This is a genomic window from Leptospira biflexa serovar Patoc strain 'Patoc 1 (Paris)' (genome assembly GCF_000017685.1).
Taxonomy (GTDB): domain Bacteria; phylum Spirochaetota; class Leptospiria; order Leptospirales; family Leptospiraceae; genus Leptospira_A; species Leptospira_A biflexa.
Genome location: NC_010602.1, coordinates 748017 through 978702 on the forward strand (window position 1 = coordinate 748017; position 230686 = coordinate 978702).

Consider the following 230686-nt stretch of genomic DNA (forward strand, 5'->3'; position numbering starts at 1 on the left):
GTTATTTTAAGATCCTAGAAAACCAGATCCGTTCCGGTGTCGCTGGTGTGGTCCCTTGTGGGACAACGGGAGAGTCTCCGACCTTATCCTACGAAGAACACAAGGAACTCATCCAAAAAACCGTGCAAGTGGTTTCAGGGAAGATCCAAGTGATCGCAGGCACAGGTTCCAATTCTACCAAAGAAGCAATTGAGCTCACAGAGTCAGCTTGTGCGGACGGAGTGGACGGAATCCTTTCCGTTAACCCATATTACAACAAACCTACCCAAGAAGGGATGTTCCAACATTTTACAGCGATTGCCAATGTTTCATCCAAACCGGTCATGTTGTACAATATCCCTGGTAGAACCAATGTTAATTTATTACCAGAAACTGTCAGTCGTTTGGCGGCGCATCCAAAAATTGCGGCGATCAAAGAAGCAACAGGTGACTTGGGACAAATGGCAAAGGTAATTTCCCAATGCCCTACCAACTTTGATTTATTATCTGGTGATGACAACCTAACACTGCCAGTACTCTCGATCGGTGGAAAAGGGGTTGTATCCGTTGTTTCTAATTTATTCCCACGCGCTTGTGTGGATATGGTGTCCTTGTACTTACGCGGAGACTTAGAAGCTTCCAAAAAGATATATTACAAACTGCTTCCTGTTTTTGTAAATGCCTTCATTGAAACAAACCCAATCCCTATCAAAGCAGCGATGAGTTGGTTTGGGTATTGTAGTAACGAACTCAGATTACCGATGACTTCTTTATCTGAAGGTACAGCATCAGAGTCGTTCAAAAAAATTGTATTCCAACTAAAAGAGGAAGGCATTGTCTAAAATCAAAGTAGGTGTGATAGGGGCTGGAGGAAGGATGGGGAAAGCCATCATCCAAGTACTTTCCCTTTCCAAAAAATCAGAGTTAAGCGCTGCTGTTGTGAGAGAAGGCGCCATTTATGCTGGATTTGATTCTGGAAATCATGCTGGAATCAAAGAAACGGGTATCTTACTTTCATCCGACTTACAGAAAGCATGTGAAGGATCCGATGTCCTCATTGATTTTAGTACTCATACAGGTTTTGAATCAATATTAAATGCGGCATTACAAAATCACAAACCATTGGTCATCGGAACGACAGGTCTTACTGATTCAGACAAAACATTAATCCAATCGGCCGCAAAAACCATTCCGATTGTTTTTTCTCCCAATATGTCTGTTGGTGTGAACTTACTATTTAAACTCACCGAAATTGCCGCAAAAGTCCTTCACGAAGATTTTGATATTGAAGTTTTGGACATCCACCATCGCCACAAAAAAGATGCTCCATCGGGTACAGCCATGTACCTAAAAGAAGTGTTGCTTGGGGCAAGCAAACGAAGTGAAGAGAATGTGATTTATGGTCGCCATGGGATGTATCCAGAACGTGACCAAAAGGAAATTGCGATGCACACTATGCGTGCAGGTGAAGTGGTTGGGGAACACACCGTTTATTTTTTTAGTCCTGAAGAAAGGATAGAGATCACACACCGTGCACAGGACCGCAAAACATTTGCTAGTGGTGCAGTCAAAGCTGCCGAATTTTTACATGGCAAATCGAAAGGTTTGTACAATATGTTTGATGTTTTAGGGATTTAAATTGGATTTTTTTCGAGGATTATACATCATTCCGTGGAGTAAAAATTATATCTCCATTACACTTGATGTACTCATCGTCGCGTTTCTGATTTATAAAACATACACAACATTACGCAGAACCCGTGGTATCCAACTTCTCCTCGGTGTGGGAATTATTTGGATTTCAGGGAGTTTTGCTGAATACTTAGGATTTGAATTACTCGAATGGATCCTCACTAATATTCGGCCAGCATTGGTTTTTGCTATCATCGTTCTTTTACAACCCGAGTTACGTCGTCTAACAGGTGATTTAGCGCGGATACGTCTCCTTCGATTGTTTTTTTTGAAACCTTCCTTTGATTTGGATCCCATTGTGGAAGCGGTGCGTGCCATGTCCCAAGAAAAAATTGGATCCATCATTGTGCTTGTGAAAGACATAAGCCTGAAAGATATTTCGGAGAATGCAGTGCCGATGGACTCACTAGTCACTTCCGAAATATTACAAACTATCTTCTTTAAAAATTCACCACTCCATGATGGGGCTGTTATCATCGAGCAAAATCGTATTGTTTGTGCGGCATCTTATTTGCCAATGAGTAGTTCTGTTGAGATTTCAACTTTAGGGGCAAGGCATAGATCGGCACTTGGCCTTTCCGAAGAAACAGATTCCATCATCATTGTCACCTCTGAAGAAACTGGTGACATCACGATTTGTTACGAAGGAGAAATGATCCATCCAGTCAAACCTCTAGAGCTAAAAGCTCTCGTCAGTGGATTGATGTCAGGGAACAAACGACCCAAAGATGAATCCCTAAGAAAATCCAAAGAGAAAGATTCCGGAGTCATCATATGATTTTGAAATTATTTGGAAAGATGGTTCGCAACTGGAAAGCAAAGTTGATTTCTCTTATCATTGCTAGTATCTTCTATGTAAATCTACAAAATTCAAAAGTTTTAATCAAAACAGTCAACGTTCCGATCGACTATCCAAAGTTATCTGGAAATTTAAGTTATTCTAAAAATCCTGAAAAAACCATTCCGGTTAGAGTGGAAGGATTAAAAGATGTTGTGAACTATTATTCTCAATTCATGAAGGCAGTGATTGATCCAGAAGATGTTCAATTGGGTGTCACAGAAGTCCCTATCAAAAGGATTCTGGGTGTTCCAAGTGGAGTGAAGGTTACAAAATTAAAAAAGACAGTTCCTGTTGAAATTGAATCTAGGGGCTTGAAGGTTGTTCCAATTGAAGTTGTATTTGAAGGAAATCCACCAGCTAACTTTGAGAAACTGACCCAGATCCTAAGCCCCCAAAAAGTCACTCTGAGTGGGAAACCTCAGGATTTAGAAAAAATAAGTAAGGTCGTGTTACCTGAAATCTCCCTCGTTGATCGAAAGGAACCTTTTGCCAAAACCGTAAAAATTCCAGATTTACCGAAAGGGGTCAGTGTGTTAGGTTCTCGTGATGTCACTGTAAATGTGAATATCATTCCCCTCTCCTATAAAACAGGGGAACAAACGGCGGCTGGGATCCCAATTGTTTGTTCAGGGTTAGATCCAAAATTGGATGTTGAACTTTCAGAAGAACAAGTTGCGATTCGTTATTTTTCTTTAAAACCAATTCGGTCAGCACAAATTCTGACAGGGATCACGGCACAAGTTCCATGTAATTATATCTTTGATCCCATTAAAAATAAAATTGTCCCAGAACTACAACCACAAGTGGCAAAAGTTCGGATCATCAAAAACAAAGACTTAAAAGGCATCGAAGTCCTACAAATTAGTCCGGAAAAAATTGAAATTCGTTACAAAGTGAAAGAACAAAATATCGATTCCGATCCAACAGATGATGGCACTGGAATGGAAGGACCATCACCAAATCCATCCGATCGTTCGTAAGTCTTCAAATCACCAATCGATTCTGTTACTGATATGATCCAATCTTTGATCGGATCATATTCATTTTATGATCCTTCCAAATTGAACTGCCGAATCCTTTTTTATTTTAAAAATTCGTAAATTTCCTTAAAACTTTCTTCTGGATTTTCCCACATAGGGTAGTGTCCAATGTTTGGCCATCGGATTAATTTTTTGTTTTTGATTGGAAGTGTTTCGATTTCATCAGCTAGGTGGCTTCCACTCACCGGATCTTCCCCTCCATTGATGAATAGAAGTGGGACTTCTGTTTGGAGAAGAGCATTTTTCCATCGTACTCCGTGTAACCTCCTTTCGGCGATGTACTTAAGTAATTTATGAGGGATAAGGACTTTGTTTGGGTAAGTGATGAGTTTCCATAAAACGGAAATTTCTTTATCAGTGGGTTTGGTATTTTTTCCAAACACATCACTAAAAGCCACACCAAACTTCTTTTCATCATAAAACCTTGCGAGGATTGCACCTAAGATTGGTGTGGCGAGAAGTTTTTGTTTGAATGTGGGGCGGTGTAAATGGGGGAAAAGTCCTCCATTAAAAAAAACAGCACCATCAATTTCATACTTACGTTCGGAACGTTCCAAATGCCTTGCGAGGATTTCTTGTCCAACACTGACAGCGTAATCATGGAATACAAATTTAACTCGTTTGAGAGCATTTTTTTCGATAAAAGTTTCGATGATATCGGTTTGTTCCATGAGCGTATATGTATGTTTGGTGGGCTTTGAAGAATAACCAAATCCTAAAAAGTCAATTGCAATAGTATTGAAGTATCGTGTTAACCCATTGAAGATTTTCGAATAATCCCAAGAGGAAGTGGGAAACCCATGGAGTAAGATTAAGTTTTGTCCTCTACCTTCTTGGATGTAGAAGATTTGAAATTTTTTAAATTCAAAAAATTTACCAGCGGCCAACCATTCTGTAGCGTTCTTTTTTGGAAAATTAAGATCTAACATATCCGACATAGCACAACAATTCAAGAAGTGAGTCAAATAGAAGAATTTACTATTTTCTCAATATTTCGAAGCCGATGATATAAAGGATGGAATCATATTCTCTGATTTATTTTGTGAAACCGGAGGGAATTATATCCAATTGGGAATACTTTTGGTACCAAATTCCATATGGTGCACCGGGGATATTAACTTTTTTTGTTGGTTTATTCTTAAGTTATTTTGCATTTCAAAAGTATCGGAAGTCGAAAGACGATGATAAATTTTTTCATCTGAATTTAACCATATCCTTTATTAGTTTTGGATGTGTTGGTTTGGTGTTAACCACTCGGGCTTGGGTCCAAGATGTGGAAACACTTGTGCTTTGGAATGACCTTTTGTATTTTTTCGTAGCACCTCTTGCGCCCACAGCATTTTACCTCGCCTATCACATGACGGGGAAACAAAGTAAACTATTACTTTATTATTCATACATCTGTTGGTTTGCGAGTTTTGTTCTCTATTTAGGGGTCATCTTAGGAAAAGGATTTGAGACGACTGTCTTTGAATTCCCATTCGGCAAATACCCTAGGGGTAGTGCCTTTGTTAGGCCATGGGGGATCCTTGCACCTCTTGGTTATTTTTTACTCATCCTTCCTTCTTTTATCAAACATTACCAATACATACGCAAACATTACCATCTAACACTCTTTCATGGAGTGAATTTATTGTTTTTATTAACCACTCTCAATGCACCAAGTATTTTGGGTTTTAAAGTATACCCGGGTGGATTCTTTTTATTCATTCCCATGTTACTTGTCGCCTACGGAGTGTTTCGCTCGGATTTTTTTGATGTAAACGAACTCTTGTTTCAAAAAAACGGGATGTTTTACTTTCTATTTGCACTGCTTTCTTTTGTTTTAATTTTTATCTCCTTTGGAGTTTCCTTTGGACTTTCACCAAATGCATATGAATCAGCAAAATGGTACCCCTGGGGGATTCCGCCCGTCATATCAGTGTTTGGTGCTGTTTTTTTGTCCATCATTGTTGCGGGAGCCAATCCATCCGCCCGGATCAATCAACTTTGTGCATTTGCGCTGATCCTCACTGGTTTTTATGTGATCCAATCGGTTCCACTCAAATTGAACATTTCCTATGTGGTGCAACTTCGTATTTCCCAGATGACATTTGTGGCATTTGCCTTTGCACCGAGTATTATGGTGCGACTTGTGTTTGAGGCCATAGGTCAAAAGTCACCCATTTGGCTACAAGGGATCGACTTCCTCTGTGTCACTGCAGCCATCTTAGCTCCCTCTCCCTATCTGTTTGTTGGGTATTATGATTACCCTTGGTCAAGGGTACACCATGGGGGACCTGCGGAATTACTTGTCGGAGCCAATGGTGCCATAGCCCTGATTTTAGTATTATTTACCTTCATTCGCAACAAAGGTTACATTAATTTTGCATCCAAATGGATCATTGGCTCCTTTTTATTGTCTGCCTTATTATTACTTGCGGCATTGCTCCCAAGCCATGGCATTCCAATTTATCCGATTGCAGACTTCCAATTCATTCCAGCGTTTTTACTTGGTTATGCGGTCTTACGGCATGGAGCCTTGTCTTTAGAAGGAAGGACGATCCAACTCAGCCAAAGGTTAGCAAACCTTGGTCTCATCACTATGGCAATTGCGGCGATATTGTATTTTCCTTTAATCAGAGAACAATACGGAGTTGGGGAATCTGCTTTTCATCTTACGATGATTGTTTTACCTTTAGTTCTTTTTAACTATTTGGTCGTATACATCATGTCAAGGCCTCTTGCCGAAGAATTGGATATCAGTTACTTCTTGTTAGATTTAGAAAAACAAAAGGCAGATGAAGAAAGAGAAAAAGCTCTCATTGCTCAGGACAAGGCAGAAGAGGCAAGAGAAGAATCTGAAAAATTATTGTTAAACATTTTGCCTTACAAAGTGGCACTAGAACTGAAAGCGAAGGGAAGTGTAAATCCAACTCGTTTTGAAAACGCTACCGTATTATTCACTGACTTCAAAGGATTCACAAGAGTTGCAGAAGGCATGGATGAACAAAGTTTGATTGAAGAACTGGACGCTTGTTTCACTCAATTTGATGAAATCATCCTTCGCAACAATTTGGAAAAACTAAAAACCATTGGTGATAGTTATATGTGCGCTGGTGGCTTACCTGTCGAAAATAGAACAAGTGCGATTGATGCATGTTTGGCGGCATTAGAAATCCAAAGTTTCATGAACCAATTAAAAGAAATTAAGTCTGCCTTAAACTTACCCTTTTGGGAATTACGATTGGGAATCCATACGGGGCCAGTGGTGGCAGGTGTTGTGGGTCGGTTTAAATTTGCCTATGACATTTGGGGAGATACCGTGAACACAGCATCTCGTATGGAATCAGGTGGGGAAACTGGAAAAATCAATGTCTCCAAAGAAACATATGAACTTGTGAAATATTTTTTTGAAACAGAATACCGTGGAAAAATTCATGGGAAAAACAAAGGGGATTTGGATATGTACTTTGTCCACCGCCTAAGGCCACGTTATTCGCAAGACCCTGATGGTAAGGCACCAAACCAATACTTCCGAGAGGTGTATGCTCGGATTTCTCGTGGTGCCAATATTCGGTGGAAAAAAGAAACCTAGCCGATACATAATCAAAGATCAGCTAAGTTCTGTTTGTCTTACGTTTGTTCTTCTTCCGCAAGCCAAGTGCGGAGTAATTGCGCCACATCTTCTGGTTTTTCTTTTGCCAGGTTGATTGCATTTTCGAGGAGTTCCCGTCTGAGTTTTTCGTCGAGGGAGAGTTCGACTTCTGCTCCCCCTTCGTCCATCACACGGAGTGCCGCTTCTCTCATCATCTGTTGTTGCGCTGCAAGTTCTTCTTCTCTGAGTCTTCTTCTTCTTGCGATTTCTTTTTTGATCGCTCGATACACTAAGATGGCAAGGATGAGTAAGATGAGAATGACTAGGGATGCGATCACCATATTGCGGATGGCACGTTGTCTTTGGAACTCTTCATCTTCTGCGCGGAATTGTTCGGTTCTATCTTTCGGAATCGTGATCACACTGATTTGGTCACCACGGGAACGAGTGTATCCAATCGCTGCTTCTAAGTTTTTACGAATGAGTTTTAAATCGGGTTCCGCAACAGGGATGTACTTACGATCATAACCCAACCCATCTTCCCGTTCTTTTCGTTCCCAAACTCCATCCACAACGACAGACAATCCGATCTTTTCAATTTTCCAAGGTTGGCGTTTGATATCTTTCACACGTTTGTTGAATTCGTAGTTATTGATATTTTCGTCTTTGGAATATTCGGCTTTTTGGTAATCGGTATCTTTATAACCAGGAGGTAGGTTTGGTTCTGTACCTGCCGGTCCATCTGGAGTAAATCCCCTTCCTTTAAATGATTCCTTTGTTTCTTTGGATGAAACTTTTAAGGAATAACCATCAACCAATTTACGTTCGTTATATGGAGTGTCAGGGTTATCTTCCTCGGCAACAACGGGTAAAACTTCGTTTTCTGTTAAGGATTCTTGGTCCCAGTTGAAGGAGTATTCAAAGCGAGTGATGTCCACTCGGTCTTCACCACCCAAATACCATCGAAGTGTATTTCGGATATCAATGAGTCGTTTGACACGTTCTTCTTCTTCGATTCGTAATTTTTCTTGGACGATACGTAGTTCTAATCTTTCTTTTTCTAAGTCTTCTTCAAAATCGGAAATGATCTTTCCATCGGGATCGGCCACACTCACGTTTTCTGGTTTGAGTTTCGGAACAGCTCTCGCGACTAAGTTGACAATCCCTTTGATTTCTTTTTTGCTAATCCCTTCCACACCTGGTCGGAAGTGTAAGATCACACTTGCTTTCACAGGATACGAATTGGATTCAAACAAATCCCCTTCGGGGATGGCAATGTTTACATCTGCTTTTTCGATTGGGCGTAAGGTGTTAAGCGACTTTTCAATCGCACCTTTGAGTGCTCTGTACTTTTTGATGTCTTTATCAAATTGAGTTTCTGTGAATTTTTCGATATCAAAGAGTTCCCAACCAGTCACACCAGCAGGGATTAAATTCTCTTGTGCGAGTTTTGTGACAATTTCTTGCCTTTGTTCTGGATCAACAGTGATGAGACTTGTTTCGCTTGAGCCATAAGAGTAACCAAGGGCATCTAATTTTTTTGTCACTTCAGAGAAGTCTTTGGAATCCAAGTCTTTGAAAAGGACCACTCGGTTCCTTTGGGAGGAGACATTGGAGAGGATGATGACGGCCACCACTACCACTGCAAGTACCCCAGCCAAAATCATTTTTTTGGTTTTGTCGAGTTTGTTGAATAACTCTTTTAGATTGTCGATGATCTTTTGCAGTGGTTCAGGCATAGTTCGGGCCTCGTCGAGATTTGAGACATAATGCCACGAAATCCCTGAATTGTACAAGTACTTTTCGGGGGGAGTAAAAATCCTGTTATATTCCTAGTTCTTTCCGATTGACGAGAGTTTCATTGTAATTACGTTGTAATTACAATGAAAGTAGCAGTCGTGCAGATTGGTAATTCCAAAGGCATTCGAATCCCCAAGACAGTTCTTGCAGAATGCCAGATCGAAGATGCAGTGGATTTGCAGATAGAGGGTGATAAAATTATCATCTCTCCGTATAAACAGAGACCAAGACAAGGTTGGTCGACCCAATTCCAAGAGATGGCAAAAGAGAATGATGATTCACTCCTTTTGCCAGATGTTTTGGAACAAGAGGTTGAGGGCTGGGAATGGTGACGAAACAATATGATATCTACCTCGTCAATTTGGATCCAACTGTTGGACATGAAATCCAAAAATCAAGACCTTGCATTGTGATCTCTCCAAATGAGATGAACGAATTCATACGCACTGTGATGATCGCTCCTATGACAACTGTAATGAGAGAATACCCAACTCGGGTATCCATTTCGTTTCAAGGTAAAAAAGGTTTCATAGTATTGGACCAGATACGAACTGTGGACCAATCGAGATTGATGCAAAAACTTGGTTCTTCTGATCCGAAAACGAATCAAAAAATTAAGAATGTGATCAAAGAAATGTTAGTTGATTGAAAGGATATCGATATCAATGGAAATCCTAACAATCATACTTCCTTAATCTCTTAGACCACCTAAACTCCTTCCACTTTTTGGAACACTCGGTCAAATCGTTTTAAGGCATCATCAATCACTGCGTCCGTATCAGAAGCACTTGTATACAAACGACTTCCCGCAAGTGTCACAAGACCTTCCGACATGTAAGCGGCTCCCATTTCTTCCATTGCATGTTTTCGTTTATGAGCTTCCGCGATGGTCTTTTTGATGGTCCAAAACTTTTTGATATCGATGTCGAGTAACATGGTACCAACTGTTTCCAAGTGGCAAATGGAACCTTGGTTGAAAGCAACAAAAGGAAGATCGTATTTTTTAATGAGTTTTTGTAGGCCTTTGGTCAGTCTATCTCCAGCCCTTCCTGATGTTTCGCAAGCCTTGGTTTTTTCCATTTCGCATAACGTGAAATATCCGGCAAGGGAACTGAGTGGGTTTGCGGCCATTGTCCCACCGATTAACGCCTTTTTGGTGCCAGTTTGTAATCCAGCGGATACATACTTCATGTATTCTTTTTTACCACCAAGTCCACCGGCAGAAGGGTAACCACCTGCGACTACCTTTCCAAATACAGTGAGATCAGGATCCACACCAAAATACCCTTGTGCCCCGCTGAGCCCAATACGAAATGCCGTGACCACTTCATCAAAAATGAGAAGGGCGCCATACTTGTTACAAAGTTCTCTCACACCTTTATTGAAGTCAAAGTCAAGAGGCCTAGTGCCACTTTCGGGTCCGACAGGTTCAATGAGGACTGCTGCTGTCCCTCCAAAAAAACGATTTCGTTTGAGGACAGATTCGAGTGAGTTTAAATCATTGGGATAAAATTCTTGTGTGTATTTGAAAATGGATCTAGGAACACCATTGGCTTCGAAATGTCTTGTTCCTGGGATTCGTAGTCCGTAAGCAAGTTGGTCACTCCATCCATGATAAGCTCCCCCCATCTTCACGATGTTTTTTTTCTTTGTTGCAAGCCTTGCCACGCGTATGGATGCCATACAAGCTTCCGTTCCTGAACCTAACATGCGAAACATCTCCACTGAAGGAACGAGTTCGACAATTTTCTCAGCGAGTTTGTATTCGTATTCATGAAAGAGACCTGTCACAGGCCCTGTGGAATCCAAAAGTTCGATGACTTTTTTACGAACACTGGTTGGGTTACTTCCAAGCACTGTGGGTCCACCAGCTTGTAAAAAGTCGATGTATTTGTTTCCATCTAAATCATACAAATAAGCGCCGGCCGCTTTGGTGAACACGAGAGGGAATGGAAAATTAAAAGACAAGTTGTGTTGGACACCACCAGGAATGAATTCCGAAGCCTTGGTGATCATCGTTTTGGACTTGGCGCATTTTGTTTCGAAATAGTTTTGGATGATGTTTTCCATTTCGTTTTTGCGAATGGAACGGATCGGTAGGGAAACTAATTTCCGTAAGTCTTTGTAGATTTGGTCTACATTCGGGTATTCATTGATGGAAAAGCCTGTGGCCATACGATTTGTCCTCGTCCGGTTTCTTTTCACTTGACAATGAGTGAGTCATCACTCATTGTCAAGAAGGAAATTTGAAAATTTAGAAAGTTTCTTGGATTCTCTGGAAATTCCGATCAATTTCCTTGAGAAATCCAGCCTTTTTTCATTTATAGGACGGAAAGATAGGTATGGCAGTCACGAAGCATTTTAACGAAAGTTTTGAACGGATCTCAGAAGAAAAACGGACTCGGATTTTATCCATCGCAATCTCCGAATTTGCCAACCGTGGGTTCACAAGTGCCAATACCAACACCATCGCCCAAAAAGCAGGGATCAGTGTTGGATCATTGTACAAATACTTTGAAACCAAAGAAGATTTTTTCCTCACCGTTGTGGATTATGGGATCACCCAATTGGAAAAAACCTTGGAAACTGTTTTGTCCATGGATTTGGATTTTTTTGGTAAAGTGGAAAAGATTGTAAGGATCATCCAAAACCACTCACGTATGAACCAAGACATCATACGATTGTACAATGAAATGACAACCGAAAGTAATTATGAACTCATCACACGCCTGTCAGGTGAGTTAGAATCCTTATCTGCAAAATGTTATATCGATATGATTGATACTGCCAAAAAAGAGGGTACCATTGCCAGCGATGTAGATAGTAACCTGTCTGCCTTTTTGCTTGATAATCTTTTTATGACCTTACAGTTTTCATACGCCACTGTGTATTATAAAGAGCGTATGAAAATTTATTTGGGTGATGGAGTCTTTGGAGATGATGAAGGTGTTGTGCAAGCTGTGATGAAGTTCATCAGGCGAGCCTTGGGTGCGCGTTAAGGTTCCATAAACGGACTTTCTTTCAATCGAAACACCAAAGCCAGTGTGACAGCTGTTAATCCAAGTAAAACATACAAAAACGAAACCATTCCAAAAAAGTTGAGGCCCAGGATAAATAAGATCCCAGACACTTGGCCCACAAGTAATAACAATCCTTGGGAAGTGGATTCTGGAGCTGGCGACGTGATCTCGGCGCAGTATTGGAATCCAATCGGAGCCCCAATTCCTAGTAGGAAAAATCCGATCACAATGGATCCAATGAGTAAGGAAACAAACCCTTCCAATAAAACAAATACGCTAAGACCTGTTAGAAAACCAATCATAGCGATGACTAAAAATAGTTTTCGTTTTTGAATTTTATCGGAGATAGGAGGAATTAAGATTCCACCGATGATCCCTGAGATAAGCATCACACCACCAACTAAACCTGATTCTTCTGTGTTCAGTCCCTTGATCTCACAAATTTGATCAATGCACGTACTCACGGCATTGAAGACTCCGAGTCCGATAAGGAACAAAAAAAGAATTTTTTTCATGTCTGCTTGTTTCCATAAAAACCGAATCCCCTCTAAAAAAGGCAATTCATGGTCTTCTCCATGTGTGCTCGGTGAGGTGGGGGGTTTTTCTTTGACAAGGACCAAAAATAAAATGGAACTTCCGAGTGATACAAATCCATACACCATCATCACTTGCGCAATCGTTTGGCCACTATGTAATAAAATAGGTGTGAGGATCATTACTAGGATGATTCCCAAAAACTGAGCCAGAGTACCAAGTGCCACTGAGGTGGCTCGTTCCTGGATCGGAAACCATAACACGCTAATTTTTGTCACAGCATTGAGAAGGAATGGTTGGGCGATGGCAAGACCTAGTTGGCAAACAAGTACCATGGTATAAGTATCAGCATAAAAACCTTTCAGTAACCCAAAAACACCTGTTAGGACGGCACCAAAACCCACACCAATTTTTACTCCATAGGTATCAATGACATAAGATGCAGGGATCGCGATCAAAACAAAGACGACCAAAAAAACCAAGGAGAGAAGATCAATTTGAAGGGCTGAGACTTGGTAAAATTCTTTTGCTTCCCGGGCAATGGGTGCAAATGTCAGCCATTGTAAACAAATGGTGGCTGTGATCACGATGTAGGCAAATAAAACCACCCAACGGTATCCGTAGACTTTTACTGGCATTTGGCTCATAACTTCTCCCTTTCGTAGAAACTTGACAACCCATCCTAGGCATCCCCTCGTTCCGAAATCTTTGCAGAAAAGGAGAAGGAGATTGGAAAATCGATTGCCAACGGAGCTGATCCTACTAAATCCTTGTGAGTGATCACTCACTTTTTTCTCTTTGGCGTAGAAAATTACCAGATTTTTCCCAAATGGAAGGATTAAGCGTAACATTAGGGGGAAACGGTCCCCGAAACGAAGGAGTTTCCATGGATACAGACTGCATTTTGGCCTATGATATTGGCACCACGGGAGTCAAAACATGCCTTTTCCGTGTGAATTCCACTCTTGAATTGCTCGCATCTGCCACAAAGGAATACCCCATCCAACTCCTTGCAAACGGGGGAGCAGAACAGAATCCAGAGGATTGGTGGTTGGCAATGCAATCTACCACTGCAACCGTATTAAGCGATGCAAAGATGAACAAAGATCGGATCCAAGGGATTTCGTTTTGTTCTCAGATGCAAGGATTAGTCCTTGTTGATGAAAATTTTGATCCAGTTCGAAATGCAATGAGTTATATGGACCAAAGGGCCAGTTCGGAAATGAAAAAAGGAATCAGCCATGGATTCAAAATTGAAGGGATTAATGCCATTAAACTATTGTTATCTCTTTGGATCACCGGTGCAGTTGCTGCGAGTGTAAAAGATCCTATCTGGAAATACAAATGGGTAGAAAAGAACGAACCAGAAAACTTTGGTAAGGTGAGGTGGTGGTTTGATGTCAAAGAATATTTAATCGCTAGGTGTACAAACGAGGCGGTCATGACTCGGGATTCTGCATTTGCAACTTTTTTATACAACTCTAGAAAAGGAAAGGGCGATTGGAGTCCTCTCCTTTGTAAATTGTTTGGAGTTCGTAGGGAACATTTGCCAAAAATCATTAACGCAGAAGAAAAAGTTGGCGGATTAACAAGAGAAGCCGCTGAATTTTTGGGATTAAAGACCGATACACTCGTGTTTGGTGGTGGGGGAGATGCCTCTCTCATTGGAGTTGGCGCGGGTGCAGTAGAAGAAGGAGATACACATATCTATGCCGGTACTTCTGGTTGGATTGGTACTGTTACCAAAAAAAGAACTGTCGATATTGATGCGAGAATCGCTTCCATTGTAGGTGCAAGAGATGGGTATTATAATTATTTTGGGGAACAAGAAACATCAGGTAAATGTTTACAATGGGTAAAAGACCATTTGGCATTGGATGAAATTGATTTATATTTAGAAAAAAAGAAAATCACAGATGGACCTGACGCTATCTATGAAAGTTTGTTTGAGTTTATGTTTGATTCCATCAAAGACACAGAACCAGGATCGCATGGTGTCATCTTTACACCTTGGTTACATGGGAATCGTTGTCCATTTGAAGATCCAAAAGCAAGAGGGATCTTTTTTAATATCAGTTTACATACTGGTAAACGAGTGTTGATCCGTGCTGTGATTGAAGGGATTTTATTTCACAAACGTTGGATTTTGGAATTGTCTGATCGGAAAGTAAAAACATCCAACAAGATTCGATTTGTGGGTGGTGTGGCAAGGTCTAGTTTTATTTGTCAAATGTTAGCTGATATAACAGGTAAAACGATCGAAAGGGTTATCCACCCAGAAAACGTGGGTGCCATTGGTGCTGCCGCCATCGCCGCACTAGGACTCGGCAAAATCAAGGAGTTCGAAGACATCAAACAAATGATCCCTGTGGATCAAACATGGACACCTAACACTTTTCTAAAACCTGTATACGATAAAAACTTTTCTGTGTTTCAGAATCTATACGAATCAAACAAAAAACATTTTGCGATGTTAAATTCTTAAATTGAAGAAGGTAAAAAATGAATTTATATACTGAGTTAACGTATGAAAAATTGGGTAATCCTTTTGCCATCGGTCGGTCGGCTGATTTGTATCTACTTCCCGACAACAAAATCCTGAAATTATTTTTCCCTCAAACAACAAAAACAGAGATGGAAACAGAATATGAAAACACTGTGGAAGTGGCTCGATTGTCTGTGACTAAAAAGATTTGTTATGGAAAGGTAAAAGTTGGGGAACGGTATGGTTTGGTATTCGATCGATTGGATGGAATTTCATTAACAAAATTACCTGACAAAAATCCTATTGAACTCTTTCGCATTGCAGACACTCTTGCCAGACTACATTTTGCAATGCATTCGATAAAAAGCCAAAAATTAAAAGACATTAAACTGATTTTAAACGATTGTTTGGCGGCAAAATCGCTTCAGTTTTTAAATCCGAAAGAAAAGGAAAGCATCCAAACCTACATCCAAAATTTGCCAGACGGGGATTCCGTTTTACATTTGGATTTCCATCCAGAAAATGTCATCGTACAAGGCAAGGACCGAATCATTATCGATTGGATGACGGCTGCCAAAGGGAATCCATGTGCTGATGTTTCCTTTACCAAATTATTATTTACAGATGCTGAATTATGGCCAGGCACTCCCAAGTTAAAGATCCTCTTTTACACGCTTGTCCGTAAGTTCATTCTGCATGGATATTTAAAATCATACCAGAAACAAAGTGGGATGACCGAATCTCAGATCAACGAATGGAGACTTTCTTCACTTCTATTACGACTCGGACTCTGGGACATTCCAAGTGAAAGAGAGAATTTAATCCAACAAATCAAAGTTTGGTTGCAGATTGGAGGGAAGTCCTTTTGAGTTTAAAATTGGATCGTTTCATTGAATCCTATCAGGGAGAATCTTTCGATGTGACCATCATTGGCGGTGGGATCACTGGTGCTACACTCGCGTATGAAGTGGCAAGTCGCGGAGGATCCGTTTGTCTTGTTGAAAAAAAAGACTTTGGCGGAGCCACATCAGCTGCCACTGGAAAACTCATCCATGGTGGCCTTCGGTATCTAAAACAATTTGAAATTGGCCTTGTCAGAGAAGCATTAAAAGAAAGAAGGAATTTGTCAAACATTGCACCTAACTTAGTTTATCCGTATCCTATGATTTTGCCAAAACCTGGGATCATAGCGAGGATGGGACTTCTAGTGTATGATCTTTTGTCTTTTGATAAAGGTTGGACTTGGGACAAATCTAAAAAGATTCCGAACCACAAGTATCTCAAGCGAGAAGGGCTCAAGAAATTGAATTTAGGAGATTATGAAGATGCTGCTTACTTTTATGATGCCATTTGTTTGAGCCCCGAACGATTGACTCTTAGTTTTTTGAAGTCCGCCGTATTGTATGGTGCCAAGATTTCCAATTATACGGAAGTGAGAGACCTCTTATGGGATGGAGATAGAGTGGTGGGGGTTCATGTAATGGATTCCATTTCTAATCGAGAATATAAAATCCATTCGAAAGTCACGATCAACGCATCGGGACCTTGGACACAAGATATATTGGCAAAGTCAAAAAAAACAGAAACAGTTTTCCCCAAAAAAAGATCGGAAGGGATTTATCTCATCACAAAACAACTCTCTCCCATTATGACTCTGTTTGTCGGTGAAAAAGGTCATTTTAGTTTTGCACCTTGGCGGGGTCATTCCATGATTGGCCCAACAGAAAAGTCTTACTTTGGTAAGGTGGAAGATTGGAAGCTGACACGAGAAAGTATCCTTGAGTTTATTGATTACATCAATGAAACTTCACACCTTAATGAAAAACTCAAAATGGAGGATGTGATCGCTTCGTATGGAGGTTTACGGCCACTTGCTGAAACAGGCGATGATACGTATTCTGCTTCTCGCAAATCTGAATTGTATGACCATGAAAAAGATGGAATCAAAGGACTCATCACTGCAGCTGGCGGGAAGTTTACCACAAGCCGGCATTTTGCAGAATCCATATTTCGTTCCATTCGTAAAAAACTAAATCAAAAAATGAACCCAAGTATTTCCGCAAAACAGCACTTATATGGAAGTGGAATTTTAGACATTGAAAGTTTTATCTCTGAATCAAAAGATAAACACAAAGAGTTCTCAGAAAAAACGATCGATTATCTCATCCGTCATTATGGGTTAGAGTATGAAACGATACTTTCTTTGGTAAAAGAAAATCCGTATTTGGGAAAGGTTCTTAACGAAGATGGTGAGATCCTAGCGGAAGTGGTTTATGCCATACGGTTCGAAATGGCAAAATCATTGTCTGATATTTTTTTAAGAAGGACCGGTCTTGGAACGCTTGGTATCCTACCAAAAGAAAAAATGGATCAAATCATCCAAACCGCAGCAAAGGAATGGAACTGGTCTCAAACAGAATTGGAAAAAGAATCGAAAAAGATCCAAGATGTTTTGGAATTACCTAAACTTTAGATGAGTGATCGAAGAAATTCCATTTTGAAATTGTTGATTCGAAATATTGGATGAAAAGAATTTAGGCTGACAAAGAGATTTCCTGAATTTACCTTATGGTATGGGATCTTTTTTCACTATCGATACTGAATACGCCAACCTCAAACAAGTAGCTTCAGCATACCTTATAGAAGAGGAAGGGTATGGAATTGTCATTGAGACAAACACAACCCATGCCATTCCCAAAATTCTTTCTGCTATGGAACAAAACCACGTTGATGTGACTCGTTTAGAATACATCATTGTGACACATGTTCACTTAGACCATGCGGGTGGGGCTTGGTTACTGCTAGAAAAATGCCCCAATGCTATGTTACTTGCCCATCCAAAAACCGCCAAACATTTGATAGACCCAAGCCTACTCATTAAAAGCGCAACATCAGTATATGGAAAAGAAAATTTCCAAAAATTGTATGGGGAAATCAAACCCATACCGAAAGAAAGAGTTCGAGTGATGGAAAATGGTGAGTTTTTGGATTGGAGGGGTCATCATTTTGAATTTATTTATACTAAGGGACATGCGAATCATCACTTCTGTATCTATGATCAAACTTTAAACGGAGTATTTACAGGTGATTCGTTTGGAATTTCTTACCCTCACTTGGAAAATGGGAAATCTTTTATTTTCCCAACTACCACACCCACAGACTTTGATGCAAAAGAGGCCATGCATTCGATAGATATGATATTGTCAACTGGAGCTAATGTTTGTTATTTGACCCATTTTGGACCTATTCAAAACTTGAAACATTGTGCTGATGATCTAAAGGAAGGTTTACGCCATTGCCAAAATGCAATTTTGGAATTAAAAGAAATTCCCAAAGAAAATCGGCTTTCCTTTATGGAAAAAAAAGTGAAAATCATGATCCAATCATTGGCGAATCAAAATGATGTGATTCTCACAGAAAAAGATTGGTCTCTCTTAGATTTAGATGTGAATTTGAATGCACAAGGTTTGGTGTATGCGTTTGAGAAATCAGAAAGATGATCTTACACCCAATCCTCTAAAAAGGATTGGTATCATTTTCTGGATTACCCTCTCCATCTTTGCCTTTAGTTTCCTAGTACTTGGAAATTGTAATTCCTATCCAAACACTAAAAAAAGTAAAGATCCACAAATCCAAATCCAATTCATTTCAAAAGAGTTTGAAGAAATTAAATCCATTCCTTCGAGTCTCTTTGAAACAAAAGACTTACTTTTTCTTTTGGCAGAGTTATCCAAAAAAGAAGATCCATCCATGCGATTCATCTCCACCAATCGCACTGAAGAGATTATGGAAGTGAACGGGCTTCGAAATTCGTGGAACGAAGGTTGGGTTGTGTATGTGAATGGTGAACGTTTGGATGGAGTCCAGATGAAACGTGGAGTGAAGGTGGGACCAAGAGATCAAATCCAAATTCGTTATGAGTCCGTTGAGCGAGTGTTTGGTCGTCCTCTTCAATGATGGAATTGGAAAACTGAGGGAAAAAATCTTTAAACCAAACGACATTGGTTTCCCTGTTTTGGAAACCAATGGATTTGTATTTTGTTGCTTATCGTAATGTAGTGAGTTCTCTGTAAGCTCTGACAAAACCGTCTGACATCGTTTTGGCGAAGGTAAGTGAGATCCTTGCTTTTTCTGCTGCAATCATCACATCATGTAACTCAACTGAATTTGGATCAAAAACGATTTTTTGAGTGAGTTCATCTGCTTCTACTTGTTGGTCATTCACTTGTTCAAATGCTTTTTTTAAGGCATCCGCAAAAGTACCGGCCACTTCATCAGGAGATTTTGCCTCATTTGTTTTTCCGTAGTGTCTCTCATCTGAACGAAAGATTCCCACTTTGTCCCCTTGTGGGAGGAGGGAGTGTGGTTTGTATGTAGAAGATGATAGGTGAGTGATACGGTCAATGGACATAGCTTGTTCCTCAGTCATATCATCGGTTGGTTTTCGAAAACCTAAAGTAAAAAATTATGTCACATGGGAAAAACCAGGATCAAAATGGAAAAATGTTTGGGAAAGGTCAGGCGAGGTTAGGCCCGACCGATCTCCATTGCTTTGTTCATCATTGCCTTGGATCCGTTGATGAGTTGGACATTGGCTTCGTAGGAACGGGAAGCTGAGATCATATCCGTCATCTCGGTGACAATGTTGATATTGGGAAGTTCGACGTATCCTTTTTTGGGCCCAGTTTGGATGGCATCGGGGTGGGTTGGGTCATAGGTCAATCGAAGTGGGCTCATGTCCTTTTCAATTTTCATCACCTTGACCCCTTTTCCTTCTCCAGGGGCTACCCCAAAAGGATACACAGGGCTCTTCCATTGGGTTCTAAGGTTAATCGGTGTTAGGATTACGCGGTCACGACGAAATGGTCCATCCCCATTGGTATTTCTCGTTGTGGTTGAGTTTGCAATGTTATTCGAAATGACATCCATTCGGAGTCTTTGGGCCGAAAGCCCAGTCGCGGAAATATTAATCGAATCAAACATACCCATCGTTTACTCCTTAGTTGGTTCTCATCACAATGTTGAGAAGGCGGTTGTTTTGGTTGAGTCTATCAATCATCAAACTATAACTCATTTGATTTTGATTGGCTTCGACCACTTCCTTTTCAATGTCTACGTTGTTCCCATCGGGTCTCATCGTTGTGAGGTAATCCAAATTGGTTTTCGGTTTTGCATCGCGGTAGTCGAGAGGTTTAAAAAATTCAATATGACGGTCATTAGAGATTTTTGTAGGAACGGCTTTTTCCTTCTCAATTTTTTCGGATTCAATGGCTCGTTTTAACATCGATTCGAATACAACTTCAGAACGTTTGAAGTTAGGAACATCAGCATTGGCAATATTATCAGTGATTACTTTTCGCCTTTGTGTGGCTGCGCCAAGGCCTCGTTCCAAAAGGTCTTGAGTTTTCATGAAATGTGTTGCTTCAAACATATTTCTCTTCCTCTCTAGTTTTCCCTTCGGACGGTTTTCCTTCCTCCTAAAGTCATTTTATGTCACAAAGGGAGAAAAAATGGAAGAATTGGCCACATGACAAGAATTCAAAAAGAAAGTGGGGGAAGTGGGAGTTGCGGTGAAAACTCGGAGGAGTTGGTTTGGATCATACCATTTTGGCTTCTTCAAAAAACGCAGATGGCATCGGGTGTTCTAATTCCCAGATCATGGAGATTGGCCTTTCCCCTTTCCATTCTATCAGTGATTTTGCTTGCCCGAGGAATAAAAAAGGAGCTGTTTCTCCTTCTATATTTTTATTCACACGGGCAAAGAATAAAATGGTATATCCCAATTTTTGAAACTCAAAATAATTTTTAGCAGTTTGACTATCTATCGAAATTGTCGATTGGCTTTCCCAATGGAGTTTCGTTTTGCTTATTGGATAATCTTTGTATAAGGTTGTGATTGAAAAATCACGTTCTTCTTTTTGGAATGTAACAAGATGCACATAAATTTTCTTTTCAGCAATATGTATGACACCTTGTCCAGTTGGACCTGGATTTTTGATTGTTGCCAAACCCAAAGATGCTTTGATCTCACTGGAACCTAAATAAGAATGTAATTCAAGATCACATGGAATTGGCATTTTGATCTTTTTTGGTTGGAATTCTAAATTTTCCAGACGCCATTCAGCAATCTCTTTGGCATCCGAAGCAACACTAGGATTATTTTTCCATTTCTCTAACGATTCTTTCCAGGTTTGGATTCCTAAATTCAATCCCTTTTCTCCCCACATCAAATAATGAAGGCTTGTTTGCAATGCAATATCTGATTCAATGTAAGAATCATTTCCGTCAGCAATATGAATCATTGCATTTAAAATCTTAGTGGATGATCTAAGGGAGATTCGAAGTAATGCTGATTTGCCTTTTAAAATATCTATATCCATTGGATCAGATTGCTTATTAGCAATAGCCTTCCACTGTGACCAAGTTTTTTTCTTTAACACTGCAATCGGAGACAAGGAAGTTTCTCGAATGAAATTGAAGAAAGTTAGTTCACCCATTTTTTGTGGAGACCAGGTTTCAATCGTTTCTGGAATAAAATGAATGAGATCATTGTAAACTTGTTTGATTTTTTCTAAAATTGTTTCCCTTGCAATTCGCTCTAATTGAATAACAGAACCTGATGGGAGATTGGGAAATTCAGATTCTACTTCATCTAATAATCGATTCCTGTTTTTCTTCAAAAGGGAAATGAACTTTCTGTCAATTCGATATTTTTTATGAGTTTGACCAATAAAATCTAATACGGTTAATGCATCTTTATTGGGCGCGTGCCTTAAACCTCTACCTAATTGCTGTAAAAAGATCGTTAAACTTTCTGTTGGTCTTAGAAATAGAACAGTATTGATTTCTGGTATATCGACTCCTTCATTAAAGATATCGACAGTAAAAAGGATTTTGATTTTCTTTTGTTTAAAATCGATAATACGTTGTCTTCGTGTTTCCGAATCAGTTTCACCTAAGATGGTCTCGGCATCAATCCCAAGTTTTTGAAAATTTTCTGCCATGAACTTTGCATGTTTAACACTTACACAAAAACCAACTGCTTTTAATTCCTCTGAATTTGGTTGGTAATGATTAATAGATTTATAAATTAGGTTAACTCTTTGTTTGGCGGTGATATCATCACCAGTGTAAACGTTTTCTAATTCAATTAAATCAAATTTACCGTTTTTCCAAAACTGTTCTCCTTTGAGTTGAATATTGTCAGTAATCCCGAAGTAATGAAAAGGGCAAAGTAACCTTTCTTCTAACGCTTCAGGCAATCGAATTTCGGATGTGATTCTATAATTGAAGTCAGGCAAAATCGATTCACCATCCATTCGTTCAGGTGTGGCAGTTAACCCTAATAAAATTTCAGGTGTGAATTCAGAAAATATAGAGCGGTAACTTGAGGCACTGCTATGATGCACTTCATCAATAATGATAAAGTTAAAAAAAGATTTTCCCAAAATTTTCCAAATTTGTTTTGAATTGATACTTTGGATGGAAGCAAAAATGTGTAATGGTGCTTCAGTTCCTGAAAATGGGTTGATACCATCAACGAATAGAGACCCAAAGTTTTGATCTTGTAACACCATCCGAAAACAAGACAACGCTTGTTCTAAGATTTCTTTTCTATGAGCGATATAGAGAAGTGAAGGTTTTGAATTGTTTATGATAGAATATCGTCTATAATCAAATGCAGAGATTACTGTTTTCCCTGTCCCAGTAGCGGCAACAATTAAGTTCTTATTGTTACCTAATCTTCTCTCTGCAATTAGTTCTTCCAATATTCTTTCTTGGTAAACTCTAGGTGTCAGTTCCGCAAAAAATGCAGAGGGAATTGAATCAAATTTTTTATATGTATCTAAAGCGTTCTTAAATCGGTTAAAATCAGCTTTTGAATCAAATCTTTGGTATTCTGGACTTTCCCAATATGTTTCAAATTCAGCAGTGAAGCGTTCTAAAATATGTGGCATATCTTGGGCAGTCACTTTCACTGTCCATTCTAAACCTTCTGTCATGGCGGCGTGTGTCATATTCGCCGAACCAATATAAGCTGTCGAAAAACCAGAATTTCGATGGAAATGATAGGCTTTTGCATGAAGTCTTGTTTTATCAGGATCGTAAGATACCCGAATCGTTACGTTCTTAAATTCTGCTAACTTCTGTAAAGCTTCTGGTTCACTAACGCCCATATAACTTGTAGTAATGATCCGAACAGGAATATTGTTATCTGCTAAAATTTGGAAAGATGGAAAAAGTAACCTCAGACCTGACCATTTGATAAATGAAACGAGGATATCAACTTTGTCTGCTGTTGCCAGTTCCATTCGAAGTTCGTGATTCAGAGGAGGATCGTTCCCCTGACCAGTAAGCAGAGAACTTATATAAAGTGGTGTTGTTGGTCTTTTGAATTTTTCGTTTGTGGATAAGAGAAGTTTTGTGGGGTAGGCCCCGAGAATTTTTTTACGATCTAAGTATCGTTCACCATCTATTGCACAAAGTAAATCAATGATCTCATTAAAAATTTGGATTTGTTTATCTGGTTTGAGAGATCTTAATTTCTTCTTTAGGATATTTGCAAGGAATAAGGAATAGATGGCAGGAGATTCTTCATCATCAATAGCTCGTAGAATTGGTTTGATGTCTGCTGAATTTATAACTTCAGCTAATTCTAAGTCAATGATCCGATCATAAATTCCTGGAACAAGTTCGGACATCCTTCCAATAGGAAAGAAGAAATGTCCGCATGACAAGAAAAAATCTAGGATTGAACGCTTAGTATCTGATTCTTTTCTTTCCCAACCAAACCTTTTTCCCGCTTTTTCCTCTCTCTTTCTTCCACCACTTGATCATAGTAGGCTTCGTAATTGGGGAAGTTCGTTCCCATGATACGGTCCCAGAAATTGAAATATAAGGAATAGTTGCCTTGGAATTTTTGGTGGTGTTGGTTGTGGTGTGTCGATGTATTGATCCATTTGGAAATGGGGTGAGACGCCCAACCTTTTGGAAAAAATTCATACCCTAAATGCCACCAAATATTCAAAATCATCGCATAGAAAGTTTGAAAGAGTACGACGTAAAAATGAACGGGGACAAAAATCACAAACGGAACAATGTAGATCGCCTCTAAAAAAGCTTCGGTAGCTTGGAAACGATACGCGGCAAGTGGTGAAGGATTTACAGATTGGTGGTGTTCGGAGTGCACGTGTGGGTATACTTTTTTCAAATGAGCAAACCTGTGCATCCAATAGAACCAAGTCTCATGCCAAACAGTAAACAAAACAAAACTGATCAATAGATAACTGATTCCCCAAACACCAGAAACAGGTCCAAAGTAAACGGAACTTGGAAAAATTTTTGCTTTCATCAAGGTGATATTTGTGACAGCAACGAGTGTGAATACAAGCAAGGTAACAGCTGATTGGCGGAACTCTTTCCAAACTTTCTCTGCTTTTGGATAGAGTTTTTGGATGCGATAGGTTTCAAAAAAATCCTTTCGCCAAACATAGAATAGTAAGAAAGCAAATCCTGCTATTGGATAATATCGCAATAAATTCAAAACACCTTGGGCAAACCCAATTTTGGTTACACAATCAAGAACCAATTCACATTGAACGGGACCACCAAACATATTTATCTCCTGACCAATTTTAGACTTCAGTCATTCTACTCTGTTTTGTCTAACGAATCGACCGAATCGGTCCATTCGGAATCAAAAAAGATTCCGAATCGATCCGTTCGTTTTTATTTTTTCAAATTCTTGCGGTATTCACTGGGACTTTGTCCCACTTCACGTTTGAAGGCGTCATAAAATGTGGATTTGGACGGGAATCCAACTTCGTAAGCAACGGTTAAAATATTTTTTTCGGGATGTTGAATAAAAAAGTCTTTTGCTTCTTTGATCCGATAGTGGTTCACCAAATGGAAAAAACTTTTTTTCAAATGCGAATTGAGAAATTCAGAGAGCTGGTGTTCTGATAAATTCATTTGTTTGGCAAGTTTTTCTAAATTGATGGTTTCATCCAAATACACTTTTTTGGTTTCCATTAGCAACTTCAGTCGTTCGTGGAGGTCTTCTAAATCAAAGGATCCCAATTGAGATGTTTGGTATTTTTTTTCTTCGATAACAATTCTTTGGACCTCTCCCCAAAGTTCAGGGCTTTTTTGGCGTAATAGATAGATGCCGATGATTAAAAATCCTATAAAAGTCGAAACAATTTGAAGCCCATGCCTTGCATGAAAGAATAGGGTATACACACCAATGGCACTTGCAAAAGCACCAAACCCAACGACAAGACCCACCAAACGTAAGTGAGCTGACTTTTTAAAACGATCCCAACGAATGTATCGAACCATTTGGGAAAAGACATAGTAGGCGGAATAAAAAATCGGAAGCACAGCAATCAAGATGATGATTTGGAAGGGAAGAGGGACACCGATTTTTAAATAGGATTGATGAATCATAATTTTTTCTTCCGCCGAGGAGAGATAAAATGGAGTCATCAAGAATGTGACAAGAAAAGCTGGGGCCAATTCTAAGTAGGAAAACTCATTTTTGTTTGGGCTATCATTCCAAAGTTCGGAGAAATACTGTTTGAGTAGAGATCCGATGCATGCCGTAAATGGTAAATGTACCAAATAAAAATGAGGGTAAACTTGATAGAGTTCAGTGGCTGTAAGATAGGTATGAGTTTGGAAAAAGGCAGCAAATAGAAATAATAATCCCTGCACCTTCGTTTGCCGGCTCGAATTGGTCCTAAGGAATTCTCCGATGGCAAACAAAAATGCCAAACCTGCTGAAAAAGCAATTAGGTGGATCATCACGTTTCCCATAAAATAGAAGGTTCTAAAGAATGCATCCAATTGTAAAATAAAATCACTTGCCTAACCTTCGTTCTGAATTAGTTTTACGTTTGAAACGTGGAATCTGACCAAAGACAATCTTCATTTTTGTGGGAAGGTAATACCTTAGAAATCCACTTACCTGAAATTTTTAATACAAAGGAAGTTTCTAAGGATTGGGTAATCTTTTTTGAACTCATCGGAAAAAACTCTCCAAGAAACATCATCATTTTCGCAAATCAATTAAAAGAAACAGACACTTCTGGTATTTCTTTTTTGAAATTAATCAGAACAGAATGTGAATCTAGAAACATTCATTTCGTCTTACGTGAGTTAAATGATAAGTTTCAATACCGTCTCAATATCACAAATGATGATAGCAAAAAATACAATGAACAGTTGGCGGTCTCCCTTAGAAAATCCGAACAAATTGGAAAACTCACGATCGATTCCTTGTTGGAATTCAAATACCTAATCACGTTTACAGGCGAACTCACCGTTTCTTTCTGGCGTTCCTTTTTGCACCCTTCGAAAATCAGGTGGAAGGATAGTTTTAGAGTCGCTGAGTCAATGGGCGTCAATGCCTTTCCCATTATTGCCATGATTGGATTTTTACTTGGCCTCATCATGTCCTTTCAGTCTGCAATCCCTATGAGGCGATTTGGGGCTGAGATCTTTGTTGCCAATCTTGTAGGACTTTCTTTGTTTCGGGAACTTGGTCCGCTCATGACGGCTTTCATTCTTTCCGGTAGGTCTGGATCTTCGTTTGCAGCGGAACTTGGAACCATGAAGGTTTCCGAAGAAATTGATGCACTTACCACGATGGGACTACCTCCTGTACAATTTCTCATCATTCCGAGGCTTGTGGCTTCCCTCATTGTCACACCCCTTCTTACCATCGTATTCAATTTATTTGGTCTCATTGGTGGCGCCGTTGTCCTTGTCAGTTTTGGATTTCCACTCATTACATTTGTGAACCAAGTGAACATTGCCGTGGGACTTTCCGATATATTAGGAGGACTTCTCAAATCTTATTTTTTTGGAATGATCATCGCATCCATCGGTTGTTACCGAGGTTTAAAAACCGCTTCGGGAGCGGGTGCTGTGGGGGAATCAACAACTTCTGCCGTTGTTGGTTCCATTATCTTGGTTTCTATCTTAGATGGGATTTTTTCCGTCTTATTTTTTTATCTACGCATATGAAAGACAAACCGATCATTCGAGTCGAACACCTAACAACCGGATATGGTCACACTGTGATCATGGAAGATATATCCTTTGAAGTAAACAAAGGAGAAATCTTTGGAATCCTTGGTGGCTCCGGTTGTGGAAAATCAACAGTCTTAAAGAATATGATTGGGTTAACCAAACCATTCAGTGGTCGAATTTGGATTGATGATGATGACATTGTATTAGCAGAAGGCAAACAAAAAGTTAAGATTTGGAATCGAATCGGTGTGATGTACCAACAAAGTGCTTTGTTTGGATCAATGACCTTACTTGAGAATGTTCGCTTACCCTTGGAAGAATTTACAAATCTTCCCATTCCCATTATGAATGAAATCGTCATGACAAAATTAAAAATGGTTGGTCTTTTTCCTTTTGCGCATCTTGCGCCCGCTGAACTTTCCGGAGGAATGAGAAAAAGAGCAGCCATTGCACGTGCGATGGCGATGGACCCAGAAATTATATTTTTAGATGAGCCAAGTGCAGGACTTGATCCGATCACAAGTGTGGAACTGGATCATTTGATCATTCGTTTGTCGAGAACCTTAGGTGTTACGTTTGTCATCGTCACGCATGAACTTCCATCGGTATTTACGATGGCCGACCGAGTGATCATGTTAGACAAATCCAAAAAAGGAATCATCGCAGATGGAAAACCAAAAGACCTGAAAGAGAAATCAAAAGATCCATTTGTAAGGCAATTTTTCAATCGAATCCCACAGGAGAGTGCTCCCTTATGAACCAATCCAGTAAAATCTATTTTAAAGTTGGTGTCTTTGTACTAATCAGTTTTTTTACTTTGATCCTTTTTCTGATCGTTTTTACGGCAGGGAATATTTTCCAAAGGTCAGTGAGTTTGGAAACCTACTTTGATGAATCTGTGCAAGGACTAGACATAGGGTCTCCTGTCAAACACCGAGGTGTCAAAGTGGGAACCGTCCAAGAAATCACCTTTGTTCAAAATGAATATGCAGACAAACTAAACGATGATACGGCACTTCGTTATGGAAGGTATGTTCTCATCAAAATGTCGGTACCGGATTTTGTGAAAGGTGTTTATGGAAATAACCTGAAAAAAACGGTAGAAAGGATGATTAAAAGTGGATTAAGGGTTAGGCTCGCATCACAAGGGTTAACCGGAACTGCTTATTTGGAAGTGGATTACCTCAATCCAGAAAAAAACCCACCTTTATCAATCGAATGGGAGCCAAAAACGGTTTATATCCCATCCGCGCCCAGTACCATTTCAAGATTTACTGCCTCGGTAGATAAGTTTTTTGAAAAGGTAGAAAAAGCAGATGTGGATAAAATCCTCTTTGGTGTTGGTGATTTGATCAAAAATTTAAACCAAACCATCTTAGATGCAAGGTTAGGTGATCTCTCCAGAGAAGCCACTTCCTTACTTGTTGATTTAAGGAAAACCAATGGTGAAGTGAAGGCATTGATTGCAAGTCCTGAAACACAGAACTTACCGAAAAAATTGGACCAATCGGTCGCCCAATTACAAACCACTCTTAAACGATTGGATACTCTCCTTGCCTCGAACCAAGGTGATATCACAACTTCGATAGAAAATCTGAGAATTGCATCGGAAGACTTAAAAGAAGTCACAGCCAATGCAAAAAAATACCCATCTCAGTTCCTATTTGGAGATGCTCCAAACAAGTCTAAACTTTGGAAATGACCTCGATGAAATTTACCGATCGAATTTTAATACTGATTACAATGAGTGTTTTGTTCACACAATGTTTTGGCGTGAGTAAAACCTTCCCTGAAAAACGATTTTTTTTAATTGAAACGAATGAAACCAAACAATTGTTTTCTCCGCCAAAACCTCGCACATTTTTCGTCAGAAAAGTTTTTATCTCTCCTCGGTTTGAAGGAAAAGAATTTGTTTATCGTAAAGACAATGTAGTTTATGAATCTGATTTTTATAATGGATTTTTTATTCCGCCATCTCATAATTTCAAAGAAGAACTTTCTAAATCACTGATTCGCTCTGGGAATTTTGAATGGGATGCAAACCTACACACTAGAGTGGGTGTGACTCATTATATCGAACTCAATTTATCGCAATTGTATGGTGATTTCCGATCCAAGGAACCAAAAGCAGTCATCGAATTTGAAGTAGTTGTATTCGAAGATAAAGACAGTATCTCATCTCCAGTGTTTCGAAAAACATTCAAACAAAATGTCATCATCGAAAAAAAGGATGCGGAAGCTCTTGTGATAGGATGGAACTCTGCCTTGAGTCAATCATTCTCTGAAATGAATTTGGAATTAAGCAAACAATTGAAGTGATTGTGTCGTTCGTTATTGTTTCACTTGTTCTTTTTTAAATTTCAATAACGAACAAGTTTAGATTTTAAATTGTTCATGATTTGGTTTCCATAAATTTTTTAGTCCCAATCAAAAACATAGGAAAGATACTTGCTTTCCTATTATGATTCCTATCGATATAAAAATCTTTAAGGTAAGTTTATGAGACTGATAGAATCCATTGTTCCTTTTTATTTCCTTTTGATGCTCATTGAGATTCTTTACACTCGATTCAAAAAAAAAGATTATTACTTTTATGAAGACTCACTTGCTGATTTGAGTTTGGGAGTATTGAGTCGGATCTTTGACGGCCTAATTTTATTAGGAATCGTTTATCTTTATTCCAAATTGTATCAATTCTCCATTGGTGCGGAAACACTCGACCACTACTTTCTTGGGACTTCTTCCTTTTTGCATTGGGTGGTTTTATTTGTTCTTTTGGATTTTTTATTTTATGTAGCCCATCGGTATAGCCATGAAATCAAAATCCTTTGGGCATCTCATGTTGTGCACCATTCGAGTGAAGAGTTCAATTTGTCGGTTGCATTAAGGCAATCATTCATACGCAATATTGGGATTGGAATGTTTTATCTGCCACTGGCTTTATTGGGTTTTCCCGTGGAGTCCTATCTCATCATTGATGCCCTGAACCGAACCTACCAATTTTGGGTTCACACTCGTACCATCAAAAAACTTCCTAACTGGTTTGAAGCTGTGTTTGTCACACCGTCACACCATCGAGTGCACCATGCGATGAATCCAGAATACATCGATAAAAACTATGGTGGAGTCTTTATCATATGGGATAAACTCTTTGGCACCTTTTGTGAGGAAAAATTTGAACCAAGGTATGGACTCACAACTCAATTGCATCATTATGATCCAATCCAAGCGAACATTCATGTATTAAAAGATTTGTTTTCCGATTTATTAACAACTAAAAAGAAATGGCAAGGGATTGTTTCGTTTTTCTCCTATCCTTCTGTGCGCCCTGATGATTTACAAATCGCAGAGGATCGTGGGGTGCGCGATCCTAAAGTTTGGCTCTCCCACCACCGTTTGGAATTAACCAATAAAGTATACCAACCCGTTCACCGATTGGCATCAGGTCAGTTCCTTTACCGAGTGACTCTTTTCTTTCAGTTTATGTTCCCAACCGTAATGACTTTGTATTTTTTAAAGCGGATGCATTTCTATGGTTTGGCTGAAGTGTGTTCCGTTTTTGTTTTACTTGTGTTTTCTTTTTATTCCTTAGGAAATTTACTCGAAGGGAAAAAAGAATGGCTTTCGGTCGAAATTCCTAAGTATTTCTCTTGGCTATTTCTCTTGGTGTATTTTTTTACATAATAGAGCCATTCACTAATGAAATATTTACACACAATGATTCGTGTTCAAAATTTGGAGAAAGCCCTCCATTTTTTTGTCGATGTTTTGGGATTACAAGTTTCTCGGAAGAAAGATTACCCAGAAGGTAAATTTACCCTCGTATTTTTGTCTACAGGGGAAGAGAATGCTTCCGAAATCGAACTCACATATAACTGGGATCAGGCGGAAGCATATACTGTTGGGCGAAATTTTGGACATTTGGCATACGAAGTAGATGATATTTACGATTTTTGCGAAAAAATCCAATCCATGGGAGTAGTGATCAGTAGGCCACCTAGGGATGGTCGCATGGCATTTGTTAGGTCACCAGATTCTATTTCCATCGAATTATTACAAAAAGGGAATCCTTTGCCACCGAAAGAACCTTGGGTTTCCATGCCAAATACTGGGGAGTGGTAAGTTTTGGGGAAAAAACCCAAAATTGCGGTGATAGGAGCGGGTGCTTCGGGGTGTTTTGCGGCTTTGCAGATTTATGAATCACTTGCGGGGAAGGCATCCATTCAAATATTCGAACGATCAAAAGAACCTTTGGTAAAACTTCGTGTTTCAGGTGGAGGCAGGTGTAATGTCACTCACCAACTATTCGAACCAGAACTTTTATCCCTTCGTTACCCCCGTGGCCAAAAAGAATTACGTTGGGCCTTCGAACGTTTCCAACCAAAAGATACCATTGCTTGGTTTGCCAAACGAGGTGTGGCACTCAAAGCCGAACCTGATGGTAGGATGTTTCCCATCACAGACAAATCAGAGACCATCATCAACTGTTTTTTAGATGAATTAAAATCCAATCAAATTCCAATCCACTTCGAACAAGGGTTAGTTGGGATTTACCAATTAGAGAACCAAATAGAATCCTTCCGATTATTGTGGGAAGGAGGTAGGGAAGAGTTTTTTGATATCGTCGTGATGGCCACCGGATCCAATCGAAAGGTGTGGACGATTTTGGAAAAGTTAGGTCATAGCATCATTGACCCAGTACCTTCTTTATTCACTTTGACGTTAGAAAATACCGATCTTATGGAATTAACAGGACTTGTGGTTCCCAATGCGGAAATTCGAATTTTACCAAAAGGAAAAACCCAAAATGGTCCGATCCTTATCACCCACTGGGGACTGAGTGGGCCTTGTGCGCTCCGGCTTTCCGCATGGGAGGCTCGCACTTTGTTTGAAGCCAACTATAAAGTGGATTTATCTCTCAACTGGGTTGGTGGTGAGTCCGCACCGAGTGTGGAAGACTTCTATTTCAAAAAAAAGGAAACCAATCCGAGCGATAAAGTATCCCAAGATCCCAATTGGAAATTACCTTCTCGTTTTTTTGATTGGATACTCAAAGAATCAAATCTGCAGGCAAACAAACGTTATTCTGATTTGAGTAAGTCAGAGATTCGAATTTTATCTTTAAATTTAACCCAAAAAAAATTACAAATGGTAGCAAAGGGTGTGTTCAAAGAAGAATTTGTGACAGCAGGTGGAGTGAATCGAAAGGAAATCCAATTCCAAACCATGGAAAGTAAACTTTGCAAAAGATTATTTTTTGTGGGTGAGGTGATCGATGTGGATGGGATTACCGGTGGTTTTAATTTTCAAAACGCTTGGACGACAAGTGTGATTGCCGCCCAAGGAATTCGTAAAACACTTGTTATTTGATTTTGTGAATCTGTATGAAATCTACCGTTTGCGCCACTGATCCAGGTGCACCTGACAGAATCACAACCGTATCTCCCGATTTTAATTTCCCTTCCGATTTTAACGTTTTACTCATAAATGCGATCATGTCTGGAAACTTATCCATCATCGGCATCACATAGGATTCCACTCCCCAAAACAATTGCATCTTCCTTGCAGTTCCCAAAAAAGGAGTGAACGAATAAATAGGATTGAGCGGACGAAATTCCGATGAAAGTAAGGACGAATAACCTGACCTTGTGAAGTTGATGATTGCCTTTGCATGAATGGATCTGGAGATCGATTCAGCAGCACTACCGAGAGCCGTTCGTTCCACTTCAAATTCAGTGCGGTTCATACTACGTAAATGAGATAAATAAATTTCCGATTCTTCTGCCGCTTGGATGATGCTCGTCATTGTTTTCACAGTTTCCACTGGGTATTTACCAGATGCAGTTTCTCCAGATAACATCACCGCATCAGTTCCATCCATTACTGCATTTGCCACATCACTTGCCTCGGCCCTTGTGGGACGAGGGTTGTCAATCATTGTCTCTAACATCTGTGTGGCGGTGATGACTGGTTTTCCTCTTTGGTTTAGTTTTGTGATCATTTCTTTTTGGATGATCGGTACATACTGTGTATCAAGTTCCACACCTAAATCACCTCTCGCGATCATGATTCCATCGCAGTGATCAATGATTTCTTCGATATTTTGGATGGCTTCAGGTCGTTCTATTTTGGCGATAAGGCCTGCATAACTATCTTTCATAAATTGACGTGCCATCTCTAAATCATTTGCTCGTCTAACAAATGATAGGGCAATGTAATCCACTCCAAGAGAGAGTGCAAATTGTAAGTCTTCAATGTCTTTTTCAGAAAGTGCTGGGGCAGATATGGGAGTCCCTGGTAAGTTAATCCCTTTATTGTCTTTCAAAACCCCACCAATGACAGTTTCTAAAATTGCTTTTTCTTTCGATTTGGATTTTACAACAAAGGCCAGTTTTCCATCGTCGATGAGAATTTTATGCCCAACATCGATATCATTTAAAATGTATTGGTAGGTACATCCAATCTCATCCCTGTTCCCTAAAAAATCTCCTTTGTTATTGATGGCGATTTGGTCCCCTGCTTTTAGTTCGATGGTACCTGCTCCGAGTTTGCCTGTGCGGATTTTGGGGCCTTGTAAATCAGCCAAAATCCCAATTGATTTTCCGGATTCCTGTTCACATTCCCGTAACAATTCAAAAATCTCTTTGTGGTATTCGTGAGTGGAATGAGAAAAGTTCATACGAGCGAGGTCCATACCAGCATAAATTAAATTGAGAATTGTCTCTCGATTTGCTGAAGCAGGTCCAATGGTACAAATAATTTTCGTGCGTTTTTTGGGGATTTTTAGGTCTTCCAGCATAGACCCTAAACTTGGCTTTTTTGTTTTTTCCTGCAAGTAATTTGTATGGATTGAATTGACTTGTGTCATTTTTCGCAAAAATATCAATTTAATGGCATCAAATGCACTCGCTCTCATTTACCATTCTTCGTACAACCTCGAATTACCTGGTCATGTTTTCCCTGCTCATAAGTATTCCCATCTTTATAACCGTGTCAAACGGGATCCAGTGTATGCATCTTGGGATATTCTTTTACCCAAAAAAGTTGATGATGCTGATTTAGAGTTAGTTCACACAAAAGAATATTTGGATGATCTTTTTAGTTACGAACACACACCAAGGACTATGTATTCCGAACTTCCATTAAATCGAAGTATTGTGGAAAGTTTTATGTATGGTGTGGGTGGGACAGTCCTTGCAAGTGAACTTTCCGACAAACACCAATTTGCTTTTAATATGGGTGGTGGATACCATCATAGTTTTCCTGACAGAGCAGAGGGATTTTGTTATTTAAATGACGTTGCCATTGCGGTTAAGAAACAAAAAGAAACAAAGCCGGATATCAATGCACTCATCATTGACCTAGATTTACACCAAGGCAATGGCAATTCGTATATTTTTCAATATGATGACAAAGTTTTCACATTTTCGATGCACCAAGGGAACCTTTACCCCAAGAAAGAAATATCTAACTTAGATGTGAATTTAGAACCCAATACCAAAGATGATGAATACCTTTCGATCCTAGAAACTTCTTTAAACCAAATACGAAAGGATTTTGATTCCAATATCATTTATTATGTTGCAGGTGCCGATCCATATGAAGATGATTCACTTGGAGAACTAAAAATATCCATGAAAGGTTTAAAAGAAAGAGATTTGATGGTTAGAAAATTTGCTGAATCATTAAACATCCCTTGTGTTGTCACCTTGGCGGGTGGATATGCAAGAGACTTTCGTGATACAGTTGAAATTCACTTTAACACAATCACAGCTTTTGGTGAAAAATAATGGGAGTATTTTCTTCAACAGACAAAAAGAAAAACCAGAGCGATTGGTTGAGTCTGGACGATTTGTCTTTGGTTGATGTATCAAAAGAATTAAATACCTCCTTAAACATGGAACCAAAACTTTTCAATCGGTTTACTCATTATGAAGTAGAACAGTTGTTAGTTAGTTCGGGAATGATTTCCGCTGTGGAAAAACGCGGATTTCACAATCCGATTATCGAACTAGAAATTCTCAACGACTTTGATAATCGCATTTATATCAAAACAGAATCTAAAAAAATTTTAGTCCATACTCGCCTCAAAGTATCTCAGTTCCAATTGAAAGGTGACGATGAACAGTTTCCTATGATTTATATCGATTGGTTACTCACACAAAACATCAATTTTGAACCAGGTGATCTCAAAAAAGAATTGTACTTTGGACAAGAATACCCTGGCTTAAATGTTTTGAATGAGTTCACAGATTTCATTCGAGTGCTCTCAAAACGATTGGGTACTTCTGGTGCTTTTAATGTGCCAGAATACTTCCATGATGCCGTTTTATTTTCCAGAAAGTTTCGTTTCATTGATCCAGAAAAAGAGGGTACATTTCGTGCGCTTGTTCGAAATTTTCGTGGGACAAATCTCCGAAGTTTATCTTCACAAATCCATCAAAACAGAGTTCAGTATGAAAATGGAGAACTGTATGAATGGAAATATGGGGAGATGATTTCTTGCACCGATCCCTATTTAGAGAAAAAAGTCTTCCATGAAGCGTATTTTCGCCGAGTGGATGAAGTAAAAGAAAAACTAAAATTCCAATTGGTCTCAAAATAAGCTTCTGAAACTCCGATAATCATCGTAGATGTCCGAGTATTCTTTTAAACCTGAAATTCTCATCATAGATGATGATACCGAAATCTGTGAAACTTTAGAATTGATCGTGAATGGGTTAGGATACTTTGTCCGGTATTTCACTAATCCATTACAAGGATTGGAATACTTCGAAAGGGAAAAAAATCCCATCGTGTTTCTGGATGTAAACATGCCTCAAACTTCTGGATTGGAAGTTTTACCAAAAATCAAAGCAATCGATTCCAAAACACAAGTACTCATGATGACAGGAGAACACGACATCCAAACAGTTGTCTCTTCTTTGTATCATAGGGCATCCGATTTTATTTTAAAACCATTCCATACAAAATCCATTGAGGCGGCCATTTCTAGAGCATTTGAGTATTATAATTTTCTAAAAGATAAAGAGTCAATGGATGAGTCGATCAAACGAGACCTTCGTCTTGCCGCAAAAATCCAATCCAAAACGATGAATTTACCTACTTTAAAGTATAAAATTCACTCTGAAATCAAACCAGTCAGCTTTGTCTCTGGAGATTTTTTCCAAGTGATCCCACTCGATGTTGACAGAACATTGATCCTAATGGGTGATATTGAAGGCCATGGTGTGACTTCTGGACTCATTGCGATACTGATGACAACCATTCATAAGGAACTTGCAAGAACGACAACAGTTGCCCCATCTGAGTTGTTGTCTCGATTGAATCGAGAATTATGTAATGAAATTGGAACTCATAGTATGACAGCGATTAGTATCGTAGTGAATCATACTGAAAAAAAAATTACTTATGCAAGGGGTGGACATCCTTTCCCAATTGTATTCCCAAAAGACAGTCGAGCACCTATGATCTTACAAGACCAATCGGGACAAATTTTAGGAATCCTGAAAGATATGGAGTTTGCAGAAAACCAAATCCAAGTGGATTCTCGAGATATTCTATTTTTGTATTCGGACGGACTCCTTGCCTCAAGCACTCATCCACTTGTACAATCGTTAGTGCAATTGCCCGCAGGAGAGAATCGATTTGACGCGATGAAAGCAGAAATCTCCAATTATATCCAATATTTGGAATCTTCTTCTAAAGCATCGGATGACATATCTTATTTGCTTCTAGAGATTTAAGATACAAAACATTTGTTTTTGTTGCTTCCGTTAGAAATACATTCAGATTTTCTTTTGATTTGAATGTTCCTTTTAAAAAACCATCTTTCCATTGCTTTCGATGTTGCTTCATAGATTCAATTAGGAATTTTTTTTCTGGGAAATCACATAACTGTTTGGTGATGTATTCCCCCTTAAAAAATAAAAAATCACCTTTAGCGAAAAACTTTTTATCTTCTTTCGGTAAACTTTTGATGAAAAATTCATTCTCATTTGCATAAGTAAAGATTGATTTTTTTGTGATCTCCCAAAGCAATTCATCTTTCGGATTGGTTTTGTTAAGTTGTATTGCTGATACAATGACAAGTGTTGTTCCAAACATTAGGAGTGGAATCCATTCCCAAACAATACGAGCCTCATGTTTCCAATATAAAAATGCCAAAAAGGTGATGGGTAACCAGTAAAATCCCATTAAATCCCAGTCAGCTGGAAATCCTAATTGTGGATTATGGAAAAAACCATGTAGGAAAAATGCCAAAATTACAACTAACATCAGTTTGTGAAAAGGATTGTTGATGAACAGTTTCCACTTTTCTTTTTGAAATGTAAACTGGTAGAGTAAGTAGAATGCGGACAAAAAAACATTCCAAAAAAGAACGGAAAGTATCTCTTTAAAATGGTTGGCGGATATCCATCGTTTGAATGGATAAAATGGCGGGTGGATGAGGTGAGTGCTATTATGATCCACTGTCGGGTCATGGAAGGCACTAAAGTATACAAACCAAGGCAATAGTATCATTGATCCAAGTAGCGTACAAAAAACCAGATGTTTGATCTTTTTTTCTTTTGGAGAATGATATATCCACAAATAAACCAATACAATTACTAAATAACCAGATACTAAATGGAATAACATCGACAAGGCGACAAGTGCCGTGCTTCCATACAAAAGAAAGTCATTTTCTTCTGGTCTGTTTGTATATCTATATAAAAATAAATACAAACTTAAGTGAGTTGCTGTGACTAATGTATAATTTTCAGCATATCCAAATCCAAGTAAAATCCCACCCGAAGAAAGAAGAAAAAGTATCGATACGTCTTTTGATTGTTTTTTACCTATAGACAAAAAAACAAATAAAAAGAAAACACCGGCTACATATGATAGAATCGAATAGGAAAGAACTGGATCTTCGGGGAATTGAAAAGAGGATAAAACATGGGTGAGTTGGCTATGTAGGATACTTTCCAAAATTTCATCTAAGGTAAATTGGAATCCAAAGAGTTTTGTTTCTAATAGATTGGTTTCTAATAATAAAAGTCCATCCCCCCAACTCCGATTGAGGATGGGAAAACATAACATAAACAAAAAGTAAAAACTCGCGATGATCCAATTGGAAGGTAAATAATTTTGAAACGAGTGTTCTAAAAAAGAATGTTTCGTTTTGAAATAAAGTAAGAAGGACTGGAACAATACAAATAGTATCAAAATGGCAAAATAAGTGACTTCATCCCCTGGGAAAAACCAAGGTTTGGTGGGAAGCCATAACGAAAAACCGACAAAGAGATAGGGTAGGTAAAGTGTTAAGTATTTCATTGGGATTCTATTTCGTAATATTCTTCTGGAATTTCTTCAGCTGTTAAAAATGGAAAATGACCTTTTCTGATATTAAAGAAAAAAAGCTCAGGAAGGCTATAAAATATAGATTCTGTTCCTTTTCCAAAATCCTTCCCTTTGTCCATAGGTGACTTCAAAACTCCAATCCCCGTATAACCGAGTCCCCAGATGGCATTTGCCAATCCAAAAATGGGACGACTCCAAACACTCTCTTCTGTAAAAAATAAAAACGAATGATCCATTGGATTTTGAGAATAGATTTTGGAAGTGGGAACAAAACGTTCGGTTATATTTTTTTCTGTCCAGTCTTTGATTTGGTTTCGTTTTAGATTTCTATACGATGGATAAAATTTATAATTTTTTTTGTCAGACCTTAAGTCAATTTTTAAAGCCGCAACCGAAGGAATAAAATTCAAACCAAACACGTTATTTGTCAGCGGAGTCCAAAAGATTTCATCACCAATTTTCCCATTAGGGAACATTAAATTAAGATAATGGAATAATTCATTCGTACAGTTTTGTAAAACTAAATGGTATGAATATAAGTCTTGGATATTTTTTGTATATGTTTTCCATTGTTTTTCTCTGTTAGCGGTTTCATCTTTTGATCCAGATTGGATGTTGGGATTGATGTTCCAAGGATAAGGATTTTTTCCTTCCAAATTGAATTCAACTCCTTCTGTAAAAGATTTCCCTTCGATAAAACTTTGGTAACGAGACAAAAAAGATTCCCAATTATAAAAATGAATCGGATGGTAACCTTTTCCAAATTCTTTTCGTTTTTCAATCAAGATTTGATCGTATTCTTTTTGTTTGGTGTTTAGAATGGATACAGGTATCTCGGTAAACTCCAAATAGGAAAAACCTGTGAAGTTTTTTTTCGGAAATACAATTTGTCCTTCTTCAATGGATTTTTGTAGATAGAGGATACGTAAGAGAAGAGTCATCTCTTCCCAATCCTTACAATCATTTTCTAAAATGCATAATTTCAACTCGGATACAAGTTTAGAACGGTAGTGTTTCCAAAGTTTCACTTCGTCTAACGTGAGAGAAAATTGTTTCCCTTCTAATTTTACAAATGCCTGATCATACAAAAGGACTGGGTTTACTAAAAACTGACGCACAAAATACTTTCGCTCGTTTTGGATGAGTCTGTTCGTATCGGTTTCTATGTTTGCGATGAGGCGAAGGGGGGAACTCGTATCGGGCAAAGTAGTGACATTTATTCGATCAACTTCAGTAGGACCATTAAACAAACGGTTTATGTCATTTTTGATCGAAATAAAATCTTTTTTTTGAAAGGAAAAAAGTTTTGGGATTGGTGAGTTTGGATCTTCGATTTTTATGAAATATCCAAACCCAGTAATGTTATTTTGAAAATATTCTTTAGTTTTCTCTTGATTGGTCCATTCCCAATCTTCTTCTAAATTTTTTTGGTTTTGGATGTGTGTCTCCTGTACCAAATACAATTCATTCCATTTTTGGCGTAATGTTTGTTTGGCGGATTCTGAAAGATTCCATTCATAAAATTCAATATTTCGATTTTCAATCACACCATACTGGAAACGAAAGTTATCCCAAGCTTCGCGAACAATGTGGAAAATTTTGTCTTCAAAAGAAAATTGTAAATGATAAACACGGTCGCCGAGGAGCAAAGCGGAATGTCCCCCACTGGATTGGCCAGAGTTGGAATCGATGTATAAAAATCCATAACGGTTTTGTTTCTTTGGAATGGGAGAAGATAATATGGGAAAAAGGAAATTGAGAAGGAAAAATAAAATGAAAAATATAATGACGAGGGCGGAAGGTTTCCGCCCAAAAAACTTGTGAATTATAAATTGTAACCTTTTGATACGAGTTTTGCGACAACTACATTTTGTTTTGCCACATCTTCTGTTACTAACTTCATTTCAGAAGGAGAAAGATTTGCTTGTTTTAAACCTTGTCCAATGGCAATGTAAGTGGAAGGATTGGATTTCCAAGCAACAACTCCATGTTTTTTAGCAATCAGAGCCAGTTGGTTTTCCAATTCTTGTTTTTGGTTTTCATAACGAATTTGTAAAGTTACACTTGCTATGATGTCTTCTTTGTATTCGTTCATTGCTTTTTCTTTTTCTTCTTCTGAAATAGAAGAGATACTTTTCGAAATCGATTTGACCAATGCAGATGTAGAATCGGAAACCGATACACCTAAACGGCTCGCACTACCGGAAGCGGAATCTAAAATAGAACAATTGTTAACTGATGTGAACAATGCCAAAGCAGAAATCAATGTGAAAACTTTTATGGAACGCATAAAAAACCTCTTACGTCGAATTGCAAAAATTCTAAGTTTATTTTGAAAACCGTCAATGAATTTTCTTTCTTAAACAGAAACCACAACAGAACCAAATGCAGGCAAAGTGGTTTCAAATCCACCGTCAACAGGATGTAAATCCACTCGTGTGCCAGTCCAAAAATCCAAAAATGGGGCTTTGGTTTTAACACCTGGAGGTAATGTGAATTTTACAATTTTTTCTTCTTCTGTTGGATTCCAAATTCCTAAATACCCACCTGGGTTGTAGAGTGCGAGTGGGAATTCATTCTCAAAAATTCCAATGGGGATCGGAGTGTAGGCTTGGCATTCTCTATTCAATTGGAAGGCTTTTTTTAAGAGATCCAAACGATCCATCTCTAATTTTGTCAAATCATCCGAGACCAGTAACATACCACCTGACACTGCCATGACGGAAGCCATCAGTTTCGTTTGTGCTTCGTTCATTTTGTTCTTTTTTTTGCGGACGAGTAAACAATCCGGATCATTGAGCCACAAATGTCTGTGCATCGAAGACCTAGTGATATCATTGATGAGAGCTTTTTTGGTACAAAGTGCATTTCGATCTTTAAGTAAGATTCGTATTCTTTCTGGATTCCAAAATGGAGCCACATCACAAGAAATTCTCATTCCATCAAAAAATCCAATCGATGGTAACATAGGAGCACCACATCCTAATAGGAATGTATTTTTCCCAACGATTTTTCGGATGAGTTCCAATGCATTTTGGTAACGAGCTTGGGGCGATAAAGTTTTGTTATATACATCCCCTGGCAAAAGTCCTGCATACAAAAAGTCCAATTTCAAATAAGGGTAACCCCATTCTTTGACAAGTGTTGTGAATACCTTTTCTATGTAAGCTAATGCTGTCGGATGTGTGATATCGAGAGCATAGGTATAACCTCTTCCCCATAAAGGATTGTACAATGCGGGAACTGGTTTGCCATTTTGGTCTTTGAGAATGGCCTCAGGGTATTTGCGAAAGAATTCTGATTTTTTTCGGACAAGGAAAGGGGCAAGCCATATCCCGGGTTTGAGTCCAACACGTTTGATTTCATCCGCAAGGATTCGCATCCCTCCAGGGAATTTTTCATTTGGAATGAGCCAATCTCCAATTTCTTTTTGGTACCCATCATCAATTTGGAAAAATTCAAAAGGTAAATTGAGTTCTCTAACTTTCGTTAGATTGTCCAAAATGGTTTTTTGATCAATGTTTGTATAATAATAGTACCAAGAACACCAACCAGTGGGAACTTTTTTAGGTAAATTGGCGGGACCTTCTTTTTTACCAAGTTCTTCAAAGTATTTTAATAATTTAGTTTCAGGGGAACCTTTAAAAAACAAAACTTTGATTTTGGAAATATTTAGTTTTGCATTGGGACGCAAATCAGGAAGGCAATGGACATCATATATAACTTTAACGGAAGTTACATTTCCTTCATTACCAAAGACTACTTCAAACTTCGTTCCAAATTCTCCCGCTTCGAGAGGTGCATACAAAACACCATTTTGTGATTCTTTATTATAAAGAAGGGTCAGGTATTCCGAGATAAATTTTCCAACCTTCGCTTCATTCTTGGAATAAACATTCTCTTGGGAGTAGTGCAAAAAAGATAAGAGAGGAGACCTATCGGTATCAGAACTTTCCACTTTCCTTGAGATCGACCAGGATTGGTATCCATGTTGGAAGAGGCTAAACCCATTCCCTTCGGGTAGGTCTGTGAGCTCTAATTCCAGATGGTCGACAGAAAATCCGACTTCGGGACGAGTGCTCTCTCTCCAGATCAATTTAGGGCTGAGGACAGTTCCTAGTTTTGAGTCTTTTGTGGTCGTAAGTAAAAGTTCGAACTTTTTACATTCAGATTGGAAAACACCTGCTTTCACAGGGAGGAAACGGGAAATGGTGACGGAATTATGAACTCTATATTGAATTTTCATCTTGGAAAAATCTATTTGATGATTTTGTTAGGGTGGTTTCCATAGTAAGCCATTATGACCCAAAAACGTTCAACTATAAAACCAGCCGTTTTACAAGGAGATCTGAACGAAGATTTTTTTGAAGCATTTAAAAAGGACGACCGGTTAGCAGTGGATTGTGAAATGATGGGGCTCAATCCCCGTAGGGACAGGCTTTGTGTCGTTCAAATTTCAGATTCTAAAAATAAAGTCGCTTTAGTGCAAATCCTTCCAGGCCAAAAAGAGGCCCCACACATCCAAAAATTATTTGAATCAAAAGAGATTACTAAAATTTTTCATTTTGCACGTATGGATATGACCTTCCTACGCGCTAGACTTGGCATCAAAGTGCAAAATGTATTTTGTACAAAAATTGCAAGTAAACTCGCTCGCACATACACCGATAAACACGGGTTAAAGGAACTTATCCGAGAGTTTTTTGAAGAAAACATCGATAAAAAAAATCAAAGTTCAGATTGGGGCAAAAAAATCCTAACGAAGGATCAAGTAGACTATGCTTCTACAGATGTTCGTTTCCTAATTTCTCTTGAGTCCATTTTGACGGAGATGATGATCCGTGAAAATCGATTCACGATTGCCGAAAAGTGTTTTGGCTTTTTGGAAACCCAAGTGGAACTCGATTTATTGGAAGTGTATAACCTTTTCGAACACTGATGGCAAAAAAACAACTCCCCCAATACCAATGCAAAGCTTGTGGCGATACCTTTAGCCGTTGGGCAGGGAAATGCCCATCTTGTGGCGAATGGAACCAAATTGAGGAAATGGCAAACACTTCCCAAGGGAGGTTTGATACACCTATATCTCTAAAACCGAGAGACAGAAGGTATACCGAACCAAAATCAATTGGTTCGGTTGTGAGTGATTCCCATACAAGGACACAAACAGGATTTAGTGAATTGGATTTGGTACTGGGTGGAGGTATTGTCCCCGGAAGTTTGGTGTTAGTTGGTGGAGAACCAGGAGTTGGAAAATCAACTTTGGTTTTGGAAATAGCAAAAAACATCGCAAACCAAGGCACAGTTTTGTACATCTCTGGTGAAGAATCGGCTTCCCAAATTGGTCTTCGTGCCAAACGTATGGGTGTCACCTCTGAAAATATATTACTCTCATCCGAAGTGTATGCGGAAAACATTGCGCAGATGATTTCCGATATAAAACCAAAAGTTGTTTTTATCGATTCCATCCAAACCATTATCAAAGAAAGCCTTGTGAACCAAGCAGGGACCATCACCCAACTTCGTGAGTCGTCCCAAGTGTTTTTAGAAACCGCCAAACGTACGTCAGTTCCTATTTTTCTCATAGGCCACATCACAAAAGACGGCCAAATTGCAGGCCCCAAAGTATTGGAACATTTGGTGGATACCGTTTTGTACTTTGAAGGAGACAGATTCAATTATTACCGCATTTTACGTGCTGTGAAAAATCGATTTGGAGCCGTAGGAGACACTGCAATTTTTGAAATGGTCCTCGGTGGACTGAGTCAAGTCCTAGACCGCCATCGTTTGTTCATTTCACCCGAAACAGAAGAACGATCTGGGAGTGTCCTGTCTTCTGTGATGGAAGGGTCCCGTGCCATCAGTGTGGAAGTGCAGGCCCTTGTCACAAAGTCTTCTTATGGACAGGCGCGCCGTATGGCAGAAGGACTCGATAACCGACGTGTGATTTTACTTTCCGCTGTCATCGAAAAATACTTAGGCCTTCCTCTTTCGGAATCTGACATCTTCAGCAATTTGGCAGGCGGTCTCAGCGTGGACGAACCAAGCCTTGATCTTGCGATTGTTGCCTCGATTGTCTCCTCCTTTCGTGACAAACCAGTCTCCAGAGAGACAGGGTATTTAGGCGAAGTAGGACTTTCAGGTGAAGTGAGAAGTGTGGGGCAAATGAGTCTTCGCATCAAAGAACTCGTTGGGATTGGGATCAGTCAAATTTACATCCCACATGGAAACTGGAAAGAAGTAGAAGGTATGTTCCCTTCCATCGAACTTGTCCCCATCAAACATTTACAAGCGTTAGGTTTGTGAGTGTCAGCGTTACCTTCTAGCCCCAAAGGATCTACCGTTCCATTGGATCACTCTCATTCGCATTGTGACACAACTTGTTACAGTTTATTAGTAGACGACAAAAGTTGACTCATCGCACCCAGTGAAATCGTTAGACGACAGTTGTTGGGAGAAATGAATCCGTCCTTTGTTGCCTTCTAGGTTTATCCCGAAAGTGTGTTTTAGATTTGGCAAAAAGCTTAGAATAAGTACCAAGTATGTCATTGAGATATAAGATGACCCAAAATTAACACAATTAACTTGACTTTTCCATCCCCTTTGCAACAAATCTATAGATTGTTCAGAGGTGATTTATGAACTCTAAAAAGAAACATCTTGTTTGCCTTCTCGTCCTCCTATTGGTCACAACAGGGGTTCACGCTGGCGCAAGAAAAACAGTATATCCAGTTGTGTTCGCACATGGATTATCTGGATTCGACAACTTACTCGGATACTACTACTTTGGTAACGACTACGGTACCTTTGTGGGCGATCCTTGTGACGAGTTTTTGGAAACAGCGTGTAACGGTAGCATCCACTCCAGCCAAAAGGCTTTAGCAGCAAGTGTCACTCCCTTCCAATCTTCGGAAGTGAGAGGAACACAACTTGCTGATCGAATTCAAAACTATATGACCTCCACTGGTGCCACTAAGGTAAATATCATTGGTCACTCCCAAGGTGGAATTGATGCAAGGAAAGCAGCCGCAGTGTTACGTGCTCGTTATGGAAGACAAGTCGTACATGTGATGATCTCCGTATCAAGCCCACATAGAGGTTCCCCGACTGCGAAGTACATCCTTGACCTTGGTCCTGGTGTCACGTCTGTTGTGAACGCTCTTGCGAAACTTTTCGGAAACACCATTTATGGTTCCGGAAATGATGGGATTGCAGCCGCAAAACAATTAGTTTACAATGACTATTCATCAACAGATGGAGTCACCACTGGTATGAAAGCATTTAATAACAATTATAATGTGAGTACCAACACAGCAAACTATTGGGGTTCCATCATCACGGCTCAAGATAGCATCAATACAAACCCTGCGTTATACCTTTTGAAAGAAGGGTTTTATAACATCGATGGGGACGGGTATTGTGTAGATGATTGTGACAATGATGGTGCCGCAGGAAAAGGTGATGGCACACGTGGTAATAACGATGATGATGGACTTGTGGGAATTAACTCCCAACAGATGGGATACCGTTTGCAATACAACGAGTGTTTGATTTGTTTTGATTCCATCACTGTGAATTCCACTTTAGGTTATGTGAGTAACTTAAATGCACCCACTTCTGCGCAAATGACATCGAAATCTTCTGTGGTCAGCCAAGACCATTTGGATGTGGTGGGAGTTCCTCCAGATACATTTGATGAAGAAGAATTTTATGCTTCGATTTTAGAGTTTATCGTCACAAAAGGCGGTTAAGAACTTCTTTGGCAGTAGGGGAAATCCTTACTGCCAATCTCAATTCTTTTTTATAACAAGTAACAAAAACAAAAATCTTTTCGTTTCCTTTCAACTATTATGTTTCAAAATAAAAAAATCCTATTTAGCGTTCTTATCTCTCTTGTCATTTTATTCGTTGGAATCTTAATCCTACGTCCAAACAAAGACAAAAACCAAAAAGACTTTGAATCCCTACTCAGTGAAGGCAAAGTCGCAGAGTCAAAGGAATTACCGAACTTACCGGAAGACTATGCAGATCATAAACTCATGGAATATTCCATCGAAGAGATCGCACGTATCTTACAAGAAAAGTATGGCAAAAACATCGATAACCCAGCCGCTCAAATTGCCATGATCGAAGAGCTCATGAAAGACCTTCCCAAATTGTATCCCAATGATTGGGTAAAGGTATTAAATCAAATTTTAGGGTATGCATTTCCAAACAAAGCTTTGGAACTCTTACGGATGTCAGAGAGTTTATATAATTACAATCGATTTAGGGAAGCAAACATGAGTAAGGTGGGACTTATGTCTGACGAAGCCCGCCGTGACATGATGTGGAAAGAACGGTATCGTTTGTTTGGAGAAAAAGCCGATCAAATTTGGGCCATGGAAAAGAAAATGACTGTCATTGGAGACAGTTTGAAACGAATCAAAGAAAGTCCTGCAGGGAATTTGGACGCAAAGCTCAGTCAATATTCACAAACCCTCAAAGAACAATTTGGAAAAGATTACCCGCGCCTGATGGAAAACAAACGCCAACAACTCACAGAAGGGTTTATGGTCTCGGTCCAAAAAGATTTAAAAGTTTTGTCTTATGGGGAACGAAAATCGGCCCTTCGTGAGATCCGCCAAACCATGGGAATGGACCAAGCCGCCCTGAACCGTTGGGACACCCTGGAAGAAGAGCGGGAAAAGGCCTGGCAAAACCAACAGAAGTATGCCGAAAAACGGAACCAACTTTCTACGAAAAAAGGGGGGATGACAGCGGAGGATGAAAAAGCGCTCGATGCCATGCGCAAACAACTCTTTGGGGAAGAGGCGGAAATCATCAAAAATGAGTTAGCCAAAACATAGAAAGTTCAGGTGAAATATGAAAAAGAAAATTGCGATCGGGTTTTTAGCGACCCTTCTCTCCTTCCCCACATCAGGTTTGTTTGCTGGTCCTTTGGATGGCCAATGCATCGCCCTTGTGCACGGTATTCTTGGATTTGACGACACGCAAGGGTTAGCTGGTGGACTCGTAAAGTATTGGGGAGGCCTTGATGGTTACCTCCGTAGCCAAGGTGCAAAAGTAACAACACCTGGAAGTTCTGCTACGAATTCCATTCCCGTTCGTGCAAGCCAAATCCAATCATCAGTCAATACTTGGATGACAGCAAACGGTTGTTCTAAGGTGCACCTCATGGGACACAGCCAAGGTGGACTTGTGATTCGTTATATGGTTTCCAATTTAGGATTTTCTGGAAAAACACAAACAGTGACTACAATCAACTCATTACACAAAGGAGCACCGATGGCTGACATCGTTCTTTCTGTGATCCCAAGTTGGTTACAACCATTTGCAAACTCAGCTCTTGGATTACTTGCAAAATTGGTATACCGTGATGGTCGACCACAAGATGTCATCGCGATGGGAAAATCACTCACTGTGAGTTATGTAAAAACATTCAATACAAATTCACCGAATAAATCGGGAATCAAATATTACTCCTATGGAAGCCAAATGGCTTGGGCTGACCTCATCCAACACCCGATCATGGCACTCACTCACCCCATTACTTGGGCAGGTGGATTGTTTTATGGTTTAGGTGGAGGAAATGATGGAGTGGTTCCGTTGAACTCCCAAAAATGGGGAACTTGGAAAGGAACACCAAACGCGTATTGGTTTGCAACTGGAATTGACCACCTCCAAGCAACAAACTTGGCATGGAGTGGACAAAACTTTTTTGATGTCCAAGGTTGGTACCTAAACATCGCAAAGAATGCAAAAGCTGGATTGTAATCAGTCCATTTAAGAAAAAGCCGGTGTCACCCATCGGCTTTTTTTTGTACCCATCTCATTCACTTCTAATTTCCAATCGATTCTAGAATGTTTTCCAAAGGAATTTTTGTTCATACAAATGGATTTTAAAAAAATTATACTCATCGTTTTCCTCTTCCTCGTTCTATTTTTAAGCTTATTCTATCTACTCAAACAAAACGATAAAGATAGTGTTTCGAAGGATGCTCTTTCTCCAGAAGAACAAATGGTTTCCGATCGGATTTCTCCAATGGGGAATGGAGAAGGGTTTTGGGATGAGGCAATCTCTCCCTTTCGCGAGGATAGAACCAAACCTTATTTGGAATTACTCGAAGATTTAAAATCAGGTAAGGTAAATTTTGTTTGGGAAGTTTGGGCGCTTCGTCGCAAATGTAATCCTGATTTTACACCTGACCAATGTAATGCCACAATTCTTGCTTACATTGATGCGGAATATGATTCACCTGACAGAGAAAAGGTGAAGGATTTATTTGTTTCCTACTTTCGTTATGAAGAGGAATACCGCAAATGGGAACAACCAACCGACTTAAATTTTATCGAATTGTATGAAAAAATCAAAGCCAAACGAAGGGAAATCCTTTCTGACAAAGCAGATTTGATTTTTGGAATGGAAGAGTCACAAGTTTCGTTTCTCGAAGGAACAAACAATTTTATAAAACAAACAGCAGGTGTTCCCACCGAACTTCGAGTGAAACAGTTCGAAGAGTTTAAGAAAAAAACATATGGGAATTATTATGATTCTTTGGTATCCAGAGAAGATAAGTTCGACCATTACCAAATGGAGATGTCACTTCGGGATAAAGAATTAATTTCCATCACTGACCCAAAGGAAAAGGAAAAGTATCTTTTTAAAATTGAATCTAAGTACTTTGGTAAAGAAAAAGCAGAAGCACTCGCAAACGAACGAAAAAAAGAAACCAAACTTTGGGAATCCGTTTCAACTTATGAAGCGAAAGAAAAAGAATTTTTAAGAGAGAACAGAAATTTGTCTGAAGCGGATAAAGAGAAAAAACTGAAGGAACTTCGGATCCAAATCTTGGGATCCGAAGAAGAAGCCGATGCCTATCTCCGCAGAAAAAACATTGAGGAAGCGGGCAAATAAAGCCGCTTCGTGTTACTCACTTTTTGTTAGGTTCATTTGACTCGGAGTGGGTTCTTTTTTGTATTTCTCGTAGGCATTCATGGTTTCTAAGTATTCATTTCCTGCATTCCATACGATGAACCCATGCCCTGCGGAATCACGAGCACCTTGCATTTGTACTTTGATATAATCCGTATAACTCAATTTACTTGGGCCAACCATCATATTAAAACCTTGTACCCAAGCGATGGCCTTTGTACCTGGTTTGGCTCGTTGGACTGTGAGGTCGAGTCCGTCCTTGATGGTTCCATAGGGGTCGGCGACACGTTTTGTCAGTCCATAAAAATGAGATGGATAGAGCATGGGATACAATCCATGGAGTACTTCGCTAAACGGTTCTACCTTTTGGCCAATGACATCGTTTTGAATGAAAGGAACCCTTCCAAAAATATCGGCCGTCCATTTGGTATCACTTGGACAAACCTCTTTCGTTTTTTCTTTGTGTTCCGCTACGATACCTAAAATAGATTCATACCGTTTTTCATAACTCATACTGAAGTTTGTGCCACCATCAGCGTACCGAATGTAATCCAATTGTATTTCGGGAAATCCCAATTCACAAGCCTTACGAATGGATTTTTGGATGGATGCCATTAAACTTGCGTTTGGTGATTTTTCTGTCAGTCCACCTTCAAAGTTTACGACGCGAGCGACCATATAAATCCCGAGTGCCTTTGCCTCTGCCACTTGTTCTGGCGTAGGAGGGTGAGGTTGCATGTCCACGACCGCCGTGTTCATGCCTGCGTCCTTCATGACTTGAAATAGTAAGGTCCAACGTTTTTTGTCACGAATGGTTTTGGTATTGATGTATAACCCTTCAATGAATTCAGGAGTTTCGTTTACGGAACCAGATCTTTCTTGGCCCTTCGTCTGGGAAATGGATTGGCAAGAGACAAATACAAACAATAAGAGAAATGAAAATAGTGGTTTCATAGCAGTTATGACAAGTTTTTTCCCTATGAATGAAAATTCAAATCGAATCGATTGACGAAATTCCCTTGCCCTTTTAAAATTTGGGCATGATAGAAATCTCAAATGACTTCCAAATCAAATCCTATGGTCGTTTTCCGGAAGCACTTTCCGAACAGGCACAATTCAAAGACCGGATGGTGGAAGTATCAAAACTATACAAAGCCATGGGTGAGTCCTACCTCCAACACTTAGGGGATGATGCCAAAATCAGTGGTTCCGAAAAGAAGGAACTCAATGAATTTTTAGAAAGTATTTTAATTGTTCTTGTGATGTTACGGAAACTCGATTTTTCACCCATAGACGAAGAGGTTTACATCCGAAAGGACCGAGGTTTATTTGAATTACGATTGCGATTTGGAGAAGGTGGGATTTGGGAATTAACAGGCGCCATACGGCCTGAATACAAAATGAAACATCGAGTCTTTCGGGAATGGTTTAATCTTGAATTTTCCAATGACATCAAAACATTTTATGCAGTGTATGGAAATGCAGGACTCGACAAAACCATCTCTCCAGAAGAAAAAGTGCAAATCACAAAACAAATTGATCGGATCATTGCAGAGATCATTGAGATGATCGTGTTTATCGAACGTTTTATGTTATTCCAATGAAAACAGGGATTTCCTTTCATCCTACATTTTTAGAACACAAAACAGGGCCAGGTCATCCAGAGACTCATGTGCGATTGGAATCCATTTTGGAAAAAATTTCAGATCTTCCTTCCGAGTCTTTTACCTGGGAAAAAACTTTTAAAGAAGCACCCTTATCTCTCATTTCTGAGATCCACGATCCGAATTACGTACGTTTGGTGGCAAAAGTTTGTGAAGAAAAAGGATCTGGATACTTAGATGGTGACACCGTATATTCACCAAACACATTTCAGGCGGCTTCCCTTGCAGTCGGGGCTGGGGTAACACTGGCACAAGATATTTTAGATGGGAAGCTAAAAAATGGTATGGCACTTGTTCGCCCACCTGGCCACCATGCGGAATCCGACCACGCAATGGGATTTTGTTTGTTCAATAATATTGCGATCACAGCCAAGTATTTGCAGAGTCAAGGGATCAAACGAATTTTAATTTTGGATTGGGATGTGCATCATGGAAATGGCACCCAACACCAGTTCTACGAAGATGATTCTGTTTATTTTGTTTCGCTCCACCAATATCCATTTTATCCAGGCACAGGTTCCGAAAAAGAAAGTGGCCAAGGGAAAGGTTTTGGCACTACCTTAAATTTACCAATGGCCCGCGGGGCAGAAGAGAAACAATACTTGGATCAGTTCCCTCTCATCCACAAAGAGATGGAAACCTTCCAACCAGAATTTGTTTTGGTTTCTGCTGGATTTGATGCCCACAGGAATGATCCACTGGCAGGAATGAATTTAAATTCGAGTTCCTATGAAAAAATGACAAACGAAGTGAAACAAATTGCTCGTGTCCACTCTGGTGGGAAACTGCTCTCGTTTCTGGAAGGTGGGTATGATTTCCAAGCACTTTCGGAATCCGTAAAAGTACATCTGGAAACACTTGCCTCTGCTTAGCTTAGGCCTTTGGTGCCACCCCGAACACTTCTTTCACCCAATGGATGAGGGGACGTGAGCTAATGATAGAAAAATGATTTTGTTTTTTCAGTTCCAAGGTGCGTAAACTTGGGTTTGTTTTTTTGTCGAAGACTTTGTCTGTCAGATAAGTGAGGCTTTTTTTCTCTACAATGCCATCACCCAAAAAATTTTGTAATGGGTTCTCGGGTCCTTCCATAAGAGCATAGGCTTGGTAGACATCCAAATCATCTAACTCACCAAAATAGGTTTCGGAAAAATATCCGGATATGGTTTCCTTCCATCCTTTTTCTTCCTTTCGAATGAGACCAAAGGATAAATCTTTGATGGCATCACTCCTTAGGTTTCCAATCATACCAATGATTTTCATGGCAACATTGGGACTTTTTTCAAACAAAAAGCCGAGCCAAAAACCAATTTTTTCCAAATACGAACCTTTGTTTGGTGCGGCAATGAGTGTGATGCGACCAAACCTTGTGATCCATGGTTTGTTTTCCAATTTTGCATAATAGAGACAAGACCGAAAGATGAGACAACCCAAACTATAACAAATGATATCTGGTTTGATCTCCTTATTTTCTTCAAAAAAAACATCCAAAAGGTGCATGAGTTTTTTCCCATTTTCATGGATGGGAAGGCCATGGTTGTAACGAAGGTAAAACGAAAAGTAACCACATTCCTCAAGTTCAGTGGCAAGGCCTGGGGATTTGATTTGTCTATTTTTGTATTCCACCGTTTGTTCTTGCCAAACTGATTCATCAGTAAAAAGACCTGGTAGGAAAATTACAGATTTGGTTTTGCCAGAAGTTTGGAATTCGGAAATGGTTTCTTTGGCCGTGATGTCTTTACCAAATGTGCGAAAACTCATATCAATTTTTGTGAGTTTGAATTTTTGATTATGAGAACTTCCTAATATACTGGAAACCATTCGGTTATCAAACACCATATCATCAGATTTTTTGGCGGTGAGTTCTACCTTAAAGAGTGCCTTATCAAAGGCTTGGTTTGTGAGTTCGATTGTTTTTTGTAATTCTTCATTGGAACGTAACCCCGTGTCTCGGACTTGTACACCGAGTTTTTGGAGAGAATCCCTCCATTCTGGTTTGTAGAAAAATGCATTGGACAATAGATCGAGTCCATCACCCGTTTTTGTGAGGCTGCCATGGACTAAGAACTGCACGCCTTTTAAGAGAGAGTCTGTTGTTTTTTGGGTGAGGGATACGGTTTTCCCAGCAAGGGAATTGATGAGGATTTGGATCACGGTGGATCAGTTTACTGAGTTTTGGAGAGAAAGCGAGAAGAAAATGGGGAGAGGGATTCGTTTTTGGTGGTGGAAGGAAATGGGATTGGCATGAAACACCAAACAATCCTTAGAAAGAGAATCAAACTAGGTGGGGATTGCCATCACAGGTTCAAAACTTCTTGGACACTGGCCAGTTTGGTTTTCTTTCTTTGGATATGCAATTTAGATTTTAAGACTTGAATTTCACTGCTTACTGTTCAACGCAGAGGAGGTGGTAGGTGTCGCTGCAACTTCGACCACTTCCTGATCGAAAGGCAGAATAAGTCCTACTGTCAGATGCACCCACACGACCACCATCTGTAGTAACCGCTGTTACAGAACCATCGGTCCAATCAACACAGCTATTTGTTGGCTCATCTGTTGCTTCTTGCCAATATGCGGTCATTGCAAATCCAGTCCAAAAATATTTTGTAGTACCGGAATCAAAATTATGATTTAGAATCGTGCTTGGTGCTGGAATGATGCCCGCTGTACTTGGAGTGAACAAAGACGCAGAATCATTTGCCCTTACATAAATACTATTTTCTTGAAAGACCCAGAATAAGTTTTCACCGGCGCCACCACTACAATTTGGTGAACTACATGCACTCCGATTGGTTCCATCAACTACCATCGCTTTGTAAGTTCCAGTTGATGGTTTGTTGGCATCTGCATTACATTTTACATCAGCACCTGCGGGACCATTTGCCTCGGCCCCTTGGAGATTTCCATTAAATGTAGATGCCGTGACAAAAACTTTATAAATTGTCGGTTCCACACTGATGGTTATATTTTCTGTATCAGTATTTGGTCCATCCGTTGCTGTGATTGTGTATGTGGAACCTGGTAGCGGATTTGGATCCGTCGGTGTACCGGATATCACACATGTGCTTGTATTCAGCGTGAGTCCATTGGGGAGTGCAGGTAACACGGAACAACTAGTAATAGGGAATCCTAGTGTAGGAGTGAGAGTCGGTGCTACATTGTCTTCTTTAAAGATAAAAGAACTGCCTGTATACGTGATGACGACATTTCGATGATAAATGGGAATTTGGCCACTGATTCCGTTGAATTCTGGATCGGCACTTGCAACGTTCACATACAAGATTGATGTTTCCATAATTTCTGTATTGGAATCGAGTGTAATCAATTGAGGGAAATTATAATTGCCAGATGTGAATGTCAAATTGCCGATGGCATCTAACTTTGCATTGGTGAAAGAAAGCACAACGTTTGCTGTGGGTTGTTTTACGAGTGAAAATCCAAACAATTGTGGGGTTCCAAAATACAATACCACACTTGCACTTGTCACATTGATTTTCGAGGAACTTCCAATTAAAAACGAATTGGTTGCCGTTGTGGTTAGACCATTGATCAGCGTAAATACAAACGCATCATTTGATTTTACAGGATTACAGGAAAGCAGACTCAATGTGAACACAATAGAAAATAACCGATTCCAACACATCTTGCCCTCCCTGATCCTTACAACAAATTAGGGAAACCCCTTTCTCAAAGATCGGCGAAAAGAGAAGGACTTACAAGTGAAATTCTTCGGAAAGGTAACGAGAACTTTTTGTTTTCAGTACATCTCCGAGAAGATTACGTCCCTTTTCTGTATCCTTGAAGCTGACAACGGTCCGTAAGGAAAACACGCGGAGTGCGTCGGAGACAGAAAGGGTTCCGTCAGCGGAATCTTTTCGCCCTGAAAAGGGAAACACATCTGGTCCACGTTGGCACTGTGCATTCCAATTTACACGAGCCACTTGGTTCACAAGGGTATCAATCAGTTTACCAACGACATTCGGATCTTCACCAAAGACACTGGCTTGTTGTCCCATGTTGGATTTTATGATGTATTCCAAAGGTTCTTCGATGTTAGAGTAGGGAACAATGGGAACCAGTGGTCCAAACTGTTCTTCATGATACAAACGTGCCTTAGGTGAGACTGGTGAAAGGATGGCAGGGAACATAAACGATTCTGTAATTTCACCACCACCTGGATTTAAGATTTTAGCACCATTTGCGATGGCATCATCTAAAAGTACCTTTAACCATTTTGTTTTCCCTTCTTCAGGGAGTGGAGTTAGGTGGACACCTGGTTCCCAAGGCATGCCAGACTTCCATTTGGAAAATTCCTCTAAATACAATTTCGTAAATTCGTCTAAGATGTCTTTGTGAACAAAAAGAATTTTGAGAGCGGTGCACCTTTGTCCATTATAAGACAATGACCCGGAAACAATTTCTGGGACCATTGATTTTAAGTCAGTGTCGGGAAGGATGATGGCAGGATTTTTTGCATTCAGTCCTAAAACAGATCTTAGGCGGTTGAGTTTTGGATGTTTTTTAGTGATGAGGTTTGCAGTATGGCTAGAACCAATAAAGGCAAATACATCAATTTTCCCTGATTCCATAATGGGTGAGATGACCTTTGCCCCATCACCGTAAACGGTATTGATGACACCAGGTGGGAAAGCCTTCTGAAAGCATTCGAGTAGTGGTTCTAAGAGTAAAACTCCATATTTGGCAGGTTTGAAGACTACGGTATTTCCCATAAGAATGGCCGGGATGAGTGTACAAAATGTTTCGTTTAAGGGATAGTTAAATGGCCCCATACAAAGGACAACACCATACGGGGAACGTTTGATTTGAGCAATCAGTCCACTTTCGGAAATGTACTTTGAGGAATTGGATTCGAGTTCGAGTAGTGATGCAATCGTGTCTTCTAAGTATTCGATCGTGCGATCAAATTCTTTTGTGGCATCTTTTTCTGTTTTTCCGATCTCCCACATGAGGAGTAAGATGATTTGGTTTCTTTTTTCTTTCATCAAAGAAACGAAGTGGTTCACTGCCAAAATCCGTTCCTTCGGAGTGGAAGTGGGCCAAACGCCTGTTCCATGATTGTATGCCGTTACAGCTGCTTCTAAGGCTTCGAGACTTTGTGCTGTGTCAAAACTGGGATAGGACCCAAGAATGACTGGTTCCAATTTCCCGTTCCGATTCAAAAAAATTGGAGACTGAACCATCTGTGTTTCTCCGTTCCATTCCCGAATTTCACCACCGAGTAGGTATGTTTTTTGGTGGATGGGACTGATGCGGTACTCGGGAGGGATGGATTCTTCAGTAGGAAAAACAAAGCTCATGATCCATGAATCGAACCTGCAGAAGACTAAAAAAGCAACATTTTACGGAAACGATCCGCCGATAGATAAATTATGGAGCCATGGATGGCAGAGAATCAGGAAGAATGGGAAGCTCTCACGCTTCGACTCTTTCGACGTGTGGAAGAACTAGAATCACTTATGCTTGAAGTACGGAGTGATTTGGCACGTTACCGCGCGGTTCGGGAAGAATGGTACCATTGGCATAGTGCTTGGAAGGAGGAATACGCCAAACGAGCCACCGGATGAGCTGGAAAAATCGTTTTCTGTAGGACCTCCCTTGGAAAATTAGTCCTATCCCATTCGAAAAAGGAATTCCCATGGTTCAAAAATCAGTGTCCCCCTTTGGTGAGTTAGCTCCCACAACTCCTGCCTCTCTTTCTGAAATCAAAAGGAACATCTACGGACGATACCTCGAAGAATTCAATGTTGGTGACATTTACGTTCACCCACGCCAATTCACAGTCGACAGAAGTTTTGCCCAAGAATTTGCCACTGTGTTTATGGACGCCAATCCATTGTATCTTTCTAGTGAATACGCAAAAGCACACGGATTTTCAGACCTACTTGTTCACCCACTGATGGTTTTTAATTTAGCACTTTCCATTGGTGTTCAGAATAACAGTGAAAAGGCGCTTGCAAACCTCGGTTATTATAACGCTCAATTTTTAATGCCGGTGTATCCTGGAGACACATTATCCTCTCGCACAAAAATTTTGGCTGTGGACGATAAAGGTCCAGAGAAACCAGGAATCGTAAGTGTTAGAACACTTTGCCTCAACCAAAAAAACGAAGTGGTGTTACAATACGAACGTAAGATCATGATTTACCAATCCAATGGCAAACCAAAGGGGAATCCAAAACCAGGGGATGCTTCTGCCTATTTCCCTGAGTCAAAAACTCCAGAACTCAAACTTCCGAATCTAAAATTCCCAACAGAAATGAAAGATGTCACTTGGGGCCATACGTATTTTGAAAACTTCAAACCAGGCCAAATTTACGTTCACCAAAATGGACGAACCATCACAGATGAACACTACCAATGGACATACCGAGTTGGAAACACTCACCCACTGCATTACGATAAATTGTACTCAGCAGGAATCTCTGGCCCAATGGGTGGAGAACCAGTTGTTTATGGTGGACTCGTATTTGGTTGGTTAGCTGGAATGGCATCCCGCGATATTTCTGAAAACGCAATTTGGGAACTTGGATTCACAGAAGGATACCACACACAACCGGCATTTTCTGGTGATACCGTAACTTGTATTTCTCGTATCCTTACAACCGAAGACAAAGGAACAGAATACGGAATCCCTGCGGGAGAAGTGCAAATCCAATTCATTGGTCTCAAAAACATCAAAGCCAATGATGCATTGGATAAATTTGGTGCTGACCTTTTCCTCAAAGAGAATGATAAAAAGAAATTGGGGAAGGACAAAATCCCAGAAAAAATCTTCGAAATTGAAAGAAGATTGATCATCAAAAAACAACCATAAGGTGAAAGATTGAAAGTTACCATCCCCAAACGAATTCCTCCGATGGATGACATCGGGGATGGTGTCTTTAAAATTGTTTTACCCCAACCTTTTTACGCACCAAATAACATTTATTTGTATGAGGGTAACGATGGCCTAACCCTGATCGATTCAGGTTACATCGAGTCGATCCCCATGTTACAAGCATCCCTTAAAACTAAGGGATTTTCGCTCAATGACATTCGGCATATCATTTACACACACAACCACCTGGATCATATTTCATCAGCCCTGGTCCTCAAATCCTATGCAAAACATGTGACGTATTATGGATACCGTGCTATGGCAGACGGAGTGGGGAATTACCTCGAGTCCATGTTACTCTTTGAAGAAGCAACAGAAGATTTGTTTCACAAAGCCTTTGGTGACAAAAAGGAACTAGATCGTATCCTTACCGAATCTCGTAAAGGTTGGCGTCAGTTTTTTAGTAAATTCGGGGAAACCAAAAAAGGGGATCCTGTTTTACGCATTGATGTTGCCATTGATCACAATGATAGTTTGGAGTTAGGAGGAAGGCTCTTCCGGTTTTTGTATACACCAGGTCATAATTTATACCATATCACACCAGTAGACCCTGCAACGGGTGTTTATTTTTCGGGAGACCTCATCATTGCCAATCTCACAGCCATTTATTCAGAGATGGATGGGAATTTAGGAGATTATTATTTTACACTCTCCAAATTATTGGAAGAACCCATCAAACGTATGTTACCTGCTCATGGAAGCGAGATTGAAGATCCAAAAAAAACCATAACCCTTGTGAAAAAAACTCTGAGCATCTTAGAGAAAGGTGTTTTACGAAGACTTCGGGAAGGGGAATCCGATTTAAAAGTTTTAATGGAAGCGGCAATCGGGAAAAAAGTTCATAATGGAGGCCACCTTCCAACAGCCCTTGGACTTGTTTACAGTATCATCCAAAAACTGGTGTTAGAGGGTCTAATCCGTATCGAAAAAAGAGAAAACGGATACGAAGTTTTCCATTTCGTTGGTTAACCATTTCATACTTGTTTTAAAAATAGAAACGTTCTCACTCTTTGATATCCCATCGGAAATTTAAAAACGATCTTCCTTTGGATTCGAAAGGTTCCATACTTCCACTTGTTTCCCTTGCCATACCAATTTTGTTTTCGGAAGACTTGTGACCTCATCCCGATGATTTAGGATTCGTTTTGTCGGCCAAAGGGTTTGGTTCGTCAAATTAGGTGCGACCACAAGATAACAAATTCTCTCTCCTTTGCAGATTTGGGATTGGTTCGAAAGATGTGTAAGAGGGTAAACTTTGGCTTTCTCTGTGATTAAAAAAGATACGTTGTACTGAGAAAAGACGATGATCTCTTTTGAGGGTTGGATCGGATTTTGTTTCATCTCTTCATTTACAAAATGTAAATCATGAACTACCTCACTTTGAACCTTGGGATCATACCACTGCTCCTTGGATTCGGTTGCGAGTGGAAAATTTTGATCAAGGGAATTTCTCCAAAACACACAAGCCAGGATGAAATATAAAAAAGGAAGTGAGACTTGTCGTTTCGATTTGGCCCAAACGATCCCAGTATATAAAAGATAGGGAACGAGCGAATAACTGTAATACGAATACACTTCATGATGCCATGGCCTAGAAGAAAAAAAATGAGTGAGGTAAATCAAACTCACTCCCAAAATCTCAAGGACCATTTGGAAAATCCCAAGGCCTCCACTCACCACAATTTCCAAATAGATTTGAAACGACTTAGTTACACTAGTGACCTGTTTAAAGGAGGAATGGTAATCTTGTCTCAGGATGCGAGACCATGTCAGATAAGAATTCATGTCATGGAAATAAGGATAGATGATAAAAACATAACAAAGATAAACGATCGTAATTCCAAGAATGAAGGTAAGTAAAACAAACGAAGGATGTTTTTGGATCGAAAAAAGGTCCCTCCACGAGGAGAGTTTGTGTTCGGAAACTTGTTTGTAGATTTGAAAAAGAAAACGGGGTAATAGAAACAAAATCAAATACATCCCAATGTCTTCTTTTTGTATCAGAAAAAGAAAAAGGCAAATTCCCAAACAAAAGAAAGTGAAAAGTGCTGTAAGTGGGGAAACAAATTTTGAATCTATTTCTTTGGATGTGATTCTTTTTGTTTTTTCCCAAACGTAAAAAAAGATAGATCCAAACATTACAACAAGGATTTCAAAATGGAAACTAGAACCAATCCGATACAAATACATTTGGTTTGTCAAAATCACCCAAATCACAAGAAATGGGATCGAAATTTCTGGATTGTTTTTTTGTATAATTTGGTAAGACCATAAAATCAAAAATACAACTGTTAGTTGGTAGAAAAAAAATACTCCTAGTGCCAATCCAAATCGATCAGGCACAAGTCCGACGAAGGGAGATAAAAAAACCATCCCAGGTGCAAAGTGATGTTCCAAGTAACTGCCATTCACAGACTCACTATAATAATGGCTTTCATATCCCTTTCCTTCCCAAAGAGAAAGTAATACATCTGAGATTCCAATGTAGTCTGCATCGTGGAAAAGAAACGAATTTACAAAAAAATTTGTGAGCTCGTACGCATGATACGAACTAGAAACGATAAAAAGAAGAGCACTCACAAATACAAGACGGGGAAGGACTTTCGTTTGGTGATCCATAGTAACTGAATCTTTTTTTGGTACGAACTTCGCTTTTCGTTGTTTCCAAAAACAAAAAAGGCATAAGGCAAAAAATAAAAGAGATACCCCCTTTTGCAAGGGGGCATGAATGGTTTTAGGAGAAACAAAAAGAAAGGAAGAGACTAAACTAGAGAAAAAAAATAAATAAACCACTTATCGAATGAAATACAATACCTTTCTTTCACCGATCCGTTCTCTGTTGATTTCCACTCGGTTCCGGTAATAGTATCCTTTTTCAGGGAATGATTTGGAAAAAAACTCGAATAAGTCCATTTCAAAAACTAACATACATTCTGCGATATCTGCCGCACCAATTCTCATGGCTTCTTTGGTATCCACCATGATGTGTCTTGAGTTGATGTAATCAGGTTGGATTTCGTTTGCAATCAGTTCAAAATTAGTTTTGGTTATGGTTCCACCAACCGATGTTTTTTTTCCTCGGCTTTTTGCCTCAGAGATGATTTTTTTGGCGACACGTGTCACCTCTTTATCATCAGGTTTTTTATCCATAGAGGCACTCAAATCAGATCTAGCAGCTGTTACTTGTTGCAACTCTTGGAAAGATGGAGAATCAAAAATATCCATCAAATTGCGGTATCCAGTAATGGTTTCCATATTGATTGATTTATTGTAGGATTCAAATTCAGAGGGAGTGAGGAGATTTTTCATCGTTTGGATGAAGTTTTTTAGGGCATATTCTGATTCCACCATCGGAGCTGAGATCCCAGATATGGCAATCCTCTGGCAAATACGGATGTCATTTCTTGCTTCTGGACCGCCGATTTTGACGTAGAGTGGTAAAATCCCGGATGTGATCGTTTTTAAGAGAGATATTTCATCTTCTCCCATGTCTTCTGTTTCAGTACCAGTTTTTACACAAACAAAGGAATAGTTTTCCTTCATCTCTTGTAAGGTTTTTCGTAATCCACGGATAGATGTTTCCATAAACAGAAGTTCTCCATGTATGGTATCGTCGATTCCCGAAAATAGTACAAGTCTTTTGCGCTTTTTTTCCCCCTTTCTTGACAGAAATTTCGAATTCCTTAGTTTCGAACCATGGGATTATTTTCCTCCATCTTTCAGACCAAATCAAAATCAGAATCCAAAGAACCAGAAAAAGAAGGGGCTGCTGCCTCAGGGATTTCCTTTGGAATCATTGTTGTTCTCGTATTTGCTTTCAAATCATCCATATTAGATGCAAATAATATCCCCTCAGGATCAATGATCCCTACATTAAAAATTGGGGATTTTTTATTTGTGAATAAAATGCGTTATTCATTTCGAATGCCTTTTACAGAAAAGGAACTCTTTCGCATAGATGACCCAAAACGCGGTGACATTGTAACCTTCATACCACCTGCCACAGCTCTTGGCCAAGAAGAGTCACGTTCTGGAATTTTTGCAAAACGATTTGTCAAACGAGTGATTGGGCTTCCTGGAGATACCATTCGGATCACAAGAAAATTCATAGAAACAAAAGATCGTGGTAGAGTACACTTCGCACTTGTTGAATACAAAGAGAAGGGAAGTTCTGAATTCAAATCGTATGAACCAAAGGAAGTGCCGATCGGAAAAGAACTTTCTGATTTGGATAATTTAGAAGCCACACAAAGGGCTTTGTTCAAAGAAGTTAAACCTGGTTTTGAACATTATATTTTGGAAGGATTTGAAGACGACCGAAGGGCTCATATCTTTGAATACTGCGATTTTTTACATGGTTGTGAAATCCCAGAAGGACAGTACATGGTGATGGGTGACAATCGTGACGATTCTCATGACTCAAGGGCTTGGGGGTTTGTCAAACGAGAGGATATTTTAGGTAAGGCACTCATTATCTATTTTTCCATCGATTGGAAAGATTCGACCTGTGAATACAAAGATGGGCAAGAGTTGGCTGAAAAAGGACCGGAAATTGCGGAACGATTTGAAGGAGATGCTTTGGATCGCCGATGCCATTATTCCGAAGTTTTTTCTTCACATAACGCGCGTTACCTAGGAGAAGAGTCTAGGTTTGGTTGGATTGAAAGAACACTCCGTTACCGACTTTGGAGATTAAGCGTTCGATTTGACCGGATCGGCCGCATCTTACAGTGACCATCGACCCCAAAAAACAATCTCCTAACCAAGGGGACAAATCACCTATGGCCATGGCGGGTGCTGGATTTGAGTTTGTCTCCTCCATCACTCTCTTTGTCCTCGTTGGGTATTATTTGGATGACTATTTAAAATCAGAACCATTATGGCTTTTGGTTGGATTTTTTTTGGGGTTTGTTTTTGCGTTTTATTCCCTCATCAAACGTGCCAAAGAAAACGAATGAAGGAAACAATCCAAATAAATTCTTGACAATTCCATTCTCTCCAAAATAAAAGAAAGTGACTATGGGAAATAAGGCTAAATCAATCACGATTGGATACAATTCCAACCTTGAGTTCGGTATGCCTTCTTATACCCTTACCACTGTCGTCCTCGTCGTCGTCTCCTCAACCATACTTAGCTTTCTGTCATAATCTTCTTTAGTTTCCTCGGTCGACAGAAAGCAAATGTCGACGGGGGAACCATCAAAGGAGACATGTTATGTGGGAAGAAATCACTGTTAGTCAATATATCATACAATTCTTAGAAGCGAAAGGAATCCAAAAGATTGCGGGGGTTCCTGGTGGAACGATTTTGCCACTATACGAATGTTTGGCGGCATCCAATATCCATCACATTCTAGCAAGGCATGAACAAGGTGCCGGTTTTATTGCGCAAGGTATGGCCAGAAGTTCAGGGGAAATCAGTGCTGTTTTTGTTTCCTCTGGACCTGGGGTTGCCAACTTGATCACGGCCATTGCTGACGCACATCGAGATTCGGTTCCCGTTTTGATCTTTTCAGGACAGGTTCCATTGGCATTAAAGGGAACAGATGCGTTCCAAGAATTGGACACTGAATCAATGGTATCCTCAATTGTGAAAAAAATTTATGCCATTGAAGATCCAACTCAAATCCCAATCGTTCTCAACGAAGCCTATGCACTCGCAATGGAAGGAAAAAAGGGTCCTGTTTGGATTGATTTGCCAAAAGACATCCAAATGAGCAGGATCTCCATTTCGATGGAGACTTTCTCAAATGAATTTTCAATTCAGAGACATTTTTCAGTTGAGACAGAGAATTCGATCGAAGCGAACTCTCATTCAATCCATGAATTTTTAAAACAATGGAACGAGTATTTATGCCAAGCAAAGTTTCCTTTACTCTATATTGGTGGAGGTGCCAAAAAAGAATACAAACGTTTGCGTGAACTCGTGAATCAGTATCAAATACCGGTTGTGACAACACTCATGGGTCTTGGGATATTTGAAAAAGAGGATCCCTTGTATTTAGGTATGATGGGAATGCATGGAACCATTGGTGCGAATGAAGCTCTTGGCGTATGTGATTTACTCATTGCGATTGGTGTTCGTTTTGATGACCGGGCAATTGGAAACAAAGATACATTTTGTCCGGATGCAAAAATCATTCATATCGATATCGATGCAAATGAAATTGGAAAAATTAGAAAACCAAATTTGAGTATCAAAAAGGATATCTCAGATTTGATTCCATTTTTACTTGAGGATCGACTTCACAATGAATTCGCTTACCTAAAAAAATCTAGGAATGAACCAATTTTGAACCAAATACAAACTTGGAAACAAATACCTGAATCACATCCTGCGAAGGAGTTAATCCTTGGATTGGCAGAAAAGATTCCCAATGAAGATCATTTTATCCTGACTGATGTGGGGCAACACCAAATGTGGGTAGCACAGTACTATCCATTTTCAAAACCAACACAATGGATCACTTCTGGTGGCCAGGGAACGATGGGTTTTGGATTGCCAACATCCATTGGTGTGTCTCTGTCCCATCCAACGCATCCAGTGTATTGTTTCACTGGTGATGGCTCAATTATGATGAATTTACAGGAGTTAGCGACACTCAGAGAACAAAATCTGAATGTAAAAATCATTCTAATGAATAATGAACACTTAGGATTAGTGAAGCAACAACAGGATTTGTTTTATGGGAATGTTTATTCTGGATCGCAGTTTCATTTTCATCCCAACTTTTCTATGTTATGTGCAGCGTTTGGGATTCCTTATTTGCTTTGGGAGAACGATCAAAATCAAGATCAAGATCACTTACAAACTATTTTAGCACAAAATGGTCCGAGCTTCGTTGAGATCAAAGTACCATCTGAATGGGGAGTGTATCCATTTGTTCCTGGTGGTAAGTCCAATCAGGAATATATTTTAGAATTGGTAAAAACGTAGAGCATATCTCCCATAGAATCCAATGGATTTTATGGGAGATAAGTTGATTCTTTTAAATCGCTTTGTTTCCTCGTTCACCACTTCGAATGCGAATCACTTCTTCAAGAGGCATCACAAAGATTTTGCCATCTCCGATTTTGCCTTCCGGTCCTGTTTTAGCGGCCTTTAAAATGGCATCTACAGTGGGTTTTACGAATTCATCATTCACAGCAATTTCCAACCGTACTTTTCTAAGTAGGTTGACTTGGTATTCATGTCCACGGAATACTTCTGTTTTCCCTTTTTGTTGGCCATACCCTTGGACATCACTCACTGTTAGGCGATAGATTTCGTTTTTGGTTAGTTCATTTTTAACTTCTTCCAGTTTGTGTGGTTGTATGATTGCAATTACTAATTTCATATTTTTTACCTGATATCGTATCCTTTTTCACCATGGATCTCTTGGTCGAGGCCCGTGATTTCTTTGTCTTCTTCAATTCTAAATCCAATTGTTCTCTCAATGATGAGAGCAAGTATGTAAGAAACAACAAAGGAATAAAAACCAGTCGCGATGACACTGATCAATTGTGCGATCATTTGGCTTTCAAATGTCATTCCCTCTGCCAATTCTAATGCAAAGATACCTGTTAGAATGGCGCCAAGTGCCCCACCTGCACCATGGATTCCAAATGCATCCAAGGTATCGTCATATTTCAATTTTCCTTTGAGAAGGATTGCCAAATAACAAACTGGTGAAACAAGGACACCCATGATCAATGCACCTTTGATCCCTACAAAACCAGAAGCAGGTGTGATTACGACTAGACCTGCTACAATTCCAGAGGCTGCTCCGAGTGCGGTTGCTTTTTTTGTATGGTACCATTCAATTAACAACCAACTGGCGCCTGCGGCCGCAGGTGCAATTAGTGTTACTAAAAATGCTCTTGCTGCTAAACCATTGACTGCAAGGCCAGAGCCTGCATTAAAACCAAACCAACCAAACCACAACAAACCAGATCCAAGGAGCGTATAAGTCATGTTATTTGGATGAGTGAGAAGACCAGGATCACCTTTTCGTTTGCCTATGACTATTGCAGCGGAGAGTCCAGCTATCCCTGAAATTAAATGTACGACAGTTCCCCCTGCAAAATCCAAAGCATTCATGTTGAATAACCATCCAGAATCTGCCCAAACCCAATGCGCAACGGGATCATACACTAACGTAGACCATACGAGTATAAATAATATATAAGCAGATAGTTTAATTCTTTCGGCGATTGCCCCAGATATGAGAGCAGGAGTGATAAGAGCAAACATACCTTGGAATAAAAAGTGTACATAAGTAGGTATGGATCCTTTTGTTGAATTCAAATCGATTCCATCTAAGAAAGCTAAATCAAAATTCCCTATATAAGGATTTTCACCTGAGAATGCAAAGCTATACCCAAAAATTGTCCATTGCAATGTCATTACAATCATGGCAACAAAACTATGCATCATCGTTGATAGAACATTTTTCGATCGAACGATTCCGCCATAAAATAAAGAAAGCCCAGGGATCATAAAAAAGACCAAAGCAGATGAAACTAACATCCAGGTAGTGTCTGATTTATCGATTGGATTGACCGTTCCTGTTTCGCCCTCTGCCAAAAGGATATTTGGTAAAAGCAACAGAAAACCAAACAAAACAGGTCGTAAGACCATTTGTACATTCATAGTATACTCCAAAGTAACTAGATTCGATTTCCGAAATAAAATTCGTATTATTAGGAATTGGGTAGAGTTTGAAAGCGAGTAAAAATCGTAAAAACATGAACTTTTTTTAAGAAAAATAGAGGGATCTGCATTGGGATTTGTCAATGGCGATGGGATATGGTAAGCGGTTGGCATTGGGAGGCGGGTCTAGTTCCCCACCCATATCAGGGCGGGGTGAACCAATTCGCAAATTTTTCAGAATTTGTTTGTATTTTAATCAGAACTTCAAATAAAAAGATTGAACAAAATTAAATTGTGCACAATCTAATTTACAACAACGGAGAGTAACATGGCGGAAGAATTTTACAATATTAAAGTGAAACGTGGATCGGAAGAGATTCCTATGGAACAATTTAAAGATAAGGTATTGTTGATTGTGAATACCGCAAGTCAGTGTGGCTTCACTCCACAATATAAAGGCCTGCAAGAAACTTATGATCGTTGGAAAGGCAAAGGTTTGGAAATTTTAGCTTTCCCTTGTAACCAGTTCGGAGAACAAGAACCTGGCTCCGATGCAGATATAAAATTGTTTTGTGAAAAAACATTTTCTACAACTTTCCCAATCTTTTCTAAGCTCGAAGTGAACGGTCCAAATACGGATGCACTTTATATGCATTTAAAAAAGAATGCACCAGGAATTTTTGGTTCTCTTGATATCAAATGGAATTTTACAAAGTTCTTAGTCGATAAAAATGGAAAGGTTGTTAAAAGATATGCACCGATTACAAAACCTGAAGCAATCGAGAAGGATATCGAAAAGCTTGTCCAAGGTTAAATCATCGAAAGAAGAGGTTCTTTTGTTGAAGAACCAAATTTGTTTTTCGATGTATTCCTCAATGCATCGATTGATGAAACTCTATCGTCCGCTTCTTGCGGACCTAGGGTTAACTTATCCGCAATACCTGGTTATGCTTGTTATGTGGGAAGAGAAAATTTCGACTGTCAGTAAAATAGGGGATAAACTCCAACTGGATTCGGGAACCTTGACACCACTCCTTAAACGTTTGGAACAAATGGAACTATTGGATCGAATGCGAAATCCAAACGATGAACGAAGCGTGAATATCGTATTATCAAAAAAAGGAAAATCCTTACGCGATAAAGCGAAATTGATTCCTGAAAAAATATTTTGTTTGTCGGGGATCGAAGAAACGCAAGCGAATCAATTGAAAGTGATTTTGGATCATATTGGATACTAGAAGTCTTTGAAATTATAATTGGACGTGAAAGAAACTTACTGTTTGGCGGATTAGATATCACAGATCAACTTTGTTCCCTAAATAACTCCAATGTGATCCATTTTGTCCGAGATTGCAATGCATCTGACTTAATTGCATTAATATGAACTTTTATCCAAAAAAAAAATTGTAATTCAATTAGTGGTTCCTTGTTCAGCAAACATGTGATATATGGAAGCCATTGGGTGGCGGGTGGATAACCCCACCCAGTTCGATACGGGCGGGGATCTATACCATCCTACCACCCATCCCCCCAATCCGACTTGCCCCCAAAACCACACCAATCCATCGTGAACCAATGGATCTAAACTCAATCAATCTCAAACGATTCCATTTGCATTATTTCACTTATTTAATCCTTGTATTGATCCTAAGTCTCCCCCTAACTTTAGGTTTGGTGGCGGATGGTTATCGTATCATCTTCTATTTTGGTTCTGCCATTTCCTTTTCCGTGCAAATGGCTATCTTACAATTACGATTCCTACCATCAAAAATCCCTGCTTTGTCTGAGTCGGGCTTCCCCTTTTTTACGGTATTCCTCTCCTTTTTTCTAAATCTGGGCATTTTGACTGCCTTTCAGGTCTTAGAGTACCCTTTTGAGGCAACTTCTGGATTTTTAATTGCCTATTTCGTCCACCTTCTTTTCCTTGTATTTGCGAGCTATTTCAGTGGAAAATAAGTCTAAATATCGGTTTTTTTTATCATTTTTATTAGTTTTTTCCCTTAGTTTTACGAATGTTTTTGCAAACGATTCGGAAGGGCACAGCTCTGATGAGGGCTTCGATTTCAGCGAAGTGATGGCGCACCACTTAGGTGATGCTCCCATCTTCCCTCTCAACTTCGGTGGCACAATTGTCACAGAAGGCCAACCTGGTTACGATGCGGAAAACCATGATGTGTTTGTGAACCACGATGGAGTGAAGTATCACTACGTTGGTGGACTTGACTTACATATCACCAAACGAGTGACCATGATGTGGATTGCTTGTTTCTTTATGTTTCTCGTTTTTATCCCAGCGGCAAACCTGATCTCTAAGAACCCAAAAAAGGTTCACAATAAATTCACATCAGGTGTAGAAGCATTTGTAAGTTACTTAAAAGAAAACGTTGTGGACTCCTCACTCGACCACCACGGACATTCGTATTACCACTACATCTTCTCATTGTTTTTCTTTATCCTTTTCTGTAACTTGTTTGGCCTCATCCCATCGGTTGGTGAGCTTACAGTTGCCGCATCGGATGGACTTGTTGCTCTTGGTGTTATGGACCACACACCCCACGCACTCCATACATTCGGAGAAGTTTGGTCAGGCATCACACCAACAGGGGACATTAGTGTTACCCTTTCACTTGCATCCATTACCTTACTCACTATTTACGGAACCGCATTCTCTTACCAAGGGATCTCCTTCGTAGCCCATGCTGTTCCTAAGGGTGTTCCTCTTTTACTATGGCCACTCATGTGGGCATTGGAATTTATCGTAACTCACATCGCTCGCTCTTTTGCGTTAACGATGAGGTTACTAGCCAATATGACAGCAGGACACGTTATGATCCTTGCGTTACTTGGGTTTATTTTTATGAGCGAAAGTTGGCTCATTGCACCTGTATCTGTTCTCAGTTCAGTGCTCATTTACTTTTTAGAACTACTTGTAGCATTTCTACAAGCGTTCATTTTCTCACTGCTCACAACCGTCTTCATCGGAACTGTGATGCATAGACATTAAGATTGGTTTTATTTATATTATAAAACACACAGGAGTGAAACGAAAACAATGGAATTCGGTTTAGGATACATCGCAGTAGGACTCGCAGCAGGACTTGCATTACTTGGTGCAGGAATCGGTATTGGTAGAATTGGTGGATCAGTGGCAGAAAGCATTAGCCGCCAACCAGAAGCAGCGGGAAAGATCCAACTCGTTCTTTACGTAGCAGCAGGTATGATTGAAGGTGCAGCACTTTTCGCAGTGGTAATCGCTCTTCTTATCGCGCTCAAACTCAATGGCTCAATTGACAAAACAATTGGTGCTGGTGCCACTAAAGTAGAACAAGGACAATAGTCTTGGTACTCCTCGCGGCTTCCGGCTTCAATTTGCTGAAAGTCAATCCGGGTCTGGTCATCTGGACCCTGGTCACTTTCTCAGTTGTTGTCTTCGTTCTTAAAAAATTTGCATGGGACAAGATCCTTCATGCTCTCGAAGAACGTGCTTCCGGCATCCAAGGTGATATCAACAAAGCAGAATCTCTTCGTGTTGAAGCAGAAAAGTCTTTAAAAGAATACAAAGACCAACTCTTCAAAGCAACAGAAGAAGCACACAGAATTGTCGATGAAGCTAAGAAAGATGCAGTTGCTCTCCGCACAAAGTTGACGGAAGAAGCACACAATGAAGTAAAAGGAATCAAAGACAGCGCTGTTCGCGAAATCGAACTTGCCAAAGGCAGAGCTTTGTCTGAAATCCAAAACCAAATTGTGGAAATGTCCGTTCTCATCGCGAGTGAGATCTTGGAGAAACAATTGAAGAAGGAAGACTATGCTTCCTTTGTCGAAAAAGAGATCGCAAAACTCGATAAACTTAAAATCAAATGAGTCTGAACCAAATTTCAAAGGTTTACGCAACGGCACTTTTGGAGTTAGCACAAGAAGCTAACTCACTTGAGTCAACGGAAGAGGAATTATCAAGCTTAGTTGGTGTTTTCTTTTCCGATGACACAATACGCCATTATTTTCTTTCTCCGTTAGTTGATCCTTCTGAGAAAGAACAAACTGCCGCAAAGTCAGTTCAAGGAAAGGCATCAGAAATTGTTGCCAATTTCATTACTCTTGTGGTTCGAAAAAATCGTTTCCTTTACCTAAAGGACATTTTGGAAGATTACCGATCAGGTGTAGACCGACTTAAAAATCGTAGTTCACTTCGTATCGTTTCCAAAGATTCATTAGGAAAAGAAGCAGTAGATCAAATCACTAAGTCCATCTCTTCCAAGTTCGGACGCGAAGTTCGTGTCACAGAACATACGGATCTTAACCTCATCGGTGGATTCAAAATCTATATAGACGACTTTTTAATCGATGCCTCAATCCGTGCAAAACTTGCCGGAACCCGTGAGGCTCTCCTCCAAAAGAAAATCCCAGTCGGAGCATTTGAATGAAAATTAAAACAGACGAAGTAACGTCGGTACTAAAACAAGAAATTAAAAACTTCAAGAAAGACCTCCAAGTAGAAGAGGTTGGAACAGTTCTCGAAGTCGGGGACGGGATTGCGCGGGTTTACGGACTCACAAACGTAATGTCAGGAGAGCTCGTTGAATTCCAAAATGGAGTTCGAGGCCAAGCCTTCAACTTAGAAGAAAATTCAGTTGGGGTTGTTATCTTTGGTGATTATATCAAAATTGAAGAAGGTTTTTCTGTAAAACGTGTGGGAAAAATCTTCGAAGTTCCAGTAGGACCAGAACTTCTTGGTCGAGTGCTAAACCCACTTGGGGAAGTGATCGATGGAAAAGGCCCCTTAAACGCAAAAAAAACAAGACCAGTTGAGTCACCAGCTCCTGGGATTGCGATGAGAAAATCAGTTCACGAACCAATGCAAACAGGGATCAAAGCGATTGACGCAATGATTCCAATCGGTCGTGGACAACGAGAGCTCATCATTGGGGATCGCGGAACAGGAAAAACTTCCATCGCGATCGACACGATCATCAATCAAAAAGGAAAAGGGGTCATCTGCGTTTATGTAGCGATCGGTCAAAAAGCATCTACTGTTGCTTCCACCATCGAAATGTTACGCGAAAAAGGGGCATTAGAATATACGATCATCGTATCGGCTAACGCATCGGAACCTGCTCCTATGTTATACATTGCACCTTACTCTGGTGCGACGATGGCTGAATACTTTATGTATGAAGAAGGGAAAGCAACACTTGTTGTGTATGATGACCTTTCGAAACAAGCAGTAGCATACCGCCAAATGTCACTTTTACTTCGCCGCCCACCAGGTCGTGAAGCATACCCTGGTGACGTATTTTACCTTCACTCTCGTCTACTTGAAAGAGCAGCGAAACTCGATGATAAATTTGGTGGTGGGTCTATGACTGCACTCCCTATCATTGAAACACAAGAAGGGGAAGTTTCTGCCTACATTCCAACAAACGTAATCTCCATCACCGATGGTCAGATCTACCTCCAATCCAACCTGTTTGCATCGGGCCTTCGCCCTGCGGTGGACGTGGGGATTTCTGTATCACGAGTTGGATCTGCTGCACAAATCAAAGCGATGAAAAAAGTTGCAGGAACTCTGAAGTCAGACCTCGCACAGTTCCGTGACTTGGAAGCGTTTGCACAGTTAGGAACAGAACTTGACCCAGTGACACAAGCACAGCTGGATCGTGGTTACCGAGTTCTTGAAATTTTAAAACAACCAAACAACTCTCCAACGCCTGTAGAAGAACAAGTGATTTCCATCTTCGCTGTAACAAAAGGATTTATGGATGTGGTTCCTACTGCAAAAGTAAGAGAATTCGAAGCGTTTCTTTTGAAAACAATGAGAGAGCAACACCCAGAAATTTTGGAAGAGATCAGAACTGCTAAAGAAGTAAAACAAGAAGCAGCTCTGCAAAAAACAATCAAATCGATTGTAGAACATTTTTTAGCAAAGAATAATTAAGGGGAAAGATCTTGGCGACACCGCGTGAGATAAAAAAGAGGATTAACTCGGTTAAAAACACGAGAAAAATCACTCGAACCATGGAGATGGTCTCCACGGCTAAGGCAAAAAAAGCCACTAACAAAGTGAATGCGGCAAAACCATATGCCGACCTTACACGAGAGTTGGTTTCTTCTTTGTCTAGCCTTGCTTCGATCATCCATAGCCCTTACTTAAGGAAGCCGGATAAAATCCGTAAAGTTGCTATCCTTGCTATCGCCGCAAACCGTGGGTTATGCGGTGGTTTTAACTCCAATTTACTTCGTATGGTCAAAAACCGTATTGAGGAGTTGAAGTCAAAAGGTGTGGAGGTGGAAGTCCACGCTGCAGGGAAAAAGGCGATCTCTTTCTTTAAATTCGCAAAAGTTGAATTGGTAACATCCTATACCAATATCGATGATAAAGCGGGAAGCAAAGAAGCAAACGACCTTGCATCTTATTTTATGGAACGTTTTGCAAATGAGTCGGTGGATTCAGTTGAAATCATCTCCACTCATTATTATTCCGCGGCAAACCAAAAACCTGAAACTACAACTGTCCTCCCATTACAAATGGAAGAAACAGGATCGAAAGGTTCTTCTGGGCCGGAAGTATTATACGAACCAGATCCAAAAACCATCTTAGAAAACTTGTTACCAATGGTGATCAAAACTACTTTTGTGAAAATCATCTTGGAATCAGTCGCTTCCGAACACATTGCACGTAGAGTGGCGATGAAAGCGGCGACTGATGCAGCTGGTGAAATGATCAAACTTCTGACTCGCGGATACAACCGAGTTCGTCAGGCAAAAATTACGCAGGAAATTTCAGAAATCGTAGGGGGAGCGGAAGCCATCTCCTAACAAAGGTCTTTCGGAGTATATATGAATAAAGGTAAAATTAAACAAATCATCGGTTCAGTAATGGACATCAGTTTTGAATCCGGGAATATGCCTGAGATCTACAATGCCGTAGAGATTCAAACAAAAGTAAACGGCAAAGACGTAACAATTACTGCAGAAGTGCAACAACACATTGGAGACAACACAGTTCGTGCCATCTCCCTTCAATCCACAGACGGATTAAAAAGAGGTTTAGAAGTGACTGATACAGGAATTCCAATTTCTGTTCCAGTCGGAACAAAAACTCTTGGTCGTATCTTTAACGTTCTTGGTGAAGCAATCGATGAACTCGGTGATCTTCCAAAAGACGTTAAAAAAATGCCAATCCATAGAAATGCACCTACTTACGAAGAAATTAAACCAAAAACTGAAATCTTTGAAACAGGGATTAAGGTCATCGACCTTCTTGCTCCTTACATCAAAGGGGGTAAAACTGGTCTTTTTGGTGGTGCTGGGGTTGGTAAAACTGTATTAATTCAAGAGCTTATCAATAACATCGCAAAACAACATGGTGGTTTCTCTGTGTTCGCTGGTGTGGGTGAAAGGACTCGTGAAGGAAACGACCTTTGGAATGAAATGAAAGAATCGGGAGTTATCGACAAAACCGTTCTTTGTTTTGGTCAGATGAACGAACCACCAGGTGCTCGTCTTCGTGTGGCTCTTTCTGCTTTGACAATGGCGGAAAACTTCCGTGATGAATCAGGATCCGATATCCTTTTATTCGTAGATAATATCTTCCGTTTTTCACAAGCAGGTTCTGAAGTGTCAGCCCTTCTTGGTCGTATGCCATCTGCGGTAGGTTACCAACCAACTCTTTCCACAGAGATGGGGGGACTACAAGAACGAATCACTTCCACAACACGAGGTTCCATTACTTCCGTGCAAGCGATCTACGTTCCTGCCGACGACTTAACTGACCCGGCTCCTGCAACTGCTTTCACTCACTTGGATGCAACAACAGTTCTTTCACGAGCGATTTCTGAAAAAGGGATTTATCCTGCAGTGGATCCTCTTGATTCCACATCAAGGATCATGAACCCACAAATCGTTGGGGAAGAGCACTACAGCACAGCACGTGAAGTACAAAGAATTCTACAACGTTACAAAGACCTTCAAGATATCATTGCCATCCTTGGTATGGACGAACTTTCTGAGGATGATAAAATCCTTGTGGCTCGTGCACGTCGTTTGGAAAAATTCCTTTCGCAACCATTCCATGTGGCAGAGCAGTTCACGGGTCGACCTGGTAAGTATGTGAAATTGGAAGATACCATCCGTTCCTTCAAAGGAATCATCGAAGGTAAGTATGACTCACTTCCAGAGCAAGCATTCTATATGGTCGGATCGATTGACGAAGTGATCGAAGCGGCAAAACAACTCAAAGGTTAATTCGGATGAGTAAAGAACTGACTTTAACAGTCATCTCTCCAGACAAAATCCTTTACCAGGGAAAGGCAGAATCAGTGATTCTGCCTGGAGCAGTGGGTTATTTTGGAATTTTACCAGGCCACGCCACTTTGGTGTCCCAACTTGATTTTGGGCTCATCAAATTGCACACTGCCGGAAAAGAATTCCGAATCGCCATTGATGGTGGGTTCTGTGAAGTGAAAAATGACCAGATCCGAGTCCTCACCGAAGGTGGGGATTCTGAAGATGATTTGTCTCATGACCACGCCATTGAACTCTTACAGGAAGCGGAAGCACTTCCCACCTCGAAAGAGAAAGAAAATCTCCTAAAGAAAGCAAAAGTTCGCATTTTACTGCACGAACGTTAATTTTTTTCCCCCCTTCTTGCCGAAAATATACCAGAGGGGGATTTCCTTTGAATCCAATCTGGCTACGACGAATTGTATTGTTTGTGGTACTTTTGTCTGGATTGTATTACCTAAAGGAAAACCCTGATTTGCGAAAAAGAATCTATTCGGAAGCACCGATTCGTGTTAAAATTGAGGGACCCGTTGTGAACCCTGGAGTTTATACATTAGAAGCAGGTTCCAACGGAAACGATTTAATTGAGATCGCTGGTGGAACATTACCAGGAGCGCAAATCAAAATGGAGGACAGTATCTTGGAACAGCCGTTAGAGGATGGCCAGGTACTAAATTTGGGAAAACGGTAATCGAGGCGAATGGCGGATCAAGAAAAGAATAAAAACGAAGATCTAGAAAACATCGAACCAATACTCGATGAGGACTCGTTTTCATTAGATTTGGATGATTTCGATTTAGGTGATGATGATTTGGAAGTATCACCTGGTATTGAAGCTCCAAACTTAGATGACATATCCGCTTTTGATGAGGAAGACGATTCCATTTCTGATATGGTTGCATCTTCAGGCGATTACGATGATATACTTGATATCGATTTAGATTCAGACTTAAACTTACTTGGGGAAGAAGACCCGATTTTACATGATGAAGACATTCATGCTGATTTTTCAGACTATGAAGATGATTCCGAAACAGAAACTCCTACGACTCAACCTTCAAAATCTCAAAACAAACAATCCTCCACAATCGATGATGAAGACCTCGAACTAGAATTCGATGACGATTTAATTGATCTCGATAAAGAAATTGAAGCTATACTCAATGGTGAAGATGGAATTTTAACTTCCAAAAAACAAACGACGACTCAAGAAGAGGAAGACGAAGGTCCAATCTCCTTATCTTTAGAAGAGTTAGAAAATATCACAGGCTCACTTCCTGAAGAAGAACATTCAGGTTTACCAGAAAGAGAATTGTCTTTTGAAGATGATTTAGAAGAAGAACATGCGTTAATTGACGAACATTCCGACTTGGATTTAGATTTGGATGATTCTGAAATTGATACAACGCTTGCGTTTGATGAAGAGGGGAAACCTCAATTTGATCTTACCGATTATGATAATGAAGAAACATTCGTTCCTCAAGATGATTTAGGTCCTGGTGGCGAAGAAGAAACTAGTTTTAAAACATTAGTTGATCCTGAGGAAGAAGAATTATTTGGCCACAACAAGGAAGATGAAAATCTTACGCTTTCCGATGAAGAATTGGGAAGTATTCTTGGTGCAGGTGGTGAAGCAAGTTTAGAAGAAACTCTTGCATCAGAAGAAGAATTTTTTACAACGGATGATCATTCAGATCTTCCAAGTTTTACAGATGAAGATAGTGAGTTTGACTTGTTAGGTGGTGAATTCGAGCCTATCGATGAAAAATCAGATGATTCTGATGGAGAAGAAGAGGAAGAAGGTCCACTCACACTTTCTCTAGAAGAGTTAGAGAACATTTCTGGTGGTTCCATTCCAGAAGAAATGGACGAACCAACATCTGACCTTCTCAGTGAAGAAATTGAAGATGAATCCATTACTTTAAGTGCAGATGAACTCGGAAGTATCATTGCAAATGATCCGATCGAAGATGATGAAACAGATGAAGACCATCATGAACTAGATACTGATTTAGGTGAAGATTTTGGATTTGAGTTCGGTGAACCTGAATCAGATGCAGATGAGCCATCCATTGAAGGGCTTGAAGGCGAAATGGAAGGTTTTGAATCTTCTGCAGAGGAAGAGGATGAAGGTCCGATTGCTCTTTCGCTAGAAGAACTTGATTCGATCGCTGCTGATGCGGAAGAAGTTTCTGAAGAAGAATTAGTTGATAGCCTCGACCGTGCTCCTCTTCCTTATGAAGAGGACCTAACACCAAAATCTGATCTTCTGGCAGAAGAGGAAGAAGATGAATCCATTGCCTTGTCAATGGAAGAATTAGAAAACATTACTGCCACTGAAGAAGAGGAAGGCGAAATTACTGAACCTTCCCTTCCAAATTCTTTAGAAGAAGAAATGGAAGACGATGTAACTCTATCTCCTGAAAGTTTGGATGCAATCCTTGGAGAAGAACTTCCTGGCGAAGGATTAGAAGACATCGCCAATTTACCTGAAGAAGAAGAATTCAATCTTTCGGAACAGATCGAAGAAGAGCCGATAAGTGATTTTGATTTAGATTCCATGAATGATGAAGCTAATTCTGAATTCAATATGGAACCGATGGATGACATCGATTTAGTAGAACATGAAGGTGAGTCTGACTTTGGAGATTTGAGTTCAGATTCTTCTGTCGATGATAGTTTTGACTTAACACATGATCTAACGACTGAGGTGAGAACTCCCACACTTGCTTCTGATGATTCTGAAGAGTTTGAAGTGGATCTCGATGAATATGCGATGGAAGGAAAACTTTCGCCTCTGGAAGAACTACGAAAATCAGATGTATCTGCACCAGAAGCAAATAAAGAATCTTCAGATGCATTTACGGAAGCAGGTGGTGACCAATTATCTGTCGGTGATCGCAAAAAAGTCCTCGGTTATTTAGATAATTTACTTGGAAATCTACCAGACGAGGTCATCCGAGAGTTCTCGAAATCACAATACTTCGAGTTATACAAAAAAATGATGAAAGAATTGGAGATATAAAGTGGGACTCCTAGACCGGGCCGAAGAAATTAATAAAACTTCGGAAGCTAAAGTATCCTCATCTCCCACTCCCAAAAAAGAATCCCCTTCGTTACTCAAAAAAGCTGAACATTTTCGAGAAGAAGAACTACCTAATCATCAAAGTTTGGCGGAGCCAGTAACTGTTTCAGATTCAGACTCTGATTGGTTAGAAGATGCGATTTCTGATACACTGGCTACCGAAATTGGAGACTTACCAAATCCAGACGGAGAAGAAGAATTTGATTTAAGTGATATCCCAGAATTAACAGATTCCGACTTCGGAGATTTGAGTGAAAGCCATGATGATTGGAAAGAAAATCCTGTATCCAATTTAGAAGACGATTTGGATTCCATTCATGATGAAACAAATCCATATGAACCAGTTGAACCTGATTTAGGTGATGACCTTGTCGAACGTGATTACCATGATGATTTATTAGAAGCGGATGCACCTCTTCCTGAAGTCAATTTATTTGATGAATGGGAAAACGAAGCCAAAAAAGAAGCCGCCAAGCAACCGTTACGTCAATCAAAAGAAGACCCAGCTCCGATTGGCGAAGAAGTATTATTTGATGATGAGTCCGATTTTGGAACTGCACCGATGTCTTACCATCTAGCGTCCAAAAAACGGATCGAAAATTACCAAGCCATATTTGAAATCACAAAGGAGATTGCTTCTTCCAAAGAGTTCTCAGATTTTTTTGATAATCTAGTTTATAGTTTAATCGGGCAAGTTGGTTGCCAATCTGTTGTTATTTTAACATCTACCAATCCAAAGAATTTGAAATGGGAAGCAATCGCCGCGCAAGGGATCCAATCAAAAGACTCTTGGTATCTGACACCAGGTGACGAAATTTATGCACGGATTTCTGATTCCGAAACAGTAATTTACGCAGGTGAGTTTAAGTCTTCACGTTTACCAAACAGAGAATTGAATTTGTTGAAAGAAATGGAATCTGAGATTCTTGTCCCCATTCGACATGGTGACAAATGTTTCGGAGTATTATCACTCGGAAAACTCATCAATGGTGAAGAATACATTACAGATGATTTAGAATTTGCTAAAATTGTTGGTGATATTGCCGGTTCTGTTTTTGAAAGAGTTTCGGAATTTGAAGCCATCAATGATGAATTGGTGCATGCCAAAGAAGTCATTGAAATCAATGAATCTGTTCTACAATTTGCACGTGACTTTTCCAAAGTTCGTAAGATGGATGAAGCTTATGACTTTTTAATTGATAACATCAAAAACAAATTAGGTGTAAAACAGTTTTCCTTTTTAGTCCTAGATTCAGAAACCAGATCCGATTATATTGTGTTTGGATCAAATTTCATATTACCAGAACGAACAAAAGACTTCCGACTCAGTAAAGATTCGGATATCATTGGGATGGTTTCCAATGTTTCAGGAGTGTATAAGTTAGAGAATTTCAGAGAGGACTCTGAATTAAAATCTATTTTCACAAATGACGAATTGGGTATTATGAGCGAATTTACGATACTCCCAATTATCAACTTAAACTGGTTAGTTGGTATGGTCATCATCCACTCGACAGGTTCTGCTTGGACAGATACAACTCGAGATGTGGCAGTGTCGTTATTGGAAACATCAGCTCCAGTGTTTGCCAATTTACTAATCCTCCAGGAAAAAGAAGCACTTTTTAGAAACCCATTCAATCCACTGGAATCAAGGATTTTATTGGAAATTGAGAAGGCATCAACTCTCAAAGCATCATTTACTGTTTCCTTATTCAAAATCCAAAATGTTTCCAGAATGATCCATCTAGTTGGCACAGGTACATTTGCTCGTTATGCAGATACATTAAGAAAAACAATGATGGATCACATCAGCGAATTGGATTTTTTTACACGGGTTGGACAGGGCAAATTTGTTTTAGTTTTACATGGGAAAGACAAAGAAGAAACAGATGTTGTGATCAAAAAAATCAAATCATCTTTTGCGAAAAAAGAAGAAGCCATCATTGGGAATTTCCGGGCAAGTTACCGTGTATTAACTTTGGCATATCCACATGATACAAAGGACAAAAATCAATTTTTGGAAATGGTTGAAGAAGCCTAATCAATTCTTGTGTTATTCAACTCCCTGACGTTTCTTTTACATTTTTTTGTATTCTACTTAATTTATTATTACTCATCATTTCGGATTCGAAAACTACTACTGCTCATTTTTGGGATCTATTTTTATTCACAATGGGGAATTGGTGGCACAATTTTACTTTTTGCCTCTATTCTTTTTAATTATACGATTGGAATTTTAATCGATCGAAGTTCGTTAGCAAGAAAAAAACACCTATTTGTTTTTGGTATTGTATCGAATGTTTTGTATCTTGCTGTATTTAAATATTTTTTGTTTGTATGGGGAGTTCTTTCTGATATTAGAATCGAATTTGGAGAAACTCCAATCCAATGGAAACCCAATATATTACTTCCGATTGGAATCTCCTTTTATACATTTCATAACATTAGTTATTTGATTGAAGTGTATGACAAAAGGATAATGGTATGTAAAAATATTTTTACCTTTATCCTTTATGATTTATTTTTTCCATTACTTTTGCTTGGACCCATTGAACGACCAGGTAATTTGATTCCACAAATAGAAGCCGAACGTAAGATTTCAAAGGGAATGATTTGGAATGGATTGTCTCTTTTTTGTTTTGGTGTGTTCATCAAATCGAGTATTGCGGATCCCTTGTCTCGTTATGTGGAAATCCACGTCTCTTCCTTTACCAGTTTAGAACCGGGAATTTTATGGATCATTGCCCCTACGATTGCCTTTCAAGTTTATGCTGATTTTTTTGGTTATTCCCTTTGTGCAATGGGACTTGCCGAAATGTTGGGATTCGAACTGATGAATAATTTCAAAAGGCCATTTTTTTCCTCCAACCCTTCGGAGTTTTGGTCAAAATGGCATATCTCACTTTCGACTTGGTTACGTGATTATGTGTACATTAAGTTAGGTGGGAATCGACATGGTTTTTTTCGTGAAAACATAAACTTGATGTTAGTTTGGTTTTTGACCGGAATTTGGCATGGAGCAGGTTATGGTTTTATCATTTGGGGTTTTTATTTAGGTGTTTGCCTGATTCTCTATCGAGTTTTAAAACATATTGGACTAACCAAATTCCAAAACAAAATTTTCACTGGATTGGGGATTGTATTTACGTTTTATACTTTTTCTCTTGGATTATTATTATTTAGGATTACTGCCCCTTCCGAGAGTTTACTTATATTGAAGAATTTAAAATCGATACCAACATTACAACAAATCCCTTTTTCACTTTTTTTTATCATATTCCCATTGTTAGTTTTTGACCTTTGGCAAGAATGGAAACAGACAGAAAGGCCAACATTTTTTATTTCAACAAAACCTTATTTCGTTTCTGCCATTTTGGTGTTCTGTTTTTTTTGGTTTTCCATTGTATCACCTTTTGGAAAAGAAGACTTTTTTTATTTTCAATTTTAAAACTAAGTATGTAATCAAATTGTATGAAAATCCGTTTTCTGTTTATCATTTTTTTGACGATATCGATTGTGATGCATTCCACGTATGGTTTTTTCATTTCGTTTTGCGAAACAACTTCTATTTATTGGTTTTTTGCGAATGATCGAAAATGGAATCCCAAAACAAAAATTTTAGTGTTAGGTGATAGCCAGATTGTGAGTGGTATTTTGCCAGAAACAGTTGCAAAAATTGAAAATGTAGAATTGGATGAAGTATTGTACCTTCCAAGGCCAAGCCAACAACCAGAAGGAATTTTATCTGATACATACGAGTCCATACAGAAGCTTCCTAATCTAAAGAAAATTTATGTAAATTTATCTCCTCTCAATACCAGTAAAAACTCAATTACAGATGCTCACAAACAATTGTTTTTTTCCTTTGGTAATTTTAAATTATATCATCTCACCGATCCACTTTTACGGAAGGCTTATTTTGGCAATATAGCAGATGTAAGTTGGAAGTTTGTGATTCAAATTTTTCCATATTTTGGGCTCAGTTCCAATTTAAACCGTATTTTTTACGATCCCATTGTCCAATCGGATCTAACGAGAAGGAGATTGGAATCTGAATCCATACAAAAAAGTATGGATTCAGAAAGTGGTGCTTGGATTTGGAAATCGATTGGTGATTCTCCGAGCTTACAAGAATTGGATGAATTTCAAAATTTGAATACATCCATTCTTTCAGGAAAACGTAACCTATCCATCCAGTTATGGAATCAATGTTTTCAAATTTGGAAGGAACACAGATTGGATGTTGTTGTGCTTAGGATTCCATTTTCACCGAAGATGGAATTGGATATGAGAGATAAAAAAGCGAATTTGGTTTCTGATGGATACCTAGAGAAGATCCAGAGTGAGAATGTTCAAAATCGAATATTTGTTTATGATTTTAAACATGAGTTTTTGAAGGAATATTCTTACTTTGCTGATTTGACGCATCTCAACCAAAAAGGAAGAGATGCTTTTGCGAAGTTATTAAAAGTAAACTTACTTAATCACACCAACTCTTCTGCCAAGAGCATGTAAGTTGATCCCCCAACCAATTCCAAAAAATTGTTTGGGAGTGAGTATTTCTTCTGTACTTGGATCCCAAATATCTTTAACGAACGCTTCCGCAGAAATTTCAGTTCCGTACGGTATTCCCCAGAAATTTTTATCTTCTTTGTATGACATATAACCCCCTTCGGTTTACCAAAGTTTATCCTTTTGAGGTTTCTACCATAGTATAAAATTCTTGGAAATGATAGGCTGAGTCATGAGGACCCGGACAAGCTTCCGGGTGGTATTGGACTGCCATCACAGGTAATCCTTTTGTTTTGAGTCCAGCTACCGTATTGTCAAAAAGATTGAGACGTGTGATTGGCATATCTTCCGAAGACTCGCCGAGAACATGAAAACCGTGGTTTTGAGAAGTGATTTCAATTTTACCAGTTTCTTCATTTCTTACTGGATGATTCCCACCTCGATGACCAAACTTAAGCTTGGCGGTCTTTTTTCCGAGCGCAAGTCCTATGATTTGGTGACCTAAACAAATTCCAAAGAGTGGCTTTTTTGCATCCATGATGGTTTTGGCTGATTGGATTGCATAATCGAGTGGAGCTGGGTCACCTGGACCATTGGATAAAAAGAAAGCATCAAATCCTTCTTTGAGTAAGTCTTCTGCTTTTGTTTTAGCCGGGAAAACATGAACATTAAAACCAGCGGAATCAAGTAAACGTAAGATATTTCTTTTGATACCAAAATCATAAACGGCAAGTTTAAATTTACTCGGAGAGTGTGCGCCGAAGACATATGGCTTTTCGCAAGTCACAATTTGGGCTAAGTCTTGGCCTTCCATTGAAGGTGCATTCTTTACAGTTTCTAAAAATGAATCCTCGTAAGTTTCACTGATAAAGATCCCACAATTCATGGCACCAGAGTTCCGAATGATGCGTGTTAGTTTGCGTGTGTCGATCCCTTCGATGGCAGGCACACCAAAACGAATTAGAAATTCACTGAGTGTTTCTTTCGATTGGAAATTGGAAGGTCGTTTGACATATTCTTTCACGATGAGGCCAGATGCCTGAATACGATCAGATTCCATATCGTCGGGGTTGATTCCGTAGTTCCCAATCATTGGGTAGGTGAGTGTGACAAGTTGACCTTTATAGGAGGGATCCGTTAGTATTTCCTGATACCCTGCCATGGAGGTATTAAAAACTACCTCTCCGATCGAATTCTTATTTGCACCGAAGGATCGGCCCTTCATGACCGTTCCGTTTGCTAAAACCAAAAAAGCCTGCATCAAATCCATTCCAAGGAATTGGGCCAGGCTTGCGAACAAAAATTCATCAATCTTTTACATAATAACGTTTGATCCGGTCATAACGGTATTCCCCGTCAATTGTGACTGTTTTCATTTGGGAAAGGGCTTCTGCCATTTCTTTTGCATCCATTGGGTCAATGGTGATGTAAAACCGTCTCCCACGCACTAAATATACGATTTGGCCAGTCGATGGATCTGCTTCCACCACTTGGCCTTGGATGGTTTTTGTCTGCGCTTGCCGGGCTTGTGAGGTCACTTGGTATTTTTGGAATACATGGGGTTTGCCCACACAAAGCCACTGGTCCGAAGTGGGGGAACTTTGGGCTGCTTTTCCTTCCACATAAAGATTGCCTTTCGTTTTGTTTCCAAAACTAAGGCTCATGGTTTCGGGATCACATAGGATGGTTCGTTCCCGTAAATTGGTTGCATCCAAAAAACGAAAGTGGGAGTTTTCACCGACTGACTCCCAACTGATCAATTCGCCTGAAAAACGAATCACCTTTCTCTCTTTGGCACTCCCACTGGTAGAAAAAAGAACAAAAAGCCAAAGGAATCTGCAAATAAGGAAAAGTTGTTTGGACCGGGTTAGACTCATTCGAAATTCCACATTTAACACAATTTTCGTGAAGATTTAACAATTTTATTTGACAAATCTTATGAGAAGCACTAGTTTCATTGCAATTGTCGGTATGAACGGCTGCTCACTGGCATTCGTTTGTTCGCAGGAATGAAAAAAATTCAGGAAACACTCACTAAGGAGTAATCATCAAATGCTGAAATCTCTACGATTTGGAATGATGGGGTTCGTACTTATGTGCTTGGCTGGTAGCCTAAGCGCACAATCTGGTCCTCGTTCTTATGTTATGTTCGGTTTGGGTATGCAATTCGACCTTGCACAACTCGGTGGAACCATTACGAAAGATGGACTAGATTCAAGAAACCCACAGTTAAATGCTGCAGGAACACCTACAGGATCTCTTCAAAAAGCAATCTATTCAGAAAACACACTTATCAGTTTGAAACGAACAACTGGTGGAGCAGTTGGTGCAAAAACCAACGGAGCAATGGTGGGTGGTAACGTAAACGTAGGTTACGAAAAAGAAGGAGTCTTCGGAGTTCCTAGCCTTTTTTGGAGAGTCAACGTAAACTATACCACAAAAATTATGGGTGGTGATACATCTTCAACTGTTATGGGTTACAAGTGGTTAGACCAAGAGTGGCAATACACTGCTTGGACTGTTCCTACATACTTAGGGATTAAATTATACAATGCGGCAAATGACACAGCGGTGTACATTGGAGCAGGGGTAAACTACTTCCAAGGATGGTGGGGAGTTTCTGGAACGATCAACAACCCAGGACTTCAAACGTTCGCTCCTGGATTGTTAGGACCTGGCGGATCACTTCTTGGTGATGCTCCAAATCCTGGAATCCACAAAGAAAACGTACGTTTCGGCGCAAGTGGGTTCGGTCTCAACTGGCTCGTGGGTGCACAAACAAAAATCACTGACAAAGGTCACCTTTTCTTCGAATTGGAAACCATCCTTTCTGCTGGAATGGGTGTTGGTGGAGTACAATCAATCGGTGGAGCTTCTGCTCTTGCACCTTGGGTAGCATATCCAGTGGTCATCGGTGGACAAACTTACCGTGTAGGTTACAAATTGGAAATTTAATCAGTTCACTACTGATTCAGAAGAAACCGGTGTTGGATTCCAACCCTGGTTTTTTTTTGCCTAAAAATTTGTATGCTCCATCAAACGTTTGATCCATTCGTAATCTTTTTTGGTCAGCGTATTTTGGTCATGGGTGTAGAGTTTGAGTCGGACTTGGTTGTAAACATTCCATATTTCGGCATGGTGATCCAAAGATTCAGATACAAAGGCTAGTTTCGTTAAGAATAAAAATGCAGATGGAAAGGAAGGGAATTTGTATTCCATGGTGAGAAAAGGGATACCATTTTCTTTGTTCCATTTCCAAAGCGGGTAGTTGTTCAGAAGGGTTTGGATTTCCGTTTCGGTAAGGGAAGGATTGAGTTCTTTCATGTTTTTACCTTTCGTTTGTGGAATACAATCAAATACAATCCTAAAAGGATAATGGCTCCACCACCTAATTTTTGCAAGTCGACTGGTTCTTTCATAAATAATATTCCCACAAACATTAAAAAAATAGGTTCGATGAGAAGGGTTGCATTGAGTTTACTAATCGGTAAATAATTATGTGCTTCAAAATAAAATGCTCTTCCCAAAAAATAACCAAGTAAAGAGCAGAACCCAAGGATGACAATCGTTTGCCATTCAGGGATGGCAAACGATCCAATACCCAAGGCATAAAGTAAAAAAAATACACATAACAAAAACAAACGAAGGTATGCGAATTCCAGTCCTAAAATTTCTGGGATGTATTTTTTGATTAAATAACTTTGGATCGCAAATAAAAATGCGCTAATTAGGATACAAGATGCGGAGATCAAATTGATCTGACCTTGCAAAGTCGAAATCAAATAGATTCCAAAGATTGAGAGTATTATCCCAAAAACTTCTCTGTCCTTAAATCTTTCCCCCAGGAATACCACTCCAAGGATCACATTGTACAATACAGTGGTTTTGATTAGGATCGCTGCAGGGCCTAGGTCAGTTTGTTTTAAGGCATAATAATACAAAACGATCCCCATAGCATTGGATAACGTTCCAATGAGAAGGATGAGGCCATCCCTTCGAATGGTAAGGATTACTTTGGTCCTACGTTTGGCAGAACTTAGAAAAAAGGGTGTCACAACAAGAAAGGCAAAACCCACACCAAAAAAGGCCGCCATCTCTGGCGATAAATGAAACCTTCGGAAAACTTCTTTAAATCCGATGACTTCAAAAGCGAAAAAGACTCCGGTTAAAAAGACATAAAAGTATCCTTTTTTTTCATTACCAGTCAATGCTTTGTTTTCCTGCAGAAATTAAATATTCATTGGTTTTTGAAAAATGTTTATTTCCCAAAAATCCTCGGTAGGCAGAAAGGGGAGAAGGATGCGCAGACTTTAATACCAAATGTTTGTTTGGTGGAATCAAAATTTCTTTTTTACCTGCAAACGAACCCCATAATAAAAATACCAAGTTCGATTTTTTTTCCGCTAAGGTTGAAATCACAGCATCGGTAAATATTTCCCATCCTTTGTTTTGATGGGAACCTGCTTTGTCCTTTTCCACTGTGAGGGTCGCATTCAGTAAAAAAACACCTTGTTTGGCGAGGTAACTTAAATTCCCTGATTTTGGAATTGGTTTTTTTAAATCATCTTGGATCTCTTTGAAGATGTTTTGTAAGGAAGGGGGGAAGGGGACACCTTCTAAGACAGAAAAACAAAGACCATGGGCTTGTCCAGGACCATGGTATGGGTCTTGGCCAAGAATGACCACTTTGACATTGTCAAAAGGGCATAAATCAAATGCATTAAATATCTGTTTGGCGGGAGGGTAAACGATCGTTGATTTGTATCTTTCTCTCACCCACTCCCTTAATTCTGTAAAATATGGTTTTTTAAATTCATCTTTTAAAACCTCTTTCCAGCTAGATTCAATTTGCACGTCTTTCAGAACGAACCTCCGAATGAAAAAATAACACCCGTAAATCGATCCCACCATGTGTGACATGGATTGTTTTTTTTGAGAAATTACGCAATTCTTTCATACAATCAATCCATTTCTCTTCGGTTGGACATAGAATGAATCCAATGATTGAAAACACATTCTTTAGGTCCTTAGATAAAACTTCGAGGCGGTTTGCAATTTTTGCATATAATTTTTCGTCCGGGCCAGTCCTTTCGTTCTTTCGATACCCATAAGGAGGGTTTAGGGGTAAAAAATAATGGGAAGTGTTTGTTTTTCCCTCAGAGAAAACAGGGAAGGTTTTTAAAAAATCGGAAATGGTATGATCTATTGTGTCCACATGGATCCAATCTTTCCAATTTGAGAATTCTTTGGTCCAATAAGATGTGAGAGCTGGGTCTGTATCTTGGATCACGATTGGTGTGAAGTTCGATTCGATCGCACCGAGAGCTTTTTGTTTTTTTAGAAAATGTTCATGTGATTTGTTCGGGAAAAGGGTTAGTTTCTTCCAAACAAAATCCCTTGGTAAAGTTAAAAAAGGCAGTTTTTCCTCACCTAATTTCCATTCAGTGGCGAATGTCATTGTACCAGCAAATGGGATATAAACTGAATTCACCTTAGATTTAGGAACGGAAAAAATTTGAAAACATTGTTCGATGAGAATAGAAGCTAGGTCTTCCGGAATGGGTGCGCTTGTCGGGAAATTTGCTTTGATCCCTCGTTTATAACCGGGTTCCCCTAAAACGGAAAGTGAAACCGTCACTTCATCTTCAAAAAAACTGATGTGTAAGTTTTCTTTGATTTCATAAAATTTGGTTTCAGGATTGGAAAAAAGAGGTTTTGCGATGGAGACTGCTTCTGTTAAAATTCTGTCCCATTCTTCTTCTCGTTTGTCTGCTGACATATCCCAATCAGTCGTACGAGCAATCACAAGGCGAAGGTCTCTGATGAAATAACCATGAAACAGAAGGTAGGTGATCTGATGGGCATTCGTATTTTCAATTTTAATTTTTTCTGAAAACGTGCGTACATTAACTTCTGGTTGGTTGGGAAGGGGGACTTGTTCTAAAATTTCTGTTACCTTTTCGCCTACCCATGTCGAAGTTCCGGGTGGAAAGTACAATTCCCATGTCAACGTTGTCCCATGTTGAGGTTTTCTGATTTTAAATTTCCAATTCATCTTTTCCTTGCTATCCGTATTTCTTGGGAAAGATTGACCTTACATGTCTAGGATCTTCACGCCAGAACTCTTTTTGGTGATTGCCGCCATTCTTTGGGGTGGAACCTTTGTGGTCATCAAACTTGCATTGGATTCGGTGCCTCCTTTTTTATTTTTGGCGGTTCGATTTTCACTCGCGGGGTTCATTACAATTTTATTGTATCGGAAAACTTTATTTTCCAAGGCAAATCGAAGATGGGATTATATTGTTCCGGCTTTTTTTGTCGCATGTTCCGCTCTCCTTGGTTATGCCTTCCAAACCATTGGACTCGTTTATACATCAGCAACGCAATCTGGATTTATGACAGGGGCTTATGTCATCTTTGTTCCTTTACTGGAAATTGCCATCGAACGAAAACTTCCATCCTTACGAACTTGGATAGCAGTGGTTATCGTCGTCATCGGACTATTTTGTATTTCACAAAATGGAAAAACCTATGATGAATTTGTGAATGAATTTGGATTTAGTTATGGGGATGGACTCACTCTCATTGGAGCCTTCTTTTTTGCGGTATATATTATATTGATCGATATTTATAGTAAAAAAATCCCAACGCAAATTTTGGTTTCATTTGAAATATTACTCATCGCGATTGTTTCAAGTTTCTTATTTCCTGTGGAATCCATTTTTTCAAAACAGTCTATATCCATCCAATTTGATCTAAAATTTTGGATTGGGATCATCTACACTTCTGTATTTGCGACAATTTTCACAACACAGATCCAAACAAGATACCAGAAGGCTGTTTCACCAGCAAGGGCTGGGTTACTCTATAGTTTGGAACCTGTTTTCTCTTTTTTTCTGGCCTATCTCGTATTAGGTGAAAGATTGGGTACAGTGGGAGCGATTGGATCATTATTAACTTTATTTGGCATTTTGTACTCGGAAATGGGGAAATGGAACAAACGAGAAGAGTAGGTTTTGGACATACTCCTCTTTTTTAAGTCAAAAAAGAATGTTAGATAATTTGATGTTCCTTGAGTGCATGATAAAGAATGCCAATCGTAACCTTTAGTATCGATAGAACTGGAATCGCTAGTAACATTCCAAAGATCCCGAAAAAATTTCCACCGACAGCAATCCCAATTAATATCGCGAGCGGATGTAAGGAAACCGCATTGGCAATCACTACAGGTTGGACAATGGCATTGTCTACGAGTTGGGCAACAATCACGACAGATGCAATGGAACCAATAGAAGGTGACATTTCAGGAAATAAAATCGCAAAAAGAATGGGTGGGATGGCTCCAATCAATGGTCCTAAATACGGAATCGAATTGGCCACTCCTAAAAATACACCAAAGAGTACAAAAAATTTCATTCCTATAAAATAAAATCCAATGGAAGATACCAATGCCATGATCCCACATTGGATCACCAAACTTTTTAAGTAACTCGTGATTTGTTGGTTCATTCGATAAAAAACCATCAAAAACATTTCAAAAAACCGATTTGGTATAAAACTAATCATTGTCTTGTAAATTACATTTGCATCGAGTAACAAAAAGAAGCTGATGATTGGTATGATGATCATCCAACTGATGAATGTTGGGATCATCACGACAATACTTCTTAAAAATTCTTCTAAATTATTTGTCGCTAGTTTGGCAATCTCTTCTGGATTGATGATTTTTTTCCAGAGTTCTGGGTTTTTAGAGACAACTGGTAATTTGGTAAAATCTAAAAGTTGAAAATTGGGGTCATCCATTTTGATCGACCATTCTGAAACGATTGGTTGTGCCTTCTCGAATAAATTGGGAAGATAAAAAGCCAAAAACCAATAAGCGAACGTGATGAGAAATGTAAAGATCACAATGATGGTGATCGCACGATGGATTCCCCTGGATTCAAAATAATCCACAACTCCATGGAAAATATAAAAATGAATCCCTGAAATCAAAAGTGGGATCGCTAAAAACTTAACACCTACAATGCCGATGAGAATTGTCAATGCAATGAGGCCAAAAAAAGCAGACCGTAACACTAAGGATGAGATCGAATTTTCTTTGAAGTTCATCTTGCCTTATTCTTTTTGCTCTTAAAGTAAGCCGCTTCTAATGTATCGTTTGTTTTGCGAAGTCTATCTGCGATGATAGAGGCAAAACTGAGGAGCAAATCATTTCCAACTCTTGGTTTTGTTTCTAATAATGTTTTGAGTTCTGGTTGGAAAAAACCAAGTAAGATAGAATCCACAAGTGTGACTGCAGTTGCAGATCTTGGAAAATCTTGGAAAAGAGCCAGCTCCCCAAAAAATGCGCCTTTTTCCAGTTCGGCGAGTTTTAAGGTAACACCTTCTCTTTCGGAAAAGATTTCTACTTTTCCTTGTAGGATTAAATAAACCCCCGTACCCGCTTGCCCTTGGTAGAATATAGTTTCACCCGCATAGTATTTACGTTTATGAATGAGTCTTGCCACTTCACGAAGTGTCCTTCGTGACATACCTTCAAAGATGGCCGTTTCACGTAAAAAATGTGAAATCTCTGTAATGGGATTGTCATCGCGTTTGAGAATGGATTTCCAAAGGGGAAGTTGCATATTGCCTCTACTATATAAATCGGATGGACGAGGTCTGGAATTGATAAAACTTGCTCTTATGGGCCAAGCTTTTTATGTAACGGGGACAGGAACCGATGTCGGGAAAACCTTTTTTTCCAGTCTGTTCATGGCAAAATATGCAAAAAAGTATGGATTTCGTTATTGGAAACCGATCCAAACAGGATCTATCAGCGCGGATGATACAACCTTTGTCCAAAAGACGACAAGTTTACCAGATTCTTATTTTTTAAAACCAAACTATGTTTTTAAAACACCAGCAAGCCCTCATTACGCGGCAAAAATAGAAGGTCAAACCATTGATCCAAAATCACTTTTGTCCTCCGTCTCAAAAGAGAGAAAAACTAATACTTTGATTGAAGGGGCAGGGGGAGTGTTTGTACCCATCACGGAAGATTATCTCACGATCCGCGCCATCCAAGAATCCAATTTGGGTGTGGTGGTGGTAGGATCTACTGAACTAGGAACCATCAATCATACCTTAATGACATTGGAAGTGTTAACCTCACGTTTTATACCCGTATTTGGATTTTATTTGGTGGGCCCCGAAAACTCTCTCCAAGAAGACAATGCCACTATGATACAAAGATTAGGTGGGGCTTCCTTTTTGGGATTTACCAATTTCCCTGAACAAAAATTGACATCTGATGAGTTTATCAGATTTGCCTCAGAACATTTTGATCCAAACCGAAATGTGATCGATGTTGTATTGAATGCAGATGAGGAATGAAAATCCCGTAAACACATACACTTGGGTGCCTCTCACAATCCAAGATGAATCGGAAACATTATTAAATATCGTTTCTGCAGAAAAAGAATTTGTAACTGATAGTGATGGGAATGTATGGATTGATGCCATCTCTAGTTGGTGGACGATGATTTTTGGGCATAGACACCCAAGGCTTCTTTTGGCATTACAAAACCAATTACAATCTTTAGATCATGTGATGCTTGCTGGGAACATCCATGAACCAGCAGAAAACTTATCGAAGGCCATTTTAGATCTTACAGAATCAAATTTTGCGAAAGTGTTTTATTCGGATAACGGATCCAATGCGATTGAGATCTCTCTGAAACTTGCGATCCAATACTATCAAAATCTTCCCAATTCTAAACCAAGATCTGAGTTTTTGGTTTTTTCCAATTCTTATCATGGTGATAGTATTGGCGCGATGAATGTCTCGGGACAAAACTACTTCAATCGAATTTTTTCAGAGTTACGTTTCCCAACAAAAGAATTCCCTGCACCAAATTGTATGAATTGTCCCTGGGGCAAAAAACCGGATCATTGTTCTACGGAATGTTTGTCAGATTTAGAACTCGCTATCAAACAAAAAGATTTTGCAGGCATTGTGATTGAACCTTTGGTCTTTGGAGCCAACGGAATGCTTTTTTATGATAAAAAGGTTTTGGTCAAACTAAGAGAACTTGCCACTTACACAGGCACCTTACTCATCTTTGACGAAGTATTTACGGGGATGGGAAAATTGGGAGAACCGTTTGCTTTTCAAAAGGCTGGCGTTGTCCCAGATTTACTAGTATTTGCGAAAGGATTAACAGGTGGAATATTACCTCTCGCTTGTACTCTCGTTCCAAAGTTTATTTATGAAACCTTTAGATCCAAAGATCCGTATAAAGCTTTTTTCCATGCACATACCATGACAGGAAATGCACTCGCATGTAGTCTTGGTTATGAAGCCATAACGATGTTAAATGAATTTGGTCTCACTCAAGTTAAAGAGTTAGAGAAAAAATTAAAACAATATGCAGAATCGTTTCAAAAGAAAATGGGAAATTCGATTGAGAATGTCAGAGTGATGGGTGGGATTTTTGCCTTTGAGTGGAAGGAACCTGTCGCCAATGATGAGTATCTCAATCCCATCGGAAAACAAATTCGAAACTCACTACGAAAATTTTTGATCTTACTTAGGCCTCTAGGGAGAACCATTTACATCACACCTCCCTATACCATTTCCGATGCATCCTTGGAAAAGATATTTTTTGCCTTGGAAACGACACTGCTTGGATTTTTAGAACCAGAAAAATACTAAAACTCCCATTCCATTTTCTTCGTTTACAGAGTCACCCACGCAAAAGATTTTGTTCTCATGATTGCAGAAGTCCAAGAAAAAACTATCTCTTCCTCTCCCTCTATCATTTCCGAGGAAGAAGCCCTTCAGATTCTCAAAGGGGAAGTCCCACTTTTACCCGTGGTAGCAAAGGCTTCGGAAGAACGATTTCGTCATTTTGGAAACCGAGTTCGGATTCATATCTTAGATAATATCAAAAACGGATACTGCCCTGAAGATTGTGGTTACTGTGCCCAAAGGAAGGGTGGTGAATCTGGGATCCAAGAGTATTCTTTAAAATCACCAGAGGAAATTTGGGAAGATGCCAAAAAAGCCAAAGAGAATGGTGCCTACCGATTCTGTATGGTCACTTCAGGCCGAGGCCCAACGGATAAAGCGGTCGATAAATTGGCAGAGACCATTTCCAAAATCAATGGGGAACTGGGGATGAAGGTCTGTCTTTCTGCAGGAATCTTAGATGGCAAAAAAGCAAAAACCTTAAAAGACGCAGGACTTGATCGATACAATCACAACCTCAATACATCGGAATCCAAATACAACGAAATTTGTTCGACTCATACCTTTAAAGACCGACTAACAACACTCGAGGCGGCAAAAGAAGCTGAGATTGGTTTGTGTTCCGGGATCATTGTGGGAATGGGGGAAGAGCTAAAAGACATCGTCCAAGTTGCCTTTGAACTAAAAAGGTTGGGTGTGATCTCCATCCCAGTCAACTTTTTTATCCCCATCAAAGGCCATGCCATTCAAAAGTCAACACTCACACCTGAATTTTGTGTCCGAGTTTTGTCTGTGTTTCGTTTGGTAAATCCTGATTCTGAGATCCGTGTGGGTGCCGGTCGTGAAGGGCATTTGGGTTTCTTACAATCAATGGCTCTTTATGTTGCCAATTCCCTCTTTGCAGAAGGGTATTTGAATGTGAAAGGAAGCGAAATGGAACAAACCATGAATTTGATTCGTGACTGTAATATGGTACCAGAGTTCACTGAAGGAATTCCTGAAGGATGGGAAGACTACGATTCCAAGTTTTTATACGACGAGAAAAACTTTCCGGAACTCTATAAACATAAAAAGTAGTTTGCCTTTTTTACTTTTGGCGGTATCATGCTCCTACTTTACCGCCTCTAGTGAAACACATGCAAAAACCGTCTTTACCATTTGGAAAACAAATTAGTTATGCAGTAGGCCAACTTGGTTGGTCTACACTCATCAATATCATCGGCCTCCACCAAGTTTATTTTTATCTCCCTCCAGCACCCAAACCAGGCCAGGACTGTTTCCCTGATTTAATTGAAAAAATGGCATTTTGGGGCCTTTCCACGATCGGTGTGGTTGCCGCGGTCGGACGATTATGGGATGCGTTCACCGATCCACTCATTGCAAACTCTTCAGATCGCTTTTTTTCACGATTTGGAAGGAGGATTCCGTTTTTGTTTTTAGGTGGGATTCCTTCTGCCGTCTTTTGTTGGTTAATCTTTGTCCCACCACATAACTTCGTTTCTTCGACCAACTTGGTTTGGATGACAAGTTTCATGTTACTCTTCTATTTATTTTTAACAGTGTATGTCACACCATTCTTTGCTCTCATCCCGGAGTTAGGCCATACCCCGGAAGAACGACTCAACCTTTCTACTTATATCTCGGTTACGTATGCACTAGGAATCATTGTTGCCTCCACAGAACCAATGATTGCCAGTGTCCTGCAGTCTAGTTTTGTTTTTGATGCCGATCCATCTCTGCAAACATTAGTCTCTAGGCAATATGCTCTTGGTATTCTTTGTATCTTCGCTGCCATTTGTATGTACTTCCCAGTATTCACCATCCACGAAAAAACTTACTGTGAATCGGAAGCATCCAGTGTTCCATTTAAGGAAGCCATTTTACTCACCTTCAAAAACAAAAACTTTTTGTATTTTGCACTCTCCGATTTGTGTTATTTTTTGGCACTCACCATCCTCACAACAGGAATTTCGTATTATGTAACTGTCCTATTAGAATTGGAAAGAGACTTCGTGACCCAACTGCTCACCGTCATGTTACTGGTTTCGTTTGCGTTTTACCCCGTTGTGAATTTTGTCGCACGTAAAATTGGCAAAAAGAGAACGGTTCTCATTGGGTTTTATCTATTTTTAGCCTTGTTTTTATCCATCTTTTTCATCGGTAAAAACAGTTTGCCAATCTCACCGTATATCCAAGGTTATATGATTGTTGCCGTTGCAGCCATCCCAATTGCGATTCTTGGAATATTACCAAATGCAATATTAGCAGATATTGCTGAACTTGATTCATTAAAAACAGGATCCAAACGAGAAGGTCTTTTTTATGCAGGAAGGACCTTTATGCAAAAACTAGGACAAACACTTGCCGTATTGATCTTTAGTTCCGTGATTTTACTTGGTCTCGACAGAGACTCCAAACAACAAGTTTCACCCAATGTGACAGGCATCATTGCTCCCTCTGTGGCGGATTCTAAGTCAGATCTGAAAAAAAATAACGAGACTGAGGCAAAAATAAGTAAGGAATCAAGTATTTGCAAAGTCGAAGAAGTAGAAACTGGTGGGGAACTCGGGGTTCGATTGACAGGACCTTTGGCTTCTGCATTCTGTTTACTTGCAATTTTTCTCTTTGGTAAATACAAAGAGGATGAAACTTTAGAAGAGATTGCAAAGATACGTGGTAAATAAATCCTGGTTTTTGGAGCTATTCAGATGAGATATCGCATTGAGACAACCAAGTTAAAGAACGGGTATATCGAAGCCAAACTCATCGAGACAACCACAAATAATCCGATTGAATTTCGGATTTGTGACACGGAAGAATATGCGCAGGCCCAGATCAAAGATTGGCAAAAGCGCTTCCGAATGAATGAACCACAAGAACAGGATTAAATTCTTCCTTCGATGGGGCGTGTCTATCGCCCTGGTTTTGAGTGTTACCAATTGTAATTCCACCTCAAAACGAGATTACTTCGACTCTAATTTTAAGTGTTTTGCGGAACCAGGTTGGCGTGATGATGCCAATTTCAAAAAGTATATAGAGAAAGCTTGGCTCCCCACACGCCTGTTATACGCTAAAGACAATTCCAAAATCAAACGATCCGATATTGTTTTTACAGGAGATAGTTTGGTACATTTGTTTTTACCAAACCTCATGGCAAAAGAATTTCCTGGAAAGTCTGTTACCAATCGTGGGATTGGTGGAGATATGTCAGAAACTCTCCTCTCTCGCATTGATGATGATGTGTTACGCCTAGAACCAAAAACAGTCGTCATTGAAATTGGCGGAAATGATTTCATCCAGGGGAAATGTTTGAGTCTTGTGCAAAACAATTTACTTTCCATCATCAAAAAAATCCATTCACGCAACCATCAAATCCGAATCTTTTTAATTGCGGTTCCACCCACTCGAGTGAAGGAACTCAATCAGATTGTACCTGTTTACAATTTGTTTTTAAACCAAGTCGCAAGGACCACGCAGAATGTTGAATACATTGAAGTTTGGGACATCATGCGGAAACCGGATGCACCCACACTCAGTGAAGAGTTCATTCGTCCCAATGGCGACAGTTTACATTTTAATGAAAAAGGGTATGAAATTTGGGGTAAAAAATTACGACCTTATTTACAAAAATAAAAATGAATTCACTGCTTTTGATCTCTCGTTCCCCGATTCCTGATTCCATTTTACACAAAACATTCCCCACACACATTCGAAATGTGAGTGATCCGTCCTTCCAGGGGAATCAACCAAGTTCTGTTTCTCTTTCAAAGATTTTGTTTTCTAACAAGCTGGGATTACACTGTGTGAGAATCGAACGCAGTGAAACACTTAGCCGTGACCAAATTTTACACATTCGCGACGAATTGGCAAAGGACAAAATCGATTTTTTAGTTATCAATTCTTTGTTACCAAAATCAAAAGAATCTCTTTTTGTTTTTGATATGGATTCCACTGTCATCAAGGAAGAAGTGATCGATGAACTCGCAAGAAAACATGGTGTGTATGAAGAAGTTGCGGGTGTGACAAAAAAAGCGATGGAGGGCGGTATGGGATTCGATGAAGCCCTAAGGCTTCGTGTAGCTCACCTTGCCGGTTTATCGATCCAAAGTTTTAAAGAAGTATATGATGTATTACATTTAAACGATGGAATGGAAACTGTATTTCAGTTTGTTCCATCAAACGGATGTAAGCTTGGAATCTTAAGTGGGGGATTTAGTCCCGTCCTCGAATTATTTTCAAATCAATATCCAGTGGATTTTTTTCGCGCAAATGGACTCGAAGAAAAGGGCGGCGTTTTTACAGGCCAAATCCACGGAGAAATCATCAACCGAGAAAAAAAAGAATTCTATTTAAAACAGTATGCAAGCGAACTTTCCATCCCGATCGAGAGGGTGGTGGCTGTTGGCGACGGAGCAAACGATGCACTTATGTTAAATGCCGCTGGCATTGGCATCGGAATCCATGCGAAACAAGGATTAAAGGACAAAATTACCAATTGGATTGAATTTACAGATTTATCGGCTTTAATTTTCCTCTTGGAGAATTCGTTTTAATTCATCTAAGATCGAAAGAGCCTCAAGAGGTGGAATTTTGTTTGGATCAATTTGAGAGATTCTTTTGATCACCTTTTCTTCGTTTGCTGATAAACCATTTGGTTCTTTTTCAAGAATGTTTCCAAACAAACTTGGTTCTTCATTTTTGATTTTGATTTCCCGTTTTTTGGATTCGAGACCAACCAATATTTCTTTTGCCCGTTCCGATACTGTTTCGGGAATCCCTGCTAGTTTTGCCACATAGATCCCAAAGGATTGTTTGGATTTTCCCCGTTTTACTTTTTTTAAGAATAAAATTTCGCCATCCTTCTCAAAGGTATCCAGATATAAATTGAAGATCCCTGCCCCTTTTTCAAGTTCTGTTAATTCATGGTAATGGGTGGCAAAAATTGTCTTTGGTTTTGGAAAGTTTTTACTTAAAAATTCTAAAATGGCCCAAGCAATCGACAAACCATCGTAAGTTGACGTGCCACGTCCCACTTCATCAAAAAGGATGAGACTATTTTCTGTGAATTGATTGAGGATGGTGGCAGTTTCCCTCATTTCTACATAAAATGTCGATTCTCCTTTTGTTAGGTTATCCCCAGACCCTATCCTTGTAAAAATTCGATCCACGATGGAAAGGGATGCTTTTTTTGCCGGTACATACGAACCCATCTGGAAGAGGATTTGGTTGATGGCAATTTGGCGCATAAAGGTTGATTTTCCAGCCATATTGGGACCAGTTAACACCGCTATGGCGTTCTCTTTTGGATTGAGTTCTAGGTGATTGGGAACAAACCGTTCCCCTATGGGCAAAAATGTTTCAACGACTGGGTGACGAGAATCCATATATTCAATGATACCATCATTTCGAATTTCCGGCCTAATCCATTGGTATTCTTCTTTGATTTCGGTGAGAGAAAGATGATAATCCAAAGAGGCAACTTCATTCGATAAGGTTAAAAAAGCTTCATATAACGAGATACATGTGGCAACCAATCTGTCAAAAAATTGTTTTTCAATCCGTTCGATGATTTCATCAGCTTGTAAAATGGCCCGTTCTAGTTCTTCGAGTTTTGGCGAAGTAAACCTTTCCCCAGTCACTAAGGTTTGTTTTTTCAAAAAATGAGAGGGGACGTCTTTGGCTTGGGCTTTGGATACTTCAATAAAGTAACCAAGGATTTTGTTGTATCTGATTTTTAGGCTTGAACAACCTGATTCCTTTTTTTCTTTCTCTTCGAGTTCTAAGATCCAATCCTTTCCTTTTTCTCGAGCAAGGATGGCTTCATCATATTCTTTGTGAAAGCCAGATTTTAAAAAGGGAGAGTTCCCGAGAAATACGGGAAGTTCCCCATCAAATAGTGTGTTTTGAAATTCCAATACCAGAGATTCTAAATCGTTAGGAAGTTTTGAAAAGTCATAACCAATCCCATCCAATACAGCTTTCATGAGAGTCACAGCTGTTAGGCTTTTTTCGATCCCTCGAAAATCACGTGGTAAGGCTTTACCTACGCGGAAACGAGTGATGACACGTTCTAAGTCGATGAGGTCACCGAGTGATTCTTTGATTTTGAGTCTTTCTTTTTTGTTTTGAGTTAAGATTTCAATTTTATCCCAATGGTCTTTGATTTTGTTTTCATCGCGAGTGGGAAAAAGAATCCTTTGTTTGAGATACCGTTTCCCTGTTGCCGTGAGACAACGATTGAGAACCCCAAATAAAGTGTGGTTTTTGTCATTCGGATTTTCGACAAGTTCCAAGTGAGATACAGTTTGTTCGTCTAAAATCAAATATTCGGTTTCATCTATCCTTCTTGGAGATTTAAATACAAAATTTTGATTCCGATAATTGTATTGTAAATACGCATCTAATACATGTACTACGGTATCAATTCCGGCACCTTTCTTTTTCGGAACATATTCCTTTGGAATTTGTGTTAAAATGATTTTAGATTCTTTCGAAAGAGGAGGGATATCGTCCGTATAAATCATTTCCTTTGGGGAAAATCGTTTGATGGTATCGAGAATTCTTTCTTTCTCCGATTCTGAAAAGAAAAAGTAAACAAGCTCTGAAGTGGAAACATCTGCAAAGGCTAGGTAAACGGAAGTTTTTTCTTTATAATAAAGAGATAGGTAATTGTTTTGATACCCACCTAGTAAATTATCCTCTACCACCGTGCCAGGTGTGATGATCCGAACCACTTCCCTCGACATGATCTTCGCCTTAGGGTCGTCAGGTTTTGTTTGTTCACACACCACAACTTTTTTCCCTGCTGAGATCAGTCGTGAGATATAACTTTCTGTGGCATGGTATGGGATCCCGGCCATGGGGATTTGATTTTGTCTTTTGGTGAGAGTGATGTCTAAGATTTGTGCGGCGATTTTGGCATCATCCAAAAACATTTCGTAAAAATCACCCATTCGAAAAAAAACAATTCCATCTGGATGGAGTTCTTTCACTTCCAGATATTGGCGCATCACTGGTGTATTCAAAGCTTCATAGGTTTCGGACATTTTGTACCAATTGAATGATTTTATTAGGATCTTTTTTTCCGTCTGTTTCCACACCACTCGCCACATCGATTCCAAAAGGGTGTAGGGTATCCAGTGCAAGTTTCACATTGTCGGGAGTGATCCCTCCAGCAAGTAAGTATGGTCGTTTTACATTTGTTACATATTCCCAAGGGAAGGTGTGGCCACTCCCACCGCCAAGTCCCTTTTGGAAACTATCTAGGATCACAAGTTCTGAGTTTGGTTCTAAAGTTTCGTCAGAATCGATGGGGGATTGGATGCGGATGGCAGGGAGTAATTGTTTTTTTTTTGTGAGGGAGTCCCATAAATCCTTTGTGACCCATTGGTCTCCGCGGATGAGTTGTACCAAATCGGGTTGGAATTGTTCTGTGATCTTTTGGATTTCTTCCGTTGAGTTTTCAAAAAATAAAAATACCAATTTTGGGAATCCAGGCAAATGGCGAATGGAAAGGAGTTCTTCCGCCATGATTGGATCGATCTTACGTGGGGAACGGGGTGAAAAATTAAGTCCTACAAAGTCCACACCGAGTTTCTGACACAACTCCAGTGTGGTAAGGTCTTTGATTCCACAAATTTTGATTTGGTACTTGGTTCCCATCGAGAACCAGAATGGTTCAGCTCAGATCAGAGGCAATCGATCCTTTGTACCCAAAGTGCAAAAATTTAAGGAAACTGTCTTGGTAAACCAACATGTCTTGTTTCGAAATTCCTTGTCTCACCATCTGAACAAAGATATTCAAGAAAAAGGATAGAATATTGCGGACTACGAATTCATCCACTTCCCCTTTGTAACCAGGATTTTTTTGTTTGAAGTTGTTGTACTGTTCAAAGTTGATTTTGGTGAGCCTTGTGAGTACCGTGTCTGGAAATTCTTCCAAATGCGAACCTTGTGCCTTTGTGAGAAGTAGGATAAAATCATCTCGGTTGGCATCCACATAATTGAGTGCAATGTGGAATCTTTCTTTCCATGCCTCATAACTGTCGTTAAATCGTTTTTCAAAATAATCCGGATGGGATACATAAGCGAACGCTTTTTCAAGCCCTGACAACACAGGTTGTAAGATTTCAGTGAGTAAGTGTTCTTTGTTCTCGAAGTAATTGTAGATATTACTCGTGGAGACCTTTGCTTTTTTGGCAATGGTGCGCATACTGGCTTTTTCAAAGCCGAGTTGGATGAACTCTTCACGAGCCGCTTGTAGAATTTCTTTTCTGGTATGTTCTTTTGGAGTTTGCATAGTCCTGAACGACGTTTCCTAAAAGAACAATCTCGTTCAGGATTCATTTGTAAAGTCCAATTTTACATCTTTATTGTATTTTGTATTAAATTTGCCACAATTCCATAAAGTCGGAAACTTCCTAACACCAAAATCGGTATTCTGCCTTGGAAAAAGGGTAGGATTTCCGCAGTTGTTCGGACCCTATCTGTCTTCGCAGACAAGGCACCCGTTGGTTCTGGAAACGATCCAAACCCCTCTCCCTCCCAAAGGAGGAGGCTTTCGATCTTCGTTTCCGATGGAGAAAGGGCTTCGAGGATGCCTTTTAGGTCTTTGTCGGGAAGGCTTCCGAGGAAGATGTGGAATTTGGATTGGGATTTTGCAAATTCCTGAGTCGTGGTCAAAATGGCATCAGGGTTATGGGAAGGGTCAAAGACTACGAGTGGCTCCCTTTGCATAACCTCCATCCTTCCTCTGGGTTTGGGAAGGTCCTGGAAGGAAAGGGAGGCGAGGTTTTTTTGTATATTGGGAATGATTTGGGAGATGGTATCTTTTGCAAAAAGGAAATTAGTTTCCAGATAACTTTCATTTGGTGGACAAGAAAATATATGTAAGGGAACGGAATTGGCTCTTGGTCGATTAACAAATGATGTCTTTAAGGATTCCACTTCTTCTTCCATCGCAAATAATGACAAACAACGATCTCCAATGATGGCTAACTTTTCTTGGCAGATGGCTTCTTTTGTATTCCCTAAAATGGCCGAATGGTCGAGGCCAATTTTTGTCAGCACCACATGATTTGCATCTACCAATTTGGTAGCATCAAGCCTTCCCCCGAGGCCTGCTTCCCAAATTTGAACTTCTGTGTTTTGTTCAGAAAAGAACAGGAAAGCAAAAACAGTTAAAAATTCAAAATAGGATAAAGATTCATAAAGTTCTATTTCGGGTAGGAAATGGTTTTGGAAAAGGAGGTTCAACTCATCCAAAAGGGGAAGAGTGGGATTTCCATCCCAAACCAATTGGAACCTTTCGAGTGGGGAAATTAAATGTGGTGATGTGTAAAGCCCTACCTTGTATCCCAATTTTGAGAAAAGACAAGCTAAGTAGTGTGAGGTGGAACCTTTCCCATTGGTTCCCACAACACTGATGCGTAATGGATTGTGAACGTTCTTTTGGGTTATTTTTTTTACATGTTCAAAGATAGGTTTCAAACCATCGAGAGTATAGGTTTGGAATACATTGAAGTTTCTTGTTTTTTCAATGTTTTGCCTCTCGTTTAAAAAATCTAAAAAGTTCATGATTTAGTAAAAGTTTACCTTCATACAGATTTTATTTTCTTTTTTTCAATTCATGTAAAAGAATGGACTCTACTTTTTTGATCCATTTTGGTTTGACTTTTGTGTTCGTAAATAGTTCGAACTGTCGAATCCCCTGGAAAAGCAACATATGATACCCTGGGATGATGTTTGCTTTTTTTTGTTTCGCTATTTTGACAAGATCAGTTTCCAAAGGGTTGTAGACTATGTCGAATAACGTGTGTTTTTTGGTAAAAAATTGAGAATCTAAAATGGGTTCCCCACCTACACCTTTCATTCCGATAGGTGTGGTGTGGATGATGAGATCATACTCTTCTTTTTCTTGGATCACTTGTTCTTTTGTGACTCGTCCCAACCAAGATGGATTTCCTAACGATTGTTCGATTTCACTCATCGCAGTCTCGTTTCTTGCAAGGAGGTGGACCTTACGATGGATGGATTGGTTTTTGTTTCTGCCTTCCAATTCTTTGGCAATCGAAAACAAAATCCCTTTGGCACTCCCGCCACTCCCCAGTACAAGAATGTTTTTGGATCTCTTTGGGTTTAAGAGTTCTGGGTTTGATTGTAAGATGGATTGTATGGCACCAGATCCATCTGTATTCACAGCTTCAATGCCCTCGCGTAAGAGAAGGGTATTCGATGCCAACATCGCTTTAGAAGCCTCACAAACCTTCTCTGCTTGCGTGTATGCCCATTCTTTGAAGGGAATGGTGACGGATACTCCCTTCACACCTAAATCAAGTAAGGGCTTCAGGCCGAGTTCTTTCCAACCTTCGTTTTCAAATACTAAATATACGGCATCGTAATCTGAGAGCTGGAAGAGGGTATTATGGATCCAAGGGGATAGGGTATGGCCTAAGGGAAATCCCAATATGCCAAAGATCTCAGTGTGTTTTGAATGCAATGAAAACCTCTTTTTTTTATCTTATGGACTAAACAATGGCTTACCGAAAATAGGTAATAGATAGGTACAAGACCAATGATTTCATTACCGCTTGCCGCACCATCGGAACCATGGACAATTCTCGTTGATATTTTATTCTTTTTTCTCGCATCCGCAGCCTGTGCCTATTATTTTTATTATTATAAACGTAAAGACTTACTCGGGAAATTTTGGGGCTCCACATTTGTTGCAGGCATTGGTGCACTCATTGTGTTTGCTACCTTACAAACTTACATCCGAGACATCATCATGTGGCTCATGTCACCAAAAATTGGTTCTACCCAATTATCAAACGTGAATTTGGTCGCTATTTTTCTTGGTGGATTTTTTGCCCTTTACATCATGAATCGAATCAACCATAACAAAGAAAGAAGGGACTGAGTTCGATTTTTCATATAGTTTGAGATACTTTAAAAAATTATAATAAAAACCTAGGAGAGCGAGGACAAAACCTTGTTTTCCATCTAGGATTCCTAAACGAATCCAATACATATAAAATCCTTTAAAACATCCTTTCACAAAAGCCCAAAGCACAGAACTACGTTTTCCTTTTCTATACTCTTCTTCTGCAAACAAACTCGAATAACGATCGATGAATTTCAAATGATCGGAGATATTTTTATACGAATAATGAAAGAGTGGATTTTTTAACTTGCGAGGTTTAGAAGATAATTTGACTCTTTCGTGCACCAAACCTCCGCTAAACTGTCCTTCGGATTTATGAAACAATCGAATTTGGTAATTGGGGTAATAACCACTAAAACGTATCCACTTTCCTAAATAAAAGGTAAGCCTCGGGATTAAGTATCCTTTGGTTTCCAATTGATTTTTGGAAAATAAATCTAAAATTTCTGTTTTTAAATTCGGGGACACCACTTCATCTGCATCGATGGCAAGCACCCAATCATGTTTGGTTTTGGAAATGGCAAAGTTTTTTTGGTCTGCGTAATTTTCAAATGGCCTATTGTAGACTTTCACACCGAATGATTTTGCGATTGTTACCGTCTCATCTGTGGAACCAGAATCGACGACGACTATATCGTCAATAAAGGAAATGGCTTTTAAAGTCCGACTGAGATTGTCTGCTTCGTTTAAGGTGATGATGGCGCAAGAAAGGGGAATTGATGTCATTGAAGGATTAATTAGAATCGCGTTGTGAGATGAACTTTTCGCTTAATGGTATTTCCAATCTCGCAATCGTGGAATCCTCGCCAATGATGATTCTAAAAAAATTCGGATCAATTCCTTCCCCTTTGAGCATGATGAGGATGAGTGCGAGGCCAAGTCCGGCACCTTCTGAAGTGTCCGCATTATCGATGTAAAACTGAGCGATGTCGTCATACATCATACCCTTTTCCAATCGTTCTCTGATGGACTTTTCCTCTTCTTTGGCAATTGGGGTATTGTTGATCACTTCGATGATGATGCCATCATCATTGTACTTAAAATTAATTAAACAGTAGTATCCTTTTTTTTTGGCTTTGATCCCAAACTCGTTCGACATTTCTTCCGAAAACATCTCCCTGTACTCGCGAACCCCTTTGGCATATTCGGAAGGGTTCAGCATGCTATACCCACGTTCCTCGAAAAATACCCGTTTTTGGTTGGCCTTACAGGCATTGATGGCCAATTCTTTGATGATGGTATAGAGTGTGGGGACAAGAGTGGGGTAGGTAAGTCGGTCCAGAATGAGGCCTACGGCCTCCTTGATGTGTTCCTCGACGGATTTGGAGACCCGATGGGTCTTTAGCGAGAGAATTTTCCCGTTTTCGATATGTAATTTGATGTGATCAGAAATCTCGCTTGTTTCCTTTCCCATACCCGAAATCTTTTCCATTCTAGTCCTTACTGTCAAGGTACTAAGACCGCTAGTATGAAAAACCGCAGGCTTCTATCCCTCACCTTATTCCTATCGGCCATTGCCCCCTCCATTCTTTTGTCGCAAAATTTGAAATTTAGATCCGTACGGATTTGGGACAGTGAAAAAGCAAATTTTTCCGGATTTGTCGATGTCGATGTGAACCAAGGGAAAATTGTTTCGATCAAAAACGCGAAAGAAACCAAAAATCCAGAATACCTACTACCTGGATTCTGTGATGCTTCTGTGACTCTTGGGACCAACTCTCTCGGTGGCAAGACCACAAGGACGGAATTCCCAAAAGTACTTTCTGGTTTTTTATCAGCAGGATTTAGCCATATTGAGTCCGTTGCTGATCCCAATCTTTCCGCTCTTTCCACTGAGATCTCCAAATCCAAATGGAATGCACCCATTCTCAGCCAATCACAAAAACCTCATTTGTATCCAGAGCTTCCATTGGGTGAGGGAGCCATTTACCAATCGGGTCTCAAAGGGAATGTTGACCCCAAACGGAATCGTCATGTTCCTATTTTTCTAAAGGAAAATGAAAACAAAGGATTTTCACAAACCGAACTTTTTTCCAAACGAAAAGAATTAGAAACAAATGGGCAATTGGCAGTGGCCTATACCTTTGCCGATCAAACCAGTTGGGAAGATGCCCTAGACACGGGTTTTTCTGTCCTCTTCCACCCCATGCCAGAAGGGACCAATCTCTTCCGTGCCCAAAAACGAGATTTTTTATGGGCACCTCTTTTTGGCATCGTGTACCTCCAAGAATTACGCGGGAAACCAGACGAGTGGAAGGAAGAACAAAAAATCTGGTCAGAACTGAACCCTCATTTTGGAAAAACATGGAAGGAGAGTTTGGTTCTAGACGGAGAAAATCTGGCAACCGAATCCAATTTGCCATTTTCCGTTTATGCATCTCAGTTCCGTTTGGAAAAAGAAACCCACTCCCATCTCCTCTTTGCGAGTGGAGCAGGGCATTTTGGACTCTTCTCTGGGCAAGCGGCTGTGGTCGAAGTCAGGTTATGGGAATCCTTATTACAGGAAACGGAGAAAAAGTCAGAACATCCCAAGGACAGAGCCGTCCCGTTTTGGGAATCACTCTTCGGACAAAAATCCCTCACCCTCCTTCCCATTCAAAATGACGAAGAAAGCCTTCCCCGAGTGCGGCGCCGGATCATCCAAACCCTGACGGAAACCACCTGCCAATATGTGGGTGCCGATCATGGAGGGAAACTCAGAGTGGGTGGTCCTGCTCATTTTTCCGTCCTTGCAGAAAATCCTCTGAAACGCACCTCCGGAATATTTCCAATTGAATCCATGGTATTAGGAGGAAAATTGGTATATACCTCCAAACCCACCAAGGAAGGAACCGCAAAATGAAAGGCCCATCCTCAGAATTTGATCGATTATTAGAAGAAAGTTTTAAAAAAAGACAATCCATTGAACCCGGCTCGCGTCACGAAGCCAAAGTAACAGCTGTTAAAAACGATTATGTGTTTATCAGAACGGTTGAAAATAAAGTCATCGGAAATATTTCCACAGAAGAATGGAGAGAGGATGTTTTGCCAAAAATTGGTGATCACATTGTCGTTTATTTTTTAAAAGAAAATTCTGGTGACTTTTATTTTACCACTTGTTTGTCAGCTGACAACCTAACAGAAGAAAATTTAGAATTAGCAAACCAATTTGAAATCCCAGTGCTTGGGCAAATGTTACAAGAAGGAAGTGGTGGATGGGATGTGAAACTTGGAAGTTACACAGCATTTGTCCCTTTTAGCCAATTGGATGTTTCCTTAAAGGGAAAAAACATCGGAGGGAAACGGATTAAGTTTATCATCTCCGAACTTGGAAAAAAACAAAACAAAATTCTACTCTCTCAGAAAAAAATAGCTGATAAAGAACGTGAGACCAAAAAGCAGTTGTTACGTGATGAATTAAAAGTTGGAATGTTTGTTTCCTGTAACGTCAAAAGCATTCATAAATTTGGACTCATTGTGGACATGGATGGTTTGGACGCACTTGTTCCTCAGTCAGAAGCAACCTATAAAAAAAATCCAGACCTAACGACCGAATTTCGTGTGGGTGAAACCCTCCGTGCCAAAATTTTAACTTTGGATTGGTCCACAAATAAAATCTCTCTCAGTGTGAAAGATTTTTTATCAGATCCATGGTCAGGGAAACTCCCCTTCAAAGAATCTGATATCGTATCTGGAACTGTCGAATCCATCAAACCCTTCGGACTTTTTGTACGGTTGGGAGAAGATTTTTCAGGCCTTGTTCCAAATAAAGAATCAGGTGTCCCCCAACGAACACCACTCAATACGGTTTTCCAACCAGGCCAAAAACTGGAAGTCTTCGTACTCGAAATCAACCCTGAAAAAAGACAAATTGCTTTATCGATTACAAAAGCAGCCGAAGCGAAAGACCGAATGGAATACCAAGATTACCTTTCCAAAGATGATGCCACTACTTCTGTTTCTAGTTTTGGTCTTGCATTGAAACAGTCTTTGGAAAACCAAAAGAAAAAGAAGTAAGTTCCCTTTGGAAATTGCACTGTTTCGTCCCGAAATTCCACCTAACACTGGTAACATAGCGCGCCTTTGTGTGAATGCTGGTGTGCCACTTTCCATTGTGGGGGAACCTGCCTTTGATCTCTCTGAAAAAGCAGTCCGGCGGGCAGGGCTTGACTATTGGAAGGATTTAGAGCTCCATCGATATCCCGATTGGGATTGGTTCCAGAAGGAGAAAGAAACCCAAGGGAAACGAATCTTTCTTGTTTCCAAGTTTGGGAAAAAAGTTTACTGGGATGTTTCTTTTTCTTCTAAAGATGTGTTCTTGTTTGGCAGGGAGACCTCAGGTTTACCAGAAGAAATTCACAAAGGACACCCTTCTGACCAAATCATTTCGATTCCCATGGCAGAATCGAGTCGCTCCATCAATTTGTCCAATGCAGTTGCCATCATCCTTTATGAAGCACTGCGCCAAGAAAAAACACGGACTATCCCCTAAAGGATAAAACAATTTACAACTCCTCCGTTCCCATTGAAATGGGAATATATGCCGTTCCCTCTCTCCAGAACTGAGTTAGAGAAAGAAATCAAAACTTTGTTCTCCAATGGACTTTCGGGGAATGTGAACGATTTTTACTCTTGGGTGTTTATGGAAACCCAGAGAAAATTCAAAGATGTTCCAGACACAACTTTGGAAGCTGTCATTTCCGTTTTGGATGAGTTTGTCAAAGACAGTCTCATTACCACAAATCCCATTGATCCACGCGAATACTATATTGCGGAAGAGTCACCCATCATCCGAAAGATGGGAGCAACAGAAACTTTTGTCATCTTAGGTGCACTTCATTATAATCCCATGCAATATGTTCGAGCCAGGCTTGCTTATTTTCTGAAACGAAATGGAATCGGGGAAGAGTTACGAATGGACCTTTGCATTGCGACAGTAGAAGCTGTGGAAAATGCAGCGAAGTATGGAGATGGTGGTGGAGTGGAAGTCACCTTCCAAATTGACAAACATAAAGTTTTTACAATTGAAATGATCAACACCGTAAAAGATTTTAATTTAGAAGATGATATCCAAAGAGGTAAATTTTCATCCACAGCAACCCTCATGCGTGGTATGATGGTCATGCAAAAACTTTTTGATTCAGTGGACTTAGAGATCACTGATAACAGAAAACAAGCTATCCTTAAAGCAACTCGTAAACTAACATAGGTTCCTATGGCAAATTTCAAAATGGTTTCTCCCTTTAAAGCTGCCGGAGACCAAGTGAAAGCAATTGAAAATATTGCGAAGTCATTCGGTGAAGGTAAAAATAAAATCACTCTAGTCGGTGTGACTGGGTCAGGTAAGACGTTTACTATGGCCGAGGTGATCACTCGGGTCAAAAAACCCACCTTGATTTTATCGCATAATAAAACATTAGCGGCGCAGTTATTCCGTGAGTTTAAAGAATTTTTTCCTGAAAATGCCGTAGAGTATTTTGTTTCTTATTACGATTATTACCAACCAGAAGCCTATGTCCCTTCTTCTGATACCTTTATCGAAAAAGATATGTCGATGAATGAAGAAATCGACAAACTGAGGTTACGTGCCACTTCCAGTCTTTTGGAACGAGATGATGTGATTATCGTAAGTTCAGTTTCTTGCATTTATGGTTTGGGTTCACCTGAAGATTATATGAACTCTGTGGTGATGTTACAAGTTGGTGATAAAATTGACCGCGACCAAATCATTCGTAAATTCTTACACATCCAATATGCGAGAAACGATATTGATTTTAGTCGTGGTAATTTTCGTGTTCGCGGAGATACAATTGAAATCATGCCTTCTTACCAAGAAGAGGGAATCCGAATTGAACTTTTTGGAGATGAAATCGATGGACTTTCCAAAATTGATCCTCTCACGGGAAAGGTAAAAATCAAACTTGATCGTGTCGTCGTTTATCCCGCCAAACACTTCATCACTTCAGGGCCTAAAATCAAAGATGCCATGGAAAAAATCAAAGAAGAGATGGCGGCCCAAAAGGAATATTTTTTAAAACAAGGCAAACACCTCGAAGCAGAACGAATTGAGTCTCGAACGAATTACGATATGGAAATGTTACTCGAACTTGGGTATTGTAGTGGGATCGAAAACTACTCTCGTCATCTGACTGGAAGAGCGGAAGGGGAACGGCCTGCCTGTTTACTCGATTATTTTCCTGGAAAAGATTTTTTACTCATCATTGATGAATCACATGTCACTCTCCCACAAATTGGTGGAATGTATGCAGGTGATAGATCCAGAAAACAAACGTTAGTTGAATTTGGGTTTCGGTTACCGAGTGCACTCGATAACAGACCATTGAATTTTACAGAATTTGAAGCGATGACTCCAAGGACTTTGTATGTGTCAGCAACTCCAGACCAAAATGAATTGAATAAAAGTGAAGCGGTATTTGAACAAATCATTCGGCCTACTGGACTTCTGGATCCAGTCGTGGAAGTAAGGCCAACGACAAATCAAATCGAAGATTTATTAAATGAAATCAGGCTTCGTATCAACCAAAAAGAAAGGGTCCTCATTACCACTCTCACTAAAAAAATGTCAGAAGATTTGACTGACTATTATAAAGAAGTGGGTCTAAAGATCGCTTATTTACATTCGGAAATTGATACTATCGAAAGAACTGAAATCATTCGGGACTTACGAAAGGGAGTTTACGATTGTATTGTCGGGATCAATTTGTTACGTGAAGGTTTGGATATTCCTGAAGTTTCGCTTGTTGCCATCTTAGATGCTGACAAAGAGGGTTTCCTTCGAAATTATAAATCACTCGTCCAAACCATTGGTCGTGCCGCAAGGAACGTAAACGGAAAAGCCATCCTCTATGCAGATCGTATGACTGATTCCATCAAAAAAGCGATGAGTGAAACAGAACGTCGTCGGTTGATCCAAGAAGCACATAATGAGAAAATGGGGATCACACCACAGACAATTCAAAAAGAAATTCATGATATCCTTCCAAGAGAGATGGCAGAAGAGGATAGCAAAGAAGAAGCATTAAAAGATTTAGAAAAAGAATTTACCTTGAAGAAATACAAAACCAAAGACAAGTTACGTGAAGCTTTGAAACGTGAGATGTTACGTTACGCAAATGACATGGATTTTGAGAAGGCGGCCATGTTTCGTGATAAAATGTTAGCACTTGGCCCAGACAAAATTGAAACATAAGGAAGGATACGGATTGGAATCAAATGAATTTTGGGAAAACCCAAACAAATTGGCAAGACTAGAAGATACTTTACCGAAACAGATCTTTTTACTTCCGATCAAAGTACGACCCGTTTTTCCTGGTATCATCACTCCTCTCATCGTACCCCCAGGTCGGTTCATCCAGTCCATCGAAGAGTCTTCCAAGGGGGCAGGGTTTTTAGGACTGATTTTACTCAAAGAAGATGAATCGGAACTACCTTCAGAAGATAATATTTTTCAAATTGGAGTTGTCGCAAGGATTCTAAAAAAAATCAACCTACCTGATGGTGGGATGAATATACTCGTCAATACCATCCAACGGTTCAAAATCAATTCGATTCATACCAAAGAACCAATGTTAATTGCCAACGTGGCCTACCCAGAAGAAGAACTGGGTACAAGCAAAAATAATATCAAGGCACTCATGCGAACCTTACTCATTCTGACTAAGGAACTGGCACAAAACAATCCTTTGTTTACAGAAGATATGAAGTTGACCATGATGAATGTGAACGAACCGGCAAAGATGGCCGATTTTGTTTGTTCTATTCTTAATTTGGAAAAAGAAGAATACCAATCTGTCATCGAAGCTATTCATATCAATGATCGCTTGGAAAAGGTGCTTTTATTCTTAAAAAAAGAAATTGAGCTCGTCGTTTTACAGAAAAAAATCCAAGAACAAATCAATGATAAAATTGATAACCAACAAAGGCAATTTTTCTTAAGAGAACAGCTTAAGGCCATACAACAAGAATTAGGTGTTGGTGAGGATAAAACAGAACAAAAATACGATAAACTACTGACTCGATTGAAAGCCATCCCTGTTGCGGATGAAATCATCGTGGAAGTGGAAAGAGAAATTGATAAATTCAAAAATTCAGATCCCATTTCCAGTGATTATAATGTGATCAGAAACTATTTGGATTTGGTAGATAGTTTGCCATGGGAAAAACCAGCATTAAAGGATATCAATCTCTTACATGCCAAAAAAGTTCTCAACCGAGACCATCATAAATTAGAAGATGTAAAGGAAAGGATTTTAGAGTTTTTAGCGGTCCATAAACTGAATCCTAAAAGTAAGGGCTCCATCCTTTGTCTTGTTGGTCCACCAGGTGTGGGGAAAACTTCCATTGCAAAATCCATTGCAGAGGCATTGGGAAGAAAGTTTTACCGGTTTAGTGTTGGTGGTGTGAGAGATGAAGCAGAGATCAAAGGGCATCGTCGAACTTACATTGGGGCCATGCCAGGAAAACTCATCAATGCACTCAAGATCACAAAAGAAAGAGATACTGTGATCTTACTCGATGAAATTGATAAGATGTCGCAAGGATACCAAGGGGATCCGCAAGCAGCACTATTGGAAGTTCTGGATCCAGAACAAAATTTTAATTTTAGGGATCATTATTTAGATCTGCCATTTGATTTGTCGGATGTTTTGTTCATTGCTACTGCCAATACATTCGAACCCATCCCACGTGTCTTACTCGATCGAATGGAAGTGATCCAACTTTCAGGATATATCACCGAAGAAAAAGTACAGATCTTCCAGAAGTATCTTTGGAGTAAAATTTTTATCAAAAATGGATTAAATCCTGATTCTTTTTCGATGAAAAAAGAGACAGTGACACTCCTCATTAATTCTTATTCTAGAGAATCGGGGTTACGTGGTCTCGAAAAAACATTTGATAAATTGGTTAGAAAACTTGCCCTCAAACAAGTGTTAAAGGAAAAGTATTCCAAAGAAATCAGAGAAAAGGATTTGGTAGAATACTTAGGTCCTCCTCCATTTGTGGACGATCGAATGACGATTCCAAAAGTTCCAGGTACAGCTTTAGGACTTGCTTGGACGAACGCTGGTGGGTCTACCTTACTCATCGAAGCTGTCCTTATCCCTGGCAAAGGTGGTCTCACTCTCACTGGGCAAATGGGGAAAATGATGGAAGAGTCAGCAAACATTGCTTTGTCGTTTGTGAAAAACTATTTAAACAACGATTTGTTATTTGAGAAAAAAGCCATCCACTTACACGTGCCAGACGGTGCTACTCCCAAAGATGGTCCTAGCGCTGGGATCACTATGGCGACGGCTATTTTATCACTTGTGACGAACCGCGTGGTAAATCCAGGTTTTGGGATGACAGGGGAGTTGACATTAACAGGTGAAGTTCTTGCCATTGGTGGTTTACGAGAAAAAATTGTGGCGGCCAAACGTGTGGGAATCAAAAAAATTATCTTCCCAAAGGACAACGAAAAAGCCTTCCAAGAAATCCCTGATTATGTGAAAAAAGGTGTGAGTTTTTATCCGGTCACTCGATTTGAAGAAGTCGAAACACTATTGTTTGGTAAATCGAAGAGTAAAAAAAGATGAACTACAAAAATAATTCCTTTTATTTGATATTAGAAGTATTGTATGGGCATCTAACGGATCTATTGCGGTTTTTATGGCAGAAAAAAAATCAAGTATTGGCCATTGGCTTCATTGTAGGAGTATTTCTTAGTTTTTTCTTTTTAGGTGGCGCCTATGTAGTATGGTCTGGTGAAGAGACAAGGGTTCATAAATCATTAGAAAAATACAGGTCCGAAGTTTCTAATTTTTACGATAGTTTCCAACCCAAATCAGTGAAGATCCTTGATCGCAGTGGAAAAGTGATGGGTGAATTTTATCGCCGAAATTTTCGCCCCATTCGTACTGATAATTTAGCAAAACATAATGTCATTGTTTGGGCGGTGTTATCGTCGGAAGATCGGGAGTTTTTTTCCCACTCTGGTCTAAACTATACGGCCATTATGCGCGCAGTTGTTACCAATTTGGTTCAGTTTCGATTGTCCCAAGGTGGATCGACCATCTCACAACAGTTAGCAAAATTAACTCTTAATCTTGGGAAGCGTAATTTATTCAATAAACTAACTGAATTGTATTGTACGTTTTATATAGAAAGCCATTACTCTAAAGAAGAGATTTTGGCTATGTATTTAAACCAAATTTTTTTGGGAGAAGGGAATACTGGAGTGGAAGAAGCCGCTCGATATTATTTTCGTAAACCCGCATCGGAACTGAGTCCTGAAGAAGCAGCTCTACTTGTGGGGATTATCCCTGCCCCGAGTGTTTACAATCCCGTTCGGAATCTTGGAATCGCACTTTCAAGACAGAAACGCGTGTTATACGATATGGCGAGAAATCCGGAACTCCATCCGTCGCAGAAGGATATACCTGTTAAGTTTTCTGATTCCATCGAAGTGAATTTAAAACGATTTAGAACCATCTACAAAGTGAAAGAATCAAAGGATGAAGATGGGAATCCCAAATACTCAAGTGAAATTGGAAAGTATGGTGCCGATAAAGATTTTCGCGTCAATTTAGCTCCTGATTTTAATTCTGAGATTCGTCGGTTCATTTTAGAAAAATTTTCCAATGAAGATTTGGAAGAACGAGGCCTTCTTGTTTACACGACCCTCGATTTGGAGAAACAAAGGTTCGCAGAAGATGCTTTGCGCATCGGTGTCGATTCGGTTCGAAGTGATCTCTCCAAACAAGAGTCAGAATACCAGAAAAAAGGGAAAGGTGATCTTGCTGAAGTGACAAGGAGCATCTTACCACAGTTAAGTGGATCTATGATTTCACTCGACCCCGAAACGGGAGATGTGGAGGCAATGGTTGGTGGTTATAAAATCTCAAACGTGTTTCGCTTTAATCGTGCAGAAGAAGCCAAACGCCAACCAGGTTCCACGATCAAAGCTTTGGTCTATGCACTTGCATTTGAAAAACGAATTGTAAATCCATCCTCTAAAATCAAAGACGAAAAATTGGATATCTCCGGTTACTCACCGAAAAACTGGTACAAAGGATACAAAGGGGAGATCACTGTCCGCCAAGCTTTGGCCCAATCGGTGAATACGGTATCCGTGAAATTATTACACGAGGTTGGAATTTCTTATTTCATCCAAAAATTAAGTGCGATCCTTTCGATTCCTGAAGAAGAAGCAGAACAAAGATTCCAACGAAATTTATCCCTAGCGCTTGGTTCCGGTGAACTTAGTCCAATGGAGCTTTCTGTGATTTATGCTACCTTAATGAATGGAGGAAGACGAGTCACTCCCCGTAAAATCATTAAAATCACAGACATGGATGGAAATGAATTTTATAATACTGTCCCCAATGAAGCCGCCGAACAAATATTAGATCCTGTTGCCTGTGCCATGGCCATCAATACTTTGCAGTCTGTTTTGACTGAAGAAGGAACAATGACCTTAAAACGTAAGGAAGGGGAACCATTTTTATACGCGGGTAAAACAGGAACAGTCCAATCTCCAAAACTCAAATCATCAAAATGGAAAGGGATCAAAGGTGTGAGAGATGTTTGGTTTGCAGGTCTTACTCCAAGGAATGTAACGGTAGTTTGGGTGGGTCATGATGAAGGAGCTCCTTTCCCCGGGTCTGGTTCAGGAGTGTCTGGAGGAATTTGGTATCGTTATATTCAAAATGTAAAATCGAAATTGGGAATGGGAAACCAATTGGTTCCTAGTTTTGTTGGCGATTTTGTTAAAGTGGATGTATGCGCTGATGATGGTACCTTAATAGAAAATCATCCTGATTATGTATGTAAGGTGCCTCTTTTTGCACAATATTATTACATTGGAGATTTACCTCCGAAACGGAATGGATTTAATAAATCGGATCCACAACCAAATATGATTACCCAGCCCAACCTAACAGAAGAAGATGATTCTGAAATCTCAACCTATGAAACTGATGGATCAAAAGTGCAACCTACTGCAGTAGATTCTGTGGAATTGGAACCACCTCTTATAGATAATCGGCGAGTTCGGTATAACGAAGAAACTCCTTAGATACCAAATAATTTTCCTGGATGGACCACAGGAAAATCCAGGGTTTGTCCAACGTTACAGTTTCAATTACTTTTATAGCGTCTGTTAAGTTCCGATTGGGTTTGTTGAAAATGAGTCCAAGTTTAGGATTTTGATAGAAAGACCTGTTCCCACCATTCCCAGTTTTGTCTGGATGAAAAAGTGGGTCCAAAAAATTCCAAACAGAATCATAATCGGAATACCATGTTAGGAGTGTTAAGTCTCCTTTTCCCTCTCCGTTTTCTTTGTATAGAGGAGCTTTTTCCATCGGTTTTAATTTAATTTTTAATCCAATCTCTTCTAGCGCTTGTTTAATGGCTCTTCCTTTGGTTTGGTTTTCGTCATCCCCACGCATTCGAAATTCAATTTGTTTTGTTAAAATATTCGGATAACATCTGGATTGTTTTAATTCAATTAACGCTTTCTCTCTGTTGTATGAAATATCGATGTTAGTTAATTTTAATTTTAATGTTTCCAAATACGGTAATGGAATTGGACCATACGTTAGATCCGCATGATTTTCTAAGAGTTTTTGAATGATGAGTTCTCTTGGAATACTAAAGTTAAGTGCATTTCGGAAATGAAAATCAAAACATGGATTCGTTTGGTTGATGGTAACATATTGTACGGATCTTCCTTTTTTTGTTAGAGCGTATATCGATGTTGCTTCTGGGATCGAAAGTAAAAAATCCGATAGTTTAAAAGCATCTAATTCTGATTTGCGATATAAAAACAATGAGGTCGTAGATTGAGGTAAAATATAAAATCGTATGCTTTTTGGGAATTGAATTCCATTGTCTTTTTGGTAATGGATGTCGATGAATTCATTTTTTTTCCAATTCACTAGTTTGTATTTCCCATACGTTTTTAACGTATTTTTTGCCCACTCTTCTTTCCCAATGATAGAGGCAAATGGTAAACTGAGTTTTTCCTTCCATTCCGATTCTGATGTGTCTTTTCGGATATGTAACTCGAGTACGGATCCCGAGAGGATCTCAACTGATTTCAAAAACTGATAATCCGCTTTTCTTGGATAGGATTCTAAGATCAGTCGAGATAAACTAAATTGGATGTCCTGAATTGGTGGACTGTCTGAGTTCAGGGTAAACCGTAAAATGCTTTCGGAAGCACTTTGCACTTTTGTTTCCTTTGTGATCCAAGGGGAGATAAAAAATCCTTTTTCTGAAATAAAGAGCCCTTGGTGGAGGAATCGAGCTAGTTTTTGGCTTGTGAGATCAGTGCTAAAAAGTGGATCCAAATTCGTTGGGTCTGATGGCAGAGCAATTTTAATGTCAAACTCTACAGAATCTCTCCTACAAAAAGTGAGGGACAAGAGAAAGAAAACGAGGGATAAGGTTCTCATACGTGAAGATTTACCGAAAACTCTGGCCATATTTGGCGAAATACAAATACAGACTCAGCTTAGGAGTTTTTCTGTCTATATTTGTTTCTATTTTTAACGGCGCTTCGCTCACCTCGCTCATCCCAATCTTTGATTCCTTGGGAACTGGCGAAAATTATAAGTTTCAAATTGCCCTAACCAAAAAAGACCAGACACTTCTCTCCGAATATAAAAATCCCGATCGTTTGCAAGGGCTGACATACTGGGAATGGCAATTTGCCAATCTCAAAGAAAAAACCAATGCAGAACTTGCCGAAAAAAAACCAGATGATTTGGTTTATCTATTTTGCCTCATCATTTTACCCATTTATTTTTTGAAGCTTCTTTGCCTGGCAGGCACTGTTTATTTTGTCAATTCGGCTGGGTTACTCGCTGTAAAAGACCTGCGCCAAGCCCTTTATCAAAAACTCCAAGTATTACCTCTCAATGAATTTTACCGTGAAAAAACGGGAGTTCTCATGAGTCGGGTCATCAATGACGTCGACATCGTTGGCAAAGTGGTATCGAATGATTTAAAAGATGCCATCAATGACTTTTTTTACATCATCACCCATTTAATCATCTTACTAGTGTTAAGTTGGAAATTGTTTTTTTTACTTTTTATTGTCATCCCCCTTATCGTTGGACCGGTGAGTACCTTTGCCGATCGAATTCGAAGGACCACCAAAAACCAACAAGAGCAGTTGTCTGAATTAAATGGTGACCTCCAGGAAGTGATTTCTGGAATCCGAGTGATCCGTGCTTTTTCAATGGAAGAAAAGGAAGCGGAACGATTTTTTAAAGTCAACCAAAACCTATCTGACAAAACATTTAAGACTCACTTTTACCATCAAATAGGTCCCGCCTTAACAGAGTTATCTGGTTCGGTTGTTACCATGGTGTTTTTGGGGATAGGAGCTTATTTATTAGAAGATTCCAGTTTTTCCAAAGGTATGTTCATCGCATTTTTTCTAACGCTCATTTTTCTAATGCGTCCTCTCAAACAAATGAGCATATTGGTGAATTTAATCCAAGCCTCAGTGATAGCAAGTGACCGAGTCTTTGAAATCCTTGGACGGGATGTTGACATCAAAGAACCAATATCTCCAAAACCATTAGGTCATTTGGAAAAAGCGATCGAATACAAAAATGTAACTTATCTTTATCCCAATACAGATTTATATGCATTAAAAAATATCAACCTCACCTTACCGAAAGGAGGAACCATTGCCATTGTTGGTTCCTCTGGTGCAGGAAAATCCACATTAGTTGATTTGTTACCAAGATTGATTGATCCTTCTGAAGGTGGGATTTTTTGGGATGATGTGAACGCCAAAGATTTGAGTTTGGATAATCTCCGAAAACGAATTGGTGTGGTTTCTCAAAATATTTTTTTGTTCAATGGTTCCATTCGAGAAAACATTGCCTTTGGAAAACCAGATGCATCTGAAGAAGAAATCCGAAGAGCTGCTGAAGATGCATTTGCTTCCGAGTTCATTGAATCCTTTGAAGAAGGTTACGATACGATCGTCGGCGAACGGGGAGTGATGTTGTCTGGAGGCCAAAGGCAGAGGATCTCCATTGCAAGGACATTACTTGCCAATCCAGAAGTCCTTATTTTAGATGAAGCAACTTCAGCATTGGATACAGAATCGGAAAGATTGATCCAACAAGCATTTGTTCGATTGTACGAAAACAAAACGGTTATCATCATTGCTCACCGTTTATCGACTGTTAAAATTGCTGATACGATCTACTATTTAGAAAATGGAGAGATTGTTGAATCCGGAAGTCACACAGATCTCTTACAAAATCCAAATTCCAAATACAAACGATTGTATGATATGCAGTTTTCGAATTCGAATTGAAACTAAGGATTCCAAGTCGATAGAATGTAATCAAAAACAAATTTCAATTTCTAGTTCTATCATTCCACACAAATGAAATCTTTTGTTTGAATCATCAGTTTTTGAATTATGCCAATCGACCAGTGCCACAGTTCGGGCAAAATTTTGCATTGGGTACTGGAACAAAAGATCCACAATTGGCACATGTCCAGTTTGAGTTGATCTTCGGTTGGTTCATCGTTACTGTCCCTTTTCGTTTTTCCACTAATTCCGATTCAACTGTTTCCAATTCTTCTATGTAAGGAATGGATTGAGATTGGAATTCCTCTTCTGTGAGTTTTCCAGAATCAAAGTCAGATCGAATGTCTTTTAAAGAATCGAGTAGGTTACTCTTTTTTTCATAAATAGCTTTGAGGTGTGCCTCGGTTTCTTTCCCAAAGGGAGATTCATCCACTTGGAACCGATAGTAAAACAATATAAATGGCGCAATCAGAATGATTCCAAATAATACCGAATAGAAATATAAGAGAAAATCCATACGTTCAGAATTTGGACTTTTTATTTTTAGGCAATCTCTTTATCTTTGGTCAAAGAAGAGATTTTAGATTTATGACCGTATCCAACTCACTGATAGAAGAAAAATTAAAAACTGCCGAAGAAATCGCCCAATTATTACCAAATCATGTGACAATGGGCTGTTCAGGATTCACTCCTGCCGGATATCCAAAACTGATCCCCCAAGCCTTTGCCAATCGTATTGAAACTGAAAAAAAATCTGGCAAAACTTTTTCTATCAATCTTTACGCTGGTGCCTCCACTGGAGAAGAGTTAGATGGTGTTCTCGCGAAAACGGGAGCACTTAAATTAAGAATTCCTTACCAATCCAATTCATATTTACGAAACTTAATCAACCAAGGGGAAACGGATTTTATTGATATGCACCTTTCCCATGTCGTCAAATACATCGAACATGGAATTTTACCAAAAATTGATGTTGCCATTGTGGAAGCAATTGATGTGACCAACGATGGAAAAATTTATTTGTCTACATCCTCTGGAATGAGTGCCACATATATCAAAAATGCAGAATCCGTTTATATCGAGTTAACCGACACGCATCCTCTGGAACTTAAGAACTACCATGATATTTATTTACCAAGCCATCATTCCAAAGGTGGGCCGATTCCCATCATCAATCCACAGGATCGAATTGGGGAATCTTATGTACAAGTCCCACCTGAAAAAATAAAAGGAATTGTTCGATCAAGTAAACCAGATGCCGCAACCGTATTTAAAACTCCTGATTCTGATTGCCAAAACATTGCAGCCCATGTCTTAGAATTCATCCAACATGAAATCAAAATGGGAAGGATTCCAAAAGAATACCTACCTTTTCAAAATGGGGTGGGTAACATCGCAAATGCTGTGCTTGCGAGTATGGCAAAAGATCCAAAATTCCACGCCATTCAAATGTATACTGAAGTGGTGCAAGATTCCGTATTTGATTTGATTGATGCTGGCAAATTAGAGATTGCATCTACATCAGCTCTCACCTTTTCCGAGTTAGGTTTGAAACGATTTCATGAGAATATATCTGCTTGGAAGTCAAAATTTGTGATCCGACCTCAAGAGATTTCGAATCATCCAGAAGTGATCCGTCGAATGGGTCTGATTGCCATGAATACAGCGATTGAAATCGATATTTATGGAAATGTAAACTCCACTCATGTGATGGGTACATCGATGATGAATGGAATTGGAGGATCAGGAGATTTTACACGGAATTCCCATCTTAGTATTTTTATGACACCTTCTCTTGCCAAGGATGGAAACATATCTGCCATTGTTCCGATGGTTTCCCATACAGATCATAATGAACATTCAACGATGATTTTTGTTACCGAAAATGGATTGGCAGATTTAAGAGGATGCCCACCCAAAAAACGTGCAGAACTGATCATAGAAAAATGTGCTCACCCAATCTACAGAGACAAACTTCGCTCTTATTATGAAACTGCACTCAAAGTTTCCAAAGGCAAACACACTCCGCATGATTTAGAAAATGCATTGTCTTGGCATGTGAAGTTTTTAAAGACAGGAAGTATGAAGTGATTGCTATTGTCGGATCAGGAATCACGGGACTCACTGCGGCTTGGGCCCTCAATAAATTTTGTGAAGTTTCTTTATATGAGAAACATTCAGATGTTGGAATGGCTGCATTTGGAGCCAAACAAATGATAGGCGGAAATGAAGTGGAATTTGATATCCCTTTTCGTACGATCAAAAGAGATTATTATCCTACATTGTTTCAGGTTTATGACAGAGCTGACATTCAGACAAAAGTTGTGGATTATTCGTTTCGAGTGGATTCAAGCGATCAATCTGTGTTTGGTTTTTTTTCCAAAAATATTTTTGGTCACCACTTTGGATTTCCAACAGCAGATGTATTTTTGTCAAAAAAAGGGAGAAACATATTCTCAGATTTACTTAAGTTTTATACAAATGCAAAAACGGATTGGAAAAACGAAAACCCAAACATCACCATTTTAGATTTTTTAAAAAAATACAATTATTCTCACGAATTTATTTTTGAGTTTTTGTTACCTACCTTTGCTTTGGTAAACACTTGCAAAACAGATACTGTCGCACTGTATCCTGCCGAAACGATTATTGGTTATCACTCCAGAGGGTATTCCTATACTCCACAAGAAACAGCCAAATTTGGTACAAGGGACATTGTGAATCGTTTGACGGGTGAGTTGAAACATCTCCATCTGAATGCCAATATCCAAAAAATTTATAAAAAAGGTTCAAAAACCATCATTCAATTTGAATCGGAAGAAAAAGAATTTGAACACGTAATCCTCTCCACACAGGCTAATCAGGCTCAAAATTTATTAGGAAATGGATTTGAATCCGAAAAAGAAATTTTAAATGAATTTCGTTACGAAGCAAGTGATGTTGTATTACATACCGACCCAAGTTATTTTAAAAATCCAACGGTATCCCTTGTGTTCAACATTCGTGATGGTTACGACAAACCGGAAGTCACATTGGATTTAGGTCGAATCATCCCCGAGTTAAAAGGAAAAAAAGTATTCCAAACTTGGAACCCTCACAAACTCCCAGAAAAGAATCAAATTTTGAAATTAGCCAAGTTTGAAAGGCCAGTGATGGATGAAAGGACGGCAAAAGCAATTCAAAGAATCTCTTCCTTACACGCTGATCCAAATTGTAAACTTTGGTTATGTGGTTCTTATTCTTTGTATGGAATTCCTTTATTAGAAGCTGGTGCCAAGTCAGCCTTACAAGTGACATCTCAAATTTTAAAACAATCCATTGATGAAATCATCAAAACCTAGAGAGAAACTGAATTTGGTTTGATCACAACATAATAGTGATATTGCAAACCTAACGAACGAGTGATGATCCTTAAGAGGGATCCAAATGTTTGGAGGGAAAACTGCATCTTCTTTGAATTTTGAATGAATCCATCGATCACTGGGTTGGTCCAATTTTGGTTTTTTTCTATCACAAAACCAATGTCTTCTAAGTCATTCATTGTATCCTCTACCATCTTGACTTGGTCCTTTGGAATGAAGAATAATTTTAAGATCGAACGGAAAGGGGACTTTATTTTTTGTTTCGATTGGAATAAATTAAAAACAAGTTTGCCTCCTGGTTGTAACACTCGAAAAGATTCACGGTAAAACTCTTTCGTATTTTCAAAATGGTAGGCCGCATCGACTGAAAAAACAAAATCATATTGATTTGGCGGAAGGATTTTCATGGTTTCCCAACTTCCTTCTAAAAATGGGTCTACCAATACTTGATTTTCGATAAAGAGTTGTTTGGCGAAGTTAGATTGTTCTCCAACTAAATTGATGGCAGATATTTGTTTGGGTGAAAAATGATGGCTCCAATACAAAATGCTTCCCCCAAGGCCTGAACCAACTTCTAAAATCGAAGCATTTTTTCTGAGCCGACAGTGTTTGGCAAATTCAATCAAAAAATGAATCCCCGCCTCCTGATACTCAGTGACTCCAGACCAATGACCAAAATTGGAAACATAATAGGGTGGGACTTGTGAAAGTTCTGTAACGGGGGATTTAGAAAATGGGAAGGGTGTCATTTTTTTTCTTGCATCTTTTGTATACCCTGCTGGGTATATAGGAATGAGCCTTTCCGAAAACCAAACCAAACTCATCCACCGCATCAATCGTATCCAGGGCCAGTTGGAAGCGATCAAAAATTCCATTGTTGCGGAAGAACAAGACTGTGAAAAAGCAATCCTACTCCTAAAAGCGGCCCACCAAGCCATGAAAAAGTTCGGAGAAGCTTACATCCATGAATATATGGATACTTGCTTCAAAGAAAAGAAGTCCACTCAAAACATCGAAACCGATGTTAAAAAAGCCATTTCCGCAGCATTTTCCCTCTAAAACCAATCCTCCCTCTCAAACATCTCGATAAAAAATACTTGCCATATATACCCCCATGGGTATATATGGAGATAGACTATATACTATAGGGGGTATGGTAATGTTCTTAGCATCAACAAAAACATGGTATTTGGAGCGATTGGTTTTTCTCATCGCTGGAATCTTTAGTTTGGTAGGGGTCACACTTGGAGCCTATGTTTCTTCCTGGTGGTTTCTATTGAACTTACTTGTCGGTATCAACCTAGTTGTGTTTTCCACATTTGGGTTTTGTCCGATGGCGATCCTTTTAAACAAACTTGGTGCAACACCAAAGGTTAGGGACTAGTTCAATGAAATATTTCATCAGCTTTTTACTTCTTGTCACACCAGTTTATCTTTCTGCGGAAGGAGTAGGTTTTAATGAACTTTGGAAAAGAATCGAAGAAAATTCATCAGCAAGAAAATCCAAATATTTGGAGTGGAAAGCTGGTGAAATTGCAAAGGACAGATCCGACAAACACTGGTTACCTAGGGTTTATGCCGATCTTAGAACCTTTCAAACAAACGATCCCACACTCAACTTTATGGGGAAACTCAGTCAAAGGAGTGCAACCGATGCCGATTTTTCGACTGCTTCCACTCGTTATCGTCCCGGAAACTTTTTAGATTCGAATAATCAACCTTATACGACACTCAATTCTGACACGATGAATCTTTTTGCGAAAGATACATTAAATTATCCAGGAAGTCATCAGTATTCCAGAGGAACTCTTGGAATGGATCTACCACTCTACGAAGGTGGGTCTAGTAAAACATTCGCAGCAATGAATGAAAAAAGAAGTACTGGATTAAAATTTGAATGGTTAGCCATTCGCGATCGGGAATTTGCACAAGCAGGTTTCTACTACCGCGCCATCCAAAGTTTAACAGATTATCAGAAGAGACTCGAACAAATTAAAAAGATCGAACGTCGATTCCAATCGAATTATTCATTGGGTAACAAAGGTAACCCTGTTGGGTATGCAGGATACCTTGCCCTAAAATCGATTCAAAACCAAATCGCAGTTTTAGAGAAACAATCACAATTACAAATCAACGATTATAAAGAAACGTTATACGTATTGTCCGATGTTCCATCGACTGATTTGGAAATTGTAGAATCGGATCTAAATTCTTTTTTAGATACATATTTCAAAAGACCCGTTGGATATGAAAGATCCAACCAAATGAATGCACAGATTAAGTATGCAGAAGGTGAAAAACTGAAAGCAGAAATGGAGATGGCAAAATTTCTACCAAAAGTTGGTGCTTACTCGGAAGCATATGGTTACCAAGGAAGTCGCAACATTTCGAATGCCTACCAAGCAGGTGTGTATTTACAAATGAATCTTTACAATCCTAAAGATATGGGAGTCGTAGAAGAATCTAAATTAAATGCAGAAGCCGCTCTTAAAAAAATAGAAGAGAAAACTAAAGAAGAAGAAGCACATGTGAAGTCACTGATTCAAAAAGAAATCTCTTTGAAAGAAAGTTTGGAGCTTATAAAAGAAACTGTGAAATTTCAAGAAGAACAAGTAACAAATATGCAACGGTTATTCCAAAGTGGAGCCATCAACGCCATTCAATTTGCAGAAACACTCAACAAATCTTTAGAATTATCACGCGTATTAATGGAAACTGAAATTACACTTTTACAAGTGAGAACAGAAGCATCGATATTTTCAAAAAAGGAAGACACAAATGAAGCCACTGGAAGAAATTAGAGCAGGATTTGCAGGGCGACTTGCAGAAACATTTTTACATTCAAGGTTAACGCCTGTAATTGCAATCGCCAGTTTGGTGCTTGGTTTATTTGCAGTGTATTTAACTCCCAAAGAAGAGGAACCTCAGATCTCTGTTCCCATGATTGACATCCAAATCCCAAGCCCTGGATTTTCGCCTGAAGAAACAGAAAGAAAAGTAACAGAGCCTGTCGAAAGAGCAGTTTGGGGTCTTGAAGGTGTGGAATACATTTATAGCACAAGCAAATGGCATGGGAGTTATATCACGGTTCGGTTTAAGGTTGGAGAACCCATTGAACCGTCTCTTGTCAAAATCCATCACAAACTGATGGAGGCTAAAACTGTCCTACCTAAGAATACATTGCCGCCCATTGTAAAATCATTCTCAATTGATGATGTTCCTTTCCTTGCTCTAAGTTTTAGTTCTGAAACACTCAATGATTATGAACTAAGACAAAAAGTGGCACCACTTGCAAGAGAATTGTCTTCCACTCCGGATTTGGCAAGTGTACAAATGTTAGGTGGATTAAAGAAAACAGTTCGTGTCAAAGTAGATCCTGATCTACTGAGTCGATATGGTGTAACATCCATTGAAGTGGCGGAAAGTTTAAAACATAACGATGCTCTGATCCCTGCCGGTAAAAATTGGTCTTCGGAATCTGTCCTCGATATGGAAGTTGGTGGTGTATTAAAAAATATTGCAGATGTGAAATCGCTCCCTGTGGCACAACGTGGGGGTAGGGTGGTTCGCATCCAAGATTTAGCGAAGGTAGAAGAAGGACCAGAAGAACGAACAAGGTCATCTCTTCTTTTTGACAAATCCCTCGGAGAATCCAAACGAAATGCTGTGACCATCGTTTTTGCCAAACGAAAAGGGACAAATGTGGTCAATCTTTCCAAGGATTTGATTGAAAGAGCGGAACTCTTTCAAAAAGACCTACCAAAAGAAATTAGTTTCAGCATCATTCGTGACTATGGAAGCACAGCAGAAGACAAATCGCATGAACTCATTGAACATTTGCTCATTGCCACCATCTCTGTGACTGTTCTCATCGCCCTTTGGATGGGTTGGCGATCGGCCCTTGTTGTTGCCATTGCTATCCCTGTCACCTTAGCTCTCACACTTGCGATCTATTATTTCCTTGGTTACACACTCAACCGTGTGACTCTCTTTGCTTTGATTTTTTCCATAGGAATTCTTGTGGATGATGCCATTGTAGTGGTAGAAAACATCGAAAGGCATTTGGAAGAAAATCCGAAACTAGGGATCATACGTGCCACTTTAATTGCCGTATCCGAAGTGGGAAATCCAACCATCCTTGCTACCTTTACTGTGATTGCAGCCATTCTACCCATGGCATTTGTGCGAGGCCTTATGGGACCTTATATGAAACCAATCCCAGTGGGAGCAAGCCTTGCGATGATTTTATCTCTCATCGTTGCCTTTGTGATCACTCCTTGGGCATCTGTAAGATTGTTAAAAGAACCAAACCAACATTCAGGAACAGAAGTAGGTCACAAAGTATCCAAACTAGACCAACTTTATATTAAGTTCACCAACTGGTTGTTAGGTACAAAGAAGAATGCAAGTGTATTTGGTGCCATCACCATCGGACTCCTTGTTGCTTCTATGGCCTTTGTTGCCTTCAAGTGGGTAAAAGTAAAAATGTTACCGTTTGATAATAAAGAAGAGTTCCAAGTGCTCATCGACTATGAACCAAGAACCACCTTGGCACAAAGTATGTCACAAACAGAGCTATTAGCAAAACTCCTATTACAAAATCCGAATGTGGAAAAAATCCAAATCTTCGGTGGAGAAGCGGCTCCCTTTTCTTTTTCGGGAATGGTGAAACATTCCTTTCTTCGAAATTTGGATTCCATGAATGACTTACAAATCATTTTAAAGAATAAAAATGATCGGAAAGTTTCAAGCCATGAAATCATCGAATCTCTTCGTGGTGAAATCAAAACCTTCGGGGAAACTCATCATGCCGTCACAAAGGTATTAGAAATTCCACCGGGTCCTCCTGTGATGGCAACCATGGTGGCAGAAGTGTATGGTCCAACTGCTTCCGAACGAAAGAAAGTCGCAGAAGAGATCTACCAAATCTTCAAGGAAGAACCAAGTGTGGTTGATTTGGATACTTCGCTTCGTAACGGAAGGCCGAAGATGGTCTACCCAATTGATTTTGATAAGTCAGGCCTTTTTGGAATCAAAACTTCAGCCCTTGCTTACACTGGATCCATACTTTTTTCGGAATCTCCTCTTGTGAGTTTGGCAACAGCAAAAGAACCAGAAGAAGTTTCCATTTCCCTTTCCATCAAACAAAATGTTCGTAGCTCCAAATCTCCTTTTCAAAACCAAAACATCATGTCAATGGAGTCGGGAGTGGTGTCCTCCGAACGTGTGTTAGGAACTCCCTACCTCGAAGAAGATAGGGCACTCTTTCGAAAGAATCTAAAACCAGTCAATTATGTGATGAGCGAACTTTCTGGAGAAGAAGAAGCGCCAGTGTATGGAATGTTAAAACTGGCACCAAAAATTCAGTATGAAACCCAAACCGCGGATGTTCCTTGGAATACAACAAAACCCGTGATCAAATGGGATGGGGAATGGTTCATCACCTATGAGGTGTTCCGCGACTTAGGAGGAGCCTTTGCCGTGGTGATCCTACTCATTTATGTATTGGTGCTCGGTTGGTTCAAAAGTTACACTGTGCCCCTCATCATCATGGCACCAATTCCTATTTCCCTCATCGGGATTTTACCTGGACATTGGGTGATGGGAGCCTATTTCACGGCAACATCCATGATTGGGTTCATTGCAGGTGCTGGGATCATCGTTCGTAACTCCATCATCCTTGTGGATTTCATTGAAGGGGAAATCAAAAAAGGAGTCGAATTGAAGGAAGCTGTAGTCCATGCAGGTGTGGTAAGGTTTCGCCCCATGTTACTCACAGCGTCCGCAGTTGTGGTTGGTTCCTTTGTAATGTTATTTGACCCAATATTCCAAGGTCTTGCCATCTCACTGATGTTTGGTGAAATTGCAGCGACAGTGCTCAGTCGATTTGCAGTGCCAGTGTTGTATTACTGGTTTATTGGAAGGTCTAGACAAGGTGTGATCAAACACGGATAAACAAAACAATATCAAGAGATTTCCGCAGGAAACAAAAAAAGCTGAAGGTTTCCCTTCAGCTTCTCAAATGAAAACCCATCTACCAAAAGTAGTTGGGTTTTTTTAAACCTACTCTTATCTAGTTCCTTCGTTTTTGATCTCACTATGGTTCTTATACAATCCAGCAGATGTAAGAGAGGGAGCTCTTACGTGCCCTGAGTATTGTGTATAAGTAGTGCTACCACTTACGATGGATGATTGGCATTTGCTAAGTCCACCTGCACGGTTGTATCCGCAAGCAGAGTGATAAGCCACTGCATAATCATCTTCACCTGGAAGGATGGCAGACGGTCCAAAAGCACCTTTGTAACCTGGTACATGGTGAATTTGAACTCCTCCCGTGTTGTTATGGTTAAACGCACCACGAGCTGTGGATACGATGAGTGACTTGTCCATTGCGTTCCCACCAAATCCGAATGTTGCGCCATTCAGAGCGGATGCAAGTTCCGATCCACCAGAAGCAGCTGCGAGAGCAGTCACTTTTGTTAGATTGAAACCCTTTGCAGAAGCAGTGGATCCTAAATTCGCCAACCAAAACTCAATCGCATAACATCCCGCAGAGTGGCATACGATTTTGCAAGATTTTCCACCTTTGCAATAGTTTGTCAGTCCTGTTGAAATGTTCGTTTGGGCACGAGCGCTTCCGTAGGTTCTGGGATCAGTTCTTCCATCGTAACCGATGAATACTTTCGATCCAGAGACAGTATTCGCAGAGGTTCCCCAATACGAATTCACGTCGCTTGTTCCCACGCCATTGTGGTTTTTGTCTGATTTTCCGTGGATGAACACGGTGTAGGTTTGTGCACTGAGCGATCCTGCGAGGAGGAACGCGAGTACAGTTGTGATGGTGCTTCGCATATTTTTTCCCTTTCCTGATTTTCTTTATTTAAGCACAAATTCCACAATTAAGGCAAATGTGTCAATTTATATTATATTGGGGCAAAAAAAAAGACCAGCCAATTTGGCTGGTCTTTTTCACTTCCGACTAAAGGATCTGTAGTTGGGAGCTTAGATCCGATTCTATCGGTATCCTTCTTTTTTGATCTCGCTATGGTCAAGGTATAGACCAGTGGATGTAACAGACGGAGCTCTGTAGTGTCCGCTGTACTGTGTGTAAGTTACATTTTTGTTGAATGGCCAGATCCCTTCGCTTTGTGTGAGAGAAGATTGGCATTTGTTAAGGCCACCTGCTTTGTTGTAACCACAAGAAGAGTGGTAAGCAACTGCGTAATCATCTTCACCAGGAAGGATTGCAGATGCACCAAACATACCTTTGTAACCAGGTACATGGTTCACAGCTACACCAGCAGTGTTGTTATGATTGAAAGCACCGCGAGCAGTGGATACGATGAGGGACTTGTCCATCGCGTTTCCACCAAATCCGAAACTGATTCCGTTCAGAGCAGAAGCAAGTTCTGACCCGCCAGAAGCCGCAGCAAGTGCCGTCACTTTTGTTAGGTTAAAACCTTTGGAAGATGCAGTAGAACCTAAGTTGGACAACCAATATTCGATCGCATAACAACCAGCAGAGTGGCAAACGATTTTGCAAGAGTTCGCACCTTTGCAATAGTTTGTGAGTCCTGTGGAAATGTTTGATTGTGCACGGGAAGATCCGTATGTTCTCGGATCTGTTGTTCCATCGTAACCGATGAAGATTTTGGATCCAGAAACTGTACTAGTGGATGATCCCCAGTATCCGTTTACATCTGTTGTTCCCACACCATTGTGGTTTTTGTCCGACTTACCGTGAATGAACACGGTATAGGTTTGTGCACTCAGCGATCCTGCTACGAGGAACGCAAGTATTGTTGTGATTGAGCTACGCATCTCTTTTTTCCTTTTCCTTTCTTTCAATAAATCCTAAAAATTATCTCCAACCTTCTTTTTTGATCTGACCATGGTCTAGATACAATCCAGCGGATGAAACAGACGGAGCACGGTAGTGTCCACTGTATTGTTTGTAGGTTCTGTTCGAACCAAATGGCCAGAGGCCTTCGTATTGTGTGAGAGAAGATTGGCATTTGTTAAGGCCACCTGCACGGTTGTAAGCACAAGAAGAGTGGTATGCCACTGCATAATCATCTTCCCCAGGTAGGATGGCAGAAGCTCCAAACATCCCCTTATACCCTGGCACATGGTTTATAGCAACTCCGCCTGTATTGTTATGATTGAAAGCTCCGCGTGCAGTGGTTACGATGAGGGACTTATCCATCGCGTTTCCACCAAATCCGAATGTGATTCCATTGAGAGCATTGGCAAGTTCTGATCCACCAGAAGCGGCTGCGAGAGCAGTGACTTTCGTAATGTTGAAACCTTTTGCCGAGGCAGTGGAACCAAGGTTCGACAACCAATATTCAATCGCATAACAACCTGCGGAGTGGCATACGATTTTACAAGATTTCCCTGATTTGCAGTAGTTTGTGAGTCCTGTGGAAATGTTTGATTGGGCACGGGAAGATCCGTATGTTCTTGGATCTGTCGTTCCATCGTATCCAATGAAGATGCGATTACCGCTCACGGAATTCGCAGAAGAACCCCAGTAGCTGTTTACATCTGTGGTTCCAATTCCATTATGATTTTTGCCTGATTTCCCATGGATGAAGACCGTGTATGTTTGTGCGCTGAGTGAACCAGCGAGGAGTAATGTTGTGAGTGCTGTGAGTAAAATTCGCATGTAAATTGCCCATTCCCTAGTGATGTTTCTATTGTTGTATAAGTTTGGCAAAAGATTGACAAGAATTTTTTTGACCAATTTAGACAAATTTTTAACATAATTTTGCCATTGTCGGTGATTTCACGACAAATATGGGTTGGAAATCCTAGGCTTTTGCTAGGGGAAGGTGGATGGTGAAGAGGGTTTTCCCTGGGCGACTTTGTACGTGGATCTTCCCTTGGTGGTTTTCGATGATCTTTTGGACGATGGAGAGTCCAAGACCTGTGCCCATCCCCAGTTCTTTTGTCGTGAAGAATGGCTCAAAGATGCGGGGTAAAATTTCTTCCGGGATCCCCTTTCCATTGTCTTCGATTGAGATGACGGCTTCCGATTCGGATTCTTTCAGAAGGATGGAAATCCGACCATTTTCGCTCGGACATGCTTGGAAGGAATTGTAAATTAAATTGGTCCAGACTTGGATGAGTTCGTCGGCATGGCCAAACACTTGAGGATCTCCCTCGTTTCGCCAATCCAGTTCCACATGTGGTTTCCAACTTTTGGAATACATACTGAGGACCGACTCGATCCCTTCTTTTAAGGAGAGGATCTTTTGGTTTTCTTTGGGGCCTGAGTAGGAATGGTGTTTTAAGGCAAAAACGATTTTTGAGGCTCGCTCTACGGCAGTCTCAATGATGCCTAGGTGGAAACGAATCACATGTTCGTTCAGTCTCGATTGGAAGGCTTCAATCCCTTCTTTGGTCTCAAATAAAATTTGGTAATCCTCTGGGATTGCTTCGATGTGAAAATCAAAACAGGTATCAGCAAGAGAGATTGGGTCTTGGACATGTTTGGAACGGAAAAATGTTGTGAGTTCCCGCTTTCGTTTGAAGCGAGATGTCACTTCGGAACGTTTTTTGTTTTTGAAATTTTCGATCAAAGAAACGGCAATTGTTTCGAGTTCGGAAAGATTCACTAAATCATCTGAGAATTGACCATCCTTGATGAATTGGATACTTCCTTTGATGGCGGCGAGAGGGTTGTTGATTTCGTGAGCCACACTAGCAGCAATTTTACCTAAGGTTGACATTCTTTCTGCATGTAACAATTGTTCTTGGGTATCTCTAAGTTCCAAAATAGTATTGTTAAGCGAGACAGTGCGTTCTTCTATTTTTTGTTCCAATTGGAATCGAGCGTCTCTGACAATTGTGATCATCTCATTGAAACTTTTTGATAATTCTCCAATCTCATCTTTACTGGAAACTTCTACAGAAACAAATAAATCACCAGACTGCATCCTTCTGATACCTGACAACAATCGTGTCAATGGATACACAATGCTTGTTTTGTGTAAGACTGGGTATAACATGAAAATTGTAAAAATCGAAAAGAGAAGTGTGATGATGAGCCATACAACTGTCTGATGCACTTTTTCGCGGTATTCAATATATGGGATGGCAATTAAAAAATGATGATTTTTGGCATAAAAATCAGAAGTCCAAAAAATTCCTGAGGGTTCATTTGTAAATGTATCTACTTTAAACGTTTCATGTGAAGGAGTTCTTCCTGCCAAACCGCTGATTTGATCGTTTGTAAATCCTGCTTTATTGATACGGAAATTTTGATCCTGCATATCGATGACTACATCAGACAAATAGACAAAGGGATAAAAGTTCCCAAGTTCCAATTGTGTTTTAACATTATGTTTTTCTCGGCTCATCTCACTTTGGATATCGATTCGAAATCGGTTGAATAAAAAGTTGGCAACAATCGATAGTATGAGATACAAAATGGTTAAGTTGAATGTCATGATTTTGAATCCAACTGATGAAGGTACTGTCTCTTGGTTTAAAGAAACGAGTACTAAAATTGTCATGATAATGATGGTTAGGTTGGTTAATATAAAAAGATAGGTTGGTTTGCTAACATAGTTTAAATCTACCAAAATGTCGGCGAGTGCCAAAGTTAAAATTCCAAAGATGGCGATGATAAAGCCAGCAGTTGCTTTTTTTTCGACTCCTTGCAGACGATTGTACTTTCGAAATAAAACAAGTAAGGTATTGATGAGGATGCAACATAAGATGATGGCGATGGATAAAATCGAAAGTCGGATGAGAATATGACTGGCTGATTGGGCAGGAACATAAAATTCCATCTTGGGATCAAAACGAATCTCTCGATAAAAAAATCCAATCCAATTGATGAGGCCTGCAAGGAAAGCACCGATGATTTGGATTCGTAAACTGACCGTTCGCCAACGTGGGAAAAGATCTTTTTGGAATCGAAAGGCAAGGTCAGAAATGGAAACACCTAAAATGAGGATGGCTGGATTTTTTAAAAATACAAAAATATAAGCCGTGAAGTGGTGTAGGAAGGAATTACAAATCGACCAAGCCACCGACCAAAAAAACAAACTCAAAAGTGGAATGAGAAGTCCCCGAAAACTAGGGGTGAGATCCTCTTTTCTAGACCGAAAGTAGATGTAGGCAATCCCACTCACCAAACTGAGTCCGAAGTAGAAGAAACTGTATAAATTCAGAGTCGGAGCCAAGCTTCTCCAGAAATGGACAAAATGAAACTTTCGGCAAGCATTTCCCGATTGTCCTATTTTTTCTTTGTGCGTCGCACAAATAACTCCTTGTCCTCCGAGGGTCGTGTCGGAAACTGGCCTTATTGTGCAATGCACAATAAGGAGACGGTCAGTCACCATGCGAAAACAAAAGAAATTCACTCAAAAATTAGCATCCATAGGGCTCATTTTGCTCTTCCTCCTCGAGTCTTATGGGAAAATCAATCCCGCAGGGAATGCCCCCGCCAATGATGCGGCAAAACTCAAGTTACATTCCCTAATCTCCAAAACCCGACCTGGTCTTTCAAAAAAAGAACAGAAAGATTTGGTTCTTGTCGTGGAAAGAGCATCCTACCACATCCGATTCCCCAAAAAAACGAAAACTACCAATACAGCTCCCGTTGATAAATTGGGTTTTCTCGTTGGTCTCATCCAAACGGAATCACAGTTCCACACTCGTGCTAAATCGCATAAAGGAGCACTTGGGCTCATGCAAGTCATGCCTGAAACGGCAAGGTGGCTCGCCAAAAAAGAAGGGATTCCCTTTTCTTCCGCTAAAGAACTGTATGAACCTGAAACGAATCTACTCATTGGTGTTCTTTATTTGAATTATTTGATGGAGCGCACAGAGACACTCGAAGCAACATTGTTAGCTTATAATGCCGGTCTCGGTGGTTATAAACGATTTGGTGGTGTCCCTTCTTATTCAAGAACAGTATACAAATACTACGAAGAATGGAAACAAATGCCAGTTCCATCCGAAATCCCAATTTCTGAATCCTTAGCGAGTCTCTTTTCCATTTAAATTTTACTTTACATCGTTTCAAAACCGACAAGGCTCTTATTCGTTTTACTAAAGAAAAGGAAGGGAGCGTATGGATTTATTTCGTAGATACGGATTGTATCTAACTATTGTTATACTGGTATTGGTAGGTTTAATCTTTTATTTCGTAAAGGACGGTGTTGGAACCGACCAAGAAGCAAAAGAGAAAGCAAGACAAGAGAGAATGGCAAGTAGTTCTGATCCAACGCAAGGTAATGAATCTGGTGGAGACGGTGGTGAAGGTGGCGATGCAATCCCAGATGATGGAGCAACCCCTGAATACATCTTGGAAAAATATATGGAATGGGCAGAGTATCCTCCGTTTTCACGGCCGATGTCCATTCTCAATCATGATTTAGCTTTTCCTTTTATCATTGAAACATCTCCCGATTATATGATCGATGCAAAAACGAACGAACCAACTGGTTACGTTTGTATGTTCCAACCAAAAACATGGGCGGTGATTGGAAACAAGGACATGATGTATGTTACCCTGGAATGTCGTGACAAGGCAAGGAATCGTGTGAAAGTTTCCATTGATTCTCACCAAGTATTTAAAGAATGGGAAGGACAACGTTTTGGAGTTGTGAGTGCTTCGGTGAATGATAATGGAACCGACGGTGACCAAACGAGAGGGGATAACATTTATACATTCTCTTGGAAACCACAAAAAGCTGATTGGGGACAAATGTCACTTGTAGCTGAAATTACCTATGGTCCTGAAAATTTAAAAACCACATTAACATCTAGTTTTTTTTCCAGTCCCTCCATTCCTGCTGAGTTTAATGGTGTTTTTTCTGATTCCTTACAAGATGGATCACTGATCGTTCGTTCTGTTGTGAATGTGTATCGAAAAGGAAAATATCATTTGGAAGCGAATCTAAAAGATGAAAAGAACGGAGAATACATCGCCTATGCCGTGTATGATGGTGATTTAGTTTCCGGATCCAATGAAGTTGAGTTTACTTTTTACGGGAAAATCCTTCGTGACAAAGACTTAGATGGTCCCTACATCGCCACTTCCTTTCGAGGGCATCGTGTGAATTTACCGATTGATCCAGAATGGTTTAACCAAGGGGCAGAGGGGCTTCGTAAAATCCAAGCAGCTAAAACAACAGAACCAGATCGTGAACTTGTGGTTCCTTATAAAGATGAGTATAAAACAAAATACTACAAAGTTGAATCATTCTCAAATGCCGCTTGGGACTCTGCAGATAAACAAAATCGTATCCGTCAAATCAAATCACTACAATAACTATGTTACAGAAAACAAAAAACTTTATCAAGAAGAGACCGATGATCAGTCTCTTCCTTCTTTTAATCCTTTCTTTGCCAGTTACCTTACACATTTTATTTTGGGGTCTTGTTTCCTTAAAAGCTCCGAGATACCAAGGTGAAATACGCTCAGAAAAACTCTCCGCAAAAGCGACTGTGATCCGGGACGCAAATGGAATTCCTCACATTGTAGGCGAGGATGCAAAGTCCGCCTATTTTGCATTAGGTTTTACGATGGCGCAAGATCGAATTTTCCAAATGGAATTACAAAGGCGGATTGGGAAAGGGGAACTCACTGAAATTTTTGGCGAAAAACTCATCCCTTCGGATCAGTTTTTAAAATCACTTTTATTGAAACAAACGGCAGAAGCCTATGCAAACCAAACCAAACATATTTATCCGGAAGCTTGGGAACAATTGGATTGGTTTTTGGATGGTGTGAACCATTTTTTAGAAACGGAAGCCCTACCAATCGAATACACAATCCTAGGTATCAAACCTAGACCCTTCGATCGAGTTGATGCCATTTCGTTTTTGTTTTATATGGGATTTTCCTTTGCAGAAGGAATCAAGTCGGACAGTTTGTACACGATCATGGAATCTGAGTTAGCTGGTCGTTCGGCAAGTGAACTCTTCCCGAGATATGATTTTGAACCAAATGCCTCCATTTTAGAATCCCAACCAGGGATTCTAAAACTCGCTTCCAATGTTCCAAAAATACAAATCAATTCTCAAAATACGCGCCAAAACGTTCACTCAGAGAAAGAACATCCTGAACAAATCAATTCTCAATCCATCCAAGATGTAACCAATTTGAAAGAGCTCGTACGTTTTGTGGGCTCACTCCAGATCCCAATGGAACCATTGGAAGGTAGTAATTCTTGGCTTGTAGCACCGAGTCGGTCCGCAAGTGGAGGAGCCGTACTTGCCAATGACCCACACATTGCTTTGTCGAACCCGGGTGCTTGGTATGAAGCCCATATTGAATACCCTGGGTATGAAAACTATGGTTATTTTTTATCCATCATACCTTTCCCACTCATCGCACACAATCAAGACAAAGCTTGGGGACTGACAATGCTTGAGCAAGATGATGTGAATTTGTATATGGAAACCATTGATAATGGGAAATACAAATCAGGGTCTACATGGAAAGAATTAAGCCATTATAAAGATGGAATCAAACAAAAGGATGGATCGATCATTCCTTTCGAAGTTGCCATAACAGGCCACGGTCCTATCATCACCGAACATATCAAAGGTTATAAAGGTAGACCCGTCAGCTTGTATTGGTCCCACCACCATTTAGAAAATCCTCTTCTAGATGTTTTATATAAAATGGGTAAATCCAAATCTTTCCAGGAACTAGATTCTGCGTCTTCCATGATCGGAGCACCTGGACTAAATTTTAGTTATGCGGATAAGGATGGAAATATCGCTTATTATGCCGTGGGTAGATTTCCTATATTGAAGGGAGGGAATCCAAGGAAAATTTTAGAAGGTTCCACAGGAGAAAATGATGTGATTGGTTATGTTCCTGTAAAAGACAATCCAAAGATCATCAATCCTAAAAATGGAATTATCGTAACAGCCAATAACCTAGTGACAAACCAAAGGTTACCTGGTCTTGGAAAACCGGAAGGGAATTGGCAACCCCCTGATCGTTTTCAGAGGTTAGTTGGTATTTTGGAAACCCAAGAGAAATGGAGTTTAGAAGAACTTGCCGCGATCCAAACAGATACGGTTTCCTCTTTTGCCCCCGAATACCTTGAAATTGTATTTTCTTCTGCAAAAAAACCAAACTCATTGGGTGGGAAAAAAGTATTAGAAATTTTAAAACATTGGAACTTTGAACATTTCCCTGATTCGCAAGGTGCTGCTGTGTATGATGTTTTCTTTTATTTAACCTTGAAAGAACTTCTCATCGATGAAATGGGCCCTGAACATTTTGAACTGTATGGAGAATTAGCAGAATATTGGAATGCGTATCGTCGTTTTATCCGAAATCCCAATTCCAATTATTGGGATGATTTGAGGACTGTTGGTGTGATCGAAACAAGGGAAGATATTATCAATCGATCCCTTGAAGAAACAGCGAAGTATCTAGAAAAGAATGTCTCTGCCTCTCCAAGCCTTTGGAAATGGAAATACTTATACAAAATCAAACACCCACATCCACTTGGAGTATTGCCTTTGATAGGTGGTGTATTTGATATTGGTCCCATGCCAAGTGCTGGTGGTGCGGAAGTGGTGAATAACTTAAAATACAAATTGATGAAAGAAGATTGGACGGCCACTTCTGGTCCTTCGAAACGTAGGGTAATTGATTATGGTAGGTTTGAAGAGTCTTTGACCCAACTTCCCATTGGGAACAGTGGGAATTTAGGGAGTCCTTTTTATGGAAACACAGTCGAGGATTATAATCATGGAATCCACAGAAAAATATTGTATTCCAAAAGCCAAGTGGGAGAGGGTAAATTTCGTTTAGAATTCCAACCTAAATAAGAGAATTTTCCCTACCAGAGGCGGTAGGGAATTTTTTTTCTACTCACTGACTTTTGGAATCGGCCGATCCTTAGTATAGATGGTTCGGCTCTTCCTTCTTCCCATTTTCCTTTTTTCTACACTCATGGCTCAGTCACCATCTGACCGAATGGCATTTGCCTTTCGAAGCCAATCATCCCTTGATCCTTTACGTATGATCGTAGTTGGAGAAGTCGTAGGGATTGAAAAAGCGAGTTTTTACGAAGTGGATAAACTCTCTCAAGAATTGGAAGTGGACACAAGGCCAGACACTGTGACAATCAAGGTGGCTGATCCAAAGGGAATTCGTGTTGGGCAAACCTTATACCTTTTAGAAAAAAACCAAGACCACAAAACCTTTCGTGAAGGGAATATTGTGGGAATGATCACTGTTAAATCCGTTTACCTCACCACTTTTTTTGGATGGCAAGTTAGGGGTGAAGGATATTTACGTCTGATTGAAGATCGCCCAGTCACTGCCGCTCGGTTACTAGACACAACCAAGTATGAAGAAGCCTTCCTTGCGAAAAAACAAGGAGACCATTATTTCGCCAAAGGGCAAATGGAAGAAGCCCTTCGAAAATACAAACATGCAGTCTCTCTTGATCAAAGTTCACCTGACTTACATTATGCGCTAGGGAAAGCCCACTGGAAAGATGGGGAAGGTTATGTATCCACTGCATTTGAATATTCCATGGCATGGAAAAATAGAGAACGATTTTCGAATGCCCAAGAACGTCTGTTATTTCTTGTCGATTATTTACGATTTTTGACTTATTATTTTAAAATCGAAGGCAAAGAAAATAAAAAACAATTGGAGCTTATGCCTCAGGTTGCCAAGGAAGCTCGTACTTTGTATCCCAAAATATATGAAGTATGGCTTTATAGTTTTGAAGTCACTTTCCTCAGTCTTTTGCATACCAATCTTTCAGGGAATACAGTTGACCTTCGAAAATCACGAGATGAACTCTCCAGTCGCTCGGAAGAATTTTTGAATAAAGCTTATTCACTTCGGAAATCGGATTATTACCTTCACAAACTTGCTTGCGAATTCTACAATCTACGATGGAAGGAAACAAGGGGCACAGTCGAAGAAACCACGTACCGATCAAAACTAGTGGAACATGGGAAACTATTACGTTTGTATTATACGGGTGAAACCACTCTCTCAGAAGATTTGCTCAATGCCATCAGGCTTGCCGAAAAACAATCCGGATTACTCTGAAAGGATTTTCATACTCTTTTCGAATAAATATGATTCTAAAAATAACATATCGTCTGGTGCTGAACTAAAATAATTCACACCCAAATGGTAGTGATCCCCTTTATCCAAAAATCGAATGATTTCCCCGCGAAGGATCATGGTTCTTTCTTTGCTGAGTGGGATGAACATTTTGATGATATTGTGGCGTTTTAAATATTGAAACAATCGTTTGTCGTAAATTTCGAATAGGAGTCCATCAAGGGAGATGTCCACGACCTTTGTAGTGGATTGCATGGTTTCATAACTTCCATACTGTATGGCAATTTTCGTAAAGACATAACTGATGATCTCTGCCAATTCAAATATGTAAACAGCTTGGTTCTGAGAAATCGTGAATCGTTCCATCGCTGTCGAAAAAACTTTGATATAACCCACTACATCCTCATACAAACGTATGGGAGTGATGATATAGGAAACATAAAAGTTCCTGGATTCATGTTTTCTCATCGATTCAAAAAATTCTAAGGCAAATTCATCGCCTAGTTCCTTAGCCATCTCTTTGTGTTCAGAAAAATAATTAAATAGAACCTCATCATTAGGTTCATTTATATATGATGTGATACGATTGCAGTCGGAGATGTAGATGGTTTTTGATGTTTGTAAGATTGTTTTTTTGATAAAATCGTCGAACTCATTTAGTTTTTCATCTTCTTTGAAAAAATGGATTTCATAATCCTTTGAAATTCGTTCAATTGCCTCAGTCAACATGATGTTGATGAGTTTGCTGTCAGGCCTATCCTTTCGTACTTCTTTCATTAGGTGAGGGAACCTACTTTCCGCATATAGGTTTTTCCCAACTTCCCTCGATCCACCAGACAAACTACGAAAGAGAATGATGAAGTTCATAAACAAATCATCAACAGGAATCCGTTTATTGGTCCGGAGTTGGTAGGATTGTAACTCGGTGGGAGTTTTGATGACAATTTGTTCTTTTTGAATATCAAGGATGACAACTTCAAATTGGTAATTGATATTCATCACTTCAAAACGAACCCGAGCCCTTCTGGAACCTTTTTCCACAAGGTCAGGGATCATAAGTGTCACGGAGTGAGCTTCTATTTCTTCGACAGCGGCAACTAGGTTATCTTCTTCATAGATGAATTCAAATTCTCGATTGTCAGCTTTTAGATAATAAAAGAGGTGTTTTACGATATTGACATCAGAACCGATGATTGTCTCATCAAATAACGATTCTAAAATCGTAATGAGTTCCTGCATCGAATCCGTTCTGCCGATCGCCATACTAAAATTATCGATTTTTAGAGGGGCAAAACTGATTTTCTCTGAGAGAAAATATGCTAGGAAACGACAGAATCCGCCGAAATGGGAAGTATATGGAACTAACTCTCCCAAAACATGTAAATCCTGAGCTGATCCCAATGATCCGACAAGGACTCTTAAGTCCCGAAAAGTTGGCCATCTTGTCGGAACTCCATACGATCGTGGAACGATTTGCAGGTTCTCTCTACACCGATGAAGAGACCCAAAAGAAAATTTTAGAAAAAACAGGATCGATTCCTGACCTCATCACTTGGGGGGATTATTTCCAAACGGAAGTGGCATCCCGTTATTATTTAGAATCAGAGGAATCCCTTCGTAGGATTGTTGATACCATTCGATTTGATTTGATTTCAGCGCATTTGATATTTTCCGGAAAACCAGATCACTATAAGGACAAAATCCGTGCGGATGTTTTGTTCAGCAAGGGCATTGACTCGGCCCTTCCCAATCAAAATTTTGAAAGCCAACATTTAGAAATTTTACTCAATTACTTTGAAAATATGGAGATTGGGAACAAACCTTTATCTTTACAAGATAAAGCCTGGTACGAATCCTTTCAGATAGATGAAATCGCGATTTGAATCCAAAGAGTATGAATTCCTAGAAATAGAATCCCGTGAAACAGAAGATGGGACCATTCTTTCCATCTTCTTAAACAATCCCTCGTCTCGAAATTCCATGACATGGAAAATGGGAGAAGAGTTCGCTGACCTCATCCATTCCATTCGCAAACAAAAAAAACTTCCAAGAGTTGTCATTGTTTCAGGAAGGAATGATGTGTTTTGTGCCGGTGGTGATCTGAATTTATTACGTTCTTTCTCTGAAAAAAGTTTCTCACAAAACAGGCGTGATATGAGAAAGTTTTATGGTTTTTTCTTGTCTGTTAGAAAACTTCCAGTGCCTGTGATTGCGGCGGTGAATGGTCATGCGATTGGAGCAGGTCTTTCATTAACCTTTGGTTGTGACTTACGAATTTATGCAAGTGAAGGAAAGTATTCATTTAATTTTGTGCGTCTTGGAATCCATCCTGGAATGGGCTCTAGTTTTTTAGCTCCTGAACTTCTCGGAAAAAGTTTGGGTGGAAGGTTACTCATCACGGGAGAAACCTTCGATGGAAACAAGGCAAAAGACTGGGGTCTTGCACTGGATTCTGTTGCAAAACATTCCGTATATGAACGAGCCATGGAACTGGCCATCTCTTTGTCTAAGGCATCTCCACTTGCTTTACAAGAACTCAAAACAAATCTGTATTCATGGAAACAACTCGATTCTGCATTGAAAAAAGAAGCAGAATCCCAAGCGCGAAATTTTATCTCGGATGACTTTAAAGAGACCATTCAGAGTATTATAGAAAAGCGAGATCCTAAATTTAAGGGAAAATAAAATTTTAGAAAGTTTCTAAAATTTTGTCTCGACAAGCGACTGGTAAGGGGTTACATAAAAGTTTGATGTCTGACCTTCCACTCATTCCCGATTGTTTTTTATGCGATTACAAAAACCATAATGTGTTGCATTGTGCGGCTCACGAAACAATTGAACGAATCAACGCAGGGAAAGATTTTACGATGTTCCCTCGTGGCAAACACCTTGTGACAGCTGGGGTCAAAGCTGACGGATTTTTTTTCATCAAAACAGGACTTGTCAGAAGTTATGTCCAACTCGCTAGCGGAAAAGAACAAACCCTCCGATTGAGTGGCCCTGGGGATTGGGTTGGGTTTCGCGATTGTATTTCTGATTCTATCTCTCATCACAACGTTGTGGCTGTGGAAGACACTCATGCTTGTTACATCACAGGAGCTCTCATTGATGCTCTTGTCAAAGATGATAGTAACTTCCAAAAAGAAGTGTTCCGCCAAATGGCCAAAGAATGGCGAGAAATGGAAGAACATGTTGTTTCTCTCGGAACCAAACAAGTCCATGAAAAATTAGCAGAGATCCTCATCGTTTTGGACAATGCCCAAGGTCGTAAGAACCATGTGGAATTAAAGGTCACACGGGATGTCCTTGCCACTTTCATTGGTACAAAAACGGAAACATTGGTCCGTGCCTTGTCGGATCTAAAGGCAAGGGAATTTATCTCAGTCGACAAAAATCGAATCGATATTCTGAACAGAGAGGCATTGTATTCTCTCTCAAAAATCGCGTAATTTTTTCTCCCAAGTGTTAAGCAAGAGCACTGGAATTCCGATGGTAGAAGTGATTGATAATCAAGGTAGGGTCTGTTGCCTGATTTTACCTTAAATCACTCCCGGGGGGCATTCCGAAAGGATTCCCCCTTTTTTTATTTCCCTTGTTTCTTTCCCTAGACTCTAAATTTTGGAAGTACCATGAGTAGAAATCGAAGCCAGGGCGCTAGTTTGTTCGGGAATCCGATCCTTCATCCTTTGAACGTCATTTTAATCCTCAATTGTTTTATCTTTTTTTTACAATACTTTGCCAACCAACAACTAGTGTTTCGGTTTGGACTCACACCAGATTTTGTACTGAGTGGAGCCGTTTGGCAAATCTTCACTTATGGTTTTTTACATGAGGTAGGTTTACTCCCACTTCATTTATTTTTCAACATGTATGGGATGTACATGTTAGGGAATCATATCATTCCTATCATCGGGAAAACCAAATTTACGATTTTGTATTTTGTATCTCAAGTAGGGGCAGGGATTTTTGTTGTTCTCTCTGCCTATTTGAACGTTGTGTTAGGTGGTCAAGTTCCGTTACTAGAATCGATGACTTCACAAACCATTGGTGCTTCCGGAGCAATTTTCGGCTTACTTGCGTTATTTGGTATTTTTTATCCAAATGCAGAATTGTTATTATTTATCATTCCAGTGAAAGCGAAAAATGCAGTGTGGGCTGCGTTACTCATCGGATTTTTGATTTCTCAATTTGGGAATGGATCCATTTCCAGTACTTGCCATTTAGGTGGTGCACTGACGGCCCTCCTTGTCATCAAACTTTTCCCAAAACATTTTTTACCAAGCACAATCCCATACCTTCCTGGTTTAGAATGGGAATCTCCCAAACAAAAAGAAACAAACTTCCAATCAAAAGCCAAACAGGTCCCTGTGGAAGATTTGTTCCAAGACCAAAAAAAATCCAACGAATCCATTTTAAAACAAATCGAACTCAAAAAAGACACGAGTTCGGTAATAAATTATTTACAGCCACTCCAGGTGGAAAACGCCAATATTTGCCCTCCTTCTACGTATAATACCGAGGATCCAATTTGTTTGCGTTGTGAGTGGTTACCAAATTGTGCCTTACGTAAGGCGAAGGCATAATTTTTCGTCTTATTCCTTGACACTCATGTGAGATAGGGATAATGAAACCATGCCTGATGAAAAAAAGTCCTCAGTAGATGAGGTACTAAAACGCGAAAAACTGTCAAAAGAGTTCGAAAAGGAAAAAAGAATCTCAGAACAAAAGGCGATCGAACAAGCGGCCGCCAAATTGTCTTCTCAAAGCCAAGTCAGCACAGAGACTTCCAAATCATCCAAGTACATCACCAATATTGATATCGCCTTTTCTCAGGCAAAAACAGATCTACGATTTTATTTTTTGAATGATGGTAATTATGCAGATGAATTCAAACGAATGTTTGTCGAAAACGAATCCATTTTCAAACGTTATGGGATCACAAGCCAGAAATACTTAGAATACATTCGGGAATCCTTCGATCGTTACAAAAAAATCCATGATATGATGCCTCTCGACCCAATGAAGCCAAAACACTATAAATATGTTGAGGATTCCATTTCGGAACTGATCCGTATGTTCAACCAACGCTTTGGAAAATAAAAAAGCGAAAAAAAGATCCGATTTCCCTAAAAAACTGAGAAGGATTTTTTTCTGATTTGTTAGTCCTAGTAGAGGGACATTTTTGGACAGACGTTGGAAACGAATTTTGGCTTTTTTTGTGATCACATTGGTGTATTGTTTTTGGGTTTTTATTGGATATAATTTGGTAGGTGTTTTGAGCTTCGCTTCCTAATTCTCACTCACATTCTCTCTTGACAGCTGGGTTTTCTACCAAACATGCTTAGGAATATGGTGGAATCCAGAAAAACATCCGAAACGGACATCCGCTTGGACCTAAACCTCCGAGGCAGTGGTGTTTATGCATTTGATACAGAAATCCCTTTTTTTGAGCATATGCTCTCTCATATCGCCAAACATGGCCTAATTGACATGGATCTAAAACTACGGGGAGACATTGGCATTGATTGCCACCACTCCGTAGAAGATACGGCCATTCTACTTGGTCAAATGATCCACACCCAACTGGGGGACAAAAAAGGAATCTTTCGGTATGGAAATTTCACCCTTCCCATGGATGAAGTTTTGACCACAGTTGCCGTTGATCTTGGTGGAAGATTTTATTTTAAGTACACTGGACCTGCACTCGACGGCAAGTTTGGTATTTATGACGCAGAACTCACATTAGAGTTTTTACAAAAGCTTGCCCTCAATGCTAAAATGAACCTTCACGTTGTGGTTCATTACGGAGAAAACAGACACCATATCCACGAGTCGATTTTTAAGGCTTTGGGAAAGGCACTCCGGCAAGCCATTGCAATCGACACGAGCGCCAAAGACCAAATTCCATCCACAAAGGGAATGCTCGAGTGATCGCTGTTTTGGATTTTGGAATGGGAAATATCCATTCCTTGTTAAAGGCAGTCTCGCTATATACAAACGATTTTGTTTTTACGAGTGATCCCGAAAAGGTAAAACTAGCGGATAAAATCATTTTACCAGGTGATGGACATTTTGATAAAGCAATGCAGAACCTAAACGAACTCGGGTTTACTTCGCTGATCAAAGACCACATTGAAAGAAAAAAGTATCTATTTGGGATTTGTATCGGCTATCAAGTATTATTCGAGGATTCCGATGAGACAAATAAACCAGGGTCTACAATCTCTGGGCTCGGACTCATTCGAGGGAAAATCAGAAAGTTTGAAGGCAAAGCAAATCTCAAAGTGCCACATATGGGTTGGAATAAACTCTTTGATATCAAACAAAAAAATTCCAAATTACTCAAAGGGATTCCAAATGAATCTTTTATGTACTTCATCCATTCTTACCGTCCGGTAGGCGTAGACCGATTGGACATCACAGCAAACTGTCATTATTACGGAGAATCTTTCCCTGCTGTTGTGGAAAAAGAAACCATATTTGGAACCCAGTTCCACCCTGAAAAGTCAGATAAACTAGGACTTGGAATCCTAAAGAATTTCATCGAAATCTAATGTTAGTATTACCAGCAATTGATTTACTCGACAACGAAGCTGTCCGCCTTCTACAAGGTGATTATTCCAAAAAAACCGTTTATTCGTCTTCTCCCGAAAAAATGATCCAAGTCTTTGAAGAACAGGGTGCCACTCTCATCCATATTGTGGATCTCAATGCGGCAAAAACGGGAAAATCGGAAAATGAAAAAACAATCAAAAAAATCAAAGAGAAGTGCACCGTAGATCTAGAGTTAGGTGGAGGTATCCGGACCATCGACAATATGAAGTTTTATGATGGATTGGGTGTTTCACGACTGATTTTAGGAACTGTTGCTGTGGAAGAACCCAATGTCGTAGAAAAGGCAGTTTCTTTATTTGGCCAAGACCGCATTGTCATCGGTGTGGATGCAAAAAATGGATATGTCAGAACCAAAGGTTGGGAGTCTAATTCTGGAATATTGTACAAAGATTTTTTAACGACCATGTATGGAATGGGAATTCGCCACGTGATCTTCACCGATATTGCAAGAGATGGAATGATGGAAGGCCCAAATACTTTAGCGTATGCCGAATTACTTGAAACATTCCCAGACTTACAACTTGTCGCTTCTGGTGGTGTTTCTTCCAAAGAGGATTTGGTGGAACTCTATGACAAAACGAATGGAAAATTGTTTGGTGCCATCACAGGGAAAGCCATTTATGAAGGAAAATTAGATCTAAAAGAAAGTATCAGGATTCTAAATCAAAAGAGGGAAAAATAGAAATGAATCGTAAAAATTTGGCAATTGGTGGACTCGTCGTAGGAGTTTTAGGACTTCTATTTTCGTTCCTATTAGCAGTCGAGTATTTTGGAATTGGAACAGACAATGTTGCCGGTGCCGCTTGTTCCGCATTAGGTGGTGGTGATTCATGTTTAAAAGTAGCAGAAAGTTCTTATTCGGCGATTCCTGGTGTCCCATTCCTTGGGAATATTCCTATTGCCTTACTTGGTTTTGGATTCTATGGACTCCTCGTTTATACTTTTTATCTCATCTATAAAAGCACAAATTCTGAAGAAATTTCCAAACTGATCTCTCTTGTTCTACCTGTTTTGATACTTGGTTTTATTTTTGATCTTATCTTATTTGGTATTTCGGTTGGGATCATCGGTACCATTTGCCAGTTGTGTTTTATCACATATATTGTGACCATTTCATTACTTGCGATTGTATTTCTATTATGGAAAACAGAAGGGAAACCAAAACTCAATATCCCCGCTTCCATTAAAGATGGTTATGCGACGTTCGGGCTTGTTTTCTTTTTTAGTTTTTCTGTGGGTTTTGCCTCAAGTAAAATGTGGGTAAAGGGTGAGTCCTCAAATACACTTGCCACTTCCAGAGGAATGGATTCCAAAGAAATCCAAACCAAAATTGTTTCATACTTCCAAGAACCAACACTCGGGATCAATGTATCCGGTTCTCCTTTCATTGGAAAGAAGGATGCACCCATCACCATAGTCAAGTATGCAGATTACAATTGTGGTCACTGCCTCCACACAAGTCACATCTTACACACTGTCCTATCTGAATATGATGGAATGGTAAAGGTTGTGTATAAAAATTTTCCTTTGGACGGTTCTTGTAACCGACTCATGCAACAACCACGGCCAGGTGCCTCTTCCTGTGTAGCAGCCATGGCAGCCATTTGTGCCGACAAACAAGGAAAATTTGAACCAATGTACCGCGGTTTGTATGATAATCTAGAAAAAGGTGTGGCTCATTCGGGAGCAAGTGTTGTGAATTTGGGGAATCTCATTGGACTCAATGTCAATTCCCTCAAAGCATGTATGGCATCCAAGGAAGCACAAAACCAATTGAACGCAGAAATTGATGAAGCAGAAAAACTGAATATCCAATCCACTCCTTCTCTTTACATCAATGATCGTCGAATTGAAAGTGGAACACCAAATCCTGTGTTCTTAAAAACTTTACTCGAACAAATCATCCAAAAGATGTAAAACTTTCGGACTTTCAAGCACCTATTTTCTGATAGGTGCCACTCGGATGGGTCCTTCTGGTAATAATGAAGGATCCCCCACCAAGTCCAATTCCCAAGAATCTAAAACCGTATTGTCTTTTGTATGTAGGGCAGGTCGTAGGCTCATGACCGATTGGTTTTGTTTGTACAAAGACCTTCGTCCGTAAAACCAACCACTGGTTTCTTCTTTGTGAGTGTTTTTTCCATACTTCCCACCCATCACATAACTATGTTTAGTATCTTCAGCTAATTTTTTAAAAGATACTGGGTCCATAGAAATGCTATGGTCTGGGCCTTCCAAATTTCGATCCAAAGTAAAATGTTTTTCAATGACAACAGCCCCAAGTCCAATAGCAAGGGAAGAGGCGAGTGTTCCATCCGAATGGTCACTGAAACCAATGACATAATCTGTTGTGTCCAAATAATAGGGGATGGATTGAAGGTTTACTTTATCCAATGGAGTTGGGTACATTGATACACAATGTAACAAACATACTTCTGCATTCTCTTTTTGGAATTTAGAAATGGCACGGATCACTTCTTCTGGCAGAGCTGCCCCCGTGGACACAATGATGGGTTTTTTTGTTTGGATCACTTTGTTGAGCAGTGGTAAGTTGACGATGTCTCCAGAAGCAATTTTAAAAATTGGGACATTTAAGTTAGATAACAAATCAACTGCAGAATCACAAAGCGGAGTGGAAAAAAAATCGAGCCCCAAATTTAGGGCTGTTTTTTGAAATTCTCTATGGAATTTTTCATCCAATTCGTATTGTTTGAAGATATCAAATAAAAACTTTACTTCAGGGTTTTTCGTATCAATGAATTCTTCTGTGCGGTAGGTTTGGAACTTTACCGCATGGGCACCGGATTCCTTTGCTTTCTCAATCGTACGTTTGCCAATTTCTAAGTCGGCGTTATGGTTCAGTCCAATCTCTGCTACTAAATATGGTTCTGAGTTTCTGGTAAGAGTTTTATTGCCAATATGAAAATCCAAAGTGAGCCTCTAGACTTCATTGTCGGCAGATTAAACAAATCCTAAAATTTTTCCCAATTGGAATACCAGAAAGGAGGTAAAGATCGCAAGTGTTGTCATGTACAAAAATTGGACTGTCGGCCAAAGCAAACTCCCTGTTTCCTTTTTTGTCACAGCAAGGGTGGACATACATTGGCTAGCAAAGGCAAAAAAGAGGAGGAGGGAAAGTCCTGTGAGTGGAGTCCAAACAGGGGATCCATCTGGTTTTTTGTCAGCCCGAAGTGTTTCCCGTAAGGATTCGGATTCCTCACCTTCCTCTTCCGATCCGTATAATACTGCTAAGGTGGAAACCATCACTTCCCTGGCTGCAAACGAAGTTAGAATGGAGATTCCAATTTTCCAATCAAAACCAAGAGGTTCGATGGCAGGTTCCATTACCTTTCCCACACGTCCAATATAGGAAGTTTCGATGGGGCTTGTTTTCCAAACATTGTCTTTGTATTCGGCGGGGAAGTGGCTTAAAAACCATAAAATCACAGAGATATAAAGGATGATCTGACCTGCCGTCGCCAAAAATGATTTCACTTTTCCGTAGACAGTAAAAAATAAACTTTTGAAGGAAGGTAGGTTGTATCTAGGCAATTCCATCACAAAATAAGAAGCATTTTCTTTGAAGACAGTCTTACGAAAGATGAGTGCAAAAGTGAAACTCACTATCATTCCGAGAAAGAACATGGAAAACAAAACAAAACCTTGGACATTGAAAATTCCAAATATTGGTGGGTAACTAAAAACAGTTCCCACAATCAAAATGTAAACAGGGTATCTTGCCGAACACATGATGAGTGGTGACACCATAATCGTTGTAAAACGATCCGATTTGTTTTCAATGGTCCTTGTTCCAAGGATGGCAGGAACCGCACAGGCGGCTGACGAAAGAAGTGGGATAAAGGATTTTCCAGAAAGTCCAAATTTCCCCATCAAACGATCCATGAGAAAACTTGCTCTTGCTAAATAACCAGATTCTTCTAAAATCCCAATGAACAAAAAAAGTAATGCTATTTGTGGAACAAAAACAACAACGCTTCCCACTCCACCTAATATCCCTTCTATGAGGAGTGATTTCAATGGCCCATCGGATAAAACGTTCCCAATGGTTTCTTGAAGACCTGTGATTCCTTCCTCAATCAAATCCATTGGAATTTCAGCAAAACTAAAAAGACTTTGGAAGAGTAATCCCATCAGTAGAAAAAAACATACAAAACCTAAAATGGGATGTAAAAAGATACGGTCCAATCGTTCTTCCCAACTCCCTTGTATTGCAATTGGATAATGAATCGTCTCAGAGATGATTTTTTTGATCAAGATGGATCTGTGGATCATCTCTTCTTGGTATGCAAACTGTAAGGGTTTTGATTCCAATTCTTTGGTTAAAAATTGTTTGGTTTCGTTAGGGAATTGGTTTAGGTAGCGACTGTCCTGTAAGTGTGGGTCATGATTTAAAAATTTAAGTGCCTGCGAAAGAAAAAACTCCGCTTCATTGGTTGTAATTTTGAGTTTTTGTTTTAGGGAAGTTAAAAAGGATTCTTCTTTGGATCCCCATGTCCATAACCGTTTTTGTTTTCGATACGATTCTTCTTTGGATAATAATGTTTTAAGTTCAGAGATCCCTTCACCTGACTTTGCATTTACAAGAACAATTTCTAGTCCAAGGGAATGTTTTAATTTTTTCAAATCCAATTGGATTCTTTTTTTTTCGAGGACATCCTTCATCGTGAGGACAACAAGAGTGGGCACACCCATGTCGATGATTTGTAATAAAAATTGGAGACCTCTCTCTAGGTTGAGAGCATCCAATACATAAATCACTACTTCATTTTCCTTTCGTTTGAGTAAAACTTCGTAGGCGATCTTTTTATCTTCGGCAATTCCACCTAGACCGTATGTTCCGGGTAAGTCGGTGATCTTTAATTCCAAATTGGGTAAATAAACAACCCCTTCTTTTTTTTCTACAGTGACTCCACTGAAGTTCCCCGTTTTTTGATTTAGGCCTGTGAGTTGGTTGAATAAAGTGGTTTTCCCACAATTTGGATTTCCGACTAGGTAGATATTTTTTTCTTTCATTGTTTGGTGGTTTTCAGTAAAATCGCTTCTCCATCTTTCATTCGAAGACCAATGGTGGTGCCCCCTAATAAACAAATCAATTTACCAAGGTATTTGGATTTGGTTTTTAAAACGATTTGTGCACCAGGGAAAAATCCCAGCTCTAACAGTTCTGTGATCATTGGTTTTGGTAATTGGTCCAAATTGATGGATACAATTTCAGCAGTTTCCCCTTCGTTTAAATCTAAAAGTGTCATGTTTTCCCAATTACAAAATTTTGAGAGTCTCGAAACAAATTGATTTCAGGAGCCATGGATTTTACATATCTGTCAAAGTATAACATTTGTTTCATGAGAAGGGCAAACTCCCTTGGAATTTTTAATCCATTTTTTTCAGCAATTTCCTTCATATCGAACATGATTCGATTCACCTTGGATTCATCAAACATTTCATTTGTCGTCAAATGGACATAAACGGATTCTAATTCATTAAAAACAGAATCCAATTCTTTGGCAAGTAAGGTTGGATTCACTCCGCTATCGGTAGAATCCATCTCGACAAGGCCTTTTGCAACTAACATTGGTTCACCAATCCCAATCCCTTGGGTAAAAAGCATTAACCCGCTCCAAATTTTTGGAGAGATCCTACCAACAATTCCAAAATCAATAAAACCAATACATCCATCTTTTAGGATCATCAAATTCCCCGCATGGACATCGGCATGAAAAAAACCTTGGTTGGACAAAGAAGAAAACCAAATCTCAAGTGCATCACTCAAAACTTTTCTTGGGTTGTCCGTAAATTGTTTTAATCCTTTTTCATCGGTGATGGGGACTCCATAAAACCGTTCCATTGTTAATACTTTTTTGGTGGAAAGAGTGTGATAGACTCGAGGGACTTTGGCTCTCGTTTCATTTGCTTTCAGAAGATAGGCTTCAAACTCTTCTATGTTTTTGGCTTCTTGGATAAAATCGATTTCTTGTAAGATGGAGATCTGGAATTCTTGGAACATCGCGGTGAGACCAGATTTTTTAAATTCAGGTGCGATGAACTCCAATACTTTTGTTAGGATCCCTAGAATCTGCATGTCGGTTTTTAAAGTGAGATGGACATCGGGCCTTTGTACTTTGACAACCACATCCAAACCTTCTTTTGTGATTGCCGCATGGACTTGGGCAATGGATGCGGACGCTAGAGGAGTTTCTTCAAAACGATGGAATAAGGATTCTAGTTTCCCACCAAGCTCTCGTTCCACTGTGGATTTGATTTCTCGATACTGAACAGGCCTTACTGAGTCCAAACAGGCCTGCATCTCTTCTACGTATTCGATGGGAAAGAGGGAAGGGGCACTGGCAATGAATTGGCCCAGTTTGATATACGTCGCACCTAATTGGGAAAAGGCCTCGCGTAACATGATGGCGATTTCTCTATGGTTTGGTTCTCCCTTGGCCAGTTTTGCCAGGATTCCTAACAGTTTTGTTGAGAACACAAAACTAGAATGAGCCACTCGAAGGCTTGAGTGGAGACCAAAAGAGACAATCTCGGAAAATGAGTCCATAAACCCTAATTTGGGACTCAAATGGGGATTGGAAACGACAAAATGGACTCCGAACCTACAATTGAAATAGAGTTGCAGGATTAGGTCCCAACCAAAAACTTATCAAATCGCACCCATGAGCCAAGAAACTGTCCTGTACCAAGAGTTAGAGAAACTCGATCTCAACGAGATCAAAAAAATCGCCAATCTTTGGAACATCCAAAAGATCCCGGGAAAGGACAAAAAATCGACCATTTTGGGTCTCATGGAAACCTTCCAAAACGAATTTTACCTAAAAGGTGTTTTGGAAAAGTTCACACCCCTCCAAGTGAATATCCTCACCTCCATTTTGAAAAACAAAGGGGTCATGACTCTCGGCGAAATTTCGAGAAAGGTCAATATCCCTCCAATCAACGTCGAGATGGAGTTAAACGTACTTCGCAAATACTACCTTTTGTACCAAAGGAAAAACCGCGAACGTCTTACAAACAATTTAGACAAATACCATACTTATGATGAATACCAAAAACTCATCAAAGTAGAAACCAATCCTAAGGGTGAAAAGTTTAAGTATTCCATTGAGAAGTCCCTACATAAGGCAACACTCGGCGAAATTCCAGACGAATGGAAGGAAGCTGTGGGTGTCAAAAAAGGGGAACACATTGATACCTTTTTAAAACATGCCCTCAGTGCTGAGTTTTTACAAAAACTCATCGATGAACTTTCAGACTTTGACAAAGATGTTCTGCACCAAATTTACATCCATGGTGGTGTGATTGAAGCCGATACGATTCGTAATTATATCACGGTGAACCGTGGGAAGTTTGAACAAACAATCCCTCACCTAACGGCTCTTCACTTGGTTCGAGACTTGTATTATGTGGAAGACAAATTCATTCGTGTCATTGTCATTCCAAAAGAAATTTTAGACCATTTACAGTTCTCACCAATTTTACCTCCTGTCAAAAAAGGAACTCGTGTTCGCCAGGAAAAAATTTCGGCAAACGGTCTCGATTTTTTCTTAAACGTTAAAAAACTCATCTCTTACATTTCAAGAAAAGGTTTAAATTTAGCCAAATCTGGAAAAATCAAACAAGCAGACCATAAAAGAACGGAAACAGAACTTTTATCTCCTGATATTGAAATTTTCCCAGAAAAAAGCCAAGTGTATCAAATTGAGCTCATTCTTCCCATCTTAAAACTGTTAGGTTATGTAGATATCAAGGGTGAGAATGTCATTTTAGTCCAAGAAACCGATGAGTTTCTGAAAAAAGATATTTTTGAAATCATGAAACTTGTCATTCACGAAGTGAATGAAGCAAGAACACGTAGGTTAAACCCGGCAGAAGTTTTCACTGCTACAGAAGTTCCTTTTTATGAAAAAGGGATTTTGGACAAAACTGTAAAACTCATCATGGCACATGGAAAAATCAATACTTCTGTGATTTTTTCCCATATCATCCGTGACCATTTGGTTTTTGCACCAACGTTCCAAATCAAAACCTATGAAGAAGACTTAGCAGATCTTAGAAAAGAAATCATCTCTGCCATTTTTTACTTACAACTCTTTGGTCTCATTGAAGTGGAATACCCACAACGGAATTTGAGTTTATCAGAACTCGGACTCCATTATTTCAATCATGAACCACTCGTGACAGTTACGGAAAAGGGTGGGATTACCATCAACCCAGACTTTTCCATCATTGCTTTCCCGGATCGTGTTTCCTTACATGGCATCCATTTGCTGAAAGCTTTTTGTGAACTGAAAGATTATGACCGAGTGTATACGTTTTTACTCACAAAGGATAGTTTCCAATTGGGAATTTTACTTGGGTATGACAAAGAGACATTCATCCATTTCTTAAGAGAATCATCCAAAGCGGAACTGGCACAAAACTTACTCTTCTTACTCGATGATTGGGGAAACAATTTACCAATTGTCACCATCACAGAAGATTCCGTTTTACTAAGAACCAAAGATTCTCAAGTGATGGAACTACTCCTTGGTCAAATCAAAGGCAAAAAATTTGTTTTGGAAGAAGTGAGCCCAACAGGGATCATCATCGAAAAATCAAAGGTGATGGAAGTGATCGCCATTGCTGAAAAACTGAATATGATCATCCGACTGAACCGCTAACCAAACAGAAGTTTGTTTCTTTAGAATCATTCGAAACAGCTGGAGCCTCAGAAATAAAAAAAGACCAACGATTGTTGGTCTTTTTTTTTGATTCAAATGTTCACTGTTATGAACAAGTTGAAACGACTTGGATTACTTTTTTTCGCCAGCAGTGAGTTCAGGATCAGTGACTTTGATTTTACTCTTAAAATCCCATTTGCGAAAGGGAGAGACAGCATCCAATCTTTCTTGGGTGACAAAGAAGAGTCGCTCGCCGTATTTCACAAGTCCACCTTTGTAGTAGGCATACTTGGTTTTGTGGTCAACCATTCCCACTTCCACAACCTTATTCCAATCTTCGCAAGTCTTTAGTGATGGTACCTTTCTCAGATACAACTCCTTAATCGAGTTTTCTTTGACTGCATCGCGAAGTATTTTTTCCCATTCCATATTCGAATAGCCTTTCTATCCTATGCTAAATTTCAATTTCATTTTTCTTTTTATGAGAGTCGAAAGCCTTTGGACTCATGAAAAATACAAAAAATAAGCTCAAAACAGCCAATAATCTCCAAGGATATGGTCCAAACTTTAAATAAGGGGTTTCTCGCTCTTTGGCAACAGTGAGGACATCCAAATATCCGATGGCTTTTTGAAAGATAGGAAGTTCCCCCATCATCTCCCGCCCCCATGGATCATAAGCCGTGGTCATCCCTGAAACGGCAGCTCGGATGTAAGGTCTCCCTGTTTCAATGGCTCGTAACCTTCCAGCTCCTGCATGTTGTTTGGTTTCCGTATGGCTTTCAAACCATGAGTCGTTTGTAAGATTGATGAGAAGCTCTGATGGGGAATGGAGTACCATCTCTCGGACAAAGTCTGGGTACAAAACTTCATAACAGATAAGAGGAGTGAACTCTATGGATTCTCCGGATTTGGTTTGGATCGATTGGGAATCAAATTTTAGATTTGGGTTATGATGGCTTACCTCTTGGAAAAGAGTCCTTAAAAAAGGAAATACAGTTTCAAAGGGAAGATACTCACCAAAAGGCAAAAGAATATGTTTGTATCGCCTTTCTGTTTTTAATGTAACAGGCGATAACTGGCTAAACGAATTTCTGGAACCATCATCCCAAACAAGTTCGTTAAAAAGTAAGGGTGCATTCGAAAGAGAAACCAATTTTTCTGTGATATCCACAAAACTTTTACTATAAGTGGAACTCGGATGAGACGAAGGCAAAGTTCCTAAAAATGGAATCGATGATTCAGGTAAGAGGATGGCATCGATTGGTTTAGGGGCATTTCGTATGGCTTCTTCCCCTAGATTGTAAACTTCTTGGATGGTTTTTGTCATAAACACAAAATCTTCTCGGATTTCATTTTTCGCATATGGTGTGTTTGGCTGTAGCAAAACAAGGTGGATGTTCTTTTCTTGTGGGATCGATTCTGCTAAAAAGTATAAGTTCGTACAAAAAATAAAAAAGATGGGAACCAGGTATGGAAAGGACCTTTTCCATTCGTATTCTTTTTTGATTACCATTAAATACATTAAGGCCACAGAAATGACAGAGACAAAGCCCAACACTTCGGTCCCAAGTCGTGCGATTTGGCGCCAAAGGAGTTGGTTCCGAAAGAGATCACCCCAATAGACAGGAAATACCATCGGACAAATCGCATCCGATAATAGGAAAAGAGATGGGAAACAAAATAGAAAAAATTTTGTATCAGAGACAAATCGGTATTTGGTGACGAGATGAGATCCAATGAATACGATTCCAATTTTATAAAATGATAAAAATCCATAGATCAAAAAGAGTAATGCCGAAAAAAAGTATCCATGACCCGTGATGTTTGCGATGGCTTTTCCCATCCAATAAAAGGATGTGCAAGTCACTAAAAAGGAAAATAGAACTGTATAAAGGAGAGCACTCCTTAGTTGTCCTTCGTTTCTGATTTCTTTTGTAATGAGTAAAAGGAAAAATAAACAGAAAAACCCAGCGGTGGCAAAACCGAAGGGTTCGAGGGACAATGCAAAACAAATTGCAGAAAGAATTAGATATACATACGGTGAATCAATTCCCGGAATTTTTAAGTGTTTTTTCATATTCCAATCGTCGAGTGTATTCTTCCGCCAGTTCCTTACTTCCTAAAGTTTTAATTCGTAATTCCATTAATTTTTTTTCTTTTTCCGATTCGGAAAGATTTGGGTTATTTTTCAGTAAGTTCTTTTCTTCCACCTCAAGCTTTGAGATTGTTTCTTCTTCTTCTTTGATTTCTCTCAAAACTTTTTCCATACGTTCATTGCCATCTTTACCAAAATAACGAATCCGAACTTCTCTTTCTTTGGAATCACGTTCTGTACCCGATAGTTTGGATAGTTCCGCTTGGCGAAGGTCCATCTCTGTCTCAAATTTATCATACTGTGGTTCCCGGCTGGCAACAGCATTGTAATAGGGACCAAAGGATTTTTTGCGATAATCTTCATACAATCGAATCCGTTCTTCTGCCTTTAGATGTTTGGTTTCATCCAAAAAATTCTTTCGGTTGAAACTGAAATCCGCAGTGGCTTCTTCTAATCCAAAGATGAGTTCTGCATCTTCCTTTGAAAAATATTTCCTTCGGAGTTGTTTGATTTGTTCATACCTTTCTGCGTTGGTATAAGACTTAGAACTTGGGTCCAGTTGCACCATGGCTTCTTCATATTTTAAATAATTGGTAAGTAGGTTCAAAAGTTTTTTAGCATCCTCACCGGAATACTGATTTTGAATAAAGGCTTTGATGTATTCATGGCATTGTTCCCTTGTACTTCCTTCGGGACATTGCCTACGTAAATTCCAAAGTTCAGAAATTAAATTGAGTTCACCTGACTTTGCTTTGGCGAGGATATCATCAAAACGTAAAAATTGTCCGTCAGGTGAAAAAATGGATTTTGCAGATTCTAAATAAAAAGGATCGACCGAAAACCCATCACTTTGTGTTCGAAAAAACGATTCTGCTTTGTCATTGGGATTTTCTTCTTCGGCGGAACCGAATTCATTGGATTTTGTGAATTGATAGATCACAAATAAAAAAATTAAGGCGATGAGACCGATACTGAATGGGCGAAAATATTTTGCATTCATGGAGATTGTAGTGTAGTGAACGATGAAAAATTATTTCTGGATACAAAAAAACCCAAGCAATTGCTTGGGTTTTCTAAAAAAACTTCAGAATTGGATTATTGGTTCGCTTTCATGTTGGAAGCCATCTTCATATAAAATCCTTCCACATCATACCAGAAACTTCCAGAACGAAGTGTGTTCGATACTTGTAAGTGGTCCACACCCGTAGTTAAAATTCCATACGATGGGCCACCTTTCCAAGTTCCCCATTTTTGGGAAGAAAGCGGAACGAGACCATCATTGGTAGCACCTTGCCCTTGGAACAGTCCACCAGCCGCACAAGCAGGGTGTAAAATTCCCATAAGAGGGTGTTGGATCAAATCAGGAAGAGTGATGTAAGATCCATACGAGTAATACTTCACTCCGGAACGGTTAGGAGTGTATGCATTGAAGGAAGATAAACCTTCTTTCGTGAGCGAAGAAAGGGCAGCAAGTGCATTTTGTTGGTTGGTTCCACCATACACGATCTTTACAAGTGTTTCCACAATGCTTGCCACAAATGGTTGGATCCATCCGGGAAGGACCGTTTTGATGATGTCAGCAATCGGAGATCCGTAGTGAGGAGTGTTGAGTGTTGTGAGGGTTGCCACTCGGGTGGAGAGACCAAGGTTAGAGACCATATATCGGCTATCGAGTCCGCCTTGCGAGTGACCAAGGATATGGAATTTTCCAGAGTAGTTTGTTGCAGCCGCATACGTTAAGACGGCTGCTTTTAATTCCTGAGCGCGGACTTCATTGGAGTTGGCGGCAGTTTTTGCAGGTGCATAGACAGTTGCTCCTTGGCTTCTTAGGTAGTCGTCAGTGCCACCCCAATAATTGACAATGCTAATGATTCCGCCAGAATTTTCACCCCATCCAAATAAGCCGTGGGATAAAATGATCGGGTAGGTTCCCGCAAGTGGTTTAGAAGAAGAGCCAGAACTCGCAAGTATGGGGGACGCCATCATGGCAGTCACAAATAAGGCCAAAAAACTTTTTCGAATCATATATATTTCACCTCTGAATTTTCTAAGATAAAATTGTGTCAATTTGACTTATATGAGGCAAGGAAATTTTTTTATGACAAATAAAAAAATGGCAAAAATATGTCATAATTGAACATGTTCAAATTAATCATTAGAATGAAAACCCTTCCAATTTCTATGATGGAAAGAGATAAGTGAATGCCTCAAACACTCAGAAGCCAAACCAATCCAAAGGGATTGAAACGAATTCCCAAACGGGAAGAAACCAAACAAAAGATTTACCGAACCGCATTGGTACTTTTCCAAAGGGATGGGTATGAAGTCACAACCATGCGCAGGATTGCAAAAGAAGCCAAGGTTTCTCTTGGGCTTACTTATTATCATTTTCAATCGAAAGAAGATTTAGTGTTAGAGTTTTATAAAGGTTCGCAAAAAGAATTGAAGAGACTTTGTGAATCGTATTTCAAAACCACAAAAGATTTTAAGACACGCTATAAATTTATCATCACAACCCAATTGGATCTTTTTTTTAGTCATAAAAAGTTTTTGCAAGTGCTTGCAAGACATGCTGGGGATCCAAATGATCCGTTATCTCCATTTAGTATAGAGAGCGAAGGTTTACGAGAAGAGGCAGTGGGCATCATCCGACAAGCAATGGCCACTTCGAATTCCAAACTACGCGAAGACTTAAGTAAAGTTTTACCGGATCTCTTATGGATGCAACAGATGGGAATTTTGTTTTATTGGTTAACGGATGCTTCAAAATCATTCCAAAATACAAAACTAATGATCCATGATTCATTGGACCTAACCTTTAAACTCATCAAACTTTCCAATTTTCCCTTATTCAAAAACGTAATGGGTCCCATCTTTCGAATGGTGAGGTTAGTAAAAACATAATAAGACCTCAAATCCAAGAGAAAACTCTACTTGCCAAAAATGAAAACTTGGTTATTGTTTTGCCCTATGCGTTTGGATCTGAAAACTTATTTTCAATGTCTTGCTACCTTCCTTTTGATTTTGACTCTTTTTGTGACAGAAGTCCAATCAAAGGAAATAAAAGTTCTAACAACACCCATCACCGATGAGGTTGGAATCTTCAGTGCCGATCAAATCACAAACTTACAATCCATAATAACAAACATAGAACAGAAAACAGGTGCACAAGTATTTCTGTACATCATTCCAAGTTTGGAAGGGGAAAACTTAGAATCCTACTCCTTACAAGTCGCTGAAACCTCAAAGATTGGCCAGAAAGGAAAAGACAATGGAGTCCTCGTATTATTGTCGGTAGGAGACAGAAAGGTTCGGATTGAAGTGGGGTATGGGTTAGAAGAAACTCTAACGGACGTTTTGTGTAATCGGATCATCCGCAATATCATGATCCCTGAATTCAAAAAAGGAGACCTCCCGGGTGGGATTTTGCTCGGGTATACGGCCATTGAATCCATCCTACTTGGCGCGGCCGATACCAATCCCAATTTGCAAACAGATTATCCAGACGGGATTGGATTTTCCTTCTCCCATGAGAATACTGTGAAAAACATTGGGATCGCCATTGGTGTCATCGTTGTGGCTGTGATTGGTTTTTTCCTTATGACCGACAGGAAACAATACAAACGAAACATTTGGTTAGAAGGTTTGTATGGCGGTGCCGTTTTTTTGGCTCTTTTGTATTTTTTACCCGATGCCGTATTTTATTTTTTCTGTTTTGGGATCGTTGCTTTAAATTTGTATTTGTTATACGGACTTTGGGATTGGTATTCGTATCCACTTGCCATCCTTTCCCTTCTTTTTTGGATTCCTTTTTTGCAATTTAGTTTTCATACAGAATGGATTGTCCTCTTTTGGGTGATAGGGATCATCGGTTTGATTATGCTAGTCATTAAACTATCGTTAGATGAAAATTTACAGGAAGCTTTTAGATCCTTCGCCAAAAAATTTGGGTTAACTGCGAGTGAACTTTTTTTTCATGGAGTAGCCTTTCTCAGTCTATCATTTGCCGTGGTTTCCATAATCAATGGGGAAAAACTATTTTTCATCTTTTACTACCAGGGTTTACTTCTTTTTACCATTTATGGTTTTTCGATTTCCGTGTTTATGAAACATGCCCGCTGGTATGGGATTGGGTTTTTGGTTTGGTTTACTCTTGTCGCTTGTATCTTTTTCTTTTGGCCCATCTCAGAAGAAACATCCATTCCCATGGATTACAATACTCTCTTCATTAGTTTTCAGTGGTTTTTCTGTTTGGTGTTAGGGTTTGTTTTGGCAAAAACCATCCAAGTGAAGACTTGGAAAACTAGGTCCCTGAAGTATGGATTGATCTCTCTTGTTTGGACCTTCGGATTTTCAATTGAGGGAATATTAGGTTATACGGATACTTCTGCCTTTTCCATTTCCACATTTGTTTTTTCGTATTTTGTCTTACTTTTACTGCATTTCTTTTATGTGATGTGGGAAGAAGGTGATAGCGGATCCTATTCGTCATACTCTTCGGGTTCTAGTTCCTCTTCTAGTTACAGAAGTTCTTCGAGTTCCTACAGTTCGAGCTCAAGTTCTAGTTCTGGTGGCGGCGGAGGAAGTTTTGGAGGAGGAGGTAGTTCTGGTAGTTGGTAAGGATTCGACTTAATGTTTCCGCATGTTTTTGTCCGTTGACGCGTATTTTTTTCGTGTTAAGTCCCTTTCGGCATTGCCAACGGAAGGATATTTTGTTTCGTTCGTGATCCATTGGCTTCGGGAAGAGGCAATGGGCAATGGATATAAATTCTGTTTGTTTTAAGTTCCATTCACTCGTTTGCGATAACGGATGTAAAACGGTTCAAAACTAGACTTGTTCCAAAACTGTATGGCTTCTTCGTTTTTTAAGATAGCACGTAGTTCAATGGCGGGAATTTTTTTCTCGAAACACCAAAGGTCCACGTCCTTTAAAAGTTCTGACATATAACCTTTTTTCTTTTTACCAAGTTTGGTTACAGCAAGGTCAATGAAGAGACTCCTTTCTTCTTCCAAGTGAGGTTTTTCTTCGACCCTACCAATCAGAAGGGATACAAGTTCCTCTTCCACAAAATAGCCACGCATGTATACTTTTCCCGTGCCAATCAGCTTGAAGTAAATATCTGTAAACTTGGTTGCGGCCCGTGGGCGAATCCGAAACAAACCATCTAACTCAAGTTCGTTTACCTTTCGGAAAAACTGATTCACGAGTTCGATGGTTTGGTTTCTGTCAGATTCTAGTAGATCGCGGACCAACTAAACCATTCTTTGGATGAGATACGATTTGAGATCGGCCACAGCAATCCTTTCTTGTTTCATCGAATCCCTTTCTCGGATAGTGACTGTTCCGTCACTCATCGTGTCGTAATCGACTGTGATACAGAAAGGCGTTCCAATTTCGTCATGACGACGGTACCGTTTTCCAATGGCACCACTATCATCATAATCTACATACCAATGGTTACGAAGGTCGGTATAAATTTCTTTGGCTTTGGCATCGAGCCCGTCTTTTTTCATGAGAGGAAAAATGGCGACTTTCATGGGACTCACACGTTTGCCAAACCGAAGGACAGTACGAATGTCGTCTTTTTCTAATTTTTCTTCTTCGTAAGCGTCACATAACACTGCAAGGAAAAGTCTATTAAGACCAAGAGCAGGTTCAACAACATAGGGCAGGTACTTTTTCTTTTGGTCTAGGTCATGGTACTTCAAATCTTCCGAAGAAAATGTTTCGTGTTGGGTGAGGTCATAATCAGTCCTTGAAGCAACACCCCAAAGTTCACCCCAACCAAACGGGTATTTGTATTCGATGTCACTTGTGGAATCACTATAAAACGAAAGTTCTTCTTTTTCGTGTTCACGCACTCGTAGGTTTTCTTTTTTTAAACCCACCACATTCACAAGCCAATCCATGCAGTAGTCCACCCAATACTTAAACCATTCTTTTTGAGTGCCTGGTTCACAGAAAAATTCCATCTCCATTTGTTCGAACTCACGGGTTCGAAAGATAAACTGGCGTGCCATGATTTCGTTCCGAAATGACTTTCCAATCTGTGCAATTCCGAATGGTACTTTTTTCCGCGCAATTTGGGTTACGTTTTTAAAATTGATGAAGATCCCTTGGGCAGTTTCCGGACGAAGGTAAATGTCAGTGGCTCCTTCTTCGGAGGCACCATGTGATGTTTTGAACATCAAATTGAACTGGCGTGCATCCGTAAAACTTCCCACTGTTCCGCAAGTGGGGCAAGCATAGGCTTTGTCACGGATGGTATTTGTGAGTTCTTCCAAAGTTTTCCCTGTTGCTGCTCCTTCCCCTTCCTTATCTTCTAAAAACTTATCCACGCGCACTCGTGTTTTGCATTTTTTACAATCCATAAGTGGATCGTTGAAGTTGGAAATGTGGCCAGATGCTTCCCAAACACGTGGGTGGAGGAGAATGGAAGAATCAAGTCCCAAAACATCATCCCTACGGTGGACAAAGTATTCCCACCAAAGTCGTTTTAAATTGTTCAAAACTTCAATTCCGTTCGGACCATAGTCAAATGTATTGGAGAGGCCTCCGTAAATTTCGGATCCTGGGAAAACAAAGCCTCTTCGTTTGGAGACTGCGACTATGGGTTTGAGCGACTGTTCTTCTTTCTCTTTCGGCTGTGCCATATCCGCCAAATTTTTTGTTTTCCATGAAAATTCAAAGTATTTTCCTTGAGATAAGACTAAAGAATGGATTCGGCAAACTCTCAATACCTCTCTCCCTGGGCAAAAAAATCCTTAACGTTTTTCCTTTGGCTCTCACCCCTTTTCAGTTTGGGGCCTTTTTTCGCATTTGGAATCCTCTTTGCGTTTCCTAAAGAATTTCGATTACGCCTACGGGCCATATCCGTCATTGCGATTTATGTTTTGAATTGGATCCTCTTTTATCCGGTGGAACTTTTGCACAGATCCAGTATGGAATGGGAAGGCACGATTAATTCCTTCCTTGCAAAAGATGGCACTCCGTTCCGTATGAAGTTAGGATTTTTTCTTTTTTGTTTTTTCTGCCTTTTGGCAAATTACATCCACAGCATTCGAAGGAATCGAAAACGGGAATTGGTTCGAGAGGCCCGTATCCAAAATGATTTTCCAGGTTCAGGTCTTCGAACGGAAATGCGAATCAGGGATACAAAGTTCGATACCATTCTGCTTGTCCTTATTCTTGCTCTCATCATTCAATTTTTCTTTTTGTACATCACAGAAAACCTAAACCCTCAAAAAAATCTTTCACCTCTTGCTCCACTTTATGATGTTCACCAGTTTGTTTTCAATTATTCGATTTCAATTTGTATTTTACTATTTAGCTTCAATCGAAATAAAATCCCATCATTGATGGCAAGACCTTATTTGCGTTATATGGAAGGGATTCGGATCCGCGAAGCTTGGAAAAAGGCAGTCAAAACAGAAGGTAAATTTCCACTTCGATTGGAACTCATAGTCAAAGAGAAGGCAAAGTTCCGAGATCAAATTTTACCTGGGTTTGGACATATTTACGTTTATGAATATTGGCGTGGGTTTCCCATTTTATTTTTAACACTTTTGTTGTACTTATTTTCTGCGGTTTGGGTGTTTTCCTATATCAGTCCGATTTTTGGAATCCAGTTTTTGGCAGGGTTTGGATTAAAACCAGGGATTCCTGATAAAGATTTTTTTATTTCATCGCAAAACGTGGCTTATGCGGTTTTTTCTGTGGCAGCACTGATTGGATTGTATTTTTATTCTGCAACCATCTTAGAGAAGTCCTTTAGTTTAGAAAACCTGGGAATCAAAAAAGATAAAGACGGCGAAAGTGAACCTTTCTTCAAACCGGGCCTTCGAAAAGGGTTTCGGAATGTATTGCCACTCTCTCTTCTATTTCATTTGGTTTTACTTTGCCTTGTTTTTTTAATCCCCATTAGTATCCAACGTGGCAAAAAAAAGGAACAATCAGCACAAAAGAATGACCATTTCCGACCAGAAAAAATGGAATTTTATTTCATCGATCCCAATGTCCCCGACGATACCCAAGGTTTGAATGGGGGAGTGATCACAGGGAATGAAACGGAAAACAAAGAGAAGGGTGAAAAAATCTCCAATGAAAAGGTCGCTGACAATGGACCTGTCAAAGGATACATCAAAAAAATCCGAGGGAAAAAAGTTCCACCCACGTATTCGAATTATATCTCCGCAAAAATGCGGATCCCTGAAAGTTATATGGATTATTGGGCCAAAGCCCCTCATCCCTATTCGAGTGTTGTTGCTTATACCATCACCCAAGATGGAGATGTGATTGATGTGGAACTCGTGGAAGCCTCTGATTATCCCGACCAAGATTTAAGAACCTTACAGCTGGTAGAGAGTTTGGGTCCACTCATGCCACCGCCAGGAACTAAGAATGACATACGGGTCACGGAACTATTTTGGAACGGTCCCATCGATCCTGAGTTTGTCCCCACACCTTTACAAAAAGAAATGATCAACTTATTTGACGGCCGTTATATGGAAGAGTTACCTGAATGAAAGAAATTGGATTCTACGATTATCTGATAGGTGCTGCAACAGTGCTTCCATGGGCCATTGTGATTTGGAAAGCTTACAAACCTAAAAAAGGATGGCAGGAAGTATTTGGAATCATATTGGCTCTCGTATTTGGATGGTTGTCGACGGATTTAATTTTACGACTTCATCCCATCTTCTGGCCTGAGGCAGATTTTTCTCCCAAAAAAAAGGTGAGCTTACTCACACAAACCGCCCATATGGCTTTTATCCAAGCAGGGATCACGGAAGAGACGTTTAAAATATTTTTCATCATGATTTTATCGTTTGTATTCGGTTATGATCGTAAAACAAAACTATTTTCACCTAATGTTGTGTTATTTGGAGCCTTCGTGGCGATGGGTTTTTCCTTTATTGAAAATACTCATTATATCTTCCGAGAACCGGAGGAAAAAAAATGGAATCTTTTCATTGCAAGAACGGTCCATTCCTCCAATATCCACTTACTTATCAACTTGTGTTTTTCGCTCTTCCTATTAAAGAGTAATTTCAAAGCAGATGACAGTTCTAAAAAAGTCACCATTCTTTTTGGGTTCGTATTGGCTGTATTGCAACATGGAGTCGTTGACTTTTTACTCATTCCTGGAGCAACCATTGGACTTTGGATTTCCACCGCTATGTTTGTCGGCATTTGGGTTTGGGTTGTGGGTGATTGGCGTGAACTAATCGTTTCCATAAAAGAAAGACCAATCAAGACAAATCAAACTTCCGAGATTACCGAATGAAATCTGATGCAAAAATTTTCATTCAGGTTCATTTGTGAATGAATGTTCGACCAGACATACTTCAAAATCCAAACGGCACAAAGGGATTTAAATTCAGGAATTGTAATCCTATTATCGAAAGGAAAAGAATCATGAAAACGCATTTTGCGAAGTGAAAAAAATAGGGGAGAATGACACGATTACTACTTTGTAGATAAAAAAACCCGAATCCCAGCTTCCGAATATTCTTCCCAATCGGTTTGAAAGGTTCTGATCTTTGGAATTTCTGGATGGTTCCAAATCTCAGCCCAGAATTTGGGTACCACTTCTTCTGGTGGACCAGGTTGGATTGCAAAATAACGTCCGTTTTGTGGTTCAATATGAATGATTTCCATACCAGATAGAGGCTTTGCATTTGGTTCCACTGCATAACCTAACAAAAAGTCATACGCTCCATTCTCATCTGATTCATAAGCAAAATAAACTCCAAACAAAGGATCAAATTTACGCAGGGATTCCATTTGTTTGGGGATATCTTGTCGATAAAACTGAGAATAAATGGCGGGGATTTTCACATCAGCATCACCAGGTGCATTCGAAGTCCTGACGCGAAGACCCATGACCGAAAATCTTTCTGTCTGTACAAGTGGTTCTGCCAATTCCGACATATTGAAATCCTCTCAGTTTCACAAAAAAACGCAATCTTTTCTTCAATATTGGTTTGACTTCCCGCATCCTCCTGTACACATGGTAATTACTCCTGGTGATTATGGAGAGAAGGCCATACCCGTTCCCATTCCGAACACGGAAGTCAAGCTTCTCATCGCCGATGGTACTATTGGGTTCGCTCAATGGGAGAGTAGGACGTTGCCGGGTTAGCACTCATAACGTAATAAAAAAAAGCCGACCGTAAGGTTGGCTTTTTTTATGTACAAAGATAAAATTACCCATTGAACGAACCCAATAGTACCAACACAATTAATTCGTTCGCGAAATGATAGACTTGCGACCCATAGGGAGCAAGGCTCGGACACTCGCCCGCGGAGCGGAGAAGCGAGTGGGGGTGGAAGTAGGACGTTGCCTCTGTTAGCACTCATAACGTATGATAGAGCGTTCACGAAAGTGAGCGCTTTTTTTGTTTTTAGAGCTCAGTGTGAGCCGGCTACCGTCCGCGACTCGCAAGTAGCGGTCGCTGCCGAAAGAAAAAGAGCAAGGTGTCTTGCTCTTTTGTTTTCCGGCATTGTTGCCGGGTAGAATTGGAATGAATAGAAAGCTAGCCGCAAGGTTGGCTTTTTTTATGTACAAAAATCAAATTACCCATTAATCGAACCCAATAGTAGCGACACAATTAATTCGTTCGCGAAATAGGTGAGGCTTTCGTAGAAGCCGAAGCCTGCTAGGATTTTTATGAAAGAAAAATAGGGTGGCGATTGAATTGGATTGAGCAAGGCTCAGGGCTCTTCGCCCGCGGAGCGGAAAAGCGAGTGGGGATTGAAGGCTGTGATTCTTAACTCATTTGTTTCATACTTTATTTTCTAAAATGTCTGTGGCAGTTTCGGTACCGATTTGCTCTGCAAGTCCAATTAGGATTCCTTCCACTCCTCGAATGTAACAGAGTCGATAAACATTTTCAAATTGAACCACTTCTCCAACAAGCTCTGCACCAAACTTTGATAAACGGGATAACAATTCATCCAAATGATCCACTCTGAACATGATACGAAGGTAACCAAGAGAGTTCACTGGAGAAGTTCTGTGGTCTGAGATTGTTTTAGGCGAATGAAATTGTGAGAGTTCGAGTCGGGTATGTCCATCAGGGGTCACCATCATGGCAATCTCTACTTCTTGGTTTTCAAGTCCTGTGACTTTACCTGCCCATTCCCCTGCTACCATCATACGTCCTTCGAGTCGAAGTCCAATTTCTTCAAAAAACAAAATTGTCCGATCCAATGATGCAACGACGATGCCAATATTGTGCATTTCTAATAAATTACTTTTAGCCATTTTTTTGTTCCCAATTGATAGTGGAACTCACAGTTGTTTGAAAAAGTTGAATTACGTCCATTCCTTTAGGGAGAATGAGATGTCCTTCAATCGCAAGGGAAGCAATTCCATGTACGGTCGCCCAGGCCCCGAGAGCTCTAGCATGTGCTAATTCTTTACGAACACGTTCACTCGCAAAGGCAGAAAACAATAGACGGAATGGGCGTTGGGAACTCATCATCATATCTTTGTTAGAAGCTGCTTGATTGGATTTTTTTTCTGAATCGATTTGGTTCATCATAAGCCGATACAGATTTGGATTTGTCATAGCAAACTGGATGTATTCCACTCCGTAATGAAAAGCTAACATTCGCCCGCGGACTTTCGGATGTTTCTGTTGCACGAGTAACATATTGTTTGCCAATTCTTCATATCCTGATCCAGCGACAGCCTGTAACAATTCCTCTTTTCCCTTAAAATGAGCATACGGTGCCATATGACTGACTCCAATTGCAGAAGCAATGGATCGCAAAGAAAGCGCATCCGTGTCTTGGTTTTGTAAAATCGTTCTCGCAGCAGTGATGAGAGCGGGACGTAGGTCTCCATGATGGTAGGAGTTCGATTCTTTGGTTCCATTTTGTTTCTTCCCGGCCATTACAACTGAGTAGACCTTAACGCGAAACTGGTAAAGCCTTTTCATCACCATGGATGCAGTGAATCGGTAAATCCCTTCCTTCTTTCAGATTTCTTTTTTTAAAGAGAGGTGGGAAAAAAATCATTGCAATCTTTACACTGTAAAGATTGGTTGGAGTGGAAAGGGAATACCTTTGGGGAGAACAGAATGTCTCATTATGATACGGTTGTCATAGGTGCTGGTAACGCAGGTTTAATGGCGGCAACTCGTTTGCAACGGGAGGGTTCTAAAACACTCTTGTTAGAACGGCATAATGTTCCTGGAGGTTGTGCTACTTCATTTGTCCGAGGGGAATTTGAATTTGAGGTTGCTCTCCACCAACTCAGCGGTGTCGGGACGGAATCGAATCCATTCATTATGCGTCGTGTTTTTGATGAACTTGGAGTATTGGATAAAATCGAACTTGTACAAGAAAAAGAACTCTATCGGATCATCATGCCAGGTAGGTTGGATGTTACCTTACCTGCCGATTGGATAGAATTACAGAATCATTTAAAAAGTCTTTTTCCTATGGAAACGGATCCAATTGAAAGGTTCTTCAAATTGAGCGAAGCCATCGTCAACGAATATTACTTTGTCCTACCTCGAGTGAAATTGTCCAATGACGAAGAAAAAATCAGAATCAAATGCCCAAATTTTTCAGCATATGGACTTCGTCCAACAACTGATGTTTTGAATGAATTTTTTTCTACAGAGGATTTAATTAATGTTATCACACCTTATTGGAGTTATGTTGGAATCCCTACAACAGATTTAGTATTCGCAGAATTTATCGGTATGATATATTTTTACTGTGTGTATAAACCTTGGCATATCAAAGGTGGGTCTCAAATGCTTTCGAGCGCTCTGCTTTCCTCATTTGAAGAAGCAGGTGGAGAAGTAAGATTTCATTGTTCTGCAGAAAAAATTCTTACAAAAGATGGAGTCGTGTCAGGGGTTCGATTGGAAACAGGAGAAACAGTTACCTGTGACGCAGTTGTATCAAATGCAAGTCCTCTCATCACTTATCATGAATTGTTAGATTTAGAAACTCTACCACCGTCTGTAGTAAAAGATTTTAAATCGAGACGAATGGGAGTATCTGCTGTTTGCCTATATTTGGGTTTAGATTGTTCTCCAGAAGAAATAGGGTTCACGTCTGCGTCTAGCTTTGTGATGACAACTTCAAATGCAGAGGTCACAGAAGATCGGATGTATACTTTGGAGGCTCCGGATTGGGGAATGGTCACTTGTTATAACTTTATAGATGAAGAACTTGCCCCAAAAGGAAAGTCCGTTGTCACTCTTGTCGCTTTACAGTACGGTGAAGCTTGGAAGGATGTTCCACCAGAAGATTACATTGCCACAAAATACGAATTTGGCGACAAATTAATTGATCTCATTGAACAAGCGTATCCAAAGATCAGAGAACATATCGAAAAGGCAGAAGTTGCCACACCAATGACGATGATGCGTTATTTGAATACTCCTGGAGGAGCAATTTATGGTTTCAAACAAACCTTACAAGATAGTTCCCTATTTCGCGAATCATTAGATGCCATCGAAGGTCTTTATTCTTCAAGCAGTTGGACAAGCATGGGTGGATTCCAACCGACTTATTTGAACGGTTATTACACCGCCCGAAAAATTATCAAACAACTGCGTCGTAAAAACAAAACTGCTGTCTAGGTCGTGTGCGACCTCAATCACAGTTGGTAGTAGTGCAAAATATTTTAAATAAGAAAGGAAATACGATATGTTAGATAACAACCAAAAATTAGAAACAAATATTTTAAACTCAGTTGTTGGATTCCATGATGCAGTTTTAAAAAAAGAAGATCTAGAGAAAAACGGTTCCGATTTTAGAGAAGGCAAAGGATTGGTCAAAGAAACGATTCGAAGTCTCCATCCAAAACGAATCCATTTGCGTGTCGAAAGTATACGCATTGATACACCTTCGACCAAAACATTGGTTATGGTTCCAGTAGATGGAAATCGATTACCGCCGTTCCAAGCAGGACAGTACATCAACTTATTTGTTACACTTGCAGGCGTTTTGACAGCAAGACCATATTCAATATCATCCTCTCCTAAAAACTTACAATCCTATGAACTAACCATCAAACGAGCAGAAGGTGGGTTTGTAAGTCCTTATCTATTAGATGACGTTAAAATTGGACAAAAATTTGAATCCACGGGGCCAATGGGTTCCTTTCATCATAATCCACTGTTTCATGGATTTGATATTGTATTTCTTGCAGGTGGTTCCGGAATTGCTCCTGCTATGAGTATGTTAAAAGCATTTTTGGCAGCGGAAAATCCCTTTCGTTTTCATATTATTTATTCCAATAGTTACGAAAATGATGTAATTTTTCTAGATGAACTTCGGAACTTATCACTTTTACATAAAAACTTCATTTTAACTGAATTCATTTCTCGTGAGGTAAGTCCTGAGTTTAAAGGATTTAAAGGTCGATTGGACATTGTCACATTGCAAACGTTATTGTCTGATGTTTCATCTAAAATGTTTTATGTCTGTGGCCCCACTCCGTTTAATGAACATTGTGCGAATCTCCTCGCTGATTTAGGTGTTAAATCTGGACGTATATTAATCGAAGGTAATGGTCCACCTCCCAAACCAGATCAATTAGATGGATGGCCAAGTGAAATTCATCCGTCCTCGGAGGTGAACGTAACAGTAGGAACCCATAAGTCATTTAAAGCAAAAGTAGGGGAGCCTCTACTTAACAGTTTAGAACGGAATGGTTATTTTACAGAAAACGCATGTCGTTCCGGAGAATGTAGCTTATGCCGTGTGAAACTAAAATCGGGAGAAGTATTCAGTCCTAAGGAAGCTAAAATTAGAAAGTCCGATCGGAAATTTGGTTGGATCCATTCTTGTGTGGCATTTCCAATCACGGATGTTGAAATTCAATTATAATTAAAAATAGAGAACCAACTAATTGAGAGTTTGGTATGAATGTTTAAAAATCTTTTCTACCAAATTCCGAAAAGGTTTTAATTGGGTTCGTGCATTGAATGGTTATTTCTATTTGTTTACCTCGAAAATAAGTGTAAAAATAACTTTCAAACGATAACGGTCGTTTTATTTTGTTCCAAACTTGTATTCAATTATGAACCAAATGACCTTCTATCGAATCTGTATCCCTTTTTTTCTTGTTTTCATCCATGATATATGCGCAAGATAATTCGCCGTCGTTTAATGAAGATCAACCCAAGGTTGAAAAACCAAGATATCGTTATTTATCAATTAACCCTGGTGTCACCATCGAAAGTGTATCACTTTCGATCCAAGGAAGAAATCGTGACGCCATGATGTTACAAGATGACCCTGGGCGAGTGTCTTGGTTATTGGATGTCAAATCACCTGAATACCAGTTTTCTAAATACTTTGGAGTGAATTTACTATTACACAATTCGAACTTTTATCTTAATCGACAATCGATCCCACGCATTTTTTCCAAATCTGCTTCTGTTGAGGCTTCTTCTTCAGAATCTGATTCTTCTAGTTCCGAAGGAGATTCGATAACACCTAAAAAAAGTAAGGTGACTGAAGATGTTGGTACAAGTGTAGAAGGATCGTATTCTATGTTAGTTCCTATTTTTTATATTGGAAATCCAGAGACCTTCCGATTGGGTTTTGGGATGGGACCTGCACAAGTTCGATTCCGCGGGAATGTTGATTTTAAAGATGCAGCATCAAATCTACTCATTGCATTCTCTGCACCTGGAAGAGATAATTTCTTAAATAATTTGCGCGCTTATCAATTTGTTTCTGGTAATATCAATCCCGATTCTGATCCGACTCTGAGTTATTTGGTCGCCAATCTATCTAGTGCGAATCATTTAGAATTAGTTGGTTATTATTTGGCTAGCCAAGGTTTGCTTAGGCCAGATGCGACAGCTTTGACTGCTTACCTTAGCGGACGTTATAATGCGATAGAATCTCTTGCCATCAGTAGTTTGATGCGGAACCAAGTGAGTGTCAATGCTGTTGCCAAGTTTGCATTTATGATGTATTTAGAGTCCCCACCATTTTTAGGTCTCAGGGCACGTTTGTCGTTTGGTGGCCCTATTGTCAAAGAAAATGGTTACACTTATGAACTACGGACATTCCATTTAGCGATGTACATGCCAATAGAATTTTAAGTTATTTATTTTTTTTCAACGAGTGAATTCATTAGGGATTTCTAGCAACAAAACGAATCTCTTTTAAAAAATTTCCTTGAGTGGTCATCATTTCATTTGTTATTGGATGAGAGAGGTAATTCAAATCATGAAACGAATATTCGTTTTTCTTTTGGTCATTTTGACTCTATTGGCCACTTCCATCCAAGCCCAAGGGAAGGTAGAAGGTAACACTTTACGCATAAAGGGTGGATTGTTTTTAGGAAGCCTGCGCACAGATTTAGAAAAAAGAAATTTTTACGGTGATATTGTTCGGACAGAATACAACCAAGAGTGGCAAAACAATGGCTCGATCAGTCTCATCAATGATTGGGGGTTTGATTATTTCCAATCGGTAAATGCAGGCATTCTATCCAATGTATTCCTTGGTCTCCACTTGAATCGGTTTGGACGCGGATATGAATGGAATTCATTTTATCCTGTAGGGCTTGGGATCAAAGAAGCTGACTATCGTTTGCTTTACTCCGATATCAATTTAGGTGTGACCCTCACTCCTACTTCCAATTTTCGAATCCTTCCAAAGTATGTATTGCGGAGTATGAGCCAAACCTTAGAAGGCACCTACTTAGGGATAGGAGGTCCAGCATACTACGGACAAGATACAAAAACCACAACAGGAACTTCTGGTTTGCTTGGTGTTGGAATTGAATTTGATCTGAACGATCGTGCCACTCTCTTTGCAGATTTTTTACTCTTTGGTCCATTCCTCTTAAACTCATCAGGATTGTATAGTTCTGAACAATTCCGAATCTCTAATGGAGGATTTTCATATAATTATGCAAACGGTGGTTATACGTTCCATTCCGAAAAGTTAAGTTTTGGTGCAAGCGTTGTGATAGTTCCGAAACTCCGATTGTTTTTAAGTTTTGAACGAGAATACATGAATGCCAAAGCAAAGAGTCCAGTTGCTTTTAGTTTCGATGGAGACAATCTTTCTTCTGTTGGAACTTTGATGGAATTTGTTTCAGCCACAGCAGACCACAGAATCGAAATTTCCGGTCTAAAATTTGGTGCTACATACGATTTAAATTTGTAACTTTTCTTTAAATTGTACTTGCGATTCCAGCCCAGCTAGGAGTAATGGTAATTACTCCTGGTGATTATGGAGAGAAGGCCATACCCGTTCCCATTCCGAACACGGAAGTCAAGCTTCTCATCGCCGATGGTACTATTGGGTTCGCTCAATGGGAGAGTAGGACGTTGCCGGGTTAGCACTCATAACGTATGATAGAGCGTTCACGAAAGTGAGCGCTTTTTTTGTTTTTAGAGCTCAGTGTGAGCCGGCTACCGTCCGCGACTCGCAAATAGCGGTCGCTGCTGAAGGAAGATCCATTTTCAGATTTCGAATGCAAGGAGTGCAGTTTGGATTCCCCAATCGATGAAGATTCATCGGATTCTTACGCAAGGTTGTAGGGAAGTTGTAGGTTTCGTTTTGAATTGAATTATTTTTTTTTGGATTCAGTTGCTATTTTTCAAAAATTCCCCCGATATTGATCTACGATGCACCAAAATATACCGAAGGAAGCATATTCATCACTCATCCTTCAATACTTTTATGATGCGGTCATCGTCATAGATTTAAAGTTTCATATCACCAGTTGGAATCTTGCTGCGGAACGCATTTACGGTTACAAAGCAGAAGAGGCTTTGGGTTCATCCACCATCGATGTTTTAAAGACTATTTTTGCAGAAGGGGAACGGGAGAAAAGTATCGCCCAGCTACAGGCATACGGAATTTGGCAAGGAGAGGTGTTCCAACATAAAAAGGACGGAACAAAATTAAAAATTCGCTCTGCTGCGAGTTTCCTAAAAGATAAAGAAGGTGCCACAATCGGTGTCATCGCCATCAACCGAGACATTACGGAAGAAAATCGGATCCAAGAAAATCTGGCTGAAAGTGAAGAAAGATTTCGAATGAGTTTTGAAAACGCTGGCATTGGTGTCTGCCTTCTTGACTTAGATGGAAAATTTTTAAGAGTGAATAAAAAAATCCAATCGATGTTAGGTTATTCAGAGGTAGAACTCATTGGAAGGCCATCCAAAGAATTTGCTTACAAAGAAGATCAAAGTATCTTCCACCAATACCGCGAATCTGCTTTAAAAGGCAAAGATGTAGATGTTGTCTATGAAAAACGATACGTTTCTAAAACCAATCAAATCCTATGGATCGAAATTTCTAATTCACTTGTAAAAGACCGAAATGGATCACCATTATACTTTGTTGTCCATTTTAATGATATTACAGATCGTAAAAATGCAGAAATTCATTTGATACAAGCAAAAAAAGAAGCTGAACGAGCAAACCAAGCAAAGTCAGACTTTGTTGCCAACATGAGTCATGAAATTCGAACTCCACTCAATGGTGTGATTGGATTTAATGAATTGTTGATGACTACCAATTTGGATTCGGACCAAAAAGAATACGTAAAAAATGCGATCAGCAGTGCACATGGTCTCCTCGGGATCATCAACGATATTTTAGATATTTCCAAAATAGAAGCCGGAAAATTAGTTTTAAACGAAACCATTTCAAATTTAAAACATATCGTAAAAGATTCGTTAGGTGTCCTTCAGTGGAGAGCGAAAGAAAAAAATATCCAATTAGATTTTGAAGTTAATCCCAAATTGCCAGAATGGATCGTTGTTGATGCGACGCGACTTAGACAAATTTTAATCAACTTACTTGGAAATGCAGTTAAGTTCACAGAGAAAGGAAGTGTGATTTTAAAAATAGATTCAGAGATTGCTGAGAATGAAAAAATTAAACTCAATTTTTCGATCAAGGATACTGGTATCGGTATTCCTGAATCTCATAAACCAAATCTATTCCAATCCTTTTGGCAAGGAGAATCAAACTCGACTCGCCGATTTGGGGGAACAGGACTGGGACTTCGGATCACCAAATCATTACTCGATCTCATGGGTGGTCAGATTGATTTTTCTTCTGAAGAAGGCAAAGGTACTGAGTTTCGATTTAGCATCGAGTGTTTGACTTTGGAAAATGCAAATCTAAGTGATGCAGAGAATGAAAATTTTCAGAAGGACATTTGGGAAAACATCAATCAATACAAACTCTTAGATGTTTCACCTAAAATTTTAATCGCAGAAGACAATTTGATGAATCGGGATCTTCTAAATCGGATGATATTGAAATACATACCAAAAGCCATTTTATTTGAAGCCAGAAATGGTGTTGAAGCAGTGCGAATGAGTCATGAACTCAAACCCCAATTGATTTTTATGGATGTCCAAATGCCTGAAATGGATGGATTGGAAGCGACAACAATCATCCGAAAAAACAAATCGAATGAACATATTCCCATCATCGCTTTAACCGCTGGTGCATTGTATGAGGAGAGGAAAAAATGTTTTGATGTGGGAATGGATCATTTTTTGACCAAACCGATCGATATTTTGGCGCTGAACCAAGTCTTATTTCACTATTTGAATGCAACTAAACTCGATTAGAGTAGCAAAATCTTTCTCCTTTCGTCATTTTGTCCAAAATGAGACGATTTCCTTTTTTAACATATCTTGGTCCTGGTCTTCTCTATGCAGGCGCTGCAGTTGGTGTTTCCCATTTGGTCCAATCCACTCGAGCTGGTGCCGTTTATGGTTATGGTTTGCTTGCCGTTGTGATTTTTGCAAACTTCATCAAGTATCCTTTTTTTGTTGTGGGTACAAAGTATACGATTGTCACAGGGAAATCATTGTTAGATGGGTATGAGTCTCTCGGACGATTGCCAATTTGGATTTTCTTTTGTATTTCTGTTGGGACAATGTGTATCATCGTTGCCACAGTGACTTTAGTCACTTCCGGTTTGTTTTCCAACTTACTCGGTTTAACAATGGAACCTTGGTTACTCTGTTCGATCATTCTTGTATTTTGTTTTTTATTATTAGCAATTGGAAAATTCCAAGCATTAGATGGTCTTATGAAATGGATTGTCGTATTACTTACCATTGCAACCATAGCTGCCATGGTTCTTTCCTTTTATGCGGGAATACCAAAACTTCCAACGGAAGGAAAAACATTTTCTATTTCAAATTTACCTGATGTTGCCTTTTTGATTGCGCTTATGGGTTGGATGCCAATCCCAATTGAAGCTGCTGTTTGGCAGTCCGATTGGACACTCGCAAAAAAAACACCTGATGGCAAACTCCCTCCAATGAAGTATGCGATGCTTGATTTTAACATTGGTTATATTGGCACTACACTTTTAGCAATTTGTTTTTTGGCCCTTGGTTCCAATATGATGTACAATACGGGAATGGAGTTTTCCTCTCAAGCAGTCGGATTTGCATCAGAGTTAGTCAAACTTTATACAACGGCAATTGGATCTTGGTCATACCCTATTATTTTGGTCGCTGCTTTTTTTACGATGTTTTCCACTACTTTAACATGTTTTGATGCATATCCAAGGGTTGTTTCCAATGCAAGTCGTCGTTTGTTTACGTCATTACAAAAGTTTTCAACTGAGAAACTCTATTGGTATTGGATTCTTTTAGTTGGGATTGGTTCCATTCTCATTTTGTTATTCTTTCGGACCAATATGAAAAGTTTAGTAGACTTTGCTACTACCGTTTCCTTCCTAAATGCACCTATTTTGGCGCTGATCCATCATTTGATATTGTTTGGTAAAGAAATACCCAAAGAAGAGAGACCAAAACCTTTGATGAACTTATTATCATGGTTTGGCATTCTATTTTTATTTGGATTTTCCATTTATTACATCAACATCACTTTCTTCTAAATCATAAAGAATGGAAAATGAGAAAAGAAACTCACTATTTTTTTCTCTCACTCCCATCATCTATTTGATTCTATCCATTGTGTTCTTTAGAACTGTTTGGATCGTTGAATATCCTCATCCCTATGCACTATGTTTGTCAGGGATGTTTTCTTTTTTGCAGAGATACAATCGGAATCTTCTATTTTTAAAATCGGCTTTGCGTAAAAATTTTTTATCAGTTCTCCCCGCAATGGAAATCCTATTTTTTGTTGGGTTACTCATTGCATCTTGGGCTTATTCTGGAATTTTATTAACGATGATGCAAATTGGAACTTCTTTCATCGAACCAAAATACTTTTTGCCATCCATCGCCATTGTATCCGCAATTGCAGCAATGGTTTCAGGGTCTTCTTGGACCACTGCTGGTACATTAGGTGTTGCCCTCATGGGAGTTTCTAAGTATTTAGGATTCCCTGATGTGATGTCAGCGGGAGCCATTGTTAGCGGTTGTTATTTTGGAGATAAACTTTCTCCGCTTTCTGATACAACCAATTTAGCCTCCAGTTTGACTCATGTCCCGATTTGGACTCACATACGTCATATGTTAAAAACAACATGTTTTAGTTTTGTTTTGGCAGTCTTTTGTTTTTATTTATTGAATTTATATACTTGGGATCCTCGCGTGCAGGAGGATATTCCTACGAGTATTGGTTTGTCAGTGTTACTTGGGAAAGGAATTGTTTATTGGAAATTGATTCCCGTTTTGATTGTCTTCGGTTCCTCTTTTTTCCATCTACCCGTTCGAGTGTCCTTTCTTTTGGGAATTGTTTCTGCATTTTTATTTCCGATCTTAGAATCTGGAATCTCGATGGAGATGGGGAAATCTCTCATTTTGGGATTCCATTCTCAATCTGGAAATCGCACATGGGATCTTTTTCTCAGCGGTGGAGGCATTGTTTCCATTTTACCAACAGAAATTTTGATTTTAACGGCAGTTTGGTTCGGTGGTGTTGTAGAAGGTTTTGGTTATTTGAATGAACTTCTCATTAAAATCAAACAATGGGCAAAAAATCAATTTGATCTACTTTTGTCGACAATGGGAGTCTCTTTTTTACTCAATTTGATGACAGCTGACCAGTATTTGTCATTAGTGATCCCTGCCCGTGCGTTTCGTACGCTTGCAGTGGAAAAAAATATCCCTGAAAAAGATGTTTCAAGGGCATTGGGAGATTCAGGAACCATCACATCGCCCCTGATTCCTTGGAATAGTTGCGGTGCATTTATGGCATCTTCATTGGGAGTTCCTGTCTTGGGTTTTTTGCCTTTTGTCTTCTTTAATTTGATCCACGTTGTTTTATCTGTTTCTGTTTTATTCTATCAAAAAATAAAATTAAAAAGTTCATAATTTAACATCTAGATTTCGTTATATTCTCATTAACGGATGTTATTAGGCAAATTGTGGTTTCCACATTTTTTTAGGTTGTTACAAACTTTTCCTATGTTGCCAAAGATATTAGATGAAAAGATATTGCCGATTATCAGCCAAGCAAGGATCTCAAATGATCTTACGTATGTAAAAGAACTTTTGCCAATTTGGATGGTAGACAGATTGGGCAAAAAAAGGAATATTACTGAGGACGAAAGTTCTGAGATGGTAGTTACCATTTTGGAAGTGTTTTCCAAAATGTGGACCTTGAGTTTGAAATACCAGCTCACACATGTTTTGGGATTTTTTGTTACGTATATATTCAACCAATATCGAAATCGATTTCGGAAAATGGAATTACCCGAATCGGGCGAATTGTACTTACAATTATGGAATTACGAATCTCCAGCCAATGAAGAAGATCCAATTCTAGAACAGGTGGGCATTTTGAAATTAAATTTGGAACAACTTCCGAGTTTTACCGCTTTAGTCCTTTCCCTTCAGTTTGACCTACCCATGAAACAAAACCTCAAACAATTACTTTTATGGAAATTAAAGGAAAACCAAATGGATCCGAATTTGTTTTTTTTAGAGTGTGAGGGGAGGCGGAACATCCAACAACAATTGGTTGAACGACTCACCTCGATGATCACACGCTACACTCGAAAATTATATGAAACGACAGATCCAAATCGCCGTCTTTGGTATGGAAAACAGAAAAAAATATGGATGCTCCGGAGGACACGGGCCCTTGATCGCAGTTTTTTTTCAGAAAGGGAAATCGCCAAATGGCTTGGCATCACAAGGAAGGCGGTTCGCAATCATTTGTCACAAGGAAAACATGAACTGCGAAAAGTCGGCAAAGATTTATTGCACTACGCATAAAAATTTGCTTTACATTCGGTAAATTCGACTGATGCTTATGGCAACACCACCTTCCGAAGGGTTATGAAAATCAAAGTTACTAGTAAAAACGACGTGCACATCATTAAAATTGAAGGTGCCATCAAAGCCGGAAATGAGTTCGAGCTATCTGAAAAGATTGAACAGTACATCAAAAAAGGCCAAGTTCCAAAATTCATTATCGATTTGAAAAAAGTTCCTTTTATCAACTCCGCTGGTCTTGGAACATTTTTGAACATCTACAAACATATAGATGGTCTGAACGGTCGACTTGTATTTGCGAATTTAAATTCCGATATCGAAAACCTAATGGAAATTACAAAACTTTCCAGCGTGTTTGAGATATACAAAACTCTGGAAGAGGCTGAAGACTCCTTCGAATACTAATCCATAGAGGCGATTCTTGTGATGAATCCAATCCTGAAGGGCAGTTTAGGAATCGCCAAAAGTAAAACCTTCCGAGGGCTGTTTGTCCTCTTTCTCCTCTACAAACTTATTTTTAACCAATTTACCGCAACCTGGGTTGTGCCCAATCTGCTTTCAAAATTGACTTTGATCAAAATGGAAGGTAGGTTCACCTGTTTTTCCCTTTTTTATGGAGTGGAAATTCAAAACCTAAAACTCTTTCCCGGTGGTCCATTTTCCGAAACTCCCGTTTTCAGTGCCAAAGAAATTCGGATTCGATACAATCTACCATTTTTATTATTAGGAAAAATATCAGTTTCTGATCTCAGTTTGATTGATGCAAAGGTTCGAATCGAAGAAAAGGGTGGCCTGTGGAACACATCTTACCTTCTGAAAGAGAAAAAAAAAGGTAACGAAGATACAAAAGTGAATCCGGAACCAACTGTTCCTAAAACAGAGATCTCCACCTACCTTCCGTTACAATTGAGTGCGTATTTGGATGTAAAGGGACTTTCCGTCCAATACATTCGAGAAACTGGAAGTGTTCGGTATCTTTCCCTTCAAAATTTTGATTTTCAAACAAAACTCATTACAAACCGATTTACATCCATTCCTTTGAATGCTGACGCCTTATCTCAGTTAAATGAGATATTGGTGCATATAAATGCGGAAAGACCTTTGGCCATTGAATTGGACTCAGATCAATTGAAATGGAAGGAGTCTATACCGTTATCCCTTCGATTCGAATGGGACCGAACAGAATCACCTGAACTATTTCTATTTGCGACAGACATTGGAAAAGATGATATCAACTTGGAAGTCCGTGGCAAACCGGTGCAAACTGGACTTAAAATATTGTCGGATATTCATTTTGATCCAAAACAAGACATTTTAAAAATCCAACAATTTGATTTGAGGGTGATCGGGCAATCATGGATCCAATTAAAAGGTTCGCTTTCCGATCTATCCACAGAAAGTCCCAATATAGATGTCGATATTGTATCATCTGATATCAATTTAAATGCACTGCAATCATCCCTCAAACAATTACAAGGGATCGTTCCTGAAATGAATGTTTCGGGAGGACTTTCTTTGGTCGGAACTGGGATACATGGAAAATGGAATCAAACCAATGCAAAATTGAAGGTCAATGCAAACAAAGTTTTTTTCAAACTAGGGAATACAAAACCGCATAAAGTTGATTCTGCAAATTTAGATCTGTCTGCTTTATTGGACTTTTCTATCCAAAAGGAAAGAACCGCAGAAATACCTTTCCCCAATTTAAAGAAGGTAAATATTTCTCCTTCGCAAATCATTTATAATTTAGCATCAATCAATTTATCTGGAGATTATTCTTTCGACTCTGGGTTACGGTTTTTTCTTTCGCTCGATAAACTTCAATTAGGTGAATATGCGCAAGGGATTGCTGGAAAACTAAAGATGGATCTCCAAGCATCTGGTGAATCATTTGCATCAATCAATCTACAATCGAAATTAAACATCGATGGATTTAGATACCAAATCGATCGGTCTAGATCACCTGCATCTCATTTAAATTTAGGTTTTAATACAAATCTGGTTTTTGATAAACCATTCGGATTAAAAGAGATACAAATTAGTAATTTAGATCTAGAACAAAGAACTTTGACTGGTAACAAGGCAATTGAGCTGGGAATGAAAGGGAAAGTGCAACCCGGACAAACATTAGTGGCTCAAGTATCTCCACTGAACTTAAAATTGACGACTCCTAATTTACTTCTCGTTTTGCCTTTGGTATTAAAAGAAAAAATATCTCCTATTCAGAATTTGCTAGGGCAACAACCAAAAATCAAAATTATTGCAAGTTACGTCCAAGATTCTGGCAAAAAACACATCGTTGCCAATTTGAATTCAGATCTTCCTGGATTAGAAATGAACGATTTAAAATTAACATCTGACATTACTATCTCTGGAGCCAATACAAATGAGATTCTAATTAAAGAATTTAAATTAAGTGCGTTCGGAGGTGTGTTTAAGTCTTCTTTGAGTGGAAAATTAAATAAATTAGAAAAACAAAAACCTCCGTTAGGTCCCTATTTTGGAAATTTAGATTTAAGTTTGTCAATTGTTTCTCCAGAGAAACAATACTTGGCAAAAGGAGTCTCTGTCCATGGTGATCTTGGATTAAATCTTAAAATCAAAGATTATGATATCAATGGTGAGTTCTATTCGAAGTTACCTGCATTATCGTATAACAACCAAAAATGTCCAGGTGAAAACTGTAAGGCATATTTAATCGAGGAAATCAACGCTAAAATCCCAATCCAACATAATCTCGCCTACCAACCGGAAGAAAGTTTGATTGTTGGAGATAAGTCTATTTTTATCAAAAATTATGGCAGATTGAATACTCCGAATGTAACCATTGGTAAGGTGATTGGAACACATCCCAATATTCCAAATTTACCATTTGAATATGTAAAAAAACAAAATCAATTGCCTGGTTTTAGTGCTTTCATTGAATACAAAGAAAACTTCGCAAATATTGAATCATTAAAATCCTATTCTATGGATGGGATTATCTTAGGAAAAAATTTAGTTTTTAACTTAGGTAATTTAGATCCGAAAACAATGGAATTTCGAGGAAACTTACTCATACGAGACATCGATTTAAAACAATTGATGGCTCCAAAAATTCGAGATAAAATTGACGACGGTAAATTAAAAGCAGATCTCAATATCAAAGTAAGAGATTTAAGTGAACCCATTGCAAATTTGGATTTGTTTTTTTCTATTTTCCAAATAGGGGAAGACTTTGGGAAAAGTGCTTTAAATGTAATTTCTGCGCAAAATTTTTTAATCGATCGCATTACCGATAGTTACCCAATTAATAAAATTGATATCTCTTTATCTCGTGGTCTTGTTTATGCAGATGTTTATTTTGATCGATCTCTTTTATCTTTGATTATGAAATTAGAAGATGGTAAAATTTCCCAACAAAGGATGCCGCTTGCCAACTTTTTGAAACGAGCCCAAAACGAAATCCAAACATACCAAGAGTGAGGTAGTTATGAAACATATTATAATCTTTTTTTTATTGATGGGTTGTAGTTTTAAAGTACCACCGATCACCATCACGAACGCTCAAACAGCAGCTGAAAAGCAGATGGTTGGTGAAGATCGAGAGTTAGAAAAGGAAGGTTGGATGATAGGATCTATCCAATCTTCAACCAATGGACAAACAAATCAAGAAAAGTCAGAAAAAGAAGATTCTGATCCAGAAATTCGAGCACATCGAATTCGCCTCAATTACCTCTCGCCCGAAATTAAAAAATATAAATCACATGGGATTTTGGGGGAAACTCCACAAGGATTTGTAAAACTAAATCCACTTGCTTCCTCTTTACCCACCTATATTCATTATGAGCTCCCTGCAAAAAGAAAACGAGTAGAAGATGTGATTTTGTTTTTAAACGAATCAAGAAAGTTCATTATGGAGAAGGAACTAAGCTCACACAAAAAAAAGGGAATGAAAGAAGATGAATTGGTGCGAGTTAAACAATCGTTAATAGATGAATATTACAAAACAATTTCGATTGGTGAATATTATGAAACGGGAACTGGAAGGTGGGAAAAATACCAATGAAGTTGATTCATACGGTAATTTTTTATTTAACAATCTTTATCAGTGTATTTACTTTTAATTGTGCATTGTTCCAAAGTAAGGTTAAATATTCGAATGTAAATTTTGACTATTCGGCCATTTCCAAAAACTATTTTTCACCTACACAATCAAAACCGTTTCCACTCACAGTACAAAGAGGGAATAATTTATACAGTTCTACTACAAAAGATGGCAGATATCTCTTTTATGCGACTGATCAAAAAGGGAATTTTGATATTTGGTTTCGTGATTTACAAAGTTCGTTAGTTGTTCCGATCACGGATAATTCTTTTTCTGAGACCAAACCTGCGATATCACCCGATGGAAAGTATTTGGTATTTGTTTCTGAGGAATTTGATTCGGAAGGTGATTTGATTTTATTATCTATTGATACCGAAGAATGGATTCAGGAATATTTGAAAGGAAATCGATTTATCAATGATGATTTTATTAATTTAACAAACCAACCAAACAAAAAAGGTGAGTATCAAAAGGGGATCACTGATACAGATCCAGTTTGGTCTCCTGATGGTAAAACAATCTATTTTATCTCCGATCGATTTACACCTGGATTGCCCAATTTATGTTACATCACCATGTCAAATCCAGATGTAATCAAACCAATCACCACCTTTGGTGCAACTACTCCATTTATATCTGCAGATGGTCAATTTGTGTATATAGTTTCTTATTTCGAAGATAACAAAGGGGAAGTATACCAATATCAGATTGCCAACAAAGCATTAAAAAGAATTACCAATGACAATTTTTTGGACTTTACGCCAACAATCGATAACCGCTCTAAAAATTTGTATTACTCTTCGATTCGTAAAGATACAAATGGGAATGGAAGGCTGGATGAGAGGGACCATAGTCTTCTTATAAAAAAGAATTTAACCACTGGTGAAGAAAGAATTTTATCGTCCGGTGAAACTTCCAATTTTGATGTTCGTTATTCCAATTTTAATGGAGGATCCATTTTATTTTCCGCATCCTATTATAATGCCATTAATATCTATTTTATCCCAGAAAATGGTTCTATTCCCAAACAACCAAACATAAAGGAACAATTCCAATATTCGAAAACATTAACTCCTGGCCAAAGCATAGAATCTTATTTTTTGGCGTTAGATTCTGTTGAATTGTTTTATTCTGAAGATCCATTGTTTCCAATTTATGACGCACAAGTCAGTTTATTAAAATATGCAACATTCAAACGTTTTGGTAAAAATGAAGAAGCAAATAGTTTTCTTATTAATTACAAAAGAAAGGTAAAATTTGAAAAAAACAATTTCGCTCTCGTTTTAATCAAATGGACCGAGTCGAAGGGGAATACATTTAATTTACTGAATGAATTACGTCAATTACCAGATGTAAACTTCCCAACCGATGGAGAGGCACTGTTATACCATCTTTATGCAGATCAATTGGAAAACGATAAACAATCGAGTGCCGCAAAAGATATTCTCCTTAAAATTTATTTATCCCACCCTAATTATCATCAAATAGATGAAATTAAACGTAGATTAGGCGGATATGATTTTCATTCCAATTCTACTGAATTGTCATCCTTATACAAGGAAATGATCAATTCTTGGGAAAACGAAAAATTGAAATTTTTGAACGATCCTAATCATGATTTTTCAAATGATCGTAAAAGAGATTTACGGTATCTATTGGAAGATGTGATCGCAAAAATGACTGATTCTAAAAATAGCGAAATGGTTCTTGGTTTTGTTAATTCCGCTTTAGAATCGAATGAAAATCAAAAAAACAGTATTTATAATCAAACCCTTCTATTTATAAAAGCAAAAGCACTTTCAGACTTAAGGCGTTATAATGATTCAAATATAGTTTTGGATTCCATTATCCCAATCCCCTTACAGATTGATTTGGAGCCACCCGGGAAACCATCTGTTTTTGAAACTAGAAGTTTTATGGCTGAATACAAGAATCCTATATTGTTGCGTGCCAACCTTCTGAAATATTATAACCAAAAGGCAGCTGGAAATACTTCTGATGCACTTAGAAATCTCAAAATATATTTAGAATTTTATGATCCAATACTTGGAGTTGATCTTGGTGCCGAAGATATCAAAAGTGCATTCTTCTATTTTGAAAACAAAGCAGTAGAATTTGAAAGAATTGGTGATTTATTACAGTCATCATTTCATTACTTTTTTAATAACCAGAATATGTTCTTGGTGAAAACTAGGAATTTATACTTGGATTCTATATACAAAGAATACGCGATTTACTACCAAAGAAAAATGGTGGATACTATCTTTAGTTATGGGAAAAAAATTAGAGAAGAAGAAGAACGCGCACTATTAAATCAAATTAATATTTTAAATAAAGATAACCTTAATGTAATCGGTAATATCTCAAGTTTCACTTCGCTCTTAACTGATCGCGAGTTGGTAAGAAGCATCGTAAATATTAAAGATTTTGAAAAAATTGAAGTCCTTTCTGGTAAGGCTCTCAACTGGACTGAACTATATTATAAACAAGCGGTGCCTAGGGCAAGGCCGTATCTGGATTTGGCTACTTTATATGGTTATTCATATTATTTGATTAATAAGTATGTTACCTACGAATCTTATTATTATTCTACTGGTACGATGACCGATGTTCGTAAAGCTGAGATCTTAGAGAATTTTAAACGAGCAGAATTGGAATTACGTTGGATCATTTTTGCTGATCCCACCCATTATGATGCTTATCAGTTGCTAGGTTGGTTGTATCAATATGTAGATTTAATGAAACTTCAGAAAGATCCAAGTTCTGGGAATGAAGATTTTGAAATCTATGAAAATTTGTACAAAAAATATTTTCCTGACAAAAATTTAGAAGCAAATATCGAATTATACAATCAAATCCTGGTATTTTTGGGCGATGAGTATTCCAATAAAAAAGTAATATCGGATTTAAATTTAAATTTAGGTAATAATTATTTTTTATTAAATAATTACCCGAAGGCCAATGATAGTTACCGGAAGGTTGAAGAAAGTTCAAATGTTTTGTCAGTCAAAAATCAATTTGAAGGCTATAAACAAGAAGCAGTTTACCGATTTAATTACGGGAAATCATTAATCTACCAAGGACAATATAAAAAAGCTTCGGAACAGTTCTCTAAATCAATTGATATCTATTTTAAAAATGAATACTATCAATTTGTAAATCAATATGCACAAGAACCAAATTCGATAACTCTTTCCCAATTGAATTCTATTCGTTCTAAGTTGGCACTTCTTTTTTCGTTAAGAGGTTTATCCGAACTTGAATCTGGTCTTTATGAGGAATCCATTGTTTCTTTCCAAACTGCGATTGCTTATAATAAAGACGTAAAGTTTATCAGTCCTATTAACCTTGCCAATTACTTGGCGATTGCATTCCAAAAAAGTGGAAGATTTAGAGACTCGTATCAAATGTTGCAGTTGGCCGAAACTGAATACCAAACAACAAGCGAATCTTTTTATAGTCTTTGGAAAAAATGGAGTCTTTGGAATTATTTTTTAAGAGATAATTATCGAGTTATTGGTGACGGGAGATTCCCAGGTGAATTTCCAAACGATTTTAAATACTTACTAACACTTGGTATACGAATCGAAAATCATATCGAACAAGAAGAATATGTATCTGCATTAAATGAAATCAAATTGCGGAATGATTTGATTTCATCCAAAGGTTTAGATGATACTATCATCGGAAAAAATATTCTAGCAAAATCTAGACAGGTAGAGGCTCAAATTTATCAAAGGAGTCATTTGCCAATAGAAGCAAATCAAAGGTATCGGGAATTAGCTGATACATTGATCCCTAATGCATCAAGTAAGGATATAGAAAAACTTTTCCACAATTATAGTCATTCGGTTTTTATGATCCAAGAATCTTCGGATGTTTTGGAGGATCAAAAGAAGTTGGTTCTGAAGGAATTTTTTGATGATTTGAATTCTTGGAAAAAAAGGGGAATGTTACAATGTAAACAAGAGTTTGAAATTTGTGAAAATCAGTTTCGTTCCGCAAATCCAAAGTTTGATTTATATTTTGGAACTGGATTGTATTACCAAGCTATCCAACTAACAAAAGAAAAGAAGGAATACCATCCAACACTTTCGCAATCCATCCAGATTTTAGAAAATCCAGGACTTGTTGATCCAAAAATAATCGGTTTGGCGAATGATCCAATTTCTAGACAAACTAGAGTTAGAGTATTATTAAATTTATACTCCATTTATATGATGCTTGGTGATGAATTGATGGCAGAAAAAAAATGGAAAGAAACGACTGAGCTTGCTTTTGAGTTTCGATTGGACGAAGAAAAATTTTGGTCCAATGTATTACGATTTCGATGGGAAGTTGAAAAATCGCATAATCCAAGTAAGTTGAATCCTTATTTACAGGATGCTTTTCAGACATACCAAACAAATTTAACTGTTAGATTATTCGCTCCAAAATTTAGGTTGAACCAGTTTGTGGATTCTTTTACCGAGGTCCAATTACAAAAATCAGAAATCAACCAAGTAGTCAATGTTTGGGAAAATTACCGAAGTTTGGAGCTTTTTAGAGATTTGATTTCGGCTCAATTTGAGTTTGAAGATTCTAAACTCAATTTACATTACCAAGATCTACTGAAATGGTACAAAAAATATAAAAAAATCACAAACCAAATTGTTGAAAAAACAATCAAACGCGAAACAATCAAACCACTTCTCAATCAAGAGAAAGATGAATCAGACAAATTGGTTACATTGACTGAGAAATTAAAATCGATATCTCCGGAAAGGATGCCATTTTTTGAGCCAATGCGTTCCGTAAGTCAGATGTATTTACCTGAATGGTATGGTTACTTGCAGTTTGGTAATAAAATTCATAGTTTTAATTTCAGCGAAGGGAAACAGGTTCATCGTCAATGTTTGATAAATGATGGACTCTCCACATGTTTACCTAACGCAAGTTATCCATTCCCTTTACTTCAAGTGATTGGTAAAAAAAATGATGGAGATTTAATCCGACAATATCTTTTACTTTCAAAAGAAAAAGGGATAAATCCTTCGATCATCTTTGATCGCAATCACACAAAATTATTCAATGAACGAAATGAACGTCGATTCAAATGGGTAACAGTTTATGGGAAGGATACTGAAAAATTTAAGGATTCTCATATCCGAATTGTTCAGAGCGGAAATCTAGGAATTTTGTTATCTAATACAGATTATTTAATTTCAAAAAAACCTATCGATCTTCAGACAAGTTTATTTGGGGATGAATTGTCTCAAATTCTGCCGTTTCGAGAAATGTTCCAAGGCAGTGGTTCTGAAATATCAATTGTAGGATTGAAACATACCAATTTTAAAACTCAAAAACAGTGGGAAAATCTTGGTCTCATTTATGAGATTATGAGAACCAAAAGAATTCAAAATATTGTTTCAATTGATGAAGATAATAATTTTCAATACTCTCCAAAGAAATTAGAAGATTTTGCAAAAAGTAAAAACGATTTTTTAATTGGAAATTGGAAACCATTTTCGATCTCATCTACTGACTTAAACAAAAGTGCTACTTCTTTTATGGAACTTGGTTTCCAAAATGAAAAAACAAAAGAAATTAATGGAGCTTACGAAAACTATTATACTGCCTCAACTTTGTTAGATGATACAAGTGAGGTTTTGCCTTCATTGGAATTAAGGCTAGCAAGGTTAAGAACTGAGATATTTCCCAATGTTTCGAGACGTTCGATATTTCGTCCACTTTGGAAAAAATATGAATCGTCACCTTTCCAAAATCAAATCAGATATGAATTTTTGGTTTCTTGTTTTTCCGCAAAAGACAAGGAAGATTGTAGTTATAATTCATCAGATTTTATTGGCGAGAATAGAGATACTTATTTAGGTGCATTAGAATTTTATTCACAACTTCGAAGTGGCAAATTTAATAATTTTAAATCAAAAGATGAGCTGAGATCAAAAATTGAAAAGGAAGAAGATCCTTTTTTACAAGCTTATAGATTAGGAAGTTTATACATTCAGAATTACATGTTCCATGAAGCGGAATCTCAGACAAAAATTCTCTCTAAATTTGCTAAATCGTCGAAAGAGAAAAATGTAGTTAAAAATAGGATTTTAGAAACATATTTTCACAAAGCATTTGTCTTTGGTGATAAAGAGATTTATTTAACACCACTTAGTTCCACTTCGGCATATAATTTCGGCTTTAAAAAGGATTGGAACCAATTTGATGAAAAAATATTATCCCGAGATTTTACTAAGTTTGGATATTCGGATGCGATTTATGATTCGTATCGCATTCGATTATACACTTCTTGGAAGGAGCAATTACAAACCGGTTATTCGGAAATACTTTCGCTAACACCTGAATATTTAACTAATGGACAATCTGTTTTAACCAAATTATCGCATTTGAATCGAACTTTGTTTTTTCATATGATTCTTCGTTCGATACCATTTCAAAAAAACAAAGAAGTAAGTTCATTGTTTGAATTATTATTACAAATGGAAGTAAACGAAGGTCGCAATTATAGAGCTTTATTCTTTCAGCTGGAATTTGCCAAAGCATTGTACTTGCGTGGCGATTGGGATCTAGCAGAACAAATGGTTTCTAAAATACAAAAGAATCATTCTGAGTTAGGTGATGGGAATTCGTATTGGGTTGAAAAGTGGAATGATTTTAAATGGAAACGTGATTACTTAAAGAATCAATCAAACAATCAAATTGTTAGTTCCAGTCCTTTTTTGAGGGTATACGAGACTTCCCAGTCTAAAAAACCAGAAGAATATATAACTCTCCTGAATGAACTTAATAGAAAAATTAAGAACGAATATTTGAGCTCTGAAGTAAAATTAGAGTATGAGTTCTTGTTTTATTTCTTGATGCAAAAGTGTTTGGAGAAAAATAGTTCGGAAAGTTTTTTTGACTTAGCGATTGCAAGAGAGATCTTTCGGTATACTTCAGAAAGATTTTCGAGTCAAAATTTATACGTAAAGAATTTACCATTCTTTGAGTTATATGCAGAACGTTTGAAGAAAAGAATGGTAGGCAAACAAGAATTCCATGGTCTTTTCGATTTAGGTAAGAAAACCTATCTGCTCAGTTTTGCACAAGGAAAATCGTTGGGTAGAGAATTGTTTCCTGACAACAAATTGATCTATCGGGAACTTGTCAGGTATTTCCGATCCTCAGAAACAGGAAGTAAAGAGGTGATTTTAAGGGAGTCTCTTGCGGACAAATATAGAACCAATCTTCGTTTGAATCAAAAGAACAGACATTATCTTTTTAGTTCAGGGATTCATTCTGTTGTTCCATTTTCTATCCCTGATACTGAATATTACTCGGTCGCATCCGTTTCAGATTTTTTAACAAATCCAACCTTACGTAGCAGAGATATTTCTCCGAAAAAACCAATTGTAACTAATATTGGATTTCGAAATTCATTGGAAAACGAAGTAAGCGCAGGATTGATCCAATGGGAAACGAATGGGCCAAAAGTGGGAGATGCACCGTATAAGGTTCATTTTTCTGAGTTAGGTTGGTGTTCTTTGAACTATTTATGTTTTGATGGTAACCCTTTGATGGACTCAAAAGGTAAATCCACAAACATCGTAACCATTTATGCAAATCAAAAAATTGGACCATCCCTTCAGTTTACCAATGATTTCAGCGGGGTCGCATATTATTTAGGGAAAGAGACCAAAGGATTATTTGTTCTACATTCGGGCACACAAGTAGGCGTACATAATTTGTATTTCATCCGACAGTTCTTGGCGAATGATGAATTGGAAAAACCATTACACATTCGTCTTGTGGAAGGTAAAAATGCTGCCAAGTCATATGCAATTGATGATCGATATTGGATAGGATATAAACTTTATACTTCCGCGATGATTGAAGACTAAAGATCTTGGCTTAAAAACTCGGTTCTTTTTTCTTTTGGTAATTCAAATAGTTTTTTGACTTCTTTATGAAAGATAGATAAATCTCGGTTTGATTTTTCATAAAGGTTTAAAAAACTAACTTCTCCAGAATGGTATCGTAGAGCTCCTAAAAAATCTTCATTGTTCCAGTCTCTTGCTAAAAATTCTTTTGATTTTTCTTCTGGGACTAACTTGTCCTCGATGACTTTCGTTTTGAATTCTAAGATTATACTTTGTTTTAAAATTTGTTTTAAGTTAATGTCTTTGTCACTATCATAAACCTGTTTTAGTCGATCAGCATATAGTTTTAGAAGTTTGATTGTAGTTTCTCTTTTTATCTTTTCTCGTTTGAACTTTTCCAAGTGTACACTATTTCCACCTTCTTTTTTTATATAAAATCTTTCAGTTCCTATCTCTTCTACAAAACTAGCATAGGATTCATTCAGAGTTGTATCACCTGGAAGGTAAGCCGTCGCATGAGCCATTTCATGAATGACAAGTCCCACCAAACGATGGTCAGCCCAAGTGAGTTGAGGGGATAAAACTGGATCAGAAAACCAACCTAAGGTGGAATAACCACCAATCGCGCGTATACGAGTGTCATAACCTTTGTTTTTCAGTTGATTTTCCAATTCCTTTGCCATTTCTTTATCAAAAAATCCTTTGTAAGGAACTGTACCTGCAATGGGAAACCACCAAGTATAGGATTTTAATGCGAATGCTTCTGATGCACTTACATTCCATCCAATTTCTTCTCTATCTAACTTTGTGAAGTATTCGAATCCCCCATTTTCATTTAGCGCTAGTTCCTCGATGGCAAAATTCCTAACCTCACGAATTAAGTTTAGTTTTTCTTTCGTTTTGGAATCAATATTTGGTTTGTTTAAAACCACTTCAATTTTCTCTCTGCCTAAAATGATCGCAGATTGTTCCTTTCCTAAATGGTATAAATAAGGCAAACAACCTGTTAGAACCAAAGGAAAGTACAACAATGTCATCATCGTTTTCATCTTTTTCGTTCGACACGGAAGGGGAATCGGCAAGAGTGGAAGGGGTTTAGGCATTCTATGGAAAGAAAACATTCGATTCCACCTGTCGTCTACATTAACTTTGCCTTAGTCTTTGTACTTTTGTTCGCAATTTTTTTTCCTGAAATTCGTTCCGCTGTTACTAAACTTTTTTCATCACCCAAACCAATTTCAGCAAGTAAACAAAGCCAAGCCATCCAAATCCAGTCGAGCTTTCGGAACGTATACCGAGAGGCGCAACAATTTGTTGTCTCGATTCGCACCAAAAAGACGGAGATGATTTTCCATCCTTATGCTTTCGGTGAAAGTAGGGAAGATCGGATTTCATCCATTGGAAGTGGCTTCATCATTGATGAACGAGGGTTTGTGGTCACCAATTACCACGTCATTAAAAATGCGGAGATCATCGAAATCATCATGTCCGATGGTCGGATTTTCCCTGCTCGGTATGTGGGAAGCCATGAGAGGGCCGACATTGCCCTCTTAAAAATCCCAAGTGAAGATAAGTTCATTCCTGCTTTCCTTGGCAATTCTGATGAAATCGAAGTCGGAGATTGGGCGATTGCCGTCGGATCCCCTTATGGATTGGAAAAAACGTTCACTGTGGGGGTGGTCTCCGCCAAATCCCGAGAGGACCTGGATGAAACTGGGCAGACCCATATCCAGACCGATACAGCCATCAATCCTGGCTCGAGCGGAGGTCCCCTCCTGAATATTTATGGAGAAGTCGTTGGGATCAACCGGATGATCCGGTCATCGAGTGGAGCCAGTGCAGGGATTGGGTTTGCCATTCCCATCAATTATGCAAAACGTGTGCTCCGTCAGATTGAACAAAATGTTGGTCAAAACATAAAACCAGCCACCTTAGGGGTTATGGCAACCACGCCACTCCCTGACCATAGGCGTTCCCTTGGAATTCCAGGGGATGCCGTCGGCGTCCTTGTCTATGACATCGAGCCCAATTCGGCTGCGGAAAAAGGGGGGTTACGCCGTTACGACTTCATTGAAGGGGCCAATGGACTCGTTATCCGTCATATCAATGACCTTCGGGAACAGGTGGGTCTTGTGGGACTTGGGGGCGTCTTACGGTTGAAGATATTAAGGGATACCCAAGAGATGGAATTATCGATCCCTTTGGTCGAAGCAGCCTACCAAAAGGGCAAATAATTTTATGAGAAGAAATATAGTCCATTCGGGTGCCGATGCACTCATTTACGAAATTCGCCAGATTGTGGCACTTGCCAAACAAATCGAAGCCATGGGTATCACCATCACCTGGGAAAACATTGGGGATCCTATCCAAAAAGGGGAAAGTATTCCCACTTGGATGAAAGACATTGTCAGTGGACTTGTGAACCAAAATAAATCATGGGCCTACACTGCCACCCAAGGGGATGAAAACACACGAAAATTTTTAGCGCAAAAAGTAAACGAAAGGGGTGGAGCACAAATCACTTCTGAGGACATTTTGTTCTTTAATGGTCTTGGTGATGCGGTTGCTAAAATTTTTGGTTTTATGAGAAGGGAAGCAAGGATTCTTGGCCCATCGCCCGCCTATTCTACGTTATCTTCTGCGGAAGCTGCTCATTCTGGTTACGAACACTTAACCTATGAATTGAATCCAAATAATGATTGGATGCCAGACCTTGAAGATATTGAAAACAAAGTAAAATACAATGACTCAATTGCGGGAATATTACTCATCAATCCAGACAATCCAACAGGTGCGGTGTATCCAAAAGAGGTCATGCGTGAGATTGTTAAAATTTGTGAAAAGTATGATATTATCCTCATCTGTGATGAAACATATGCTCATGTCAATTATTCGGAATGGGGGAGTATCCATTTATCAGAAGTCATTGGTGATAAAGTATGTGGATTTGCGCTCCGCTCGATTTCAAAAGAATTTCCTTGGCCTGGCGCTCGTTGTGGTTGGTTAGAAGTATTTAATCGAAAAAATGATCCAACATTCGAGAGATACATTAAATCTTTGTTAGATGCAAAAATGTTGGAGGTATGTTCTACTACTTTACCTCAACTATCAATCCCTTTAGTTTACTCACATCCTGAATTCTTAAATCATCTCAAATTTAGAAATTTAAAGTTTAAAAAAAGAGCCGAAAAAGCAACTCAATTGTTATCAGGAATTCCAGGTGTCAAGGTAATCCAACCAAAGGGTGCATTTTATCTAACTGTACTTTTTGAAGATAATGTATTAAAACCACATATGACCTTACCAATTCAAAATGAAAAGGTAAAAAATTTTGTATCACCACTGATGGAAAAGGCCGCATTGGATCGTAGATTTGTTCTGCATCTATTAGCCTCTGTAGGGATTTGTGTCGTACCACTTAGTTCTTTCTGTTGTAATCGAAATGGTTTTAGAGTCACTCTCCTGGAAGAAGATGAAACCAAATTTGAATGGATCTATCAAACGTTAGCTGATAGTATGAAAAAGTATTTAGCATCGTAAATGAATTCTCGCGGCAGATACAAAATTGGAATTTTTGATTCAGGTTTAGGTGGTCTATCCGTTCTGCGTACTTTATGGAAAGAAACTTCGAACATCGATTATATTTATTTTGGAGATTTGGTCCATTCGCCATATGGACAAAAATCAAAACAAAAAGTAATTGAACTCTCTAAAAATGCATTTGAGTATTTGATCGAAAAAGATTGTGAAGCTGTATTGTTCGCCTGTAATACAGCTACCTCTGCAGCTGCAGATTTTTTAAGAAAAGAACATTCTATTCCAATTTTTGGCATGGAACCCGCCATCAAGCCTGCGTTAGCTGAAAATCCTGGCGTAAAAATTGCAGTTTTCGCAACAGACTTAACACTCAAGGAAGAAAAATTTAAGAATTTAGTAACAGGATTGGCGAAAGGATCAGAGATTTTGCCAGTTCCATGTGAGGGACTTGCCAAACTCATTGATTCTGATCGTTGGGAAGATGCATGGGATTTTTTGGATTCAAAAATAAAACTGGTCAAATCAGAAACAGAGATCATTGTTTTAGGTTGTACACATTATGTTTTCCTGAGAGAAAGGATCCAATACCATTATCCAAACATCAAAGTATATGATGGCAATCTCGGCACAACTTTACATATAAAAAACAAATTACATCTCCCAGATGGATCAAAAGAGAATAAAAACCAACTTGATATCTTATTAAACACTTCGGATTCAGATTATGTTCATCTTGCAAGCCGAATTGCAAAAACAATCACACCCAATCATACATTGTCATTAATTAATACTACAATAGGAAAACTCCATGTCTGACCAAAATAAAATTACATATAAAGATGCAGGAGTTGATACTGAAAAAGGGCAAGAATTTGTCAAAAGAATCAAAGCAAACGTTGCCTCTACACATAATAAAAATGTTTTAGGTGGGTTAGGTGGATTTGCCGCCTGCTACGATGTTAGTTTTTTGAAATCTTACCAGGAACCAATTTTACTTTCTGGGACCGACGGTGTTGGAACAAAACTTCAAATTGCAAGGCAACTTGGCATTCATAATACTGTTGGTATCGATTTGGTTGCAATGTGTGTGAACGATATTCTTGTGAATGGTGGGAAACCAATATTCTTTCAAGATTATATTGCATGTGGAAAACTTCATTTACCAACAATGGAAGCAATCGTATCAGGTATTGTAAAAGGATGTAGTTTGGCAGATTGTTCATTAGTTGGTGGTGAAACTGCGGAACATCCTGGTGTGATGCCTGATGATGAATATGATTTGGCAGGTTTTGTTGTTGGGGTTGTGGAAAAAGGGAAAATGATTGATGGTAAAACCATTTCACCAGGAGATACGATCATTGGACTAAAGTCTTCAGGTCCACATAGCAATGGTTTTTCTCTCATTCGAAAATTACTTTTAAAAGACGGCAAATTACCGACTTCACAAGAACAAATTGATTTTATCAAAGATCATATTTTTGTTCCAACTAACATCTACGTAAAATCGATCTTATCTCTGATCGATAAAATTTCGATTAAAGGAATGGTTCATATCACAGGTGGTGGTTTTTATGAAAACATACCACGAGTATTGCCAGAGGGAGTTGGTGCTGAAATTTTTTCCCTTCCTGAGTCTTACGTATTTTCTAAATTAGAAAAAGATCACTCATTAGACCGAAATGATATGTATGGAACATTTAATATGGGGATTGGTTATATATTGGTTGTTGATTCAAGCTTAGTTGATGCCACTATGAATGAACTGCATGTCCTTGGTGAAGATTCTTTTGTTATTGGAAAAACCAATGACTCCGGAAAAATTTCCATTACATTGTAATTGGGAAACTAACTCTGAATATGGTTCTACCAGGAGCAGATTCAAAACTAATGTTTGCGTTGTGTCGGTTTACGATTTCTTTCACAAGATAAAGTCCAAGTCCTAAACCATCGCCAGAAGTTTTTGTCGAGAAGAATGGCATAAAAATTTTTGAATGGTGTTCGAACGGGATACCGATTCCAGAGTCTTCAATTTCAACGACGATCGAGTCAGAAGACTTAAAACTACGAATCCAAATTGTTCCTTTTGTTGAAACTGCTTGGATTCCATTCCATATCATTTGGCTCCATAGTTGGACAAGGTCACCTTGGATACAGCGAATTTTTCCATCAAAATCTAGGTTTAAAATCAAATTGATATCTCTTAAAAAATATTCCTTATATAAGGAAATTGCTGAATGGATTGTATCGATTAGTGAAAAATCAATTAGTTCTAAATTTGATTGGAGACCAGCAAAGTTTTTTAAAGTGAATGTGATTTTAGATAATCTCCTTATCGAATATAAAATATGTTCAGAAGATTGTTTCATTAATAAAAATTTTCTCAATCGTTTGAAATCACTTTGATTTGACATTGTAGTTTTTATTTTATTTAAGATGGAAGGTGATAAGTTTCGAATTCCTGAATCTACAAATAATTCTGCCAATTCCTCAGGAAATAAGATTTCATTTTGTTTGAATACTTCAGACAACGATTTTCTTGCTTGTCTATTTGAAATTCCCGTAAGGATTCGAAGGCCTGTATCGTTTGAATCTATAATCAAATTCAGAATTTCGTTTAACGTTTGATTTTGGAAATCATAAGATTCTTCTTCCCATTCTGCTATTAATGTTTCAACAGAAGACTTGATCATACCAATTGGATTATTGATTTCATGGGATAGTCCTGAGACCAACTGCCCAAGAGATGCGAGTTTTTCATTTTGAATTAGTTTCTCTTGTGCTTCCCTCAATGCAAATAGAGCGGAGTTGAGTTCTGTGTTGCTATTTTGTAATTCTAATGTCCTTGCTTTTACTTTTTCTTCTAACGATTTATTGAGTTCTTTCAGTTCAAGTTCTGCAGTTCGCTTAGATGTTTGATCAATACCAATCCAAATAATTTTTGAAGGTTCATTTTTTGCATCCCGAATGATCCCGAGTCGCCACTCCAAATATAAAGTTTGATTGTTTTTCGTAATGTAGCGAAGGATTAAACTTTCAGCAATATTTTGGATTTCATTGATATCATCCAAAACTTCCTTCAAAAATTCTCTGTCCTCTTCTACAAGTATAATGTTTTGAATGTATTTGTTGAGTACATCTTCTTTTGTCAAATGAAGGACACGTAAAGCAGCTGGATTTATGTTTTCTATGTATCCTTTTGAATTGGTTAAGAGGATTAAATTAGCGGCATTGTCAAATACAGTGGAGTTGAGGTTTTTTTCTTGGAGTAAAGAGATTTCTGTTTTTTTAGAATTTGTAATATCTAGAGCAACAACATCGATTCTTTTTTTAATTCCTAAAATATCATTGGAAATATTGACGTAATGTTCTGTCCAAATGATCGAACCATTCGCATGAATCATTCTGAGAATGATGGGCGATTTACCTGCAAAAAGTTCTTCTATTTTGTGTTGGTCTTCTTGGATGACGATGTCTCGAAAGAATTCCGAGTTCTCGTAAAAATAATTAATACCATATCCAGTTATTTCTTCCATTTTAGAACTAATGTAGGATGTTCTTGGTTCAGGAATGAATTCAATATTATAGATGATTGCTGGTAACTGATTGTACATGATCAAAAGACGAACGTTGACGTCTTTGATTGCTTTTTGTAATGTCTCCAATTCAAAAAGAGATAAGTTTAATTTTTTAGTTTGTACTTGAAAACTAAAGAGTATACAAGCCACTCCAAACAAAAACATAAATAATGTACTGAGTGTATAACCAAGTGGGAGGTATCTTTCTAAAGAAAATAAATAGGGAAAAAATAATCTTTGCAAAGCAAGTAATGTGCAAACTAACAGAAAGTAAACACGAAGCTTTGTAGGATATTCTTTTAAATTGAATGTAATAAATCCAAAGGATAATAAAACCAGGCCATTGAATATAGAAGTAGGTGTGGAAAGCCAAAAGAATTCAATACCTGAAAGCATTAAAGTTACAAAAATAATGTAAAACACAATCATGATTGAATAGATCCACTTTGCGCGAATGGTTCTTGCGATTATTGGCATAATCGAGCTTATGATCAAATAGGAACTAAATAAAGTCAGAGATTCAGCAAAAAAATAGAATAATTTATTTTTGGAAGTTCCAAAAAGAAATAACATAAAATTACGTAAAACAAAAACAGCGATAAAAAAAGATGTATAATTGAGTCTAATTTCAGATTTTGAATTTTTAGATAAATGGAAAAGAATAAACGCGATTACAGAATTGAATGTGACGGAAAGTATTGTTACTGCAAAGATAACGTCTAGTTCAAAAGGAATCATTGGAATCGACTAACTCTGATACTTTCTTAATTAACTCTTCGTTCTTAAATGGTTTGATGAACCATCCATCAGCACCCTCAAGAAGTGCTTTTGATATGATTTCTGGCTTATTCTCCGATGATAAAACTAGGATTTTAAGTTTCGAGTTTGTTTTTATCTTTTTTGTTTCACGGATAAGGTCAAGCCCACTCAAACCCGGCATATTAAAATCAAAAATGCCGAGTTTAATCTTAGGGTTTGATTTTAATGTCTCAATAGCAGATTCACCTGATTGGCATATGATGATCTCATGGCCTTGGCTACTCAACGCAAGGCGCACAATTTTTAATACTGCAGGTGAGTCATCAACGATTAAAATTGAGCTCATTCTTAAATCAATTGTGAGATAAGTTTCGCTAAAGATTCATTTGCGAATGGTTTTACAAGCCAACCAACTGCTCCCGCAGCTTTGCCTTTATTTTTCATCTCTTCGCTGGATTCAGTAGTTAACATCACAATCTTCATCGTTTTACCATTGTCAGATTTTAAGGCTTTTTCCGTTAATTCGATTCCCGTCATACCAGGCATATTGACATCAAAGATTCCGATATCAAATTTGGTATTCTGGATTTTCTCTAATGCTTCCATACCATTGGATGCAGATTCAACCTCATGCCCATCAGTCGTTAATACTAGGTTTAGGATTTTAAGCACGGCTGGTGCATCATCAACTGTTAATATTTTTGCCATTTTATTTCTCCTCTTGTAATAATGGAAATCGCATTGTTAAACATACATCTTTTGTGTTATCATTTCTTAAATTATCATCAATGTTATAGATTTGAATATTTGCTTGGTGTTGGTCCATGATCTTTTTAACTAAAGTCAAACCAAGTCCAAATCTGAACTGTTCAAATTTTGCGTAACTGTCATCTACAACAGAGGAGATTCTAAAAAATGGTTCGAATATAAACGATTCGTATTTTTCAGGGATACCAATGGTTCCGTCTTCATTTTGATAGGCAGGATTGATGACTTTAATTTCTAAAAAATTTTCCCTATGGAAATAAATGATAAAAATTTCATCTCCTTCCTTGGAATATTTAATTGCATTCAAAAGTATTTCGCGAACAATGTATGTGATTTTTTCAGGATTGAATCGAATTTTATAATTCATAACTGAATTTGGAATTTGGCTTATATTGATTTTTTGTGATTTGATAACCAAGGCTTCTTCTAAATATTTAATTTCAGTTTCAAAGATGGGTACAAGTTGGTTCGGTGATTCCGTATTTTCAACCAATAAGTCATCGTCAATTACCGACTGAGAAATAGACATACTGTCAAACATACTTTTTGCGGCTTCATAGTTTTCCGATAACAAATCTAAAATTGGTTTTTGGACAATATAGTGGTTGTTTTCGGTATCAAGTTTACTTTTTGATATTAGTATGCTCACCACACTCATCAAAGTTCCAATCCCGCTCCCTTGAAATAAACTAATATTCATTTGGTGGATGATGTCTGCAGATATGTTTTGATTTTCTTTATGTATGAGTGATTTTTTCCAATCGAATATTTCGATAACTCGTTTGAAAAGATGGTTTTCCGCTTCGTGAATGAATTGAGATTTTAATTTTGTGTTTAAATATTGAAATGATCTGTCGAGAGTAAACTTAACATGTTCAACCTCGAGAGGTGTTTGCAAATAGTCATAAGCTGAGTGTCGTTTGAGTAGGGAAGCAGTCTGTGCCCAATGGTTTGTATTGGTGATCAAAATAATAAGTGTATTCGGAAAAGATTTGGTGATGTTTTCTAAAATTTCCTGTGAATTTAGATCATTGAGGTCCTCGATGGATAAAATCAAAAAATGGAATTTCTGATTTTTTAATTGAAGCATAACATCACTTAAATTTTCGAAACGTTCGTAGGTAAAATGGATCTCGTTTAAAATATGGATTAATTGATCCGTTGTTTGTGAACTTAATACAAGGCTATGAGGAATCATTTGGAACCGATCTCTCTTGTTTTATCTGCAATGGATTCCAAAGGAAGTTGGTACATCACAGCACCTATTTCAAATGCAACTTTTGGCATACCATAAACAACACAGGTTTCTTTATTTTGGCCCAAGGTGATGCTTCCATTATTCTTTAAATTAAGCAATCCCTTTGCACCATCGCTTCCCATACCAGTGAGGATGATGGAGATGGTTTGGTTGGCAATCCCACAGTTAACAACAGAATCAAATAGGACGTCTACGGAAGGTCTATGGCCATTTACTTTTTCGAACTGAGTGATTTTGGTATAGAGTTCTCCATTGAGTTTTTGGATTTCTAGGTGGAAATTTCCTGGCGCAATGTAAACGGTTCCATTTTCTAATAACTGTTTGTCTTTTGCCTCAATGACTTTTACTTTTAATTCTGCGTTGAGTCTGCCTGCAAATAGGGCAGTGAAATTTTCTGGCATATGTTGTGCAACAAGGATCGGTGGAAAAGATTCATCCACATCATCTAATAGTTTTCGTAAAGCGGTTGTTCCACCTGTACTGGATCCTATGACGATGACTTTGGTTTTAAAAGATGTGTGTCTTTTCGCTGATAAAATTTTCGATGGGGTAGTGCTTTTCGTATTTTGATAAAGTGATACATTGTAGTTCAAGGCCGCATGCAACTTACTTAACAAATCTTCTTTTGCTTCAATCAAACTTTCTGGAGTTCCTGAAGGCTTTGTTACATAGTCAAAGGCACCCGCATCAAGAGCTTCTAAGGTGATTGCAGTCCCTTCCGTTGTGGAAGAACTAAACATGATCACAGGCATTGGGTGTTGGGGGAGGAGCTTTTTTAAAAATTCGATTCCATCCATTTCGGGCATATGAACATCTAATGTCATCACATCAGGTTGTTTTTCGATGATTTGGTCACGAGCTTCGAATGGGTTTGATGCCTCGCCTACAACTTCCCAGTTTGGATCTGATTCGATCCAACGTTTGATCATTCCGCGCACTGTACGTTGGTCATCTACGATAATCACTTTGTTTTTTTTCATGGAGAGTGGATTGCCATATGTTGGTTGATCAGTTTTCTTACATCGAGAATGAGACCGGCATGTCCGTTTCCTAAAATCGTACAACCAGCCAAACCATTGATGTTTTTAAAGAGTGGGGAAATTGGTTTGATCACGATGGATTGGTTTCCAAGGATTTCATCGAATACAATTCCCATTTGATTTTCATGAGATTCCGTTACAATCATGTACTTTTCCTCTATGGAATTGTTTTCATTGAGTTCAGATTCCTTCCCAAATAATAAATCTATGTCTACGATAGAGATTTGGTTTTCACGGTATTGGATGCTATGATTGTTTCTATACAATTCATTGATGGGTTCATTTTTGATATAGATTGTTTCTTTTACATCTATAGAAGGTAAAATAAAGTAAGTTTCCGATTTACGTACGACCAAACCTTCAATAATCGCCAGTGTAAGTGGAACTCGAATTAAAAAAATGGTTCCTTGGGTTGGATTGGAACTGACATCCACAAAACCTTTGAGAGTCGTAACGTTTTTTCGCACCACATCAAGGCCAACACCCCTACCTGATAAGTCAGTGACTTCCTTGGCAGTCGAAAATCCTGGATGAAACAAAAAATCCCAAACTTCTTCATCTTTCAAATTATCAACTTCGCTTTGATGGATGAGTCCTAATGTGATCGCTTTACGAAGGATTTTATCTCGTTGTAATCCTCTTCCGTCGTCTCTCACTTCTATCCAAACTTCTTTTCCAGATTGAACGGCAGTTAAATGGATTTTGCCTTTGGGTGATTTACCAACTTCTTTTCTTTCTTCAGGAGTTTCCAGACCATGGTCAATGGCATTGCGAATGATATGCACGAGGGGATCATACATCTCTTCGATAATGGATTTATCAATTTCTGTATCTTCACCTGAAATCACAAGGTCGACTAGTTTCCCTGTTTTTTTGGCTGTGTCACGAACAAGCCTTTCCATTCTGGAAAAAACACCAGCAATGGGAACCATTCGGAGGCTCAGTGTGATCTCTTGCAAATTTCGAATGAGTTTTTTTAGTTGTAAGGCAGATTTTTGAAAGTTTTCCAACTTTAGTTTTTGGAGATCTGGATGTTCTGTCACCATTGGTTCATTGATCACAATCTCTCCCACAATATCCAAAAGAGAATCGAGTTTATCTGTATCAATCCGAATGTCTTTCTTTTGGACTGATTTTTTTTCTTCTTTCTTCGTAGAAGGAGCATTAGGTTGTGAATCTGATTTTGAAGGAACCAAATTCTCTTTGGTTGGTTCGAATAAACCAAATTCTAAAGAGCTTGTGATTGGCTCTTGGTGGAAGAGTCCAAATTCCTGTGGAACGGATTCTTTAGGAGTTGTCTGGAAGAGACCAAACTCTTCCTGGTTTTTGGAAGTAGAGTTTGAGGTGAAGATTCCAAACTCTTCCGATCCAGACTCTTTTGGAGTTTCTTCCAAGAACAATCCAAATTCCTTAGAACTTACTTGGGTATTGGAATCTAAATTGGAATCTGTACTTATGTTTTTTAATTCACTTAGTTTTTGATTGGTTTTTTCTAAAAACCGTATTTGATCTTCCGAATAGAGATCTCCTCCAGTTGGGGAGTTTTCTTCATGGATGACAAGCTCATTCAGTAAGTCCAAGGCACTGAGTAAAATTTCCAATGTTTCTTCATCTTGCACTTCTGGTTTATTACGTAGATAATCCAAAAGATTTTCTGCGGCATGCGCCACCTTAACGATGCCAGACAAACCAAAAAATCCAGAACTTCCTTTGACAGTATGGAAATGGCGAAACAAGGTATCGAGTAAATCTCTTTCGACTAAACTTCCGTCTAACGTTGTTTTTTCGAAGTTAAGCAAACCAGTTTCAATGTTTTCTAAACATTCCTTTGCTTCTGTTAGGTATTCTAAAACATCTTCTCTTTCCATGTCTCAATTTCCAGGGATGTCTTGGATCATATAACTTTCTTCTTGGGTGAGCAATCGTTGTAAGTTAATTAAAATTTTGACACTATCACCGACTCGTCCTGTGGCATAAATAAACCGAGAAGATTTTGATTCTCCAATTTTGGGAGCGATGTCAATGTTTTCTTGTGGGATTTTTACCACATCATTCACCTTATCTACGATGAGCCCTAATGGGTGACCTTCCAATTCAACGAGTAAGACACATGTCCTTTCGTGGTAGGGTTGGAATGGCATATCAAATCTGAGTCTAACATCCATTACAGGAATGATTTTTCCTCGTATATTGATCACACCTTTTAAAAAATCGGCAGTCCCAGGAATCGTCGTAATGGCAGGTAAGGCTAAAATTTCTGTTAAATACCTCACTTCGAATGCATAGAATCGTCCTTCTAGACTAAAACAAAGATACAAATCCTTCATTGTATCTTCATCTTCAACTGTTTCCCATGACTTGGATGGTATGTTCATGGTGATGCCCTATAATACAATTCGAGGTTTTTCGATTCGAGTCAATGCTGTTGTTTTCGATCCGTCCTCTTTTAATTTGAAACCCATAATCACGGACCGCATGATTTCAACTTGTCGTCTCAAAGTTTCACTAGAAGCCGCCACTTCTTCCGCAGATGCGGCAGTAGTCGATGTAACAGTGGTTACCTGGTCAATCCCTTGTGTGATTTGTAAAACAGCGGATTTTTGTTCATTGATGGAAAGAGCGAGTTCTTTCGTAAGATTACTAACATTGTCCGCACTTTCGGAAATTTGCTCGAGGACTTCTGCTGTTTTTTCGGTCGCATCGTTACCAAGTTTCACTTTCTTTAAAGAAGCTTCGATGAGTAAGGTCGTTTCATCCGCTGCATTGGCACTTTTTTGTGCCAAGTTTCTCACTTCCTCTGCGACGACGGCAAATCCTTTTCCATGTTGGCCCGCTCGTGCTGCTTCCACTGCTGCATTCAAAGCAAGGATATTGGTTTGAAATGCGATATCATTGATGACCTTATTGATTTTGGAGATTTGTTCAAACGAAGTACTAATTTCTCCCATCGCAGAGACTAGGTCTTTCATTCTGGAATTGCCTTCGATTGCTTGTTTGGCAGTTGATTCTGAAAATTCTGTCATTTGTTCTGCATTTTCTGCATTGGAAAGAAAACTATTGCTAATCTCTGTTAACGTTGCTGAAATTTCCTCGACGGCACTTGCTTGTTCACTCGCCGCTTCTGAAAGTGATGTGCTAGCATCTGCTAATTGTTGTGCTCCTAAATCCACTTCTTGGGATGTGAAATAAAGTTTTTCGACTACTTCTGATAGATTGATTAACATCCTTTTTAAGCTAAGTCCCAGTTGGTCTCTTTCAGATTTTAAGGTTACATCCGAACTTAAATCAGAATTTGCAATGCGTTCTAAGTGATCTGCCCTTTCTTTGATGAATTCCACTAACTCCATAAAGGCCTGTGAAAGTTGTTGGATTTCATTTCCTTCTAGATGTTTGGATTGGTTTAATTGTTTATCACTTGAATCCAAATTTACATTTAAGTCCCCAATGGAGATGGACTGGGCAACCGAAACGATTTTTTTCATTGGCCTTGCAATGGCATCGGAAAAGAAAAAAGCGATTAAAAATACTAAAACAAAAGAGGCAACCACAACACCTGTCACGATGACAAGAGATTTTTGGAAGTTATCTTCTGATTTGTGGTATTCTTCTTTTGCGACTTTGAGTTGGACACGGATCAAATCATCCAAATGGTGAGTGAGTGGTTCAAAGATCGGATACATTTCCACAGAAACAAATTTTTCAATCTCTGCTTCGTTTCTCGTCTCGAGTAAAATACGCAATCGTTTGACACCTGCTTTCAGTGGAGGGAATTCCTTTTCCATCTCTTCAATGATTGCTTTTTCTTCTGGAACAAGATAGGTTCCTAAATACACCTTCCAAACTTCATCGGCTTTTGTTTCCGATTCCCGAATGGATTCGAGTGCCTCTTCGACTGACATTTTTTTGGCTCTGACTTTATTTGCCGAATCGACAATGCCTATCAAATAAGCATCTGATACTTCTTTGATTTGGCTGATGGGAACCACTCTGTCTTCAAATACGGTGTGTAAAGATGCTAAAATCTGATTAGCGGAATAAAAGCTGGCAGAGGCTACAACGATCATCAAAAGAATCGTGATCATAAATGCCAAAAGAAGTTTTGCTCGAATTTTTAAATTTTGAATCCATTTCATAATAGGTCCCCAAGAGGTGGGGCAAAGTATGATTTGAATTTCTAGGTAGTCAAGCCTTTCCTAATATTCTAGTATAAAATAATAAATAATAGGTTTAGAACGATTTTGAATACCCAAAGCTAACATAAAATAAATGGATTGGAATCTTTTGCAAAGTATAAGATTCACGCAGATAGGTTTTGATTGTGGCATCAGTTAGTGAATTCCCTGTGCTTACTTGCTCAATCGAATTTAAGATTGCGGTGTTGTACGCACCATAAATCCGAGAAGGATTCACTACCTTCCCATCATCTGAAGTTCTGTTCCAGTTGGCTTTGTCGGGATCACCACCTGCATACCCAAAATAATTATTGGTATCATAGAGATAGGAATTCGGTCGTAGGATGTGTGCTCCTTTTAAGAAAAAATCTCCGAAGAAAAACGAAAGGGATGTAGTTATGTCTTGTATTCCATTCCGATTGTCGATCGCATTATTACTCATGGTATACCCCAAATTCCAATGGGGTTGGATGCGGAAAAAATCCCCTTCAAAGAAGGTATAATTGGCACTGATGGAAAGATAATTTTTCCCTGCCATGTGCCCACCATTCTCTGTCGAGTACTGAGTGTAATAAGCAAAAGTGGGTTTGATCACCCGAAGGAAAGGTAACTTCCATTGCAAAAAGTATTCATGCCAAGATAACCTTGTTTGGGCATCTGGATTGTTGGCGTGAAAGCCATTCGCGGCACCACCGGAAACAACAGGGTTTAGTTTTTGTGTGGAAGGGGATAGGAGAGATCCTGGGGTTTTTTGAAAGGTATTATAAAACCAAATTCCAACGCTGAAATCACCAAAGACGCTGGGATCAAAATGATAACTCATGGAAAAAAACATTCCATCCGCTCTTTTGTTGCCATTTGGCTCTTTTTTGGGCCCATACCCACGGTTCGGAATGAATCCTTGGCAGGAAACATTGGTTGTTTCGCCCGAAACCAATTGGTTGTGAACAGATTGTACGCAAGGGTCTTGGTTGTAAGGATCAAAAAAACGAGGGTCTTCTCCTAAGTAAGAAGGTCCAACACCACCAGGGCTTGTTTGGATCAGTCGTTTGTCCGAATCCTTGTCAGCACGGTTCATCAATTGGAAATTCCCAAAGACCATCCATTCAAATTTTTTGTCAGGAGACCAGATATTGATCGTAGGTTGCAAGGCTGGGGCATAGGTAAAACTTTGGTAGGAAGCTCCATCCCTTCTATTTTGCCCTTCCCCTGTAAAAGAATTCCCACGCCATATAAAATCCGACACAATTTCGGTATTGGTTTCAATTGTGATGGATTTGGAATCTTCCGGCTTTGTTTCTGATTGGATCTGAAACGGTAATAACAGAATTAAAGAGAGAAACAGTAAATACTTATAGAGACTTCGCAAAAATGGATTCGAATAACTCACGAAATTTACGCCCTCCTTCTTTTGCAATTGGATTCGAAAGCAAAACTTCAGATTCATTTCCAAAATTGAGGAGGACTTTGTATTCTTTTTTGAGTGAATACACGTGGACGTATTGGACAAATGCTTCCGCAAAGGTATCATCAGCGTTAGTGGCCGCGTAGAGGGAGACAAACTGAGTGTTTGTCAGTTTTTTATAGATGAACTTCCCATCAGGGAAAACAGGAGTTGTCGGATTTTTTTGATAAAACTTGATTTTGGACCTTTCTGGGAAGAAAGTATCTTCGTAAGGGGAAAACGTTTCTGACCACCAAACCCCTTTGAAGTAAGGATAATTTCGAAAATCACGTTTTGGTTCCGAATAATCAGGCGCATACCCATGGACAATTGCTAAAATGTGACCTAATTCGTGTAAGATGATAAATGATAAAGCTGTATCTAGTGAATTGGTATTGTCCAATTGGACTTGAATGGAATAGGAAGGATCCTGTTGGAAAGATGTGTTTTCGCGCTTTGTTGCCCAGTCATTCCCACCATCTTTCAATAAATCGGAGTCCAAATAAATGATACCGCCCATCGGTTTTCCTGATTTATCTCGTATGACTCCTGTTAGTCCCGTGGAACCTAAGTTTGTTACAAAATAAATCCCATAAATCAATTGGTTTGCCAAATGGTTGACCTCTTTAGGAAAAACAGATTGTATTGGGATTAAATGTTGTCTCCAAAATTGTAAGTCTTTTGTTCCTGTTGGGATATCTCCAATGCCATCGATTTCATTGATTTCTTTGAGAGTGAGAAGTCTTTTGGAATCAAGAGGATAAATACGATCGTTCCAGTTCCCAGTCGGGTTTGGTAATGAATCCATTTGTAATCCAGGGCTCTCTTTGGCCCATACGGCATAGGGGTTTTCGGGTATGTTGAACTCTTTTGGTGAACATCCCCAAAAAACGAGGGCCGTAATCGATATCATGTAAGGAATTGATTTCATTTGCCGATGGTATTTCTATATGAAAGGATTTGTTGGTCTATGCTTTTTTTTACCAGGAATCATTTTCGCTGAAATAAATCCGTGGAACTTGAGACCAGATGTAAGGATCCTAACGAGAAAAGAAGTTTCGCATATTGTTTTAGAAAAACGAAACGATCACTTTCGTGTGACTCTGATTGTATCAGAACGTTTTCCCTACAATTATAAGGCTTTATCCCATCCCTTTTTTTTCCGAATGGAAGATGAGAAAAAAGCGATGGAACTTGCGAATCAAATGGACAAGTTTTTGGACACAGGAAAAAGTTTCACCATCACCTTGAATGGATCTGAAATCCAAACTTTGGTATGGGGAGAACCCGATTGACTCGTTCGTTTTATATTTATTTTAAAGAGATTTTTCACAAACCAACCAGACAAGAATGGGATATTTTAAAACTGGCAGAACCACGTTTTGAAAAAGAATATACATATTCAGTTTTTCTAACACATTTTATCGTATATAGTTTACTCTTTGTTCCACCTTTTGCTGACTTTCGATGGGATATCCTTCCTTATTTGTTAGGTGTCACCATCATTCGTTTTGTCTTATTATTACAGTTTTATACTAAGTCGATTTCCTTAGAAAAAGTGATTTATTTGAGTGGGATCATAGCTGATGGTTTGGTTTACATAGTTTTTATCAAAGGAATCCAATCCTTTCCTTCCATTGGAAATTTTTATTTATTAAATTCTTATCTCATGTCATTTATCATCCCTATCTTACTTTATAGCACACGTTTGAATCCTTTTGGTTGTGTGTTGAGTGCCATCTATTTTTCAATCTTTCATTTTTCATACATCCTAAACCTCCCCATCGAATTACAAAACCAAACATCACTCTTTAGCCAATACTTTTTAATCATCGTCTATTGGGGGAGTGCCCTCCTTGGAGTTGTTTTTGTTTTTAACAAACGGAAAGATACAGCAGATGTGTACAGTTTGTCCGAAGAAAAACGATTTATGTTACAAGAATTGGAACTTGCTAAAAAAGTACAGGATGCACTTTTCCCAGGTAATATCAAAATCCCGAATCTGACATTTACGTTTTATCGGAAAAGTCCAAATGTCATCGGTGGAGACTTCTTTGATTTTGTACAACTCAGGGAAGGGAACGTGGGCGTGTTTCTTACGGATGTAGCAGGACACGGGATTTCATCCGCCATGGTTGCATCCATCATGAAGGTCCTTGTTTCTACCATTCCCTATCGTTTTAAAACGGCTCCTGCAAGGCTCATGGATTATTTAGATGATCGTTTGACCCAAGATTTGAATCGATACCATGCCTCCGCAATTTATTTGTTCTTCGATTTTATCGAAAAAAAATTAACCATTGGAAATGCAGGCCATCCATACTTGATTTTGGCCAAAAAAGGAGAAGAGTTTCAGGAATTGGAAACTCAAGGGGCCATCCTTGGATTCAATATCAAAGTGCCACCCATCTCTGAAAAAACTCTCCCAATTGCACAGGGTGATCGATTTTTTATCTATACCGATGGCCTCATTGAATCCATGGACCATCAGGGAAACTGTTTGGGAACAGAAGGGTTACTTGATTTACTCAATCGCCATAAACATTGTGAGAATGTCAAAGAACTTGAAACGCAACTCCTCGATGAATTAAAAACCAAATATGGCCTTGATACTTTTTCAGATGACACAATGTTCCTCATTTTAGAAGTAGAAGAATAAGGAGAAATCATTTGTCTTTTTTAGAGATCCAAATCAAAACCAATTTTGCCCTCGTTACCATCAAAAGACCAGAAGCTCTCAATGCGCTCAACGATGTTGTGATCACTGAAATTGGCGCCATGGTCGACGAATTAGAATCCAACTCTCAAGTGAGAGGATTTATTTTGACCGGCGAAGGGAAAGCTTTTGTGGCCGGGGCTGACATAGCCAAAATGAAAGAGTTCAATGTCAAAGAAGGCCAGGCATTTTCGGAACTCGGACAAACCGTATTTCGCAAAATGGAATTATCCGGTCTGATCTCCATCGCTGCCATCAATGGATTTTGTTTGGGTGGTGGAATGGAACTCGCAATGGCATGTGACATTCGTTATGCGTCAACTGTAGCCAAGTTAGGTCTTCCTGAAGTGACTTTGGGTTTACTTCCTGGTTTTGGTGGCTCCCAAAGACTCCCAAGACTCATTGGGGTAGGAAGGGCAACCGAACTCATTTTATCGGGAGACATGATTTCTTCTGAAGAAGGATTTCGACTCGGCCTTGTGAATAAGGTTTGTGACCCTGCTGAACTTTTAAACGAATCCGAAAAAACACTTTCCACGATTTTATCCAGAGGGCCTAACGCAATTAAGGCGGCAAAAACGGCTATCCGCCAAGGATTGGAAACCAATATGGATCGTGGTCTTGGATGGGAAAAACAATTGTTTGGTGGAAGATTCGCAGATCAGGAAACAAAAGAAGGTCTCTCTGCTTTCCTCGAAAAAAGGAAACCTAATTTTTAAGGGAATGGTTATGTTCACACGGTTTTGTTTGTCTTTCCTATTGTTTTTGGTGGTTGTTTGCAAACAGGCGGAATCCTTTCCGTCGCAAACGAATACCCCTGAAATTTTATTTGGAAGTGTTGCAGACCGTGTTTTAAAATTGGAAATTGCCAATTCTCCTTCGACACGTGCTACAGGTCTTATGTACCGCACAAAACTGGGAGAAGACGAAGGTATGCTTTTTGTTTTTCCAAGGCCTGATTATTTGAACTTTTGGATGAAAAACACACTCATCCCATTATCAATTGGTTATTTTTCAGAAGATATGCGACTTTTAGAATCATTCGATATGAAACCGAACCAAACGGATGAAGTTTACAACGCCAGCAGACCGGCGATGTATGCGTTGGAGGTCAACCAAGGTTGGTTTGCTAAACACAAAATCGGGAAAGATGCTGTTCTCACCTTAGAGCGAAAAGTCTCTGCAAAAGATTAAATTTTTTCTTTTTACTTGAATCCTAACTTTGAGGTGTTTACCATTTCGAAGCATGGTAGTCAACAATCCTCGTCTCATCAATTTATTATCCGAAGAACAAAAAGCCGACTTGGCTTCGATGGAAAAACAATTTGCTCACCATTTAGAATACACCATTGGAAAAAATCGTTATAATTTAAAAAATGAGGACATATATAAAGCATTAGGGCATACGATTCGTGACTTCCTCATTGATCGATTGAATTTCACTCAGGAACGTTATAGAGAACAGAACCCCAAAAAAGTTTTTTACTTTTCCTTAGAGTTTCTTATGGGACGAACTCTTATGAATGCGCTCATCAATCTTGGGTTATACGAAACAATCCAAGAGATGTTACGAGGGATTGGTTTTGACCTAACTGATGTTTTAGAATTTGAAACGGATGCTGGGCTTGGGAATGGCGGGCTTGGTCGATTGGCCGCTTGTTTTTTGGATTCGATGGCCACTCTCAATGTTCCAGGTTTTGGGTATGGGATCCGTTATGATTATGGAATCTTCAATCAAATCATTGCCAATGGAAGCCAACTCGAAATGCCAGACCACTGGGATGCGGATGGAGTTCCTTATGAAGTTGTAAGATCCGATATTTCTTTTTCTGTTGGATTTTTTGGCCATACAGAAACCAGAGTTTCGGGCAAAGGAAAAATCCAACACGATTGGGTTCCCGATGAAACAGTCCTTGCTTCTGCACATGATTATCCAATCCCTGGGTTTAACACAAGTACGGTGAACTATCTTCGTTTATGGGCGGCAAAGTCATCGGAAGAATTCAATTTAGATTATTTTAACCACGGCGATTATATGAAAGCCGTACAAGACAAATCCATCTCTGAAAATATCTCCAAAGTATTGTATCCAAATGACACTACCGAACAAGGAAAGGTGTTACGTCTCAAACAACAATACTTTATGGTTTGTGCCTCTTTACAAGATATCCTCATCCAATTTAGAGAATTCAAATACAACTTAAAGGATCTCCCGGATTTCATTGCCATCCAATTGAATGATACCCATCCGAGCATTGGCATTGCCGAACTCATGCGAATTTTTTTAGACAATGAAGAGATGGACTGGGAACCAGCATGGGAGATTGTCACAAAAGTTTTTTCCTATACCAACCATACGGTTTTACCGGAAGCCTTAGAATCGTGGCGGGTGGAGTTATTTGAAAAATTATTGCCAAGGCACTTGGAAATCATTTACGAAATCAACTATCGTTTTTTGACAGAAGTCCGAAACAAAGGCATTCTCACTGAATCCGAAATCCAACAAGTGAGTATCATTGAAGAAGGGAATGAAAAAAGGGTTCGGATGGCAAACCTTGCCGTCATCGGTTCTTACCGAGTGAATGGAGTGGCCGCATTACATTCCGATCTCATCCAAAAAACTATTTTCCATGCATTCACAAAGGTATTTCCAGAAAAGTTTAATAACAAAACAAATGGGATCACACCTAGACGTTGGTTATTACAATCCAATCCTAACCTTGCCAATTTAATCTCTAAAAAGATCGGAAATGAATTTACAACCGACTTATATCGGTTAAAGGATCTGGAAAAATTTGTGGATGATGCCGATTTCCAAAACGATTGGAAACAAGTGAAATTCACGGCAAAAAACGAATTGGCTCGTATCATCAAAAGTGAAACCGGGATTACCATTGATCCAAGTTCTCTCATCGATGTGCAAATCAAACGATTCCATGAATACAAACGCCAACTCCTCAATATTTTACGAGTCATTGCTTTGTACCGTAGGATCAAAGAAAATCCAAATGCAGAAGTCACACCTCGAACCGTTGTTTTTGGTGGGAAGGCAGCTCCTGGTTATTATATGGCAAAACTCATCATCAAACTCATCAATAATGTTGCTTGGGTTGTGAACCGAGATAAGGATGTGGCAGAACGATTGAAGGTGGTCTTTATTCCCAATTACCGAGTGAGCCTTGCAGAAAAAATCATCCCAGGCAGTAATTTATCGGAACAAATTTCGACAGCGGGGACCGAGGCTTCTGGTACAAGTAACATGAAATTTATGTTAAATGGTGCTCTCACCATTGGAACACTGGATGGGGCCAATGTTGAGATTTTAGAAGAGGTTGGTGCCGAAAACATTTACATCTTTGGTCTGCATACAGAAGAGGTGTTCCGGATGAAGGAAGCGGGTTACAATCCCACCAATTTTATCCACCAAAACGAAGACTTACATCGAATCCTTCTTATGATCCGCGAAAACTTTTTTTCAATGGGAGAGCCTGGTGTTTTTTCACCCATTTATGACAGTTTGTTTTATACAGACAATTACCTTCTTATGGCCGATTTTACTTCCTATGATGAAACCCAAAACCGAGTGGCTCAGGACTTCCGCGACGAAACCACTTGGACCAAAAAATCCATTTTGAATGTGGCGCGTTCTGGTAAGTTTTCCTCCGACCGCACCATCCGTGAATATGCCAAGGAGATCTGGAAAGTCCCTCTCCTTGACACAATTCCTCCCCAAACGATCTACAAATTGCCACAAAACTGAATCGACAACAGAGAAGAGAAGGATTATCCTTCCAAGGAAAGGGTTTCAAATGAGTAAAGGTTATATTATATGTGTCGATGATGAAGTATCGGTGTTGGAAACGCTTGCAGAACAGCTACTGGCTCGGTTTGGGGAATCCCATATCATAGAGACCGCAAGTAGCGCAGAAGAGGCACTTTCTCTCATCGATGAAATCATTGGTAGTAACGATATCGTAGAGCTCATCGTTTCCGACCAGGTGATGCCTGGAATGAAAGGGGATCGATTTTTGGAACAGGTGCACCAACGCCTTCCGGATGCGATCAAAATCCTTCTTACGGGACAAGCGGGACTTGATTCGGCAATTTATGCCATCAATAATGGGGGACTCAGTCGGTATGTCGAAAAACCTTGGAACATTGAAGAACTATCCAAAGACATCAAAGACTTACTTGATAAGTTTCGTCAAAATTTGGAGAACCAACATCTCATCCAAGCACTCAATCGTAGGATTCTCGAACTCGAAGCAAACCAACCTTAATCCATTCATTTGTATTTCCCTTATCTGGTTATTTTCTCTTTCTCCTATCCTTGGGAAAGAGAAAGAACTTTCTTCTGAACAAATCTCCAAAAAAAAAGAAGTTCTCTCTAAAATGATTCGTTATGGTACGAGCCAGGAACGAAAACAGGCATTAGGTGAATTGGTTCGTTTCCCAAAAGAACAAGCAAACGAACTTTACGAACTTGTGGGGGAACAATTAAAAACTGAAAAAGACATGGGTATGAAGATTGTCCTACTAAAAACTGTGGGAGATCTGGGTTTAAAGGAAAACCATGAAACAGTCATCTCACTCTTCGAAGATCCCAATGAAGATGTGAACAAACAAGCCGTGACATCTGCCAAAAAAATGAAACTGAGTGAGGCAACAAGTCCACTGCTTGAAAAAGTAAAAAAAGAGGATTTCACCAAAAATTCGAATTCACTCACTTTATACATCAGTGCCTTAGGAGAATTACCAGATGGGAAAATGGCGGCACCATTTTTAGAAACTAAATTTAGAGAAAAGTTTAATAATGCGGATATCCGTGGTCAAATTGCACTCTATTTTGGTTCCATTCTTTACCAGGAAGCCGAGTCTGCTCTCATTGAAGTTGCTTTTGATGACATCCAACCAACAACTCTCCGTTGTTATGCAATGAATACATTAGGAAAACTAAAATCAGAAACAGCAAAACCTAAGTTATACGAACTTTTGGATTCCTTAAAAAAAACATCAGGGAAATTGGATGCCAAAAAAGCCCAATCTCTCAAAATTTATGCCATTGGTGCCCTTGTGACCATGGGAGACAAAGAAGTTTTCCAAGAACTCAATGAATTTGCTCGTGATGATGATAGTATGGTAAGACTCCGTGCCATTGAATTTATGGGGAATTTAAGAGACCCAAAAGCCTTAGAATTATTGGAATACAAGCGGGATCGTGACCCAAGTCCTAAAGTTCAAAAAGCTGCCAAAAAAGCCATTGATATGATCAATGGAAAAGACACTCCTTCCGAAGAAGAAAAACCTGGGGAAGAAAAAACGGAAGAAGAACCCAAATGAAAATCCAAAAGATCGTTTCGATGCCCTTTCAGGAATGGTTTTCTTCTGTTTTCCTTTTATTTTTTCTAATCCATTTCCTTTTTCACTCCTTGTTGTATGCAGAGACTGATTCCAAATATTCAGGTCCCATCTCTCGGACCGAAAAACGAATCTTAGATGGTAAATTGGAATACCAAAAAACGGGTAATTTCCCTTTAGAATGGAAATTGTATTTCAAAGCAAAACAAGGGGATTTTGTTGTTTTTTATGACTTAAATGGTGATGAAATTCATTTTCGTTATCGCAGAAATAAATTTGATTTGGATGCCGAGTTTTTTGTGAAAGATCTGTTTGTTGGGAATCCTTATCTGGTGAAAGGAGAATGGATCGGGTATTATTTTTATTCGATTGATGAAAGAGGAAAAAGATCCTCACTCCCCACTCCGAAAAAACTCCCTGGAGATAAAAATGAAATCGTCGAAAAACAAACCATTCCCATTTTTCAATTAAAAGAATACGCTGAGATCAGGACGGACGATTTATTATACTAAATTTCGAAGAGATGTAAAAATTGAAAATTGATGAATACTATCGGTGCGGGCATATTTTCTTTTTCCGAATAACTTACATTCAGTGAAAGAAAGTGGCTCACATATTTGATTTTGATGATTTCCTCCCTGTCTGTTAAATTGATATTAAAATCAGAAGCATAAGTCCAATTTTCAAACCAAGCCCTGGTTTTCAGATTTCCTTCTCTTAGTATGGCACTGAGTTCCAAAAGTTGACCTAAATAAATGGGGATTGCGATTTTTCCTTCCCATTGGCCACCTAAATCTCTCGATTCAAAACCTACGGAACAAACCGTTCGATCTTTTCTCCATTCATAAAAGATGGCTCTTCCAATTTCATTGAAATTGTAATTCCCTGATTCATTATACTCTCGGTATCGATAAATGATATTTCCAAGATCCGACACGAAGAGGGGAAAAAATCCAGAGACTCCCCTTTCATAACGATGCCCATCCATCGAAGACAATGTTTCTCCACCTAATAAATGTTTGTAACTTCCTCTCATATAACCTAATGTTTGTGGAATTTCTGGACGGTTTTCGCCGATGCTTAGATTCCCATACAATAGAGGAGAGTCTCGATACAAAGTAGAATCGAAAAAAATGGAGGAATCATTCATTTCCGATTTGGAATAAAAAAAACCAACTGATTCTTTTGGATGGAAGATGGATTCAGATTGAACGCGGTGTTTCCCCCCGTTTTGTAAGTCAAAGAAATCGTTTATAAAAAAACTAGATTTGTTTTCGCCAGGAGACCAAACGCCCGAATAAGATTTGTTTGGTGAAACGTAGTAAATCCCTGGATAGGCTGAAAATCCAGGTGCCGAGTAAATTCCAAACTCTAAGTGTTTACCTTCCATTGGAAATTGAGAACCAAAAAAATGGGAACTTTGTAGAGGTTGCGGGAGAGGTGAGTTTGGCCTGTCCATCTGCGAATAAAAATTTGGATCTTTTGCAAAGTAAAAGTGGGGGATTGGTTTGTAACGATTCCCGGAAGTGAGGCGATAGGAATTTTTTACGAGATCCAATCCATACAAAAACTCATCATCTCGTTTTTCAAAGACAAACCTTTGTCCTTTTTGGAACCCTCCGAGAGAAATGGCAGAATGGTTTTTTTCTTCTCTAGGCAAATACTGAACATCCAAATTTTGATGGGATAGACCCACAAACCAATACTCTCCCAAAAATGGATCAGGAGACAGAGAACCGGGATCTGAAGTTCGATTTGCCATCGATTGGTTTCGATTCCCTTCTGCCTTTCCCAATCTTTGTTTGGCTGGTGGGTAACTCAATGCCTCCTCCTTCCACAATTTTGCCACGAGGGATGCTTCCTTGCCCCGGAGGTTTCGTTTCCATAAGAAAAAATCCTCTCTTGTGCCTTGGGTCTTTTGTTTCCAAATGGCCACAAGTTTTGGAGAAAACCCCCGTTTTAGGAGTGTCTCTACAGAAACGTCTTTTGGCAATTTTTCGCCAGCAAACAATGACTGTACGAAGATAAACCACAAAATGAGCGCAATTTTCTGCCAATCCACCAGGATTGGGGTCAGAATTTGTTCTTTTTTTCCCTCATTCCGTTTGCTTTTTTTTCAAAAAGGGACATATTCTAGAGTAGGGCGAAAAAAAAATTCCATCTAGGGTCGGGTTTTGTCCCAGATGAATGCTAAATTGTTAATACAAACCGATAAAAACGTGAAAAAAATATTGACTTAACTTCTCATATGTTAAGTAGTGTAAACAAGCGTTTAGTATATTATTGGTATTATATTTTAGTTTTATGTCGTCTAATAAGATGACGGGGAGGAAAAACCTATGATCGTTCGATCCATCCAACAACCCGCTTACAACCGCCACAAGGATTCTGGCCTCGCAGGCCAAGGTCCAAAAAAGGGATTTGCCCAAAACCAATCCGGAAAAACCTTCGAAGAGTATCTCATGGAAGCGTTCCAAGGTGAAGTGGTCCAAAATGGAAATTGGGTATCGCCCCAACTTTCGGACTTAGGCCAAAAGAACTTAAGGAAGATGTAAGGTTCCCATCAATCTCTGGTTTCTGGTCTAGAATCAGATCCCAGGGGCCGACAATCAAAGTATGGAGAAAGTATCCATACTTTGGGCACTCGTTCGGCGTGACTACGCTTTGCAATACGCAGGTTCCTTTTTGGGAATTTCATGGATGTTTTTGCAAAACCTAGTACTGATTAGTTTGTACGCTCTTGTTTTTTTAGTCCTCAATCTTAAAAACCCATCTACGCAAGAAGATTTCACTGCCTACTTACTCACAGGGCTTCTATTTTGGATTCCCATCCAAGAACTATTGGTTCGCGGGACAGGGATTCTCACGGACAACCGATCTCTCCTCAAACGATCGAGTTTGGGCATAAATTTATTTTTATGGATTCCTTATGTACAATTTTTGATCCATAGCTTTGTGACTTCCATTCCTGTTTTTATTTATTTAGGGTTTTCTGGAACTCTCAATTTAGCGGGCTTAGTTTTTGGGTATTTAGTCCTCGTCCTATCTGGATTGTATTTGATGTTACTTCTGCACTACCTCTCAAGGCTCAACATTTTGTTAAAAGATATCTCACCTTTGATTCGTTTGGTGAGCCAGTTGGTATTTTGGGGGATCCCTGTTTTATACTACCCAACAGGGGTCTTAAAACAATGGAATGAATGGAATCCATTTACCATTCCATTGGATGTCTTCCGCACAACTGTGATTAGTGGGTTTCAGGCTCAGTTTGACTGGTTCCATATTGCCCCGTTTCTTTTTTTCTTTGTCCTTGTGTATTTACTGGCAAAACGAAAATTCCAATCAGTGATATTGGATCACCTTTAAATCCTAATGCTTTCTGTATTCATCGAAAACCTTTCCAAGGACTATCATGGATTCACAAAACCTTGGAAACGAATTCTTGCTGGACTTAGTTTTGGTTACTTCGGCATTGATTCAAAGTTTACAGCAATCCAATCCTTAAATTTGCAAGTAAATCCTGGTGAAATTCTTGGGATCATCGGAAGGAATGGAGCTGGGAAATCCACATTATTAAAACTCATCACTGGTGTGATCCAAAAGGACCAAGGTAACTTAAAAGTATATGGATCCGTCCGTGCACTGTTAGAACTCAGTGTGGGATTCAATCCCGAACTTTCTGGAGAAGAGAATGTTTATTTTAATGGGCTTGTTTGGGGTTACAAACCGTCTGAAATCAAGATGCTTGCAGATTCTATTTTTGAATTTGCAGAATTAAAAGAATTTCGATCCTCTCCTTTAAAAAATTATAGTTCGGGAATGGCGATGCGACTTGGGTTTAGTTTGGCGACAGCAAAACGGCCTGATATCCTCATTGTGGATGAAGCATTGGCAGTCGGTGATGCTAGTTTCCAACAAAAATGCCTGAAACGAATCCAAGAATTTTCAAAACTAGGTACTTCGATTTTAGTTGTCAGTCATGATTTAGGACTTGTTTCTTATTTTTGTACAAGGGTTGTTTTGTTGGAAAAAGGAAAACTCCTTTTTGATGGGAACCCAAAAGAGACGATTGAAAAATACATGCATGTGTTAGCTGGTGAACTCCCTGTATCAGAATCGTATTCATCGAATGCCATACAAGATCTACGTGTGGTTTTAGAAAATGAAAAGGGAATCCAATCCAATGTCTTTTTTATCGGCAGTCAAGTATGTCTGAGACTTTCATTCAAAACACTAACTTCAATCGAATCAGCCACCATTGGCTTTCATATCGATAATGATAAAGGGATTCGTATTTTTGGTACCAATACCTTCCATTTAGGTGATACGAATCGAATCTTCCAAAACGACAAGGAATATGAAGTGAGATTTGAATTCCCCATTCAATTTACTGCGGGAAAGTATAGTCTCGGAATCGCCATCCACAAGGGTGAATCCCATATCGAAGGGAGTTATTTTTGGAAGGAATCGATTTTAGATTTTGAAGTAGAGACTGGCAAAATTCAAAAATTTGTAGGGATTTGTCATATTCCCACAAGCTTTCAGATCAAGCAAGATCGAGGCACACGTTAGAAAAACAGTTTCCTTTTCGGTTAAAATTGAAAATCTGGAAATCCTATGAAAGTTTGTGTGGTCGGAACCGGATATGTGGGCCTTGTTGCAGGTACTTGTTTTGCTGAGTATGGCAATGATGTGATTTGTATTGATAAAGATGAAAAAAAGATCAGTGACCTTAAAAAAGGGATCATCCCAATTTATGAGCCGGGTTTAACCGAACTCGTAGAACGCAATTATAAAGAAGGACGACTCAAATTTTCCACATCGTTAAAAGATGGTGTTGAATCATCGGAGTTTGTTTTTATCGCTGTTGGGACACCCACATCTGACAACGGTTCGGCGGACTTACGTTTTGTTTTTGCCGTTGCGGAAGAAGTTGGAAAAACAATGAATGGTTACAAAATCATCGTCGATAAGTCCACGGTTCCCGTAGGCACGGCAGATAAAGTAAAAGAAATTCTATCCAAAAACACAAAACACCCATTTGACGTAGTCTCCAATCCAGAATTTTTAAAAGAAGGGGCGGCGATCGATGACTTTATGCGACCTGAACGAGTTGTGATCGGAGCAGAATCGGAATTGGCTGCCAAAAAAATGAGCGAACTTTATTCCCCTTTTGTCCTCAACGGAAATCCGATCATCACTATGAGCATTCGTTCCGCAGAACTCACAAAGTATGCCTGTAACGCCTTCCTTGCCACAAAAATCTCCTTTGTGAATGAAATAGCCAACTTATGTGATGCCTTAGGTGCCAATTATGATGACGTTCGCAAAGGGATGGGAACCGATTCAAGGATTGGTAGACAATTTTTATATGCAGGGATTGGATACGGTGGATCCTGTTTTCCTAAAGATGTGAGAGCACTTTTAAGAACCGCAGAAGAAGTGAACGCTCCCATGCACATCATCCAGTCTGTTGAAGACGTGAATGAAAAACAAAAAACTCGTCTAACAGATAAAATTTTCGAACACTTTAAATCAACCGATATGAAAGGGAAAACCTTTGGAATTTGGGGACTTTCCTTCAAACCTGGAACAGATGATATGCGAGAAGCCCCGTCCATCCCTCTGATCTATGAACTCCATAAAAATGGTGCGAAAATTCAAGTATTTGATCCTGCCGCGATGGAAACGTCTAAGTATTATTTTGATGGGAAAGTCGAATACAAAAAAGACGCATATGCAACGTTAGAAGGTGCAGATGCCATGTTGTTGTTAACCGAATGGCGTGAATTCCGCGAGCCCGATTTTCAAAAAATCAAGTCGTTACTGAAGTCTCCTCTGATTTTTGATGGAAGGAACCAATACAAACCAAATTTGATGCAAGAAATTGGGTTTACTTACTATTCGATCGGGAATCGGTAAAGTTTCCCGGCAAACATTCGTTTGCCGGAACTTACATTTTGCTTTAAAATCCTTTTTCGATTTGTTCTAAGGTTTCTTTACAAATCAATTGGTCTGATTCGGATTCTAGTTTTGGTTGGATTTCTTTTAAGATCGTCTTTGCATGTTTGAAGTCGCCACTTTCTTTCAAACTGATTCCATAATACAATTTAGCTGTGATCAATCGTTTTGAATTTGGATAAAGTTGGATGAATTCTTTCCAAGAAGTTACTGCTAATTCTTTTGGTCCATTGACGGATCGAATTAGGTTTAAATTAAAATAAGAATTTTCTTTCACGATAGGGAGTTGTTTTGACTTTTGAATGGAAGAGATGAATTGTTCTTCTGCTTTTGTATATTCTTTAGATTGAAAGTACAATAAACCCAATCGAAAATGTAAGTTTGGGTTTTCTTTATCCTTTCTCATCTCTGTTTTCAAAAAAGATTCTAAATTTGGTTCTTGTAAGATTCTTTTGGAAAGGATCAATATATCTTCTTTCGTTGCGAGTCCTGTGATTTTTGTCACAAAATTTCCCTCTCCATCTAAAAACAGAATCGTGGGATAACCTTCTACATTGTATTTTTTCCGCAAATTGGGGAATTCTTCTCCATCTAATCTAACACGTACAAATTGGTCTAAAATACGACTTACCTCAGGATCAGGGAATATCTCTTTTTCCAAAACCATACAATAGGTACACCAATCTGCAAACACATCGACGATGATGAATTTTTTTTCTTGTTTGGCGGTTTCAAATCCCTTCTGGATGGAATTACCCCAATTGGAGTCAGCCGAAAGAATCGAACCAAATAGGAAAGAGATGAGGAGTAAACTAAATCGAAACATTCAATCTGATTCTACCCTAATTCGAGGTGAAGCCACAACCAATTTTCGCTTTTTGAAAATAGAAAGGGCCGTTTCCATGGTAGTTAGAAGGCAAACGAAATGGAATTTTTATTAAAATTAGAAGATTTACTCCGCAAACGAAAAGAGGAATTACCCGAAAAATCCTACACAGCGGAATTATTCCGAGATGGGGTAGACCGAATCCTAAAAAAAATTGGGGAAGAAGCGGGGGAAGTGATCATCGCCGCAAAAAATCCAAATGAAAAAGAACTCATCCATGAAATTGCAGATTTGATTTTCCATTTAGAAGTGTTAATGGTCGAAAAAGGAATTAGTTTAACTACCATCGCAAAAGAATTAGAAAAAAGACATAGTTAAACAAGTTTCCTATCGCGAAACGTCATGAAATTTTTTTTCATTCTATTTTACCCACTCTCTTTGTTGTACCAGTTTCTATTTTGGGTTTCACAATTTAAGATAAAACCCTTTGTTTTGCCCCATGTTTTAGTCATCAGTGTGGGTAATGTCACCATGGGTGGAACGGGGAAAACTCCTTTTGTGCAATATCTTGTTCGTTACTTTAAGGCAAAAAACAAAAAGTATGCGATCACTATTTTGTCACGTGGTTATAAAGCAAAATTGTCGAAAGTGGGTGCAATTCTTCGGGACGGACTTTCTCCACATCTGTATGGAGATGAACCAAGTGAACACAAAGAACTTTTTCCAGATGTGCAAGTCATCATCGGCAAAAATAGAAAAGAGAGTTTTTTAAAACACAATCAAATTCATTCTAAGTTTCATATTGTCATTTTGGATGATGGATTCCAACACAAACAAATCCATAGAGATTTTGATATTGTTCTATTGGATGCCAATGGGCCTTTTGGGAATGGGCAAACGATCCCTTTGGGATTTTTACGAGAACCAATCTCACATTTAAGAAGAGCGCATACAATTGTCTTCACAAAACTTACGGATCAAAATAAAGATAAATCGATACGTGCCATAAATATCTTAAAACAAAAACAGATTCCTGTTCCATCTTACACTTCGCATTTTTTGGCAAATCTTGTGCAAATCGATTTGAATACGCTCAAATCAAACCCGGTCCAATTACCAGTCGATCAAATTCGTCAAACTAAGGTTTTGGATGAAGATGCTAACGATGGTTATTTCCTGTTTACGGGTGTTGGAAATCCAAAACATGTATTGGAGACTGCAGAATCAATCATCGGAAAAAAAATAAATCAGCATCGATTTTTTCCTGACCATTATGAATTTGAAGAAAGTGTTTTAGGATCAATTATAGGAGAAGTGAAACAGGGAACAGTTCTATTGACGACAGAAAAAGACTGGGTGAAAGTTCGTACAAAAAAAGGATTTTTGGAAGAATTAAAAAAAAGAAACATTCAAATCTTTGTGATCAAAATTGAAGTGGTTGTGAATGAGAAAGAAAGTTTCGAATCTATGTTAGCTGGTCTCGTTTCCACATACGAAGCAAAAAACGATCTGGTTTCAATGAATTGATGAGATTGTTTGGAATGTCCATCGTTTGATTTAAAATTGATTTCACTAAAATTTCAGCTGCAAGTAAAGAGTGTGTGAGACCTCTGGATCCTAAACCATTTAAAATTCCGACAGATTCATAATATGGTATTTGGAATGGTTTGTGATCTTTTCGGAACATATTTTGGTATTTCACAGTAGTATCTAAAGTTGAAAGATTGGGAAGTTTTCCCACTACTGGGTGACGATCTTGGGACTGTGTCCGATAACTCACACGAGTTCCAAACTGACTCACATCCACAGTTTTCCAATCGTTATGTAAGATTGGCAGTTTTGATTGCAGAGTTTCCCACATGGTTATGGTTTCATTGATTCTAGGTTCTATTTCTAGATGGAATTCATCGAAACTTGCACCTAATACGCGTTCCCCATTGATTTCGGCTGTTAAGTAATCTCCATACAAAATAGAGGTTTGGTTTTGAAAAAAAGCTGAAGGAATTTGTACAATTTGCCCCCGAACTTGTTTCATCGGAATCCAATTTGAGAACGGATCCTTCGTAAATTGATACCCTTGCGCCAAAAATAAAAAATCGACTTCAAACTTTTCTTCATTTGTTTCGCAAATCAATTTACCATCCGATTCTTTCTCTCTCCAGGAGACTAATGTGGATTGCAATTTCATTGTAGGGTGTGCCAATCGAATCAGTTCTTTTGTAAGGATGGCGGGAGAGAGAGCTTTCCCTTTTGGGAAGTACAAAGCCTTTTTTTGGGAATTAGGCTCAAAACTTTGTTTGGCGATTGATTCGGGAATTTGATGGGAAAGGAGCGAGTGCCAATAACGGTCTACGTTGGATTCTGTTTCCAATAAAAAATGGATTCCATTGGCATGAGGAACTGAATTTTCCAATCCCAATCTTTCCCAAACTTCCAAAAAGTGAGTGTATGCTATTAGCGAAAATTCTGATTCCGCAGTTTTGTGTTTGGTGAGAAAGGGATACACGACACCAATTGGATTTCCACTAGCATGTTTTGCTGGTGCTGATTCCGATTCCAATAAAATGGTATTGATATTTTGTTTGGAAAGCGCATAACAAATGCTTGCTCCTGCAATCCCGCTCCCTACGACAATGGCAGTTTTTTCCTCAAGGGTTCTCATTTCAGATTACAGTAGAACTCCTGTTAACATTTCTCTCTTCTTCCCAAACCCTTTTTGTTTTTGTACAAAAAATCCCAATGATTCTAAATTCCTTCGAATGAATCCCGCTGCTGTAAAGGTAGAAAACCGAGTGCCTTTCTTAGAATGGATTCGGATTTGTGAAAGTGTTTCAGGTGACCACATATTTGGGTTTTTATTCGGAGAAAATCCATCCAAATACCAAAAGTCGATCTTGGGAAAAAGTTCCAAACATTCCAATACATCTCCTAAATACAAAGTTAGGGTAAATGTCGTTTGGGGGTTTGGGGATTTCTGGTGGGGGATTTGGACCTTCCAAATCATATCGTTTGCATCCAAGTTCCAACGTTTCCTTTGTTCGGTATAGGATTCTTGCAAAGCTTCCGTCCATAAAGGTTTCCCCGGAAAGGAAAGATTCAGGGAGTGTAATATTTCACTCGGTAAAGGGAACCCTTCTAAGCTTACGAAATGGACCGAAGGTGGGTCATTGATCCTTTGCCAATGGTCTAAGGTCACAAAGAAATTCAGTCCCGTCCCAAATCCAAGTTCACCAATCTGGATTTGGCTGATTTCCTTCTTTGAGAAGGCTTCTGGGATGCGGTTTCCTTCCAGAAACACATACTTTGATTCTTCCCAACCGCCTTCCTTCGAAAAGTACACATCATCATAGTGCAAAGAGACAGGGACTCCTTCCTGCAATACTATCTTGGCTTCGGTTCGCATTGGATCCATTGATCGTGATCTCACTTCCCAGATACCAAGATGGTGAAAGGGAGAGGGGAGGGAAACGGATTCTCTTTTAACCAATGGGAAAAAGGAAATCCTGACACCCTTCTTGGCAAATTTATTATGTCTCATAAAAAAGGCTTTCCAAATAGAGGGTACCCTTCATATTTTTCCCAGGTTTGGGGGAGATTCTATGGATTTTGTGAAAATCCGAGGCAAAGACTTACAAGACTGCATCATGCAGATGAAAATGAAGTATGGCCCTGAGGCTCATTTGTATGACCAACGAGTGATCACCGAAGGGGGACTCTTTGGAACCGGTCTTATGGCACAACGCATGTATGAAATTGATGTGGGTGTTCCTGAAAAACAAAATTCCAAAGAAAGAATTGAACGAAAACTCAAAGACCTCAAAGAACTCATCAAACAAAAACAAAGGACAGAATCACATCCTGAATCTGGTCTCGTTGGAGTGGGAATCCCCTCACATTCTTCCCACTCGGTAAATCTTTCGAACGCAAATACTTACACGGGACGTAAAAAAAACATTGAATCGGTCCGTCCTTTTTCCGAACGAAAACGAAGACAAACTTCCGCTATTTACGAAATTGAATCCTTTGAAGAAAGGCCCGTGGGTTTATCTCTCGCCGAAGCGAAAGAATCCTTTCTTGAATCCATTCCCGAAAGAACAATCAGTCCCAAAGAAAAACACCCTCACATCCAAAAGCTCATCGATCGACTGTTACGTGAAGGATTTTCTGAATCGTATCTAGAAGAAATGGCAGTCACACTCGAACAAAGGTTATCTGCCGTGGATTTAACTCGTTATGCCAATGTGACCGACAAAGCGGTCACCTATTTAGAAGAACGGATCCAAGTGGACTCCGACCTTTTTAGTGGAACTCCTCGTGGAAAACGAAAGGTAGTTTTTTTTGTCGGGCCCACAGGTTCTGGCAAAACGACATCCATTGCGAAACTGGCAGCGAAATACAGTTTGCATATGGGGAAAAAAGTTTCTCTCTATACAACAGATAACTACCGCATTGCGGCCATTGACCAATTGAAATTTTATGCAGATGCGATGGGACTTCCTTTCTATGCAGCCAAAGACCTTCGCAAATGGAAAGAAACGATTCTACGTGATGGATCGGAACTCATCCTCGTTGATACCGCTGGATACTCACATCGTAAGTCAGAAAACTTGGAAAAACTTCAGGAATTCTACGAAGTCTTTGGGGAAAAGGATCATATTGAAACCATCTTAGTGCTTTCCTCCACGGTGGCAAAAGACAATGCCCTCGCAGTCACAAACGCGTATGAGTCGGTAGGTTATAAAAGAATTTTATTAACTAAGCTTGATGAAGCAGAATTTTTAGGTTCTGTCGTAGAATTAGCCGATACTATTCACAGGGAATTCGCATTCTTAAGTGTAGGGCAGGATGTTCCGTTTGATATCCTAAATGCCACCAAAAAAATCCTTGCCGAATGTGTAATTTTTCCTGAAAAATTGAAAGGGATAGCGGGCGAAGTCTTCGAGAAGACTGTGTAAAGGAGCCTCGTTATCCTGATACCTAGGGGTAACGATGGACCAAGCAGCAAATCTTAGAAAGTTAACAGAAACTGGCACCGGATTGAAACTCGTCCAACCTCAGGATGCTGCAAAAAAGACCAAAATCATTGCAGTGGCTTCTGGAAAGGGAGGGGTGGGTAAAAGTACAGTCTCTGTCAATTTAGCCATCTCCATTGCCAAAACTGGTCTCAAAGTCCTCATCTTCGATGGTGACTTGGGTCTTGCCAATGTCAACGTCCTCCTTGGGATCATTCCGAAATACAATTTATACCATGTCGTCAAAGGCCATAAGTCCTTAAAAGACATCGTGATCTCCACTCCTGAAGGGGTAGACATCATTGCAGGTGCCTCTGGGTATTCCCAACTTGCCAATCTCAATGAAACACAACGAAACAATCTCATCAAAGGGTTTGCGGAACTGGATCGTTATGATGTGATGATCATTGATACGGGTGCTGGGATCTCTGCCAATGTGATTGGACTTGTGATGCCTGCTGATGAAGTGGTGGTTGTCACAACCCCAGAGCCCACTTCCATTACCGACTCCTATGGTCTGATTAAATCCATTGTCTCTCAATCCAAAGACAAAAACCTAAAGATCATCGTAAACCGTGTGCGTTCTGCCATTGAAGGCAAAAAAGTCGCCGACCGTGTGATCGATATCTCGGGCCAATTTTTAGAAGTCCAAGTGGAAAACTTAGGATTTATCTTTCAAGATGAAGAAGTGGAAAAATCCATTCGGGAACAAAAACCATTCATCATTGGAGCCCCTCGATCCAAAGCAGCCGCATGCCTTACAAGAATCACTCACACCCTCTTACAAACAGAAGGTGGTTTTGATGATGAAGAAGGTCTCACTGGATTTTTTAAGAAGTTCTTCAGCTTTGTGGACTTCAAAGAAAAAGAAATGGAATCCAGAATGGAGGAAGACAACTAAGTGCTCATCGGATTTGTACTGGGATTTGCAATCCTTGGGGCCATCATAAGCGCCGTCTGTGGATTTTTAGTAGGAAACCGCATTGGTTATATTTTCTTTGTCTCGCTGATCTCGACATTTGCGTTTGGTGGACTTGGGTTTGGAATTTTTAGTGTCCTGCAAAAGAAAGTCCCTGAATTTTTAGAGTTTTTATCCACATTTTCCATTGGTGGTTTTGGTGGAGAAGGTCATGCAGATGACTTTGATCACGACCATGCCGGTATGGAATCTTCTTCGGCAACGGGAACTTCCTCTGATGACTATGGAGTGCAACCGATGGGTGACGCTGCCATGGATGCCAAACTTGCGATGGCGAAGTCAGGTAAATTTGGAGACCATATCATAGTGGATAAAATTGCGATCAAAAACGAGCCAAAACTCATGGCCGAGGCCATTCGCACCATGATGGCAAAGGATGACCCACAAGAGGGCTGAAAAATTACTGTTTTTAGAGGACATAAGAAAAAATCCTCTTGTAATTTTCATTTCTTTACGATTTATAAAGTAAAGAGATCCCGTACCCTGGTTCCCAATGTCAAGATTGCTAGACAAATACAATCAGTTTGATGAGACAGATCTTTGGAAACAATACCGTGTCAAAAAGGACGCGGAAATCCGAAGTTATCTTGTTGAAAAATATTCACCTCTCGTCAAACACGTGGCCGGGCGGATTGCGATCGGAATGCCACAAAATGTGGAATTTGAAGACCTCGTCAGTTATGGCGTCTTTGGTCTGTTAGATGCCATTGAAAAGTTTGACCCTTCCCGCGAAATTAAATTCAAAACCTATGCGATGACTCGTATCCGTGGGTCCATCTTTGATGAACTCCGCAGTGTGGATTGGATCCCAAGGTCCATCCGCCAAAAGGCAAAACAACTCGAAAACATCATTGCCATGCTTGAGAACAAAGAGGGCAAAAAAGTCGATGATGAAGAGATTGCCAAAGAACTTGGCGTCTCCATGGAAGAATACAATTCCCTCCTTGCCAAACTCT

At 39.1% G+C, this 230686-nt stretch carries 204 protein-coding genes and 2 rRNA genes (2 of these 206 only partly in view); 131 read left to right on the plus strand and 75 right to left on the minus strand.

The genetic code is table 11. From position 1 onward, the window contains the following. The 4 genes in view from dapA to LEPBI_RS03630 are tightly spaced (at most 1 nt apart) and all read left to right on the plus strand, a layout consistent with a single transcriptional unit that may run on beyond the window. On the plus strand, positions 1–821 hold the 3' portion of the coding sequence (gene dapA, locus LEPBI_RS03615) for a 4-hydroxy-tetrahydrodipicolinate synthase (RefSeq protein WP_012387752.1). It extends 64 nt beyond the left edge of the window; 821 of the gene's 885 nt are visible here — the last part of the coding sequence; its start codon lies beyond the left edge, outside the window; the stop codon is at positions 819–821. After that, complete coding sequence (gene dapB / locus LEPBI_RS03620; RefSeq protein ID WP_012387753.1) at positions 814–1617, plus strand: 4-hydroxy-tetrahydrodipicolinate reductase; 804 nt, start codon at positions 814–816, stop codon at positions 1615–1617. Before dapA ends, dapB begins: the two co-directional genes overlap by 8 nt. A gap of 1 nt (position 1618) precedes the next feature. Further along, positions 1619–2449 (plus strand): diadenylate cyclase CdaA, encoded by an 831-nt coding sequence (gene cdaA / locus LEPBI_RS03625; protein WP_012387754.1) that lies wholly within the window; start codon positions 1619–1621, stop codon positions 2447–2449. Then, a complete protein-coding gene (locus LEPBI_RS03630) occupies positions 2446–3492 on the plus strand; it encodes a CdaR family protein (protein ID WP_012476150.1) in 1047 nt (348 codons plus the stop codon). The genes cdaA and LEPBI_RS03630 overlap by 4 nt, the downstream gene beginning before the upstream one ends. A gap of 101 nt (positions 3493–3593) precedes the next feature. On the opposite strand, the gene LEPBI_RS03635 is transcribed toward LEPBI_RS03630, so the two are convergent. Continuing rightward, entirely contained in the window at positions 3594–4481 is an 888-nt protein-coding gene (locus tag LEPBI_RS03635; RefSeq protein WP_226992874.1) for an alpha/beta fold hydrolase, read from the minus strand. An 86-nt stretch (positions 4482–4567) separates the two neighbouring features. On the opposite strand from LEPBI_RS03635, the gene LEPBI_RS03640 reads away from it, so the two are divergent. After that, positions 4568–7129: an adenylate/guanylate cyclase domain-containing protein gene (locus tag LEPBI_RS03640; RefSeq protein WP_012387757.1), complete on the plus strand. Its 2562-nt coding sequence runs from the start codon at positions 4568–4570 to the stop codon at positions 7127–7129. A gap of 38 nt (positions 7130–7167) precedes the next feature. On the opposite strand, the gene fliF is transcribed toward LEPBI_RS03640, so the two are convergent. Continuing rightward, positions 7168–8868, minus strand: a complete 1701-nt coding sequence (fliF, locus tag LEPBI_RS03645) for a flagellar basal-body MS-ring/collar protein FliF (protein ID WP_012387758.1) — start codon at positions 8866–8868, stop codon at positions 7168–7170. A 144-nt stretch (positions 8869–9012) separates the two neighbouring features. Between fliF and LEPBI_RS03650 the strand changes: the two genes are divergently transcribed. Together LEPBI_RS03650 and LEPBI_RS03655 are read left to right on the plus strand one after the other, a co-directional pair. Then, positions 9013–9261 (plus strand): AbrB/MazE/SpoVT family DNA-binding domain-containing protein, encoded by a 249-nt coding sequence (locus LEPBI_RS03650; protein WP_012387759.1) that lies wholly within the window; start codon positions 9013–9015, stop codon positions 9259–9261. Next, entirely contained in the window at positions 9255–9578 is a 324-nt protein-coding gene (locus LEPBI_RS03655) for a type II toxin-antitoxin system PemK/MazF family toxin (RefSeq protein WP_012387760.1), read from the plus strand. Before LEPBI_RS03650 ends, LEPBI_RS03655 begins: the two co-directional genes overlap by 7 nt. A 59-nt stretch (positions 9579–9637) precedes the next feature. Here the strand turns inward: LEPBI_RS03655 and LEPBI_RS03660 are convergent, their stop codons facing one another. Then, a complete protein-coding gene (locus LEPBI_RS03660; protein ID WP_012387761.1) occupies positions 9638–11104 on the minus strand; it encodes an aspartate aminotransferase family protein in 1467 nt (488 codons plus the stop codon). Between the two features lie 167 nt (positions 11105–11271). On the opposite strand from LEPBI_RS03660, the gene LEPBI_RS03665 reads away from it, so the two are divergent. After that, entirely contained in the window at positions 11272–11928 is a 657-nt protein-coding gene (locus LEPBI_RS03665; protein WP_012387762.1) for a TetR/AcrR family transcriptional regulator, read from the plus strand. On the opposite strand, the gene LEPBI_RS03670 is transcribed toward LEPBI_RS03665, so the two are convergent. Beyond that, a complete protein-coding gene (locus tag LEPBI_RS03670; protein ID WP_012387763.1) occupies positions 11925–13130 on the minus strand; it encodes an MFS transporter in 1206 nt (401 codons plus the stop codon). The two genes, LEPBI_RS03665 and LEPBI_RS03670, sit on opposite strands and share 4 nt — an antisense overlap. 239 nt (positions 13131–13369) lie before the next feature. Between LEPBI_RS03670 and LEPBI_RS03675 the strand changes: the two genes are divergently transcribed. The 5 genes from LEPBI_RS03675 to LEPBI_RS19215 all read left to right on the plus strand — a co-directional run bounded on the left by LEPBI_RS03675 (position 13370) and on the right by LEPBI_RS19215 (position 18925). Beyond that, complete coding sequence (locus tag LEPBI_RS03675; protein ID WP_012387764.1) at positions 13370–14968, plus strand: xylulokinase; 1599 nt, start codon at positions 13370–13372, stop codon at positions 14966–14968. Positions 14969–14985: 17 nt separating this feature from the next. Then, positions 14986–15837: an aminoglycoside phosphotransferase family protein gene (locus LEPBI_RS03680; RefSeq protein WP_012387765.1), complete on the plus strand. Its 852-nt coding sequence runs from the start codon at positions 14986–14988 to the stop codon at positions 15835–15837. Then, positions 15834–17441, plus strand: coding sequence for a glycerol-3-phosphate dehydrogenase/oxidase (locus tag LEPBI_RS03685; RefSeq protein WP_012387766.1), 1608 nt, complete (start codon positions 15834–15836; stop codon positions 17439–17441). Before LEPBI_RS03680 ends, LEPBI_RS03685 begins: the two co-directional genes overlap by 4 nt. Before the next feature lie 100 nt (positions 17442–17541). Next, positions 17542–18468 (plus strand): MBL fold metallo-hydrolase, encoded by a 927-nt coding sequence (locus tag LEPBI_RS03690; RefSeq protein ID WP_012387767.1) that lies wholly within the window; start codon positions 17542–17544, stop codon positions 18466–18468. Continuing rightward, positions 18443–18925: a hypothetical protein gene (locus tag LEPBI_RS19215; RefSeq protein ID WP_041769632.1), complete on the plus strand. Its 483-nt coding sequence runs from the start codon at positions 18443–18445 to the stop codon at positions 18923–18925. Before LEPBI_RS03690 ends, LEPBI_RS19215 begins: the two co-directional genes overlap by 26 nt. Positions 18926–19013: 88 nt before the next feature. Here LEPBI_RS19215 and fliE read toward each other — a convergent pair whose 3' ends face one another. The 6 genes from fliE to LEPBI_RS03725 all read right to left on the minus strand — a co-directional run bounded on the left by fliE (position 19014) and on the right by LEPBI_RS03725 (position 25786). Beyond that, positions 19014–19397 (minus strand): flagellar hook-basal body complex protein FliE, encoded by a 384-nt coding sequence (gene fliE / locus LEPBI_RS03700; protein ID WP_012476152.1) that lies wholly within the window; start codon positions 19395–19397, stop codon positions 19014–19016. A gap of 98 nt (positions 19398–19495) precedes the next feature. Then, positions 19496–19957 (minus strand): flagellar basal body rod protein FlgC, encoded by a 462-nt coding sequence (flgC, locus tag LEPBI_RS03705; protein WP_012387770.1) that lies wholly within the window; start codon positions 19955–19957, stop codon positions 19496–19498. 10 nt (positions 19958–19967) lie between these two features. After that, a complete protein-coding gene (flgB, locus tag LEPBI_RS03710; RefSeq protein WP_012387771.1) occupies positions 19968–20399 on the minus strand; it encodes a flagellar basal body rod protein FlgB in 432 nt (143 codons plus the stop codon). 166 nt (positions 20400–20565) lie between these two features. Next, entirely contained in the window at positions 20566–23670 is a 3105-nt protein-coding gene (locus LEPBI_RS03715) for a DEAD/DEAH box helicase (protein WP_187148069.1), read from the minus strand. A gap of 44 nt (positions 23671–23714) precedes the next feature. Continuing rightward, positions 23715–24584 carry a sterol desaturase family protein gene (locus LEPBI_RS03720; protein WP_012387773.1) on the minus strand — a complete coding sequence of 290 codons (870 nt, stop codon included), beginning with the start codon at positions 24582–24584 and terminating at the stop codon, positions 23715–23717. 113 nt (positions 24585–24697) lie between these two features. Further along, the gene (locus tag LEPBI_RS03725) at positions 24698–25786 is read right to left on the minus strand and encodes a helix-turn-helix domain-containing protein (RefSeq protein ID WP_041769635.1); all 1089 of its coding nucleotides are present in this window, start codon (positions 25784–25786) and stop codon (positions 24698–24700) included. 87 nt (positions 25787–25873) lie between these two features. Here LEPBI_RS03725 and LEPBI_RS03730 point away from each other — a divergent pair, with 87 nt between their 5' ends. The 7 genes from LEPBI_RS03730 to LEPBI_RS03760 all read left to right on the plus strand — a co-directional run bounded on the left by LEPBI_RS03730 (position 25874) and on the right by LEPBI_RS03760 (position 32374). Continuing rightward, positions 25874–26998, plus strand: a complete 1125-nt coding sequence (locus LEPBI_RS03730) for an MlaE family ABC transporter permease (protein WP_012387775.1) — start codon at positions 25874–25876, stop codon at positions 26996–26998. Then, positions 26995–27762 carry an ABC transporter ATP-binding protein gene (locus tag LEPBI_RS03735; RefSeq protein ID WP_012387776.1) on the plus strand — a complete coding sequence of 256 codons (768 nt, stop codon included), beginning with the start codon at positions 26995–26997 and terminating at the stop codon, positions 27760–27762. The genes LEPBI_RS03730 and LEPBI_RS03735 overlap by 4 nt, the downstream gene beginning before the upstream one ends. Further along, positions 27759–28706: an MlaD family protein gene (locus LEPBI_RS03740; protein WP_012387777.1), complete on the plus strand. Its 948-nt coding sequence runs from the start codon at positions 27759–27761 to the stop codon at positions 28704–28706. Before LEPBI_RS03735 ends, LEPBI_RS03740 begins: the two co-directional genes overlap by 4 nt. Then, complete coding sequence (locus tag LEPBI_RS03745) at positions 28703–29323, plus strand: ABC-type transport auxiliary lipoprotein, LBF_0736 family (RefSeq protein ID WP_012387778.1); 621 nt, start codon at positions 28703–28705, stop codon at positions 29321–29323. The genes LEPBI_RS03740 and LEPBI_RS03745 overlap by 4 nt, the downstream gene beginning before the upstream one ends. 180 nt (positions 29324–29503) lie before the next feature. Further along, positions 29504–30688 (plus strand): sterol desaturase family protein, encoded by a 1185-nt coding sequence (locus tag LEPBI_RS03750; RefSeq protein ID WP_012387779.1) that lies wholly within the window; start codon positions 29504–29506, stop codon positions 30686–30688. A gap of 15 nt (positions 30689–30703) precedes the next feature. Next, positions 30704–31126 (plus strand): VOC family protein, encoded by a 423-nt coding sequence (locus LEPBI_RS03755; RefSeq protein WP_012387780.1) that lies wholly within the window; start codon positions 30704–30706, stop codon positions 31124–31126. A gap of 3 nt (positions 31127–31129) precedes the next feature. Further along, the gene (locus tag LEPBI_RS03760; RefSeq protein ID WP_012387781.1) at positions 31130–32374 is read left to right on the plus strand and encodes an aminoacetone oxidase family FAD-binding enzyme; all 1245 of its coding nucleotides are present in this window, start codon (positions 31130–31132) and stop codon (positions 32372–32374) included. On the opposite strand, the gene pyk is transcribed toward LEPBI_RS03760, so the two are convergent. Further along, complete coding sequence (gene pyk, locus LEPBI_RS03765) at positions 32367–33803, minus strand: pyruvate kinase (protein ID WP_012387782.1); 1437 nt, start codon at positions 33801–33803, stop codon at positions 32367–32369. The two genes, LEPBI_RS03760 and pyk, sit on opposite strands and share 8 nt — an antisense overlap. A gap of 91 nt (positions 33804–33894) precedes the next feature. Here pyk and LEPBI_RS03770 point away from each other — a divergent pair, with 91 nt between their 5' ends. Genes LEPBI_RS03770 through LEPBI_RS03780 form a run of 3 tightly spaced genes read left to right on the plus strand, consistent with a single transcriptional unit; the run spans position 33895 to position 36750 of the window. After that, complete coding sequence (locus LEPBI_RS03770; RefSeq protein ID WP_012387783.1) at positions 33895–34794, plus strand: histone deacetylase family protein; 900 nt, start codon at positions 33895–33897, stop codon at positions 34792–34794. Continuing rightward, on the plus strand, positions 34794–35609 hold the full coding sequence (locus LEPBI_RS03775) for a hypothetical protein (RefSeq protein ID WP_012387784.1): 816 nt from the start codon (positions 34794–34796) through the stop codon (positions 35607–35609). Before LEPBI_RS03770 ends, LEPBI_RS03775 begins: the two co-directional genes overlap by 1 nt. 28 nt (positions 35610–35637) lie before the next feature. Then, positions 35638–36750 carry a SpoIIE family protein phosphatase gene (locus LEPBI_RS03780; RefSeq protein WP_012387785.1) on the plus strand — a complete coding sequence of 371 codons (1113 nt, stop codon included), beginning with the start codon at positions 35638–35640 and terminating at the stop codon, positions 36748–36750. On the opposite strand, the gene LEPBI_RS03785 is transcribed toward LEPBI_RS03780, so the two are convergent. From LEPBI_RS03785 to LEPBI_RS03800, 4 genes are all read right to left on the minus strand, one after another. Next, complete coding sequence (locus LEPBI_RS03785) at positions 36707–38323, minus strand: hypothetical protein (protein WP_012387786.1); 1617 nt, start codon at positions 38321–38323, stop codon at positions 36707–36709. The two genes, LEPBI_RS03780 and LEPBI_RS03785, sit on opposite strands and share 44 nt — an antisense overlap. Then, a complete protein-coding gene (locus LEPBI_RS03790) occupies positions 38320–39999 on the minus strand; it encodes a hypothetical protein (RefSeq protein WP_012387787.1) in 1680 nt (559 codons plus the stop codon). Before LEPBI_RS03790 ends, LEPBI_RS03785 begins: the two co-directional genes overlap by 4 nt. 176 nt (positions 40000–40175) lie before the next feature. Continuing rightward, positions 40176–40640: a putative lipoprotein gene (locus tag LEPBI_RS03795; RefSeq protein ID WP_012387788.1), complete on the minus strand. Its 465-nt coding sequence runs from the start codon at positions 40638–40640 to the stop codon at positions 40176–40178. A 69-nt stretch (positions 40641–40709) separates the two neighbouring features. Continuing rightward, the gene (locus LEPBI_RS03800) at positions 40710–42596 is read right to left on the minus strand and encodes a glycoside hydrolase family 36 protein (protein WP_012387789.1); all 1887 of its coding nucleotides are present in this window, start codon (positions 42594–42596) and stop codon (positions 40710–40712) included. A gap of 54 nt (positions 42597–42650) precedes the next feature. Here LEPBI_RS03800 and LEPBI_RS03805 point away from each other — a divergent pair, with 54 nt between their 5' ends. The 6 genes from LEPBI_RS03805 to LEPBI_RS03830 all read left to right on the plus strand — a co-directional run bounded on the left by LEPBI_RS03805 (position 42651) and on the right by LEPBI_RS03830 (position 49268). Further along, the gene (locus LEPBI_RS03805; protein WP_012387790.1) at positions 42651–43289 is read left to right on the plus strand and encodes a ribonuclease D; all 639 of its coding nucleotides are present in this window, start codon (positions 42651–42653) and stop codon (positions 43287–43289) included. After that, positions 43289–44656, plus strand: a complete 1368-nt coding sequence (gene radA, locus LEPBI_RS03810) for a DNA repair protein RadA (protein ID WP_012387791.1) — start codon at positions 43289–43291, stop codon at positions 44654–44656. Before LEPBI_RS03805 ends, radA begins: the two co-directional genes overlap by 1 nt. A 332-nt stretch (positions 44657–44988) precedes the next feature. Beyond that, the gene (locus LEPBI_RS03815; RefSeq protein WP_012387792.1) at positions 44989–46101 is read left to right on the plus strand and encodes a lipase family alpha/beta hydrolase; all 1113 of its coding nucleotides are present in this window, start codon (positions 44989–44991) and stop codon (positions 46099–46101) included. A 99-nt stretch (positions 46102–46200) separates the two neighbouring features. Continuing rightward, positions 46201–47199, plus strand: coding sequence for a hypothetical protein (locus LEPBI_RS03820; protein ID WP_012387793.1), 999 nt, complete (start codon positions 46201–46203; stop codon positions 47197–47199). A 16-nt stretch (positions 47200–47215) separates the two neighbouring features. Further along, positions 47216–48127 carry an esterase/lipase family protein gene (locus tag LEPBI_RS03825; RefSeq protein ID WP_012387794.1) on the plus strand — a complete coding sequence of 304 codons (912 nt, stop codon included), beginning with the start codon at positions 47216–47218 and terminating at the stop codon, positions 48125–48127. Between the two features lie 118 nt (positions 48128–48245). Continuing rightward, positions 48246–49268 carry a lipase secretion chaperone gene (locus LEPBI_RS03830; protein ID WP_012476154.1) on the plus strand — a complete coding sequence of 341 codons (1023 nt, stop codon included), beginning with the start codon at positions 48246–48248 and terminating at the stop codon, positions 49266–49268. A 12-nt stretch (positions 49269–49280) separates the two neighbouring features. Here the strand turns inward: LEPBI_RS03830 and LEPBI_RS03835 are convergent, their stop codons facing one another. Next, positions 49281–50240, minus strand: coding sequence for a putative glycoside hydrolase (locus LEPBI_RS03835; protein WP_012387796.1), 960 nt, complete (start codon positions 50238–50240; stop codon positions 49281–49283). An 86-nt stretch (positions 50241–50326) separates the two neighbouring features. On the opposite strand from LEPBI_RS03835, the gene LEPBI_RS03840 reads away from it, so the two are divergent. Both LEPBI_RS03840 and LEPBI_RS03845 read left to right on the plus strand, forming a co-directional pair. Beyond that, on the plus strand, positions 50327–50890 hold the full coding sequence (locus LEPBI_RS03840; protein WP_041769643.1) for an HMG-box domain-containing protein: 564 nt from the start codon (positions 50327–50329) through the stop codon (positions 50888–50890). Beyond that, positions 50887–51822 (plus strand): histone deacetylase family protein, encoded by a 936-nt coding sequence (locus LEPBI_RS03845; protein ID WP_012387798.1) that lies wholly within the window; start codon positions 50887–50889, stop codon positions 51820–51822. The genes LEPBI_RS03840 and LEPBI_RS03845 overlap by 4 nt, the downstream gene beginning before the upstream one ends. Before the next feature lies 1 nt (position 51823). Here the strand turns inward: LEPBI_RS03845 and LEPBI_RS03850 are convergent, their stop codons facing one another. From LEPBI_RS03850 to LEPBI_RS03860, 3 genes are all read right to left on the minus strand, one after another. Beyond that, complete coding sequence (locus tag LEPBI_RS03850) at positions 51824–53101, minus strand: esterase/lipase family protein (RefSeq protein WP_012387799.1); 1278 nt, start codon at positions 53099–53101, stop codon at positions 51824–51826. Between the two features lie 232 nt (positions 53102–53333). Next, positions 53334–54590 (minus strand): DUF1554 domain-containing protein, encoded by a 1257-nt coding sequence (locus LEPBI_RS03855; protein ID WP_012387800.1) that lies wholly within the window; start codon positions 54588–54590, stop codon positions 53334–53336. A gap of 70 nt (positions 54591–54660) precedes the next feature. Beyond that, positions 54661–56265, minus strand: a complete 1605-nt coding sequence (locus LEPBI_RS03860; RefSeq protein ID WP_012387801.1) for an NADP-dependent glyceraldehyde-3-phosphate dehydrogenase — start codon at positions 56263–56265, stop codon at positions 54661–54663. Positions 56266–56349: 84 nt separating this feature from the next. Here LEPBI_RS03860 and LEPBI_RS03865 point away from each other — a divergent pair, with 84 nt between their 5' ends. From LEPBI_RS03865 to LEPBI_RS03875, 3 genes are all read left to right on the plus strand, one after another. Continuing rightward, positions 56350–56532 carry a hypothetical protein gene (locus LEPBI_RS03865; protein ID WP_187148070.1) on the plus strand — a complete coding sequence of 61 codons (183 nt, stop codon included), beginning with the start codon at positions 56350–56352 and terminating at the stop codon, positions 56530–56532. A 71-nt stretch (positions 56533–56603) separates the two neighbouring features. Beyond that, entirely contained in the window at positions 56604–57782 is a 1179-nt protein-coding gene (locus tag LEPBI_RS03870) for a MaoC family dehydratase (protein WP_012387803.1), read from the plus strand. Positions 57783–57791: 9 nt separating this feature from the next. Then, complete coding sequence (locus LEPBI_RS03875) at positions 57792–58814, plus strand: MBL fold metallo-hydrolase (protein ID WP_012387804.1); 1023 nt, start codon at positions 57792–57794, stop codon at positions 58812–58814. 60 nt (positions 58815–58874) lie between these two features. On the opposite strand, the gene LEPBI_RS03880 is transcribed toward LEPBI_RS03875, so the two are convergent. Next, positions 58875–60464, minus strand: coding sequence for a glycosyltransferase family protein (locus LEPBI_RS03880; protein WP_338033426.1), 1590 nt, complete (start codon positions 60462–60464; stop codon positions 58875–58877). Positions 60465–60638: 174 nt separating this feature from the next. Further along, positions 60639–61430, minus strand: coding sequence for a hypothetical protein (locus LEPBI_RS03885; RefSeq protein WP_012387806.1), 792 nt, complete (start codon positions 61428–61430; stop codon positions 60639–60641). Between the two features lie 111 nt (positions 61431–61541). On the opposite strand from LEPBI_RS03885, the gene lepB reads away from it, so the two are divergent. The 3 genes from lepB (at position 61542) to ilvB (ending at position 64782) form a co-directional block, all read left to right on the plus strand. Further along, positions 61542–62579, plus strand: a complete 1038-nt coding sequence (gene lepB / locus LEPBI_RS03890) for a signal peptidase I (RefSeq protein ID WP_012387807.1) — start codon at positions 61542–61544, stop codon at positions 62577–62579. Continuing rightward, positions 62576–62803, plus strand: a complete 228-nt coding sequence (locus LEPBI_RS03895) for an AtpZ/AtpI family protein (protein ID WP_012387808.1) — start codon at positions 62576–62578, stop codon at positions 62801–62803. The genes lepB and LEPBI_RS03895 overlap by 4 nt, the downstream gene beginning before the upstream one ends. 257 nt (positions 62804–63060) lie before the next feature. Beyond that, entirely contained in the window at positions 63061–64782 is a 1722-nt protein-coding gene (gene ilvB / locus LEPBI_RS03900; protein WP_012387809.1) for a biosynthetic-type acetolactate synthase large subunit, read from the plus strand. Positions 64783–64834: 52 nt separating this feature from the next. Here the strand turns inward: ilvB and LEPBI_RS03905 are convergent, their stop codons facing one another. Beyond that, positions 64835–65182, minus strand: coding sequence for a P-II family nitrogen regulator (locus LEPBI_RS03905; protein WP_002975072.1), 348 nt, complete (start codon positions 65180–65182; stop codon positions 64835–64837). 5 nt (positions 65183–65187) lie between these two features. Then, entirely contained in the window at positions 65188–66477 is a 1290-nt protein-coding gene (locus tag LEPBI_RS03910) for an ammonium transporter (protein ID WP_012387810.1), read from the minus strand. A 328-nt stretch (positions 66478–66805) separates the two neighbouring features. Between LEPBI_RS03910 and LEPBI_RS03915 the strand changes: the two genes are divergently transcribed. From LEPBI_RS03915 to LEPBI_RS03990, 16 genes are all read left to right on the plus strand, one after another. Further along, positions 66806–67291 (plus strand): glutathione peroxidase, encoded by a 486-nt coding sequence (locus tag LEPBI_RS03915; protein WP_012387811.1) that lies wholly within the window; start codon positions 66806–66808, stop codon positions 67289–67291. Continuing rightward, positions 67230–67715 carry a MarR family winged helix-turn-helix transcriptional regulator gene (locus tag LEPBI_RS03920; RefSeq protein WP_420804582.1) on the plus strand — a complete coding sequence of 162 codons (486 nt, stop codon included), beginning with the start codon at positions 67230–67232 and terminating at the stop codon, positions 67713–67715. The genes LEPBI_RS03915 and LEPBI_RS03920 overlap by 62 nt, the downstream gene beginning before the upstream one ends. Before the next feature lie 337 nt (positions 67716–68052). After that, positions 68053–68433 (plus strand): hypothetical protein, encoded by a 381-nt coding sequence (locus LEPBI_RS03925; protein WP_041769957.1) that lies wholly within the window; start codon positions 68053–68055, stop codon positions 68431–68433. After that, positions 68402–69481, plus strand: a complete 1080-nt coding sequence (gene atpB, locus LEPBI_RS03930; RefSeq protein WP_411711854.1) for a F0F1 ATP synthase subunit A — start codon at positions 68402–68404, stop codon at positions 69479–69481. Before LEPBI_RS03925 ends, atpB begins: the two co-directional genes overlap by 32 nt. Positions 69482–69529: 48 nt before the next feature. Continuing rightward, on the plus strand, positions 69530–69814 hold the full coding sequence (gene atpE / locus LEPBI_RS03935; RefSeq protein WP_002975055.1) for an ATP synthase F0 subunit C: 285 nt from the start codon (positions 69530–69532) through the stop codon (positions 69812–69814). 2 nt (positions 69815–69816) lie between these two features. Next, positions 69817–70341 carry a F0F1 ATP synthase subunit B gene (locus LEPBI_RS03940; protein ID WP_012387816.1) on the plus strand — a complete coding sequence of 175 codons (525 nt, stop codon included), beginning with the start codon at positions 69817–69819 and terminating at the stop codon, positions 70339–70341. After that, the gene (gene atpH / locus LEPBI_RS03945) at positions 70338–70901 is read left to right on the plus strand and encodes an ATP synthase F1 subunit delta (protein ID WP_012387817.1); all 564 of its coding nucleotides are present in this window, start codon (positions 70338–70340) and stop codon (positions 70899–70901) included. The genes LEPBI_RS03940 and atpH overlap by 4 nt, the downstream gene beginning before the upstream one ends. Continuing rightward, positions 70898–72412 (plus strand): F0F1 ATP synthase subunit alpha, encoded by a 1515-nt coding sequence (gene atpA, locus LEPBI_RS03950; RefSeq protein WP_012387818.1) that lies wholly within the window; start codon positions 70898–70900, stop codon positions 72410–72412. Before atpH ends, atpA begins: the two co-directional genes overlap by 4 nt. Before the next feature lie 11 nt (positions 72413–72423). Next, positions 72424–73293, plus strand: coding sequence for an ATP synthase F1 subunit gamma (gene atpG / locus LEPBI_RS03955; RefSeq protein ID WP_012387819.1), 870 nt, complete (start codon positions 72424–72426; stop codon positions 73291–73293). A 21-nt stretch (positions 73294–73314) separates the two neighbouring features. Continuing rightward, positions 73315–74721 (plus strand): F0F1 ATP synthase subunit beta, encoded by a 1407-nt coding sequence (gene atpD, locus LEPBI_RS03960; protein ID WP_012387820.1) that lies wholly within the window; start codon positions 73315–73317, stop codon positions 74719–74721. Positions 74722–74726: 5 nt separating this feature from the next. Next, positions 74727–75107, plus strand: a complete 381-nt coding sequence (gene atpC / locus LEPBI_RS03965; RefSeq protein ID WP_012387821.1) for an ATP synthase F1 subunit epsilon — start codon at positions 74727–74729, stop codon at positions 75105–75107. A 47-nt stretch (positions 75108–75154) separates the two neighbouring features. Continuing rightward, on the plus strand, positions 75155–75451 hold the full coding sequence (locus tag LEPBI_RS03970) for a polysaccharide biosynthesis/export family protein (protein WP_012387822.1): 297 nt from the start codon (positions 75155–75157) through the stop codon (positions 75449–75451). A 9-nt stretch (positions 75452–75460) separates the two neighbouring features. After that, complete coding sequence (locus tag LEPBI_RS03975) at positions 75461–77785, plus strand: prolipoprotein diacylglyceryl transferase (RefSeq protein ID WP_012387823.1); 2325 nt, start codon at positions 75461–75463, stop codon at positions 77783–77785. A gap of 1 nt (position 77786) precedes the next feature. Continuing rightward, on the plus strand, positions 77787–79886 hold the full coding sequence (locus tag LEPBI_RS03980; RefSeq protein WP_012387824.1) for a GAF domain-containing protein: 2100 nt from the start codon (positions 77787–77789) through the stop codon (positions 79884–79886). A gap of 9 nt (positions 79887–79895) precedes the next feature. Then, positions 79896–81293 carry an MBOAT family O-acyltransferase gene (locus tag LEPBI_RS03985; RefSeq protein WP_012387825.1) on the plus strand — a complete coding sequence of 466 codons (1398 nt, stop codon included), beginning with the start codon at positions 79896–79898 and terminating at the stop codon, positions 81291–81293. A gap of 23 nt (positions 81294–81316) precedes the next feature. Further along, positions 81317–82360: a hypothetical protein gene (locus LEPBI_RS03990; RefSeq protein ID WP_012387826.1), complete on the plus strand. Its 1044-nt coding sequence runs from the start codon at positions 81317–81319 to the stop codon at positions 82358–82360. Here LEPBI_RS03990 and LEPBI_RS03995 read toward each other — a convergent pair. The 3 genes from LEPBI_RS03995 to LEPBI_RS04005 are packed head-to-tail and all read right to left on the minus strand — an operon-like array spanning position 82322 to position 84234. Then, complete coding sequence (locus tag LEPBI_RS03995) at positions 82322–82507, minus strand: DUF5808 domain-containing protein (protein ID WP_012387827.1); 186 nt, start codon at positions 82505–82507, stop codon at positions 82322–82324. The genes LEPBI_RS03990 and LEPBI_RS03995 overlap by 39 nt on opposite strands. 25 nt (positions 82508–82532) lie before the next feature. Next, complete coding sequence (gene carA, locus LEPBI_RS04000) at positions 82533–83618, minus strand: glutamine-hydrolyzing carbamoyl-phosphate synthase small subunit (protein WP_012476157.1); 1086 nt, start codon at positions 83616–83618, stop codon at positions 82533–82535. Between the two features lie 46 nt (positions 83619–83664). Then, a complete protein-coding gene (locus tag LEPBI_RS04005) occupies positions 83665–84234 on the minus strand; it encodes a hypothetical protein (RefSeq protein ID WP_012476158.1) in 570 nt (189 codons plus the stop codon). 175 nt (positions 84235–84409) lie between these two features. Between LEPBI_RS04005 and LEPBI_RS04010 the strand changes: the two genes are divergently transcribed. Further along, positions 84410–85312, plus strand: a complete 903-nt coding sequence (locus LEPBI_RS04010) for a porin OmpL1 (RefSeq protein ID WP_012387830.1) — start codon at positions 84410–84412, stop codon at positions 85310–85312. A gap of 60 nt (positions 85313–85372) precedes the next feature. Here the strand turns inward: LEPBI_RS04010 and LEPBI_RS04015 are convergent, their stop codons facing one another. Genes LEPBI_RS04015 through LEPBI_RS04030 form a run of 4 tightly spaced genes read right to left on the minus strand, consistent with a single transcriptional unit; the run spans position 85373 to position 88412 of the window. Further along, positions 85373–85681: a 4a-hydroxytetrahydrobiopterin dehydratase gene (locus tag LEPBI_RS04015; RefSeq protein WP_012387831.1), complete on the minus strand. Its 309-nt coding sequence runs from the start codon at positions 85679–85681 to the stop codon at positions 85373–85375. Beyond that, positions 85678–86565 (minus strand): DMT family transporter, encoded by an 888-nt coding sequence (locus LEPBI_RS04020; protein ID WP_012387832.1) that lies wholly within the window; start codon positions 86563–86565, stop codon positions 85678–85680. The genes LEPBI_RS04015 and LEPBI_RS04020 overlap by 4 nt, the downstream gene beginning before the upstream one ends. Further along, entirely contained in the window at positions 86555–87211 is a 657-nt protein-coding gene (ung, locus tag LEPBI_RS04025) for a uracil-DNA glycosylase (protein ID WP_012387833.1), read from the minus strand. Before ung ends, LEPBI_RS04020 begins: the two co-directional genes overlap by 11 nt. After that, positions 87201–88412, minus strand: a complete 1212-nt coding sequence (locus LEPBI_RS04030) for a hypothetical protein (protein ID WP_012387834.1) — start codon at positions 88410–88412, stop codon at positions 87201–87203. The genes ung and LEPBI_RS04030 overlap by 11 nt, the downstream gene beginning before the upstream one ends. Before the next feature lie 43 nt (positions 88413–88455). On the opposite strand from LEPBI_RS04030, the gene LEPBI_RS04035 reads away from it, so the two are divergent. Further along, positions 88456–89370, plus strand: coding sequence for a DMT family transporter (locus tag LEPBI_RS04035; RefSeq protein WP_012387835.1), 915 nt, complete (start codon positions 88456–88458; stop codon positions 89368–89370). 40 nt (positions 89371–89410) lie between these two features. Here the strand turns inward: LEPBI_RS04035 and LEPBI_RS04040 are convergent, their stop codons facing one another. Further along, positions 89411–90469, minus strand: coding sequence for an AI-2E family transporter (locus LEPBI_RS04040; RefSeq protein ID WP_012387836.1), 1059 nt, complete (start codon positions 90467–90469; stop codon positions 89411–89413). Next, positions 90466–90987 (minus strand): cyclic nucleotide-binding domain-containing protein, encoded by a 522-nt coding sequence (locus LEPBI_RS04045; protein ID WP_012387837.1) that lies wholly within the window; start codon positions 90985–90987, stop codon positions 90466–90468. Before LEPBI_RS04045 ends, LEPBI_RS04040 begins: the two co-directional genes overlap by 4 nt. Before the next feature lie 58 nt (positions 90988–91045). On the opposite strand from LEPBI_RS04045, the gene bioD reads away from it, so the two are divergent. The 7 genes from bioD to serB are packed head-to-tail and all read left to right on the plus strand — an operon-like array spanning position 91046 to position 97645. Further along, on the plus strand, positions 91046–91735 hold the full coding sequence (bioD, locus tag LEPBI_RS04050) for a dethiobiotin synthase (RefSeq protein ID WP_012476159.1): 690 nt from the start codon (positions 91046–91048) through the stop codon (positions 91733–91735). Further along, complete coding sequence (bioA, locus tag LEPBI_RS04055) at positions 91725–93056, plus strand: adenosylmethionine--8-amino-7-oxononanoate transaminase (protein WP_012387839.1); 1332 nt, start codon at positions 91725–91727, stop codon at positions 93054–93056. The genes bioD and bioA overlap by 11 nt, the downstream gene beginning before the upstream one ends. Before the next feature lie 57 nt (positions 93057–93113). Beyond that, positions 93114–94169, plus strand: coding sequence for a biotin synthase BioB (bioB, locus tag LEPBI_RS04060; protein WP_012387840.1), 1056 nt, complete (start codon positions 93114–93116; stop codon positions 94167–94169). Positions 94170–94228: 59 nt separating this feature from the next. Further along, the gene (locus tag LEPBI_RS04065; protein WP_226992876.1) at positions 94229–95776 is read left to right on the plus strand and encodes an MFS transporter; all 1548 of its coding nucleotides are present in this window, start codon (positions 94229–94231) and stop codon (positions 95774–95776) included. Between the two features lie 24 nt (positions 95777–95800). After that, entirely contained in the window at positions 95801–95980 is a 180-nt protein-coding gene (locus LEPBI_RS04070; RefSeq protein ID WP_002975048.1) for a hypothetical protein, read from the plus strand. Positions 95981–95999: 19 nt separating this feature from the next. Further along, on the plus strand, positions 96000–96725 hold the full coding sequence (locus LEPBI_RS04075; protein WP_012387842.1) for an SGNH/GDSL hydrolase family protein: 726 nt from the start codon (positions 96000–96002) through the stop codon (positions 96723–96725). Positions 96726–96727: 2 nt separating this feature from the next. After that, a complete protein-coding gene (gene serB, locus LEPBI_RS04080) occupies positions 96728–97645 on the plus strand; it encodes a phosphoserine phosphatase SerB (protein WP_012387843.1) in 918 nt (305 codons plus the stop codon). Here the strand turns inward: serB and mutS are convergent. The 5 genes from mutS to LEPBI_RS04105 all read right to left on the minus strand — a co-directional run bounded on the left by mutS (position 97616) and on the right by LEPBI_RS04105 (position 103590). Then, a complete protein-coding gene (gene mutS / locus LEPBI_RS04085) occupies positions 97616–100138 on the minus strand; it encodes a DNA mismatch repair protein MutS (RefSeq protein ID WP_012476161.1) in 2523 nt (840 codons plus the stop codon). The two genes, serB and mutS, sit on opposite strands and share 30 nt — an antisense overlap. After that, positions 100122–100754 (minus strand): phosphoribosylanthranilate isomerase, encoded by a 633-nt coding sequence (locus tag LEPBI_RS04090; RefSeq protein WP_012387845.1) that lies wholly within the window; start codon positions 100752–100754, stop codon positions 100122–100124. Before LEPBI_RS04090 ends, mutS begins: the two co-directional genes overlap by 17 nt. Positions 100755–100770: 16 nt before the next feature. Then, positions 100771–101391: a TetR/AcrR family transcriptional regulator gene (locus LEPBI_RS04095; RefSeq protein WP_012387846.1), complete on the minus strand. Its 621-nt coding sequence runs from the start codon at positions 101389–101391 to the stop codon at positions 100771–100773. Positions 101392–101453: 62 nt separating this feature from the next. Then, positions 101454–102668 (minus strand): folylpolyglutamate synthase/dihydrofolate synthase family protein, encoded by a 1215-nt coding sequence (locus LEPBI_RS04100; RefSeq protein WP_012387847.1) that lies wholly within the window; start codon positions 102666–102668, stop codon positions 101454–101456. A 31-nt stretch (positions 102669–102699) separates the two neighbouring features. Next, complete coding sequence (locus LEPBI_RS04105) at positions 102700–103590, minus strand: shikimate dehydrogenase family protein (protein WP_012387848.1); 891 nt, start codon at positions 103588–103590, stop codon at positions 102700–102702. 75 nt (positions 103591–103665) lie between these two features. Between LEPBI_RS04105 and LEPBI_RS04110 the strand changes: the two genes are divergently transcribed. Continuing rightward, complete coding sequence (locus LEPBI_RS04110; RefSeq protein ID WP_012387849.1) at positions 103666–104010, plus strand: hypothetical protein; 345 nt, start codon at positions 103666–103668, stop codon at positions 104008–104010. On the opposite strand, the gene LEPBI_RS04115 is transcribed toward LEPBI_RS04110, so the two are convergent. Further along, a complete protein-coding gene (locus LEPBI_RS04115; protein WP_012387850.1) occupies positions 103918–104760 on the minus strand; it encodes a glycosyltransferase family 2 protein in 843 nt (280 codons plus the stop codon). The genes LEPBI_RS04110 and LEPBI_RS04115 overlap by 93 nt on opposite strands. Positions 104761–104767: 7 nt before the next feature. Then, positions 104768–105466 (minus strand): hypothetical protein, encoded by a 699-nt coding sequence (locus LEPBI_RS04120; RefSeq protein ID WP_012387851.1) that lies wholly within the window; start codon positions 105464–105466, stop codon positions 104768–104770. Between the two features lie 36 nt (positions 105467–105502). Between LEPBI_RS04120 and LEPBI_RS04125 the strand changes: the two genes are divergently transcribed. Genes LEPBI_RS04125 through LEPBI_RS04155 form a run of 7 tightly spaced genes read left to right on the plus strand, consistent with a single transcriptional unit; the run spans position 105503 to position 116089 of the window. Beyond that, on the plus strand, positions 105503–106876 hold the full coding sequence (locus tag LEPBI_RS04125) for a hypothetical protein (protein WP_012387852.1): 1374 nt from the start codon (positions 105503–105505) through the stop codon (positions 106874–106876). Then, entirely contained in the window at positions 106873–108030 is a 1158-nt protein-coding gene (locus LEPBI_RS04130) for a S1 RNA-binding domain-containing protein (RefSeq protein WP_012387853.1), read from the plus strand. Before LEPBI_RS04125 ends, LEPBI_RS04130 begins: the two co-directional genes overlap by 4 nt. A gap of 7 nt (positions 108031–108037) precedes the next feature. Then, positions 108038–108505 carry a tRNA (cytidine(34)-2'-O)-methyltransferase gene (locus tag LEPBI_RS04135; protein ID WP_012387854.1) on the plus strand — a complete coding sequence of 156 codons (468 nt, stop codon included), beginning with the start codon at positions 108038–108040 and terminating at the stop codon, positions 108503–108505. A 48-nt stretch (positions 108506–108553) separates the two neighbouring features. Beyond that, on the plus strand, positions 108554–109222 hold the full coding sequence (locus LEPBI_RS04140; protein WP_012387855.1) for an ATP-binding protein: 669 nt from the start codon (positions 108554–108556) through the stop codon (positions 109220–109222). Between the two features lie 6 nt (positions 109223–109228). Further along, complete coding sequence (gene uvrB, locus LEPBI_RS04145; protein ID WP_012387856.1) at positions 109229–111223, plus strand: excinuclease ABC subunit UvrB; 1995 nt, start codon at positions 109229–109231, stop codon at positions 111221–111223. Between the two features lie 13 nt (positions 111224–111236). Beyond that, on the plus strand, positions 111237–113609 hold the full coding sequence (gene lon, locus LEPBI_RS04150) for an endopeptidase La (RefSeq protein ID WP_012387857.1): 2373 nt from the start codon (positions 111237–111239) through the stop codon (positions 113607–113609). Beyond that, a complete protein-coding gene (locus tag LEPBI_RS04155; RefSeq protein WP_012387858.1) occupies positions 113606–116089 on the plus strand; it encodes a transglycosylase domain-containing protein in 2484 nt (827 codons plus the stop codon). The genes lon and LEPBI_RS04155 overlap by 4 nt, the downstream gene beginning before the upstream one ends. Here the strand turns inward: LEPBI_RS04155 and LEPBI_RS04160 are convergent. Next, on the minus strand, positions 116046–117470 hold the full coding sequence (locus LEPBI_RS04160; RefSeq protein ID WP_012387859.1) for an ABC transporter substrate-binding protein: 1425 nt from the start codon (positions 117468–117470) through the stop codon (positions 116046–116048). The two genes, LEPBI_RS04155 and LEPBI_RS04160, sit on opposite strands and share 44 nt — an antisense overlap. A 2-nt stretch (positions 117471–117472) precedes the next feature. Between LEPBI_RS04160 and LEPBI_RS04165 the strand changes: the two genes are divergently transcribed. Beyond that, the gene (locus tag LEPBI_RS04165) at positions 117473–119356 is read left to right on the plus strand and encodes an ABC transporter ATP-binding protein (RefSeq protein ID WP_012387860.1); all 1884 of its coding nucleotides are present in this window, start codon (positions 117473–117475) and stop codon (positions 119354–119356) included. A 106-nt stretch (positions 119357–119462) separates the two neighbouring features. On the opposite strand, the gene LEPBI_RS04170 is transcribed toward LEPBI_RS04165, so the two are convergent. Continuing rightward, complete coding sequence (locus tag LEPBI_RS04170) at positions 119463–119873, minus strand: zinc ribbon domain-containing protein (protein WP_012387861.1); 411 nt, start codon at positions 119871–119873, stop codon at positions 119463–119465. Positions 119874–119944: 71 nt separating this feature from the next. On the opposite strand from LEPBI_RS04170, the gene LEPBI_RS04175 reads away from it, so the two are divergent. Both LEPBI_RS04175 and LEPBI_RS04180 read left to right on the plus strand, forming a co-directional pair. Then, a complete protein-coding gene (locus LEPBI_RS04175) occupies positions 119945–121447 on the plus strand; it encodes a succinate CoA transferase (RefSeq protein WP_012387862.1) in 1503 nt (500 codons plus the stop codon). Then, complete coding sequence (locus LEPBI_RS04180; RefSeq protein WP_012387863.1) at positions 121444–122697, plus strand: NAD(P)-binding protein; 1254 nt, start codon at positions 121444–121446, stop codon at positions 122695–122697. Before LEPBI_RS04175 ends, LEPBI_RS04180 begins: the two co-directional genes overlap by 4 nt. Here the strand turns inward: LEPBI_RS04180 and LEPBI_RS04185 are convergent. Then, positions 122694–123467: a class I SAM-dependent methyltransferase gene (locus LEPBI_RS04185; protein WP_012476163.1), complete on the minus strand. Its 774-nt coding sequence runs from the start codon at positions 123465–123467 to the stop codon at positions 122694–122696. The two genes, LEPBI_RS04180 and LEPBI_RS04185, sit on opposite strands and share 4 nt — an antisense overlap. Positions 123468–123510: 43 nt before the next feature. Between LEPBI_RS04185 and LEPBI_RS04190 the strand changes: the two genes are divergently transcribed. The 4 genes from LEPBI_RS04190 to LEPBI_RS04205 all read left to right on the plus strand — a co-directional run bounded on the left by LEPBI_RS04190 (position 123511) and on the right by LEPBI_RS04205 (position 128673). After that, on the plus strand, positions 123511–123777 hold the full coding sequence (locus tag LEPBI_RS04190) for a metal-sensitive transcriptional regulator (protein ID WP_012476164.1): 267 nt from the start codon (positions 123511–123513) through the stop codon (positions 123775–123777). A gap of 100 nt (positions 123778–123877) precedes the next feature. After that, entirely contained in the window at positions 123878–124102 is a 225-nt protein-coding gene (locus LEPBI_RS04195) for a YgaP family membrane protein (RefSeq protein WP_012476165.1), read from the plus strand. A 4-nt stretch (positions 124103–124106) separates the two neighbouring features. Continuing rightward, positions 124107–125519: a TolC family protein gene (locus tag LEPBI_RS04200; protein ID WP_012387867.1), complete on the plus strand. Its 1413-nt coding sequence runs from the start codon at positions 124107–124109 to the stop codon at positions 125517–125519. Then, positions 125497–128673, plus strand: a complete 3177-nt coding sequence (locus tag LEPBI_RS04205) for an efflux RND transporter permease subunit (RefSeq protein WP_012387868.1) — start codon at positions 125497–125499, stop codon at positions 128671–128673. The genes LEPBI_RS04200 and LEPBI_RS04205 overlap by 23 nt, the downstream gene beginning before the upstream one ends. 114 nt (positions 128674–128787) lie before the next feature. Here the strand turns inward: LEPBI_RS04205 and LEPBI_RS04210 are convergent, their stop codons facing one another. From LEPBI_RS04210 to LEPBI_RS04225, 4 genes are all read right to left on the minus strand, one after another. Then, positions 128788–129570, minus strand: a complete 783-nt coding sequence (locus LEPBI_RS04210) for a hypothetical protein (RefSeq protein ID WP_012387869.1) — start codon at positions 129568–129570, stop codon at positions 128788–128790. 162 nt (positions 129571–129732) lie between these two features. After that, positions 129733–130539 carry a hypothetical protein gene (locus LEPBI_RS04215; protein WP_012387870.1) on the minus strand — a complete coding sequence of 269 codons (807 nt, stop codon included), beginning with the start codon at positions 130537–130539 and terminating at the stop codon, positions 129733–129735. Positions 130540–130579: 40 nt separating this feature from the next. Further along, positions 130580–131386 carry a hypothetical protein gene (locus tag LEPBI_RS04220; RefSeq protein ID WP_012476166.1) on the minus strand — a complete coding sequence of 269 codons (807 nt, stop codon included), beginning with the start codon at positions 131384–131386 and terminating at the stop codon, positions 130580–130582. Positions 131387–131531: 145 nt separating this feature from the next. After that, the gene (locus LEPBI_RS04225; RefSeq protein WP_012387872.1) at positions 131532–133913 is read right to left on the minus strand and encodes a HAMP domain-containing sensor histidine kinase; all 2382 of its coding nucleotides are present in this window, start codon (positions 133911–133913) and stop codon (positions 131532–131534) included. A 157-nt stretch (positions 133914–134070) separates the two neighbouring features. Here LEPBI_RS04225 and LEPBI_RS04230 point away from each other — a divergent pair, with 157 nt between their 5' ends. The 4 genes from LEPBI_RS04230 to LEPBI_RS04245 all read left to right on the plus strand — a co-directional run bounded on the left by LEPBI_RS04230 (position 134071) and on the right by LEPBI_RS04245 (position 139777). Further along, a complete protein-coding gene (locus tag LEPBI_RS04230) occupies positions 134071–134736 on the plus strand; it encodes a lytic transglycosylase domain-containing protein (RefSeq protein WP_012476167.1) in 666 nt (221 codons plus the stop codon). Between the two features lie 70 nt (positions 134737–134806). Continuing rightward, on the plus strand, positions 134807–136009 hold the full coding sequence (locus tag LEPBI_RS04235) for a hypothetical protein (protein WP_012387874.1): 1203 nt from the start codon (positions 134807–134809) through the stop codon (positions 136007–136009). A gap of 2 nt (positions 136010–136011) precedes the next feature. Beyond that, complete coding sequence (locus LEPBI_RS04240; protein WP_012387875.1) at positions 136012–138534, plus strand: penicillin acylase family protein; 2523 nt, start codon at positions 136012–136014, stop codon at positions 138532–138534. A 79-nt stretch (positions 138535–138613) separates the two neighbouring features. After that, positions 138614–139777 carry a tetratricopeptide repeat protein gene (locus tag LEPBI_RS04245; protein ID WP_012387876.1) on the plus strand — a complete coding sequence of 388 codons (1164 nt, stop codon included), beginning with the start codon at positions 138614–138616 and terminating at the stop codon, positions 139775–139777. Here the strand turns inward: LEPBI_RS04245 and LEPBI_RS04250 are convergent. Continuing rightward, positions 139769–141058, minus strand: a complete 1290-nt coding sequence (locus tag LEPBI_RS04250) for a DUF1577 domain-containing protein (RefSeq protein ID WP_012387877.1) — start codon at positions 141056–141058, stop codon at positions 139769–139771. The two genes, LEPBI_RS04245 and LEPBI_RS04250, sit on opposite strands and share 9 nt — an antisense overlap. 92 nt (positions 141059–141150) lie before the next feature. Between LEPBI_RS04250 and LEPBI_RS04255 the strand changes: the two genes are divergently transcribed. The 9 genes from LEPBI_RS04255 to LEPBI_RS04295 all read left to right on the plus strand — a co-directional run bounded on the left by LEPBI_RS04255 (position 141151) and on the right by LEPBI_RS04295 (position 148327). Further along, positions 141151–141678, plus strand: coding sequence for a hypothetical protein (locus LEPBI_RS04255; protein ID WP_012387878.1), 528 nt, complete (start codon positions 141151–141153; stop codon positions 141676–141678). Further along, the gene (locus LEPBI_RS04260) at positions 141662–142480 is read left to right on the plus strand and encodes an enoyl-CoA hydratase/isomerase family protein (protein ID WP_012387879.1); all 819 of its coding nucleotides are present in this window, start codon (positions 141662–141664) and stop codon (positions 142478–142480) included. Before LEPBI_RS04255 ends, LEPBI_RS04260 begins: the two co-directional genes overlap by 17 nt. Before the next feature lie 65 nt (positions 142481–142545). Next, positions 142546–143244: a Crp/Fnr family transcriptional regulator gene (locus LEPBI_RS04265; RefSeq protein WP_012387880.1), complete on the plus strand. Its 699-nt coding sequence runs from the start codon at positions 142546–142548 to the stop codon at positions 143242–143244. Between the two features lie 180 nt (positions 143245–143424). Continuing rightward, a complete protein-coding gene (locus tag LEPBI_RS04270; RefSeq protein ID WP_012476168.1) occupies positions 143425–144378 on the plus strand; it encodes a rhomboid family intramembrane serine protease in 954 nt (317 codons plus the stop codon). Positions 144379–144427: 49 nt separating this feature from the next. Continuing rightward, entirely contained in the window at positions 144428–144895 is a 468-nt protein-coding gene (locus tag LEPBI_RS04275) for an LIC11177 family protein (protein ID WP_012387882.1), read from the plus strand. 249 nt (positions 144896–145144) lie between these two features. Next, a complete protein-coding gene (gene hisB / locus LEPBI_RS04280) occupies positions 145145–145726 on the plus strand; it encodes an imidazoleglycerol-phosphate dehydratase HisB (protein WP_049755973.1) in 582 nt (193 codons plus the stop codon). Further along, positions 145723–146349: an imidazole glycerol phosphate synthase subunit HisH gene (hisH, locus tag LEPBI_RS04285; RefSeq protein WP_012387884.1), complete on the plus strand. Its 627-nt coding sequence runs from the start codon at positions 145723–145725 to the stop codon at positions 146347–146349. The genes hisB and hisH overlap by 4 nt, the downstream gene beginning before the upstream one ends. Then, positions 146349–147092: a 1-(5-phosphoribosyl)-5-[(5-phosphoribosylamino)methylideneamino]imidazole-4-carboxamide isomerase gene (gene hisA / locus LEPBI_RS04290; protein ID WP_012387885.1), complete on the plus strand. Its 744-nt coding sequence runs from the start codon at positions 146349–146351 to the stop codon at positions 147090–147092. The genes hisH and hisA overlap by 1 nt, the downstream gene beginning before the upstream one ends. Before the next feature lie 2 nt (positions 147093–147094). After that, positions 147095–148327 carry a vitamin K epoxide reductase/DsbA family protein gene (locus LEPBI_RS04295; protein WP_012387886.1) on the plus strand — a complete coding sequence of 411 codons (1233 nt, stop codon included), beginning with the start codon at positions 147095–147097 and terminating at the stop codon, positions 148325–148327. 21 nt (positions 148328–148348) lie between these two features. Here the strand turns inward: LEPBI_RS04295 and LEPBI_RS04300 are convergent, their stop codons facing one another. From LEPBI_RS04300 to LEPBI_RS04315, 4 genes are read right to left on the minus strand one after another with little or no spacing between them, the layout of a single operon-like run. Next, the gene (locus tag LEPBI_RS04300; protein ID WP_012387887.1) at positions 148349–149341 is read right to left on the minus strand and encodes an N-acetylneuraminate synthase family protein; all 993 of its coding nucleotides are present in this window, start codon (positions 149339–149341) and stop codon (positions 148349–148351) included. A gap of 30 nt (positions 149342–149371) precedes the next feature. Then, positions 149372–151444 (minus strand): ferrous iron transport protein B, encoded by a 2073-nt coding sequence (gene feoB / locus LEPBI_RS04305; protein WP_012387888.1) that lies wholly within the window; start codon positions 151442–151444, stop codon positions 149372–149374. Next, positions 151441–151680 (minus strand): FeoA family protein, encoded by a 240-nt coding sequence (locus LEPBI_RS04310; RefSeq protein ID WP_012387889.1) that lies wholly within the window; start codon positions 151678–151680, stop codon positions 151441–151443. Before LEPBI_RS04310 ends, feoB begins: the two co-directional genes overlap by 4 nt. Beyond that, the gene (locus tag LEPBI_RS04315; protein ID WP_012387890.1) at positions 151677–152981 is read right to left on the minus strand and encodes an ABC1 kinase family protein; all 1305 of its coding nucleotides are present in this window, start codon (positions 152979–152981) and stop codon (positions 151677–151679) included. Before LEPBI_RS04315 ends, LEPBI_RS04310 begins: the two co-directional genes overlap by 4 nt. A 115-nt stretch (positions 152982–153096) precedes the next feature. On the opposite strand from LEPBI_RS04315, the gene LEPBI_RS04320 reads away from it, so the two are divergent. Next, the gene (locus LEPBI_RS04320) at positions 153097–155097 is read left to right on the plus strand and encodes a helicase (protein ID WP_012387891.1); all 2001 of its coding nucleotides are present in this window, start codon (positions 153097–153099) and stop codon (positions 155095–155097) included. A gap of 132 nt (positions 155098–155229) precedes the next feature. Here LEPBI_RS04320 and LEPBI_RS04325 read toward each other — a convergent pair whose 3' ends face one another. The 4 genes from LEPBI_RS04325 to LEPBI_RS04340 all read right to left on the minus strand — a co-directional run bounded on the left by LEPBI_RS04325 (position 155230) and on the right by LEPBI_RS04340 (position 159217). Next, complete coding sequence (locus LEPBI_RS04325; protein WP_012387892.1) at positions 155230–155526, minus strand: hypothetical protein; 297 nt, start codon at positions 155524–155526, stop codon at positions 155230–155232. 25 nt (positions 155527–155551) lie between these two features. Further along, positions 155552–157174, minus strand: coding sequence for an apolipoprotein N-acyltransferase (gene lnt / locus LEPBI_RS04330; protein ID WP_012476169.1), 1623 nt, complete (start codon positions 157172–157174; stop codon positions 155552–155554). Next, complete coding sequence (locus LEPBI_RS04335) at positions 157143–158192, minus strand: lipase chaperone family protein (protein ID WP_012387894.1); 1050 nt, start codon at positions 158190–158192, stop codon at positions 157143–157145. Before LEPBI_RS04335 ends, lnt begins: the two co-directional genes overlap by 32 nt. A gap of 95 nt (positions 158193–158287) precedes the next feature. After that, positions 158288–159217, minus strand: coding sequence for an esterase/lipase family protein (locus LEPBI_RS04340; protein WP_012387895.1), 930 nt, complete (start codon positions 159215–159217; stop codon positions 158288–158290). A gap of 177 nt (positions 159218–159394) precedes the next feature. Here LEPBI_RS04340 and LEPBI_RS04345 point away from each other — a divergent pair, with 177 nt between their 5' ends. Next, on the plus strand, positions 159395–160096 hold the full coding sequence (locus LEPBI_RS04345; RefSeq protein ID WP_012387896.1) for a TetR/AcrR family transcriptional regulator: 702 nt from the start codon (positions 159395–159397) through the stop codon (positions 160094–160096). A gap of 39 nt (positions 160097–160135) precedes the next feature. Next, positions 160136–161812: a TPM domain-containing protein gene (locus tag LEPBI_RS04350; RefSeq protein WP_226992930.1), complete on the plus strand. Its 1677-nt coding sequence runs from the start codon at positions 160136–160138 to the stop codon at positions 161810–161812. A 159-nt stretch (positions 161813–161971) separates the two neighbouring features. Here the strand turns inward: LEPBI_RS04350 and LEPBI_RS19110 are convergent, their stop codons facing one another. Both LEPBI_RS19110 and LEPBI_RS04360 read right to left on the minus strand, forming a co-directional pair. Further along, positions 161972–162445 (minus strand): GNAT family N-acetyltransferase, encoded by a 474-nt coding sequence (locus LEPBI_RS19110; RefSeq protein ID WP_012387898.1) that lies wholly within the window; start codon positions 162443–162445, stop codon positions 161972–161974. Then, positions 162446–163846, minus strand: coding sequence for a glycine--tRNA ligase (locus LEPBI_RS04360; RefSeq protein ID WP_012476170.1), 1401 nt, complete (start codon positions 163844–163846; stop codon positions 162446–162448). It lies immediately after the preceding gene. Positions 163847–163909: 63 nt separating this feature from the next. Between LEPBI_RS04360 and LEPBI_RS04365 the strand changes: the two genes are divergently transcribed. Further along, positions 163910–165718 (plus strand): energy transducer TonB family protein, encoded by a 1809-nt coding sequence (locus tag LEPBI_RS04365; RefSeq protein WP_012476171.1) that lies wholly within the window; start codon positions 163910–163912, stop codon positions 165716–165718. After that, positions 165715–166479 carry a PrsW family glutamic-type intramembrane protease gene (locus tag LEPBI_RS04370; RefSeq protein WP_012387901.1) on the plus strand — a complete coding sequence of 255 codons (765 nt, stop codon included), beginning with the start codon at positions 165715–165717 and terminating at the stop codon, positions 166477–166479. Before LEPBI_RS04365 ends, LEPBI_RS04370 begins: the two co-directional genes overlap by 4 nt. Before the next feature lie 182 nt (positions 166480–166661). Here the strand turns inward: LEPBI_RS04370 and LEPBI_RS04375 are convergent, their stop codons facing one another. After that, positions 166662–167126, minus strand: a complete 465-nt coding sequence (locus LEPBI_RS04375; RefSeq protein ID WP_012387902.1) for a GyrI-like domain-containing protein — start codon at positions 167124–167126, stop codon at positions 166662–166664. A gap of 91 nt (positions 167127–167217) precedes the next feature. On the opposite strand from LEPBI_RS04375, the gene rrf (LEPBI_RS04380) reads away from it, so the two are divergent. Then, a 5S ribosomal RNA gene (gene rrf, locus LEPBI_RS04380) occupies positions 167218–167334 on the plus strand. A gap of 645 nt (positions 167335–167979) precedes the next feature. On the opposite strand, the gene LEPBI_RS04385 is transcribed toward rrf (LEPBI_RS04380), so the two are convergent. Beyond that, the gene (locus LEPBI_RS04385) at positions 167980–168462 is read right to left on the minus strand and encodes a VOC family protein (RefSeq protein ID WP_012387903.1); all 483 of its coding nucleotides are present in this window, start codon (positions 168460–168462) and stop codon (positions 167980–167982) included. After that, complete coding sequence (locus tag LEPBI_RS04390; protein ID WP_012476172.1) at positions 168455–169096, minus strand: TetR/AcrR family transcriptional regulator; 642 nt, start codon at positions 169094–169096, stop codon at positions 168455–168457. Before LEPBI_RS04390 ends, LEPBI_RS04385 begins: the two co-directional genes overlap by 8 nt. Before the next feature lie 186 nt (positions 169097–169282). On the opposite strand from LEPBI_RS04390, the gene LEPBI_RS04395 reads away from it, so the two are divergent. The 13 genes from LEPBI_RS04395 (at position 169283) to LEPBI_RS04455 (ending at position 192346) form a co-directional block, all read left to right on the plus strand. Further along, a complete protein-coding gene (locus LEPBI_RS04395; protein ID WP_041769961.1) occupies positions 169283–170803 on the plus strand; it encodes a phytoene desaturase family protein in 1521 nt (506 codons plus the stop codon). Between the two features lie 67 nt (positions 170804–170870). After that, positions 170871–172055 (plus strand): FAD-binding oxidoreductase, encoded by a 1185-nt coding sequence (locus tag LEPBI_RS04400; RefSeq protein ID WP_012387906.1) that lies wholly within the window; start codon positions 170871–170873, stop codon positions 172053–172055. Between the two features lie 395 nt (positions 172056–172450). Then, positions 172451–173284 (plus strand): hypothetical protein, encoded by an 834-nt coding sequence (locus LEPBI_RS04405; RefSeq protein WP_012387907.1) that lies wholly within the window; start codon positions 172451–172453, stop codon positions 173282–173284. 127 nt (positions 173285–173411) lie between these two features. Beyond that, positions 173412–174359, plus strand: coding sequence for a hypothetical protein (locus LEPBI_RS04410; RefSeq protein ID WP_012387908.1), 948 nt, complete (start codon positions 173412–173414; stop codon positions 174357–174359). 56 nt (positions 174360–174415) lie between these two features. Further along, positions 174416–174532 (plus strand): 5S ribosomal RNA (gene rrf, locus LEPBI_RS04415). Between the two features lie 291 nt (positions 174533–174823). Next, entirely contained in the window at positions 174824–176791 is a 1968-nt protein-coding gene (locus tag LEPBI_RS04420; protein WP_012387910.1) for a PAS domain-containing hybrid sensor histidine kinase/response regulator, read from the plus strand. Between the two features lie 38 nt (positions 176792–176829). After that, positions 176830–178077 (plus strand): NRAMP family divalent metal transporter, encoded by a 1248-nt coding sequence (locus tag LEPBI_RS04425; RefSeq protein WP_041769656.1) that lies wholly within the window; start codon positions 176830–176832, stop codon positions 178075–178077. A 10-nt stretch (positions 178078–178087) separates the two neighbouring features. Further along, positions 178088–179461 carry a Na+/H+ antiporter NhaC family protein gene (locus LEPBI_RS04430; RefSeq protein WP_012387912.1) on the plus strand — a complete coding sequence of 458 codons (1374 nt, stop codon included), beginning with the start codon at positions 178088–178090 and terminating at the stop codon, positions 179459–179461. A 93-nt stretch (positions 179462–179554) separates the two neighbouring features. After that, a complete protein-coding gene (locus tag LEPBI_RS04435) occupies positions 179555–180367 on the plus strand; it encodes a DNA-directed RNA polymerase sigma-70 factor (RefSeq protein WP_041769658.1) in 813 nt (270 codons plus the stop codon). A gap of 63 nt (positions 180368–180430) precedes the next feature. Next, positions 180431–180772 carry an STAS domain-containing protein gene (locus LEPBI_RS04440; RefSeq protein ID WP_002989181.1) on the plus strand — a complete coding sequence of 114 codons (342 nt, stop codon included), beginning with the start codon at positions 180431–180433 and terminating at the stop codon, positions 180770–180772. A gap of 21 nt (positions 180773–180793) precedes the next feature. Beyond that, complete coding sequence (locus tag LEPBI_RS04445; protein ID WP_041769661.1) at positions 180794–183832, plus strand: LIC_11026 family protein; 3039 nt, start codon at positions 180794–180796, stop codon at positions 183830–183832. Positions 183833–183839: 7 nt separating this feature from the next. Then, positions 183840–184415, plus strand: coding sequence for a hypothetical protein (locus LEPBI_RS04450; protein ID WP_012387915.1), 576 nt, complete (start codon positions 183840–183842; stop codon positions 184413–184415). Further along, entirely contained in the window at positions 184412–192346 is a 7935-nt protein-coding gene (locus LEPBI_RS04455; protein WP_012387916.1) for a PD40 domain-containing protein, read from the plus strand. The genes LEPBI_RS04450 and LEPBI_RS04455 overlap by 4 nt, the downstream gene beginning before the upstream one ends. Here the strand turns inward: LEPBI_RS04455 and LEPBI_RS04460 are convergent. Beyond that, complete coding sequence (locus LEPBI_RS04460) at positions 192343–193428, minus strand: aminopeptidase (RefSeq protein ID WP_012476175.1); 1086 nt, start codon at positions 193426–193428, stop codon at positions 192343–192345. The two genes, LEPBI_RS04455 and LEPBI_RS04460, sit on opposite strands and share 4 nt — an antisense overlap. A 3-nt stretch (positions 193429–193431) precedes the next feature. On the opposite strand from LEPBI_RS04460, the gene LEPBI_RS04465 reads away from it, so the two are divergent. Genes LEPBI_RS04465 through purM form a run of 4 tightly spaced genes read left to right on the plus strand, consistent with a single transcriptional unit; the run spans position 193432 to position 197699 of the window. Beyond that, positions 193432–194559 carry a S1C family serine protease gene (locus LEPBI_RS04465; RefSeq protein ID WP_012387918.1) on the plus strand — a complete coding sequence of 376 codons (1128 nt, stop codon included), beginning with the start codon at positions 193432–193434 and terminating at the stop codon, positions 194557–194559. A gap of 4 nt (positions 194560–194563) precedes the next feature. Then, on the plus strand, positions 194564–195865 hold the full coding sequence (locus LEPBI_RS04470; RefSeq protein WP_012387919.1) for a pyridoxal phosphate-dependent aminotransferase: 1302 nt from the start codon (positions 194564–194566) through the stop codon (positions 195863–195865). Beyond that, on the plus strand, positions 195866–196678 hold the full coding sequence (murI, locus tag LEPBI_RS04475) for a glutamate racemase (protein WP_012387920.1): 813 nt from the start codon (positions 195866–195868) through the stop codon (positions 196676–196678). Continuing rightward, entirely contained in the window at positions 196671–197699 is a 1029-nt protein-coding gene (purM, locus tag LEPBI_RS04480; protein WP_012387921.1) for a phosphoribosylformylglycinamidine cyclo-ligase, read from the plus strand. Before murI ends, purM begins: the two co-directional genes overlap by 8 nt. Here the strand turns inward: purM and LEPBI_RS04485 are convergent. The 10 genes from LEPBI_RS04485 to LEPBI_RS04530 form a co-directional block, all read right to left on the minus strand. Continuing rightward, complete coding sequence (locus tag LEPBI_RS04485; protein WP_012476176.1) at positions 197689–200175, minus strand: PAS domain-containing sensor histidine kinase; 2487 nt, start codon at positions 200173–200175, stop codon at positions 197689–197691. The genes purM and LEPBI_RS04485 overlap by 11 nt on opposite strands. Next, the gene (locus tag LEPBI_RS04490) at positions 200162–200542 is read right to left on the minus strand and encodes a response regulator (protein ID WP_012387923.1); all 381 of its coding nucleotides are present in this window, start codon (positions 200540–200542) and stop codon (positions 200162–200164) included. Before LEPBI_RS04490 ends, LEPBI_RS04485 begins: the two co-directional genes overlap by 14 nt. Positions 200543–200544: 2 nt before the next feature. After that, complete coding sequence (locus LEPBI_RS04495) at positions 200545–200904, minus strand: response regulator (RefSeq protein ID WP_012387924.1); 360 nt, start codon at positions 200902–200904, stop codon at positions 200545–200547. Position 200905: 1 nt separating this feature from the next. Then, a complete protein-coding gene (locus LEPBI_RS04500; RefSeq protein ID WP_012387925.1) occupies positions 200906–202162 on the minus strand; it encodes an ATP-binding protein in 1257 nt (418 codons plus the stop codon). Continuing rightward, positions 202159–203202 carry a protein-glutamate methylesterase/protein-glutamine glutaminase gene (locus LEPBI_RS04505; protein WP_012387926.1) on the minus strand — a complete coding sequence of 348 codons (1044 nt, stop codon included), beginning with the start codon at positions 203200–203202 and terminating at the stop codon, positions 202159–202161. The genes LEPBI_RS04500 and LEPBI_RS04505 overlap by 4 nt, the downstream gene beginning before the upstream one ends. Next, positions 203199–205130, minus strand: a complete 1932-nt coding sequence (locus LEPBI_RS04510; protein ID WP_012387927.1) for a chemotaxis protein CheA — start codon at positions 205128–205130, stop codon at positions 203199–203201. The genes LEPBI_RS04505 and LEPBI_RS04510 overlap by 4 nt, the downstream gene beginning before the upstream one ends. Before the next feature lie 3 nt (positions 205131–205133). Beyond that, entirely contained in the window at positions 205134–205637 is a 504-nt protein-coding gene (locus LEPBI_RS04515; RefSeq protein ID WP_012387928.1) for a chemotaxis protein CheW, read from the minus strand. A gap of 9 nt (positions 205638–205646) precedes the next feature. After that, the gene (locus LEPBI_RS04520) at positions 205647–207395 is read right to left on the minus strand and encodes a HAMP domain-containing methyl-accepting chemotaxis protein (RefSeq protein WP_012387929.1); all 1749 of its coding nucleotides are present in this window, start codon (positions 207393–207395) and stop codon (positions 205647–205649) included. A 94-nt stretch (positions 207396–207489) separates the two neighbouring features. After that, positions 207490–208824, minus strand: coding sequence for a hypothetical protein (locus LEPBI_RS04525; RefSeq protein WP_049755975.1), 1335 nt, complete (start codon positions 208822–208824; stop codon positions 207490–207492). Further along, positions 208787–209809, minus strand: coding sequence for a hypothetical protein (locus LEPBI_RS04530; protein ID WP_012387931.1), 1023 nt, complete (start codon positions 209807–209809; stop codon positions 208787–208789). Before LEPBI_RS04530 ends, LEPBI_RS04525 begins: the two co-directional genes overlap by 38 nt. 88 nt (positions 209810–209897) lie before the next feature. On the opposite strand from LEPBI_RS04530, the gene LEPBI_RS04535 reads away from it, so the two are divergent. The 8 genes from LEPBI_RS04535 (at position 209898) to LEPBI_RS04570 (ending at position 217464) form a co-directional block, all read left to right on the plus strand. Next, positions 209898–210173 (plus strand): hypothetical protein, encoded by a 276-nt coding sequence (locus tag LEPBI_RS04535; RefSeq protein ID WP_420804585.1) that lies wholly within the window; start codon positions 209898–209900, stop codon positions 210171–210173. Further along, positions 210170–211537: a PP2C family protein-serine/threonine phosphatase gene (locus LEPBI_RS04540; RefSeq protein ID WP_012387933.1), complete on the plus strand. Its 1368-nt coding sequence runs from the start codon at positions 210170–210172 to the stop codon at positions 211535–211537. Before LEPBI_RS04535 ends, LEPBI_RS04540 begins: the two co-directional genes overlap by 4 nt. 11 nt (positions 211538–211548) lie before the next feature. Continuing rightward, on the plus strand, positions 211549–212313 hold the full coding sequence (locus tag LEPBI_RS04545; protein ID WP_012387934.1) for an enoyl-CoA hydratase-related protein: 765 nt from the start codon (positions 211549–211551) through the stop codon (positions 212311–212313). A gap of 10 nt (positions 212314–212323) precedes the next feature. Further along, on the plus strand, positions 212324–212788 hold the full coding sequence (locus LEPBI_RS04550) for a DUF192 domain-containing protein (RefSeq protein ID WP_012387935.1): 465 nt from the start codon (positions 212324–212326) through the stop codon (positions 212786–212788). Positions 212789–212840: 52 nt separating this feature from the next. Continuing rightward, positions 212841–215354, plus strand: coding sequence for a glycogen/starch/alpha-glucan phosphorylase (locus LEPBI_RS04555; protein WP_012387936.1), 2514 nt, complete (start codon positions 212841–212843; stop codon positions 215352–215354). 49 nt (positions 215355–215403) lie between these two features. Continuing rightward, a complete protein-coding gene (locus tag LEPBI_RS04560) occupies positions 215404–215874 on the plus strand; it encodes a response regulator (protein WP_012387937.1) in 471 nt (156 codons plus the stop codon). 112 nt (positions 215875–215986) lie between these two features. Then, positions 215987–216934, plus strand: coding sequence for a HEAT repeat domain-containing protein (locus tag LEPBI_RS04565; RefSeq protein ID WP_012387938.1), 948 nt, complete (start codon positions 215987–215989; stop codon positions 216932–216934). Next, positions 216931–217464, plus strand: coding sequence for an LIC_11959 family protein (locus LEPBI_RS04570; protein ID WP_012387939.1), 534 nt, complete (start codon positions 216931–216933; stop codon positions 217462–217464). Before LEPBI_RS04565 ends, LEPBI_RS04570 begins: the two co-directional genes overlap by 4 nt. On the opposite strand, the gene LEPBI_RS04575 is transcribed toward LEPBI_RS04570, so the two are convergent. Next, positions 217461–218987: a hypothetical protein gene (locus LEPBI_RS04575; protein WP_226992879.1), complete on the minus strand. Its 1527-nt coding sequence runs from the start codon at positions 218985–218987 to the stop codon at positions 217461–217463. The genes LEPBI_RS04570 and LEPBI_RS04575 overlap by 4 nt on opposite strands. 304 nt (positions 218988–219291) lie before the next feature. On the opposite strand from LEPBI_RS04575, the gene LEPBI_RS04580 reads away from it, so the two are divergent. From LEPBI_RS04580 to LEPBI_RS04595, 4 genes are all read left to right on the plus strand, one after another. Next, on the plus strand, positions 219292–219507 hold the full coding sequence (locus tag LEPBI_RS04580; RefSeq protein ID WP_012387941.1) for an LIC12298 family protein: 216 nt from the start codon (positions 219292–219294) through the stop codon (positions 219505–219507). A 61-nt stretch (positions 219508–219568) separates the two neighbouring features. After that, entirely contained in the window at positions 219569–220318 is a 750-nt protein-coding gene (locus LEPBI_RS04585) for an ABC transporter permease (protein WP_012387942.1), read from the plus strand. Positions 220319–220324: 6 nt separating this feature from the next. After that, positions 220325–221524: an ABC transporter ATP-binding protein gene (locus tag LEPBI_RS04590; protein WP_012387943.1), complete on the plus strand. Its 1200-nt coding sequence runs from the start codon at positions 220325–220327 to the stop codon at positions 221522–221524. 45 nt (positions 221525–221569) lie between these two features. Further along, on the plus strand, positions 221570–222874 hold the full coding sequence (locus tag LEPBI_RS04595) for a UDP-glucose dehydrogenase family protein (RefSeq protein ID WP_012387944.1): 1305 nt from the start codon (positions 221570–221572) through the stop codon (positions 222872–222874). Positions 222875–222917: 43 nt separating this feature from the next. On the opposite strand, the gene LEPBI_RS04600 is transcribed toward LEPBI_RS04595, so the two are convergent. Continuing rightward, the gene (locus tag LEPBI_RS04600; protein ID WP_012387945.1) at positions 222918–223739 is read right to left on the minus strand and encodes a thioredoxin family protein; all 822 of its coding nucleotides are present in this window, start codon (positions 223737–223739) and stop codon (positions 222918–222920) included. Positions 223740–223838: 99 nt separating this feature from the next. On the opposite strand from LEPBI_RS04600, the gene hisE reads away from it, so the two are divergent. Together hisE and lpxK are read left to right on the plus strand one after the other, a co-directional pair. After that, entirely contained in the window at positions 223839–224117 is a 279-nt protein-coding gene (gene hisE / locus LEPBI_RS04605; protein WP_012387946.1) for a phosphoribosyl-ATP diphosphatase, read from the plus strand. 24 nt (positions 224118–224141) lie between these two features. Next, the gene (gene lpxK / locus LEPBI_RS04610; RefSeq protein ID WP_012387947.1) at positions 224142–225266 is read left to right on the plus strand and encodes a tetraacyldisaccharide 4'-kinase; all 1125 of its coding nucleotides are present in this window, start codon (positions 224142–224144) and stop codon (positions 225264–225266) included. On the opposite strand, the gene mnmC1 is transcribed toward lpxK, so the two are convergent. Both mnmC1 and mnmC2 read right to left on the minus strand, forming a co-directional pair. Beyond that, entirely contained in the window at positions 225205–226401 is a 1197-nt protein-coding gene (mnmC1, locus tag LEPBI_RS04615) for an FAD-dependent 5-carboxymethylaminomethyl-2-thiouridine(34) oxidoreductase MnmC1 (RefSeq protein ID WP_012387948.1), read from the minus strand. The two genes, lpxK and mnmC1, sit on opposite strands and share 62 nt — an antisense overlap. Positions 226402–226407: 6 nt before the next feature. After that, positions 226408–227277, minus strand: coding sequence for a tRNA (5-methylaminomethyl-2-thiouridine)(34)-methyltransferase MnmC2 (gene mnmC2, locus LEPBI_RS04620; RefSeq protein ID WP_012387949.1), 870 nt, complete (start codon positions 227275–227277; stop codon positions 226408–226410). Positions 227278–227338: 61 nt separating this feature from the next. On the opposite strand from mnmC2, the gene flhF reads away from it, so the two are divergent. From flhF to whiG, 4 genes are all read left to right on the plus strand, one after another. Then, the gene (gene flhF / locus LEPBI_RS04625; protein WP_012387950.1) at positions 227339–228694 is read left to right on the plus strand and encodes a flagellar biosynthesis GTPase FlhF; all 1356 of its coding nucleotides are present in this window, start codon (positions 227339–227341) and stop codon (positions 228692–228694) included. 34 nt (positions 228695–228728) lie between these two features. Then, positions 228729–229652: a MinD/ParA family protein gene (locus LEPBI_RS04630; protein ID WP_012387951.1), complete on the plus strand. Its 924-nt coding sequence runs from the start codon at positions 228729–228731 to the stop codon at positions 229650–229652. Further along, the gene (locus tag LEPBI_RS04635) at positions 229653–230126 is read left to right on the plus strand and encodes a hypothetical protein (protein ID WP_012387952.1); all 474 of its coding nucleotides are present in this window, start codon (positions 229653–229655) and stop codon (positions 230124–230126) included. Between the two features lie 97 nt (positions 230127–230223). After that, on the plus strand, positions 230224–230686 hold the 5' portion of the coding sequence (gene whiG / locus LEPBI_RS04640; protein WP_012387953.1) for an RNA polymerase sigma factor WhiG. 338 nt of this gene lie beyond the right edge of the window; only the first 463 of its 801 coding nucleotides appear in the window; the start codon lies at positions 230224–230226; its stop codon lies beyond the right edge, outside the window.

Bases quoted from the DNA above. Each gene is read 5' to 3' on its own strand.
- LEPBI_RS03630 (WP_012476150.1), top strand. From the start codon at position 2,446: ATGATTTTGAAATTATTTGGAAAGATGGTTCGCAACTGGAAAGCAAAG.
- LEPBI_RS03635 (WP_226992874.1), bottom strand. From the start codon at position 4,481: ATGTTAGATCTTAATTTTCCAAAAAAGAACGCTACAGAATGGTTGGCC.
- LEPBI_RS03640 (WP_012387757.1), top strand. From the start codon at position 4,568: ATGGAATCATATTCTCTGATTTATTTTGTGAAACCGGAGGGAATTATA.
- fliF (WP_012387758.1), bottom strand. From the start codon at position 8,868: ATGCCTGAACCACTGCAAAAGATCATCGACAATCTAAAAGAGTTATTC.
- LEPBI_RS03650 (WP_012387759.1), top strand. From the start codon at position 9,013: ATGAAAGTAGCAGTCGTGCAGATTGGTAATTCCAAAGGCATTCGAATC.
- LEPBI_RS03655 (WP_012387760.1), top strand. From the start codon at position 9,255: ATGGTGACGAAACAATATGATATCTACCTCGTCAATTTGGATCCAACT.
- LEPBI_RS03660 (WP_012387761.1), bottom strand. From the start codon at position 11,104: ATGGCCACAGGCTTTTCCATCAATGAATACCCGAATGTAGACCAAATC.
- LEPBI_RS03665 (WP_012387762.1), top strand. From the start codon at position 11,272: ATGGCAGTCACGAAGCATTTTAACGAAAGTTTTGAACGGATCTCAGAA.
- LEPBI_RS03670 (WP_012387763.1), bottom strand. From the start codon at position 13,130: ATGAGCCAAATGCCAGTAAAAGTCTACGGATACCGTTGGGTGGTTTTA.
- LEPBI_RS03675 (WP_012387764.1), top strand. From the start codon at position 13,370: ATGGATACAGACTGCATTTTGGCCTATGATATTGGCACCACGGGAGTC.
- LEPBI_RS03680 (WP_012387765.1), top strand. From the start codon at position 14,986: ATGAATTTATATACTGAGTTAACGTATGAAAAATTGGGTAATCCTTTT.
- LEPBI_RS03690 (WP_012387767.1), top strand. From the start codon at position 17,542: ATGGGATCTTTTTTCACTATCGATACTGAATACGCCAACCTCAAACAA.
- LEPBI_RS19215 (WP_041769632.1), top strand. From the start codon at position 18,443: ATGCGTTTGAGAAATCAGAAAGATGATCTTACACCCAATCCTCTAAAA.
- fliE (WP_012476152.1), bottom strand. From the start codon at position 19,397: ATGACTGAGGAACAAGCTATGTCCATTGACCGTATCACTCACCTATCA.
- flgC (WP_012387770.1), bottom strand. From the start codon at position 19,957: ATGGGTATGTTTGATTCGATTAATATTTCCGCGACTGGGCTTTCGGCC.
- flgB (WP_012387771.1), bottom strand. From the start codon at position 20,399: ATGTTTGAAGCAACACATTTCATGAAAACTCAAGACCTTTTGGAACGA.
- LEPBI_RS03715 (WP_187148069.1), bottom strand. From the start codon at position 23,670: ATGTCCGAACTTGTTCCAGGAATTTATGATCGGATCATTGACTTAGAA.
- LEPBI_RS03720 (WP_012387773.1), bottom strand. From the start codon at position 24,584: ATGTTTGGTGGTCCCGTTCAATGTGAATTGGTTCTTGATTGTGTAACC.
- LEPBI_RS03725 (WP_041769635.1), bottom strand. From the start codon at position 25,786: ATGGGAAACGTGATGATCCACCTAATTGCTTTTTCAGCAGGTTTGGCA.
- LEPBI_RS03735 (WP_012387776.1), top strand. From the start codon at position 26,995: ATGAAAGACAAACCGATCATTCGAGTCGAACACCTAACAACCGGATAT.
- LEPBI_RS03740 (WP_012387777.1), top strand. From the start codon at position 27,759: ATGAACCAATCCAGTAAAATCTATTTTAAAGTTGGTGTCTTTGTACTA.
- LEPBI_RS03745 (WP_012387778.1), top strand. From the start codon at position 28,703: ATGACCTCGATGAAATTTACCGATCGAATTTTAATACTGATTACAATG.
- LEPBI_RS03750 (WP_012387779.1), top strand. From the start codon at position 29,504: ATGAGACTGATAGAATCCATTGTTCCTTTTTATTTCCTTTTGATGCTC.
- LEPBI_RS03755 (WP_012387780.1), top strand. From the start codon at position 30,704: ATGAAATATTTACACACAATGATTCGTGTTCAAAATTTGGAGAAAGCC.
- pyk (WP_012387782.1), bottom strand. From the start codon at position 33,803: ATGCTGGAAGACCTAAAAATCCCCAAAAAACGCACGAAAATTATTTGT.
- LEPBI_RS03770 (WP_012387783.1), top strand. From the start codon at position 33,895: ATGGCATCAAATGCACTCGCTCTCATTTACCATTCTTCGTACAACCTC.
- LEPBI_RS03775 (WP_012387784.1), top strand. From the start codon at position 34,794: ATGGGAGTATTTTCTTCAACAGACAAAAAGAAAAACCAGAGCGATTGG.
- LEPBI_RS03780 (WP_012387785.1), top strand. From the start codon at position 35,638: ATGTCCGAGTATTCTTTTAAACCTGAAATTCTCATCATAGATGATGAT.
- LEPBI_RS03785 (WP_012387786.1), bottom strand. From the start codon at position 38,323: ATGAAATACTTAACACTTTACCTACCCTATCTCTTTGTCGGTTTTTCG.
- LEPBI_RS03795 (WP_012387788.1), bottom strand. From the start codon at position 40,640: ATGCGTTCCATAAAAGTTTTCACATTGATTTCTGCTTTGGCATTGTTC.
- LEPBI_RS03800 (WP_012387789.1), bottom strand. From the start codon at position 42,596: ATGAAAATTCAATATAGAGTTCATAATTCCGTCACCATTTCCCGTTTC.
- LEPBI_RS03805 (WP_012387790.1), top strand. From the start codon at position 42,651: ATGACCCAAAAACGTTCAACTATAAAACCAGCCGTTTTACAAGGAGAT.
- radA (WP_012387791.1), top strand. From the start codon at position 43,289: ATGGCAAAAAAACAACTCCCCCAATACCAATGCAAAGCTTGTGGCGAT.
- LEPBI_RS03815 (WP_012387792.1), top strand. From the start codon at position 44,989: ATGAACTCTAAAAAGAAACATCTTGTTTGCCTTCTCGTCCTCCTATTG.
- LEPBI_RS03820 (WP_012387793.1), top strand. From the start codon at position 46,201: ATGTTTCAAAATAAAAAAATCCTATTTAGCGTTCTTATCTCTCTTGTC.
- LEPBI_RS03825 (WP_012387794.1), top strand. From the start codon at position 47,216: ATGAAAAAGAAAATTGCGATCGGGTTTTTAGCGACCCTTCTCTCCTTC.
- LEPBI_RS03830 (WP_012476154.1), top strand. From the start codon at position 48,246: ATGGATTTTAAAAAAATTATACTCATCGTTTTCCTCTTCCTCGTTCTA.
- LEPBI_RS03835 (WP_012387796.1), bottom strand. From the start codon at position 50,240: ATGAAACCACTATTTTCATTTCTCTTATTGTTTGTATTTGTCTCTTGC.
- LEPBI_RS03840 (WP_041769643.1), top strand. From the start codon at position 50,327: ATGATAGAAATCTCAAATGACTTCCAAATCAAATCCTATGGTCGTTTT.
- LEPBI_RS03845 (WP_012387798.1), top strand. From the start codon at position 50,887: ATGAAAACAGGGATTTCCTTTCATCCTACATTTTTAGAACACAAAACA.
- LEPBI_RS03855 (WP_012387800.1), bottom strand. From the start codon at position 54,590: ATGTGTTGGAATCGGTTATTTTCTATTGTGTTCACATTGAGTCTGCTT.
- LEPBI_RS03860 (WP_012387801.1), bottom strand. From the start codon at position 56,265: ATGAGCTTTGTTTTTCCTACTGAAGAATCCATCCCTCCCGAGTACCGC.
- LEPBI_RS03865 (WP_187148070.1), top strand. From the start codon at position 56,350: ATGGCAGAGAATCAGGAAGAATGGGAAGCTCTCACGCTTCGACTCTTT.
- LEPBI_RS03870 (WP_012387803.1), top strand. From the start codon at position 56,604: ATGGTTCAAAAATCAGTGTCCCCCTTTGGTGAGTTAGCTCCCACAACT.
- LEPBI_RS03880 (WP_338033426.1), bottom strand. From the start codon at position 60,464: ATGGATCACCAAACGAAAGTCCTTCCCCGTCTTGTATTTGTGAGTGCT.
- LEPBI_RS03885 (WP_012387806.1), bottom strand. From the start codon at position 61,430: ATGGAAACATCTATCCGTGGATTACGAAAAACCTTACAAGAGATGAAG.
- lepB (WP_012387807.1), top strand. From the start codon at position 61,542: ATGGGATTATTTTCCTCCATCTTTCAGACCAAATCAAAATCAGAATCC.
- ilvB (WP_012387809.1), top strand. From the start codon at position 63,061: ATGTGGGAAGAAATCACTGTTAGTCAATATATCATACAATTCTTAGAA.
- LEPBI_RS03905 (WP_002975072.1), bottom strand. From the start codon at position 65,182: ATGAAATTAGTAATTGCAATCATACAACCACACAAACTGGAAGAAGTT.
- LEPBI_RS03910 (WP_012387810.1), bottom strand. From the start codon at position 66,477: ATGAATGTACAAATGGTCTTACGACCTGTTTTGTTTGGTTTTCTGTTG.
- LEPBI_RS03915 (WP_012387811.1), top strand. From the start codon at position 66,806: ATGGCGGAAGAATTTTACAATATTAAAGTGAAACGTGGATCGGAAGAG.
- LEPBI_RS03920 (WP_420804582.1), top strand. From the start codon at position 67,230: ATGCACCGATTACAAAACCTGAAGCAATCGAGAAGGATATCGAAAAGC.
- LEPBI_RS03925 (WP_041769957.1), top strand. From the start codon at position 68,053: ATGGATCTAAACTCAATCAATCTCAAACGATTCCATTTGCATTATTTC.
- atpE (WP_002975055.1), top strand. From the start codon at position 69,530: ATGGAATTCGGTTTAGGATACATCGCAGTAGGACTCGCAGCAGGACTT.
- atpH (WP_012387817.1), top strand. From the start codon at position 70,338: ATGAGTCTGAACCAAATTTCAAAGGTTTACGCAACGGCACTTTTGGAG.
- atpA (WP_012387818.1), top strand. From the start codon at position 70,898: ATGAAAATTAAAACAGACGAAGTAACGTCGGTACTAAAACAAGAAATT.
- atpD (WP_012387820.1), top strand. From the start codon at position 73,315: ATGAATAAAGGTAAAATTAAACAAATCATCGGTTCAGTAATGGACATC.
- atpC (WP_012387821.1), top strand. From the start codon at position 74,727: ATGAGTAAAGAACTGACTTTAACAGTCATCTCTCCAGACAAAATCCTT.
- LEPBI_RS03975 (WP_012387823.1), top strand. From the start codon at position 75,461: ATGGCGGATCAAGAAAAGAATAAAAACGAAGATCTAGAAAACATCGAA.
- LEPBI_RS03990 (WP_012387826.1), top strand. From the start codon at position 81,317: ATGAAAATCCGTTTTCTGTTTATCATTTTTTTGACGATATCGATTGTG.
- LEPBI_RS03995 (WP_012387827.1), bottom strand. From the start codon at position 82,507: ATGTCATACAAAGAAGATAAAAATTTCTGGGGAATACCGTACGGAACT.
- carA (WP_012476157.1), bottom strand. From the start codon at position 83,618: ATGCAGGCTTTTTTGGTTTTAGCAAACGGAACGGTCATGAAGGGCCGA.
- LEPBI_RS04005 (WP_012476158.1), bottom strand. From the start codon at position 84,234: ATGAGTCTAACCCGGTCCAAACAACTTTTCCTTATTTGCAGATTCCTT.
- LEPBI_RS04010 (WP_012387830.1), top strand. From the start codon at position 84,410: ATGCTGAAATCTCTACGATTTGGAATGATGGGGTTCGTACTTATGTGC.
- LEPBI_RS04015 (WP_012387831.1), bottom strand. From the start codon at position 85,681: ATGAAAGAACTCAATCCTTCCCTTACCGAAACGGAAATCCAAACCCTT.
- LEPBI_RS04030 (WP_012387834.1), bottom strand. From the start codon at position 88,412: ATGAATTGGAAATTTAAAATCAGAAAACCTCAACATGGGACAACGTTG.
- LEPBI_RS04035 (WP_012387835.1), top strand. From the start codon at position 88,456: ATGTCTAGGATCTTCACGCCAGAACTCTTTTTGGTGATTGCCGCCATT.
- LEPBI_RS04040 (WP_012387836.1), bottom strand. From the start codon at position 90,469: ATGAACTTCAAAGAAAATTCGATCTCATCCTTAGTGTTACGGTCTGCT.
- LEPBI_RS04045 (WP_012387837.1), bottom strand. From the start codon at position 90,987: ATGCAACTTCCCCTTTGGAAATCCATTCTCAAACGCGATGACAATCCC.
- bioD (WP_012476159.1), top strand. From the start codon at position 91,046: ATGGGCCAAGCTTTTTATGTAACGGGGACAGGAACCGATGTCGGGAAA.
- bioA (WP_012387839.1), top strand. From the start codon at position 91,725: ATGAGGAATGAAAATCCCGTAAACACATACACTTGGGTGCCTCTCACA.
- bioB (WP_012387840.1), top strand. From the start codon at position 93,114: ATGATTGCAGAAGTCCAAGAAAAAACTATCTCTTCCTCTCCCTCTATC.
- LEPBI_RS04065 (WP_226992876.1), top strand. From the start codon at position 94,229: ATGCAAAAACCGTCTTTACCATTTGGAAAACAAATTAGTTATGCAGTA.
- LEPBI_RS04070 (WP_002975048.1), top strand. From the start codon at position 95,801: ATGAGATATCGCATTGAGACAACCAAGTTAAAGAACGGGTATATCGAA.
- serB (WP_012387843.1), top strand. From the start codon at position 96,728: ATGAATTCACTGCTTTTGATCTCTCGTTCCCCGATTCCTGATTCCATT.
- mutS (WP_012476161.1), bottom strand. From the start codon at position 100,138: ATGTCCGAAACCTATGAAGCTTTGAATACACCAGTGATGCGCCAATAT.
- LEPBI_RS04090 (WP_012387845.1), bottom strand. From the start codon at position 100,754: ATGGGAACCAAGTACCAAATCAAAATTTGTGGAATCAAAGACCTTACC.
- LEPBI_RS04095 (WP_012387846.1), bottom strand. From the start codon at position 101,391: ATGCAAACTCCAAAAGAACATACCAGAAAAGAAATTCTACAAGCGGCT.
- LEPBI_RS04100 (WP_012387847.1), bottom strand. From the start codon at position 102,668: ATGAACTTTTTAGATTTTTTAAACGAGAGGCAAAACATTGAAAAAACA.
- LEPBI_RS04110 (WP_012387849.1), top strand. From the start codon at position 103,666: ATGATTTCATTACCGCTTGCCGCACCATCGGAACCATGGACAATTCTC.
- LEPBI_RS04115 (WP_012387850.1), bottom strand. From the start codon at position 104,760: ATGACATCAATTCCCCTTTCTTGCGCCATCATCACCTTAAACGAAGCA.
- LEPBI_RS04120 (WP_012387851.1), bottom strand. From the start codon at position 105,466: ATGGAAAAGATTTCGGGTATGGGAAAGGAAACAAGCGAGATTTCTGAT.
- LEPBI_RS04125 (WP_012387852.1), top strand. From the start codon at position 105,503: ATGAAAAACCGCAGGCTTCTATCCCTCACCTTATTCCTATCGGCCATT.
- LEPBI_RS04130 (WP_012387853.1), top strand. From the start codon at position 106,873: ATGAAAGGCCCATCCTCAGAATTTGATCGATTATTAGAAGAAAGTTTT.
- LEPBI_RS04140 (WP_012387855.1), top strand. From the start codon at position 108,554: ATGCCGTTCCCTCTCTCCAGAACTGAGTTAGAGAAAGAAATCAAAACT.
- uvrB (WP_012387856.1), top strand. From the start codon at position 109,229: ATGGCAAATTTCAAAATGGTTTCTCCCTTTAAAGCTGCCGGAGACCAA.
- LEPBI_RS04155 (WP_012387858.1), top strand. From the start codon at position 113,606: ATGAACTACAAAAATAATTCCTTTTATTTGATATTAGAAGTATTGTAT.
- LEPBI_RS04160 (WP_012387859.1), bottom strand. From the start codon at position 117,470: ATGAGAACCTTATCCCTCGTTTTCTTTCTCTTGTCCCTCACTTTTTGT.
- LEPBI_RS04170 (WP_012387861.1), bottom strand. From the start codon at position 119,873: ATGGATTTTCTCTTATATTTCTATTCGGTATTATTTGGAATCATTCTG.
- LEPBI_RS04175 (WP_012387862.1), top strand. From the start codon at position 119,945: ATGACCGTATCCAACTCACTGATAGAAGAAAAATTAAAAACTGCCGAA.
- LEPBI_RS04185 (WP_012476163.1), bottom strand. From the start codon at position 123,467: ATGACACCCTTCCCATTTTCTAAATCCCCCGTTACAGAACTTTCACAA.
- LEPBI_RS04190 (WP_012476164.1), top strand. From the start codon at position 123,511: ATGAGCCTTTCCGAAAACCAAACCAAACTCATCCACCGCATCAATCGT.
- LEPBI_RS04195 (WP_012476165.1), top strand. From the start codon at position 123,878: ATGTTCTTAGCATCAACAAAAACATGGTATTTGGAGCGATTGGTTTTT.
- LEPBI_RS04200 (WP_012387867.1), top strand. From the start codon at position 124,107: ATGAAATATTTCATCAGCTTTTTACTTCTTGTCACACCAGTTTATCTT.
- LEPBI_RS04205 (WP_012387868.1), top strand. From the start codon at position 125,497: ATGAAGCCACTGGAAGAAATTAGAGCAGGATTTGCAGGGCGACTTGCA.
- LEPBI_RS04210 (WP_012387869.1), bottom strand. From the start codon at position 129,570: ATGCGAAGCACCATCACAACTGTACTCGCGTTCCTCCTCGCAGGATCG.
- LEPBI_RS04215 (WP_012387870.1), bottom strand. From the start codon at position 130,539: ATGCGTAGCTCAATCACAACAATACTTGCGTTCCTCGTAGCAGGATCG.
- LEPBI_RS04220 (WP_012476166.1), bottom strand. From the start codon at position 131,386: ATGCGAATTTTACTCACAGCACTCACAACATTACTCCTCGCTGGTTCA.
- LEPBI_RS04230 (WP_012476167.1), top strand. From the start codon at position 134,071: ATGCGAAAACAAAAGAAATTCACTCAAAAATTAGCATCCATAGGGCTC.
- LEPBI_RS04235 (WP_012387874.1), top strand. From the start codon at position 134,807: ATGGATTTATTTCGTAGATACGGATTGTATCTAACTATTGTTATACTG.
- LEPBI_RS04240 (WP_012387875.1), top strand. From the start codon at position 136,012: ATGTTACAGAAAACAAAAAACTTTATCAAGAAGAGACCGATGATCAGT.
- LEPBI_RS04245 (WP_012387876.1), top strand. From the start codon at position 138,614: ATGGTTCGGCTCTTCCTTCTTCCCATTTTCCTTTTTTCTACACTCATG.
- LEPBI_RS04250 (WP_012387877.1), bottom strand. From the start codon at position 141,058: ATGGCGATCGGCAGAACGGATTCGATGCAGGAACTCATTACGATTTTA.
- LEPBI_RS04255 (WP_012387878.1), top strand. From the start codon at position 141,151: ATGGAACTAACTCTCCCAAAACATGTAAATCCTGAGCTGATCCCAATG.
- LEPBI_RS04260 (WP_012387879.1), top strand. From the start codon at position 141,662: ATGAAATCGCGATTTGAATCCAAAGAGTATGAATTCCTAGAAATAGAA.
- LEPBI_RS04265 (WP_012387880.1), top strand. From the start codon at position 142,546: ATGTCTGACCTTCCACTCATTCCCGATTGTTTTTTATGCGATTACAAA.
- LEPBI_RS04270 (WP_012476168.1), top strand. From the start codon at position 143,425: ATGAGTAGAAATCGAAGCCAGGGCGCTAGTTTGTTCGGGAATCCGATC.
- LEPBI_RS04275 (WP_012387882.1), top strand. From the start codon at position 144,428: ATGCCTGATGAAAAAAAGTCCTCAGTAGATGAGGTACTAAAACGCGAA.
- hisB (WP_049755973.1), top strand. From the start codon at position 145,145: ATGGTGGAATCCAGAAAAACATCCGAAACGGACATCCGCTTGGACCTA.
- hisA (WP_012387885.1), top strand. From the start codon at position 146,349: ATGTTAGTATTACCAGCAATTGATTTACTCGACAACGAAGCTGTCCGC.
- LEPBI_RS04295 (WP_012387886.1), top strand. From the start codon at position 147,095: ATGAATCGTAAAAATTTGGCAATTGGTGGACTCGTCGTAGGAGTTTTA.
- feoB (WP_012387888.1), bottom strand. From the start codon at position 151,444: ATGAAAGAAAAAAATATCTACCTAGTCGGAAATCCAAATTGTGGGAAA.
- LEPBI_RS04310 (WP_012387889.1), bottom strand. From the start codon at position 151,680: ATGACACTTTTAGATTTAAACGAAGGGGAAACTGCTGAAATTGTATCC.
- LEPBI_RS04315 (WP_012387890.1), bottom strand. From the start codon at position 152,981: ATGGACTCATTTTCCGAGATTGTCTCTTTTGGTCTCCACTCAAGCCTT.
- LEPBI_RS04320 (WP_012387891.1), top strand. From the start codon at position 153,097: ATGAGCCAAGAAACTGTCCTGTACCAAGAGTTAGAGAAACTCGATCTC.
- LEPBI_RS04325 (WP_012387892.1), bottom strand. From the start codon at position 155,526: ATGGAATGGGAAAAAATACTTCGCGATGCAGTCAAAGAAAACTCGATT.
- lnt (WP_012476169.1), bottom strand. From the start codon at position 157,174: ATGAAAAAACACTTAAAAATTCCGGGAATTGATTCACCGTATGTATAT.
- LEPBI_RS04335 (WP_012387894.1), bottom strand. From the start codon at position 158,192: ATGAATGCAAAATATTTTCGCCCATTCAGTATCGGTCTCATCGCCTTA.
- LEPBI_RS04340 (WP_012387895.1), bottom strand. From the start codon at position 159,217: ATGATTCGAAAAAGTTTTTTGGCCTTATTTGTGACTGCCATGATGGCG.
- LEPBI_RS04345 (WP_012387896.1), top strand. From the start codon at position 159,395: ATGCCTCAAACACTCAGAAGCCAAACCAATCCAAAGGGATTGAAACGA.
- LEPBI_RS04350 (WP_226992930.1), top strand. From the start codon at position 160,136: ATGAAAACTTGGTTATTGTTTTGCCCTATGCGTTTGGATCTGAAAACT.
- LEPBI_RS04360 (WP_012476170.1), bottom strand. From the start codon at position 163,846: ATGGCACAGCCGAAAGAGAAAGAAGAACAGTCGCTCAAACCCATAGTC.
- LEPBI_RS04365 (WP_012476171.1), top strand. From the start codon at position 163,910: ATGGATTCGGCAAACTCTCAATACCTCTCTCCCTGGGCAAAAAAATCC.
- LEPBI_RS04370 (WP_012387901.1), top strand. From the start codon at position 165,715: ATGAAAGAAATTGGATTCTACGATTATCTGATAGGTGCTGCAACAGTG.
- LEPBI_RS04375 (WP_012387902.1), bottom strand. From the start codon at position 167,126: ATGTCGGAATTGGCAGAACCACTTGTACAGACAGAAAGATTTTCGGTC.
- LEPBI_RS04385 (WP_012387903.1), bottom strand. From the start codon at position 168,462: ATGGCTAAAAGTAATTTATTAGAAATGCACAATATTGGCATCGTCGTT.
- LEPBI_RS04390 (WP_012476172.1), bottom strand. From the start codon at position 169,096: ATGGCCGGGAAGAAACAAAATGGAACCAAAGAATCGAACTCCTACCAT.
- LEPBI_RS04395 (WP_041769961.1), top strand. From the start codon at position 169,283: ATGTCTCATTATGATACGGTTGTCATAGGTGCTGGTAACGCAGGTTTA.
- LEPBI_RS04400 (WP_012387906.1), top strand. From the start codon at position 170,871: ATGTTAGATAACAACCAAAAATTAGAAACAAATATTTTAAACTCAGTT.
- LEPBI_RS04405 (WP_012387907.1), top strand. From the start codon at position 172,451: ATGTTACAAGATGACCCTGGGCGAGTGTCTTGGTTATTGGATGTCAAA.
- LEPBI_RS04410 (WP_012387908.1), top strand. From the start codon at position 173,412: ATGAAACGAATATTCGTTTTTCTTTTGGTCATTTTGACTCTATTGGCC.
- LEPBI_RS04420 (WP_012387910.1), top strand. From the start codon at position 174,824: ATGCACCAAAATATACCGAAGGAAGCATATTCATCACTCATCCTTCAA.
- LEPBI_RS04425 (WP_041769656.1), top strand. From the start codon at position 176,830: ATGAGACGATTTCCTTTTTTAACATATCTTGGTCCTGGTCTTCTCTAT.
- LEPBI_RS04430 (WP_012387912.1), top strand. From the start codon at position 178,088: ATGGAAAATGAGAAAAGAAACTCACTATTTTTTTCTCTCACTCCCATC.
- LEPBI_RS04435 (WP_041769658.1), top strand. From the start codon at position 179,555: ATGTTGCCAAAGATATTAGATGAAAAGATATTGCCGATTATCAGCCAA.
- LEPBI_RS04440 (WP_002989181.1), top strand. From the start codon at position 180,431: ATGAAAATCAAAGTTACTAGTAAAAACGACGTGCACATCATTAAAATT.
- LEPBI_RS04445 (WP_041769661.1), top strand. From the start codon at position 180,794: ATGAATCCAATCCTGAAGGGCAGTTTAGGAATCGCCAAAAGTAAAACC.
- LEPBI_RS04450 (WP_012387915.1), top strand. From the start codon at position 183,840: ATGAAACATATTATAATCTTTTTTTTATTGATGGGTTGTAGTTTTAAA.
- LEPBI_RS04455 (WP_012387916.1), top strand. From the start codon at position 184,412: ATGAAGTTGATTCATACGGTAATTTTTTATTTAACAATCTTTATCAGT.
- LEPBI_RS04460 (WP_012476175.1), bottom strand. From the start codon at position 193,428: ATGCCTAAACCCCTTCCACTCTTGCCGATTCCCCTTCCGTGTCGAACG.
- LEPBI_RS04465 (WP_012387918.1), top strand. From the start codon at position 193,432: ATGGAAAGAAAACATTCGATTCCACCTGTCGTCTACATTAACTTTGCC.
- LEPBI_RS04470 (WP_012387919.1), top strand. From the start codon at position 194,564: ATGAGAAGAAATATAGTCCATTCGGGTGCCGATGCACTCATTTACGAA.
- murI (WP_012387920.1), top strand. From the start codon at position 195,866: ATGAATTCTCGCGGCAGATACAAAATTGGAATTTTTGATTCAGGTTTA.
- purM (WP_012387921.1), top strand. From the start codon at position 196,671: ATGTCTGACCAAAATAAAATTACATATAAAGATGCAGGAGTTGATACT.
- LEPBI_RS04485 (WP_012476176.1), bottom strand. From the start codon at position 200,175: ATGATTCCTTTTGAACTAGACGTTATCTTTGCAGTAACAATACTTTCC.
- LEPBI_RS04490 (WP_012387923.1), bottom strand. From the start codon at position 200,542: ATGAGCTCAATTTTAATCGTTGATGACTCACCTGCAGTATTAAAAATT.
- LEPBI_RS04495 (WP_012387924.1), bottom strand. From the start codon at position 200,904: ATGGCAAAAATATTAACAGTTGATGATGCACCAGCCGTGCTTAAAATC.
- LEPBI_RS04500 (WP_012387925.1), bottom strand. From the start codon at position 202,162: ATGATTCCTCATAGCCTTGTATTAAGTTCACAAACAACGGATCAATTA.
- LEPBI_RS04505 (WP_012387926.1), bottom strand. From the start codon at position 203,202: ATGAAAAAAAACAAAGTGATTATCGTAGATGACCAACGTACAGTGCGC.
- LEPBI_RS04510 (WP_012387927.1), bottom strand. From the start codon at position 205,130: ATGGAAAGAGAAGATGTTTTAGAATACCTAACAGAAGCAAAGGAATGT.
- LEPBI_RS04515 (WP_012387928.1), bottom strand. From the start codon at position 205,637: ATGAACATACCATCCAAGTCATGGGAAACAGTTGAAGATGAAGATACA.
- LEPBI_RS04520 (WP_012387929.1), bottom strand. From the start codon at position 207,395: ATGAAATGGATTCAAAATTTAAAAATTCGAGCAAAACTTCTTTTGGCA.
- LEPBI_RS04530 (WP_012387931.1), bottom strand. From the start codon at position 209,809: ATGAAATCAATTCCTTACATGATATCGATTACGGCCCTCGTTTTTTGG.
- LEPBI_RS04550 (WP_012387935.1), top strand. From the start codon at position 212,324: ATGTTCACACGGTTTTGTTTGTCTTTCCTATTGTTTTTGGTGGTTGTT.
- LEPBI_RS04555 (WP_012387936.1), top strand. From the start codon at position 212,841: ATGGTAGTCAACAATCCTCGTCTCATCAATTTATTATCCGAAGAACAA.
- LEPBI_RS04560 (WP_012387937.1), top strand. From the start codon at position 215,404: ATGAGTAAAGGTTATATTATATGTGTCGATGATGAAGTATCGGTGTTG.
- LEPBI_RS04565 (WP_012387938.1), top strand. From the start codon at position 215,987: ATGATTCGTTATGGTACGAGCCAGGAACGAAAACAGGCATTAGGTGAA.
- LEPBI_RS04570 (WP_012387939.1), top strand. From the start codon at position 216,931: ATGAAAATCCAAAAGATCGTTTCGATGCCCTTTCAGGAATGGTTTTCT.
- LEPBI_RS04580 (WP_012387941.1), top strand. From the start codon at position 219,292: ATGATCGTTCGATCCATCCAACAACCCGCTTACAACCGCCACAAGGAT.
- LEPBI_RS04585 (WP_012387942.1), top strand. From the start codon at position 219,569: ATGGAGAAAGTATCCATACTTTGGGCACTCGTTCGGCGTGACTACGCT.
- LEPBI_RS04590 (WP_012387943.1), top strand. From the start codon at position 220,325: ATGCTTTCTGTATTCATCGAAAACCTTTCCAAGGACTATCATGGATTC.
- LEPBI_RS04595 (WP_012387944.1), top strand. From the start codon at position 221,570: ATGAAAGTTTGTGTGGTCGGAACCGGATATGTGGGCCTTGTTGCAGGT.
- LEPBI_RS04600 (WP_012387945.1), bottom strand. From the start codon at position 223,739: ATGTTTCGATTTAGTTTACTCCTCATCTCTTTCCTATTTGGTTCGATT.
- hisE (WP_012387946.1), top strand. From the start codon at position 223,839: ATGGAATTTTTATTAAAATTAGAAGATTTACTCCGCAAACGAAAAGAG.
- lpxK (WP_012387947.1), top strand. From the start codon at position 224,142: ATGAAATTTTTTTTCATTCTATTTTACCCACTCTCTTTGTTGTACCAG.
- mnmC1 (WP_012387948.1), bottom strand. From the start codon at position 226,401: ATGAGAACCCTTGAGGAAAAAACTGCCATTGTCGTAGGGAGCGGGATT.
- mnmC2 (WP_012387949.1), bottom strand. From the start codon at position 227,277: ATGAGACATAATAAATTTGCCAAGAAGGGTGTCAGGATTTCCTTTTTC.
- flhF (WP_012387950.1), top strand. From the start codon at position 227,339: ATGGATTTTGTGAAAATCCGAGGCAAAGACTTACAAGACTGCATCATG.
- LEPBI_RS04630 (WP_012387951.1), top strand. From the start codon at position 228,729: ATGGACCAAGCAGCAAATCTTAGAAAGTTAACAGAAACTGGCACCGGA.